This window comes from Paenibacillus castaneae (assembly GCF_002884445.1).
GTDB classification, from domain to species: Bacteria; Bacillota; Bacilli; order Paenibacillales; family Paenibacillaceae; genus Pristimantibacillus; species Pristimantibacillus castaneae.
This window is the reverse complement of sequence record NZ_KZ614144.1, coordinates 4,652,207-4,882,892: the sequence shown is the minus strand read 5'-3', so window position 1 is coordinate 4,882,892 and position 230,686 is coordinate 4,652,207. Positions and strand designations below refer to the sequence as shown.

General features: G+C 45.3%; 214 protein-coding genes, 1 tRNA gene, 1 riboswitch and 2 other annotated features (2 of these 218 cut by a window edge). Of the genes, 175 read left to right on the top strand and 40 right to left on the bottom strand.

Features of this window, described 5'->3' with window-relative positions:
* Both CEF13_RS21925 and CEF13_RS21920 read left to right on the top strand, forming a co-directional pair.
* Positions 1-612 carry the 3' portion of a GTP cyclohydrolase II gene (locus CEF13_RS21925; RefSeq protein ID WP_102713993.1) on the top strand. 141 nt of this gene lie to the left of the window's left edge, so 612 of the gene's 753 nt are visible here — the last part of the coding sequence; the start codon falls outside the window, past its left edge; its stop codon occupies positions 610-612.
* Positions 613-816: 204 nt separating this feature from the next.
* Positions 817-1,779: an aldolase catalytic domain-containing protein gene (locus CEF13_RS21920; RefSeq protein WP_102713991.1), complete on the top strand. Its 963-nt coding sequence runs from the start codon at positions 817-819 to the stop codon at positions 1,777-1,779.
* 129 nt (positions 1,780-1,908) lie between these two features.
* Here the strand turns inward: CEF13_RS21920 and CEF13_RS21915 are convergent, their stop codons facing one another.
* Positions 1,909-2,211: a hypothetical protein gene (locus CEF13_RS21915; RefSeq protein WP_102713989.1), complete on the bottom strand. Its 303-nt coding sequence runs from the start codon at positions 2,209-2,211 to the stop codon at positions 1,909-1,911.
* A gap of 149 nt (positions 2,212-2,360) precedes the next feature.
* Here CEF13_RS21915 and CEF13_RS21910 point away from each other — a divergent pair, with 149 nt between their 5' ends.
* Positions 2,361-3,674 (top strand): vWA domain-containing protein, encoded by a 1,314-nt coding sequence (locus CEF13_RS21910; protein ID WP_166742752.1) that lies wholly within the window; start codon positions 2,361-2,363, stop codon positions 3,672-3,674.
* 60 nt (positions 3,675-3,734) lie between these two features.
* Here the strand turns inward: CEF13_RS21910 and CEF13_RS21905 are convergent, their stop codons facing one another.
* The 3 genes from CEF13_RS21905 to CEF13_RS21895 all read right to left on the bottom strand — a co-directional run bounded on the left by CEF13_RS21905 (position 3,735) and on the right by CEF13_RS21895 (position 7,599).
* A complete protein-coding gene (locus CEF13_RS21905) occupies positions 3,735-5,114 on the bottom strand; it encodes a Glu/Leu/Phe/Val family dehydrogenase (protein WP_102713985.1) in 1,380 nt (459 codons plus the stop codon).
* A gap of 196 nt (positions 5,115-5,310) precedes the next feature.
* Complete coding sequence (locus CEF13_RS21900) at positions 5,311-6,600, bottom strand: glycoside hydrolase family 27 protein (protein WP_102713983.1); 1,290 nt, start codon at positions 6,598-6,600, stop codon at positions 5,311-5,313.
* A gap of 108 nt (positions 6,601-6,708) precedes the next feature.
* Positions 6,709-7,599 carry an AraC family transcriptional regulator gene (locus tag CEF13_RS21895; RefSeq protein WP_102713981.1) on the bottom strand — a complete coding sequence of 297 codons (891 nt, stop codon included), beginning with the start codon at positions 7,597-7,599 and terminating at the stop codon, positions 6,709-6,711.
* A gap of 298 nt (positions 7,600-7,897) precedes the next feature.
* Between CEF13_RS21895 and CEF13_RS21890 the strand changes: the two genes are divergently transcribed.
* The 3 genes from CEF13_RS21890 to CEF13_RS21880 all read left to right on the top strand — a co-directional run bounded on the left by CEF13_RS21890 (position 7,898) and on the right by CEF13_RS21880 (position 9,939).
* Positions 7,898-8,266, top strand: a complete 369-nt coding sequence (locus CEF13_RS21890) for an NlpC/P60 family protein (RefSeq protein ID WP_208414395.1) — start codon at positions 7,898-7,900, stop codon at positions 8,264-8,266.
* Between the two features lie 10 nt (positions 8,267-8,276).
* Entirely contained in the window at positions 8,277-8,792 is a 516-nt protein-coding gene (locus tag CEF13_RS21885; protein WP_102713977.1) for an NUDIX domain-containing protein, read from the top strand.
* A gap of 289 nt (positions 8,793-9,081) precedes the next feature.
* Positions 9,082-9,939: an MBL fold metallo-hydrolase gene (locus tag CEF13_RS21880; protein WP_102713975.1), complete on the top strand. Its 858-nt coding sequence runs from the start codon at positions 9,082-9,084 to the stop codon at positions 9,937-9,939.
* Positions 9,940-10,001: 62 nt separating this feature from the next.
* On the opposite strand, the gene CEF13_RS28915 is transcribed toward CEF13_RS21880, so the two are convergent.
* Positions 10,002-10,154, bottom strand: a complete 153-nt coding sequence (locus CEF13_RS28915; RefSeq protein WP_166742751.1) for a hypothetical protein — start codon at positions 10,152-10,154, stop codon at positions 10,002-10,004.
* Between the two features lie 164 nt (positions 10,155-10,318).
* On the opposite strand from CEF13_RS28915, the gene CEF13_RS21875 reads away from it, so the two are divergent.
* The 6 genes from CEF13_RS21875 (at position 10,319) to zapA (ending at position 20,401) form a co-directional block, all read left to right on the top strand.
* Complete coding sequence (locus tag CEF13_RS21875; protein ID WP_102713973.1) at positions 10,319-11,740, top strand: CopD family protein; 1,422 nt, start codon at positions 10,319-10,321, stop codon at positions 11,738-11,740.
* Between the two features lie 25 nt (positions 11,741-11,765).
* Positions 11,766-12,623 (top strand): sensor histidine kinase, encoded by an 858-nt coding sequence (locus CEF13_RS21870; protein ID WP_102713971.1) that lies wholly within the window; start codon positions 11,766-11,768, stop codon positions 12,621-12,623.
* Positions 12,620-13,327, top strand: coding sequence for a response regulator (locus tag CEF13_RS21865; protein WP_243864382.1), 708 nt, complete (start codon positions 12,620-12,622; stop codon positions 13,325-13,327). The genes CEF13_RS21870 and CEF13_RS21865 overlap by 4 nt, the downstream gene beginning before the upstream one ends.
* A gap of 587 nt (positions 13,328-13,914) precedes the next feature.
* Positions 13,915-14,949: a phenylalanine--tRNA ligase subunit alpha gene (gene pheS / locus CEF13_RS21860; protein WP_102713969.1), complete on the top strand. Its 1,035-nt coding sequence runs from the start codon at positions 13,915-13,917 to the stop codon at positions 14,947-14,949.
* Between the two features lie 24 nt (positions 14,950-14,973).
* The gene (gene pheT, locus CEF13_RS21855; RefSeq protein ID WP_102713966.1) at positions 14,974-17,415 is read left to right on the top strand and encodes a phenylalanine--tRNA ligase subunit beta; all 2,442 of its coding nucleotides are present in this window, start codon (positions 14,974-14,976) and stop codon (positions 17,413-17,415) included.
* A gap of 199 nt (positions 17,416-17,614) precedes the next feature.
* Positions 17,615-20,401, top strand: a complete 2,787-nt coding sequence (gene zapA / locus CEF13_RS21850) for a cell division protein ZapA (RefSeq protein ID WP_102713964.1) — start codon at positions 17,615-17,617, stop codon at positions 20,399-20,401.
* Positions 20,402-20,506: 105 nt separating this feature from the next.
* Here the strand turns inward: zapA and CEF13_RS21845 are convergent, their stop codons facing one another.
* The 3 genes from CEF13_RS21845 to CEF13_RS21835 form a co-directional block, all read right to left on the bottom strand.
* Positions 20,507-21,187, bottom strand: coding sequence for an SDR family NAD(P)-dependent oxidoreductase (locus tag CEF13_RS21845; RefSeq protein WP_102713962.1), 681 nt, complete (start codon positions 21,185-21,187; stop codon positions 20,507-20,509).
* 225 nt (positions 21,188-21,412) lie between these two features.
* Positions 21,413-21,805: a cupredoxin domain-containing protein gene (locus CEF13_RS21840; RefSeq protein WP_146022750.1), complete on the bottom strand. Its 393-nt coding sequence runs from the start codon at positions 21,803-21,805 to the stop codon at positions 21,413-21,415.
* A 245-nt stretch (positions 21,806-22,050) separates the two neighbouring features.
* Complete coding sequence (locus tag CEF13_RS21835; protein WP_102713958.1) at positions 22,051-22,410, bottom strand: phage holin family protein; 360 nt, start codon at positions 22,408-22,410, stop codon at positions 22,051-22,053.
* Positions 22,411-22,586: 176 nt separating this feature from the next.
* Here CEF13_RS21835 and CEF13_RS21830 point away from each other — a divergent pair, with 176 nt between their 5' ends.
* From CEF13_RS21830 to cysK, 5 genes are all read left to right on the top strand, one after another.
* On the top strand, positions 22,587-24,953 hold the full coding sequence (locus tag CEF13_RS21830) for an endonuclease MutS2 (RefSeq protein ID WP_102716498.1): 2,367 nt from the start codon (positions 22,587-22,589) through the stop codon (positions 24,951-24,953).
* 49 nt (positions 24,954-25,002) lie between these two features.
* Complete coding sequence (locus CEF13_RS21825; RefSeq protein ID WP_102713956.1) at positions 25,003-25,425, top strand: DUF350 domain-containing protein; 423 nt, start codon at positions 25,003-25,005, stop codon at positions 25,423-25,425.
* A 110-nt stretch (positions 25,426-25,535) separates the two neighbouring features.
* Complete coding sequence (locus CEF13_RS21820; RefSeq protein WP_102713954.1) at positions 25,536-26,144, top strand: hypothetical protein; 609 nt, start codon at positions 25,536-25,538, stop codon at positions 26,142-26,144.
* 94 nt (positions 26,145-26,238) lie between these two features.
* Positions 26,239-27,477, top strand: coding sequence for an MFS transporter (locus tag CEF13_RS21815; protein ID WP_102716497.1), 1,239 nt, complete (start codon positions 26,239-26,241; stop codon positions 27,475-27,477).
* 34 nt (positions 27,478-27,511) lie between these two features.
* On the top strand, positions 27,512-28,429 hold the full coding sequence (gene cysK / locus CEF13_RS21810) for a cysteine synthase A (protein WP_102713953.1): 918 nt from the start codon (positions 27,512-27,514) through the stop codon (positions 28,427-28,429).
* A gap of 25 nt (positions 28,430-28,454) precedes the next feature.
* On the opposite strand, the gene CEF13_RS21805 is transcribed toward cysK, so the two are convergent.
* Both CEF13_RS21805 and CEF13_RS21800 read right to left on the bottom strand, forming a co-directional pair.
* Positions 28,455-29,525, bottom strand: a complete 1,071-nt coding sequence (locus tag CEF13_RS21805) for a CotH kinase family protein (protein ID WP_102713952.1) — start codon at positions 29,523-29,525, stop codon at positions 28,455-28,457.
* Between the two features lie 106 nt (positions 29,526-29,631).
* The gene (locus CEF13_RS21800; protein WP_102713950.1) at positions 29,632-30,033 is read right to left on the bottom strand and encodes a hypothetical protein; all 402 of its coding nucleotides are present in this window, start codon (positions 30,031-30,033) and stop codon (positions 29,632-29,634) included.
* Positions 30,034-30,321: 288 nt separating this feature from the next.
* Here CEF13_RS21800 and CEF13_RS28910 point away from each other — a divergent pair, with 288 nt between their 5' ends.
* The 23 genes from CEF13_RS28910 to CEF13_RS21685 all read left to right on the top strand — a co-directional run bounded on the left by CEF13_RS28910 (position 30,322) and on the right by CEF13_RS21685 (position 51,323).
* Positions 30,322-31,137 (top strand): hypothetical protein, encoded by an 816-nt coding sequence (locus tag CEF13_RS28910; RefSeq protein ID WP_166742750.1) that lies wholly within the window; start codon positions 30,322-30,324, stop codon positions 31,135-31,137.
* A gap of 72 nt (positions 31,138-31,209) precedes the next feature.
* Entirely contained in the window at positions 31,210-31,875 is a 666-nt protein-coding gene (locus CEF13_RS21790; RefSeq protein ID WP_102713946.1) for a DUF2642 domain-containing protein, read from the top strand.
* A gap of 211 nt (positions 31,876-32,086) precedes the next feature.
* Positions 32,087-32,308 (top strand): spore coat protein, encoded by a 222-nt coding sequence (locus CEF13_RS21785; protein ID WP_102713944.1) that lies wholly within the window; start codon positions 32,087-32,089, stop codon positions 32,306-32,308.
* Between the two features lie 52 nt (positions 32,309-32,360).
* Positions 32,361-32,771 (top strand): spore coat protein, encoded by a 411-nt coding sequence (locus CEF13_RS21780; RefSeq protein ID WP_102713942.1) that lies wholly within the window; start codon positions 32,361-32,363, stop codon positions 32,769-32,771.
* A gap of 195 nt (positions 32,772-32,966) precedes the next feature.
* Positions 32,967-33,458, top strand: coding sequence for an Lrp/AsnC family transcriptional regulator (locus CEF13_RS21775; RefSeq protein ID WP_102713940.1), 492 nt, complete (start codon positions 32,967-32,969; stop codon positions 33,456-33,458).
* 16 nt (positions 33,459-33,474) lie between these two features.
* Positions 33,475-34,695 (top strand): aminotransferase class I/II-fold pyridoxal phosphate-dependent enzyme, encoded by a 1,221-nt coding sequence (locus CEF13_RS21770; RefSeq protein WP_102713938.1) that lies wholly within the window; start codon positions 33,475-33,477, stop codon positions 34,693-34,695.
* 101 nt (positions 34,696-34,796) lie between these two features.
* Positions 34,797-35,369 (top strand): cob(I)yrinic acid a,c-diamide adenosyltransferase, encoded by a 573-nt coding sequence (locus tag CEF13_RS21765; RefSeq protein WP_102713936.1) that lies wholly within the window; start codon positions 34,797-34,799, stop codon positions 35,367-35,369.
* On the top strand, positions 35,366-36,337 hold the full coding sequence (locus CEF13_RS21760; protein ID WP_102713934.1) for an RluA family pseudouridine synthase: 972 nt from the start codon (positions 35,366-35,368) through the stop codon (positions 36,335-36,337). The genes CEF13_RS21765 and CEF13_RS21760 overlap by 4 nt, the downstream gene beginning before the upstream one ends.
* A gap of 49 nt (positions 36,338-36,386) precedes the next feature.
* On the top strand, positions 36,387-36,767 hold the full coding sequence (locus CEF13_RS21755) for an arsenate reductase family protein (RefSeq protein WP_102713932.1): 381 nt from the start codon (positions 36,387-36,389) through the stop codon (positions 36,765-36,767).
* Positions 36,768-36,775: 8 nt separating this feature from the next.
* Positions 36,776-37,981, top strand: a complete 1,206-nt coding sequence (locus tag CEF13_RS21750) for an aminotransferase class I/II-fold pyridoxal phosphate-dependent enzyme (protein ID WP_102713930.1) — start codon at positions 36,776-36,778, stop codon at positions 37,979-37,981.
* 31 nt (positions 37,982-38,012) lie between these two features.
* The gene (locus CEF13_RS21745) at positions 38,013-38,879 is read left to right on the top strand and encodes a 5'-3' exonuclease (RefSeq protein WP_208414394.1); all 867 of its coding nucleotides are present in this window, start codon (positions 38,013-38,015) and stop codon (positions 38,877-38,879) included.
* A 566-nt stretch (positions 38,880-39,445) separates the two neighbouring features.
* Complete coding sequence (locus CEF13_RS21740) at positions 39,446-39,862, top strand: helix-turn-helix domain-containing protein (protein WP_102713926.1); 417 nt, start codon at positions 39,446-39,448, stop codon at positions 39,860-39,862.
* A 99-nt stretch (positions 39,863-39,961) separates the two neighbouring features.
* Entirely contained in the window at positions 39,962-40,705 is a 744-nt protein-coding gene (locus CEF13_RS21735; protein WP_166742749.1) for a YveK family protein, read from the top strand.
* On the top strand, positions 40,695-41,363 hold the full coding sequence (locus tag CEF13_RS21730) for a CpsD/CapB family tyrosine-protein kinase (protein ID WP_166742748.1): 669 nt from the start codon (positions 40,695-40,697) through the stop codon (positions 41,361-41,363). Before CEF13_RS21735 ends, CEF13_RS21730 begins: the two co-directional genes overlap by 11 nt.
* A gap of 325 nt (positions 41,364-41,688) precedes the next feature.
* Positions 41,689-43,515, top strand: a complete 1,827-nt coding sequence (locus tag CEF13_RS21725) for a polysaccharide biosynthesis protein (protein WP_102716496.1) — start codon at positions 41,689-41,691, stop codon at positions 43,513-43,515.
* Between the two features lie 24 nt (positions 43,516-43,539).
* Positions 43,540-44,424, top strand: coding sequence for a UTP--glucose-1-phosphate uridylyltransferase GalU (gene galU, locus CEF13_RS21720; protein WP_102716495.1), 885 nt, complete (start codon positions 43,540-43,542; stop codon positions 44,422-44,424).
* An 18-nt stretch (positions 44,425-44,442) separates the two neighbouring features.
* Positions 44,443-45,609 carry a glycosyltransferase family 4 protein gene (locus tag CEF13_RS21715; protein WP_102713920.1) on the top strand — a complete coding sequence of 389 codons (1,167 nt, stop codon included), beginning with the start codon at positions 44,443-44,445 and terminating at the stop codon, positions 45,607-45,609.
* A complete protein-coding gene (locus tag CEF13_RS21710) occupies positions 45,594-46,739 on the top strand; it encodes a glycosyltransferase family 1 protein (RefSeq protein WP_102713918.1) in 1,146 nt (381 codons plus the stop codon). Before CEF13_RS21715 ends, CEF13_RS21710 begins: the two co-directional genes overlap by 16 nt.
* A complete protein-coding gene (locus tag CEF13_RS21705; protein WP_102713916.1) occupies positions 46,705-47,628 on the top strand; it encodes a glycosyltransferase family 2 protein in 924 nt (307 codons plus the stop codon). The genes CEF13_RS21710 and CEF13_RS21705 overlap by 35 nt, the downstream gene beginning before the upstream one ends.
* The gene (locus CEF13_RS21700) at positions 47,609-48,682 is read left to right on the top strand and encodes an EpsG family protein (RefSeq protein ID WP_102713915.1); all 1,074 of its coding nucleotides are present in this window, start codon (positions 47,609-47,611) and stop codon (positions 48,680-48,682) included. Before CEF13_RS21705 ends, CEF13_RS21700 begins: the two co-directional genes overlap by 20 nt.
* An 11-nt stretch (positions 48,683-48,693) precedes the next feature.
* The gene (locus CEF13_RS21695; RefSeq protein ID WP_102713913.1) at positions 48,694-49,434 is read left to right on the top strand and encodes a glycosyltransferase family 32 protein; all 741 of its coding nucleotides are present in this window, start codon (positions 48,694-48,696) and stop codon (positions 49,432-49,434) included.
* A gap of 37 nt (positions 49,435-49,471) precedes the next feature.
* Positions 49,472-50,077 (top strand): sugar transferase, encoded by a 606-nt coding sequence (locus CEF13_RS21690; protein ID WP_102716494.1) that lies wholly within the window; start codon positions 49,472-49,474, stop codon positions 50,075-50,077.
* A 109-nt stretch (positions 50,078-50,186) separates the two neighbouring features.
* Entirely contained in the window at positions 50,187-51,323 is a 1,137-nt protein-coding gene (locus CEF13_RS21685; protein WP_243864405.1) for a DegT/DnrJ/EryC1/StrS family aminotransferase, read from the top strand.
* Between the two features lie 474 nt (positions 51,324-51,797).
* Here the strand turns inward: CEF13_RS21685 and CEF13_RS28905 are convergent, their stop codons facing one another.
* Entirely contained in the window at positions 51,798-51,971 is a 174-nt protein-coding gene (locus CEF13_RS28905; RefSeq protein ID WP_166742746.1) for a PglD-related sugar-binding protein, read from the bottom strand.
* A gap of 205 nt (positions 51,972-52,176) precedes the next feature.
* Here CEF13_RS28905 and CEF13_RS21675 point away from each other — a divergent pair, with 205 nt between their 5' ends.
* From CEF13_RS21675 to sinI, 17 genes are all read left to right on the top strand, one after another.
* On the top strand, positions 52,177-53,364 hold the full coding sequence (locus CEF13_RS21675) for a nucleotidyltransferase domain-containing protein (RefSeq protein WP_102713909.1): 1,188 nt from the start codon (positions 52,177-52,179) through the stop codon (positions 53,362-53,364).
* Between the two features lie 30 nt (positions 53,365-53,394).
* The gene (locus CEF13_RS21670; RefSeq protein ID WP_102713907.1) at positions 53,395-54,612 is read left to right on the top strand and encodes a glycosyltransferase; all 1,218 of its coding nucleotides are present in this window, start codon (positions 53,395-53,397) and stop codon (positions 54,610-54,612) included.
* Positions 54,609-55,652 (top strand): glycosyltransferase, encoded by a 1,044-nt coding sequence (locus CEF13_RS21665; protein WP_102713905.1) that lies wholly within the window; start codon positions 54,609-54,611, stop codon positions 55,650-55,652. Before CEF13_RS21670 ends, CEF13_RS21665 begins: the two co-directional genes overlap by 4 nt.
* Before the next feature lie 3 nt (positions 55,653-55,655).
* Entirely contained in the window at positions 55,656-56,813 is a 1,158-nt protein-coding gene (locus CEF13_RS21660; RefSeq protein ID WP_102713903.1) for a polysaccharide pyruvyl transferase family protein, read from the top strand.
* A gap of 7 nt (positions 56,814-56,820) precedes the next feature.
* Positions 56,821-58,014 (top strand): glycosyltransferase, encoded by a 1,194-nt coding sequence (locus CEF13_RS21655; protein ID WP_102716492.1) that lies wholly within the window; start codon positions 56,821-56,823, stop codon positions 58,012-58,014.
* Between the two features lie 11 nt (positions 58,015-58,025).
* Positions 58,026-59,210: a glycosyltransferase gene (locus tag CEF13_RS21650; protein WP_102713901.1), complete on the top strand. Its 1,185-nt coding sequence runs from the start codon at positions 58,026-58,028 to the stop codon at positions 59,208-59,210.
* 23 nt (positions 59,211-59,233) lie between these two features.
* Positions 59,234-60,406, top strand: coding sequence for a glycoside hydrolase family 88 protein (locus CEF13_RS21645; RefSeq protein ID WP_102713900.1), 1,173 nt, complete (start codon positions 59,234-59,236; stop codon positions 60,404-60,406).
* 73 nt (positions 60,407-60,479) lie between these two features.
* A complete protein-coding gene (locus CEF13_RS21640; RefSeq protein ID WP_102713898.1) occupies positions 60,480-61,481 on the top strand; it encodes a ketoacyl-ACP synthase III in 1,002 nt (333 codons plus the stop codon).
* Between the two features lie 26 nt (positions 61,482-61,507).
* Positions 61,508-61,741 (top strand): hypothetical protein, encoded by a 234-nt coding sequence (locus CEF13_RS21635; protein ID WP_102713896.1) that lies wholly within the window; start codon positions 61,508-61,510, stop codon positions 61,739-61,741.
* A 4-nt stretch (positions 61,742-61,745) separates the two neighbouring features.
* Complete coding sequence (locus tag CEF13_RS21630; RefSeq protein ID WP_102713894.1) at positions 61,746-62,804, top strand: 3-oxoacyl-ACP synthase III family protein; 1,059 nt, start codon at positions 61,746-61,748, stop codon at positions 62,802-62,804.
* A 20-nt stretch (positions 62,805-62,824) separates the two neighbouring features.
* Entirely contained in the window at positions 62,825-63,586 is a 762-nt protein-coding gene (locus CEF13_RS21625; protein WP_166742745.1) for an SDR family NAD(P)-dependent oxidoreductase, read from the top strand.
* Complete coding sequence (locus CEF13_RS21620) at positions 63,577-64,212, top strand: acetyltransferase (protein ID WP_102713890.1); 636 nt, start codon at positions 63,577-63,579, stop codon at positions 64,210-64,212. Before CEF13_RS21625 ends, CEF13_RS21620 begins: the two co-directional genes overlap by 10 nt.
* Positions 64,213-64,260: 48 nt before the next feature.
* Complete coding sequence (locus CEF13_RS21615) at positions 64,261-65,841, top strand: lipopolysaccharide biosynthesis protein (protein ID WP_102713888.1); 1,581 nt, start codon at positions 64,261-64,263, stop codon at positions 65,839-65,841.
* A 50-nt stretch (positions 65,842-65,891) separates the two neighbouring features.
* Positions 65,892-68,198: a right-handed parallel beta-helix repeat-containing protein gene (locus CEF13_RS21610; RefSeq protein WP_102713886.1), complete on the top strand. Its 2,307-nt coding sequence runs from the start codon at positions 65,892-65,894 to the stop codon at positions 68,196-68,198.
* Positions 68,199-68,327: 129 nt separating this feature from the next.
* Positions 68,328-69,368 carry a UDP-glucose 4-epimerase GalE gene (galE, locus tag CEF13_RS21605; RefSeq protein ID WP_102713884.1) on the top strand — a complete coding sequence of 347 codons (1,041 nt, stop codon included), beginning with the start codon at positions 68,328-68,330 and terminating at the stop codon, positions 69,366-69,368.
* 36 nt (positions 69,369-69,404) lie between these two features.
* A complete protein-coding gene (locus CEF13_RS21600; RefSeq protein WP_102713882.1) occupies positions 69,405-70,514 on the top strand; it encodes an acyltransferase family protein in 1,110 nt (369 codons plus the stop codon).
* Positions 70,515-70,664: 150 nt separating this feature from the next.
* Positions 70,665-70,748: riboswitch (cyclic di-GMP riboswitch) on the top strand.
* A gap of 16 nt (positions 70,749-70,764) precedes the next feature.
* A complete protein-coding gene (sinI, locus tag CEF13_RS28595; protein ID WP_146022747.1) occupies positions 70,765-70,929 on the top strand; it encodes a DNA-binding anti-repressor SinI in 165 nt (54 codons plus the stop codon).
* A gap of 8 nt (positions 70,930-70,937) precedes the next feature.
* Here the strand turns inward: sinI and CEF13_RS21595 are convergent, their stop codons facing one another.
* Positions 70,938-71,270, bottom strand: a complete 333-nt coding sequence (locus CEF13_RS21595) for a helix-turn-helix domain-containing protein (protein WP_102713880.1) — start codon at positions 71,268-71,270, stop codon at positions 70,938-70,940.
* Between the two features lie 295 nt (positions 71,271-71,565).
* Here CEF13_RS21595 and CEF13_RS21590 point away from each other — a divergent pair, with 295 nt between their 5' ends.
* The 7 genes from CEF13_RS21590 to CEF13_RS21565 all read left to right on the top strand — a co-directional run bounded on the left by CEF13_RS21590 (position 71,566) and on the right by CEF13_RS21565 (position 78,130).
* Positions 71,566-73,500 carry an asparagine synthase-related protein gene (locus CEF13_RS21590; RefSeq protein ID WP_102713878.1) on the top strand — a complete coding sequence of 645 codons (1,935 nt, stop codon included), beginning with the start codon at positions 71,566-71,568 and terminating at the stop codon, positions 73,498-73,500.
* Positions 73,501-73,515: 15 nt separating this feature from the next.
* Positions 73,516-73,653, top strand: a complete 138-nt coding sequence (locus CEF13_RS28590; RefSeq protein WP_146022746.1) for a paeninodin family lasso peptide — start codon at positions 73,516-73,518, stop codon at positions 73,651-73,653.
* A 91-nt stretch (positions 73,654-73,744) separates the two neighbouring features.
* On the top strand, positions 73,745-74,674 hold the full coding sequence (locus CEF13_RS21585; protein WP_102713876.1) for a phosphoenolpyruvate carboxykinase (ATP): 930 nt from the start codon (positions 73,745-73,747) through the stop codon (positions 74,672-74,674).
* A gap of 3 nt (positions 74,675-74,677) precedes the next feature.
* Positions 74,678-75,001 carry a lasso peptide biosynthesis PqqD family chaperone gene (locus tag CEF13_RS21580; RefSeq protein WP_102713874.1) on the top strand — a complete coding sequence of 108 codons (324 nt, stop codon included), beginning with the start codon at positions 74,678-74,680 and terminating at the stop codon, positions 74,999-75,001.
* 15 nt (positions 75,002-75,016) lie between these two features.
* Positions 75,017-75,472, top strand: a complete 456-nt coding sequence (locus CEF13_RS21575; protein ID WP_102713872.1) for a lasso peptide biosynthesis B2 protein — start codon at positions 75,017-75,019, stop codon at positions 75,470-75,472.
* A 24-nt stretch (positions 75,473-75,496) separates the two neighbouring features.
* Positions 75,497-77,302 (top strand): ABC transporter ATP-binding protein, encoded by a 1,806-nt coding sequence (locus CEF13_RS21570; RefSeq protein ID WP_102713870.1) that lies wholly within the window; start codon positions 75,497-75,499, stop codon positions 77,300-77,302.
* A 63-nt stretch (positions 77,303-77,365) separates the two neighbouring features.
* A complete protein-coding gene (locus tag CEF13_RS21565) occupies positions 77,366-78,130 on the top strand; it encodes a metallophosphoesterase (RefSeq protein WP_102713868.1) in 765 nt (254 codons plus the stop codon).
* A gap of 136 nt (positions 78,131-78,266) precedes the next feature.
* On the opposite strand, the gene CEF13_RS21560 is transcribed toward CEF13_RS21565, so the two are convergent.
* Both CEF13_RS21560 and CEF13_RS21555 read right to left on the bottom strand, forming a co-directional pair.
* Positions 78,267-78,542, bottom strand: a complete 276-nt coding sequence (locus tag CEF13_RS21560; protein ID WP_102713866.1) for a hypothetical protein — start codon at positions 78,540-78,542, stop codon at positions 78,267-78,269.
* A 51-nt stretch (positions 78,543-78,593) separates the two neighbouring features.
* Entirely contained in the window at positions 78,594-78,890 is a 297-nt protein-coding gene (locus CEF13_RS21555; RefSeq protein WP_208414391.1) for a DUF3055 domain-containing protein, read from the bottom strand.
* Between the two features lie 241 nt (positions 78,891-79,131).
* Between CEF13_RS21555 and CEF13_RS21550 the strand changes: the two genes are divergently transcribed.
* From CEF13_RS21550 to CEF13_RS21520, 7 genes are all read left to right on the top strand, one after another.
* Complete coding sequence (locus CEF13_RS21550; protein WP_102713864.1) at positions 79,132-80,124, top strand: HRDC domain-containing protein; 993 nt, start codon at positions 79,132-79,134, stop codon at positions 80,122-80,124.
* 278 nt (positions 80,125-80,402) lie between these two features.
* Complete coding sequence (locus CEF13_RS21545; protein ID WP_102713862.1) at positions 80,403-80,864, top strand: chemotaxis protein CheX; 462 nt, start codon at positions 80,403-80,405, stop codon at positions 80,862-80,864.
* A 78-nt stretch (positions 80,865-80,942) separates the two neighbouring features.
* A complete protein-coding gene (locus tag CEF13_RS21540; RefSeq protein WP_102713860.1) occupies positions 80,943-81,716 on the top strand; it encodes an SDR family NAD(P)-dependent oxidoreductase in 774 nt (257 codons plus the stop codon).
* Positions 81,717-81,742: 26 nt separating this feature from the next.
* A complete protein-coding gene (locus CEF13_RS21535; RefSeq protein ID WP_102713858.1) occupies positions 81,743-83,215 on the top strand; it encodes a DEAD/DEAH box helicase in 1,473 nt (490 codons plus the stop codon).
* 115 nt (positions 83,216-83,330) lie between these two features.
* Complete coding sequence (locus CEF13_RS21530) at positions 83,331-84,560, top strand: S-layer homology domain-containing protein (protein ID WP_102713856.1); 1,230 nt, start codon at positions 83,331-83,333, stop codon at positions 84,558-84,560.
* 120 nt (positions 84,561-84,680) lie between these two features.
* On the top strand, positions 84,681-85,430 hold the full coding sequence (locus CEF13_RS21525; RefSeq protein ID WP_102713854.1) for an ABC transporter ATP-binding protein: 750 nt from the start codon (positions 84,681-84,683) through the stop codon (positions 85,428-85,430).
* Complete coding sequence (locus CEF13_RS21520; protein WP_102713852.1) at positions 85,430-86,677, top strand: ABC transporter permease; 1,248 nt, start codon at positions 85,430-85,432, stop codon at positions 86,675-86,677. Before CEF13_RS21525 ends, CEF13_RS21520 begins: the two co-directional genes overlap by 1 nt.
* 101 nt (positions 86,678-86,778) lie before the next feature.
* Here the strand turns inward: CEF13_RS21520 and CEF13_RS21515 are convergent, their stop codons facing one another.
* A complete protein-coding gene (locus CEF13_RS21515) occupies positions 86,779-88,083 on the bottom strand; it encodes an aminotransferase class I/II-fold pyridoxal phosphate-dependent enzyme (protein ID WP_102713850.1) in 1,305 nt (434 codons plus the stop codon).
* A gap of 227 nt (positions 88,084-88,310) precedes the next feature.
* Between CEF13_RS21515 and CEF13_RS21510 the strand changes: the two genes are divergently transcribed.
* On the top strand, positions 88,311-89,096 hold the full coding sequence (locus tag CEF13_RS21510) for a helix-turn-helix domain-containing protein (protein WP_102713848.1): 786 nt from the start codon (positions 88,311-88,313) through the stop codon (positions 89,094-89,096).
* An 80-nt stretch (positions 89,097-89,176) separates the two neighbouring features.
* On the opposite strand, the gene asd is transcribed toward CEF13_RS21510, so the two are convergent.
* The gene (gene asd / locus CEF13_RS21505; protein ID WP_102713846.1) at positions 89,177-89,965 is read right to left on the bottom strand and encodes an archaetidylserine decarboxylase; all 789 of its coding nucleotides are present in this window, start codon (positions 89,963-89,965) and stop codon (positions 89,177-89,179) included.
* Between the two features lie 82 nt (positions 89,966-90,047).
* Positions 90,048-90,812, bottom strand: a complete 765-nt coding sequence (locus tag CEF13_RS21500) for a tryptophan-rich sensory protein (protein ID WP_102713844.1) — start codon at positions 90,810-90,812, stop codon at positions 90,048-90,050.
* A 153-nt stretch (positions 90,813-90,965) separates the two neighbouring features.
* Here CEF13_RS21500 and CEF13_RS21495 point away from each other — a divergent pair, with 153 nt between their 5' ends.
* The gene (locus CEF13_RS21495) at positions 90,966-91,259 is read left to right on the top strand and encodes a hypothetical protein (protein ID WP_102713842.1); all 294 of its coding nucleotides are present in this window, start codon (positions 90,966-90,968) and stop codon (positions 91,257-91,259) included.
* An 85-nt stretch (positions 91,260-91,344) separates the two neighbouring features.
* Positions 91,345-92,019, top strand: coding sequence for an HAD family hydrolase (locus tag CEF13_RS21490; RefSeq protein ID WP_102713840.1), 675 nt, complete (start codon positions 91,345-91,347; stop codon positions 92,017-92,019).
* 78 nt (positions 92,020-92,097) lie between these two features.
* Here CEF13_RS21490 and CEF13_RS21485 read toward each other — a convergent pair whose 3' ends face one another.
* Genes CEF13_RS21485 through CEF13_RS21460 form a run of 6 tightly spaced genes read right to left on the bottom strand, consistent with a single transcriptional unit; the run spans position 92,098 to position 98,882 of the window.
* On the bottom strand, positions 92,098-93,288 hold the full coding sequence (locus tag CEF13_RS21485) for a YheC/YheD family endospore coat-associated protein (RefSeq protein ID WP_102713838.1): 1,191 nt from the start codon (positions 93,286-93,288) through the stop codon (positions 92,098-92,100).
* Entirely contained in the window at positions 93,245-93,745 is a 501-nt protein-coding gene (locus tag CEF13_RS21480; protein ID WP_102713836.1) for a GNAT family N-acetyltransferase, read from the bottom strand. Before CEF13_RS21480 ends, CEF13_RS21485 begins: the two co-directional genes overlap by 44 nt.
* A gap of 1 nt (position 93,746) precedes the next feature.
* Positions 93,747-94,901: a YheC/YheD family endospore coat-associated protein gene (locus CEF13_RS21475; RefSeq protein ID WP_102713834.1), complete on the bottom strand. Its 1,155-nt coding sequence runs from the start codon at positions 94,899-94,901 to the stop codon at positions 93,747-93,749.
* Complete coding sequence (locus CEF13_RS21470) at positions 94,901-96,280, bottom strand: YheC/YheD family endospore coat-associated protein (protein ID WP_102713832.1); 1,380 nt, start codon at positions 96,278-96,280, stop codon at positions 94,901-94,903. The genes CEF13_RS21475 and CEF13_RS21470 overlap by 1 nt, the downstream gene beginning before the upstream one ends.
* A complete protein-coding gene (locus CEF13_RS21465) occupies positions 96,277-97,500 on the bottom strand; it encodes a YheC/YheD family endospore coat-associated protein (RefSeq protein WP_166742744.1) in 1,224 nt (407 codons plus the stop codon). The genes CEF13_RS21470 and CEF13_RS21465 overlap by 4 nt, the downstream gene beginning before the upstream one ends.
* 11 nt (positions 97,501-97,511) lie before the next feature.
* A complete protein-coding gene (locus CEF13_RS21460) occupies positions 97,512-98,882 on the bottom strand; it encodes a YheC/YheD family endospore coat-associated protein (protein ID WP_102713828.1) in 1,371 nt (456 codons plus the stop codon).
* A 228-nt stretch (positions 98,883-99,110) separates the two neighbouring features.
* Here CEF13_RS21460 and CEF13_RS21455 point away from each other — a divergent pair, with 228 nt between their 5' ends.
* Complete coding sequence (locus CEF13_RS21455) at positions 99,111-99,446, top strand: YlbF/YmcA family competence regulator (protein WP_102713826.1); 336 nt, start codon at positions 99,111-99,113, stop codon at positions 99,444-99,446.
* Between the two features lie 84 nt (positions 99,447-99,530).
* Positions 99,531-99,815: a hypothetical protein gene (locus CEF13_RS21450; protein ID WP_102713824.1), complete on the top strand. Its 285-nt coding sequence runs from the start codon at positions 99,531-99,533 to the stop codon at positions 99,813-99,815.
* Positions 99,816-100,028: 213 nt separating this feature from the next.
* Here CEF13_RS21450 and CEF13_RS21445 read toward each other — a convergent pair whose 3' ends face one another.
* On the bottom strand, positions 100,029-100,382 hold the full coding sequence (locus tag CEF13_RS21445; protein WP_102713822.1) for a helix-turn-helix domain-containing protein: 354 nt from the start codon (positions 100,380-100,382) through the stop codon (positions 100,029-100,031).
* A 231-nt stretch (positions 100,383-100,613) separates the two neighbouring features.
* On the opposite strand from CEF13_RS21445, the gene CEF13_RS21440 reads away from it, so the two are divergent.
* Both CEF13_RS21440 and CEF13_RS21435 read left to right on the top strand, forming a co-directional pair.
* A complete protein-coding gene (locus CEF13_RS21440; RefSeq protein WP_102713820.1) occupies positions 100,614-101,087 on the top strand; it encodes a hypothetical protein in 474 nt (157 codons plus the stop codon).
* An 88-nt stretch (positions 101,088-101,175) separates the two neighbouring features.
* On the top strand, positions 101,176-102,537 hold the full coding sequence (locus CEF13_RS21435; RefSeq protein ID WP_102713818.1) for a DRTGG domain-containing protein: 1,362 nt from the start codon (positions 101,176-101,178) through the stop codon (positions 102,535-102,537).
* A gap of 18 nt (positions 102,538-102,555) precedes the next feature.
* On the opposite strand, the gene CEF13_RS21430 is transcribed toward CEF13_RS21435, so the two are convergent.
* The 3 genes from CEF13_RS21430 to CEF13_RS21420 all read right to left on the bottom strand — a co-directional run bounded on the left by CEF13_RS21430 (position 102,556) and on the right by CEF13_RS21420 (position 103,792).
* A complete protein-coding gene (locus CEF13_RS21430; RefSeq protein ID WP_102713816.1) occupies positions 102,556-102,858 on the bottom strand; it encodes a YtpI family protein in 303 nt (100 codons plus the stop codon).
* An 88-nt stretch (positions 102,859-102,946) separates the two neighbouring features.
* Positions 102,947-103,462 (bottom strand): sporulation membrane protein YtrI, encoded by a 516-nt coding sequence (locus tag CEF13_RS21425; RefSeq protein ID WP_102713814.1) that lies wholly within the window; start codon positions 103,460-103,462, stop codon positions 102,947-102,949.
* A gap of 3 nt (positions 103,463-103,465) precedes the next feature.
* Positions 103,466-103,792 carry a YtrH family sporulation protein gene (locus CEF13_RS21420; RefSeq protein WP_102713812.1) on the bottom strand — a complete coding sequence of 109 codons (327 nt, stop codon included), beginning with the start codon at positions 103,790-103,792 and terminating at the stop codon, positions 103,466-103,468.
* A gap of 133 nt (positions 103,793-103,925) precedes the next feature.
* Here CEF13_RS21420 and CEF13_RS21415 point away from each other — a divergent pair, with 133 nt between their 5' ends.
* The 9 genes from CEF13_RS21415 (at position 103,926) to ppk1 (ending at position 115,669) form a co-directional block, all read left to right on the top strand.
* Positions 103,926-107,549, top strand: a complete 3,624-nt coding sequence (locus tag CEF13_RS21415) for a DNA polymerase III subunit alpha (RefSeq protein ID WP_102713810.1) — start codon at positions 103,926-103,928, stop codon at positions 107,547-107,549.
* Between the two features lie 176 nt (positions 107,550-107,725).
* On the top strand, positions 107,726-108,217 hold the full coding sequence (locus tag CEF13_RS21410) for a phosphatidylglycerophosphatase A family protein (RefSeq protein ID WP_102713808.1): 492 nt from the start codon (positions 107,726-107,728) through the stop codon (positions 108,215-108,217).
* Between the two features lie 97 nt (positions 108,218-108,314).
* On the top strand, positions 108,315-108,503 hold the full coding sequence (locus CEF13_RS21405) for a glutamate decarboxylase (protein ID WP_102713806.1): 189 nt from the start codon (positions 108,315-108,317) through the stop codon (positions 108,501-108,503).
* Between the two features lie 43 nt (positions 108,504-108,546).
* On the top strand, positions 108,547-109,416 hold the full coding sequence (accD, locus tag CEF13_RS21400; protein WP_102713804.1) for an acetyl-CoA carboxylase, carboxyltransferase subunit beta: 870 nt from the start codon (positions 108,547-108,549) through the stop codon (positions 109,414-109,416).
* Positions 109,406-110,479 (top strand): acetyl-CoA carboxylase carboxyltransferase subunit alpha, encoded by a 1,074-nt coding sequence (locus CEF13_RS21395; RefSeq protein WP_102713802.1) that lies wholly within the window; start codon positions 109,406-109,408, stop codon positions 110,477-110,479. The genes accD and CEF13_RS21395 overlap by 11 nt, the downstream gene beginning before the upstream one ends.
* A gap of 94 nt (positions 110,480-110,573) precedes the next feature.
* Complete coding sequence (pyk, locus tag CEF13_RS21390) at positions 110,574-112,328, top strand: pyruvate kinase (RefSeq protein WP_102713800.1); 1,755 nt, start codon at positions 110,574-110,576, stop codon at positions 112,326-112,328.
* Positions 112,329-112,446: 118 nt separating this feature from the next.
* Positions 112,447-112,914, top strand: coding sequence for an acyl-CoA thioesterase (locus CEF13_RS21385; protein WP_279588845.1), 468 nt, complete (start codon positions 112,447-112,449; stop codon positions 112,912-112,914).
* 128 nt (positions 112,915-113,042) lie between these two features.
* A complete protein-coding gene (locus tag CEF13_RS21380; protein WP_102713798.1) occupies positions 113,043-113,435 on the top strand; it encodes an FxsA family protein in 393 nt (130 codons plus the stop codon).
* 167 nt (positions 113,436-113,602) lie between these two features.
* Positions 113,603-115,669 carry a polyphosphate kinase 1 gene (ppk1, locus tag CEF13_RS21375; RefSeq protein WP_102713796.1) on the top strand — a complete coding sequence of 689 codons (2,067 nt, stop codon included), beginning with the start codon at positions 113,603-113,605 and terminating at the stop codon, positions 115,667-115,669.
* Here the strand turns inward: ppk1 and ppx are convergent.
* Positions 115,666-117,186, bottom strand: a complete 1,521-nt coding sequence (gene ppx, locus CEF13_RS21370) for an exopolyphosphatase (RefSeq protein WP_102713794.1) — start codon at positions 117,184-117,186, stop codon at positions 115,666-115,668. The genes ppk1 and ppx overlap by 4 nt on opposite strands.
* A gap of 311 nt (positions 117,187-117,497) precedes the next feature.
* Here ppx and citZ point away from each other — a divergent pair, with 311 nt between their 5' ends.
* The 7 genes from citZ to CEF13_RS21335 all read left to right on the top strand — a co-directional run bounded on the left by citZ (position 117,498) and on the right by CEF13_RS21335 (position 126,201).
* On the top strand, positions 117,498-118,610 hold the full coding sequence (gene citZ, locus CEF13_RS21365; RefSeq protein ID WP_102713792.1) for a citrate synthase: 1,113 nt from the start codon (positions 117,498-117,500) through the stop codon (positions 118,608-118,610).
* Between the two features lie 121 nt (positions 118,611-118,731).
* Positions 118,732-120,027: an NADP-dependent isocitrate dehydrogenase gene (gene icd / locus CEF13_RS21360; protein ID WP_102713790.1), complete on the top strand. Its 1,296-nt coding sequence runs from the start codon at positions 118,732-118,734 to the stop codon at positions 120,025-120,027.
* Positions 120,028-120,565: 538 nt separating this feature from the next.
* Positions 120,566-121,510 (top strand): malate dehydrogenase, encoded by a 945-nt coding sequence (gene mdh, locus CEF13_RS21355; RefSeq protein WP_102713788.1) that lies wholly within the window; start codon positions 120,566-120,568, stop codon positions 121,508-121,510.
* A gap of 116 nt (positions 121,511-121,626) precedes the next feature.
* Entirely contained in the window at positions 121,627-123,774 is a 2,148-nt protein-coding gene (recQ, locus tag CEF13_RS21350; RefSeq protein ID WP_166742742.1) for a DNA helicase RecQ, read from the top strand.
* 214 nt (positions 123,775-123,988) lie between these two features.
* The gene (locus tag CEF13_RS21345) at positions 123,989-124,417 is read left to right on the top strand and encodes a hypothetical protein (protein WP_102713786.1); all 429 of its coding nucleotides are present in this window, start codon (positions 123,989-123,991) and stop codon (positions 124,415-124,417) included.
* Positions 124,418-124,459: 42 nt separating this feature from the next.
* Complete coding sequence (locus CEF13_RS21340; protein WP_102713785.1) at positions 124,460-125,416, top strand: sugar kinase; 957 nt, start codon at positions 124,460-124,462, stop codon at positions 125,414-125,416.
* 2 nt (positions 125,417-125,418) lie between these two features.
* Positions 125,419-126,201 carry a DeoR/GlpR family DNA-binding transcription regulator gene (locus CEF13_RS21335; protein WP_102713783.1) on the top strand — a complete coding sequence of 261 codons (783 nt, stop codon included), beginning with the start codon at positions 125,419-125,421 and terminating at the stop codon, positions 126,199-126,201.
* Positions 126,202-126,409: 208 nt separating this feature from the next.
* Here CEF13_RS21335 and nagA read toward each other — a convergent pair whose 3' ends face one another.
* Both nagA and nagB read right to left on the bottom strand, forming a co-directional pair.
* Positions 126,410-127,594, bottom strand: coding sequence for an N-acetylglucosamine-6-phosphate deacetylase (nagA, locus tag CEF13_RS21330; RefSeq protein WP_102713781.1), 1,185 nt, complete (start codon positions 127,592-127,594; stop codon positions 126,410-126,412).
* On the bottom strand, positions 127,595-128,320 hold the full coding sequence (gene nagB / locus CEF13_RS21325; RefSeq protein WP_102713779.1) for a glucosamine-6-phosphate deaminase: 726 nt from the start codon (positions 128,318-128,320) through the stop codon (positions 127,595-127,597). It abuts the gene before it with no gap.
* Between the two features lie 255 nt (positions 128,321-128,575).
* Between nagB and CEF13_RS21320 the strand changes: the two genes are divergently transcribed.
* From CEF13_RS21320 to CEF13_RS21275, 10 genes are all read left to right on the top strand, one after another.
* Positions 128,576-130,114, top strand: a complete 1,539-nt coding sequence (locus CEF13_RS21320; protein WP_341806253.1) for a phytoene desaturase family protein — start codon at positions 128,576-128,578, stop codon at positions 130,112-130,114.
* The gene (locus CEF13_RS21315; protein ID WP_102713775.1) at positions 130,111-131,619 is read left to right on the top strand and encodes a phytoene desaturase family protein; all 1,509 of its coding nucleotides are present in this window, start codon (positions 130,111-130,113) and stop codon (positions 131,617-131,619) included. The genes CEF13_RS21320 and CEF13_RS21315 overlap by 4 nt, the downstream gene beginning before the upstream one ends.
* A complete protein-coding gene (locus CEF13_RS21310; protein ID WP_243864380.1) occupies positions 131,604-132,491 on the top strand; it encodes a phytoene/squalene synthase family protein in 888 nt (295 codons plus the stop codon). Before CEF13_RS21315 ends, CEF13_RS21310 begins: the two co-directional genes overlap by 16 nt.
* The gene (locus CEF13_RS21305) at positions 132,488-133,243 is read left to right on the top strand and encodes a carotenoid biosynthesis protein (RefSeq protein ID WP_102713773.1); all 756 of its coding nucleotides are present in this window, start codon (positions 132,488-132,490) and stop codon (positions 133,241-133,243) included. The genes CEF13_RS21310 and CEF13_RS21305 overlap by 4 nt, the downstream gene beginning before the upstream one ends.
* Positions 133,212-133,964 carry a lysophospholipid acyltransferase family protein gene (locus CEF13_RS21300; protein ID WP_102713771.1) on the top strand — a complete coding sequence of 251 codons (753 nt, stop codon included), beginning with the start codon at positions 133,212-133,214 and terminating at the stop codon, positions 133,962-133,964. Before CEF13_RS21305 ends, CEF13_RS21300 begins: the two co-directional genes overlap by 32 nt.
* A complete protein-coding gene (locus CEF13_RS21295) occupies positions 133,940-135,100 on the top strand; it encodes a glycosyltransferase family 2 protein (RefSeq protein WP_102713769.1) in 1,161 nt (386 codons plus the stop codon). The genes CEF13_RS21300 and CEF13_RS21295 overlap by 25 nt, the downstream gene beginning before the upstream one ends.
* On the top strand, positions 135,097-136,590 hold the full coding sequence (locus CEF13_RS21290) for a phytoene desaturase family protein (RefSeq protein ID WP_102713767.1): 1,494 nt from the start codon (positions 135,097-135,099) through the stop codon (positions 136,588-136,590). The genes CEF13_RS21295 and CEF13_RS21290 overlap by 4 nt, the downstream gene beginning before the upstream one ends.
* Before the next feature lie 72 nt (positions 136,591-136,662).
* On the top strand, positions 136,663-137,718 hold the full coding sequence (fni, locus tag CEF13_RS21285) for a type 2 isopentenyl-diphosphate Delta-isomerase (RefSeq protein WP_102713765.1): 1,056 nt from the start codon (positions 136,663-136,665) through the stop codon (positions 137,716-137,718).
* 175 nt (positions 137,719-137,893) lie between these two features.
* The gene (locus CEF13_RS21280) at positions 137,894-138,643 is read left to right on the top strand and encodes a class I SAM-dependent methyltransferase (RefSeq protein ID WP_208414390.1); all 750 of its coding nucleotides are present in this window, start codon (positions 137,894-137,896) and stop codon (positions 138,641-138,643) included.
* Positions 138,643-139,665, top strand: coding sequence for an MBL fold metallo-hydrolase (locus CEF13_RS21275; RefSeq protein ID WP_102713761.1), 1,023 nt, complete (start codon positions 138,643-138,645; stop codon positions 139,663-139,665). The genes CEF13_RS21280 and CEF13_RS21275 overlap by 1 nt, the downstream gene beginning before the upstream one ends.
* On the opposite strand, the gene CEF13_RS21270 is transcribed toward CEF13_RS21275, so the two are convergent.
* Both CEF13_RS21270 and CEF13_RS21265 read right to left on the bottom strand, forming a co-directional pair.
* Entirely contained in the window at positions 139,662-141,275 is a 1,614-nt protein-coding gene (locus CEF13_RS21270) for a response regulator (protein ID WP_102713759.1), read from the bottom strand. The two genes, CEF13_RS21275 and CEF13_RS21270, sit on opposite strands and share 4 nt — an antisense overlap.
* Before the next feature lie 18 nt (positions 141,276-141,293).
* Entirely contained in the window at positions 141,294-143,036 is a 1,743-nt protein-coding gene (locus tag CEF13_RS21265; RefSeq protein ID WP_166742741.1) for a sensor histidine kinase, read from the bottom strand.
* Positions 143,037-143,304: 268 nt separating this feature from the next.
* Here CEF13_RS21265 and CEF13_RS21260 point away from each other — a divergent pair, with 268 nt between their 5' ends.
* From CEF13_RS21260 to glpX, 5 genes are all read left to right on the top strand, one after another.
* The gene (locus CEF13_RS21260; protein ID WP_102716487.1) at positions 143,305-144,159 is read left to right on the top strand and encodes an ABC transporter permease; all 855 of its coding nucleotides are present in this window, start codon (positions 143,305-143,307) and stop codon (positions 144,157-144,159) included.
* 23 nt (positions 144,160-144,182) lie between these two features.
* Positions 144,183-145,061: a carbohydrate ABC transporter permease gene (locus tag CEF13_RS21255; protein WP_102713755.1), complete on the top strand. Its 879-nt coding sequence runs from the start codon at positions 144,183-144,185 to the stop codon at positions 145,059-145,061.
* 127 nt (positions 145,062-145,188) lie between these two features.
* A complete protein-coding gene (locus CEF13_RS21250; RefSeq protein WP_102713753.1) occupies positions 145,189-146,922 on the top strand; it encodes an extracellular solute-binding protein in 1,734 nt (577 codons plus the stop codon).
* Positions 146,923-147,091: 169 nt separating this feature from the next.
* Entirely contained in the window at positions 147,092-151,840 is a 4,749-nt protein-coding gene (locus CEF13_RS21245) for a carbohydrate binding domain-containing protein (protein ID WP_102713751.1), read from the top strand.
* Between the two features lie 271 nt (positions 151,841-152,111).
* The gene (gene glpX, locus CEF13_RS21240; RefSeq protein ID WP_102713749.1) at positions 152,112-153,083 is read left to right on the top strand and encodes a class II fructose-bisphosphatase; all 972 of its coding nucleotides are present in this window, start codon (positions 152,112-152,114) and stop codon (positions 153,081-153,083) included.
* Positions 153,084-153,532: 449 nt separating this feature from the next.
* Here the strand turns inward: glpX and CEF13_RS21235 are convergent, their stop codons facing one another.
* Complete coding sequence (locus tag CEF13_RS21235; RefSeq protein ID WP_102713747.1) at positions 153,533-154,213, bottom strand: TIGR00266 family protein; 681 nt, start codon at positions 154,211-154,213, stop codon at positions 153,533-153,535.
* A gap of 35 nt (positions 154,214-154,248) precedes the next feature.
* On the bottom strand, positions 154,249-154,788 hold the full coding sequence (locus tag CEF13_RS21230) for a phosphatidylglycerophosphatase A family protein (RefSeq protein WP_102713745.1): 540 nt from the start codon (positions 154,786-154,788) through the stop codon (positions 154,249-154,251).
* A 131-nt stretch (positions 154,789-154,919) separates the two neighbouring features.
* On the opposite strand from CEF13_RS21230, the gene CEF13_RS21225 reads away from it, so the two are divergent.
* The 3 genes from CEF13_RS21225 (at position 154,920) to rdgB (ending at position 157,614) form a co-directional block, all read left to right on the top strand.
* Positions 154,920-155,969, top strand: coding sequence for a GerMN domain-containing protein (locus CEF13_RS21225; RefSeq protein ID WP_102713743.1), 1,050 nt, complete (start codon positions 154,920-154,922; stop codon positions 155,967-155,969).
* A gap of 239 nt (positions 155,970-156,208) precedes the next feature.
* Positions 156,209-156,946 carry a ribonuclease PH gene (rph, locus tag CEF13_RS21220; RefSeq protein ID WP_102713741.1) on the top strand — a complete coding sequence of 246 codons (738 nt, stop codon included), beginning with the start codon at positions 156,209-156,211 and terminating at the stop codon, positions 156,944-156,946.
* A 5-nt stretch (positions 156,947-156,951) separates the two neighbouring features.
* Positions 156,952-157,614, top strand: a complete 663-nt coding sequence (gene rdgB / locus CEF13_RS21215; protein ID WP_102713739.1) for an RdgB/HAM1 family non-canonical purine NTP pyrophosphatase — start codon at positions 156,952-156,954, stop codon at positions 157,612-157,614.
* Between the two features lie 111 nt (positions 157,615-157,725).
* Here the strand turns inward: rdgB and asnB are convergent, their stop codons facing one another.
* Positions 157,726-159,570 carry an asparagine synthase (glutamine-hydrolyzing) gene (gene asnB, locus CEF13_RS21210; protein WP_102713737.1) on the bottom strand — a complete coding sequence of 615 codons (1,845 nt, stop codon included), beginning with the start codon at positions 159,568-159,570 and terminating at the stop codon, positions 157,726-157,728.
* Between the two features lie 148 nt (positions 159,571-159,718).
* Between asnB and CEF13_RS21205 the strand changes: the two genes are divergently transcribed.
* Positions 159,719-160,051: a hypothetical protein gene (locus tag CEF13_RS21205; RefSeq protein ID WP_102713735.1), complete on the top strand. Its 333-nt coding sequence runs from the start codon at positions 159,719-159,721 to the stop codon at positions 160,049-160,051.
* Positions 160,052-160,076: 25 nt separating this feature from the next.
* Positions 160,077-160,433, top strand: a complete 357-nt coding sequence (locus CEF13_RS21200; protein ID WP_102713733.1) for a carboxypeptidase — start codon at positions 160,077-160,079, stop codon at positions 160,431-160,433.
* 250 nt (positions 160,434-160,683) lie between these two features.
* On the opposite strand, the gene CEF13_RS21195 is transcribed toward CEF13_RS21200, so the two are convergent.
* On the bottom strand, positions 160,684-161,004 hold the full coding sequence (locus CEF13_RS21195; protein WP_280531315.1) for a methyl-accepting chemotaxis protein: 321 nt from the start codon (positions 161,002-161,004) through the stop codon (positions 160,684-160,686).
* Positions 161,005-161,088: 84 nt separating this feature from the next.
* On the opposite strand from CEF13_RS21195, the gene CEF13_RS21190 reads away from it, so the two are divergent.
* Positions 161,089-161,697, top strand: coding sequence for a P-loop nucleotide/nucleoside kinase family protein (locus CEF13_RS21190; RefSeq protein ID WP_102713729.1), 609 nt, complete (start codon positions 161,089-161,091; stop codon positions 161,695-161,697).
* A 166-nt stretch (positions 161,698-161,863) separates the two neighbouring features.
* Here the strand turns inward: CEF13_RS21190 and CEF13_RS21185 are convergent, their stop codons facing one another.
* Positions 161,864-162,373: a PH domain-containing protein gene (locus CEF13_RS21185; RefSeq protein ID WP_102716486.1), complete on the bottom strand. Its 510-nt coding sequence runs from the start codon at positions 162,371-162,373 to the stop codon at positions 161,864-161,866.
* 768 nt (positions 162,374-163,141) lie between these two features.
* A tRNA-Arg gene (locus CEF13_RS21180) sits at positions 163,142-163,218 on the bottom strand.
* A gap of 237 nt (positions 163,219-163,455) precedes the next feature.
* Between CEF13_RS21180 and CEF13_RS21175 the strand changes: the two genes are divergently transcribed.
* The 55 genes from CEF13_RS21175 to yajC all read left to right on the top strand — a co-directional run bounded on the left by CEF13_RS21175 (position 163,456) and on the right by yajC (position 223,885).
* Positions 163,456-164,361, top strand: a complete 906-nt coding sequence (locus CEF13_RS21175) for a hypothetical protein (RefSeq protein ID WP_244917111.1) — start codon at positions 163,456-163,458, stop codon at positions 164,359-164,361.
* 89 nt (positions 164,362-164,450) lie between these two features.
* Complete coding sequence (gene tig, locus CEF13_RS21170) at positions 164,451-165,740, top strand: trigger factor (RefSeq protein ID WP_102713727.1); 1,290 nt, start codon at positions 164,451-164,453, stop codon at positions 165,738-165,740.
* 249 nt (positions 165,741-165,989) lie between these two features.
* Complete coding sequence (gene clpP, locus CEF13_RS21165) at positions 165,990-166,583, top strand: ATP-dependent Clp endopeptidase proteolytic subunit ClpP (RefSeq protein WP_102713725.1); 594 nt, start codon at positions 165,990-165,992, stop codon at positions 166,581-166,583.
* Between the two features lie 16 nt (positions 166,584-166,599).
* Positions 166,600-167,856 carry an ATP-dependent protease ATP-binding subunit ClpX gene (clpX, locus tag CEF13_RS21160; protein WP_102713723.1) on the top strand — a complete coding sequence of 419 codons (1,257 nt, stop codon included), beginning with the start codon at positions 166,600-166,602 and terminating at the stop codon, positions 167,854-167,856.
* Between the two features lie 107 nt (positions 167,857-167,963).
* A complete protein-coding gene (ispG, locus tag CEF13_RS21155) occupies positions 167,964-169,073 on the top strand; it encodes a flavodoxin-dependent (E)-4-hydroxy-3-methylbut-2-enyl-diphosphate synthase (protein WP_102713721.1) in 1,110 nt (369 codons plus the stop codon).
* A gap of 150 nt (positions 169,074-169,223) precedes the next feature.
* Positions 169,224-170,927 (top strand): ATP-dependent protease LonB, encoded by a 1,704-nt coding sequence (gene lonB / locus CEF13_RS21150; protein WP_102713719.1) that lies wholly within the window; start codon positions 169,224-169,226, stop codon positions 170,925-170,927.
* A gap of 37 nt (positions 170,928-170,964) precedes the next feature.
* A complete protein-coding gene (gene lon, locus CEF13_RS21145) occupies positions 170,965-173,307 on the top strand; it encodes an endopeptidase La (protein ID WP_102713717.1) in 2,343 nt (780 codons plus the stop codon).
* A gap of 23 nt (positions 173,308-173,330) precedes the next feature.
* Entirely contained in the window at positions 173,331-173,918 is a 588-nt protein-coding gene (yihA, locus tag CEF13_RS21140) for a ribosome biogenesis GTP-binding protein YihA/YsxC (RefSeq protein ID WP_102713715.1), read from the top strand.
* Between the two features lie 251 nt (positions 173,919-174,169).
* A complete protein-coding gene (locus CEF13_RS21135) occupies positions 174,170-174,760 on the top strand; it encodes a non-ribosomal peptide synthetase module (RefSeq protein ID WP_102713713.1) in 591 nt (196 codons plus the stop codon).
* A 164-nt stretch (positions 174,761-174,924) separates the two neighbouring features.
* Positions 174,925-175,593, top strand: a complete 669-nt coding sequence (locus CEF13_RS21130; RefSeq protein ID WP_102713711.1) for a DUF4309 domain-containing protein — start codon at positions 174,925-174,927, stop codon at positions 175,591-175,593.
* A 315-nt stretch (positions 175,594-175,908) separates the two neighbouring features.
* Positions 175,909-176,307 carry an adenosylmethionine decarboxylase gene (gene speD, locus CEF13_RS21125; RefSeq protein ID WP_076339082.1) on the top strand — a complete coding sequence of 133 codons (399 nt, stop codon included), beginning with the start codon at positions 175,909-175,911 and terminating at the stop codon, positions 176,305-176,307.
* A gap of 198 nt (positions 176,308-176,505) precedes the next feature.
* A complete protein-coding gene (hemA, locus tag CEF13_RS21120; protein ID WP_102713709.1) occupies positions 176,506-177,888 on the top strand; it encodes a glutamyl-tRNA reductase in 1,383 nt (460 codons plus the stop codon).
* Between the two features lie 27 nt (positions 177,889-177,915).
* The gene (locus CEF13_RS21115; RefSeq protein ID WP_102713707.1) at positions 177,916-178,728 is read left to right on the top strand and encodes a cytochrome C assembly family protein; all 813 of its coding nucleotides are present in this window, start codon (positions 177,916-177,918) and stop codon (positions 178,726-178,728) included.
* A 36-nt stretch (positions 178,729-178,764) separates the two neighbouring features.
* Positions 178,765-179,424 (top strand): precorrin-2 dehydrogenase/sirohydrochlorin ferrochelatase family protein, encoded by a 660-nt coding sequence (locus CEF13_RS21110; protein ID WP_102713705.1) that lies wholly within the window; start codon positions 178,765-178,767, stop codon positions 179,422-179,424.
* Complete coding sequence (gene hemC, locus CEF13_RS21105; protein ID WP_102713703.1) at positions 179,408-180,382, top strand: hydroxymethylbilane synthase; 975 nt, start codon at positions 179,408-179,410, stop codon at positions 180,380-180,382. Before CEF13_RS21110 ends, hemC begins: the two co-directional genes overlap by 17 nt.
* Before the next feature lie 4 nt (positions 180,383-180,386).
* Positions 180,387-181,931: a uroporphyrinogen-III C-methyltransferase gene (cobA, locus tag CEF13_RS21100; RefSeq protein ID WP_102713701.1), complete on the top strand. Its 1,545-nt coding sequence runs from the start codon at positions 180,387-180,389 to the stop codon at positions 181,929-181,931.
* A gap of 30 nt (positions 181,932-181,961) precedes the next feature.
* On the top strand, positions 181,962-182,960 hold the full coding sequence (gene hemB, locus CEF13_RS21095) for a porphobilinogen synthase (protein ID WP_102713699.1): 999 nt from the start codon (positions 181,962-181,964) through the stop codon (positions 182,958-182,960).
* Between the two features lie 4 nt (positions 182,961-182,964).
* On the top strand, positions 182,965-184,266 hold the full coding sequence (gene hemL, locus CEF13_RS21090) for a glutamate-1-semialdehyde 2,1-aminomutase (protein WP_102713697.1): 1,302 nt from the start codon (positions 182,965-182,967) through the stop codon (positions 184,264-184,266).
* Between the two features lie 14 nt (positions 184,267-184,280).
* Complete coding sequence (locus CEF13_RS21085) at positions 184,281-185,285, top strand: RluA family pseudouridine synthase (RefSeq protein WP_243864379.1); 1,005 nt, start codon at positions 184,281-184,283, stop codon at positions 185,283-185,285.
* Between the two features lie 90 nt (positions 185,286-185,375).
* Entirely contained in the window at positions 185,376-186,707 is a 1,332-nt protein-coding gene (locus CEF13_RS21080; RefSeq protein ID WP_166742740.1) for a LysM peptidoglycan-binding domain-containing protein, read from the top strand.
* Positions 186,708-186,865: 158 nt separating this feature from the next.
* Positions 186,866-187,105, top strand: a binding site (T-box leader).
* A 57-nt stretch (positions 187,106-187,162) separates the two neighbouring features.
* On the top strand, positions 187,163-189,805 hold the full coding sequence (locus tag CEF13_RS21075) for a valine--tRNA ligase (RefSeq protein ID WP_102713693.1): 2,643 nt from the start codon (positions 187,163-187,165) through the stop codon (positions 189,803-189,805).
* Between the two features lie 32 nt (positions 189,806-189,837).
* Entirely contained in the window at positions 189,838-191,223 is a 1,386-nt protein-coding gene (locus CEF13_RS21070; protein ID WP_102713691.1) for a bifunctional folylpolyglutamate synthase/dihydrofolate synthase, read from the top strand.
* Between the two features lie 7 nt (positions 191,224-191,230).
* Entirely contained in the window at positions 191,231-192,631 is a 1,401-nt protein-coding gene (gene murC, locus CEF13_RS21065; protein ID WP_102713689.1) for a UDP-N-acetylmuramate--L-alanine ligase, read from the top strand.
* 391 nt (positions 192,632-193,022) lie between these two features.
* The gene (locus CEF13_RS21060) at positions 193,023-194,180 is read left to right on the top strand and encodes a sugar efflux transporter (RefSeq protein WP_244917171.1); all 1,158 of its coding nucleotides are present in this window, start codon (positions 193,023-193,025) and stop codon (positions 194,178-194,180) included.
* Positions 194,181-194,661: 481 nt separating this feature from the next.
* Entirely contained in the window at positions 194,662-196,029 is a 1,368-nt protein-coding gene (locus tag CEF13_RS21055) for an SPOR domain-containing protein (RefSeq protein ID WP_166742739.1), read from the top strand.
* A 61-nt stretch (positions 196,030-196,090) separates the two neighbouring features.
* Positions 196,091-196,333 carry a DUF4321 domain-containing protein gene (locus CEF13_RS21050; RefSeq protein ID WP_102713683.1) on the top strand — a complete coding sequence of 81 codons (243 nt, stop codon included), beginning with the start codon at positions 196,091-196,093 and terminating at the stop codon, positions 196,331-196,333.
* 52 nt (positions 196,334-196,385) lie between these two features.
* Complete coding sequence (locus CEF13_RS21045; protein ID WP_102713681.1) at positions 196,386-197,015, top strand: Maf family protein; 630 nt, start codon at positions 196,386-196,388, stop codon at positions 197,013-197,015.
* Between the two features lie 53 nt (positions 197,016-197,068).
* Entirely contained in the window at positions 197,069-197,758 is a 690-nt protein-coding gene (gene radC / locus CEF13_RS21040) for a RadC family protein (RefSeq protein WP_102713679.1), read from the top strand.
* A 42-nt stretch (positions 197,759-197,800) separates the two neighbouring features.
* Positions 197,801-198,832 (top strand): rod shape-determining protein, encoded by a 1,032-nt coding sequence (locus CEF13_RS21035; RefSeq protein ID WP_102713677.1) that lies wholly within the window; start codon positions 197,801-197,803, stop codon positions 198,830-198,832.
* A 58-nt stretch (positions 198,833-198,890) separates the two neighbouring features.
* A complete protein-coding gene (gene mreC / locus CEF13_RS21030) occupies positions 198,891-199,751 on the top strand; it encodes a rod shape-determining protein MreC (RefSeq protein ID WP_166742738.1) in 861 nt (286 codons plus the stop codon).
* Positions 199,751-200,275, top strand: coding sequence for a rod shape-determining protein MreD (gene mreD, locus CEF13_RS21025; protein WP_102713674.1), 525 nt, complete (start codon positions 199,751-199,753; stop codon positions 200,273-200,275). Before mreC ends, mreD begins: the two co-directional genes overlap by 1 nt.
* A gap of 66 nt (positions 200,276-200,341) precedes the next feature.
* Complete coding sequence (locus tag CEF13_RS21020; protein WP_102713672.1) at positions 200,342-201,007, top strand: septum site-determining protein MinC; 666 nt, start codon at positions 200,342-200,344, stop codon at positions 201,005-201,007.
* Between the two features lie 3 nt (positions 201,008-201,010).
* Entirely contained in the window at positions 201,011-201,802 is a 792-nt protein-coding gene (gene minD / locus CEF13_RS21015) for a septum site-determining protein MinD (RefSeq protein WP_102713670.1), read from the top strand.
* Positions 201,803-201,809: 7 nt separating this feature from the next.
* The gene (locus CEF13_RS21010) at positions 201,810-202,955 is read left to right on the top strand and encodes an FtsW/RodA/SpoVE family cell cycle protein (protein WP_102713668.1); all 1,146 of its coding nucleotides are present in this window, start codon (positions 201,810-201,812) and stop codon (positions 202,953-202,955) included.
* A 158-nt stretch (positions 202,956-203,113) separates the two neighbouring features.
* A complete protein-coding gene (locus tag CEF13_RS21005; RefSeq protein WP_166742737.1) occupies positions 203,114-204,025 on the top strand; it encodes a M23 family metallopeptidase in 912 nt (303 codons plus the stop codon).
* Positions 204,018-204,899, top strand: coding sequence for a M50 family metallopeptidase (locus CEF13_RS21000; protein ID WP_102713664.1), 882 nt, complete (start codon positions 204,018-204,020; stop codon positions 204,897-204,899). The genes CEF13_RS21005 and CEF13_RS21000 overlap by 8 nt, the downstream gene beginning before the upstream one ends.
* Before the next feature lie 36 nt (positions 204,900-204,935).
* Positions 204,936-206,183: an Rne/Rng family ribonuclease gene (locus tag CEF13_RS20995; RefSeq protein WP_102713662.1), complete on the top strand. Its 1,248-nt coding sequence runs from the start codon at positions 204,936-204,938 to the stop codon at positions 206,181-206,183.
* A gap of 85 nt (positions 206,184-206,268) precedes the next feature.
* Positions 206,269-206,358: a sequence feature (ribosomal protein L21 leader region), on the top strand.
* 15 nt (positions 206,359-206,373) lie between these two features.
* The gene (gene rplU / locus CEF13_RS20990; RefSeq protein ID WP_102713660.1) at positions 206,374-206,685 is read left to right on the top strand and encodes a 50S ribosomal protein L21; all 312 of its coding nucleotides are present in this window, start codon (positions 206,374-206,376) and stop codon (positions 206,683-206,685) included.
* Between the two features lie 12 nt (positions 206,686-206,697).
* The gene (locus tag CEF13_RS20985; RefSeq protein WP_102713658.1) at positions 206,698-207,033 is read left to right on the top strand and encodes a ribosomal-processing cysteine protease Prp; all 336 of its coding nucleotides are present in this window, start codon (positions 206,698-206,700) and stop codon (positions 207,031-207,033) included.
* A gap of 88 nt (positions 207,034-207,121) precedes the next feature.
* Positions 207,122-207,433 carry a 50S ribosomal protein L27 gene (gene rpmA, locus CEF13_RS20980; protein ID WP_102713656.1) on the top strand — a complete coding sequence of 104 codons (312 nt, stop codon included), beginning with the start codon at positions 207,122-207,124 and terminating at the stop codon, positions 207,431-207,433.
* 133 nt (positions 207,434-207,566) lie between these two features.
* Positions 207,567-208,304, top strand: coding sequence for a Spo0B domain-containing protein (locus CEF13_RS20975; RefSeq protein ID WP_102713654.1), 738 nt, complete (start codon positions 207,567-207,569; stop codon positions 208,302-208,304).
* Positions 208,305-208,317: 13 nt separating this feature from the next.
* Entirely contained in the window at positions 208,318-209,643 is a 1,326-nt protein-coding gene (obgE, locus tag CEF13_RS20970; RefSeq protein ID WP_102713652.1) for a GTPase ObgE, read from the top strand.
* 155 nt (positions 209,644-209,798) lie between these two features.
* The gene (locus CEF13_RS20965; RefSeq protein WP_102713650.1) at positions 209,799-210,236 is read left to right on the top strand and encodes an ACT domain-containing protein; all 438 of its coding nucleotides are present in this window, start codon (positions 209,799-209,801) and stop codon (positions 210,234-210,236) included.
* A 25-nt stretch (positions 210,237-210,261) separates the two neighbouring features.
* Complete coding sequence (locus CEF13_RS20960; RefSeq protein WP_102713648.1) at positions 210,262-211,548, top strand: homoserine dehydrogenase; 1,287 nt, start codon at positions 210,262-210,264, stop codon at positions 211,546-211,548.
* A 5-nt stretch (positions 211,549-211,553) separates the two neighbouring features.
* The gene (gene thrB, locus CEF13_RS20955) at positions 211,554-212,531 is read left to right on the top strand and encodes a homoserine kinase (protein ID WP_102713646.1); all 978 of its coding nucleotides are present in this window, start codon (positions 211,554-211,556) and stop codon (positions 212,529-212,531) included.
* The gene (pheA, locus tag CEF13_RS20950; protein WP_102713644.1) at positions 212,528-213,400 is read left to right on the top strand and encodes a prephenate dehydratase; all 873 of its coding nucleotides are present in this window, start codon (positions 212,528-212,530) and stop codon (positions 213,398-213,400) included. The genes thrB and pheA overlap by 4 nt, the downstream gene beginning before the upstream one ends.
* Before the next feature lie 181 nt (positions 213,401-213,581).
* Positions 213,582-216,032 carry a LysM peptidoglycan-binding domain-containing protein gene (locus tag CEF13_RS20945; protein WP_102713642.1) on the top strand — a complete coding sequence of 817 codons (2,451 nt, stop codon included), beginning with the start codon at positions 213,582-213,584 and terminating at the stop codon, positions 216,030-216,032.
* A 157-nt stretch (positions 216,033-216,189) separates the two neighbouring features.
* On the top strand, positions 216,190-216,819 hold the full coding sequence (locus tag CEF13_RS20940; protein ID WP_102713640.1) for a BofC C-terminal domain-containing protein: 630 nt from the start codon (positions 216,190-216,192) through the stop codon (positions 216,817-216,819).
* Positions 216,820-217,015: 196 nt separating this feature from the next.
* Positions 217,016-217,519, top strand: a complete 504-nt coding sequence (gene ruvC, locus CEF13_RS20935) for a crossover junction endodeoxyribonuclease RuvC (protein ID WP_102713638.1) — start codon at positions 217,016-217,018, stop codon at positions 217,517-217,519.
* Entirely contained in the window at positions 217,516-218,151 is a 636-nt protein-coding gene (gene ruvA, locus CEF13_RS20930) for a Holliday junction branch migration protein RuvA (RefSeq protein ID WP_102713636.1), read from the top strand. The genes ruvC and ruvA overlap by 4 nt, the downstream gene beginning before the upstream one ends.
* Before the next feature lie 19 nt (positions 218,152-218,170).
* Positions 218,171-219,172, top strand: a complete 1,002-nt coding sequence (ruvB, locus tag CEF13_RS20925) for a Holliday junction branch migration DNA helicase RuvB (RefSeq protein ID WP_102713634.1) — start codon at positions 218,171-218,173, stop codon at positions 219,170-219,172.
* 51 nt (positions 219,173-219,223) lie between these two features.
* A complete protein-coding gene (locus CEF13_RS20920) occupies positions 219,224-221,338 on the top strand; it encodes a SpoIID/LytB domain-containing protein (protein WP_102713632.1) in 2,115 nt (704 codons plus the stop codon).
* A 10-nt stretch (positions 221,339-221,348) separates the two neighbouring features.
* Complete coding sequence (queA, locus tag CEF13_RS20915; RefSeq protein ID WP_102713630.1) at positions 221,349-222,395, top strand: tRNA preQ1(34) S-adenosylmethionine ribosyltransferase-isomerase QueA; 1,047 nt, start codon at positions 221,349-221,351, stop codon at positions 222,393-222,395.
* Positions 222,396-222,419: 24 nt separating this feature from the next.
* The gene (gene tgt / locus CEF13_RS20910) at positions 222,420-223,553 is read left to right on the top strand and encodes a tRNA guanosine(34) transglycosylase Tgt (protein WP_102713628.1); all 1,134 of its coding nucleotides are present in this window, start codon (positions 222,420-222,422) and stop codon (positions 223,551-223,553) included.
* Positions 223,554-223,567: 14 nt separating this feature from the next.
* Entirely contained in the window at positions 223,568-223,885 is a 318-nt protein-coding gene (gene yajC / locus CEF13_RS20905) for a preprotein translocase subunit YajC (RefSeq protein WP_102713626.1), read from the top strand.
* Positions 223,886-223,947: 62 nt separating this feature from the next.
* On the opposite strand, the gene CEF13_RS20900 is transcribed toward yajC, so the two are convergent.
* Positions 223,948-224,346 carry a TIGR04086 family membrane protein gene (locus tag CEF13_RS20900; protein ID WP_102713624.1) on the bottom strand — a complete coding sequence of 133 codons (399 nt, stop codon included), beginning with the start codon at positions 224,344-224,346 and terminating at the stop codon, positions 223,948-223,950.
* A gap of 231 nt (positions 224,347-224,577) precedes the next feature.
* Here CEF13_RS20900 and CEF13_RS20895 point away from each other — a divergent pair, with 231 nt between their 5' ends.
* Positions 224,578-225,339, top strand: a complete 762-nt coding sequence (locus tag CEF13_RS20895; protein WP_243864377.1) for a YetF domain-containing protein — start codon at positions 224,578-224,580, stop codon at positions 225,337-225,339.
* A 55-nt stretch (positions 225,340-225,394) separates the two neighbouring features.
* Here CEF13_RS20895 and spoVB read toward each other — a convergent pair whose 3' ends face one another.
* Complete coding sequence (spoVB, locus tag CEF13_RS20890) at positions 225,395-226,951, bottom strand: stage V sporulation protein B (protein ID WP_102713620.1); 1,557 nt, start codon at positions 226,949-226,951, stop codon at positions 225,395-225,397.
* 224 nt (positions 226,952-227,175) lie between these two features.
* Here spoVB and CEF13_RS20885 point away from each other — a divergent pair, with 224 nt between their 5' ends.
* The 4 genes from CEF13_RS20885 to CEF13_RS20870 all read left to right on the top strand — a co-directional run.
* Entirely contained in the window at positions 227,176-227,415 is a 240-nt protein-coding gene (locus CEF13_RS20885) for a post-transcriptional regulator (RefSeq protein WP_102713618.1), read from the top strand.
* 183 nt (positions 227,416-227,598) lie between these two features.
* Entirely contained in the window at positions 227,599-228,831 is a 1,233-nt protein-coding gene (gene secD, locus CEF13_RS20880) for a protein translocase subunit SecD (protein ID WP_102713616.1), read from the top strand.
* Positions 228,821-229,741, top strand: a complete 921-nt coding sequence (secF, locus tag CEF13_RS20875) for a protein translocase subunit SecF (protein WP_102713614.1) — start codon at positions 228,821-228,823, stop codon at positions 229,739-229,741. Before secD ends, secF begins: the two co-directional genes overlap by 11 nt.
* 225 nt (positions 229,742-229,966) lie before the next feature.
* Positions 229,967-230,686 carry the 5' portion of a cation diffusion facilitator family transporter gene (locus CEF13_RS20870; protein ID WP_102713612.1) on the top strand. Its footprint extends 198 nt past the window's final position, so the window shows 720 of its 918 coding nt (coding positions 1-720); the start codon lies at positions 229,967-229,969; the stop codon falls past the right edge of the window.

Here is a 230,686-nt window from a genome sequence, read left to right as displayed (position 1 = left end):
TGGATTAGCATGGAAGCAGGGCAGGAGCTGTCGGCAGAGCAGCTCGTTGAGAACTTAAACGAATTTAACTATGCGAACCTCCAGCAATCAAGCGTTCTCGTATACGGCGATTTCGAGAACAATGAGGATGCGCTCATACGGATGCACAGCATCTGCCACACGGGAGATATTTTTGGAAGCGCAAGATGCGATTGCGGCTTTCAATTAAAGCAGTCCATGCGTATTATTAGCGAGCATGGCTCCGGCGCTCTATTCTATTTGGCAAACCATGAGGGTCGCGGAATTGGCTTATTCAGCAAAGCGATTGCATACCTCCTTCAAGAGGATGGTTATGATACCGTTGATGCGAACACGGAGCTTGGTTTCTCGGATGATTCGCGGGATTATTCTGAGGCGATTGCGGTATTAAAGCTGCTGCGCGCGCTTCCGGTAACGATTATTACCAATAATCCACGTAAAGTGGATGCTCTGAGGAAAGGCGGCTTGAGCGTCGAAGGGCGAGTACCTTTATGGGGAAATACTTCTGTCTATAATGAGAAATATATTGGAACCAAGATGAATCGCTCGGGCCATTTCAGGCAAGAGCCGAAGTCCAGCATTAGCGTGAAATAATAAAGCAGCCTGGTACCAGTATGGAGGAAATCCATTATATGCTAGTATAAAATCCGAAAAAAACCTCGTTTTAAAGGTGTGTCGGATAAGACAAAAAAGCGTTTAGAATAGCCTGAAAACGACAAAATTCTTTTGCGTTCCTCTTCCTTTTCAAGTATGATGAGAAAAACTGAACTCATGTTCATCTCAAAGGAGTAACAACGGATGCATTCAAAAACAAGTCATTGTAAAATTGTTGATTGTACGATCCGCGATGGCGGACTCGTAAATAACTGGGATTTTAGTGTCGAGTTCGTTCAGCATTTGTACCAAAGCTTGAACGAAGCCGGCGTCGATTATATGGAAATCGGCTACAAAAACTCGCCAAAGCTGCTTAAAGGCGCTGAAAGTGCAGGCCCTTGGCGTTTTCTGAATGATGATTTTTTGAAAAAAGTAATTCCGAACAAAGGCAGCACTAAGCTGTCTGCACTTGTTGATATCGGACGCGTTGATGAGAATGATATTTTGCCGCGCAGTGAGAGCATGCTCGACCTGATCCGCGTTGCTTGCTATATTCAAGATGTTGACAAGGCGTTGGAGCTTGTTCAAGTATTCCATGACCGCGGATACGAAACGACTATTAACATCATGGCGCTTTCCAATGTTATGGAAAACCAGCTAATTGAAGCATTTCAATTGATCAATGACAGTGTAGTAGACGTTGTTTACGTTGTTGACTCCTATGGCAGCTTGAAACCAAGCGATATGAGCTACCTCGTTGACAAGTTCCGTCAGCACCTGCCTAATAAACGTCTTGGCGTTCATGCGCATAACAATCTGCAGCTTGCTTTCGCGAATACGTTGCTTGCAGCAGAACATGGCGTTGAACTGCTTGATGCATCTGTATACGGAATGGGCCGCGCTGCCGGTAACTGCAACACGGAGCTGCTTGTATCTGAACTGAAAAATACGAAGTATACGGTTCGTCCGGTACTGGATATGATCGAGAAATTCATGATTCCGCTTCGCGAGAAGGAAGAATGGGGCTATATTATCCCTTATATGATTACAGGGATTTTGGATGAGCACCCTCGCTCTGCGATGGCGCTTCGGGATTCCGAAGACAAGGACAAAGGTGTGGAGTTCTACGATCGCCTTACAACACCTGAAATTGCACACGGTAAATAATAAGCTGAGCTGCTTTAAACGTCCACGGACGGTATGAGCTTCGTTTCACGCTGTAATAGAAGGGGCTGCTTCAAAAGGTGAATTTATCCTTTTGAAGCAGCCCCTTGTTTGTATGTGCTGAACGATGGATTATTGTTCAATCAACTCGCCGTCGCCGCGAATCGCCGCTGCTTGATGCAGCTCATTGGGATGAAAGTAGCCTCTTCCACGAAAGAATTGGCCGCTTCTAGCTCCTGCCAAGAGCTCAATTGCAATGTTCTCGCTTTGTCCAAACCAAGCGAGCAGCTCACGGTCAACAACCCCATTAATATCAATATACCATAGCCTGTCTCCATATTCGGTGACACGGACAAGCTCAGCGGAAGTGTATGCAAGCTTTGCGGTTTGGTGCTGATAAGTTATTTCGAGTGTAATAATATCAAAAGTTTCCACGATGAAGTCCTCCTGTACCTGGCATCATGCAGTCGAATCTTCGATGCGACGCATATCTGTTTTCGATTGTAAAGGTATGGACTCCATTATGCAACATTTGTAAGCTGGACTACGTTAGATTAGGAAATACAAATAAAGGGGTTGAAGGAATGAAGACGGATCATTCGTTCAAAGGGCCGTATAAACAAAGAAAAGGCCAAAGCGGGTACTTCATTATTTTGCTATCGTTAATTGTAATGCTGAGCGCGTGCTCATCCTCTTCAAACAAAGCATCAGAAAGTGGAACCTATAATAGTTCGAATCGCGGCGAAACAACAGCGGCCAGAAATGATAAATCAATCAGTACGGATAACCGCGCCCCATCTGAGAGAGAAAGTATGCCTATGAAAGAAAACGGCAAACGCAGTTATCCCAATAAGGTCGAAAAAGATGTACAGGCAGGCCAGCTAACGGCAGGTGAATGGGACGATCTATCAGCTTGGGAGCGCTTTGGAAATTTGGTGAATGGTCTAGAAGCTGATACAAGCAAACGAATCTGGCAATTTTGGAATTTTCAAAGGCTGGAGGTTATCGTGTCTGCTAATGGGAAAGCGGTATCCGATGCGGATGTACAGCTGAAATCTGGCAAACAGACGGTATGGAGAGCACGTACAAACACGGAAGGAAGAGCCTACGTATATGCGGGTTTGTTCGATAAGGATACAGCAAACCAAAGCTCATTTACCGTTTATGTCGAATCAGATCAGGCAGCTAAACAAACGCAGGAAGTAAAAGTTCCAGAGCAAGGCTCCATTAAGATTGATTTGGGTAAGGCGGCTGCTATTTCTGATGCGGTAGATATTATGTTTGTCGTAGATACGACGGGTTCGATGGGAGATGAGCTGAATTATCTCGGAGCAGAGCTTAAAGATGTTGTGAAGCGTGTGTCCGATGAGCATGGAAATCAGCTAGATATGCAAATCAGCGCCAACTTTTATCGTGACAAGCATGATGAATATATTGTAAAGCCATATCCGTTCACAAAGGACATCAATAAAGTGATCGATCAGTTTACGAAGCAAACCGCAGAGGGCGGCGGCGATTATCCGGAAGCTGTCGACCAAGCGCTCCGGGATGCCATTCATGAGCATCAGTGGAGCAAGGAAGCGCGTGCGCGCCTATTATTTCTCGTGCTGGATGCGCCGCCGCATGATGATCCGCAGGTGATTGATGAGATCAAGCAGCTTACAGAGGATGCTGCCGCAGCAGGCATTCGCATCATTCCAGTAGCCTCCAGCGGGGTAAGTATAGATACGGAATATTTAATGCGCTTCTTTGCTGTAGCGACTGGCGGCACATATATTTTTCTAACCGATGACAGCGGTATCGGGGAGGAGCATCTGGAGCCTGCAGTAGGCGAATATGAGGTTAAGCTGTTAAACGACCTGCTTGTCGAGGTTATTAATCGTTATTTGAAGGAGTAGACGAACAAAGGGCCAGCCGTTAAGCATACAGCATGCTTAATAGCTGGCCCTTCTTCATTTTTAATACAGCTTGCCGAGCTTATACAATACATTGGACAGCTTCATGACGGCATGATTATAGCAATTTTGACGGAGGGTGAATGGTTCTCCAAAGAATGCTGGCAAAATGCCGTTTAATGTATGCTGCATTTTGTCATATAACATTTTGTACACTTGCTCTTCGCTCAAAAACTGCGTATCGCGTCCCTGCAGCCATTCAAAGTAGGATACGATAACGCCGCCAGCGTTCGCTAATATGTCTGGAATGATAAGAACGCCTCGAGCGGTCAGTGCTTCATCTGCTTCGCCTGTTACAGGTGCGTTGGCACCTTCTACAATCATGCGGGCCTTCACCTGCTCCACATTATCTTTGCGGACTTGCTCCTCAAGAGCAGCAAGAATGAGTACATCAACGTCCAGATATAGAACGTCCTCGCGCTTCAGTATTTGAGCTTTCAAATTAAGAGCGGCAAGTGCCTCCTCCGTATCTGGCAAATCCCCTTTGTGGAGAAGGGCGTAGTCAATCAACGAAGGGATGGAAAGACCATCTGGATTATACAGGGTTACGTTCCGATCGCTCACTGCAACTACTTTATTCTGCAAATAGCTGCATTTGTAGGCTTCAAGCGCGGTAATCGAGCCCACATTTCCGAAGCCCTGCACGGCGATAGTCAGCGGACGATCCTTAAGTGCCAATGCTGATTGGGCGAAAGTATTTGTGCTGCCCGCAAGCCAGCTGCTTTGGGATTTAAGGAAATCATGAATCAAATAACGGAATGTGAAATAGACGCCTTTGCCAGTTGCTTCCCTACGGCCTAAGGAGCCGCCGTTGATGACGCTTTTGCCGGTGAAGCTGCCAAGGTATGGCTGACCGGGATGAATGCTTTTGTATTCCGCCATCATCCAGTCCATCTCACGTTCGCCTGATCCCATGTCTGGGGCTGGAATATCTTTGTCCGGTCCTAGTATATCGCTAAAGTATTGCACATATTTTTTGCAAATGAGATAAAGCTCTCTCGCGGAGTAATCGCGAGGGTTTATGATGACTCCGCCTTTACCGCCTCCAAAGGGAACCTCGTGCAGAGCGTTTTTTAGAGTCATTAGGGCTGCGAGATTGGTTACTTCCTCTTCATTGACCATTTCGTGAAAACGAATACCGCCTTTATAAGGTCCAAGCGTATCATTATGCTGAATGCGATAGGCCGGAATACGCACGACATTGCCGTTATCTAATGTTATACGCAGAAAAGCTTTATGTACTTTATTTGGTGTTGACAAAATGGCGGCAAGAGATAAAAAGACTTGCTCACGCGATTGATCCTGCAAATGCGGTAAAAAAGCTTGATCTCCCATTAAAGCGTTTAAGGATTGCTGTACGATGGCACCTGTTTGACTAGCCATGACTAAACGACCTCCTCTGTACTCTGTTATTTCTACACGAATAGCTCAAGCTGCTTAGGCTTACCCTCTTACTTTACCATATTACCGAAATTAAACCAAAAACCCCTCCTTTTCGACTCCATCGACACAGTGTCCATGTTCGAAACGTTGGAGGGATTTCTACTTTTCTTAGGCGCTTAGGATAAGCTTAGTGTGGCTAAGTTAATTTAAGAAGCACAGAGCTGTGAGGGAGCATAGAGAATTCCAGCTGCCCCAGTTTGCCGAGGTCCTCACGCTTCCATAGGTCGCGGACATGTGGAGCTTCGCTCAAGCCAAGCTGCTCAAGAGAAACAGCAACGGTATCCGAAGACTCGCCTGCATTAAATAAGGCAACATAAAAGCTTCCAGTCTCACTCTTTGACGTCCATACAATACGTTCTTCTTCACGGAACAGCTGCCGAGCATCGCGTCCGTTTCGGTGAAGCTCAAGCACCTCATCGTTCGTTATTAATGACAAGGTCCATTCGTCGTTATCCCGCAGCTCACCGCCAAACATAAGGGGAGAACGGAAAATCGCCCATAAGGACATCATGGTAACCTGCTCATCCCTCGTAAACCTTGTCCAGCGGTCGCTTCCTCCGCCATCCACGGAGCGGATGCCTAAATGACCGAGCGGAAGCATATCGCAATCCGGCCAGGCTCCTTCGGCAACAAAAGGCGCCCACTTCTCGCAGCGCTCGAACATATCATGGAGCAAATGCCATAAATCCCAGTAATCGTCTGTCATACGCCACATATTAGCATGCGCTGTGAGTGCTGAGGCGTGCTCCAGCGGAGCAGGACCTGGCGAGAGGCTGAGCACCATATCTCTTCCGCATTGATCAATAGCTGATTGAATGAGCTTGATCTCATCCAGATGAATGCCATAAAGACGCGAAGCAGCGATATCATCAACTTTGACGAAATCAACACCCCAGGATGCATATAGATCAAATAAAGAATTATAGTACTGCTGAGCGCCTTCCTTGGAAGCATCAACGCCATACATATCCGTGTTCCAAGGACATATAGAGTTAGTATGCGCAATGGAGCGTGCTGTTGCGCTCGTTCCCATAATTTTGGTATCCGCATGTACAGCTTGCCGCGGAATGCCGCGCATAATATGGATGCCGAATTTCAATCCAAGGCTGTGTACATAATCGGCAAGCGGCTTGAAGCCTTGTCCATTCTCAGCAGATGGAAAACGCGAAACGGCAGGCTGCAAGCGCGAGTACTCATCCATTTCGAGCGGTACGAACGGACGGTACTGCGATGAATTAGCGCCAGGCTCGTACCACTGAATATCCACAACAATATATTCCCAGCCAAAGCTCTTTAAATGCTGAGCCATATATTCCGCGTTTCCTCTAATTTCATCTTCCTTTACACTGGCGCCATAGCAATCCCAGCTGTTCCAGCCCATAGGCGGCGTTAATGCGAATTGGTGATGCTTTGAGCTAATAGTCATCGTTAATCGTCCTCTCATATCGTAATATTGCTCTCTACGATAATCGTAAAACGAAACAGAACCTATGAATAGCACAATTTATTGCGATTAGATGTAAAATATTGCTTTCTAATCGAATTGTAATCGATCAATGAAGGGAAGCTCCTTCGCCAAGCGGAAATCTCGCGGAGGAAATCCCACCTTGCTGCGAAAGACTTTACTGAAGTAACTGCTGCTTGAATAACCGACGCTATGCGCAATGTCTTCAACCGTGAGCTCCGTTTGGCGCAGCAGCTGCACCGCTTTCTCAATTCGCAGCTTTGTTACATAATCCATAGGTGTCATGCCAGTTGATTGCGTAAAAACTCTCGTAAAATAATATTTGGACAATGATGCGGCATCTGCAACGTCATCCAAACTTTGCAGCGTATGAAATTCGGCTTCTATGTATGCCACGGCCTGTTGAACCTGTGCGGGCCAAGCTGCTTTCTCCTGCTGCTGCGTCATGTTTGATTGGAGCAGTTCCATCATAAATCGATATATAAGTATTGATGCCTGATAGCTGTTTCCAATTCGATTTCCACAGGCTTCCGCATATAAATTTCGTAGCGATCTTGCAACGGCGCTCGATTGTTCGAATGAAGGTGTTGCACCAATGGTTTGCAGAAGCTCGCCCCATAGCTTGTGCAGATGCTGCTGACGAATTAATACGAAATAAAACTCCCAATGATCACTCGATTGAGGCAAGCAGTAATGATGGTCTCCGGGAATTTCAGCCAAAAAGGCCATATTCTCGCGGATCGTATGTGTAACATCACCAAGCCTGAATTGACCGCAGCCGGACACGGTATACTGAATTAAATATAAGGGACCGTCAATTCGTTTCATCCCGTCCCAAAAGTAGTCAGGCTCAGTCACAAGCTGATAGCCTGTTGCAAACAGCTGGTAAATAGGCAGCTGAGCTTGCTCTTGGAATCGATAGCCATATACGCCGTGCGGCAGCTGTTGAAGCATGCTCATTGAGTGCCTCCTTCATCTATTAATCTATTTATCTACTAGGCAGTTGTACGAGTGCACTAGTAGTATAGTCGCTCAAGCCCGAATTCGTCGATATCCCAGATGAGGCTAACGGTTTAATTCATTATAATTGTTTATTATCAATTGTTGGATTGGAATAAATGGTAATATATAGATAGCGAGAATGTGTTATAGAAGGAGTGCGATATTTATTAATAACGAACAATATGTTGAACAGGCAATAAAATGGGCTCTTAGCCAAAAGGATTGTACGGAGTATCCATTGAGATGTCTTGCCTTTGTGGAAGATGCTTATGAACGAAGTAATGGGATTGAGATTTTTGGCGGAAGCAGCGCTAAAGAGTCTGCTGATAAGTATGAAGCGTGGCGGAATATGACGAATCCTGAGAAAGGAGCTTTTGTATTTTATGAATGCTCCGGTTTAGTTCAAGGCGAATTGAAAGATTGGGGACATGTTGGTTTGTGTATAGGCGAAAACCAGGTAATACATGCATGGGATAAAATTAGAGTGGATAACTATTTAGAAATAGAGAATTTGAGCCCTGCTCCAAGTTGGACGAAGCCCAAGTATATAGGATGGGCCCCGCTAGATCGAATCCTCGAAGGTTTTCGTGTTAAGGATTGGCTTTATGATAAAAATCAAAGGTGAGAATGGATAAATGAATATGATTAGGAATGAAAAAAATGTTGCCGGTCTTCCATTGCCTAATGAAACACGATTAGTATTGTCTAATATTCTGCCTTCTTCTGAATTAATAACCTGCTCGTTTGTGCTCGCATTTCAAGAGGACGCCCTATTATTAACGAATTTGTATGATAGAGGGTGGGACATTCCTGGCGGGCATATTGAACGAGGAGAGTCTCCCGCTCAAGCTATGCAAAGAGAATTATATGAGGAAACGGGAGCTTTAATTGAATCGCCTCATGTGCTTGGATATGAATTAATTAGATTGTTTAGCAAGCCAATTCATTATAAATATCCTTTTCCAGACAGTTACATGGTTTTTTACTGTGCAAAAATAGTAAGAATGGACGCCTTTGAAGGTAACATAGAAACAAAAGGTAGAGGCTTTTTTAAGCCAGAAGATGCTTATCATATTCCTTGGGTAAAGGGAAATCGGGCATTTTATGAAGAAGCTTTGAAATGGGCTATTAGCGAGTCCAAAGTGGAATAGTTGAAGCGGATCGGGGACTGAATGTAACTACTTTCTGTTCTTATTTATTGCTTACGGACATGGGATCCGTTATTTGTTAAATTTAACTGCAAATTTCCATGTTACGGACATGAGGTTCGCTATTATCCTTTGCGAGGACTATATTTGATGATTTTCGTTGAAATAACGACTCTCATGTCCGCTAGTCTTCGATAATGGGGTTAATAGCTGTAAATAACGTCTCCTGTGTCCGCTAGCTGTAGCTATTGCCTCATTACCATGCACTAATCATACGAAGGGAGGGGAAAATATGAAAATTGAATTTCTAGGTACAGGGGGAGCAATGGCCATACCGCGCCCTCTTTGCAAGTGCAGAGTATGCAGTGAGGCAAGAAAAATAGGGGTCCCATACAGCCGCTCAGGTCCAAGCTTATTTATTCACGGTCCGAACATTTTGATCGATACGCCGGAGGACATCTATTTTCAGATTAATCGTTCCAGTATCGAGAAAATTGACGGTGTATTGTACTCGCATTGGCACCCTGATCACATTATGGGCAGAAGGATATTGGAATCAATTCATGCAGATTGGCGAAGCTATCCCCCGAATAATAAGCAAAGCGACGTGTATTTGCCTGAGCAAGTAGCCATTGATTTTAGGCATCGTCTTGGTATGGGAGATCATCTTTCGTTTTTTTCGAAGCAAGGATATATAAACATTCATGAGTTAAAAGATGGTGAAGCATTCACATCAAACGGCGCAGTTATTACACCTTTTCGTTTGGAGGAGCCGTATGTTTACGCATTTCTTGTAGAGGATAAGAACCACAAAATGGTGATCGCTCCGGATGAGCTTAACAATTGGAAGCCTGATGATAGTTTGAATAATATTGATCTTGCCATATTGCCTATGGGAGTAGCCGAATATCATCCTTTAACAGGCGAGAGACAAATTCCGCAAGAGCATCCCGTGCTTCAAGAGGAATGTACATTCATAGAAACCGTTGAAATCATTAAAAGGCTGAATCCAAAAAGGACCATTCTAACGCATATTGAAGAATCGGATGGATTAAGTTTTGATGATTTTAAAGAGATAGAAAACAATTTAAAAGCGCAAGGCTTAAATATTTCGTTTGCCTATGATACTCTTATTGTAGATTTGGAATAAAGCTCAAAAAATAAAGGCAATACCCTACATTTGCTGCCAGGGTAATGCCTTTTTCTATAGGTTCAGTTTTTCTTTTCATCCGTTTCTGCTGCATAAGCGATTAGCGCAACTTCCGAGCCATACTGCTGTGATAGCTGCTGCTCCAGCTTGCGAATCGCATCGAGTGCGTCTTTTGTGTCGCTAAGCTCAGCGATCCGAAAATCCTTGTCCTTCAATATGTTCAACTCCCTTCTAAAACTTTTTTATAGAATGATCCATTACCCGGGCTGTTATACGTCATCAGCCAATTATAGGCTGCGCTGAGAAGCCATTCCATTCATTGTTCTTTTCATAAAGGTCGAGTAAACTGAAGCTGAGTATATTAAAGGGAAGTGACCTCTTGAGAAGCTTTTTACATAAAAAGATCAACCCGCAATTCTCCCTCAAGGAACGCTTGACAGCTATCCTCACAGGCTTAATGCTGCTAATCCTGCTTGCTGTGTCATCCATGCTGCTTATACCGCAATGTGCATTAGCACAGTCTCATTCCACCATCGAAGTGAATGCCGCTGCAGTTGAAGAACACGCCGGCCACAAGCATTCAACGGCTGCGCATGAGGATACCGGCATTACAGTAGGACAGGCTTTATTTTATGCGGCACGGGTATTGTATTATGTCACATTTATACTGGCTGTGGGCTTTATGCTCTGGTCGGTCGCACTTAGTGAAGGCTCGAATGATATCCAGCGCGGTTTCGTGCATCAATGGAGCTTACTAGCATTGCGTGCATTCCTTCTTGCTGTTCTTCTATTTGTATTCGTCAACCTCAGCAGCTTGCTGAAAAATGATGACGGCGGCAGTATGAACGGTTGGATTCGCCTTTTATTAGAATCGGAATATGGTTATTCTTTGCTTGGAGTGACGGTGCTGTCGCTGCTTGGCTTTGTCATACATAAATGCAACAATGTTTTCAAATGGATATGGGCGCTACTGCTCGCAGCCGCAGAGAGCTTTAACGGCCACATATATTCGCTTCCGGATCATACGCTAGCTTTATTACTCGATTTTATTCATATAACCGCTTCGGCCTATCTGGCAGGCGGTCTGGTGCTGCTGCTGTTGTTTTGGTATGTCGATCGCAAAGAAGCCGGAAGGTTTGCTGAGCGTTATACGAGAATAGCATGGCTGTCACTAGTAGTACTTGCGGTTAGCGGAATTGGAATGACAATTCTTCTGCTGCCATCCTGGCTTTACCTCATCTATACGAGCTGGGGTATTATGCTGCTTGTGAAAGCGGTGCTAGTTCTACTAGTTGCTGGAGTAGGGACTTTGCTGCACAGACGCGCGAAGAAGCGTGAGCTGCCAAGCGGCATGCTGGTTAAGCTGAACGGATTATTAATTTGCTTCATAGTTATCATCGTTAGTGTGTTCACTTATGTGAAACCATCTCCCGCAATGAAGCCATTCTCCTATCATAAAATGAGCAGTTTCCTGCATTACACTTTATCCATAACGCCTAACGGTCCAGGTCCGAATCAGATCATGCTGAAAGTATGGCTGCCTGAGCAGCTGGGGGCTCCAGAAACTGTGAAACTGCAGCTGCGTTCAGAGTCAAATCCTAAGCTTGCTGGTATCGACGTTCCTTTGCAGAGTGCTTTTTTCAAAGACAAGGAGAAGCTCTCATTCCCTGGCTTTACGGAAACGGGATATTTGGCTGCGAAAGTCGAACTCCCCTTGCGGGGGGCATGGACGGCTTCGCTTATTATTATTGACCATTCCGGGGTGGAAATTCGGCAAAGCATTGCATTTCGCAACGATTAAACAAAGAGAAGGAGGCTAGTCCTTTATGTCTTATAAATGGCTGAAATGGCTAATCCTATGGATTCCGACGATCACGATAGGGTTATGGGAATATGTACGGCATACTCTCTTGCTTCCCTATATTTCAATGGATCTTGGCAATTACCTTGCTCCTGTCTTTGTTTTTCTTATTACGCTTACGCTGCTGCGGGCATTGTTCGTCAAGCTGGAGCATATGCAGCAATCACTTCAACGCGAAGGCGTATTGAAGGCGGCCTTTGAGGAACGCGAGCAGCTGGCACGCGAGCTGCATGACGGTATATCACAGACCTTATTCATGCTTTCAGTGAAGCTGGATAAATTGGAGCGCGCTCAAACGAATTCGGACGTGCTGCAAACGACTGATCAGCTTAGACAGACGGTGCGCCATGTTTACGATGATGTAAGGCAATCCATTGCCAATTTGCAAGCTGCGCCGCTGCCGGCGGATTTGTCATGGATGCAGAGCATTCATCATCTTATCGATGAAATAGAGCAAACCAGCGGAATTCAGACTACCGTAGAATGGCATATGCGGGATGGCTTGCTTTCACACAAACAGAAGGTGGAGCTGCTCGCCATTATGCGGGAAGCGCTTATGAATGTGCAGAAGCATGCCAGAGCGGAGCATATTGTCATTCGAAGCGAGGACGGGAGCAAGAGCGGCGAGGAGAGCGACTTATTCCGCTGTATGATCAAGGACGATGGAGAAGGCATTTCAGAGGAGAAGCTGTACGAAAAAGGGAAATATGGCGTGAAAATGATGCAGGAGCGAGCAGCTGCAATGGGATGGAAGCTAACCTTGCAGGAGGGGCTGCCGCACGGAACCGAGGTTGAAGTTGTAGGAAGGGGCGTGGACAAATGATACATAAAATGATCCATATACGCGTGTTTTTGGTCGATGATCATCCGCATGGTCGTGAAGGCATGCGCGAAATCGTTATGAATGACGAATCTTTTATTATTGTAGGCGAAGCGGCAAGCGGTGAAGAAGCGATAGCCATGATTCCTGATGTAAAACCGGATCTCGTACTAATGGATATTAATATGCCGGGAATGGGAGGCCTGGAAGCTACGCATCGATTGAAGCTGCTGCTTCCATCCTTAAAGATCGTCATGGTAACAGTGTCCGATGACATCACTCATTTATTCGAGGCTATTAAGCGGGGAGCACAGGGCTACTTGCTTAAAAATTTGACTCCTTCAGCTTGGTTGGAATATTTGCGAGCCGTCTCCCTCGATGAAGCGCCCATGTCAAAGGAGCTTGCCTTCCGCTTGCTGCAGGAATTTTCGGCAAGCAAGACACAGGCACCAAAGCGAGAAGCAAGCAGCAGGTCGGCCTCCTTCAATAAAGAAACGGCGGTTATTACGACCCCACTAACAGAAAGAGAGAAGGAAGTGCTTGAGCGTGTTGCGACGGGCGCATCAAACCGCGAAATTGCGAGCGAGCTTGGTCTTTCGGAGCATACGATCAAAAATCACCTCAAAAATATATTGCAAAAGCTGCATCTCGACAACCGCGTACAATTGACGCGTTACGCCGTGGAGCAAGGCTTAGTTGATAGATGAGCCGGCAATTGCGTGTGAAATGCAGTGCGGTGTGCTGCTGGATGGTGCTGTAAGTCCATTTGAGTATATTGTTGCAGAGGGATGCAGCAGCTCAAATTGAACAATCACAGTACTATTTGTTTGATGAATTCATCATTTTATAAGCAATTGCCTTGAAAAGACTATGGTTGCTGTTGCAAGGCTTCTGCAGTTTGCATATAATAAGAATTAATGTTTGATAATCGTAGCAAAGCGATGATGGAGAAAAGTAAGCAGTGCTTTCGCACAGGGAGAAGACACCGTTGATTGAGAGTGTCTTTGTGAAATTAGGCTGCCGAAGTTCACTCCGGAGCAGACGCCTGAACCGCCGCAGCACAATGGCGCGTGTAGGGAGAGTCCGGTTCCCGCCGTTATGGGGCTAAAGGAATGGCAATCAGATGCTCAAGCATGCGCTAACCAAGGTTTTGGTTAATGGCAATGCGAGCGCATAGGCTTGTTATTCAAATTAGGGTGGTACCGCGGTTCTTTCGTCCCTTCAGGGAGAAAGGGCTTTTTTTTGTGTCATTTTGTGTCATGAATTAGGGAAGATGATATGGAGGCGAAGAGAAATGAAGGAAAGATTAGAAGGGCTGCGCGGCGAAGCGCTTCAAGAGCTGCAGCATGTGGAAACGCCACAGCAGCTTAATGATTTGCGAGTTAAGTATCTAGGCAAGAAAGGCGCGTTGACTGAGATTTTACGCGGTATGGGCGGGCTAAGCGCTGAAGAACGTCCGGTTATCGGCCAAGTCGCGAATGATGTTCGCGCAGCAATTGAGTCGGTTATCGATTCGAAGCAGGATGCTTTCCAGCAAGCAGAAACGAACAACCGTCTGCTAGCGGAAACGCTGGATGTGACTTTGCCGGGCAAAGGGCTTCCAAGCGGCGCTATTCATCCCCTCAATAAAGTAGCTCAAGAAATCGAGGATATTTTTATCGGCCTTGGCTATACGATTGCAGAAGGTCCTGAGGTTGAGACGGATTATTATAACTTCGAGGCTTTGAACCTTCCAAAAAACCATCCAGCGCGCGACATGCAGGATTCTTTCTATGTCACGGATGATATTCTAATGCGCACGCATACCTCGCCTGTACAGGTTCGTACGATGAAAGCGATGAACGGACAAACACCGGTTAAAGTTATTTGCCCGGGTAAGGTTTATCGCCGTGATGATGACGATGCGACGCATTCGTTCCAATTCAATCAGATCGAAGGCCTTGTTATTGGCAAAAACATCCGAATGAGCGATTTGAAAGGAACGCTGCTGCAATTCGTGCAACAAATGTTCGGCGCTCAAGCGCAAATTAGACTTCGTCCAAGCTTCTTCCCGTTTACAGAGCCAAGTGCTGAGGTTGACGTAACCTGCGTTCAGTGCGGCGGCAAAGGCTGCCGGATGTGCAAGCATACGGGCTGGCTCGAAATTCTCGGCTGCGGCATGGTTCACCCGCGGGTACTCGAAATGGGCGGCTATGATCCAGAAGAGGTTAGCGGCTTTGCTTTCGGCATGGGCGTGGAGCGTATCGCGTTGTTGAAATACGGCATTGACGATATTCGTCATTTCTATACGAATGATCTGCGGTTCTTAAGCCAGTTCGGGAGAATGTAGCAAAGAGAGAAGGGAAGAAGAAAAATGAATGTATCCTATAAATGGTTAAATGAATATATCGATCTGTCCGGATTTACAGGAGCAGAGCTGGCGGAGAAAATGACGCGCGGCGGCATTGAAATCGATGTTGTGGAATCTCGCAACAAAGGGGTAACCGGCGTTGTTGTCGGTTATGTGAAGTCGAAGGAAAAGCATCCGGATGCGGATAAGCTGAATGTTTGCAAGGTTGATGTTGGCACGGGCGAGGAGCTTCAAATCGTTTGCGGCGCCAAAAATGTCGATGCGGGCCAGCTGGTGCCTGTAGCGGTAATTGGAGCTGTTCTTCCTGGTGATTTCAAAATCAAGCGTGCGAAGCTGCGCGGCGTTGAATCGCAAGGGATGATTTGCTCGGCGAAGGAGCTTGGCTTAGATGAGAAAATGCTGCCGAAGGATCAGCAGGAAGGTATTCTCGTACTGCCGGCATCAACGAAAATAGGCACGCCGATCGTAGAGGTGCTTGGCATTGACGATGAGGTGCTTGAGCTAGATCTGACACCGAACCGTTCGGACTGTCTAAGCATGATCGGTGTAGCATACGAGATTGGCGCTTTAACAGGCCGAGAAGTTCGTTTGCCGAATGCGACGATTAATCATAGCTCAGTGCGGACAGACAGCCTCGTATCTGTAACTGTCAGCGCTCCAGAGCAATGCTCGCATTATACAGCACGCTATATTAAGCACGTGAAGATTGGCGAATCCCCATTGTGGCTGCAAAATAAATTAATCGCAGCTGGCATGCGCCCTATAAATAACGTTGTTGACGTTACGAACTTTGTTATGCTGGAATACGGCCAACCGCTGCATGCTTTCGATGCAGACAAAATTCCAGGCGGACGTATTGATGTTCGTCTTGCGAATGCCGGCGAAACGCTTGTCACCTTGGATGACCAGGAACGCAAGCTGGAGCCGCATATGCTCGTTATTACGGACGGGGTACAGCCGATCGGGCTTGCGGGCGTAATGGGCGGCGCAAGCACTGAGGTTACTGGCGAGACCGTGAACATTTTGCTGGAATCAGCTAAATTTGACGGCGGTACGGTACGGAAAACCTCACGTCAGCTTGGACTTCGTTCGGAATCAAGCGTTCGTTTCGAGAAAGAGGTTGATCCGGATCGAGTAATCCCTGCGCTTGACCGCGCGGCATCGTTAATCGCGGAGCTTGCGGAAGGACTAGTTACGGAGGGTATCGTGGAAGCAGCCGCAGCAGAGGCGCAGCCATCCAAAGTAGCTGTATCTTTAAATAAAATTAATGGCTATTTGGGCACCGAGCTTTCCAGACTGGAGGTGCAGACGATATTTGACCGCTTGCACTTTGGGTATGAGCTGTCTGATAGCGATGTATTCACAGTCGCTGTACCAACACGCCGTGGCGATATTACGCGCGCAGTTGATCTGATCGAGGAAGTTGCTCGATTGCACGGCTACGACAATATTCCAACAACGCTTATTCATGGCGATGTCGTTCCAGGCTCGTTAACAAAGCCGCAGGCCATTCGCCGCGAGCTGCGCAAGCGTCTTAGCGATGCAGGCTTGCATGAGGTTGTTAACTATTCCTTTACCGGACCGGCACGGACGAAGCTATTCCCTGCCTTAGCGGAGCACACTCATGCGGTATCTCTTGCGATGCCGATGAGCGAAGACCGCAGTGTGCTGCGGAAGACGCTTATTCCACAGCTTCTGGAAACAGCAGCTTATAATCGCAACCGCAAAAATGATTCTGCAGCTTTATTTGAAATCGGCAGCGTGTTCCATACCGATGAAGAGCAGCTGACGCATTTACCACAGGAGAAGCATCGTTTCGCGGCGCTGTTGACGGGCAATCGCTCTGAGGCACAATGGAATGCTAAAGCGGTTCAGTATGATTTTTATGATGCGAAGGGCATTTTGGAGACCGTATTTGCAGCACTTGGTCTAACTGCTAGCGTGAATTACGAAGCGGCACAGCCGGAGCACTTCCACCCAGGCAGAACAGCAGCTGTTCTCATCGATACGGCGAAAGGACCGGAAGTGATCGGTTATGTGGGTCAACTGCATCCAGCTCTTCAACTGGAGGAGGATCTTGCCGATACGTATGTGCTTGAAATTGGTCTTGATCTGCTCTATGAGCTTGCTGGATCGGAAATTGAATATAAGGTGCTTCCTCGTTATCCGGCTATGCAGCGGGATATTGCGGTGGTTGTTGATCAAGAAGTAGCAGCAGGGAAGCTGACTGATTCGGTTTGGAGCATTGCAGGTGAATTGCTGGAATCTGTCCGAATTTTCGACGTGTACACAGGGGAGAAGCTTGGCGCAGGCAAGAAGAGTGTCGCGCTGTCGCTTATCTATCGTCATGGTGAGCGTACACTGACAGATGAAGAAGTAACAGAGCTGCATGGGAAAGTTGTAGCACAATTAGAACAATCTTTTGCAGCAGAATTACGCAAGTAGGCAGGAAACCTTCAGAGCCGCATCGAAATAGTTCCTAGTGAGCTACGATGCGGCTTTTTTTCTTCAAATATAAGACATTATTACGTATTTATTTGCAATAATGCTTATATTTTACCGAAAAAACGAGTGCTGCTCCGTCATTGGATATGCGATTGCCGCATTCGCTTGCTCTATTTGGAAAATGGGAGGATTCGCCTTAATGGATGCTGAACAAACGGTAGTCACGGTTGATATATATGGAGTTCAATATAAACTAAAAGGCCATTCAAATGTGGAGTATATGAAAAAGGTTGCCACGGCAATCGACGACAGCATGAAGAAGCTGGCGAAAGGGTATCCGCGACTCGACATGCAGAAGCTTGCTGTACTTTCCGCGGTGCAAATAACAGAAGAAGTATTCCGTCTGCGACGCGAAAATGTAAGGCTGATGGAGGAAGAAGCGAAGCTTGCTCTCATGCTTCCACAGCTGGAACAGCTTACACAGCAGACGTCGATGCTGCAAGCAGAAGTAACAGAGACGAAGCGAGCGGGCGAGGAGCAATTGCAAGCTGCCAAAGCCGAGGCAGAAGCAGAACTAGCTGATATGCTGGGGCTGGCGGCGGAACAGGCAGCTGCTCAGAAAGCGGCGGCAGCGGAGGCAATGAAGGCTCAAGAGGAAACCATACTTCGCCTTACCCAGGAAAATGTAGAACGGATAGCTGCTCTTCGAAATAAGAAGGATGAACAGATTGCGAAGCTCCGCAGCGAGAACGAAGCTCAAGTAGCTGAATTTAAGCAAGCGAAGGAAGCGGAGCTGTCAGCGCTTAAATTTGAAGAAGAAACAAAACGAAATGAACTCATCGATGAAAATATGAGACAGCTCGAAGAGTTGAAACAGCAAAAGGAAGCAGAACTTCTGCTGCTCCAGCAAGCCAAGGATGCTCAGCAGGCTGAGCTGGGCCGCGAGAAGCAGGAGCAGCTCGCAGAGCTGGAACGAGCGAAGAACGAGCAGATTCATTCAATGATGCAGGAGAAGGAAACTCAGCTTGCAGCAATGACTGCACGCAGTACGGAAGCTATAGCGGCTGTTACGGCTGAGAAGGATGCGCTTCTGACCGAGCTTGCAGAAAGCTGGCAGAGCAGATGGGATGAGCGGGAGCAGAGCTGGCTTGCGAATGCCGAAGCTGCAGCGCTTGAGCACAGCCGTTTGAGCGAGGAAAGAGAGAAGGCATGGAAAACAGAAGCAGCAGAGAAGGAGCAAGCATTCCGCGCTGATCTTGAGCGTCGCAGAAATGGCTGGCTTGAAGAGCGGAGCAGACTGCAAGGGCAGATAGCAGAGCTTACTCAAAGCTGGAATATGGAGAAAGAAGCATTGGAGCAGCGCATCGCGCTGGCTGAGGATCAGCTTTCACAAGCAATCGAGCAGGAGGAAGCCTTCCGCACCTCATATGCACAGCTGGAACAGCATAATCAAGAGCGTGACGCTGAGTTGGAGCTTGCAGCGTCTGAGCTTGAGGAAATGCGCAATCAGCTGGCGCAGCTGGAAGAGCGTAATCGGATAGCGGCTGAGGATATGGCTGAGCTGGAGCAGAAGCTATCTCATGAGCGCCATCATGTGTCTGCCGCGGATAAGAGAGCAACGGAATTACTGCTGCGTTTGAAAGAATCGGAGGAATTGGAGCAGCTTCAGGCGCATAAATCCTTGCAGCTTGAACAGCAGCAAAGAGAGCTGGAGGAGCAGCTGCTGCAGGTGGAGCTGGAGAAGGAAGAGCTCGTGTCTGCGCGGGAAATTGATCGAGCGACACATCAAGCAGCAATGCGTGACGAGCTTGAGAAGCAGCGGGATCTGCTACAGGAAGAGCATGAGCAGCAGCTTATTGCAATGGAGCAAGAAAGCAGCAAGCGCCTGGAATCATTGCGCCTAGAGCACGAAGAGCAGCTTAAGCTTGTTGAAGCGGAGAGTGATGAGCTGTTCAAGGGTCTGTCAGCTGAAAGCAACGAGCGCTACGAGCGGGCAGTCGCTGAGCGAGACATGCGCTACGATCAATTATTACTCAAACATGAAGAGCAGCTTGCGCATTTGAAAGCCCAATACGCTGAGAAGTTTAAGCAGCAGAATGCTGATCAGGAAGAGCTGCATGAGCTCGTTAATCAATATGAAGATCAAATCAAGCAGCAGGCTGCAGAGTTCGATGAGCAGCTCAATCAGCTAGCAGCCGAGAATGAAGAGAAATTGAAGAAGCAGATGGCTTCTTACGAGGAAACGTATAATCAGCTGGCCGAGCAAAATGAAGAACAAAGCAAACGCCAGGCTGTAAGGCAGGAAGAGCAAATGAAGCAGCTCGTTGCTCATTATCATGAACTGCAAATGCAGCAAGATGCCAATCAAGAAGAACAGCTGCTGCAACAGCGTCATGACTATGAGAATACCATTCATAAGCTGCAAGCTCAGCTAGAGCAGATTGAGCAGATCGCAGCATCTGCGGCACAGGGAGAGCAAGCGTTCAAAGCCGAGCTGGACAAGCTAGAACTAAGGGAGCAAGAACTGACAGAGCAGCTTGAGGTTACGGCTGCCCGCGAGCGCATTGCGCAGCAGCAGCTTGATATCGCAGCAGCTCGCGAGCGAGAGCTGAATGAACAATTACAAGCTGCGCAGCAGCAAGCGGAGCAAACAGCCGCAGCGGCGAAGCGTCTGGAGCTTGACAAGCAGAAGCGGGAAGCAGAGGAAGGGGCGCTCCGTGAACGAATGGAGCGTGCCATGCAGGAGGCTGCGGCAGCGTCTGAGCAGCAGCTGATGGAGCACACTTCTAAGCTGGCACTCGAACGAGACGAGGCTGCGCGAGCTGCGGAAGAGCTTCAATATGAACGCGACGAGGCCGCTCGCTCGGCAGAAAAGCTTGCCGAGGATCACACAGAGCTGCTTGAGCAGCACCATAAGTTAAAGAATGAGTACTCTAAGCTTCAAACGGAATATAATGAGTGGATTGAGCTGATCGAGCAGAGTTAAGGCACCTTAATGAGTTCCATTAATCAAAAAAACCCGCAGGGACAAGTCATGGCATACGCCGTGCTTGCTTCTGCGGGTTTTATTTATTATTCTAACTATTTCCTCTCATCCATAGGACACAATTGTTCCAGTAGGACCGCCGACAGGCAGACTGGCTAATCGGATGAGATCGGGAGTTACGATGCTTGGGTCTTTGCCTGTAGCATGCATTTCGGTACGCAAGGTTCCTGGATTGTAGAGGTTAACAAGTATGCCATGATAATGCTCTTCATCGGCTAGCGTGCGCGTTAAAGATTCGAGTCCCGCTTTTGCAGCGCTATATGCTGCATACCCGCCGGCTCCGTTCCATGATAGGCCAGAGGTTATATTTATGATTCGACCATATTTTGCTTGGCGCATAGTTGGCAATACAGCTTTTGTAAGCAGAAATGGTCCGGTTAAATTAATGGAAATTTGATTTTGCCATTCTTCAGATGATAATTCGTGCACGGTACCCTGTTCGAGTATGGCAGCATTATTCATTATAATATCGATGCGGCCGAAATGCGCAATGGCAGCCTCAATCGCTTTTTGTACCTGCGGCTCATTAGACACATCAGTTTGCAGAATAAGCGAATCTTTTCCCGTTCGTTCTTTTACAACCAATGCTGTTTCCTCAAGCTTGTCTTTGCGTCTTCCTAACAGAACGACATCAGCGCCCTCCATTGCAAATGATAGAGAAGCAGCTCGGCCAAGCCCAGTTCCAGCTCCGCTAATAATAGCGACTCGATTCTGTAATGCACCCATTGTGATTCCTCCGTTCTCATGCTTTTGGGAATAGTTTATCAAAGGGCGGTCTGTAGTGGAAGAGGAAAGCGATTAGATTTTTTTACCCTTTTATCACAAAATGATTATATTTAGCAGTTAACCATTCCTTATATTTTATGGCTTAGCTTATTGATTATTCCGCTTTGTATGCACAAATAAACCCGCAGCTGAGTGCCGCGGGTTTATTTGCCAAATATGAGTCTATTATTCTACGATCAAATTCGTTTTCATTTTTACATGGCCTGCGCCGCAAGGAACAGAACAAATCATTTCATAAGTACCCGGCTCGGCAATGTTAACTTCTGTTGTTCCGCCGCTTTTAATCGTATAATCTGTATTGCTGATTTTTATACCGTGCATGCCTTCAACAGATTCAAGCTTAAGGTTAGCCGTTTCGCCTGCTTTGATCTTGTATTCCTTCTTATCGAATTTCCAGTTGGACGCTGTAATTACGATATCAGAAGATGCTGCGCCGCCATCTGCGGTAACTGGAGCAGTATCCGTGTTTTCAACCTTATTTTTTGTGTTGTTTGAACCGCATGCTGCAAGCACGATAACCAGACACATAGCGCTGGCGAATAATAACCATTTTTTCATTTCAATCATTTCCCCTCTCTTTTGTTACAAGTTTTAACATGGAACTATTTACAGTATAGCTCATTCGCCTTATGAATGCGGTGACAGCCAGATGACAAAGTTATGAATAAGGTGTGACGATTGCAGGCGCGGGGAGCACACTTTTGTGGAGGAGGAAAGTTTCATCATTAGCAAATAAAATAGGACGTCGCAGATGCAACGCCCTACTCCGTCCTATCTCATTGTTCAAACCGACCCTTGCTTTTTTAACCGCGCTGCCGCCTGCCAGCTTCATACGGAGTACTGACCGGAATGAACAGGTCGATAATTCCGATGACAAGAGCGGCCAGAATGGCGCCGAGCACAGTAACCGTTACACCGCCAACAATGAATTGAGCGATCCAAATGACCGCGGCGCTGGCAATGAAGCCAACGATTCCCCGTCCGAACGGAGTAACCCGTTTACCAAATATGCCTTCGATAACCCATCCCAGCAAGGCAATAACGACTGCAAGAAATAAGGCGCTCCAGAATCCTCCGACGCTGAATTGAGGAACAATAAATCCTACAATCATCAATACGAAGGCTGCGACAACGAACCGGACGACATGGCCTAGAAATGACATATTTTAAACCCTCCTTTGCATGAACTATCGTTATGCGTTGCAAAAGTGACTTTGTAATACGTTCAATCGTTACTATTGTAACCAAAGAAGTACAAATTATGTATGAAACAGCCGTTCAGTTCGTGCATCGTGATCGCGGTTCGGATATAATAAGGAAGCGAGAGGAGTGTTATTTGTTGGACACTAAAATATTGACAACACTTGAATTTCCAAAAATCATACATAGATTGTCGCAGCATGCCGCAACATCACTTGGAAAGGCAGCAGCTGAAGCGCTTCAGCCTGTCTCCGATTTGGAAGCGGTTAAGAGGGTTCTTCAAATTACAGATGAAGCTTACGCTGCTGACCGCTTGAAGGGAAGCGCGCCTTTTGGCGGGATTGTGGATATTAAAGCGCCGCTGCACCGTGCTCGAATTGGCGGTACACTCAATCCTGCTGAGCTGCTCGATATTGCGGCAACAGCTCGCGGCGGTCGCCGAGTGAAGAAGCATATAAGCGTTCTGCATCAGGATAATCCCATCCCCATGCTGCAGGAAACAGCGGACCAAATCAGTGAGCATAAATCGCTTGAGGACGCCATCTTTGAATGCATAGATGATCAAGCGGAGGTCATGGACAGCGCGAGTGCTGAATTGGCCTCGATTAGACGCGAGCTGCGGAGCGGAGAGTCTAGAATTCGGGAGAAGCTTGAACAAATGATTCGTTCCTCTTCTGTTCAAAAAATGCTGCAGGATGCTATTATTACGCTGCGTAATGACAGATACGTAATTCCGGTCAAACAGGAATATCGTTCGCATTTCGGCGGTATCGTTCATGATCAGTCTGGCTCGGGAGCTACCTTATTCATTGAGCCGGAGACGATCGTCGCCATGAATAATAAGCTTCGGGAGCTCAAAGCCGGAGAGCTGCGTGAAATCGAGAAAATATTGCAAAAGCTGACCGCGCTAACTTCTGATCACGTTGAGGATCTAGTTTTTAACTTGGATTTGCTTGGACAAATTGACTTTGCGTATGCGAAGGCGCGACTCGCTCATAGTATGAAAGCAACGCTGCCGCGCATGAATGACAGAGGCTTTCTCAAGCTGAAGCGCGGCCGTCACCCTTTGATCGCTGCTGAGCATGTTGTTCCGATCGACGTGGAGCTAGGCAACAACTACACAGCAATCATAGTTACCGGCCCTAACACAGGCGGTAAAACAGTTTCTCTCAAAACCATAGGGCTGCTTAGTCTAATGGCGATGTCAGGCTTATTCGTGCCTGCTGAAGATGGAAGTCAGCTATGCGTGTTTGATGCCATTTATGCGGATATTGGCGATGAGCAAAGTATTGAACAAAGTCTCAGTACGTTCTCCAGCCATTTGAAAAATATTATTCGAATCTTAGGCTCGATGACCTCGAAGAGCTTAGTTCTGCTTGATGAGCTCGGCGCAGGGACGGATCCGGCTGAAGGCTCTGCACTCGCCATTGCTATTTTGGAGCATGTGCATGCGATGGAGAGCCGAATTGTCGCAACAACACATTACAGTGAGCTTAAGGCGTATGCGTATAATCGCAAGGGTGTCATCAATGCGAGTATGGAATTTGATGTTGCAACATTAAGTCCGACGTATCGTTTGCTGGTTGGTGTTCCTGGCAGAAGTAACGCATTCGCAATTGCAGAGCGTTTAGGTCTGTCCCGTTCCATCATCGATCATGCGAGAGGTGAAGTTAGCGAAGAGGATCAACGCGTAGAGAACATGATTGCTTCTTTGGAAGAAAACCGTTTGGGAGCGGAAACTGAACGTCAGACGGCTGAATCGCTGCGTCGTGAGATGGAGACGCTTAGAGCTCGCCATGAGGCCGAGCGCGAACGGTTTGAGGAGCAGAAGGAAAAGCTGCTTCTTAAGGCTCAAGATGAGGCCCGCGAGGCTGTTGCGAAGGCCAAGCGTGAAGCGGAACAGATCATTTCGGACTTGCGCAAGCTGGCGATGGAGGAAGGCGCTTCGGTTAAGGAGCATAAGCTTATTGAAGCTAGACGCAGGCTCGATGAAGCTGCTCCTGAGCAGACGAAGGCTAAGCGAGGTGCCTCGAAAGGCGCCAACAAGCCTGTGAAAATTGAGGCTGGCGACGAAGTGACTGTATATAGCTTAAATCAGAAAGGTACAGTCGTTGAGCTGCATGGCTCTGAAGCGACTGTTCAGCTTGGCATTATGAAAATGAAGGTGGCTTTAGACGATTTAGAGCTGCTGAAATCGACTTCATCGTCCAAATCGCAGCCACCGAAGCAAGCGGCAAGCCTGAAACGCTCGCGTGAAGAAAACATTAAGATGGAGCTTGATTTGCGCGGGGAAAATTTAGAGGAAGCTATTCTCGAGGTGGATCGCTTCCTTGACGAAGCTTTTTTATCGGGACTTGGTCAAGTCGCGATTATTCATGGCAAGGGAACGGGTGTGCTTCGTACAGGCATTCAGCAATATTTGCGAAAACATGGGCATGTCAAAAGCTTCCGTTTAGGCAATTATGGAGAAGGCGGCGTAGGTGTTACCGTGGCGGAGCTGAAGTAGAGGCAGCCTGCAGGGAATACGATCATGCTGATGATGGAGGTAACTTCGTATGGAAAATGAAGTCGATCAGCTTCTAAGAAATTCGTACGCTGCGTCGCTTGTATATGTATCCGTAACGGTTCTTTCGCTCATCGTGTTTTTATGGATCTTCGAGCTGGTTACGAGATATAAGTGCTGGGATGAGATCAAAAAAGGAAATGTAGCGGTAGCTATGGCAACAGGCGGAAAAATATTCGGCATATGCAATATTTTCCGCTTCTCCATTGAATCAAATGATTCTGTATATCAGAGCTTGATTTGGGGTGCCTTCGGCTATGTTATCCTGCTTGCAGCTTATTTTTTATTTGAATTTCTGACCCCTGTATTTCGCATTGATGACGAGATATCCCGCGATAATCGAGCAGTTGGACTTATTGCAATGATCATTTCGGTTTCTCTTTCTTACGTTATTGGTGCAACCGTCATTATATAAGTGGAGGACGCTTTATGAAATATTTATGGAGAATCTTGCTTGTTGTGGCTATTTTATTTTTTGTGTTCGGCGTTATCTATCTGATGAACAATTAGAAGGGGAGAAATATAATGGAAGAACAACAAATGTGTCCTTGGTGCTTGACTGAAATCATTTGGGATGAAGAAATCGGACCGGAGAAGCATTGTCCCCATTGCAGTAATGAGCTTAGTGCGTATCGCACATTAGAGCTTGGATATGATGAAGATGAGGTCGAAGAGGAGGAGTATGAACAAGCGGTTCATGCCCTTAAGGTATCAGATGCTAGGAAGGCAAGCCAGCAGCACCAGAATGACTTGCCGGAGGAAGAGGAAGCGGAAGAAGAGGATTATGATTATTCAGATGATCCGAATCATAAACGCTGGCTGGAGCAGGGTGAGGGCTATCGCAGTGCAGACGGGGCGAGGTTTGCTGTCGAGGAAACCGTTCAACGTATACTGGATGATCAGGACGAGATTCCTGAATGTCCAGTATGCCGCACTTATATGCTGGAAGCGGGAACACAGGTATTCAGCGAGTCCAATTTCGAATCAAGAATTGCACCGACTATCGATGGACCGGTTCTCCCGACTCCTTTCAGACTTCATGTATATGTGTGTCCAGCTTGCTATCACACTTCGTCCATGTTAAGCCAAAGAGATCGTGAAGGGCTGCTCGAGCGTCTAACACCAGACGAATAGTATCAGGCTGGCAAAATTGGACGGGCATGGCTTTCTGCTAAACAGGGAATCTTACAAAACGTAATTCTAACGGCGTTTGCAAATGGACATGCTCATGCATGCTGCTGTCGACGCGCGAGGAGGAAACGTTTTGACAAAGCCATCTTTGGATAGACAAGCTGTGCTGCTGCTTATCGTACAAGCTCTATACGGAGTTGCTAACGCACTGTCTGGAACTTTTGTGCCCGTATATTTATGGAAAGCCAGCCAATCTTATATGCTGATCGGCTGGTTTACTCTAGGTCAGTATATATTGAGCGGATTAACGTTCTGGATTGCAGGGAAATGGGTAAAAGAGCGCAATAAAATGTACAGCCTGCGAATCGGGATTATATTGTCAGGCCTCTTCTATTGCACGGTGCTGCTGCTTGGTCAGCAAGCCAAAACGTATAGCGTGCCGCTTGGCATGTTGAACGGCATCGCGCTTGGTTTTTTTTGGGTTGCTTTTAATGTTGTTTATTTCGAAGTGACTGATCCGGATAATCGAGATCGCTTTAATGGCTGGGCGGGATTGCTTGGCTCAGCAGCAGGTATTGTCGCACCTTGGGTATCCGGCCTGCTTATAACGACCATGCAGGATGAGAAGGGCTATCGGTTAATCTTCACCCTGTCACTGGTGATCTTCTCCATTAGCGTCGTATTAAGCTTCTGGCTGAAGAAAAGGCATGGGCAAGGAACTTACAATTGGAAGCATGGGATTCAGCAGCTGATGCAGAAAGGCAATCCTTGGCGACGCATGCTGCCGGCAATTGCCGCTCAGGGCGTGCGTGAAGGCGTATTTATGTTTCTGGTCGGTTTAACTGTATATGTAGCAACGCAGAATGAAAGCAAGCTGGGCACTTTCTCGCTTGTCACGTCGCTCATCGCGCTTATCAGCTTCTGGATTGTAGGCAAGATGCTGAAGAAACGAAACCGGAAAATTTCGATGCTGATTGGTGCCGTCATGATCGGGGCTGTCATACTGCCTCTCTTCTGGAAAGTGAATTTTACAACATTATTGCTTTTTGGAATCGGAACCTCTCTATTCATGCCGTTGTATGTTATTCCTATGACTTCTAGCGTATTTGATCTTATTGGAAAATCAGAAGAAAGTGCACGTGAGCGGGAAGAGTTTATCGTACTGAGGGAAGCGGGACTTGTGATCGGCAGAATAATTGGATTAACCTCTTATTTGATAGTGTTGCCGCTGAACAGCTCGACAACTGCTATTACATGGCTATTATTTGCAGTTGGTGTGGTGCCGATAGCGGGCTGGTGGTTTATGAGGCCGTTCCTAGAACAGCAGAAGACTTAATATAATTAATCATCAAATGGAAGCGGGGAAAAAAATGCCGAGAATCGTATCGGATATTACACAGTTAATTGGCGACACCCCTGTTGTTAAACTAAATCGTCTAACAGATGAAAACTGCGCAGAGGTATGCGTGAAGCTTGAGCTATTCAATCCAAGTGGAAGCGTTAAGGATCGGGCTGCTTTTTCGCTTATTTCAGATGCTGAGCAGCGCGGACTTATAAAGCCGGGAGATACCATTATAGAGCCGACAAGTGGAAACACAGGCATTGGCCTGGCCATGAACGCGGCAGCTAAAGGCTATAAAATGATTTTGGTTATGCCGGACAATATGACAGCGGAGCGTATTAAGCTTCTCCAAGCTTATGGAGCAGAAGTCGTGTTGACACCAGCCGCTGAACGTATGCCGGGAGCGATCCGCAAAGCGTTGGAGCTGCAAGCAGAGCGGCCGGGCAGTTACATCCCGAATCAATTCGAGAATGAGGCTAATCCGAATATCCATAGGGTCACAACGGCCATCGAAATAATGGAACAGACAGATGGTAAACTTGATGCTTTCGTCGCAACGGCTGGAACAGGTGGAACGATTACTGGAACAGGTGAAAAACTAAAAGAACTTATACCTCATCTTTATGTAGCTGTCGTTGAACCGAAAGGATCACCTGTATTGTCAGGGGGAGAGCCAGGACCGCATAAGCTGGTAGGAACGAGCCCAGGCTTTGTGCCAACGATTCTTAACACCACTGTGTATGATGATATTATTGCTGTATCCGATGAAGACGCAATAACGACGATGAGAGCTTTAGCTACGCAGGAAGGCTTGCTGCTGGGACCATCATCTGGTGCATCCGTATGGGCAGCTATTCAAATTGCCAAGCGTCTTGGTGCTGGAAAACGAGTATTGTGTATTGCTCCAGACACTGGAGAACGTTATATGAGCATGAATATATTTTAATCATAGAATGCAATACGGGAGCGGCTTATATCCACTCCCGTAAAGATTTCTGCAGGATGTCCCGTCTCTCTTCAATATAGTCATATATGAAGTCAGGCTCAGAGAGAAAGACATCATAGCTTGCCTTCCGTGAGAAATCATTGCGAATTGCGGGTGCCAACTGCTCATGCAGCCTCTGTATGACAGGCTCGAGCTCATCGCGAGTAAAGGAGCTTTGCAGCAGCTTATGGATTAAATTACGGTATTTGCGACGATAAGCGGAAACTGAAAACAGCTTATCGGTTAGTTTATTATACCCTTGAAGTCGAACTAAATCGCTTCCGCAAGGTTTGCCATAGCAATTCCTTCCCCATGTACCTTCGTAATCCCACGGTATAATCCGATATTTTCCGGTTGTGCTATGCTCATAAATCGCATAATTTTGGTCAAACCCGTCATAATTTCCTGTTAGTACTGCTCCAGACAACCACAATAAATATTGAGATATATCTAGTCTGCGGGCAGTGTACAAGCTGAGCTCGCGTCCAGACATTCGATTAAGATTGCGTACGAAAGACACTAACTTGCTCTTTGTCCCCGTTTTTCCAAGCTTCATTTCATAACCATCAAATAAAGAAGGCTTTTTATCTTTTGAAATCGGGTCCGTCAAGCTGAAGTCCGCGCTGTCATTAACAGCGTAAATGAGTGAACGGCAGCCTATTCCTCTTTTCTTGAAAAATAATGGATCAACAGCTTCAATTTCCAAATATACGCCTTGCGGAACTCCATTAAGGATAAGCCAGAAGTGGTTTGTCTTAGGCGAAGGGACTCCAATTTTATTGAAAAAATAAAACGACAGCGCATTGCGCATCATGGACGGATCGTCATATTCAGCATTCCAATGAAGCGTTCGACCGCCTTCTATTTTAACTTCATAGGATTTCTTAACGTAATTGCGCGTATGACCGCCACGCAGCCCGAATTCCGCTTTGTAGGTCTGCTCCTCTAATTCAAGCTCTGCCGGTTTAAATTCATTCCCCCATGATTGTTTCTGAACCTCCTGAAGATCAGCGGCGTTCATCCGAATGGAGCGAACGGGCAACGTCACATTAGCCATCTAACCATCTCCCGTGGCAAAAGGTAAAGCCTATCGTCAGACGATAGGCTCATATCTCATTACCCTATTCGGTTATCGCCTAGATGGTCACAATGTTTTTCTTGAATTACAGATAATATTCCCATACTCGACCTGATTCGGGTTTCGAAGTATTTTGTAAATCAGACTGGTTATTAGAGGAATGCTGTTCGGGTTCTGCTAGATTGCCAGATGTCCGATTACCGGTAGTCTGGCTGCCTGAACGATCGTCTTCCGTTCGGCTGCCTCCTGAATGGTTAGAGGAATGATTGTCATAAGTATGGTCACCGCTAGTTCGGTTAGTTGATCGGCTGCCCTCCGTCCGGTTTCCGCTTGTGCGATTATCTGAACCATTGACATCGGTGCGATTGCCGGAACGATCGCCTGTCGTACGATCATCACTAGATATGCATTCCGTACGATTTCCGCCAATTCGATTTGTTTCTTGGCGCTGCTGCTTATTTCTCTTCCTGTATTTTGACAACTTCAATTTTATTTCCTCCTTATATGATCATACTTCAACATATGTGCTCAAACTAATATTTGTAACGGGGGTAAATGCTGAAACATTAATAAATAGATAGTAATCTAGTACCTCTATTATGAGAGATACATATAAATATATTACATATCGTCTCCCATGATAGATGAAGGTGAAACGAGTACTGGAGGGATGCATACGAAACGAGATTGGATAAGTTGGTGACAGGGTCAAGTAGTCGGCTGAGGGAACACGTTTGAAATCTAGTAATTATGAAATTATTGGAGGGATTTATTTATGAGTTATCTTTTTGATGACCGTTATTATGCTGCTCAAAACGCGAATTACAACCATTACAGCAGAAGCAATAACGAGAATAAGAGCAATAATAGCCAAAATGACCAAAGCTATCTTCGAAGCTTAGTAGGTAAATTTGTGAAAATTAACCGTGGTGGGCCTGATATGCTTCAAGGTAAGCTGCTTGCTGTAAAAAGCGACTATCTCGTATTAAGCACGATGGAAGGCATAATCTATATCGCGACTAGTCACGTAAAAAGCATTACCGAGATTGGGGGAAATAATAGCAACAAAAGCGGAAACAATAATAAAAGCAGCAGCAATAATAAGAGTGGAAACAATAAAAGCAGCAATAGTTTAGGCAGTCGCCGCGATCAGAATTATATCAATGCTAGCGACTTTGATGGAGTCATTCGTGCTTTAAATCAAAAATTCGTGAAACTCAATTCAGGAGGTCCGGAGAAGGTTGAAGGCTTCATTGCAGAAGTGAGAAGAAATTCCATTCTGCTTGTCTCAGGTAATGAAGCTATACAAATTCAAATATTCCACATCAAAACAATCAAAGAAGTGAATCGCAACCAATCTGGCGGCAACAAAAATAAAAACAGCAACAGCAACAACAACAACAGCAACAACAACAACAAAAGCAATAGCAACAACAATAGTAATAATAACAAGAGTGGCAACAAGAACAAAAATAACAACAAAACTAATGGCAACCGCTCTGGGGGCAATCGCAGCAATAGCAGAAAACGTGCCGAAGCATCTGCATTTAGTTCTGTTATACCAACTCGCCGTTCCGTTACAAAAGGCTAATTGCTTACCGGGCGATGGTCTAGGACCATCGCTCGGTTTCATGAACTAAACGGATGAAGGGAGGTTGATTGCATGAAAAATCATCATCAACTGCTGGATCAGCAGGTTGAGTTGGAGATCTCAGGAAAAGCAGCTCCAGTACGAGGGAAATTGATCGAGTTTGGTCAAGATATTTTAGTGCTGCACAATGGAACACAATTTTTGTATATTCCGCTGATTCATATTCAGCAGCTTCGTATTTCTGAACAAGAAGAAGAAAGCTATGTCGTACCAGAAATGCCATTTGAACCTTATAATGAGCCTATTTCATATAGGAAAATATTAATGAACGCAAAAGGCATGTTTTCTGAAATATATATTACTGGGAATCAGTCTATTCATGGTTATTTGACTACTGTTATGAACGATTTTTTTGTTTTTTATTCCCCCGTCTATCATACGGTTATCATTTCTCTCCATCATTTGAAATACTTGATTCCTTACAATCCGAATGTAACGCCTTATACGTTAACGCCAGAGCAGTTTCCTCTTAAGCCTTCACCATTGACGCTCGCGAGAACATTCGATCAACAGCTGCGGAAGCTAGTCGGTGAATTTGTTGTACTTGACTTGGGTGGGAATTCCAATAAAATTGGCGTTTTAAAAAACGTCAACCAAAGTATAATCGAGCTCTCCTCCGCAAGCGGAGACGCTGTTTTTTTGCACTTTGATCATGTGAAGACGGTTCATATTCCTTAACAATTAGGCTGTTCTCTTAGCTGAATGAAGCTTAGAGGCAGTCTTTTTTTTGTTAAGAAGAAGCAAGCACATAAATAAAGGAAATGGGGTCATAATACATTTGGTACGAATAATGGATAGTAAATGAAGCAAGTTTTTGCTTCACAAAACTTAGGTTCATGCTTACGAAGCAAGTTTTTGCTTCACAAAAACTTTTAAGGAGGACCAACAAATGATACAGCCAATGACGGCAAAAGAACTGGAGTATGTTGTAGACTGCATGTCTAACGAGGATTTACAAATCAAGCAATGTGCAGTTGTAGCGTTGGAGGGCACAACACCTTCACTTCGGAATTTATGTACACAGATGCTGCAGACGCATCAACATCATTATGATTCTTTATTACATGCCTTACAACACCATCAGCAAATTGCGCCTACTCAGCCGCAATAAATGCAGCTTGAAATCGGACATTTATTACACCAATGACTAGGAGGCATCAACTATGTATCAGCAGCAACAACAGAATCAGCAGCACCAGCCCATTTTAACAGAGGAAGATTTGGTAAGCACAGTGCTTGCCGATCTGAAAAGAAATGTTCGCGAATATGCAACGGCAGCTACAGAATCGACCTGCCCCGATATTCGGCAAATGTTTACGAAATTAATGAACAGCACATTGACGCTTCAAGGCCAGCTCTTTGAAGCCATGAAACAGCAAAATATGTATAATACCTCTTCTCCTGCACTGCGTCAGGATTTGGACAAGCAAGCTAAGTCATATCAGCAAACTCAGCAAAAAACCCAGCAGTTTTTACAGCAAAAGCTTGGGCAGCAGCAGAACCAATCGATGTATACGCCAAACGGACAGCATGCTTTCAATCAGCATCAAGGAAATCAACCGCATTACATGTAAAGACCCTTCGGGGTCTTTCTTTATTTTGTAAGCGCATGTGCAATCATTCCTTTCAAATAGACTATTTTTTATGATCAAAGTGCGTAAGAATGCCGTTTGATTAAGGCGTCAGCCGATGATATGGTGTTTGCAGGAATCTCGAATTCGTTGTAAAATATTCTTTATAATCGCACGCGCACTGGAAGGAGTTATACAATGAACGAATTACAGTTAAAAGTGTTAGATCTGCTGAAGGAGGATGCGCGACGGGATGCTGAATTAATTGCAACCATGCTTGCTGTTTCAACAGAAGAAGTGAAGCAAACGATTGCTGAGCTAGAGCAAGACCACGTCATTGTGAAGTATGCGACAGTCGTGAACTGGAGCAAGATCGATGACCAGAAGGTAACAGCACTTATTGAGGTTCAAATTACGCCTGAACGCGGTCGCGGATTTGAAGGGATTGCAGAGCGTATTTATTTGTATCCGGAAGTGAAATCCGTTTATTTGATGTCTGGTGCCTATGATTTATGTGTTGAAGTTGAAGGTAAAAACTTAAAAGAGGTCGCCTCTTTTGTTTCTAATAAATTATCGCCAATCGATGCAGTTTTATCGACCAAAACATTTTTTATTCTTAAAAAATACAAACAAGACGGCATTATCTTCGAGGAGCATGAAGGTGACCATCGCTTGATGGTTTCGCCGTGAAAAAAGGGTGATGGCAATGATTAAAGATGAAGAAAAAAAACACTCCACACCTATGCAGCAGCAATCGATGGCCAATTACTTATCCCCGCTCGTTCGAGGCATTAAACCGTCGGGTATCCGTCGGTTTTTTGATTTGGTCAGCACGCGCAAGGATGTCATTACTCTTGGCGTAGGCGAGCCCGACTTTGTTACTCCATGGCATGTAAGGGAAGCTGCGGTGTATGCACTAGAGACGGGGAAAACACAATACACATCCAATGCGGGAATGCCTGAGCTTCGTGAGGCGATCTGTCAATATTTAGACAATGAATTTGCAGTAGCTTATAATCCTGCAGATGAAATTTTGGTAACGGTGGGCGGCAGTGAAGCGATCGATCTTGCGCTTCGGGCGTTAATTACACCGGGAGATGAGATACTGATTCCAGAGCCATGCTATATTTCCTATTCTCCAATTACGGCGCTTACTGGCGGAAAACCAGTAGGCATTGAGACATATGCTAAGGATCATTTCAAACTGAAGGCGGAGTCGCTTCAAGCGGTAATTACGCCTCGTTCCAAAATACTTGTTCTATCCTATCCAAGCAATCCAACCGGCGCGTCCATGGATTATGAGGATTGGCTGCCTATTGCTAAGATTGTTGAAGAAAATGATCTAATCGTTATTTCTGATGAAATATATGCTGAGCTTACTTATGATTCCAAGCATGTTAGCTTTGCTGCAATGCCTGGCATGAAGGATCGTACAATTCTCGTCAGCGGATTTTCCAAGGCGTTCGCGATGACCGGCTGGCGAATGGGCTATGCCTGCGGACATCCAGATATTATTGCTGCCATGCTCAAAATACATCAATTCACGGTTATGTGCGCACCGATAATGGGACAATATGCAGCGCTTGAAGCACTTCAGCACGGTCTCGAAGAGAAGAACCGGATGGTTGAGGCTTACAATCAGCGACGTCGTCTTGTAGTGAAGGGGTTCCGAGATATTGGACTTGATTGCCATGAGCCTCAAGGCGCGTTCTATGCATTCCCATCTATTGATTCAACAGGATTAACGAGCGAGCAGTTTGCGCAGCGATTGCTGGAAGAAGCGAATGTCGCTGCCGTGCCTGGTGATGTATTCGGTCTAGGGGGAGAAGGACATCTTCGCTGTTCTTATGCCACATCGGTTACGAATCTAATTGAAGCTATGGACCGTATTGGGAATTTCGTCCATAAATTAAAAACAGAGGGTTAGAATCTAATCCTTACTTCACCTTAAGAGCAGCAGGTCAGGAGCGTATCCGGCCTGCTGTTTGCATGAATAAACCAAATAGGCGGAAAGAGGGGCTAAATAGTATGAAGCTATATACGAAAACGGGTGATAAAGGCCAGACATCGTTAATAGGAGGGCGTGTCCGCAAGGATGACAGTCGAGTAGAGGCTTATGGCACAATTGATGAGCTTAATTGCTTCGTTGGCCAAGCTGCAGCAGAAGCAGCTAAATACGAGCAGCTTGCCGAGATGGAGGGTCTGCTAGTTGATATTCAACAGGAGCTGTTTGATTGCGGTTCCGATCTTGCTTATGCGCAGGAAGGCGCTCCTTTGAAAATAAGTGCGGAGCCTGCTATTCGGTTAGAGGGCTTGATCGACCAATACATTGCGGAAGCGCCTGAGCTTACAAGATTTATTTTGCCGGGCGGAAGCTCTCTGTCTGCATTACTGCATGTGTGCAGAACAGTCTGCCGCCGTGCAGAGCGCAGGGTTGTTACGCTCTCCGCTGAACATTCAGCCAATCCCGAAGTGCAGGCCTATTTGAACCGTCTGTCTGACTTTTTCTTTGCTGCTGCAAGAGTTGCAAATGCGAAGCTTGGCGTTCCGGATGTCGAATATGTTCGGAGTGCAAATGTGTTTGGGAAACCCAAAAAATGATAGAACAACTGGATCATCACTATTATAAGCCGTTAATCGCAATCGTTAGCGAAGCGGAGCATGGCAAGACGGTACGAACTGTACTTGAGAGACAGCTAGGCGTATCGCGCAAGCTGCTGTCTCAGGTCAAGCAGACGGAGCATGGACTAACTGTAAATGAAGTGCGAGCGTACACAACAGCAACTGTTGTTGCAGGCGATGTGATCCGTGTTCGCATGGAGCGGGAAGTTTCTGAAGATATTTTGCCTCAAGCTATTCCCATTCAAATCGTATTTGAGGATGAGAGTTTACTTATTGTCAATAAACCGGCTGGTATGATTGTACATCCAACTCACGGACATTATACGGGAACGATGGCAAACGGTGTCGTCTATCATTGGCAGCAGAGGGGCGAGAGAGTCAGATTCCGGCCCGTTCACCGGCTTGACGAGGATACCTCGGGTCTTGTTGCCATTGCTAAAACGTCCTACGTGCATCAACAGTTGTCGGAGCAAATGCAGAAAAACGGTATTTTGAAGCTATACCGTGCTTATGTGTATAACAGTCCTGTTCCAGAGAAGGGAACGGTTGATGCGCCTATCGATCGTAATCCAGAGGAGCCTCATATTCGCATCGTGACTCCCGAGGGGTATCCATCAGTTACGCATTATGAGACAGCGAGGCAGTTTGGTTCAGATAGCGAAGGAGCAGCGGCTTTTGCCGTTCAATTAAAACTGGAAACAGGACGAACCCATCAAATTCGCGTTCATATGCAGCATTTGGGCTGTCCCTTGATCGGGGATAAAATGTACGGACCAAAGCAAGGAGCAGTAGAAGAGTGGGAGACGGCAGTCGGACGACAAGCCCTTCATGCGGAGATTCTGGGCTTCACACACCCGATGACGAAGCAGTGGATGGAATGGCGTGCATCGCTTCCTCCTGAGCTCGTTTTGCTAGAGCAAATTCTTTCCGAACAAAAAGGTGTTTAGCTGTATTATTATTAAGCTATAACGCATTGAACATGGAGGTACTACACCTATGACCAAACCAAACTCATTAACGATTATTCAATATCCCAAATGCAGCACATGCAGATCAGCTGTGAAATCATTGGAGAGTAAGGGCAATGAGGTCCACAGTCGCCATATCGTCGAACAAACGCCAACAGCTGCCGAGCTGAAGGAAATTGTCGCCAACAGCGGATTGGAGCTAAAGAAGTTTTTTAATACATCTGGCGATGTTTACAGAGAGCTTGGTTTGAAGGACAAGCTTGCTTCGATGTCAGAGGATGAGAAGTATGCGCTGCTTGCTTCGAATGGAATGCTCATCAAACGGCCAATCGTAACAGATGGCCAAAAGGTAACTGTGGGCTATAAGGAAGAGCAGTATGAACAAGTTTGGAACAACGGAAAAGGGTGATTGGGCTTATGTCACGAATGAAGTGGAGAGCAGACAGATTGTCGCAGCTAGGGTCTTCGATATTTGCTGAAGTTGCAGCTTGGAAAATGGCTGCCGCAGAGGGCGGAATGGACATTATTGACCTCGGAATCGGCAGTCCCGATCAAGCGCCATCTGCTGCTGTTCGGCAAGCGCTTAGTGATGCGGCACTTAGAAGTGATATGTATGCTTACCCTGCTACCAAGAGCGGTTTGCCCTTCAGACAGCATGCGGCAGAATGGATGAAGCACCGTTTTCAGGTAGAGGTCGATCCGGCCAATGAGATTGTTACGTTATTTGGCTCTCAGGACGGACTGGCACATTTAGCAATGGCCCTTTGTGATCCGGGTGACATGGCTTTGCTGCCTAATCCAGGTTACCCCATTTATGCTGCTTCATTGGCGTTAGCCGGTGTCGAAAGCGTACTAATGCCATTGCGTGAGGAAAATGGATATATGCCAGACTTAGATGCCATATCAGATGCGGATTGGGACAGAGCGACGTTCATTTTATTAAATTATCCGAATAATCCAATCTCAGCGATTGCTGATTTAGCTTTTTTTGAGCGGCTTTTGGACAAGGCACATAGGCATGGTGTATTAGTTGTTCACGATTTAGCCTATTCCGAATTAGCCTTTGACGGCTGCGAGACGCCGAGCATTCTCCAAATACCAGGAGCGATTGAGCAGGCAGTTGAATTCCATTCATTATCCAAAAGCTTTAATATGGCGGGCTGTAGGATTGGCTTCATGGTTGGGAATAAAACTGCGGTAGGCGCATTGCGTGAATTGAAGGCCAATATTGATTATGGTATATTTGATCCAATTCAAGAAGCAGGAATCATTGCGCTTCAGGAAGCGATGGCGTCTAACGCTGCTCCGAAAGCAGGCAAGCTGTACGAACAGCGCAGAAATACATTTATTGCAGCGCTTGCTGTTGAAGGCTGGATAGTAGCACCTCCGAAGGCAACTATGTTCATATGGGCAAAGCTGCCTCCTATGCAGTGGAGTATGGACGAGCCTTGGAATTCAAGGCGAATTTCCCAGGAAATGCTCAGACGCACCGGAGTTGTCGTCGTCCCTGGCGAGGCGTTCGGTTCAGAGGGAGAAGGCTATGTCAGGATTGCGCTTGTGGAAAGTGAAGAACGATTGAGAGAAGCAGCTAGAAGGATTGGAAGCTTCATTCGCGGACAATAAATATATGATATGAAGAAAGAGAGGATCCATTATGAATGAACAGCGTTTGCTTTTGGTAGATGGAATGGCTATTTTGTTTCGTGCGTATTTCGCTACATCCTTTGGCGGCAGCGTCCGTAAAACGAGTGCAGGGGTACCCGTAAATGCAGTACACGGCTTTGTGCGCTATTTCATGGATGCGATTAACACATTTAATCCTACACATGTGGTTTGTTGCTGGGATATGGGAAGTACGACTTTTCGTACGGAGCAATACGATGGCTACAAATCAAATCGGCCTTCCGCCCCAGAGGATTTGATACCCCAGTTTGATCTGGTGAAAGAGGTTGTTGCCAGCTTTGATGTGCCGAATATCGGAATCGCTGGTTTTGAAGCCGATGATTGTATCGGAACTTTAGCGGCGGCGCTAAAGGATCAGGCTCATATTTTTGTAGTGACAGGTGATCATGATATGCTGCAGCTTGTCGATGATCGTGTATCGGTAGCCATTATGAAGAAGGGGATTGGCAATTATATGGTATACACCCCTGAGACCCTGATGGAGGAACGTCAGCTGACACCTATTCAAATTATAGATATTAAAGGTCTTATGGGAGATACAGCAGATAATTACCCAGGTGTGAAGGGAATCGGAGAGAAAACCGCTCATAAACTCATTCAGGAGCATGGCTCCATCGAAGGCTTGCTCGCTAATTTAGAGGCCGTATCCAAAACGATTCGTGCGAAAATTGAAGCGGATCTTGAAATGCTCCATTTATCTCGTGATTTGGCGACTATTCGGTGCGATGTGCCTGTCTCCGCAGCTCTCGATAACTGCTGCTGGGCGTACAATCGAGAAGTTGTACTAACGAAGTTCGAAGAGTTAGAGTTTAAGAGTTTAATAACGCTTATTGGATAAATGAAAGAGAGTCCTTTTCATGGTCATTAGATCATCGGAAGGACTCTCTTTTTGTTGTTTTTAAAGGGTTTGAATGTCTATGGAATGAATGAACAAACAAGAAAACGCACAAACCATTAAACCATCCAACCATCCAACCATCCAACCTATCACCTAAGCAACCGTCGAACCAAGTAACATCGCCTAAATTCCAGCGTATCCCGCAGGGATAAAGCGCTCCGACACAAACGAATCTTAAAATGCATCTGACCAACGCCAACGTTAGTCCAATTGCAGGAGTCCAGAGGGTGCAACCCTTGGAGCCCTCCCTTGGAAGGGAGGGTTTGGGAGGGTTCGAAAAGCCTTTGAGGGTTGGGTCTTGATGGTTTGAAAAGCCTTTGAGGGTTGGGTCTTGAAATGGTTCGAAAAGCCTTTGAGGGGTATTTTTAATTAATTTCTTAATTAATTATGTTGACCTGTTCTTATTAAAGAACTAAAATGAACATATTGTCTGTTATAAAGTCGGGCAATGAGTAGGCATAAGCATTGTTTGACGTTTAGATCTAATCTGGCTGAAGGAGAAAAATATGATCGGGGAACGGATTAAAAGTCTACGTGAAAAAAAAGGCTATTCGATAACGAAGCTAGCCGATCTTGCAGGCGTCTCTAAGTCCTATTTGAGCTACATCGAACGCAATATGCAGAATAACCCCTCACTTCAGGTCATGGCTAAAATTGCAGCACCACTGGATTCGAATATTGAGTATTTGCTTGGAGATGAATCTTTACCAAAGCTTCATGAGAATGACCTATTGGATGATGAATGGCGTTCGATTATACAGAACGCTGTCGAAGAGGGAATGAGCAAGGGAGATTTTCAAGTATTGAAGGACTTGATACGATCAAATTTATGGAAGAAGAATATGACTGAGAGAAATGCATCTATCAACGAGAAAAAGAAAACATCGAATATTATTATTCTTCATATCGACAATGACAACTAATGATCAATAAAAACAGAAACATGTATTGACACGTTCTATATAAAGAACTAATATTATGATATTGTTCTTTATAAAAAACATGATGAGCAGGTGTGTAAATTGGATGGAAAGCAATTTGAAGAGCAGCAAGCAACTAGAATCGAGAAGGAAAATGGGAAAGAAATCAATATCAGAGCTATTTATTCGTTGTTAAGAAAACGCATATGGGTGATTTTAATTATTACTTCATTATTTACGGGTCTAGGGGTTCTATACAATTCTAAACCAGTAACACCCGCATATGCTGCTTCATCCCGCGTAATTATAGCCGCTTCTCAGGATTTAATGGGTACGCTCAAGGTTATGTTTCGGGAGCCGATCGTTCTAACGAAAGTCATTGATGAGCTTGGCTTGGACCGTTCCGTGAATGAATTAAGAAATCAAATTCGAGCAGACAGCGTAGATGGATCTTTAGTAACGGTTGTTTCAGTTGTAGACTTCGATCCTAGAATGGCAGCAGATATTGCCAACAAAAGCATAGAAGTATACAAGCAGGTAGCTGCTGATACGCTTGGTGTAAGCAATATTCGTGTATTGACCAAGGCTGAAGAAAATTCCTATAACATTAATGTGAAAAGTAATAGAATCGTGTTCGTTGCCTTTTTCATTGGTTTTATTATGAGTATAGGCTTGATTTTGTTGCTAGATGCTTTAGACGACTCTATTAAGTCAGAGCGTGAGGTCGAGGAGTTGCTAGGTTTAACGATGCTCGGACATGTATCCAAGATGAAACGAAAAGATTATGCTAAACGGTCCAAAAAACAAAAGAACATTGCAGTGCGGGGTGAAACTATTGGTTCGTGAACGGCAAAAAACGTCGAAATCCTTTATAAATCGAAGCATACTATCTTATAACATACCTCATGGCACGATATCAGAGCAATACCGAACGATTCGGAATAATATTCAATACGCTTCTAATGGGCAGAAGGTGAAATCGCTTCTCATAACATCACCTTCTGAGGGTGAGGGCAAATCGACTGCTCTTGTTAATTTAGCGATATGTATGGCACAGCGTGGCGACCGAGTGTTGATCATCGATGCTAATTTCAGAAATGCAACGATTCATAAAATATTTAATGTACAGCTCGCACCAGGTTTATCGAATATTTTGGGAAAACAGCTCGAAATCCGTGAGGCTATCTATAATACAGAGGTCGAAGGTCTCGATATATTGCCAAGCGGACAACGGCTTTATAATTCGACTGAGATGCTGAATTCTGCAATTATGAACATGGTTATGGAATATGCTGTTGAACAATATGATATGATTCTGCTGGATTGCCCGCCAGTGCTTGGCGTGCCGGATACCAATGCATTAGTAGACAAGTGCGATGGCGTGCTTCTGCTTCTCCATACGGGAAAAACAGGGAAAGAACAGGCATTGGAAGCAAAGCGTGCACTCCTGTTCGCCAAAGCCAATATTCTTGGTGTCATACTTAATAATAAGAAGAGCGTTTGAAGATCGCAATCGGATAGCGTTTTTTTTACGCTTGATTGTTCTTTATAAAGCACGATCCTATTCAAAAACCAATATTTTTCGGTAATGTCTCCTCACCGTTATCAATGGAGGCACTCGGCCATGCTGTGGGTTAGTTGAAGCCTTAGACGCGAGTCGTCAAGAGTGTGGTGTGAGGGGGGGTTAGATGCCCTATTTTTTGAGATTAGAGTAGTTAACTATAAGGTTTTGATTAAAACCTTTTAGTTAAACACTTTAATAGGGTGTTTGATCCAAACACTTATGCATGACAAGGAAAAGTCCAAGATCAAGAAAGGGTGAAATGGTTTTGACATATCGACAAAGATTGTCATTTTTGGTTTTAATTGATTCGCTTATTGTTCTAACATCTATTTATTTCAGCAGGTTTTTACTAGATGCAACTATTCATGTTGTCACTATGCCTATCGTTATTTGTTCGGTTACGTTGCTGCTCAGCCATCATTTCTTTTCCTTGTATTACAAGCTCTACAAAAAGGCATGGGAGTATGCAAGTGTTGGCGAGCTGTTCATTATAACTAAGGCGGTTACCTTCTCTATAATAACTGCCGCGATTATGCAGCAGCTTGTCATGCAGGATGTTTATTTCCGATTATTAGCCGTAACGTGGATGATTCATATGCTTCTCATTGGAGGCTCCAGACTCTGTTGGAGAGTGTTCAGAGGGGGCTTCTTAAAGCATGAAGGTCAACGGAAGCGGACGCTAATTATTGGGGCTGGCTCTGCAGGCACGATGCTTGTAAGGCAGCTGCTCAGTAATAGCGATAAAGAATTACTACCAATCGTCTTCATCGATGATGATATTAATAAACGGAATTTAGATATTATGGGCATTCCGGTCGTCGGCGGCGTAAGCAGCATTGAGAAGGTAGCGCGCGAGTATAAAATTGACAGCATTGTGATTGCTATTCCATCGTTAAGAAAAAAAGAGCTGAATACGATATTTACCGAATGCGCCAAAACAAAAGCAAAAACACAAATTATCCCGATGCTGGAGGATTTGGCAACCGGCAGAGTATCGGTCAGCCAATTCCGTGATGTTCAGGTTGAGGATCTATTAGGCCGGGAGCCCGTGGAGCTGGATATTGAAAGCATCTCTGGTTATGTTACTCAGAAAGTTGTCTTAGTAACGGGTGCCGGAGGCTCGATCGGATCAGAAGTATGCCGGCAAGTATCCCGTTTTTTGCCGGAAAAGCTCATTTTGCTTGGTCATGGTGAGAATAGCATTTACTCGATTGAGATGGAGCTCAGAGAGCTCTACGGACATACAAAAATTCAATTTATTACGGAAATAGCTGATTTGCAGGACGCTGCGAAAATGATGGCTGTTATGCAAGTTCACCGTCCACAGGTTGTTTATCATGCTGCAGCACATAAGCATGTGCCCCTCATGGAGAGAAATCCAGAGGAAGCTTTCAAAAATAATGTGCTTGGAACATTAAATGCCGCAAAAGCGGCAAGCGCAAGCCGGGTTGAAACATTTGTAATGATTTCGACGGATAAGGCGGTTAATCCAACAAGCGTGATGGGAGCGACGAAGAGAGTAGCGGAAATGATTATTCAGCATATGGATCGGCTAAGCACAACGAAGTTTGTGGCGGTCCGGTTCGGTAATGTGCTCGGAAGCCGTGGCAGCGTAATCCCGCTGTTTCAGAAGCAGATTGAGAAGGGTGGGCCGATTACGGTCACTCATCCGGATATGGTGCGTTATTTTATGACCATTCCTGAAGCCTCTCGCCTCGTCATTCAAGCAGGCGCGCTCGCCAAGGGCGGGGAAATATTTGTGCTGGATATGGGTGATCCCGTAAAAATAACGGATTTGGCACAAAATGTGATACGGATGTCAGGCTATGCTGTTGAAGATATAGGCATCCATTATACGGGTATTAGGCCAGGAGAGAAGCTGTTCGAGGAAATGCTCAAAGATCATGAGATGGATGAGCAGCAGGTGTATCCGAAAATATACATAGGCAAATCCTTTGAGGTGCCTTTCGAGAAAATTGAAGAGCTGATTAGAGATTTCGGCGGAATGAATAAAGCGGAACTGCGTGTGCATCTGCTTGATTTGGCGAATAATGTTGTCATTTTACCAGATTTCGTTTCCGTTACAGGATAAAAAAAGAAGGAGCAGATGAATGATATGAGAGTAAGAAAAGCAATCATCCCCGCTGCAGGCCTTGGAACAAGGTTTCTCCCTGCAACCAAAGCGATGCCGAAGGAAATGCTGCCAATTGTTGATAAGCCGACTATTCAATACATTGTAGAAGAAGCGATAGAATCGGGCATAGAGGATATCATAATCGTAACGGGAAAAGGAAAACGAGCCATTGAGGATCATTTCGACAATTCATTGGAGCTGGAGCAAATTCTTACAGCGAAGCATAAGTTCGAATTGCTGAGCGAGGTTCGGAAATCTTCTGACATGGTCGATATCCACTATATTCGCCAGAAGGAGCCTAAGGGTCTTGGCCATGCTATATGGTGCGCAAGAAAGTTTATCGGTGATGAGCCGTTCGCTGTTCTGCTGGGGGATGATATTATTTCTGCAGAAAAGCCTTGTATAAAACAAATGATTGAGAAGTATGAACAATATCATACTTCTATTATAGGGGTACAGCGTGTCGCGGAGGCGTCCGTTTCTCGATATGGCATTGTTGACGGAACCAGAATGGAGGAAGCGTTCCATCGTGTGCGAAATTTGGTTGAGAAGCCAGCAAGAGAGGACGCTCCTTCTAACATGGCTATTATGGGAAGATATATTTTGAATCCAGCCATATTTGATATACTTGGCAATCAAATGCCGGGCGCAGGTGGAGAAATACAGCTCACAGATGCGATAGCGGCATTAAATCGATCGGAAGCTGTATATGCGTATGAATTTGATGGTGTACGTTATGATGTGGGTGAGAAAATGGGCTTCATCCAGACTACGATTGAATTTGCACTGCAGCGCAATGATTTAAGGTATGAATTATTAGACTATTTGACGCAAATGGTTGAAAGGGAAGGCGTGCGTAAATCATGAATAAACAGGAAGGTACCTATGCCTAATAAAATATTATTTTGTGCTACCGTTGATTATCATTTCAAGGCTTTTCATTTGCCAATCTTGGAATGGTTTAAGCAGGAGGGCTGGGAGGTTCATGTCGCCGCGAAAGGTGATCTGGACCTCCCTTTTGTTGATAAGAGGTTTCATTTGTCGATCGAGCGTTCACCGCTGAGCTTGAATAATAGAAAAGCCTACCAACAATTAAAAGAAATTATGAATGAGCAGGACTATCAAATAATTCACTGTCATACGCCGACGGCCGGAGTGCTGACCCGTTTGGCAGCACGATCTGCTCGAAGGAATGGCACAAAAGTAATCTATACGGCGCATGGCTTTCATTTCTGCAAAGGCGCCTCGCTTCTCAATTGGTTAATCTATTATCCGATTGAAAAGCAGCTGTCGGTTTATACGGATTGTCTCATTACAATTAATAGCGAGGATTATTCGCTGGCTGCGAGCAGAGGCTTTAAAGCGAAACAAATCGCTCACGTACATGGCGTAGGCGTAAATACAATGCAATACAAACCGGTTCAAAAAATTGAAAAATGGCGGCTGCGACAGGAACAGGATTATCGTACCGATGATTTTATATTATTTTATGCAGCAGAATTGAACAAAAACAAAAACCAACAGCTGCTCATTCGAGCGATCGCCCTAATAAAAGAACAAGTACCGCAATTGAAGTTGCTGCTGGCCGGCCAAGGCCCCCTTCTTGAGCCATTACGTAAGCTCGCAGCTCAGCTGGGCGTTGCGTCTATGGTTCATTTCCTAGGTCAACGTGATGATATTGCAGCGCTGCTGCCTATGTGTGATGTCGCAGTGGCATCCAGTCTGCGCGAAGGCTTGCCCGTTAATATGATGGAAGCAATGGCTTGCGGACTGCCTATTGTAGCAACAAATAATAGAGGACATTCAGAGCTAGTGTCCTCGGGCTTGAATGGCTTTATTATTGAACATGATCAAGTATTCGACTTTGCAAGCAGACTGCTTCAACTGAGCGTTTCTGACGAGCTCCGGCAGCGTATGGGTACAGAAAGCGTGGATATGGTCAAAAAATATTCATTAGCACAAGTTTCCCGAGAGCTCAGTGATATATACAAGTCGTTAATGGAACATTCCGAGGAAGAAATGGAGAGATTAATAGAGTGGGCAGTCCAATAAGAGTGCTACATGTCGTTGTTAATATGAATCGAGGCGGCGCTGAAACATTAATTATGAATTTGTATCGCCATATCGATCGTTCCAAGGTACAGTTTGATTTCCTAACCTGTAAGTCAGGCGTGTTCGATGATGAAATCCTGGAGCTCGGAGGAAAGATTCATCGTATTCCTTATTTGTCAGAGGTTGGTCATAACGGTTATATCCAAGCAATGAATCAATTTTTTCAGGAGCATGCGTCCTATAAAATTGTCCATTCCCACATGGATAAAATGAGCGGATTTGTTCTGCGTGCCGCCCGCCTTGCGAGCATTCCGTTCAGGATTGCTCACAGCCATAATACACAAAGCGAAGGCGGATTCGCTGCGAAACTATACAAGTGGTATGCCGGAACTAATATCGCTAGATCCGCTACTCATTATATGGCTTGTACAAATGTTGCTGCAAGATGGCTATTCGCTGGTAAGGCCAAAGCTGCTCTGATTTTGCAAAATGGAATTGAATGTGATAGCTTTTCCTACTCTGCCGAAACCCGTTTAGAAGTTCGAACGGAGCTCGGCATTGACGATTCCACACTAGTAGTAGGTCATGTAGGCCGATTTGCCTATCAGAAAAATCATACTTTTCTAATAGATATTTTTAAAGAACTACAAAAGGAATGTTTAGATAGTGTACTGCTCCTCGCTGGTGATGGACCGTTGCGTCTCCAAATTGAACAAAAGGTACAGGCGCTTCAGTTAACTAACAAAGTAAAGTTCCTTGGCGTTCGAAGCGATGTTGAACGACTTGTTCAATCGTTTGATGTTGTAGTTTTTCCTTCTCATCATGAGGGGCTAGGTATCACATTAATTGAAGCGCAAGCTTCAGGATTACCTTGTCTTGTTTCAAACCACGTAACAGATGAGGTGGATATGGGTATAGGACTTATTCAGTTTCTATCTATTAAGAATACTGCCGATTATGTAAAGCAGATTACTGTTCTGGATAAATATCAATCTCGAATAATCCCTTCCGATGCATTGGCTGAAAAAGGTTACGACATTAAACAAACGGCTCATTTGATAGCGGATTACTATTTATCTCATTGCGAGGTGACACATGAAACTGTTGACCGTGTTTACACCCACATATAATAGGGCCTATTGCTTGAATCAATTGTATGAAAGCTTGAAGCGGCAAACGTGCAAGGATTTTGATTGGTTAATAATTGATGACGGATCAAGTGATGGAACAGAGTCATTGGTGGAGCGTTGGAAAACCGAGCAGCAGCTTTCTATTCAATACATCCGTCAACAGAATCAAGGTATGCATGGCGCTCATAATACGGCTTATGAGCATATTGCTACAGAGTTAAACGTATGTATTGATTCGGATGATTATATGCCCGATGATGCAGTGGAGCAAATAATAGCTTTATGGAGCCAGCAAGGAAGCGATAAGGTTTGCGGCATGGTTGGTCTGGATGCCTATACGGATGGAAGGATCGTTGGATCGGATTTACCGACTCATCTCACATCTTCAACCTTGTTCGACTTGTATCATAAGCATGGTGTTATCGGCGATAAGAAGCTGGTTTACCGTACCGCATTAACGAAGCAATATCCTTATCCGCTCTTTGAAGGAGAGAACTATGTAGGACTCGCCTATAAGTATCATTGCTTGGATCAGCATTATGAGCTGCTTCTTCTGAATGAGGTGCTTGTCCATGTCGAATATTTGCCTGACGGCTCGTCTCGCAATATGCTTCGCCAATATCGGAGGAACCCGCAGGGCTTTGCTTTTTATCGTAAAGCTTTGATGAGCTTGCCATTTGGAAACAATGTATTCAAATATAGGCAGGCTGTTCATTATGTTTCAAGCAGTCTTCTGTCCAAAAATAAAGGCTGGCTGAAGGAAACGCCACGCAAAGCGCTCACGATGCTTGCGGTCATTCCAGGTGCTTTGCTTTACTGCTATATCGTATACAAAACAAGAACGAGATACATAGCGAAAGGGACGACCAATGACTATCCTTTGGCTTAATCTCATTGTTGTTTTTTTATTTGCCTGGGTAGCGAGATTCTACTCGGTGCCTGTCAGAATAGGGCCCAAATTTCCTCATCCGAACAAAATACTGGCTGGAGCGGCAGCTGTGACGCTTATTCTTGTATCAGGCTTGCGGAACAATATTGGAGATACGGTCTTCTACATCCATTCATACGAAGTAGACAAATACGATCTGGAAAGCATTCTTCGGCGAAAGGACATTGGGTTCGGATTACTGCAAATGCTGCTTAAGCGGATTTCAGATGATCCGCAAATCTTATTGTTTACAACAGCTTTGGTAACAAATTTGCTTATTGTAATCGTGATGTATAAGTATTCTAGAATGCTTGAGCTTAGCTTATACGTCTATATCACTTCAGGTGCTTTTGTTGTGTCGATGAATGGACTCAGACAATTTCTTGCGGCAGCAATTGTTTTTGTGGCGACTAAAGCATTATTTGAGGGCAAATGGAAGACCTATATGATCATTGTCTTATTTGCTTCCTTTCTTCATCAAAGCGCATTAATTATGATCCCAATCTACTTTATCGTAAGGCGAAAAGCATGGACAGCGTCAACCTTTGTGATGTTAATTCTAGCTATTATAATCGTAGTCGGCTTCAATCAGTTTTCGGATATGCTGTTCTCTGCTATACAAAATACGCAATATTCAGAGTACCAAAGCTTTCATGAAGGCGGCGCTAACAGTATTCGGGTTTTTGTTTTTGCGATTCCGCTGATTATTGCTTATTTAGGCAGGCATAAGCTCAAGGAAATATTCCCGCAAAGCGATATTATCGTCAATTTATCGATCATAGGCTTAGTTTTATTGATTATCTCAACTCAGAACTGGATATTTGCTAGAATGAACATTTATTTTAATCTGTATCAGCTCATCTTATTTGGTTGGATTGTGAAGCTGTTTCGAGAAAAAGATCAAAAATTGGTTTATTTCTGTATATTGATTTTTTATTTTTGCTATTTCTTCTTCGAGAGCGTTATTACATTGGATATTCGTTATAAAAGCAATTATATCGTATGGCCATTCTAAAGGGGGATCCTATGAGTACTGCTGAGCAAATTCCTCGTATCGTGCATTACTGTTGGTTTGGACGAGGAGAGAAGCCAAAAATGATGATCAAATGCATGAAAAGCTGGGAAAAGTATTTAGGCGGTTATCAATTTATGGAGTGGAATGAGAATAATTTCGATATTTCCTCCAATCGGTATGTGAAGGAGGCTTATGAGGCAAGGAAATATGCATTCGTCAGTGACTATGTTCGTCTACACGCACTTCAGCGGTACGGAGGCATTTATTTAGATACGGATGTTGAAGTGATTAAGCCGCTGGATCCTTTTCTGCAGCATGATGCTTTCTCCGGGTTCGAGGACCAGAAGTTTCTTCAATCCGGTACGATGGGGGCTGTGAAAGACCATTTTTGGATCAAGGAGTTACTGGATCATTATGTTAACAGAAGTTTCCTTCTTCCAGATGGTTCCATGGATACAACGACGAATACCGCGGTTATTACAAAAATTTGCGCAAAGCACGGTCTTATCCAAAATGGCGAATACCAGGTGCTGAGCAATGGAGTAACATTCTATCCAAGAGCATATTTCAGTCCATACGATTATATCAATGGTGGCAACTACATAACGAATGAAAGCCATTCTATCCATCATTTCGCACAATCCTGGCTTCCAGCGCATGTAAGAATAAGAGGAAATGTGAAAAGAGTAGTAAGCCGCATTGTCGGTCCAAAAGTAATTTCCAAAATGAGAGATATGCTGTCGTCGCACTAACCAAAACCCTAATCAAAATCAGGAGTCCGAACTTATGATAAAGCGTTTATTTGATTTCGTTGTTTCAGTCTTATTGCTGGTTGTTTTATCGCTGCCTATTCTAATCACCGGCATATTGGTTAGACTTAAATTGGGTTCACCGATTGTATTCAAGCAGAAGCGTCCAGGACTGCATGGCGCGCCTTTCCTTGTATATAAGTTCAGGACGATGACGGATGAGAAGGATAGCTTCGGTGAATTGCTTCCGGACCACCTTAGACTAACTGTATTTGGCAGCTTTATGCGGAAATTCAGTCTGGATGAGCTTCTGCAATTCATCAATGTTATTAAAGGCGAACTAAGCCTAGTCGGGCCGCGTCCGCTCCTAATGGAATATTTGCCACTCTACACCGAAGAGCAGGCAAAGCGCCATCAAGTAAGGCCGGGAATAACTGGTTGGGCTCAAATACATGGACGAAATGCAGTTTCATGGGAAGAAAGATTTAAGCTTGATGTATGGTATGTGGAGCACCACAGTCTATTATTGGACTTAAAAATACTGCTTTTAACCGTAAAAAAGGTTATTCGATCCGAAGGAATAAGCAATGAAGGTTATGTAACGATGCCTGTATTTGAAGGTACCGTAAATAAGCTTGAAGCATAAGGTCGTTTTGAAGCAGCGTATGGCTTCAAGACGGCTATTATTTTTAATAAGGATGTGTGGAGACGTGTCTGTAGAAAAAAACAATAAGATCTTATTATCTGCACCGCATATGAGTGGAAATGAAAGAAAATATATTGACGAGGCTTTTGATACGAATTGGATAGCACCGCTTGGTCCGCATATTGATGCGTTTGAGAAAGAAATTGCTGCATATACAAATGTGAAGGATGCAGCAGCAGTAAGCTCGGGAACTGCTGCCATTCATTTAGCTCTACAATTGTTAAATGTAAGAAATGGAGATAAAGTATTTTGCTCCAGCTTTACCTTCGTTGCTAGCGCTAATCCGATTTGCTATTTAGGGGCAGAGCCGATCTTTATTGATTCTGAGCCTGAAACATGGAATATGTCCCCGCGAGCCCTGGAGCTGGCCATAAGAGATGCTTTGAAGGAGGGCTGGCTGCCGAAAGCAGTCATAGTGGTTAATCTGTACGGACAAAGCGCAAAAATGTCTGAATTAATGACGATATGTAATCAATATGATGTACCCGTTATAGAAGATGCAGCAGAGTCGCTCGGTTCTACATATAAAGGAAAACAAAGCGGATCTTTCGGCAAATTTGGTATTTTTTCGTTTAATGGAAACAAAATTATTACAACCTCGGGCGGTGGAATGATTGTATCCGATGATGTGGAATTATTGAGGAAAGCCCGATTCTTAGCGACTCAAGCTAGAGATACTGCACCTCATTATCAGCACAGCACGATCGGATATAATTATCGCATGAGCAACTTGCTTGCTGCTGTAGGCCGGGCTCAGCTAGAGGTACTAAACGAGCGAGTGGAAGCAAGAAGGGCGGTTTTCAAAAAATACGAGGAAGCATTCCTGAATCGGAGCGGCATACACTTTATGCCTGAGCTGGAATACTCCAAATCCAATCGCTGGTTAACTGCTATGACCATTAATGAGCAAGAAACGGGAGTAACTATTCCTATGTTGCTTGAAGCATTGGCGGAACAAAACATTGAGGCTCGTCCCGTATGGAAGCCGCTTCACATGCAGCCTATATTCACAGGAGCAAGATTTTATGCTCATTCCGAGGATAACGCTGTATGCGAGCAGCTATTTAAAACGGGTATTTGCTTGCCGTCAGGCTCGAGCATGTCGGTTGTTGATCAAGTCAGAGTTGTGGATTGCATAAATGAAGTATTGAATAATTGCGGCAGCCAATCTGCGCAAACGGCCTAAATCCAGTTATCAGAGACATCGCTCTCCAGCTTCTCGAGTTCGAATGGCCCGAGCAGGTGTTCCGTAAGTAACTTGGAAAGAGTAAATATCGGATATAACGGTTGAACCTGCACCAATGATAGTGTGCTCACCAATCATTCGGCTGTGAATGATATTTGCTCCTATGGAAATGACAGAATAATTGCCAATATGGATGTTGCCTCCTGTTGCTGTGTTTGGAGCTAGTGTAACAAAGCTTCCAAGTTCCGAGTCATGACCCACTGATGTATTTGGGTATAGCACGCAATGTTCGCCACTCAAAGTATCGCTGTTAACAACAGAATCGGTCATAATGACACTGTCGGCACCGAGTACGACTGTTTTTTCTATGGAATAAAAAGGATAAATTGCACGTATAAACGTGAAGTCAGGATGAAGGGTTACAATACACGCAGCAATTTTAGATCGGAGCTAGTTATCTCCGACTGCGATGATTTAGCCTATGATTGATTCAAGCTTCATCACCCAACACTTCATAGCCATAAACCAAAGTGCAGGCTTTTTAAATCCATCCAACAAGCCGATAATTCGATACAGAGATGCTTTTTCTATGGTATCAATAACTGCTTTTGCATGACCTCCAGCACCATAAACAATAATATTTTGCAAAGCGTAGACCTCCTATTTCTATTTACATTGTTGCAATGATCTCTATCATTTTTATCAGTTTTTAAATCATCTTTACTAACTATACAGGATCTTCTTATGAATTGACATAATTTATAAGAGGTGGTATTCTGTACATGTGTTCTTTTTATAGAACAAAAATAAGGGATTTGTTCTTTATTGGATAATCGAAATGAAGGAGAAACTCATGAATAACGATGTCACTGTCCATACGCATGACTTAACTAGCGAGCTGAGATTGCTCCTTGCGCTCCTCGCAATGGACCAGGATGCTGATCTTACGTTTGAGATTAGTGAGCTTCTGCGTGAAGCAGACTGGAATCAATTTATTAAGTTGGCGAGGCATCATCGAGTCTTTCCATCCATAAATAGAACGATGCAAGCTAGGAGATTCGAGGGTATACCAACCTTTGTCAAGCAGCTGTTTCATCGAGATTATTATCGAAATACGCTGCAAATGCTGGCGTTGTCCGGAGAGATGGAGCAGCTCGCAAAATCGTTAACGGATAAAGGCATTCGTTCGTTATTTCTTAAAGGTCCCGTTATTGCAGCAGACCTGTACGGAGATGTATCCTTGCGCACCTCTTGCGACTTGGATCTGCTCATTCCGCTAAGTGAGCTGGAGCAGGCTGAAGCGCTGTTCATTGAGCTCGGTTACGTGAAGGATGATTATATCGAAAGTGTATTGAATGATTGGAAGTGGAGACATCATCATATTATTTTTAATCATCCAACAAAAGATATAAAGGTAGAGGTACATTGGAGACTAAATCCATTTCCTTCAAAGGAGCCATGCTTCGATGAGCTATGGGAAAGAAAAAGAGTGAGCTCCTTAATTAGCCGGCCAATCTATTATTTAGGACGGGAGGATCTTTTTCTATTCCTTGTGTCTCATGGCGCAAGACATGGCTGGTCCAGATTGCGTTGGCTGCTCGACATCAAATATTTAGTTAATCAGAGAATGGATTGGCCTAAGCTTGTTCGTTTGTTGAAGAAGCATCATTATTTGCATCTTGGGGGGCAGGCGCTGTTCCTAGCTTCACGCTTGCTATCTATACCGCTTCGGGAAGAGATGAAGCCGCTTCTAACAAGCAGAAGAGCGGAATGGCTAGCGGAGGATGCCATGTTCTATGTACATAGAATGATTAATTTACATACGCCTCCTATTCCTAAGGATGTGGATGCCTACCATAAGAGATATTTGTTTTCATTGCTAACGAACGGACAAAGGGTTCGCTTCATGGCCAGCTTCTTCTTTCCTTACCCGGAGGATGCTAAGACATTGCCTCTGCCAAAGCCTATTCATTTCTTATATTTCCCATTGCGCCCGTTTTTATGGCTTTGGAGAAAAACTCGAAAACAAGCTTACTCCTAAGAGAGGAGCAGAGATGAAGGGGGTGCTGAATTGAAAAGTCTATTGATTGCTTCCTATGATATGGAAGTAGGCGGTGTAGAAAGAAGCCTCGCAGGCCTTCTGGATGAATTTGATTACAGTCAGTATGATGTGAATCTCATGCTTTACAGGCATCAGGGAGATTTCATGAGCCTTCTGACAGGCAAAGCTAAACTTCTTGATGAAATACCGCAGTATGCCACCTTTCGTCAATCGATAGGAGGAACTTTCAGAAATAGACAGCACGGCATAGGCATCTCAAGAATTCTTGCAAAGGTTCATGCTGCTCTAAATGGAAAAATAAAGGGAATTGAGGATACGGGCTATCATCAGATGCAATTAATGTGGAAATATGCACTGCCGTTTCTTCCTCAAGAGCGAAGGCATTACGATGTAGCGATCAGCTATCTTTGGCCGCATTACTATGTGGCAGAGAAGGTTAGTGCAACAACCAAAATTGCTTGGATACATACCGATTTCTCTACAATCGCTACGAACCCAAAGCTAGATCTGGAGATGTGGAGCAAGTTTGATTACATTATGGCCGTATCAGAAGCTTGCAAGCAATCATTTTTAGAGAAGTATGGATCACTGAACGAAAAAGTCGTCGTTTTGGAAAATATTATGTCGCCAGCCTCCATTAGTACGATGGCTGCTGAAGCGGCAGATACGAACCCTATGATTAAAGATTCACGGTTTAAGCTGCTTACGGTAGGCAGATTGTCGCATGCGAAAGGAATAGATAATGCGGTCAAGGCGATGAAGCAGCTTGCAGATAAGGGCTATGATGATTTGGTTTGGTATATTGTTGGCTACGGCGGTGACGAAGCAATGATTCGTAAGCTTATTGCAGGCTTCGGTCTAGAAAACTGTTTTATTCTACTAGGGAAGCAAACGAACCCTTATCCCTATATGAGTGAATGTGATTTATATGTCCAGCCTTCCAGGTATGAAGGGAAGGCAGTAACCGTGACGGAAGCTAAGATACTTGGCAAGCCTATTGTGATTACCAATTATCCTACGGCAGCCAGCCAAGTTACGCATGAAAGGGATGGCTTTATTACAGAATTGTCAGTAGAAGGAATCGCAGCTGGCATCGAAAAGCTGTATTTAAACAATGAGCTTAGAGCTCGTATAGCTGACAACTGCAAGCAGCATGATTATAGCAATGGTTATGAGCTGAATAGGCTCTATGAACTAATCGGAGCAGAAGGGAGAAGTATCAGTTGACTATCAAGGTGAGCGTTATCGTACCGATTTATAATGGCGAGGCCTATTTAAGCGAATGTGTAGAATCCCTCCTTAGCCAAACGCTTAAGGAATGTGAGTTTATATTTGTAAATGACGGCTCGACGGATCGGAGTGCTGAGATCGTGGAGCGCTATCGAGAGACAGATTCACGTATAACCGTCATTTACCAACCTAATCAAGGTGTTAGCGTAGCTAGAAATAAGGGGATACAAGCAGCAATGGGACAATATATAGGCTTTGTGGATGCGGATGATTACATTGACGCCGATATGTTCGAACTGCTCTATGACGGAGCCTGTTGTGGAAATTGTGATGTTGTTTTCTCCAACTTTATAAGCGAAATGGATGGTCATGAGGTCATTACTCAGTACGATATCCCGTCAGATGTGGTGCTATCGTCAAGCTTCATCCGTCAAGAAGTACTGCCTGCCTTATTGAGAACGGATGAATGGAATACAGTTTGGAATAAGATTTATAGGCTTCAGATATTACGAAAAAATGATTTAAAATTTCCGGAAAAAGTGGCTCTTGGAGAAGATGGCATGTTTAATATGCTGTTCTTTAGCCATATTCAAACGTTGAAATATATTAATTACTCTGGCTATCACTATAGGGAAGTAAGTGGCAGCGCAACAAGAAGCATGGGACGGAAGGATTATTTCTCAAGAGCGCTGGAGGTTTATGAGTCAGAACTGCCGGAGTGTTACATGGACTTAATCGACGGGTTCAAAGTGAATCAGTTTAAATCGATAAAGCTTATTCACAGTGTAATAGCCAATATCCATATTTATTTAAAGCCATCCTCAGAGATGGGGATCATTGCTCAAATACGTTATGTCAGAAGGATGATTGGTCATCAGCAAGTGCAGCTCGCTCTACCTATTTACTATAGGGAAATGGGAATTTCTTTGGATAGATATAAGAAATTAATCGTTCGCCAAATTGAGCGGAAGTCCATATTGGGATTGTATTTCCTAACGGCGTACAGCAGGTTCAGAAATGCGAAAAATGGGGGTTAAGTAATGAAGATTATGATGTTTGCCCACGGTGGCAGCCAGAATAGGGGCTGTGAAGCGATTGTTCGTTCTTCAACAGCTATCTTAAAAGAACGAATAAGCGAAGCGAAGGTATACTTAGCTTCAACTAAGCCTGATACGGACAAAATAATTGCTACGCTAGACGGCATATATGATGGCTCCGATCTTAGAATTAAGAAGTACTCGTATGAATGGATGATATCCGCATTAAGAGTGAAACTATTTAAGGATGAGTCTTATGCGCTCGGGAAGATTCATCACAATATTATCAAAAATATTAATGGAATGGATGTCATTCTGTCTATCGGTGGCGACAATTATTGTTATGGAGAACAGCCAGGCTGGTATGAAATTGATCGACGGGTTAAGGCTCAAGGAAAGAAGCTTGTTCTATGGGGTTGCTCCATCGGAGAAGAGGATATGACACCGAGAAAGCTGGAGGATTTGAAGCTGTTCGATTTGATTCTTCCTCGCGAGACGCTAACCTATAACATGCTCGTAAGCAAAGGTCTGAAAAATGTGAAATTATGCGCTGATCCCGCTTTTACGATGGAGAAGGAGGAGCTGGAGCTGCCGATAGGCTGGCAAGAAGGGAATACTATCGGGCTTAATTTCAGTCCATTAGTATGGAAAAGGAACAAGCAATCGCAATCCGCTGTAGACGAGCTGATCAAGCATGTTTTAGTTACGACCGATATGACCATTGCGCTTACTCCTCACGTCATTATGGACGGAAATAATGATAATGAAGTATTAAGTGGCTATTATGAAGCTTTTAAGCATACAGGAAGGGTCATTTTGCTACCTGACAACTTAACGGCTATTCAGTATAAGGGCTACATCGCTAGAATGAGATTTTTTATTGGTGCCCGAACGCATGCGACGATTGCTGCTTACTCCAATTATGTACCTACTATGGTGCTTGGCTACAGCGTCAAATCAAAAGGGATAGCCAAAGATATTTTCGGTGAAGAGAAGCTGGTACTCGGTATTGATGAATTATCCGATAGCGCGCGACTAGTCGGGAAATGCGATGAAATGATTAGAGAAGAAAAAGAAATTAAAAAAAAGCTAAAGCAAGCTATTCCGAGCATTCAGAAGATGTCGTACAAAGCAGTTGAATATTTAAGTGAGTTAGCCTGAGGTGAATATGAAAAAAAAATTGCTATTTGTCATACCTAGCCTATCTGCTGGCGGAGCCGAACGAAGCTTAATTAATTTACTAACACAAATCGATTTCAATAACTATGAAGTTGATTTATTTATGTTTAATCATGAAGGTATTTTTATGGATTTGCTTCCTCAGAATGTACATGTTCTGCCTTTATCGAATAACTATAATCGCTTTGTAAGGCCTGTTTGGAACTCGGTACCATATTTTATACTAACACGAAATACTGAACTGGCCTATAGCAGGATTATGTTCAGTTACAAGAACAGAATGTCAAGAAGCGTTAGCATTAAAGAGCAGAAGGGATGGAAATACGTCGCGAAGTCTATTGATAAAATAGATAAGCAATATGACATTGCTATTGGTTTTTTAGAAAAAACATCCATTTATTTCTGCACAGAGAAAGTTAATGCTTTTATTAAAATAGGTTGGGTACATAATGATTATGACAAACTAGGCATGAATCCTAATTTTGATTTGCAATATTTTAAACGTCTGGATTATATTGTTACGGTCTCTGATGAGTGCGGAAATATATTGAAACGGATATTTCCAAATCAAAGTGAAAAAATTTATGTTATCCACAATATAGTGTCACCAGCAATAATAAACCAATTAGCGGATAAAGAAGTGCAGGATGTTTATGATCGTAAAAAAGATGAATTTGTTATTGTTTCAATAGGTCGATTACATGCTCAAAAAGGTTTTGAACTTGCGATCCAATCCTGCAAGCTTCTAGTGGAACGCGGAATTATATTTCAATGGAATATTATTGGTGAAGGGGAAGAGCGGCAGAAGTTGACCGAACTTATTGCAGCGGAGGGATTAGAGCAGTATATAAAGCTGCTTGGACTGAAAGCTAATCCATATCCCTATATTAAACAAGCAGATATATACGCTCAGACTTCATGGTACGAAGGAAAAGCGATTGCAATCGATGAGGCTAAAATTTTAAATAAACCTATTGTTATTACCGATTTCAGCACAGCCAAAGATCAGATTCGAAACGGGTTTGAAGGGCTTATCGTTGATATGAATGCTGATGCTATAGCGAATGGAATCAGTACACTTATTTATGATAAAGAAACTAGAGAACGATTGACGGAGCATCTGTCACAACTTCAATTGGGAACAGAAGAAGAGATTAATAAATTATATAAACTTCTCAGATAGGTGGATAGACCGTGAAAAAAAATCTGTTATTCGTTATGAATAATCTACAATGCGGTGGAGCTGAGAAATCACTATTATCATTATTACAGACGATGGATTATTCTAGATACAATGTTGACTTATATTTATTCAAACATGAAGGTATTTTTTTTAATAAGCTTCCGAAGGCAGTGAATGTACTAGAAATGCCGTATTTATACAGATATTTTGATATGTCAATAAATAGAGCTGTTATAGATTGCATTAAAAAAGGTAGATTTAAATTAGCCTTTTCAAGATTAAGAGCGGGTTACATTTTTTTTACTGAGAAAAACCCGGCCAGACGCGAACAAAGAGCTTGGAAATATGTATCTAAATCTATGCCGGTACTTCAGAAAGAATACGATGCTGCGATCGGCTTTCTTGAGAAAAACCCCGTTTATTTTGGTATAGAGAAAGTAAAAGCGGATAAGAAGCTCGGGTTTATTCATAATGATTATGACAAGTTGCAAATGGATTCGGTAATTGACAGCCATTATTTTGAACAACTGGATCATCTCATCACCGTATCAGATATATGCGGGGAAGTATTGGAGCAAAGATTCCCGCAGTTTAAACATAAAGTAAAGATAATAGAGAACATTGTATCACCCTCCTTAATTCATACGATGTCATTGGAGGCAAGTGATTTATTTAATGTCAAGAATACATTCCGTATTTTATCAATTGGGAGATTGAATGATCAGAAAGGATTTGATATGGCGATTGATGCATGCAAGAGGCTTGTTGAGAGTGGATATGCCGTGAACTGGTTTATCATTGGAGAAGGCGAAAACCGAAGCTGTTTGGAACAGCAAATTGAGCAGAACCAGCTTCAAACTCATTTTCATTTGCTTGGTTTAAAGGAGAATCCTTATCCCTATCTGAGGGAAGCCGATATCTATGTTCAGCCATCTCGTTTCGAAGGGAAATCGATCGCAATTGATGAAGCGAAAATTTTGAACAAACCGATTATTTTAACAAATTTCAGTACGGCAAAGGATCAAATCATTCATAATCATAATGGGCTAATTGTTGATATGACGGCTGAAGCTATATTTGAAGGTATAGAACGATTAATTGTAGATGTGAGTTTAAGAAGTGCTCTGAGCAAACAGCTGTCCAGCGAAATTCTTGGAACTGAAACGGAGATTGAGAAATTATACGCCTTGCTCTAAGTGATTATGAAGGAGAGAAGAAAATGATTGAAGCTCTAGTGGTTATATTCATTACAGCGATCCTTATTATTGTATCGCTTGATGTCCTGCCTATCAGCAAGGATTGGTTAGGCAGAATTCATATTGGAAGATATAAAAACAAACAGGAATGGAATCAATCCATAACGCAAATAGGCGTTAAATGGCTTAATCATACACCCAAAATAAAAGTAACGGATAATACACGTCTCGTTGCTATCGATATGCTCAAAGGAAACTATTCTAAAAGTGTCATTCAGCATTGGCAGGAAGCCTCCTTATTGCTTGGTTTGGCAGAATGCCTTGAAAATGCTGAAAATCATAAGCTTAGAAAAGGTGTAGAGCAATATTTGAAATCCAAGTTTGATGCTCATGGACAGTGGCTTATCAAACCCGAGTATGTTGATTCCGCTATTCTAGCGTATGGTGTGATGAAGCTTGAAGGTGATGCAAGCGACAGATTCAGGCTTGCTTATGACAGCGTGTGGGAGCTGATCCAATCGCATATCGGCGAAGACGGTACCGTGCAATATAGGAAATTTATGAAGGATTATCGCTACGTAGATACGATCGGCTTTATTTGTCCGTTTTTAGTTGCTTATGGAATAAGGTATAACAAGCCGGAATGCGTTGAGCTTGCTGTAAAGCAGCTTGAGCAATATGAGCGCTTCGGCATGTTGGAGAATCATTATATTCCAAGCCATGCCTATCGGTTGAATAACACTTTGCCGCTTGGTTTGTATGGCTGGGGAAGAGGGCTTGGGTGGTTTGCGATTGGACTAATAGATGCTTGGCGTGAGTTGCCTAATGACCATGAATCAAAGACGGTATTGAAGAGCTTCGTGAAAAAGTTAGCTGATGCGATTCTTTCCTTTCAAGGACCGGATGGTAATTGGAACTGGACAGTCACCCGTCCCGAAACTAGGCCCGATTCATCATCTACCGCTACATTGGGCTGGTTCTTGTTGCAAGCTGCTGGAATAGAAGAGATTGCTGAAGAATGCTCGGAAGGCGTAGAACGTGCCGTTAGTTATCTCATGAAGGTAACGAGAAGAAGTGGCGCGGTTGATTTCTCGCAAGGGGATACAAAGGATATAGGTGTTTACTCCATGTTATTCAATATCTTGCCTTTTACGCAGGGTTTTTGTATACGTATGATTAACCGCTACAGCAATTAATAGGTTTTGTAAGAAAGTTTTGAACAATAGTGGTTTCCCGATAGTTGGTTAATTATGCATTGGAGGAAAAAAAATGCTGAAAAGCAACATAAAGGCTATAGAATGCTATTTCCCTCAAAAGAAAGAGTATAACTCTATAGAAGATAAGTTGACAAATAAGATTGGTATTTATACTAGAAACATTGCTGGCGAGGATGAATCTGCATCAGATCTAGCATTTAAAGCCGCTGAAAAATTGTTCGAGAGACAAGTGTGCAAACGAGAAGAGATTGATTTTTTAATATTTTGTACACAATCCCCAGACTACTTACTACCAACGACTGCATGTTTACTTCAGGATAGATTAGGACTTTCTACAAGTTGTGGTGCATTTGATTTTAATTTAGGATGTTCAGGATTTGTATATGGTTTATCGTTGGCAAAGGGACTGATTGAAACGGGTTTAGCCCGCAACGTACTTCTCTTGACCGCTGATACTTACAGCAAGTATATAAATCCAAAAGATCGAAGCGTTAAAGTACTATTCGGAGATGCAGCCGCCGCAACCTTAATTACTGGCGTAGAATCAAATACCGATATGATCGGGCCTTTTGTCTTTGGTACAGATGGGAGAGGTAAAGAAAACCTGATCGTACATGCGGGGGGTGTGAGAGAACCGATATCAGAGAACTCTTTGATTGAATCAATTGATGAATTCGGAAATGTTAGGTCGAGAAGTAATCTATACATGAACGGTCCTGAAGTATTTAATTTCACATTAGAAGCAGTACCGGATGCTTTCCAATCATTATTAGTAAAATCTGGATTATTGATTGATGATTACAGTATGTTTGTTTTTCATCAGGCAAACAAATATATGCTTGAACATTTAAGAAAAAGACTGCGAATTCAAGTTGGGAAATTTTCGTATTGTTTGCAAGACTGCGGAAATACAGTATCCTCTACAATTCCCATTGCATTAAAACAAGAATCAGACAATAACACAATTTCAAGTAATGGGAAGGTTATGTTATTGGGTTTCGGAGTGGGGTACTCTTGGGCTGGTTGTAACATTTTATATAATAATAAATATTAATTAAAAGAAGAGGATTGGTGACAATTATGAACAAACAACAATTTATTTCTGAATTTGAGGAAAACGTATTAATGGTAGAACCTGGAACTATTAATGGTGAGATGATTCTCGAAGAAATTGAAGAGTGGGATTCTATGGGGATTGTTTCTACATTAGCTTTAATAGACGGCCTTAATGTTCGAGTTAGCGCAGATGTTTTAAATAAATGTATAACTGTTAACGACATTATTTCACTAGTTACGGATAAATTGGAGGAGTAGTGAAATGGCGAGATTAGTTTTGGAGAACATATCTATAAGGGGTATAGTCTGTGCCTTGCCTAAGAATAAAATTAATATTAACGATTTGAACGATTCTTTCTCTACTAAAGAAATTAATAAAATATCCAGGATGACGGGAGTTAAAAGCTTTTATCGCGTGTCAGAAGATCAAACTACTTCTGATCTATGTATATTAGCAGCTGAGAGACTACTGACTAGTTTAGAATGGGATAAATCAAATATTGATGGAGTCATATTTGTTAGTCAGACCCCCGATTATGTGTTGCCTGCAACAGCCTGTGTCATTCAAGCAAAATTAGGATTATCGGAAGAATGCATAGCTTTCGATATTAATTTAGGCTGCTCCGGATATGTGTACGGAATGATGGTAGCTGCTCAGCTTATTCAAACGGGGAATTTGAAAAGAGTTCTGTTGCTTGTAGGAGACACGATTAGTAAGATCATTTCTCCAGAGGACAGATCTGTGAATTTCTTATTTGGTGATGCAGGCTCCGCTACAGCATTGGAATTTGAGAGAAATGTTAGCGGTATTTCAGTTGTAGCGGGTACTGACGGCACTGGCGAGAAAAATTTAATAACTCCAGCAAGAGGTTTTAGAAATATTCGGACAGGTGATGCAAATATTCGTAAACAGGCAACTGATGGGAATATTCGTTCCGAGGAAGACTTATATATGAATGGTTCTGAAATTTTTAATTTCACATTAGATCGTGTACCTCAATTAGTTGCAAATATATTAGAAACACATGGTTGGGAAACAGATGATGTTGATTATCTTGTTCTTCATCAAGCTAATAAATTTATTCTGGATTATTTAGCAAATAAGATGGATATTGAAAAAAAGAAAATTCTAAGCAATATAGAGGAGTACGGAAATACAAGTTCCGCTTCAATTCCATTGTTGATTACTACTTTATTAAGGGACAGAGTACTTTCGAATAAACCAGTTAATTTATGTTTAGTTGGTTTTGGCGTTGGATATTCATGGGCAGCTTCTGCATTGACGGTTCAAGGCCTGAAGTGTGTCGAAGTAATTAACTAAATATAATGAATCGAGGGAATATGGAAAATATATTTAATTTACAAAATAAGTTAATTTTAATTACGGGGGCTTCATCAGGAATTGGAAAGCAAACAGCTAGAGTATTAGCCCATCATGGTGCTCGGTTAATTCTCGTTGGTCGGAACAAAGAAAAATTGGAAAGTACTTTAAGGTTGCTTCCCGATCATGACCATATTATGGAGACATTTGATTTAAATGATATTGATGGTATATCCAAATGGTTGAAGAGCTTGGTCAATAGAATTGGAAGTCCGCTCAATGGAATTGTACATTCAGCAGGTGCACATGCAACCATTCCTATAAGAATGTTAAATACTAAAAATATATCTGATGTATTCGATGTGAATCTTTTTGCAGGCTTATCTTTGCTTAAAGGTTTTTCCGCAAAAACAAATTTTGCTGAGAATGCTTCCTTCGTCTTTCTTTCATCTGTAATGGGTGTAGTAGGACAGCCAGGTGTGATCTCTTACGCCGCTAGCAAAGGTGCAATCAATGCTGCTGTAAAATCAGCAGCATTGGAATTGGCTAATTTCGGATTAAGAGTTAATAGTGTTGTGCCAGGGGTTGTAGAGACAGAGATGTGGGGACAATTAATGGACTCCGTACCCAATGAGCAAATTGATATTATAAGAAAAAAACATCCTTTAGGTCTAGGGAAACCAGATGATGTAGCTAATGCTATATGTTTTCTATTGACGGACGCCTCACGTTGGATTACTGGAACAAATTTGGTAGTTGATGGAGGATACACATGTCAATAAAGAAACTAATTATTATCGGTGCTGGTAATTTTGGAAGGGAAATGTTAGCATGGTCGCTAGCTTCTGAACTGTTTAATAATTGGAAAGTATTTGGTTTCATTGACGATGATCTCGAAGCATTAAATGGATATAATGTCGGCTACCCAATTGTATCCACAATAAATGAATATCTTCCTAAAGAAGATGATGTTTTTATTTGTAGTATCAACAATCCAAATGTGAAATTAGAAGTTTGTGAGAAACTGAAATCTATAGGAGCAAAATTCATTAATATAATTCATCCGATGGCAATTGTAGGTCCTAATTGCACTATAGGGGAAGGTGTAATATTATGCCCATTCTCTATGCTAACTTCACATGTAAATCTGGGTAATTACGTAACAATAAACGCACATAGCACTATTGGTCATGATGCTGTTCTAGGGGATGGTTGTACTTTAAGTGGTCATTGTGATATTACTGGCTTTGCTCATTTGGAGAAAGGCGTATTTATGGGAAGTGGAAGTCGCATTTTGCCTAAGGCTCATATTGGGGAATATGCTTTTATCGGTGCAGGCAGCGTTGTATTAAGAAAGGTTAAAGCGAAAAGAAAGGTATTTGGTATTCCAGCTCAATACATCGATTAAGTTTCATGTAATTTTTCAAAACATGGTTTTATCAGATAGGAGCATAAGATGAGAGTCAAAAGCTCATTGCTGAATATATCAGCTGGTATAGGAAACCAAATTATTATTACTGCATTAAGCTTGATATCAAGAACGGTATTTATCAACAGTCTAGGAATTGAGTACTTAGGGATTAACGGACTATTTACGAGCATTCTTGCCATGCTAACTTTGGCAGAGGCGGGTATTGGCGCAAGTATTGTTTATAATTTGTATAAGCCGGTTGCTGACAATAATCAGCCGAAAATACTGGCATTAATGCAGCTATACAAAAAAGCGTATCTCTTTATAGCGGCTTTCATCATGCTACTTGGATTAGCTCTTATGCCTTTTCTTGATCTATTCATCAAAGACACAAGCATAGAGCATATCGCTTTTATATATTTCTTATTTCTTGTGAATACAGCAGCACCCTATTTATTTGTTTACAAAAATTCATTTCTAAATGTAAGCCAAAAAAATTATATTGTTACAGCTGTTTTCTCCATATCCGCCATAATATCCACCTGCATGAAAATCGCCATTTTATATTATACAGAAAATTTCATCCTGTATCTTGCGATCGAAAGCATCATCTCGATTATTACCTCTATTACACTCGCTGCTATTGTAGACAAAATGTATCCATTCTTGAAGCAGAAGCTCGTAACTAAGCTGGATCCGGAAACGAAGGCTAACTTTATTAAGAATATGAAAGCGATTATGCTTCAAAATGTAGGCAATTACTTTATTTTCGGCGTAGACGGCATCCTCATCTCTTCGTTTGTCAGCTTATCTGCAGTAGGGCTATATTCGAATTATAAAATGTTAATTGAGCTGTGCCGGACGTTCCTTAATCAAGTATTTACCAATATGTATCACAGCTTAGGCAATTTAGTTGCAAAGGAAAGCGCTGCTGCTATTTATCGAATTTTCAAGGTTACATTTCTACTCAATTTTTGGCTGTATTCTTTATTGTCCATTGGGCTGTACTTATTAGTCGAACCGTTGATATTGGTATGGATCGGTCCTGAGTTTCGAATGGCGAACGCCGTATTGCTTCTTCTAGTGCTCGCTTTCTATGAAAGGGGAATGCGCAATTCCTTAACGGCTGTGAAATCGACAGCGGGCATTTTCCACGAGGATCGTTTTGCTCCCATGTTTCAAGCGGCATTAAATCTTGGCATTTCACTTGTACTTGTGCATTATATGGGGATTGCGGGTATATTCATTGGAACCCTTCTAAGTGCATTACTGGTTCCATTCTGGTATACACCTATGCTTGTATACAAAAAGGTGTTTGAGCAGCCCGTTGGTTTTTACTATAAAAAATATCTTTATTATACGTTCATCGGCTTAGCAGCCTTTTTCTTCTCGAAAGTCGCCATTAGTTTGATTACCTCCACGACTATTATTGGACTGCTGATTAAAGGCGTGATTTGCGTGTTAGTTGTTAATATTTGTTATACAGCCGTATTTTTCAAGACGGATGAGTTCAAGTATTTGCTTGGTATTGCTAAAGGCTTATTAAACAAAATACCAAGATTCAATCCTCTTTTACAAAAGTCTATGAAACGCGATCACAATATAGAGGTTGGCGGAAATAAGTAACCTTTCACTGACAGACCACATACGTTGAAAGTAAAACCGAGGTGAAGGCTATGAATCCAAACGGATCCTATCGAATTGAGCTAGATCGTTTTAAGATTAGCAACAATAGCATGAATGCAATGGACACGGCGGACGGTATTAATGCAGCGATTGTTTGGGCTAGATCAGAAGGATACACTCATGTTATTTTGCCTAGGGGCACCTATAGCGTAAGAATGAACCCGAATAGTTTAGTTGCAATTGATCTACTAAGCGGCATTCATTTAGAGCTTGAGCAAGGCTGCGTGATTACAATAGAAGCTAATTCATCCCCTAGCTATTCGATTATTCAAATGAAAGGGATCAGTCAAGCGAAGCTGTCGGGTGGAAAACTCGTCGGCGATAAGAAGAACCATACCTACGATATGACTGTGAAATTTGTAAGAGGCGGGGTTAACGCGGACGGAGCACTAAATAATGATCCTGCTTGGATACGGAGTGAGGTTATTGACCGCTATGCTAACCCAGGATTGCTTGCAAGCTTCAGACTTTGGAGTATAAGCGGAGTAAATGCAACGGGATATCAATTTTATCAATATAAAGACAGCATATCCAAGGATACTTTGGTAGGGTCGAGGACGAACGGCTTGTTTGCTCCAGCCAGTACTGCAGGAAGAGGCTGGTTCCTCAATGAAGAAGGAGATATTACGAAAAACAACAAAATGATATTCGCCATAAAGCCTGGCACGGCGCTGACGGATAATCAAATAGCCGATATTCAGGCTAAAATAGATCATTCATCCTACACGCATGAAATGGGCAGGGGTATCGGTGTATTAGGCTCCAACCATGTAGATATTTGCGGGGTGGAAATATTAAATTGTACAGGTGACGGAATTTTTACTACGTGGCAGCAATATTTAATAGATCCTGCTTTGTATACGCAAGAGCAAATGGGACAATTTATACGTATTTATGATTGTCATATCCATCATTGCAGGAGACAAGGCATTTCGATTTGTTCATCCAATGATACACATATCTATCGCAATAGAATTCATGATATAGGCTATGACGATGATGGAATTACGACGAATTTTCGCAATGGCACACCTCCAATGTTTGGGATAGACATAGAATCTATGTTCAGCGAAACAAATATTCCATTTAAAAATGCTGATCGACCGAATGGTATAGAGCTTAATTATAGAGTACGAGTCTCTGACAACTATATTTATAACAATGCAAGAGGCCACTTTATTAATGCGGATGGTACAGATGTCGTTATTCAGAATAATACCTTTGAAGGTTATAATGTTGGCGGAGTGGGTTCCAATTCGAATTTCAGCGCAGTTAAATTTTTGGATAATACGTTTAACTCATGCGACTTAACAGTACAAGGCAATAATTTTGTAAACGGCGGCGTATTTAATAAAGGGAATCTGAAGCTGCTCGATGTGAAAGGCGCGGTTATTCAAAATTGCCAGCTGAAAGAGGGAAAGGTTAATGGTTCCAGCGTATATGGTTATTTTGGGACACCAATCACTAATGTAGTTGGAAGCACCTTCACGTATGCTGCAGCACACGGTATGGGTAACGGAGCACAAATTGTTTTTGAGCAATGGGTGGGCCAGGTTCCTACGGGTATAAGTATCGATAAGCTATATTACACGGTTAATATTACAGCTACGAGCTTTCAAGTATCGGAAACCTTAGGTGGAGCACCAGTCATTCTGAAAGACGCTGGCCTGCCAGGGTTCAACATAAGCCGTTTCAATTACGGCAGATGCTATATGACGAATATAACAATCGAAAGAGATTGGCGTCCCGATAACGCTTTGCTTCAAGGCATTAATCTTTTTTTAACCGGCGCTGTTATGGAGAACATTAAAGTGAAAAATTATGATTTTGCACTTTTGGTGCCTCAAGATTATGCAGGCAGGCCCAATATATTAAGAGGCGTAACGCTAGTTGAAGGATCTGCACGCCTTGAGGGCTGCCATGTCAGCAATGGAGAATTTATGAGAGCTAAATCAGTCACCTTGGGAGCTATGGATATTCAGCTTGGCTCTACCGATGATAAATTCAATAGACAAGTTACGGTGCGAAACTCGATTTTTCATAACTTAGGTGTTTTTATGGATGGAAACAGTCTATTGACAGGATGTACGCTAATCAACTCATCAATTGGCAGGGCGAATAATACGAAAAAAGCTGTCGTCTCCCTTTCTTATCTTGAAAACACGAAATTGAATTTTATTTGGCTCAATATGAATCAATCAGCAACAGTAGTGAAAAATGTGTTTAAAGGGGTTTCTATTGCAGGATCTAGCCCTTACTTGAGTCTTGTTGATAATACGGATTTAGGCAAAATATAAATAAAACATCGCAAATTGATCCTTGTGGTTCTCTTCTTTTTAAAGAACTGCAAGGAATATATTTGATACATAGTTTTTTATTGAGAACAAATACTAATTTTATAATGAACAATAAGGAGGTTTTTTAAAATGGCTATATTAATAACAGGCGGGGCTGGTTATATAGGAAGTCATACATGTGTTGAGCTCCTGGAAGCGGGCTATGAGGTTGTCGTTGTCGATAATTTATCGAACAGCAGCGAAGTATCGATAAACCGTGTCACTGGAATTACAAAAAAATCCTTTGCGTTTTACGAGATGGATCTCTTGGATCGGGAAGGTCTAGATAAGGTATTCACAAAGCACTCCATTGATGCAGTCATCCACTTAGCAGGTCTCAAAGCTGTTGGAGAGTCTGTTCGAATGCCACTATCCTATTATCATACTAATATAATGAGCACATTGGTTCTTTGTGAGGTTATGAAGGAGCATAACGTACATAAGCTTGTATTCAGCTCATCCGCAACAGTCTACGGCTTGCCGGAGCAGGTTCCCATTGTGGAAGACTCCTCGTTAGGAGCGACAAATCCTTATGGACGAACGAAGCTTATGCTCGAGCAAATCTTACAGGACCTAGCTGAGTCGAATGAGCGATGGGGCATTTCCATATTACGTTATTTCAATCCAGTAGGGGCACATCAGAGCGGACAAATCGGAGAAAATCCGAATGGTATACCGAATAACTTAATGCCATATATATCGCAAGTAGCAGTTGGAAAGCTGGCGCAGGTAAATGTATTTGGCAATGATTATCCTACAATCGATGGCACAGGAGTAAGAGATTATATACATGTCGTGGATCTAGCCAAAGGACATTTGCGGGCGTTAGAGAAGCAGCTAGACATATCTGGTGTCCACATCTACAACCTTGGAACGGGGCGTGGATACAGCGTACTAGAGATGATTACGGCGTTTGAGAGCGTAACTGGACAATCAGTTCCCTACAGAATAGTCGAAAGAAGACCTGGCGATATAGGCTTATGTTATGCAGATACGGCAAAGGCAAACATGGAACTGGGCTGGTTCGCCACTCGCAGCATAGAAGAAATGTGCCAGGATACATGGCGCTGGCAAAGGTTGAATCCGAACGGATATGAAGGAGAGAAGATTCATCATTTATTAACCAATTAATAAATATGAGCTGACTTAAGGCAAGGGGGAAGAAACGTGGAGTTTTCCAAAAGTGATATGAACGTATTAAAAGGGATTGCAATTCTATTTATGGTAATTCTTCATTTGTTTTGCACGAAAGAGGTTAATGGATTATATGAAACCTTTCCGACAATAGATGGTGTACCATTTGTATATTATTTAGCCTTGTTCGGTGATGCATGTGTCCCTATCTATTGCTTCGCAAGTGGATATGGTTTATTCCTGATTTATAATTCCGGCAAGTTGAGTATTAAAAATAATTTTAATAGAATATTTAGGCTGCTAATTAACTTTTGGATCGTACTCATTCTGTTTGTTTTGATTGGTTATATTGCCGGAAAAGGTGCGCTATATCCTGGAAGCACAGTTAAATTTATAAAGAACTTCTTTATATTAAGCAGTTCCTATAATGGTGCTTGGTGGTTTTTGCAGACTTATGTTATTCTTGTTCTTCTCTCACCTTCGTTAATGAAAATAGTTAGCAAATATCATTCTATATTTTTGATTATATGTACAGGGTTAATCTATTTATTAAGTTATGTAGAGCGTATAAAAAATATTGTAGACTTAAGTGATTTTCCATTATTAAATAGTTTTATGCATGCCATTGTATTAGTTGGTACATCGCTCTTGCCATTTATAGTAGGTTCATTATTTGCTAAAGAACGTATCTATTCAAAAATTTATAATTTAGTGAATAAGTTAAGGTTTAAAAATATAATTTGTATATTTGGTATATTATGTTTAGTGTTGCTGCACTCGTTTTATCAATCAATGATTATTGCGCCTATAACAGCTATTTTATTTATATGCTTTTTCAGTCTACTTAATAAAAGTGTTCAAATTCAAATGTTATTAAAATATTTGAGTGCTCATTCCACTAATATCTGGTTGACACATATGTTTTTCTATATGAATTTCTTTCCTAGTCTTGTGTTCTATCCTAGATACCCACTTCTGATTTTTGTTTGGTTAATTATTTTATGTTTAATTTCATCCTATATTATTAATTTGATTAATAATCCTATCATTCAGTTGTATAATCAAAAATTAGCTACATTGAAAAACAGAAGGATTAATTTAAATAGTGCAACAGCTAATGCTAAAGATGAATTTGGAGTTTGATTCCACAAATTATCAAATCAAGTAGTTAACTAAACAGATAGAAACACTCATGATTTTCGACAAAAATCCCAAATATTTCTTATTTTCAAGAGACATGAAGCGACAGCATGCGCAATCGGGTTGTTCTATAATACATAAAGGAAGTGAATGACAAGCATGGGAGACGAAGAAATACGTTTAGTATCTGGGCACCTTAAACGTATGGAGTCAGTGGTGCAACCGCCCCGAATTGAATGGGGGAAATGAAATTATGATGCTTACAAAGTTAGAGGACAATCATGAATTGGATAGCGAATGGGTTGCACTAATTATGAATGCCAGGGCGAAGGGCTTCAGCAAAGAGGATATTCGCAAAGTGCTGCTATGCATTCAAGAAAGTGCAAAGGGTGAAATGGAAGAAGAAACGGCTGTATAAAAAAAGCGCTATTCGCGCTTAATTTTCCATTTATTAAATTCCAAGAACTCTTTGAATTGATCCTTGCTTACGCCCGAGGACATGGCCTCTCGGACTAAATTGGTCCATTCGTTATCAAGTTGATCGGGCTTTTGAGCCGAATCCTCATCACTATTTATAAAATCTTCAACCGTAACGTTTAAGACATTTCCAATCTTTTCGAGAAACTGGATCGATGGATTTTGTTGAAGACCTCGTTCTATTGAACTTAAATAAGATTTCGCTACGCCTGCCCTCTGAGAAAGCTCAGTAAGGGATAGGCCTTTTCTTTTGCGCAGACTTTGAATGCGTTCTCCGATCATAACAAAACTCCTCCGTTACCACATCGTTGCTTACTCCTTTCTATTATAACGAATAATATCAAATTGCGAAAGCGTGTTAGCTATAAAAAATTCCAACCTAATCAATAGGTAAGACTGTTTTTAATAAAGAACAATAATTAATATAATTTGTAATTTATCGCTAAAAATAGATTGACAAAGGTTATTTTCAAATGTATTATACAACTATGTTCTTAATAAAGAACTGTTTATCGAAATAGTTAATGTCGTTATTGTTCTAAATATAGAACGACTTCATATACAGCAGGAGGAATATATGAGCGCCATCGCAGGAGTTTATCACATGAATACGGATAATCAGACACGGGAACAGGGCAACAGCATGATGGAAGCTTTATCCCATTATCCTTGTGATACGTCCCAATCCTGGCAGAAGGATAATGTATTCCTTGGCTGCCATAACCAGTGGATAACGCCAGAATCGATTGGTGAACGTAATCCTTATTATGATTCAGATAGACGATTAGTTATTATTGCTGATGCAATAATTGATAATCGTAAGGAGTTATTCCAATTGCTTGATGTTAGGAATGATTTCAGAGATCAAATGACAGATGCGCAGCTGATTTTACTTTCCTATTCGAAGTGGGGTGTAGAATCACCAAAATATCTAATCGGTGATTTTGTCTTCATCATTTGGGATGAACGAGAGCAAAGGGTGTTTGCAGCTAGGGATTTCTCAGGCAGTCGAACTTTGTATTATCACTGGAATGGCGAGAGACTCGCTATGTGTACGACAATGAAAGCATTGTTCAATCTCCCTAATGTTGAAAAGCAGCTAAATGAACAATGGTTAGCCCAGTTTTTGGCTATCAGCACTGTCGTTGATGCAGTTGACATTACACAAAACGTGTTTAAGGATATTTGGCAACTGCCACCCTCGCATTGCATTACCATTGAGGACGGTAGATTAAAGGTAATGAGGTATTTTACTCTTTCTGTTGGGAAGAAGATACATTTCAAATCAGATGAACAATATGTAGAGGCATTCCAAGCTGTTTTTCAAGAGGCAGTAGATGCAAGGTTGAGAACTCATCGGCAGGTAGGTTCGCAGCTAAGTGGAGGATTGGATTCGGGGGCGGTTGTAGGCTTTGCGGCGAAGACACTTCGTCCCTTGGATAAGCAAATTCACACGTTCAGTTATACACCTTCTAATGAATTTATCGATTATACGCCACGTCATATGATTGCAAATGAAACACCATACATAAATTCAACAGTACAATACGTCGGTGGAATAAATCCGAATTATCTTGATTTTGCAGATAGAAACTCTTATTCAGAGATTGATCCCTGTCTGGACGCGCTCGAAATGCCTTATAAATATTTTTCAAACTCCTTTTGGATAAGAGGAATATTTGAAAAAGCAGCAGAGCAGGATGTTGGCGTCCTGCTAACGGGGGCCCGCGGAAATCTGACAATATCCTGGGGAGAGGCTTTAACTAATTATGTGCTGCTCTTTAAGAAACTAAAATGGATTCGTTTGCAGAATGAACTGAAGGCGTACAGCAAGAATATGAGGACAGGACGTGCTCGTTTGCTGTCCCTTATGTCAAAAGAAGCAATACCTATGTTGGATAGAAGTACCGAAGTCCAAGATCCTTTTAAACCGATTATTAATAAGGAGTTTGCCAGAAAGACTAAGGTATTTGATCAACTTAGGGAACATGGAATGGATGAGTCGGGCTGGTTTACCGAAACGAATATTTTTAATTTGAGAAAACAGCATTTCGAAGATCCATTCACATGGATTTCGACCAACACAGCGATGTCGAAATTTTCATTGCCTACTGCCGTATGGAGCCGAGATCCTACTAATGATATTAGAGTTATTCGTTTTTGTTTATCTGTGCCAGAAGACCAATATGTTTATAACGGTTATAACCGTGCACTAATTCGGCGGGCAACCGTAGGCATGCTCCCTGATGAAGTAAGGTTAAATCAGCACATTCGCGGTGTACAAGGCGCTGATTGGATACATCGTATGCAACCTGACTGGCATTCCTTTATTATGGAAGCGGAAGAGATGAGCAGGGATTCAGCCATATTAGAATTTATTGATGGAAGCATGATAAAATCAGCCCTTTCCCGGTTCAAAAACAATGTGAAGCCTGAGCTGGCGTGGGAAGCAGAATTGCAAGAATTAATGTGGAGCTTAATCGTTTACCGGTTTATAAAACGTAATTTTTGAAAGGGGGTGATATATATGTCTTTAAAGCAATGGATAAAACCCGAGTTGGAAGTGCTTCAAGTAAATATGACAGAATTAGATCCGAAAAATGGTAAACATACGGATCAAACATTCCCTAGTGGAACTGATAGAGATCTACTTACTTGGAGTTAGTTTAAAAGTTTAAATCTTTAATTGAAAGCCCCTATACAGATGTTGTATATGGGCTTTCATCATTAGATAATTAATTACTGGAGTGGATAAAGTGCTGAGTGCAATGACTAGAGTTGGTTATATTGCTTTTGGTTTAAAGATATCAAGTGAGATTCAATTACCTGAGCTTGTTGTTATCAAAGGTGATATAGAACAATTTGATGTTGATGTCGAAGTAGTAATCGATTCAAAATTCATGCAAAGGTTAAATGTCGAAGCTATTGATCTTGAGGTGAATTCCGAATCAGTGACATTCCAGATACCTAATGCTGGAGTTTTCCGAGTTAGTTGTGGTAACAAAATCGTTGTTTCGCCGTATTCAAACGCAGATGAAGATCTTATACGATTGTATATTCTTGGTACCTGTATGGGTGTTGTTCTTATGCAAAGGTCAATATATCCGCTGCACGGAAGTGCAGTCGTGATTAATGGGAATGCTTATGCTATTGTTGGTGAATCTGGGGCCGGTAAGTCTACGCTTGCTTCTGCATTCACGAATCGTGGTTATCAGTTGGTTACCGATGATATTGTAGCTCTAACCTTCACTCCGTCTGAGGAGTTGCCGATCGTTACTCCGTCCTACCCACAGCAAAAACTCTGGCAGCAAAGCTTGGATGCTTTTGGTATCAACAACAAAGATTTGAGATCCATATTTGGTCGCGAATCGAAGTATTGTGTATCAATTGAGGATAGGTATTGTAATGATCCAATAAAGCTAGCTGGCATATTTGAATTGGAAAAGTCTGAAAATGATGAGATAAGCATACAAAGGGTGGGTAAGCTGGAGAGTCTGCCGCTGCTTTTTCAGAATACTTATAAACAATTTCTGATACCAAGAATGATGCTTTTAGATTGGCACTTTGGCTTTTCTACAAAGCTGGGAGAGAGATTACCCATTTATAGAATGAAGCGCTCAACAAAAGAGTTTTCCGCTCCACAATTGGTCGACCTGATATTAAAAAAGATTGAAACGGAGGGATAAATAATGATAGAAAAGTTGAAAAGCTATCAAACTGAAATACAAGATTTTTCACATCTGTTAGGAGCAAGTGTTTTTCGAGACGATGATAATATCGTTAGCGATATGGGGAATGAAAAAGTTATTTTAAGCGTGAAAAACGGGAAATATTATAATCTTGGTAATATGGGTAGTCAAATTTGGGATTTCCTTCAGAGTCCTATTGTTATCACAGATCTTATTGATAAGTTAACCGAACATTACGATGTTGAACGCTTAATCTGTGAAGAGCAATTACTTCCATTCCTTCAGCATCTATCGGAAGAAAACTTAATTCATATTCATGTATAAGGACTGGATCTAGCTATGGTATTTATAAGGAAATGCAAAGCGCTACTCTCATTAGATTACAAAACTGTATTACTATTTATAGAAGCACTTTTATATTTAGGATGGATAAGATTTCAGGTCCTCTATTTTCCTTTTAATAAGATAGCCCCAACACTAGGCATATTCATGAAGGAAACTGATTCTACGCATATTCAGAAAGATCACGAGATTTTGTCGAGAATTTATATTGCAATTGATGTGATGAATAGAAATACGTTTTGGGAGACTAAATGCTTGGTTAGAGCTATTGCAGCAATGAGAATGCTTGAAAAGCGCAAAATTGACAGCACATTATATTTAGGTACTGCAAAGGACGCTTCTGGAAAATTAATTGCCCATGCCTGGCTACGGAGCGGTGCTTTGTATATCACTGGCGCTGAAGAGATGAATGGGTTTACCATAACAGGCATGTTTGCCAAGCATGTTCAATGAATAAGAATGGAAAGTGATGAGTCTATGAATCACATCATTTATTTCACGAAAAAGCTTCAAAATTATGGGGGAAGAGCGCTTTATTTCAATTTGTTCGGTATGATGGTCATCGGTTTGTTAGATGGTATTGGAATTCTATTATTGGTCCCATTGCTGACTGTTATCGGAATTCTTGATATTCAAATCGCCCCAATTTCTGGCGCAGGTTATGTTGAGTTTCTACAGCATATGTCGAAGATACCAGCCTTAATGATCGTTCTTTCCCTCTTTTTAATTTTGGTTATCGCTCAAAGTCTGATTAGTCGAAAACTTGGCATTCGTGAAACGCAGCTTTTGACGGGCTTTATTAATAGTGTACGGTTAGAAATTTATAGTAGCTTTTTACAGGCTCATTGGAGCTTCTTTGTAAAGAGGAGAAAATCGGATTTAATAACATCTCTAACGGAAAATTTAGGTCGCGTTACAAATGGAGCGTACCTAGTGCTTCAATTTATTGCTTCAATTGCCTTCACAATTATTCAAATTGGCATAGCTTTTGTAATCTCAGCAAAGATGACACTTTTTATACTTGGATTTGGGATGATAGTTATTTTTCTCTCTCGTCGCTTTATCAAACAATCCCAATATCTTGGGAGCGAAGCTATAAGTCTTTACCAAGGATATATGGCAGGTATTACCGATCATTTCAATGGTATGAAAGATATCAAAAGCAATTCATTAGAGGCATCGCGTTATCGATGGATGCAAGATTGGACTCGGAAACAAGCGAAAGAGCGATATAATAATAGTAGAGTAAGAGGTAATTCTCAACTCATATATAAGTTGACGTCATCATTTATGATTGCTGTATTTATTTTTTTCTCTGTCACGTTGTTTCAACAAGAGGGAGGATATTTGCTGCTCATTATTGCCATTTTCGCTCGATTATGGCCACGTGTCACAGGCATTCAATCCAATTTAGAGCTTATTTCCTCTTCTATGCCTGCCTTTAAATCGTTAATGGAACTACACGAAGAATGCTTAAGCGCGCAAGAAGTGACGAATGTAATGCTTTATGAAATGGAGTCCGCAGAAGAATTAAAGTTAGAAAAATCTTTGGAGTGTCGGCATGTTTATTTTCGATATGACCAAGAGCAACCCCACTACACGCTCGAAGACATCAATTTACAAATTCCAGCTAATGGGATGACAGCGATTGTTGGACAATCCGGAGCAGGAAAAAGTACATTGGTTGACTTGATGATGGGACTAATGAAGCCGGAGCTCGGAAAAGTACTCATTGATGATAAGGTTCTAACTGATCAGGATATATTGTTCTTAAGAAAATCAATCAGCTATGTGCCACAGGATCCCTTTCTTTTCCATGGGAGTATAAGAGATAATTTACTAATGATTGATCCGAATGCTAGTGAGGATGGAATGTGGGAAGCGATGGAGTTCTCCTCCGCGGCTGAATTTGTACAAAAACTGCCGCAGGGCCTTGATACTGTAATCGGTGATCGAGGAGTGCGATTATCTGGCGGAGAGCGTCAAAGGCTTGTATTGGCAAGGGCTATTTTGCGCAAGCCCACGATTCTAATACTGGATGAAGCGACCAGCGCTTTAGATACCGTAAATGAAACGAAAATTCAACAAGCAATTGAAAGGCTGAAGGGCAGAATGACGGTTATTATTATAGCTCATCGATTGACAACCATTCGAAATTCCGATCAGGTTATTGTGCTGGATAAAGGCTCGATTGTGCAAGCAGGCAGCTTTACTAAGCTTTCGGAGGATAAAAGCGGTTTATTCAGCAGTTTACTCGGAAATCAACTCAAACTAGCATTGTAATCTCTTCTTTACTATACTTATACGATACAAGGCATCACGTCATGCATGTAAAGGAGCACATATATGGAAGTCATTCTTCTCATCACAGGATCGATCATTCTTTTGTATGCATTATTTATTTTTCCAACACAGTGGTTAAAAATAGAACGCATTAACAACCCCATCGGCATTCATAAGCGGGTATTACAAATCAGCGATCTTCACACAGATATGCTGAGAATAAGCGCGAAGCGAATTCGGAAGGTTATTGATGCGAATAAACCGGATTATATTTTCTTGACTGGCGATTATACATACAAAGAACGTTATCTCCCCCGTACAGCCTATTATTTAAAAATGATAGCGGATAGCGGAATTCCTATATATGCGGTTCTAGGCAACCATGATTATGAACTGCCGCGTCTAAGCAGGCTGCTCGATATATTTAAAGCTTACGGCATTCATGTCCTTCGTAATGAGTCTGTTTCCTTGCCAGAATTCCAACTGGTCGGGATAGACGATGATTGTACCAAACATAGCAAGATTGCGCGCGCATTGAGAAATGTTAATAATCGAGCGCCTATTGTCATTATTACACATGATCCTAACGTTTTGCTTCGAATAGAGCGACCCTACCAGTATTTAATGGCGGGCCATTTGCATGGCAAGCAGTTGAATGTACCGTACTTTTTTAAGTTTAAACCCAAAGGCCCGATTACAGCTAAAGGCATGTATAAAGGACTTCATCAAGGAAAGCATGGTCCTTTCTATATTTCCAAGGGGATTGGGCAAGCGGGTATAAATGCACGCTTTATGGTGAGAAGCGAGATGACAGTCCATGAGCTGTGACTGGAAGCTGGAAAAGGGTTGTTCCTCAAGTAGTCTTATCTACTTAAGGAGCAACCCCTTTAATCTTTTATGTTGATTTTTTAATTAAGCAGCTGATTACAAGCTTTTCCGAATGGTATAAGGTCAGCCGCTTTGTTCACGGTTCATCCTGTACTTCGGGAACGTTTCCGTATTCGTCTTCACCGGGATAGTCTCGTTTCAGTCCGGCATGAAGTGATCTGTTCTCGTAGTCGAACCGATTGGACGATCGTTGATCGATACGCCAAGGCGTACTCTTGCCCAGAGATTCCATCAGCAGATCGGAGCCATAAGGGCCTTCCGGAAATTCCTCCGGAATAAGGTCATTGCGCTGTGATTCCACCGTCGAAACGTCGGTATAAGGCTGACGATCTTCTTCAATAAATCGATCCATGTGCAAGCTCCTCCTGAATGGGTAATAGGCTACCCACTCAGTGTACCCATATTAATCGGTAAAATGCACCGCTCCTACCACAAAGTATAAAAACTGTACAAGCTCAGCTGCTTCCTCTTCGGTGAGCTTGAATGTATGCTCTAGATAGCCTTCTTCCTCCAAGTCGTCGGGACCAATAACCGCCGTTTTTCCAGACTGAAGATCGGTAATGAGTTTCTTTCCATAGAAACGATTTGTAGAAGTAACAGCGAGGTCAAATCGCTTCATGCCAGGCGTAATAAAAGTAACGAATCTGGTTACCGTTTGTTCGGTTGTATCAGACATAAAATCAAAATCAGGCAACAACATGTTGGATAGCCTCCGCTTCATTAGATACATTCATTATACAACAATAAAATGCTTGTAATAAAGAAATCATTATGATAGCATGAAGGCAATCGAATCATTGAACGTTGAGGAAGCACCTCTTCTGCCCTAGGGCAGAAGAGGTGCTTTTTTTTGTTTTTCGGCATCTAGACCTTTATCGGACTGCTCCTTGGCCGTTCAATTCATTCGTGACTACTTCTACCTATTGGAGGATTGAGAGAGTATGCAAATCGTATTTTTAAACACGTTTGAGAGGGCGGGCCAAGATCACCAAGTCGAAAGTGCGCAGTTATCTATTTGTGAGCGCCAAGGCCAATGGGCAGTGCTTTGGATGGAAGGGGAAGACAGCAATCCGCAAACGTGGTTCGAAGGGACGTCTTGGGAGGAGATGATGACTGCATTCCGGCATGGAGCCGCAAGAAAGATGGGGGAGGGCTATGCGCCCATTATTGATGGCATGCTGGAGGAGCGGCGTACAGCAGCTGGCAGTTTTGTATCAATGCTTCAATGCTACGGAGAGCTGCATTCTGACCAGGAGTTGTTTCAATCGCTGCGCGAATGGCGTCGTGCCAAAGCCATTTCGGAGAAGCGGTCTGCTTATCTAATCGCCACGAACCGGATGCTGTGGATGATCAGTACTTTTGTACCGAAAACATCCGATGAGCTGACCCAAATACCCGGTTGGGGAAATACGAAGCATGCATCTTATGGAACGGAGATGCTGGCTATTACGGAAGCTGCGCCGAGAGCGACAGATTTCCCGCTGCAATGGGTAACGGAGAAGCTTGATTCCGCTGCTTACACGCAGTGGCTGTTCAAGCAAAAGGAAACTAAATATAAAAACCAAATGGATCGCCAGCAAGCTAAAAAGCATATTTTGAACACGGTGCAGCAAGGCGGCTCTCTGGAGCAGCTGCAGTCCGAGTTGGAGCTTTCAAGGCGCGAGCTTATGGATCGGATTGAGCAGCTTGAGCAGGAGGGATATGATTTCGAATCCCTTATTGCTAGGGAACTGGTAGAGGTGCCGGAAGACGAGAAGCAGCTTGTCTGGGATACAATGTCCTTAGTGGGAGACAAGTATTTGAAGCCGGTATTGCAGCAGGTATACGGCACAGTGGAATCATCGCAGTTGGACAAACCAGTCGATGTGCTATATGAGCGGCTGCGGCTAATCCGGCTCCAATATCGAAGAAGCCTTGCGATTAAAGCGGTTTAAAAAGTCCAATCACCTTGTAGTGCGGATGAAGCTCCTTCTATATAGAAGGAGCTTTCATTTGTTCAGAATGTCCAGCTCAGCGGAATGAAACAATAAGCCCTTGCGATAAGGAAAATCGACCTCCGATTACATGTATATTCATTCGTCATAAGATTCAAGAAACTAGTTCTTAAGTTCCAATATTTTTATTTATAGTATACTTGTCCTAGTAGTTTAGGTATAATGGAAATTACAAAAGACAAATTGCGAATTTTGTCGAAAAGGAGCGTATCTTCATTATGAAGGCAGAATACATTAATCCGTTTCTTGAATCCGCAAAGATCGTGATTGAGCAAGTTGTACAAATTCGTCCGCTAACCGGTGAGCTTGGTCTGAAGGATATTAAATTCGTTGAGAACTATATCTGGATTCAAATTGGGCTCAATGGGCAGATGACCGGGGATATTGTATTCGGGCTCAGTGAAGAAGTAGCTATGAAAATGGTTTCTGCGATGATGGGCGGCTACGTTATTTCTGAAATTGATGAAATCGTCAAGAGTGCTATTTCTGAGCTTGGTAACATGATTAGTGGGAATGCCAGTACGATGCTTTACAATCAAGGCGTAAGGGTTGATATTACACCGCCTAAGGTCATTCAATCAGCTCAGTCAGCAGGCTTTACTGCCAAGAAAGCGTTGACGATTCCACTCATTATGGAAGGCATTGGAGAACTGGATATTCAAGTTTTAATCGCATCTTAGCACAGAAATGGCTCCTTTATGGAGCTTTTTTTGCGTCTTCATTAGCAATGAAGTAAACTTGTAGATGGGTGATGCTGGATGTTAAAAGGAAAAGTGGTATTCATTTCTGGCGCTTCAAGCGGAATCGGCGCTTTAGTGGCTGTAAGCCTAGCCGAAAAGGGTGCGGTACCTATACTTACAGGGCGTAATTTAGATAAACTGAAGGAAGTCTCGGCTTCAATACGAGGAGATTTCTCCATTTATCAAATGGATGTTACGAATATGAAGCAGGTCCAGCAAACGATAGATGCCGTCATTGCAAAGCATGGAAAAATAGATATTTTATTGAATAATGCAGGTTATGGCAAATTTCAGTATTTTACGGATATGACTGTGGAAAGCTTTGAACAAATGATGGATACAAACTATATGGGAGTTGTGCGCTGCTCGAAGGCAGTTATTCCTCATATGCTGAAGCAAGGAAGCGGTCATATTGTCAATATAGCATCCATGGCAGGGAAAATCGGCTCTTCGAAATCAACCTCTTATTCGGCTACTAAGCACGCTGTCCTCGGATTCACGAATGCTCTGCGAATGGAGCTGCGAGAGAAAGGCATTCACGTGTCTGCTATTAATCCAGGGCCCATTGATACGCCTTTCTTCTCACTAGCTGATCCTTCAGGCACTTACGTGAAAAATGTCAATTGGTTTATGATGAAGCCACAATATGTCGTAAAATCGATTATTCGAGTAATGGAGCGGAAGAAGGATGAGCTCGATCTGCCAAGAGCAGCATCAATAGGAATCAAGCTTTATCAATTGCTGCCGCGAACAGCAGATCGGCTGCTCGGCGGCTTATTTAATCAAAAATAAGGATTAGAATGAGAAAGGAATTAAGAATGAGTAAGCATACATGGAATGAGATTGGCATTAATGAGCAGCTGTCTAATAAGCTCGAAGCAAACGGAATCGTGGAGCCGACAGATGTGCAGGCGGAAACTATTCCGATTTTGCTTGGAGGCAGTGACGTATCCGCGAGATCACAAACGGGAACAGGCAAGACGCTAGCTTATTTGCTGCCCATGCTTCAGAAGCTAAACCCTTATTCAAACGCGATACAAGCTGTTATTTTGGCTCCAACTCAGGAGCTTGCGATGCAAATCGTGCGAGTTGCTGAGTTGTACGCAGAACCGCTTAACCTGCGAGTTCAACAATTGATTGGCGGAGCGGCATTAAAGCGTCAGGTCGAGAAGCTTAAGCTTCGCCCGCAGTTGGTTATTGGAACGCCGGGCCGAATTCATGAGCTGCTGAAGATTAGAAAGCTAAGGCTTAATGATGTAAATAACGTCGTTATTGATGAAGCGGATCAAGTGTTTCAGCTCGGCTCAACTAAGGAAGTTGAGATTATACTGCATAGTGTGGGCCGTGATCGGCAAATGGCTTTTTTCTCCGCTACCTATCCGGATCAAATGGCAAGATTTGAAGGACGCTGGATGAAGAATCCGGAGCGTATTCAGATTACGCCGGAGCACCGCGTATCGGAAACGATAGAAAACTATTTTATTGTTAGCGACAAAAGGGATAAAACTGATACAGCTAGGCGACTCGTTCGTTTGTTGAATCCCAAATCAGCACTGCTGTTTCTGAATGATACGGATAACATAGCGAACTGGGAATCCAAGCTCAGCTATGAAGGCTTTACCGTTGAAGCCTTGTATGGAGATGCCGATAAGCAGCGCCGAGCGGCTACACTTGCTAGGTTCCGCGACGGACGCTGTCAATTGCTGCTAGCTACTGATGTTGCAGCCCGCGGTCTCGATATTGAAGGTCTACAGCTCGTTATTCAGCTTGATCCCGCTGCAGATTCAGATCACTATGTTCATCGAGCGGGAAGAACGGGACGGATGGGCCGCCCTGGTACGGTCGTATCGATTGTAATGCCGCAGGAGCTGTTCATTATGGAAAAATTCCGGAAGCAGCTGGGCATTGAGCTTAGCGAACGTACGATGTTCAGAGGCAAGCTGCTAACAGCGGAACAGCTTCGTGAAGCGACTCGCCCATTTGCATTACGGCAAGATGCGAAGGCAAACGAACGGACGGATGGAGCAGTGGGGAAAGAAATTTTCGAAGGAAATAAACGCCCTCGTCCAGCTAAACAATCAAACGATAGCAGCATATCCAAGCCAGTATCCGTAAGTGCTGCTTCCGATACTGTGAAACCTGCAGATGCAGCTAAGACCACTCAGCCGCCGCAGCCTAAAGCTAAGCCAGCGCCAGCACCCATAAAGAAGGTTGAACGCAAGCGTGAAGGTAAAAACAAAGGCGCTCCAAAGTGGCTAAAGGCTAAGCGAGAAGCAGAGAAAGAAAAATAAAATATATTTATTTCCAAAGCCACCCTCTTAAATCGATTAGCCTCTCCCGAAACGTATGGGCGAAGGTAAAAAAAGCGGCACAGCCGCAATCGAAAAAAGGAGAGTGGCTTTCTTGATGAAACAAAAGATGTGGAAAAAGACAGCAATATCCTCGCTTGCGCTGCTAATGCTTGCAGGCGGAGCATCGTCAGCTTTTGCAGACGGCGGTAAAGGGAAAGAGAATGACAAAGGACGCGACAATGGTCGTCAAGAGGATAAGAAAAACAAGAATGATAAAGATGATAAGTACAAAGTAACCTGGAAGTTCAAGGATGAGTCTGACCTGAAATGGGCAATGGAATACATTATGCGTCTTGCATCCAAAGGTGTTTTCACTGGCTATGAGGATGGAACATTTAAGCCTAATCAAAAAATTAGCCGCGTTGAAACGCTAGTTGCAGCTGTGAGACTTATGGGTCTGCGCGCTCAAGCGGAATCGGCTGAGGAAATGAAAACGGAGCTGCAGTTCAGAGATGCTAACAAGATCAAGAACAAATATCCGTGGGCTGTTGGTTATGTAGCTGTTGCGCTCGAGAATGATTTGTTCTCGGAGACCGAAAGTGAAGTTAAGCCAGAAGAGAATGCGACTAGATTGTGGTCGACAATCGTTCTTATAAAAGCGCTTAAACTGGAAAACGAAGCGAAAGCGCTCAATAACACGAAGCTGGACTTCAAAGATGCAAATGAGATTCCAGCTGGCTCTGTCGGCTATGTGGCGCTTGCTATTAAGAAAGGGATTATAACAGGCTATAACGATAAGAATGGAAAAACGTTCCGTCCTAATCAGCCTGTTACACGTGCAGAGCTGGCAGCATTGCTTGATCGTACGGATTCGGAAATGCCGAATCACGATGCTCAGGCGATCACCGGGAAGCTGAAGAGCGCAGCATCAGACGGTAAAATTACGATTGTCAAATCGAATAGTACGGAAGAAGCACTAACGCTTGATCCCAATGTATTCATATTCCGAGATGATAAGAAAGCATCGATAAGCGCTCTTCGCGCTGGAGATGAAGTGCTTGTAAGGACATATCAAAATAAGGTCGTCTTTATTGAAGTAACGAAATCTTCGCCAGTTCTAACTTCTTTCTCCGAAGTGGGCATCGTTAACTCCCTAACATTCAACGGACAAGCGAAGCTTTCTACAATTATTATTACACGGGTTGAGAATGGACAGACCGTTGTTTTTCAGTACAACATTGATTCGAACGTGACCATTACTGGTGACGCTTCTCTCCTTAAAGCAGGGCAGATTGTACAGGTCAAAGGCGACAACAACGTCGTTAAATCCATTGATATTAAATAAAAATTCAAATACCTTTCATGGCATCACCGCTAACGGTGATGTCTTTTTTTTGATATTAAGCGGATTTTTCGGTATGCTGTTTAATAGCTAATACTAAATCGGATTATTGAAGGTGATGTAATGGAGTCTATTTTGCAGGTAAGTGCTTTAACAGGTGGCTATAGTCCCAAGAGACCGGTTTTGCACGATATTTCCTTCGAAGTGAAAGCAGGCGAAATGGTTGGATTAATAGGGCTTAATGGAGCAGGCAAAAGCACGACAATCAAGCATATTCTCGGTCTAATGAAACCGCAGTCCGGCGCGGTCAAGGTAGATGGAGTTACGCTTGAGGAAAACACGGAGCAGTATCGAGCAGCGTTTGCCTACGTGCCGGAGAGTCCGGTTTTGTTCGACGAGCTGACCGTGGAGGAGCATTTGCGATTAACAGGAATGGCTTACAGCGTAGCTGGCAACGCCTATGATGACCGGGTAGAAGACCTGATTGAACAGTTTCAAATGACTCCCAAGCGCAAAGCATTTGCTTCCCATTTGTCTAAAGGCATGAAGCAAAAGGTAATGATAATGAATGCGCTATTAGCTGAGCCGCCTTTATACATCATTGATGAGCCGTTTCTTGGACTAGATCCACTTGGCATCCGTTCGCTGCTGGAACGGCTTGTCGAGGTGAAACAGAAGGGCGCTGCAATTTTAATGAGCTCGCACATTTTGTCAACGGTTGAAGCATACTGTGATCGTTTTATCGTTATGCATCATGGTAAAATTATAGCTTTGGGAACGCTTGCTGACGTTAGGCAAGCAGCTGGGATGGAAACGCACAGCGGCTCCTTGGAGGATGCCTTCTATAAGCTCGTTACTGGAGGCCATTCATAATGGGAGAGGATCGAACGCTCGAAACCATATGGAACCGCCGTTCGAAAGCCTTTCGTAAGGAAACGCTGCCTTATTTCCGTTATATGGGCCAGAGCGGGTTTCCGGCTTTTATGTCCCTTATTCTTATATCCTCGGCGATTGGCTACATATCATTAATTCGCAACCTGCCTGCAAACTTTCCGATCACGCTCGTAGGTGTTGTTTCATTATTGCTCGTTCTGTCCTGGAGCCCTCTGCGAACCTGGCTAGAGGCAGGCGATATTGTATTTATGATGCCGCGTGAAGCAGAGATGGACAGCTATTTGAGACGTTCTTTTCTCCATACGTCGCTGGGCTGTTCCATACTTGCAGCCATTGTGATACTGCTCTATTTGCCGATATATAATCAAGGACCCGCAGTTAGCGGGGGATGGCTGCTTGCGTTGGCTGCTGCAGTATTGAAGGCAGGGAATGTGTGGGGAGCATGGAGAGAACGTCAAATCGCTTGGCCTGGGATGAGAAGGCTGATGCGGTTGCTTCGCTGGGCCGGAACTGCACTTCTGCTAGCGGCATGGCTGACTTGTCTCGCATGGCAAGCAGCGGTTTTTACAGTATTAGTAGGCTTATTGTTATTTTTCATTTATCGTCTTCCTGCTCGGCATCGTTTCCCTTGGGAAAGACTTATTGAGGAAGAAGCACGTACGCGTAAGCGTTATTATGTTTTTTTTGGATTGTTTATTGACGTTCCAACACTTCCATCGAGTGTTGCTAAGCGCTCGTACCTAACATGGCTGCTTGGTGTGATACCATATTCGAACCGGAATACATTTGTTTATTTGTTTACAGCGGCACTGTTGAGAACAGAAATGGGAGGCATTATCCTGAGGCTGCTGTTTCTCGGCTGTTTAATTACGTACTGGTTCTCGGAAGCCGTTTCTCTATCCGGCTGGGGCTGTATAATCGTATTTGCGATTTTTATGGGGCTGATAGCCGTTCAATTAGGGGGGCTGCGTCATGTTCATCGTTATTCCGTATGGAAGCATGTATATCCCTTGCCTGAAAAACAACGTGTGGAGCAGTATGTAAAGGTGGATCGTCTAGCTATGGTCATATGCGCTGCAGTGCTTTGGATATTCGCAGAGCTGCCGCTAGCCTTGTCCAATGTATATCTGCCATCACTGACTGCTGGCGCTATATTGCTTGTATATATGTCCATTCGACCTGCACGCTTGCGGAAGAAGATGCTTGCAGATGAGGATGAGGAATAAATCGATTTGTCCGTTATGATCCAAAAACACCCCTGAGGAATGCGAGTCGTCTAATGAGTAGACAAGCATCCTTCAGGGGTGTTTCATTTCAGTGCTCGCTCTTAAGCTTGCTCAGCAATCAATTCGCTGACCGCTTTAAAGATTGTATCATAAAGCTCTTCAAGATTTTCTTCCTCGATACAGGAGAACGCGACACGGAGGTCAGTTTCTCCAAGAGCGATCGTACCAATGCCATATTGATTAAGCAAATGCACACGTACAGTCTCAGCAGTTACACCGCTAAGCTTGAGGCACATAAAGTAACCGGAGTTGAATGGGTAGTAGCTCCATACATCGCCATAACGGCCGCTGTCGAGCAATGCCTTCACGCGATTCGCACGACCCTTCATAATGTCGTATTTCTCCGCTTTTTGTAACTCGAATTCAGGTGAATTCAAAGCGCGCAATACGAAGGTTTGTGAAGGATGAGGACCGCTTGAGATCGTAGAGCGAATAATGCCCAGCGTTTTTTGCTCCAGCACATTCAAAGTTGCAGCAGATTTAGATGCATAAGTTATAAAGCCTACACGGAAGCCCCATACATATTCTTCTTTTGTTGCTCCGTCTACCTTCACAGCAAGCACGCGCGGGTGAAGCTCTGCAAGCTTGGAGAACAATGACTCCTGCAAGGAATCTTCGAAGAACAGACCAAAATAGGCATCGTCTGTTACTGCTACGACATTGATTCCAGCTTCTGCGGCATCGCGGATAGCGGCAATAATTTCCTCGCCTTCTGCCGGGTCTGGCGTATAGCCTGTAGGATTATTCGGGAAATTGAGTATTACGATTACTTTTCCTTTATCCTTCTGGGCAAGCATAGCTTCGCGAAGGCCTTCGCTATTAAAACGAGTTTGCTCGTTATAGAGTGGATATTCTACAATTTCTGCACCGCGGCGAACGCCGAAGGTCAACTCGTAATTTTCCCAATTTTTATTTGGAATAATGACTGCATCGCCAGCATCTGCGAATAAATCCGCTACAATGCTAAGACCATGTGTCAAAGCGTTTGTAACGATAGGAGTTCCGAAGCCCTTTACTTCAAGAGAAGGATTCTCCTTCAGCATTTTGGTGCGCCAAGCAGCGCGGAGCTCTGGTTTGCCTCCAGGTGGTGCGTATTCATATATATCTTTCGGATTGTAAGCAGTAAGCGTCTCTTGAATGACCTTGAGATGCATAGGCTGTCCGCCTTCTGTAGCAATTCCGATTGTTGCATTAAATTTGGTTGCCTTCGTCTTCGCTTCGGCGGATTGACTGAGTATGCCCTCCTTTGGGAAATAAATCGCTTTTCCTAAAGCTGACAACATTTCATAGACGTTCGAGTTTTCTGTTTGTAACGTCTCGTTTAACTGCTGAGCAATTGGGTTCATGGATCTTATGCCATCCTTCCGAATAGTTTCATTTGTACTTGAGTATGATCATGAGAAATAGGATCGCCGACTTAAGTCGATTTTTTCAGCTTTCGGGTGCTATTATAACATTTTTTATACACCGCAAACCATTCTCAGTGGAAATTTTTTCGGAAAGAGAGACAGCTTGCCTTAAATATTATTACTGTTGTATGATGACGGCATAGATTTACACGGGAGGTAGACCGATGCTGCATATTTCGCCTGAATCGTTTGTCCTTATGCCGGCATTTGCTAAGATCGTATGCGAGCCGGGGTGGAGATGGGCGAGACGCGAGAAGCCGATGCCTAATTATGATTTATTCTATGTATGGAGCGGTGAAGGGGAAGTAGAAGTCAATGGCACACATTACGAGGTTGGACCCGGCAGCTGCTTTTTATTTCGGCCTGATGATTACACCAGCGCTACTCATAATCCGCAGCGTCCTCTCGTTTTGACTTATATACACTTTGCCATTCACGAGAAGATGGATGCCATACCTAATCGATATAGACAGCTCACCGATACGGTTGACTTCGAGTATATGCTTTCGCGCTATGTGCGATTGTTTCTCGTCAAGACGTATGCTGCAGAAGAAGAGGCGCAGCTCGTGTTGAAGCAGCTCATGATTCATTTGCTGCGTGAGGACAAGCAGCTGCCTGTTGAGAAGAAAGCGAGCAATCAGCTGACTGAGGCTATTCATGAGGTGGCCAACTATGTACGCCAGAATCCAAGCATCGCTCATCGGGTGGAGGATTTGGCGATGCGCGCCGGGCTATCGCCGCGGTATTTCTCGATGAAATTCAAAGAGATGCTAGGGATGTCCGTTCAAACCTATATGATCCGGACTAGAATTGAACGTGCCCAGCATTTGCTGATGCATGCGGGGATGAATGTAACTGAGGTAGCGGACGCGCTTGGTTATCGAGATATCTTTTTTTTCAGCCGTCAATTCAAGCAATATACGGGGCGAAGCCCTTCAGAAATTAGATAGGAAGCACAAATAACCCACTTCCGGGTAAATAATTCGGAAGCGGGTTATTTGAATTTCGTAATATTGTCTGCACGGTAAAGCTATCGTTGCTCAAGTAAGCCTAGTTTTTCCCCCATGCTTACTTTCTTTCCGAGCAACCCTTCTTCACGAGGATTGAACGTCCCATCTTCCATCAGAAGCACGACCGTCGAGCCAAACTCAAAGTAGGCAAGCTCATCACCCTTTGACAAGTGATCCTGCAGTGGTAATACATACTGGATACTGCTTACGTTCATAGCGCCAACCTTTACGACAGCGGTCTCTCCAAAATCATGACGCATATACGTAATGAGCCGTTCATTCCGGCTGAGCACCCTGCGCATATGACGCAATCCAAAATCATTTACCGGATAAACTTTGCCGGGCACATGCTCCCGTTCTACAATGCGACCGTTGACCGGCGAATGAATACGATGATAGTCAGTTGGACTTAAATAAAGAACGATGTAATAACCGTTCATATAGTTTGCTGTTCGAGGAGACTGGTTAAGAAGCTCAACAATCGTATAATTCTGTCCTTTGACGTTCAGAATTGTGCCGCTGCTTATAGGACCTGCGCCTGTTATGAGCGCATCGACAGGGCTGACAAGGGAGTCTTCGCCTGTATGAATCTCTCTAAGTCCAGGCTTCAGCCTTCTCGTGAAAAATTCATTTAATGTCTTATATTGGGATAAGGGCTTCTCCGCATCCTCTATTCTAATGCCGTAAGTCTTAGCGAAACGAGAAATAAACCCACGGCTTGCAGCCGATTGCGCGAATTTCCCGGTTATTCTGGATATCCATTTGCGCGAGCTTAATTCAGTCATAGAACGAAGCAGCCATTTTGCCATTCGTAAACCGTCACGTCCTCTCCTGCTGGGGAAAATTGATCATAACACCCACCAAACAGTTTGACATATCCGGTTATATTTATCAATATGTTATCTTTTTGCTTTTACTTGCTTGAATCAGTATGAAGACAGCGGCAACCGCCAGCACACAAGCTCCAATTAATGCAGCGAGTATAATATCGGACTGTTGTTCTTCTCTCTTCGCTATGGCAATAAACGACCAGATCAACACAATAGTGTAAGCGGGATCATAATGCTTGAATCCGACAAAGAGCGCAAGGCAGCCTGCCGCTATCAGCATAATAATAGTCCATGCAATATCAGATAATCCGAATCCATCCCAGTTTGCAGCATATAAGGCAACAGAAACATTAACGATTGTCGCCGTACTGATCCAGCCTAAATAAATGCTGAACGGAAGCCAAACAAGCAGCCGCTCTCCGGTGACAGCTCTAACTTTCGCAGTACGTATTTTTGTGTAGATGATAATTAGCGACAGGAGCAAGGCGAACATTACGAACACACTGCTGTTCAAACGCTCATAATGCCAGACAAGAATCCATGCCATATTTAGCAAGCAGCTGATTAAGAACCAGGGCCCTATGCTTTGAACAATGCTGCTTTGAGCGGTACGCGGTCTAAGCTGGTAAGCAACAAATCCGATAAGCAATAGATAAATGATCGACCATATGGAAAAAGCGTAGGGTGCCGGAGTAATGAGCACTGGATATTTAGCCGATAATTCACCGGTCGTTTTTCCGTTAATTGGAAGCCACTCTGCTAATCCGTTAACGGCTAGCATCGCAGTAAGACCAATGATATTCCACCATCGATAACTATTTTTCATCGTAAATACCTCCCAACCGATATTTCATACGGAGTTTCTCTATCATATGTAAACAACCTACTGCTTATTTATTCATAAAGCATGTTTAAACCGTACATCTGTGTTTAAGAGAAATGAAAAAAACCGAAGCTGTCAGCAAGGAGGAGGATATGAATGATTATGATTGGAGCAGTTCTCGCTATTGGGGCAGCTATTATCGGTTGGGCGAGTTATGCCAGTAAGATGGCAAGCCGATTGTTTAATGCAGCAGCTGTTGTTGCCTTATTTTTGCTTTTTGTCATTTTAGCAGAGGCCGTAATGAAAACAATCACTCACGATACTGTATTTATGACAGAGGTGCATCGAATTCTTCTGAATCCTGTATTTTTGGCAAGCGGCTCCTATTTGGGCCCTTATACGCTAGGTCGAATCGCCATGCTGCCTGCATCACGGTTTGCAAGGGAATAAGAAGCTGTTTGCGGCCATTTAAAAGCTTGCGATCATTTCTACAATTCCAGTATGATAGGGACAGACATGGAAAGGGGTGACATCTATGAGCCAGCAAAAGCTTGTAAAGCCAGAGGCTGTTATATTCGATATGGATGGAACATTATTTGAAACCGATACGTTATTAGTGCTAGTCCATCAACGTGTGTTTGAAACTCTTCGCGAGGAACAGTTGTATATGCTTCCAACACCGCCTGTAGATAAATTACTCAGCTGTCTCGGCATGCTGCTGGAGGATATTTGGCGGCAAGTTATGCCGGAAAGTACAGAGGCTGCCCGCAAACGTGCTGATGAATTGCTTCTGCAGTACGAACTGGAAGGTCTAGCGGCTGGTGAAGGAGAACTGTACGCACATGTGGAAGGGACGCTTCGCATACTCAAGGAACGTGGAATAAAGCTGTTTGTCGCAAGCAACGGACTTGAAGAGTATGTGAAAGGTGTTGCTCGCTTCAAAGGTATAGCTGAACTATTCGATGGACTATATAGTGCAGGTGAGTATGCTACCGCAAGCAAGGTTGATTTAGTTGCCCGCTTGCTCAAGGATCACCGTATTCAAACCGCTTGGATGGTGGGAGATCGTTCATCTGATGTGGAAGCTGCCAAAGGCAACGGTCTGCCGGCAATTGGCTGTGCTTATGCGACTTACGGACGGTCATCGGAGCTGGAAGGCGCTGATGTGCTTATTTCTGATTTCCGCGACTTGATTGGATTGCTGGAGTAATGTAAATAAGAACGCAGCAGCGGGTCAAGAATCAAAATAGTCGAGCAGGAATAGCTCTCCTGCTCGACTTGATTTGGATTAATATGAATATGGGTATGAAAGATGTTCAGATTTCATTTCATTTTCGGTACGTGTATCTCGATGGGCGCTTAGCTTCTCCTTGCCCTTCCTTCGCTGCTTCTGGTTATGAAGCCAAAGTGCATATTCTAATGGTCTAATGATTGCATTACGGTAAACCTCTTTCTCACCCGCTTGGGCAAACACCTCTCGAGCAGGCTTCGGATTCACCTCTAGGAGCCAAATACCTCCCTTGCGGTCAATGGCAAGATCAAGGGCGAGCTCGCATAATCTTCCGTAGCTCATCTCTAGATAAGCAGCTATGCCAACACCTAGCTTCGCTGCCTCTTCCTTTACCGTTTCGATCTTCGATTCATCGCGCAGCCAATCCTTCAGTAGGGTCTCCATTGTGGAAGCATGGCCTCCGCCGTGAAGGTTGGATGTAATGCTGCCAGCCCCTCCTATTCTTCCCGCGCAGCCGGTCACTTCCCATAAGCCCTCACCGTTTTTTTGAACCAGCATTCGGTAATCATGCACGCGCCCGCTATTTAATTTAATTTGAATGCCCTGCTGGGCGATATATCGATTCCCTCTCAAGTTCCAAGGAGCCAAATAGCTGCCTAGAGCGGAAGGAGTAATTTGCTGGGGTTTGATGATGCGCCTTGATTGATCGCGTCCTTGAATATGAAGCAAGCCATCCTTATGTCTCTCAATACGGAGAATTCCTCGGCCTCCGGTGCCATTAATAGGCTTGAGATAGAGGAGTGGGTATTTCTTGAGCATTTCAACTACGTCGCGAGTGGACTCAATATAGCGGGTAGAAGGAAGATGGCTCTTGAAGCGTGCATCCTTCGAGAGGATGCGGTGTATCGTCCATTTGTTGCGAAGAGGGCGATTGAGATAGTTGAGGAAGCCATATCGGGCGCGAAATTGCTTAAGCTGTTCGAAACGGTATGTGCGTTGAATACGACACCGATCATAAATAAGATTGGGGAATGAAGTCCACTTACGCGACCAGGTCGCTTCGACTGGATCATAAAAGAGGGCATAAATTAAATTCTTCTTATAGTTAACGTCCTTTGGCGTGAATACAAAAACGCGAAGTCCTAGCTTTCGTCCAGCTGAAGTCATCTTCTGATAAATGGATTTCTCCTCCAGCATGCCTGCTTCATTGAGGTACAAAGTCAGAATGCCTAGGACGGGCTGTGCCATTTGAGGTTCTCCTTTCGAAACGGAGCGTTGGTTTGCCTGTCGGGCCTCTATGCATGGATACGGCAGTCATGCCAAGCCGAAAGCAAATCGCCATGCTGGCAGTATTATCTGTGGCAACATTACAAGTGAGATGGCCAATGCGATCAATCATCGCTTGTACAATAGCGCTGCCAATCCCAAGGCTTCTTGCCTCAGGATGAACAACAACCATACAGCCATCCTCACCGTTGCCTGAGGCAAAACCGAAGCCGCTGATACGGCTGCCCTGCTTGGCGACAACAACAACCGCATGGCAGGGCTGATTCGGACCTTCGTCAATAAGCTCTGCCGCATCCAGCTTGCGCAGCGCATGAATCGTTGAAACTGCGAGCCGTTTATCTCCGAATCGAATGGCATAGCCGATAAGCCTCTTTTGTTCCAAAACCCATGCTTCCGGTGTAAGCAGCTCCAGTTCCACGTTATGCGCCTCCTGCTTTTTCCGATTTTAATTTGGCCAAGTAGGCTCCATAATGAAAAATACGTTCTAATGATTTCTGGCGAATATGCGGTTCATCAAATTTCATGGGCTTGGAATTAGCTTCGAAAAACCACATATTACCAACGCTGTCTATCCCTAAATCCATCGACATCTCCCCAAGAAGCTGTCCTGAGGCACGCTCGATTTGCTTGGCAATTAGCACGGCAGTGTTTTTTGCTTTTATTAATAGCTTACGCGCTTGCTCCTCATTGAATGAGTGTACGAGCAGCTTCTCTGGATCTTCGATCATGCCGCCGCGTGGAACATGGGTAGTTATACTTGAAGCACCTGCTATACGTGCGCCGATTCCGGTAATATCCCATTGCCCTCGTTGGTTTTTTTGAACGAGAGCCCGCAGATCAAAGCTTCGTTCCTGGAAGGAAGCTAGCTTAATGCCCTGTTGGGCAATATAGGCCTCGCCTCCGCTTTGCTTCTGAATGCGGCTCCACAGCTTATTAATGTTTGAGCAATTATACGTAGCGCTCTTTTTGTTTTCTTGAATTTTTAATCGATAAGGCAGCTGCTTCTCAGCTATAACCTTTATAGTCATGATGCCTTTGCCTGCCTTGCCGCTCTCTGGCTTTAAATATAGATAAGGATGCTTCCGCATCATCCGGCCAAGACCTGTCGCCGTAACAAGCTTGCGAGTTAGCGGAATATAAGATTTAGTTGATTTGGAACGGCGAAGCCATTCGAATAAATCCCACTTATTGAAGAAGGAAGGATTAAACAGCTTCACTTGAGGATGCTTTTGGCAGGCAGCAATCTTCTGCTTGACGGCAGGCAGCATTTCATCCTCTCGCTGCGGGATTCGGTTATAAATAATATTCGGAAACGGAAGAAACCGCTGCAGCCAGCTTCCGGATTCCTCATTGAATATGAAACCCTTTAAGCTGTTTTTTGTCAGATGCAGATTTTTTACAGTTACCACATAGACGATAAACCCCATGGACTGGCCGGTTCGAATCAAATCAACAAAGTTGCTTCGATTACCTCGGAAGAGCTGAGCGTCATCATCAATCGTCAAAATGGCGAGTACCGGTCTGCCTGAACGGAGCTCTTTGTAGTCTGATTCTTCTGAGAGCGAGCTGTTCATCAGCCATTACCTCCCTGGTTTTGAAAGCGGCTGAGATACATGCAATGCTCAAATATATAAGTTAGGGAAGCACGCCCTTCCGAACGGAGAGCAGGATGCTTGAAGATCGATCTGCCGGGCTTAGCATTCGCTTCAAACATCCATACCTCACCGTCCTTGTCGATGCCGATATCAAGTCCAAGCTCACCAAGTCGATGCGGATAGTTCCTTTCTATAGCCTCAGATAGCTTGACTGCAGCACTTTTGGCTTTCTCTAAAACCTCATCTGCTTTACTGCCGAAGGTTTTGCTGAGCGCATGTTCGGGTGTCATAAGGGAACCGCCGTTTTTAACATGTGTTGTCACGCTGCCCCGGCCAGCCTTCTTCGCCCCAATACCAGCGGGTACCCACTCGTTCTTGCCGTTCTTATGCATATGAAAGCGGAAATCGAGCGGGCAGTTGTCGATCTCTACTAATCGTATGCCTTGTTGGATGACGTAATGATTTAAGCTGCTGCCGTGCTTCGCCTGCAGCATTCGCATTAAGCTGTTGAAGTTCGTGAAGCGCAGGAGTACATTTTGACTGCCTTTGCGATAGCGTGCGAAATAACCGCGCTTTGGGTTATAGGTAAGTCGGTAAATGCCCACTCCGAGACTGCCTGCTGTCGGCTTGAAGTAAAGAAACTGATGTTTTTCGAGCATTTCCTTTATCTTTTCCGAAGAGGGCCCTGATACGGATTCAGGCAAATGATTCAGCGCTTCCGGATCATTGTCAAGCAGCTTATATACATCAGCTTTATTGAAGAAGCTCCAGTTGAAAAAAGGAATTTTGCGGCGTACGAATCTCTCGCGCAATGCGTTGATGGATGCGGATGTTTCTGCTTTGCGGCTCGGAAGACGATTATAGACGACATCAGGTAAGGGGATGATTTTGCGATACCAGCCGCCCTGTGAATTCAGAAAATAGCCGTTGATCGTTTCCTGCTGCCAGTTAATATCACTTGGTGTAAATCCGAAAATATAAGCTTTGTGCTCGCCGGTTCGAATGACCTGCTTGATGAATCCGGTGCGTGGGCCAAAAGGATTGCTTTCGGAACGTATTGCGTTATCGCTTAGTATCCCAACGAGGGGCCCAAGCTGAACTTCATTCTCTCCGGAATTAAGCACATATACATTTCCGGATTTCGGTACTCTAATGGATTGGCGGACGCCGGCAGATAAATATAAATGATTGCCGGACCGCTTAAGCTGCTTGATCTCTGCGTTAATAACTTCGTTGCCTAGCTTGAGTTGAACCGACTTTTTGCCGGATAGCTTTAAATGCTTCAGCAACGGGCTGGACAAATAAATGATTTTATTGGGCTGCTGGGAGAAATGTACGTTACAAGTTGTCAAACTCATTGATGAACCTCCTGAACGTTGAAAGGCCGTAATGGATGAGCTGTCTTCAAATAATAGGAACGGCCGTTTGCGGTTTCATTGGCTACAAAGGACGGCTTTAAACGCCTCGAAAGTAATCGTGCGTACAAGAGGGGCCTCTCTATGGAGAGATGCTCCGCCTTCTGGTCGCTTATGAGTCGGAAGGCGGACCGGCCTGGCTTCGAGTTCACTTCGATCAACCATACCCGGCCACCCTTATCGATGCCGAAATCTAACCCCAGTTCGGCAAATCTGCCGAATACATCTTCTATTCGTTCTGCTGTTTGCTTGCTTATTGTATGGATTGTTTCTAGTAAATGTTCGGCTTTGGCTCTGTCAAATTTGTTGGTCAGCAGCTGCAAGGCCGAGCGCGCTTCACCGCCGCCATGCAGATTAGACGTCAGCGAGCCTGTTTTCCCCGAACGTGCTGCTGCTCCAGTGGACGCCCACTTTCCCTGGCTATCTTTCTGTAGAAGCACTCTAATATCAAATGGCTTTCCATCGTCATCGCTCAGCTCTAAATAAGGCTGGATTAAATAAGCTGTCTGAGAAACAATACGGTTGATCCAGTGCTTAAACTTGTCAATATGTGCAAATGTAATGGTAAAGGGCTGGTTTTGCTTCGTGCGACCATTAACGTGAACGGACTGCTCGTGCTGGCAGTGCTTGGCGTGAAGGAGGCCTCTTCCCTGCATGCCGGAAGCAGGCTTCAGTACAACGCCAGCTGCATGGAGCTGCATAAGTTTCATAAGTTGGTCTGAGGATTGATAGCCTGAAGTAATTGGCAAATATGGTTTCAGTCTGTCATCCTCCTTGAGAGCATGATAAACGCCAAGCTTTGCAGGAAGTACCGCATTAAGCATCTGATAGGGCTTCTGCAGCTTTATGGAAGCCAGCATTTTTCGGCAGTTTTGTCGTTGATCGGCATTTGTAAAGAAGCAGCGGTCATAGATGACATCAGGCAGCGGAACGGATTGGCGGACAAACCGATTCTGATGAAAGCGATAGCCCTGTAATTGCCCCGTTCGCGGCTGATAGTCCGCTGCGGTAAATACATATAGATCTATGCCATGCTGCTCAGCAGCGTTGCTGAGCGCGCGGTAGAATGAAGGCTCCAGCAGTACCGGATACGTATCAGAGCCTTCCGCTATTTGGTTAATAAACGCAACGACGATACCCAATATGACGGCTTTTGCGTGCATGTGACCCTCCATTAAAAGCCCGATAGAAATCGGGAGTATTGGACCATCATGCGAACGGATGGACGGATTTTATTATCATTAAGCGGCGTGTTATCGTTTTTGGATGGCTTCGAATTAACCTCAAGCAGCCATACACGACCGTTCGTATCGAGAGCTAAGTCGATGCCAAGCTCTCCAAAGTGGGCGGGGATTTGCATGTCTACGCCGCGTGCGATATTGAGCGCAGCCTGCTGCAAGCGCTGTACCGTATCTTGTCTGCTGATGCTGGGCAGGAGATTCGATTTGGTTACAGCCTCTAAAGCGGTACTGAGCGTGCCGCCGCGCGCTAAATTTGAGACGAAATGATGATTGCCGGCTGTTCTTGCAACGATGGACGTAATCGCCCATTTGCCCGCTTTGTTTTTTTGCACAAGCGCTCGGAAATCGACCGGTCTTTTTTGAATTTCAATCAGCTGCAAGCCCTGCTGAATTTGATATCTGACGGTTTTCATTTTGGTGGAAATGGTTGAGAAGAGCTTCACTAAACTCGTGTATTGCTGTTTGCGTGTACCTGCTGCGGTTGCGTACAAGACTTGGTAGTTGTTGGGATCCAGTCGCACGATACGAATGATTCCTTTGCCTAAGCTGCCGCGCACCGGCTTTAGAAAAACATTGCTGTAACGCGAGCACATCGATTTCAGCAGCGTATAATTGCGGAGCAAATGGGACTCTGGCAAATAACGAACTAACGATTCGTCCTTTTTCAATGCATCGAAAACCTCGGTTTTATCCAAAAACTTTTCGTTGAAAACGGCCGTTTGATGCTTCTGTTTTACTTCTTTCATGAAATGTTGTACGCTGGGTTTGTTCTCCAATTTCCGCGAGGTGAGGCGGTTATTGACTACGTCAGGCACGGGCATTTCAGCCTTCCGCCAGCCGTCTGAATAGATCCAGCCGTCAACGGCATCGTAACTATTGCCGATTTGATTCGGCGTGAAGAAATAAACGTATGCGCCTTGCGCCGCACAGGCTTCGACTAGCTCCTTGCAAAACATAGTAATGGTGCCAAATGGCTTATCCGGCATATGAGGATAATCACGGCTGACGAGTACACCGATCAATGGTCCCAACACAAGTGTGGATGCGCCTGATTTGTACTGCAGCCGGATTGATGCTCCGCCTGTCAATCCCATTCTTCTGGCTAAGCTTTGACTCATCCGGATACCGTCGTATTTCGCGACAGGAATGATCTTAACATTTTGCGCAAATGCGCCGAATTTTAAGAGGATGTGCTGGCCTTGAGGGATCTTATACTGCTTTACTAGTGTTTCGCCAAGCATTAGCGTATCTTCTGGAAGCAAGCCGGAGCTGATCACCTGTACGGCTACTTTCGATTTGAGCATCATAAATCTCCTTCCAAGCAGGAGGATGACGATAAGAGGTAAGCGGCCATTAGGTGTATAACACGAATTACTTCATCATATGAGGACATCTATCCCTTTGTGAATCAGAAACGGCTGTGATGAAAGTAGTTTTCATAAGCTTTTCCATAGGGGACTTGGCTTTGCTTGCCTTAAAGCAGTATGATTGCTTATATTACATTTAGAAAATATACAACTGGAGTGAGATCAATGAATATATATGACAAAGCTTATGAACTAGCTAAAGCGCTCAAGGAGAGCGAGGAGGCTAAGCTGCTCAAGGAAGCGAAGCAGAAAGCGGAGGCAAATCCCGAAGCGAAGGAGATGCTGGATGATTTCCGTGAGCGCCAAAACTTTTTGCAGCAAAAAATGATGGCAGGAGAAGAGCCGTCCGCTGAGGATATGGAAAAGATGAACAAGCTCTATGAGGTCATTACGTTAAATCCGTTGATCGCTAAGCTCCTAGAGGCTGAACGCCGCTTTGCCGTCGTATTCGAGGATGTTAACCGCATCATATCCGATGTGCTGAAGGCGATTGTAGACTAAGGCTGTCATATTCCTTCGATACCCTTCATAGAATGGGAGTGCGGACAAGTTAGCCGCTAATGATTCTTTGAAGGAGTTGAGGGAATGTTGACGGGGAAGGGCCGTTCTATTCTATATTTGCTCATTGCGCTTGCCATGCTTATCTATGCACTGCCGCGTCTTGATCTTAATGCGCCTTGGGATTGGTCCAGTGTGTTTGGCATGCTCTGGCTGGGATTCGCGCTTGTCATCATAGCTGCGCATGTGAACGTGATCTTACTGACAGAAGAGAGACGCAAGGAGCTGGCTCGGATCAAGCGTGCCAAGGCCAATCTATGGGAACGCAGGTTGGTAGAGAGAGCTTCCGCCACCAAGAAGGTTCGTGGATAAAGGACAAGCGGTTAAACCATTTAACAGAGACGGTTGATCCGAAGGTCTATGGCCATTTGAGAAAGCTATAACGCAAAACAGGCTGTCCTTAAGTAGTTTATCTACTTTTGGGACAGCCTGTTCTTTTACTGCATTCATTGCCTGCTTATATCATTACATTCTATTTTTCTCATTTGGAAGTGGCCATCCCGATGTAAGCAGGAGGCATCGTTATTAATTCAATTCCTTAAATTGTACGAGCTGCTTCACGAATTTATATACGGCTTCCTGCTCCTTCAAGCTTAGGCCATTCAATTGATGAGCAATTTTATCGACGTATCCGCTATCGCCCTTATCCGCATCGGTATTCGTTATGGATATGACATTTACGATCTGCTCAATCGGCATCTGAAGCGCCGTTGCGATTTTACTGAGCACATCTATTGTCGGATTTTTTTCTCCCCGTTCAACCTGCCCCATATAGGAGGCGTTAATATCGGCGCGCAGAGCCAGCTGCTCTTGGCTTAGGCCTCTTTTTTTTCGCAATTGTCTAATGTTTTCTCCTATCAGCCCTGCAACCTCACTCATTTTGTCACCTCAGCCTAACGATAGTGCTTTCCTAGCCTATCAACAACATTCTATAGAGTATATTAATTTAAGTGACTATAGTCATTGACGAATTGCTGGTTTATTTACTATAATTGTGTAAAAAAGTATCATTCTATTATTATGATTGCCTCTATAGGATTAATTTACCAATTAAGTGAAAGGTGATAATATATACAATGGCGTAAATGTGGATGCGAGGAGGCTGAGAAAATGCTAGATGAATTTGAGTTTTTCAGAAAAGTTCGCTCTTATTATTGCAATGTTCCATTTCTTGTCGGATTTTCTTATCGCTTATCGCATCGTATTGACAAGGCAGTGGCCGCTCACGGCTCTTTCAGTTGTCGCGTTAATCCACATACACAAATTGTAGAATATGTAATTGAGCTCAAATCTGATCTTATTTCAAGACCACACAGTGAGCAAAGCTCATTTCTGTTTTCCACTGTATATGAAGAAATTCCCTTACAGCGCATTGAATATGAAAACTATCTGATTCAAGCCCTGCGTTACCCAGTTCCGATTCAGTATGACTGGCAGTCCTTCATTATGGAGGGAGCTGAGGATGCGATTAATGTGCATACCATTGGACAGCTATTCAAAAAGTGGAAAATAAACGGTGTGAACAGTCAAGCGGTAGATGCGAATTTAAAAGTCGAAAAGGTAACACTGCAGTGGCAGCTGTAACTTATTGTGAAACGGCTGACGAACATGACTTGTTGCTCGCTATCTCCTATAATAGAGAGATGATTGTTTGTTGGACGGAGGAATAGAAATGGCTCCAATTGGACCTGGCAATGAGACTAGTACGAAGCATGAACAGATTCTGAATTATATCCAAAGCCTTAAGATCGGCACGAAAATATCAGTGCGCGCGATAGCGAAGGTGCTCAGTGTCAGTGAGGGCACGGCCTATAAGGCATTCAAGGAAGCGGAACGCTCCGGGCTTGTCAGCACGAAAGAGCGTATTGGAACGGTGCGGATCGACCGGAAACGTCGGGAAGCGCTAGACCAGCTCACCTTTGGCGAGGTTGCCGACATTGTGGAAGGCAAGCTCTTCGGCGGTGCGAGCGGGCTTGATAAAACACTTCATAAATTTGTAATTGGTGCCATGGAGCTTGATGCGATGCTGCGTTATATTGATGAAAGCAGCTTGCTTATCGTAGGTAACCGTGTAGGCGCCCATATTTGTGCGCTTGAAGAAGGAGCGGGCGTTCTAATTACAGGCGGGTTCGAGCCGAGTCAGGAGGTTATCGAGCTGGCTAACGAAAGATCGCTTCCCATTATCTCCTCCAGACATGATACGTTTACGGTTGCTTCTATGATTAACCGCGCAATGTATGACCGGCTTATCAAACGGAAAATTATGCTCATAGAGGACATTGTAACCTTCAGCCGTCCGGCAGATGTACTTCATATGGGACAAACCGTAATGGACTTTCATAAGCTTTCGCGCGAAACCGGCTATTCGCGATTTCCGGTCGTTGATGAGCGAAGCAAGGTAGTAGGAATGATGACAGCGAAGGATGCGGTTGGCTCGCCAGATGAAGGTACGGTCGATAAGCTGATGACAAGGCATCCGATTACAGCCGCGCCCAACATTACTGTAACATCGGCAGCACATACCATGGCTGCGGAAGGCATTGACTTATTGCCAATCGTTGATCGGCATCGGAAGCTGCTCAGCGTTGTGACGAGACAGGAAGTTCTTGATGCGATGCGATTTGCAGGCAAACAGCCTGAATCGGGAGAAACGTTCGAGGATTTGATGTGGACCGGCTTTATGGCCGAAACGAATGCAGCCATAAATGGTCAAGATATGTTGGGAAAGGCTTATAAAGGAACGATAACACCGCAAATGTCCGGAGCGCTTGGAATGGCATCGGAAGGCATGCTTGCGACGCTGATGACGCAGGCAGCACGCAGGATGATCCGAGAGACGGCGAAGCGCGATTACTTGCTCGAAAGCATGACGACCTATTTCGTTAGGCCTGTCCAAATAGACAGCGAGATTACAATTATTCCTAGAGCGCTTGAGATGAGCCGTAAATTCACGAAGCTGGAAATCGAGGTTATCGATGCGAAAGGATTGGCCGCCAAGGCGATGATGACGGCCCAAATGATTGATCCCTATTAACAGCTGCTGAATGGCTCACTAGCTCTTTGCCCTGCTGTATGCGGCAAGATTGCGAAGTCCAGCGAATAGATTAAACACTCCAAGCACCATAAATACTGCGCCGATGACAATGCGCAAAGTCGACTCACCCGACAAAAAAAGCTGAACCAATGAAATAAAGAGCAGCATGACGCCCATGCTGATATTCATTCTAGCGGAGAAGATTCCTCTCGTTCTAGCATCAGCGCTGCGGCGCGACCTGAAGCTGAATATGACCGAGAGAATGAGTGTGATAATAATGCCCGGCGCAAACAGCCATTGCAAAAGTTGATCGGTGTTCATTGTAGAATAGCCCCTTTATGGTATGTAGTTGCTGCCACGAAATCAGGATTAGACAGGCTCTATTGTACCACGAAATGGAGCCGTGCGCTTAATGAGGGGGCTTCGTATACTCACGTACTTTAATCCAGACGTGCAGGACATTATCTGCTACAAGAACCGTCTTTACTTCAATGGTGTAGTCTTTGTGATTGACGTCCAGATAAACCTTTGTTTCAAGCAGCTTCCTAGCGAATTTGGCATTAGAATCAATCTCGTAAATGCTTTGACCAAGGAAGCTGTTCAAATCCTCTTTTATTCGCTTGATTAGCAATGCTTCCGTCACTTGATCAAGCTTCGGCCTGCCTGAATTTTGACCGGCCTCCTTTTCAATCCTCGGAAGCACGCTTTTGATAACGGTATGCTGCTTTTTGAATTGGTTTAAGTTTCTTATATCCTGCTCATACTGCTCCAGCTTAACCTCCAGCTCGCTCTTCAACGTAATCAAAGCCTCAAATTGTGCTAAGTAAATGGAATTATACAAAATAGCCCCGATAATCATGCCGAGCATCAATACCCCTGCTAGCTTCATTCCCATTACATATCGTTCAAATGGCGGTAGCCGCATCGCCTACGCTGCTCCTTTGCATATAAGGCGAATGAGCTCCGTTCCAACATGCGCTCCAAGAAAAGCGAAGACGATAAACAAAACCTGTTGGGCGGCGGGCGACAACTGCCCTGCTGTTAAGTTGCTTTCAATGACACGCACCGGATCTATGGAACCGCCGATAGCTGCTACTATAGCCCATATTTTAAGTCTAGCAGCCGTCTCCAGCATGGTGGTCGCAGGCGGCATCAGAATGAATACGGAACCTACTCCAGCGAGCAAGGAGCCGCCTATGACGACACCGAATGCTATGAAAAAATCAAGACCTGCTTTGGACAAAAAGTAGCTCATCGCATTTCCTCCTCTATAAAAAATTCTAACCTTCGAGAGCAACGAAGCTCTGCTACCATTCTATGGGCGTGTCCCTCTCTATTATGATAAAATAGAACTAACTAATTTGAACGAGGCGGAAGGGACGGATTACATGAGCGGCCAAAACAAACAAACATTCGTGCATTTGCACGTTCACAGTGAATACAGCCTGCTCGATGGCGCCGCTAGAATCCGCGACCTGGCGGCAAGAGCCGCCGAGCTTGGCATGAAGGCTCTCGCGCTGACTGACCATGGTGTCATGTATGGTGCAATTCCGTTTTACCGAGCCTGCCTAGCAAATGGCATTAAACCCATTATTGGATGCGAGCTTTACTTAACAGCCGGCTCTCGCTTCGAGAAAGGGACCCGTAAGGATAATCCAATTTATCATCTTATCGTGCTCGCCAAGAATGAAACGGGCTACCGCAACCTCATGAAGCTGAGCTCCATTGCTCATTTAGAAGGCTTTCATTACAAGCCTCGTGTTGATATGGAGGTGCTCCGCGAGTATTCAGAAGGCCTTATTTGTTTAAGCTCCTGTTTAATGGGAGAAGTCTCGCAGCATCTGCTGCATGATCGTAGAGAAGAAGCCCGGAGCGCTGCATTGCGTTATTTTGATATATTCGGAGACGATTTTTATTTAGAGCTGCAGGATCATGGAATGCTGGATCAGAAAAAGGTGGCAGCCGAAATGATCAGCCTCTCGCAAGAGACTGGCATTAAGCTAGTGGCTACTAATGATGTTCACTATTTGCGAGCAGAGGATGCAGAGGTTCAAGATGTGCTCCTGTGCATTGGAACGGGCAAGACCGTTGAGGATACGGATCGCATGCGGATGCTGACAGATCAGCTGTATATGAAGAGTGAAGACGAGATGGCTCTTCTTTATCGTCATGTTCCAGAAGCGATTAAGCATACAGTGGAAATTGCAGATAAATGTAATTTAGAGCTGACGCTTGGCCGAGCAGCGCTCCCGGTATTCAAGCCGGTACCTGCCGGAATGAGCTCGTCGGATTATTTAGCGACGCTCTGCCAAGAAGGATTGATTGCAAGATACGCGGGGCTGCCGGAATGGATAGCCGATTCCGAATACCGCGAGAAGGCGCAGCAGCGGCTTGCTTACGAGCTATCTGTTATTGATCGAATGGGCTTCAGCGATTATTTCTTAATCGTATGGGATTTTGTGCGCTTTGCTCATGACAGGGGCATTCGGACTGGACCAGGCAGGGGCTCTTCTGCAGGCAGCTTGGTAGCGTACTCCCTTAAGATAACGGATGTTGACCCGTTGAAATACAAGCTTTTGTTCGAACGGTTTCTGAATCCGGAGCGGATCTCAATGCCTGATATTGATATAGACTTCAACGATGAGCGCCGTGACGAGGTTATCGCTTATGTGGCTGCCAAATATGGCGATGAGCATGTTGCGCAAATTATTACATTTGGTACGATGGCGGCGAAGGCTGCGGTACGCGATGTTGGACGCGCGATGAACGTTCCTTTTCAAGAGGTGGATCGAGCGGCTAAGCTGATTCCGAACCAGCTGGGCATCACGTTAGGTGATGCGCTGCGCATGAGTGCGGAGCTGCGTGAAGCGTGTGAGCGCCAGCCGAAAACTGCCGCTATGCTGCAGATGGCGCTGAAGGTGGAGGGAATGCCTCGTCACGCATCTACACATGCGGCTGGCGTCGTAATTTCACAAGAACCGCTTACTCATTATGCGCCGCTTCAGGGTGGAAGCGAGCAAATACCGCTTACGCAATATTCGATGGAGCATTTGGAGGCTGTCGGCCTACTCAAAATGGATTTTCTAGGCTTGCGTACCTTATCGATCTTAGAGCGAACCTTGAAATGGGTTAAGGAGCTTTTTGGCAGAGACATCGATTTCCGGACGATTAGCGATAATGACCCAGACACGTATGCGATGCTCGGCCGCGGTGATACGACGGGAATATTCCAACTGGAATCTGCAGGCGTTCGTCGCGTGCTGAAGGAAATGAAGCCGTCTGAATTTGAAGATATCGTATCGGTGCTTGCCCTTTACCGTCCAGGGCCAATGGAATTCATACCGAAGTATATTCAAGGCAAGCATGGAATGGTAGCAGTCGAATATCCGCATCCGGCACTTGAGCCTATTCTATCTGACACTTATGGCATTATCGTATATCAGGAGCAAATAATGGGGATTGCTTCTCTTATGGCAGGCTTCTCACTCGGCGAAGCCGATTTGCTTCGGCGTGCTGTCTCTAAGAAAAAGCGGGAGGTACTTGATGAGGAGCGTGCCCACTTTGTGAAGGGGAGCTTAGGACAGGGATTTTCGGCAGCCGATGCCAATCTTGTGTACGATATGATTGTCAGATTTGCTGATTATGGCTTCCCGCGCGCGCATGCTGCTGCATATGGGGTGCTGGCGTTTCAGACTGCTTGGCTGAAGGCGCATTATCCTGTTCCATTCATGGCATCGATGCTTGCATCTCTTACAGGAAACCAAAGAAAAACGGCCGAATATGTGGATGAGTGCCGCCGCATGGGAATTGAAGTGCTGCCGCCTGATGTGAATGAGAGCAGCGTCTCCTTCGCCCCTACGGGCAAAGCGGTTCGTTTCGGTCTTGCAGCAATTAAAAACGTTGGGACGCAGGCTATTGACGCATTGAAGAAGGAACGCGGCGAACGACCGTTTGAAAGCTTGCTGGATGTGTGCCAACGTGTAGATTTACGTGTTGTGAACAAGCGTGTGCTGGAATCGCTTATACAAGCAGGCGCCTTCGATTCGCTTCCCGGCCATCGTGCCCAGCTGCTTGGAGCATTGGATGAAACGGTTGAAGCCGCGGCTAAGTGGCGCAAGGAACGCGAGGAGCTTCAAATTGAAATGTTCGGCTTTGAAGAGGTGCAGAACTGGGATGTCGAGCTTCCTGATATTCGGCCCTATACGATAGCTCAGCAGCTGGATTTCGAAAGAGATTTGCTTGGCTTGTATTTATCAGGTCACCCGCTGGATGATGCCGAGCAGGAGCTCTCCCATCTTGGCCTTGATCGGCTGATCGAGCTAAGCGACGCCAAGGACGGATCTATTGCTATTGTGGGCGTAATGATTGTATCGTTGAAGCCTTTTACGAGCAAGAAAGGTCTTGCTATGGGATTTCTTGAGCTGGAGGATCGCATTATGCGAGTGGAGGCCGTCGTGTTTCCGGCGATTTGGAAGCGGGTAGGCAGCAAGCTCGAAAAAGGCGGCTTAGTTGTTGTACAAGCTACTGTTCAGCAGCAGGATGACGATTTCAAGCTCATTGTGGAGGATGTTGTTCCGATCGACCATGCGCAGACGGATCTTGCTTCGCAAGTAAGCCGGTTGCAGAAGCAAGCGAAGGCACGCGCTGCGCGAACGGCTTCAGGCACCGCAGGGCCGTCCAGCACAAGAGGCGCACAGCCGAGTGCCCAAGGCCCTGTTAGTCCGAGAAACGAAAACTCAGCAAAGCATGAGAACAGACCGCAGAAGGAAACGGCGGAAACAAAACGTCAACGAGTTTATATCAAGATTGCGGCATCTAACGAACAGCAAAATATACTAGCAAAGTTGAAGGAGCTGCTCGCCGGACATCCCGGCCAGCTAGACACGGTACTCGTGTACGAGCAGAGAAGGCAGCCTGTCGCGTTAAGCGAGAACTACCGGGTAAGACCGTCACCGCGGCTCATTGCTTCCATTGAGCAATTGCTCGGAGCAGGCAGTATCATTGTCAAGTAACAAGCCTCTTTATTGCTGTCCCCCCAGAAATGACATAACAGTTGTATTTCGTATGCACGTCATCGCTTTCTAGTGCATATGTTTAGAGATACAAGCGGAGCTGACCAAGAGATGCGAGATCTATCCGCTCTGACTTTGAGACAGCCGTACAAGCCGTTAGGGGAAGGATGAGGCTTATGACAGGGATTGAAAGCATGCTCCTTAGAAGAGGAGTTTCAGTGGACCAAGTGTCTGAAATCGTTTTTTCGCTGCAGCGTCCTTATAATGCTGATTTGACGATGAAGGAATGCGAGGAAAGCGTAAGAGCGGTACTCGCCAAAAGAGAGGTCCAATATGTTATGTATACTGGCATTGCTCTTGATGAATTAGCAGAGAAGCGCTTGCTTCCTGAACCTCTGCAATCGATTATGGAAACAGATGAGTCGCTTTATGGCGTTGACGAGACGCTTGCGCTCGGCATTACAAATGTTTATGGCATGATTGGATTGACGAGTTTCGGATATTTGGATAAAGTTAAACCCGGTATTATTCGTCAATTGAATGTGAAAGGCGAGCACATTCATGTTTTTTTGGACGACATCGTTGCTGGTCTGGCTGCTGCTGCATCTGCCCGAATTGCACATCAGGACCCCAAAGCGATCCGATATCATTTGCCGGATTCCCCATGACTATGTTATCATTATGACATCATATGGCCTGTTACCGGGAAATAGCTATGCTTAGGAAGTGAACTTTGCGGTAGCAAAGTTTTCAGGAGGTACCATGATGTGGACGGTCATTTATATCGCACCAACAGCAAAAATCGCAGATAACATCAAGAAGCGGCTTACGGAGGAAGGGTTTTTGGTGAAGATCCGCTCCGTCAATCTGTCCAAACAGCAATACGAGATACTAGTTCCATCTGGCGAACTGGAGGAAGTTCAGGAAGTATTCAACTCCATTATGCGGCCATGAGGATGAACTGCTCTATACTATTGCGCCTTGAGAGGTGTCACACGTGCAAATAAAGGACTTATTTACAAAGAAGAAATATGCGACAATTCCTTCGGAGCCCCGCAAGAGGGAAGTTCCGGAAGGCTTAATGAATAAGTGCGCGAAATGCGGCACGATTCAGTATAGCAAAGAATTGGAAAAGAATTTAAAGGTATGTTCATCATGCGGCCATCATTATCGGCTAAGCGCTTGGGAACGTATTGCATTGACGCTCGATGACGGGCATTTATTAGAATACGATGCGGATATGGAATCCGTCGATCCACTTTCCTTCCCTGGTTATGCCAGCAAGCTTGAACAGCAAAAGAGCAAATCTTCGCTGCGAGAAGCGGTTGTAACAGGTGAGGGCATGATCGGCGGTTTACCGGTTGTCGTAGCGATAATGAGCTTTGATTTTTTCACTGGCAGTATGGGATCGGTTGTAGGTGAGAAGATTACTAGGGCAATCGAAGCGGCTCATGCCCAGCAGCTGCCGCTTCTTATTTTCTCTACTTCAGGCGGAGCACGAATGCAGGAGAGCATATTGAGCCTGATGCAAATGGCCAAAACGAGCGCAGCACTTTCTAAATTTCAGGGCGCTGGCGGTTTGTATATTTCGATCTTTACCGATCCAACTACAGGTGGAGTTTCAGCAAGCTTTGCGAGCTTAGGCGATTACAATTTGGCCGAGCCTGGCGCATTGATCGGCTTTGCGGGGCGTATTGTTATCGAACAAACGATCCGTCAGAAGCTGCCTGATGACTTCCAGACAGCTGAGTTTAATTTGCAGCATGGTCAATTGGATAAAGTCGTGCACCGCAAAGACATGAAGGCTACGTTAACGAAGCTGCTTGACATGCATTGCGTAAGGGAGGGAACATCCTATGGCGGGTGAGCTACCTTTTGAGAAACCGCTTAATGATTTGCGGCAGAAGATAACGGAGCTGAAGAGCTTAAGCATGGAGAAGGAAATCGACTTCTCCGAGGAAATTTTGCGCCTAGAGCAGAAATGCAAGCAGATGGAAGATGATCTTTACAACGAGCTGACTCCGGCCCAAAAGATGCATCTGGCGCGACATCATCAACGCCCGACCTCGCTTGACTACATTCAAACGGTGTTTACCGATTTCATGGAGCTGCATGGTGATCGTCTGTTTGCAGACGATCTTGCTATCGTTGGCGGACTGGCAAAGCTTAACGGCGTTCCAGTTACTGTAATCGGCCATCAGCGCGGCAAGGATACTCGCGAGAATATCGCTCGCTTCTTCGGCAGTCCTCATCCTGAGGGCTTCCGCAAGGCGCTTCGATTCATGGAGCAAGCCAACAAATTCAAGCGTCCCATTATTACATTTATCGATACGAAGGGCGCATATCCGGGCAAAACCGCCGAGGAACGCGGACAATCGGAAGCGATTGCGCGCAACCTGCGGGAAATGGCCGGCTTCGGCGTGCCTATCATTTGTATCGTAATTGGTGAAGGCGGAAGCGGTGGCGCATTAGCTTTAGGTGTCGGCAACCGTGTATTAATGCTGGAGAATGCGATTTATTCGGCTATTTCACCAAACGGCGCTGCATCCATTCTTTGGAAGGATGCTTCCAAAGCAGATCAAGCGGCTGAAGCGATGAAAATAACAGCTACCGACTTACTTGAATTTGGCATTATTGAAGACATCGTTCCAGAACCACAGGGCGGCGCCCATAAAGATTTCGTGTTTCAAGCTGAGCAAATTAAGGATAAGCTGTGGCATCACTTGCAGGAGCTTATGCAGATGAGCGCAGAACAGCTAATCGAGGATCGTTACAATAAATTCCGTAAAGTAGGTCATTTCCGCATTGCGGAGAAGGTCGGAGCAGAGACACCAAATGGATCTGTACAAGAGTCTAATCCGATTGAAGCGGTTAACAAGACGCTGAATATGCTGGAAAATGCATCTGAGCCAGCTTCCACCATTCAGTAAATTTTGTGTAAATCTGATGTTTTTACTGTACAAGCAGTGGGGCATCATGTCAGTATAGAATAGAATCTCAGGTATTAATCGGAGGAAAACTAACATGCGTAAAACAAAAATCGTTTGTACTATCGGACCATCCAGCGAATCGCTGGAAAACACAAAGAAACTCATTCAAGCCGGAATGAACGTTGCCCGTCTTAACTTCTCGCACGGTGATTTCGAGGAGCACGGCAACCGAATCAAAAACATTCGCATAGCTAACGCTGAGCTTGGCACTTCTGTTGCGGTATTGCTTGATACAAAAGGCCCGGAAATCCGCCTAGGCAAGCTGAAGGAAGAGCCTATTGAGCTGAATCAAGGCGATACTATCGCGCTAACAACGGAAGACATTTTGGGAGATCGTAATCGTGTACCAATCACATACAACAATCTTCCAAACGATGTATCTATTGGATCGACCATTCTTATTGATGACGGCTTGATCGGATTGACAGTTGAAGAAGTGAAAGGCACAGAAATCATTTGCCGTATCGTCAACAGCGGTCCAATCAAAAGCAAAAAAGGCGTAAACGTTCCCGGCGTGAAAATTTCATTGCCTGGTATTACAGAGAAGGATGCTAATGATATCGTGTTCGGTATCGAGATGGGCGTTGATTTCATTGCTGCTTCTTTCGTTCGTAAAGCAAGTGATGTGCTAGAAATTCGTGAGCTTCTTGAGCGTCACAATGCTGGCCATATCCAAATTATTTCCAAAATCGAAAACCAAGAGGGCGTTGACAATCTAGATGAAATTCTAGAAGTGTCAGACGGTCTAATGGTTGCGCGTGGCGACCTTGGTGTTGAAATTCCAGCTGAGGAAGTTCCGCTCGTTCAAAAAAACATGATCAAAAAAGGCAATCTTGTGGGTAAGCCGGTTATCACGGCTACACAAATGCTTGATTCCATGCAGCGCAACCCGCGTCCAACTCGCGCAGAAGCGAGCGACGTTGCAAATGCGATTTTTGATGGCACAGATGCAATCATGCTATCTGGCGAGACTGCTGCCGGCAGATACCCGGTAGAATCCGTGCAAACAATGGCACGTATTGCAGAGCGTGCTGAGAACGCTTTGGAATACCGTGACCTGTTCACAAAACAAGCTAATGCGATGCAAGTCACTGTTACAGAAGCAATCAGCCAAGCTGTTGCTAACTCTGCGCTTGATCTGCGTGCGAAAGCAATCATCACATCGACCCAAAGTGGCTTTACAGCTCGTATGGTGTCGAAGTACAAGCCTAAGGCTCCAATCATTGCTGTAACGACAGATGAGAAGGTTTTGCGCCGTTTATCTCTCATCTGGGGCGTATTTGCAGTACTTGGTCCGGATGCGGATACTACTGATGAAATGTTTGAAAATGCAGTAAAAGGCGGCATGAGCACAGGTTTCTTAACACTGGGCGATACAGTTGTTATTACGGCAGGCGTTCCTGTTGGACGTGCTGGCACAACGAACCTAATCAAAATTCACCATATCGGTGAGCTTTTGGCACAAGGACAAGGGATCGGCAGCCAAACCGCTACAGGCAAAATTGTAGTAGCACGCACAGCTCAGGAAGCCATTGAGAAAACAACTGAGGGCTCTATTCTTGTAACGGTTTCGACAGACAAAGAATATATGCCGGCATTCGAGAAAGCAGCAGCAGTTATTACAGAGCAAGGCGGCATTACAAGCCATGCAGCAGTAGTAGGTCTGAATCTTGGAATCCCTGTTGTACTAGGCGTATCCAATGCGATTGACAATCTTAAGGATGGCATGGAAGTGACTGTCTACGGCGAAACAGGCGTAATCTACCACGGCCAATCAAAAGTACTATAATAAATATAATTATATAGCTCGGAAACAAAAAGCGATGGTGAACTCACCGTCGCTTTTTGTTAACCTAGTGATGCATGAGGATCGTTTAATACACGTATTGTTTTAGGGAGGGACTCAATTGTTTTCATCTTCCAGCTGGTTTTTGCATCCTATTCGTGTGAGATATCAGGAAACGGATCAAATGAAAGTTGTGTTTCACGGAAATTATGTAACTTGGTTTGAGATTGGACGTACGGAATGGATAAGGAATGCTGGCTATAATTATAAGCTGATTGAAGAGCAAGGCTTGCTGCTTCCAGTCATTGATTTGCAATGCCGTTATTTGCTCCCCGCCCGTTATGATGATACCTTGGTCGTCTGTACGCGAGTAGTGGAATGCTCGCCTGTCCGTGTTGCCTTTGATTCACAAATTCGAAGAGTGTCAATTGAAGATTTCCATGCCGCGGAGCTGAAGGACAGTGAACTTCTGCCAGGTGAACTGCTTGTTGAAGGCGGGACGAAGCATGTGTGGGTAAATACAGAGTGGAAGCCTGCCCGAATAAACAAAGTAATGCCAGAATTATTTGAGCTGCTGCGCACAAAATAAGCTTACGTACAAAGTTTTGCATTCGCAAAACTAGGCTTATGCTTACGAAGTAAGTTTTGCATTCGCAAAACTAAGCTTATGCTTACGAAGTAAGTTTTGCATTCGCAAAACTTTTGAGGAGGTCAAACATGAACAAATGGCTGTTTATTGTTATTATTGCGGTTCCAGTAGTGGAGCTGCTTGGCATTATACAGATGGGGCATTGGCTCGGAGGTTGGACGACCTTTTTATTGCTCGTTCTTATGGCGGTAGCCGGTGCTTATTTGGCCCGGGCTGAAGGACGTAAGGTATGGGTGGAGGCTCAGCGGCAGATGCAGGCAGGGCAAATTCCCGGCTTGAAGCTGCTGGACGGCATTTGTGTTCTCGCTGGAGGGTTTTTGCTGATGTTTCCAGGATTTCTGTCCGATATCGTCGGAATAACACTGTTAATCCCTGTTACTAGACCGTTCTACCGTGTATTGATGCTGCAGTGGATTGAGAAAAGGATGAGAAACGGCAGCTTTAGAATCGGCAGATTTTAATTTTTACGCTCCCTTTACAAGAGGTTAACATGGAAGTAATAGTTTTCATTCATAATATTATAATAGGGGGATAGTGTTTTATCTCTTCTTACATAAATACAAGCAGCTTCAAAGCTCACAAAGCCAGCAGCCAATTTGCTTTTCATTATTTTCAGGAGGCGTGAGAAATGACCAAGCAATTGTCCAACTACGTTAACCGCGATTTGAGTTGGATTGAATTTAATCTAAGAGTACTTCAGGAGGCACAGGATACGAACAATCCTCTCCTGGAGCGAGCTAAATTTTTGGCCATTGTAACAAGCAATCTGGATGAGTTTATGAGCGTGCGGGTTGCAGGCATACAGATGCAGATGCGAGCCGGGCTTACTAAAACTGATTTTACGGGATATACGCCTGCTGGTCTATGGAAAAGGCTTATTAAACGAACGACACAAATGGTTAATGATCAGTACCGTACATACAGAGAAGTACTGCGTGGTTTAAGCCGCGAAGGTATATTTATACGGTCATTTGATGAGCTGAATGTTACTCAAACGAAAGCGATCTCAGAATATTTCCATGAAATTGTATTTCCAGTGCTTACCCCGATGGCTGTTGACCAAAGCAGGCCGTTTCCGCTTGTGCATACCAAGGAGCTGTATTTGGCTGTGCTGCTGAAGCAGGAAGATGATGCAGAGGACGAAGAGCCGCTGTTTGCCATCGTTCAGGTGCCATCCATATTGCCAAGAATTGTGCCTGTACCGGGAAGAAGCAATAGCAAAAAAACGGAATTCGTACTGCTTGAGGAGCTTATTGAGCAATTTATTGATACTTTATTTAATGGATATATACCTATCTCTGTTAATCCGTTCCGATTGACACGTGATGCCGACATAACCCTGAACGAAGAGGATGCAGAGGATCTACTCGAAGAAATCGAGAAGGAGCTTCGCCGCCGCCGTTGGGGTATACCTGTTAGACTTGAGATTGCTAAAGATATGCACCCTTACGCGTTGGAAATGCTTAGAGAAGAGCTTGAAATCGAAGATAATTTATTTGAAATAGATGGCCCGCTTGATCTAAGCTTTCTTCTCAAGTTTGTAAGCACATTATCGGGCTATGAGAACCTGCGCTATGAGAAGCTGGAGCCTGTATACCCTCGCGAATTTGATGAAACAGCAGATATGTTCGAAGTGATTCGTCAGCGTGATGTGCTTATGTATCACCCATATGAATCTTTTGAAGCAGTCAATGATTTTGTCATTCAGGCAGCATATGATCCTGACGTATTAGCAATAAAAATGACTTTGTACCGCGTTAGCGGTCAGTCTGCGCTCGTTCAAGCGCTGGCGAAAGCTGGCGAGTCGGGCAAGCAGGTTACTGTCGTTGTGGAGCTGAAGGCGCGGTTTGATGAGGAACGGAATATTGCATGGGCGCGTCAACTGGAGAAGGCCGGCTGTCATGTTGTCTATGGATTAGTAGGCTTGAAGACGCATGCCAAGATTTTGCTTGTTGTGAGGCGTGAGCAAGGGACGCTGCGCCGTTATGTTCATGTCGGTACCGGCAATTATAATGACAGCACGGCTACTTTATATACAGATATTGGCTTATTCACCTCACATCCTGTCATTGGCGGAGATGCTTCAGCCTTATTCAATGAAGTGACCGGATATTCCTCGCCATATGAATGGAAAGCGTTCGGAGTTGCGCCATCCGATCTAAAAGAGAAGTTGTATCGCCTTATCGACCGAGAGAAATTAAATGCATTAGCGGGAAAACCCGCTCAAATTATCGCCAAAATGAATTCGATTTCCAATCAAGAAATGATCGATAAGCTATATGAGGCTTCACAAGCAGGCGTGAAGATTGTGCTTATTGTTCGCGGAGTATGCTGCTTAAGGCCGGGTGTACCAGGCCGCAGCGAAAATATAGAGGTCATTAGCATCGTGGATCGATTTTTGGAGCACGCAAGGATTATGTATTTCCTTAATGGCGGGGAAGAGGAAGTATACTTGTCCAGTGCAGACTGGATGACCCGGAATTTAACGAGACGCATCGAGCTTATGTGTCCAGTGTTTGATCCGAGCCTTCGACAAATTTTAATCAAAATGCTTCAGCTCAATATTGACGATAATGTAAAGGCCCGCAAATTGCAGCCGAACGGCACATATGAGCATGTATCCAATGAAAACATGCAGCCGTTCCGCAGTCAATTCGAAGCCAAGGTTATTTCCTCATGGAAGGATTATGCTTAACCGAAATGAAGAATGGGGATTACCCCCCAAAGCTTTTTGAATTCAGAACTAAGCTCCTCTACCTCGCGGCGCTCCACAGCTAGCGAATCTCTTGGCTGAATAGGGCGAAGCAGAAGCTGGGTTCCGACTAGTTGAACATTTAGCTGGCCGATGGCTTGCGTTTCCGTACGATCCAGTGCCGCCGAAAGTTGAAGCAGCGTTCCCAGCTTGTAGATGACATCCATATCAGATTCTTTAAGCAATTCCTTGTATTCTGCTATATGCTGACGTGCGCGACCTTTGCCTTTGTAAGAAGCAATCGCTGCGGTCATTATCATTTCTCGATGAGTCAATCCGTTTAATTGCGAGTTAATGATCAAATAGTAAGAATGTCTCGCGTACTCATAATAATCAATGGAAGCGCCGATACGGAAAAGCCTAGAAGCTGTATCCATTAATATCCTCGCTTGGGACGGCAATGAATGAATATCATTCATTACATCATAAAGCTCAAGCGCCAGCCGATTTACTTGCATGACATGCTGCTTTGGCGCTTGAGGATGCAGGGCGCTTAGGTTGTTTAAGCTGTATTCCAGCACATCATTAAGCTTGGGATGAGTCGGAAATCTAGTTGCATGAAACAAACCGTCGCGCAAGCCAGCTCCGCATATGCGATAATGTGTAGCTTTTGCAGCTCGAAACAAGAGGCGGAGAATAGCTGCGCCTGGTACGATTACATCTGCTCGATCTTTGGACAAGCCTGGGAGCTTGCGTCTTTTCTCTAAAGGCAGCTTGCGCATTTGATCGAACAGCTCATCGGTCTGCTGGTTTGATATGGAATAATTATGGGTTAGTGGGAAAGGGTATTTATAAGCAGCTTGATGTATTTTGCCAACCGCTCGAACAGTGCCTCCGACGCCGACAAGCGGCAGGCCAGGCGATTGTGTAATCCAAGGCTCATGACGGATTGCTTCTGTTACATACGCTTCGAGCTCTTTTAGATTCTCATCACTAAGCATGCCTTTTGTGCAAAAGCGCTTGTTTAAGCTTACGCAGCCGAACGGAAATGAAACGGAACGCACAAGTGCTCGATTGCGGAAAAGGGACACCTCTGTACTGCCTCCGCCAATATCGACGAGAAAGCCATCTCGGATATTTAAGGAATTAATCATGCCAAGAAAGCCATACGAGGCCTCTTCTTCGCCGGACAGCAATTCAATGCTCAGTCCAGTGTCTCTTTGTATGCGCTCCAAAATTTCTGAACGATTTGTGGCATTGCGAATAGCTGCTGTCGCGACGGCACGTATATGGTCTGTATGATTATGGTTGCAAATTAACGTGAAATGGGTGAGTGTATCAATAAGCTCATCAAGCGCGGCTCCTGCAAGCCGGCCGTCTTCATCAATTTGTTCGCTCAATCTGGCAGCCCGTTTGCTGCTGTCAGCAACACGATGCGCGCCGTTTGTCGTCCGCTCATATACGACGAGTCGGATGGAGTTGGACCCGATGTCTATTATACCGATTCGTTGTTCTGTCATTGTAGTGCCTCCGATACGGCTATTGTGTCTTTGTGATTTCTCTCTTGGACATTTTACCACTATATTCACTTCTGTAAAAATAGTTTTAAATAGGGTCTAAAAAAGGGAAGATTAGGGGAAAATGCAGCAGGAGTATGTAAACGTTCTGGAATAAAAATTTAGCGAAAAAAATATTGATGAAGCTGATAAAGCATTTTTATGTCTTTATTTGTTCACTTCACTGCCAAAATCATTTATTATTAATAAGTGATGGTAAATTATTCGAAAATCCTATCCATGTTGACTATACCCAAGCTAAAGGAGAGAGAACGATGACAGCAACTAAAGGACTGGAAGGGATCGTCGCCGCGGCGTCTTCCATCAGCTCAATAATTGACGGAGTATTGACATATCGTGGAATTGATATTGATGATCTCGCCGAAAATGCAACTTTTGAAGAGGTCGCTTACCTGCTTTGGTACGGCAAACTACCTAATCGTTCCGAACTTGACGGACTGCAAAAGCAGCTAGATCAATATGCTGCAGTTCCAGAAGGCGTACTCGATCAAATTAAATTGTATCCAAAAGATACAAATTCGATGGCAGCGCTTCGTACTGCAGTATCAAGCCTAGCCCTTTATGATCCCGCTGCAAATGATATGTCGCCTGAGGCGAATCAATTGAAAGCAATTAAATTGCAGGCACAGCTACCGACAATTATTGCTGCTTTCGCACGTATTCGTCAAGGTAAAGAGCCAGTTGCTCCAAAGCAAGGCGTATCTATTGCTTATAATTTTTTGTACATGCTTACGGGCAACGAGCCTGCTGAAGTAGCTGTGAAGGCACTTGATCAAGCTCTGGTGCTTCATGCTGACCATGAATTGAATGCTTCGACATTTGCAGCTCGCGTTACGGTAGCTACATTGTCGGATATTTATTCAGGCGTAACTTCTGCAATCGGCGCTTTAAAAGGTCCTTTGCACGGCGGAGCGAATGAAGCTGTTATGGTTATGCTGGAGGAAATCGGTTCAACAGCTAACGTTGAGAGCTATATCAACAACGCGCTTGCGAACAAAGAAAAAATTATGGGCTTCGGACACCGCGTTTACAAAAACGGCGATCCACGCGCAAAGCATTTGCAAAAAATGTCGCATGAGCTGGGCAAGCTGACTGGCAACATGGAGCTTTATGAAATGTCGATCAAGATTGAAGAGATGGTTACGGGCCAAAAGGGCCTGAAGCCGAATGTTGACTTCTACTCTGCTTCTGTATACACGACGCTGGAAATTCCACGCGATCTGTTTACGCCAATTTTTGCGATTAGCCGTTTATCCGGCTGGAGCGCACACATTCTTGAGCAATACCAAAACAACCGCTTGATCCGTCCACGTGCGGATTATGTTGGTCCAGTTAATGTGAAATATGTTCCTATTGATAAGCGTTAATTTTATGAACTAGATACAACGGATGAGTGGGAAGGAACTCGTTGTTCGTTCTCCTTTTCCATGAAGCAATATTAATTCATACTTGCTAATGCAGGTACAAATCTAAGGAGGATTTACATCCATGGCTCAATTCGAAAAATTTGCACTACCAACTGAAGGCGACAAAATCACGATTGATAACGGCGTACTTAATGTACCAAACAACCCAATTATTCCTTTCATCGAAGGCGACGGCACTGGCCGCGACATCTGGAAAGCTTCGAAACGTGCGCTTGATGCAGCAGTAGAAAAAGCTTACAACGGCGAGAAAAAAATCGCTTGGTACGAAGTATTTGCTGGTGAGAAAGCATTCAACCAATATGGCGAGTGGCTTCCAGCTGATACGCTTACTGCAATCCGTGAGTATATCGTTGCTATTAAAGGACCTTTGACAACTCCAATCGGCGGCGGTATCCGTTCCCTGAACGTAGCACTTCGCCAAGAGCTTGATCTTTATACTTGCCTACGTCCTGTACGTTACTTCACTGGCGTTCCTTCTCCAGTTAAACGTCCTGAGCTGGTTGACATGGTTATTTTCCGTGAAAACACAGAAGACATCTATGCAGGTATCGAGTATCAAGAAGGTTCTGCAGAAGTGAAGAAAGTAATCGAGTTCTTGCAAAACGAAATGGGCGCTAACAAAATTCGCTTCCCAGAAACTTCCGGTATCGGTATTAAACCAGTATCCAAAGAAGGTTCGAAACGTCTTGTTCGCGCAGCAATTGAATATGCGATCAAGCATGGTAAAAAATCGGTTACGCTTGTTCACAAAGGCAATATCATGAAATACACAGAAGGCGCGTTCAAAAACTGGGGTTATGAAGTTGCTGAACAAGAATTCGCTAACGAAACATTTACATGGGGCGAATATGACCGCATTAAAGAAGCACAAGGTGCTGACGCAGCAAACCAAGCTCAAAAAGACGCTGAAGCAGCTGGCAAATTGATCGTTAAAGATGCAATTGCCGATATCGCTTTGCAACAAGTACTTACACGTCCTACAGACTTTGACGTTATCGCAACATTGAACCTGAACGGCGACTACTTGTCCGATGCTCTTGCAGCACAAGTAGGCGGTATCGGTATCGCACCAGGCGCTAACATCAACTACTTAACTGGCCATGCCATCTTCGAAGCTACACACGGCACAGCTCCTAAATACGCTGACCTTGACGTAGTTAACCCAGGTTCCGTAATCCTATCCGGCGTAATGCTTCTTGAGCACCTAGGCTGGCAGGAAGCGGCTGACCTTATCTACAAAGGTATGGAAGCATCAATCAACAACAAAACCGTTACTTATGACTTCGCTCGCTTGATGGAAGGCGCAACAGAAGTGAAATGTTCCGCATTCGCAGACGAAATCATCAAAAATATGTAGTTCAAACACCAACAAGCAAATAAATCTTCACACTTAGGGGCATTATATCCCCCAAAAGGAATGGGCCCCGCAAGGGGCCCATTCCCATCACAAGAAGTGGAATGCAGGTCCCGTAGGGGCCCATTCCATTGCACTAAAAGAGTGGAATGTTGACCCATAAGGGGGCCATTCCATTGCACTAAAAGAGTGGAATGTCGGCCCCGTAAGGGGGCTATTCCATTGTACTAAGATTGGAATGTCGGCCCCGTAAGGGGCCCATTCCATCGCTCCACCCTACCTCGAACTCAAGCGTGTCCCCCAGGGACAAAGCGATCCTAACTCCAAAGTTACACATGCGCGTCTGTGCAGCTCCAACGTTCTTCTGGCGGGTGTCCAGAGGGCGCAGCGCCTCGGGGTCCTCCCTTGGAAGGGAGGATTTAGGTGGGTTCGAAAAATCCCTTAGGGGGTTAAAAGGGGTTAAATAACCGGGGTTAAACGGGGTTAAAGCTTCAAAGGGGTCTCCCCTTTAAATAAGCAATGTCACGGGAGGATGTACAAGATGGCGATTAAAAGAAATAAGATTACAGTAGTAGGAGCTGGCTTCACAGGAGCGACTACCGCACTTATGCTTGCTCAGAAAGAATTGGGCGATATCGTACTCGTTGACATCGCACCGCTTGAAAACCCGACTAAAGGCAAAGCGCTGGATATGCTGGAAGCGACTCCGGTTCTTGGCGTTGATGCCAACATTATTGGTACTTCAAACTATGAAGACACTAGAGATTCGGACGTTGTTATTATTACGGCAGGTATTGCGCGCAAACCGGGCATGAGCCGTGATGATCTAGTTAACACAAACGCAGGAATCGTGAAATCCGTTTGTGAGAACGTGAAAGCAACTAGCCCGAATTCCATTGTAATCATTCTAAGCAACCCGGTTGATGCGATGACTTATGCGGCATACCAAACACTTGGTTTCCCGAAAAACCGCGTAATCGGCCAATCCGGTGTTCTAGATACCGCTCGTTATTGCACATTTATCGCGCAAGAGCTTAACGTATCGGTTGAAGATGTTCGCGGCTTTGTGCTTGGCGGTCACGGCGACGATATGGTTCCACTCGTTCGTTACTCCAACGTTGGCGGTATTCCAATTGATAAGCTGATCCCTGCTGAACGCATTGAAGCAATCGTACAAAGAGCACGTGTTGGCGGCGGCGAGATCGTTAACCTGCTTGGTAACGGCAGCGCGTACTACGCTCCTGCAGCATCACTTGTTCAAATGACAGAGGCAATCCTGAAGGATAAAAAACGTATCATTCCGGTTATCGCATTGCTAGAGGGCGAATTCGGCTATGATAATTTATTCATGGGCGTACCGACAATTATTGGCGGCAACGGCATCGAGAAAGTAATTGAGCTTGATCTGACTGCTGATGAGAAAGCGGCGCTTGATAAATCAGCGCAATCCGTTCGCAACGTGATTCAAATTGTAACAGCGGGCTAAGCTGTTTTATGTAATGTATAAGCACTTCAAATGAGAAGCTTTTGGGAGGACCCTGACAGAAAACTGCCAGGGTTTTCTCTGTTTATTTACTTAAATTAAAGGTTTAGGAGGGATGCATGTTGATCGAACAGGCAAGAGGAGCATTGAAACGAGTGTACGGTTATGACTCCTTTCGCAAAGGACAAGAGGATATTATCTCGGGCATAATGAATGGACGAGATACGCTTGCTATTCTGCCAACAGGCGGAGGAAAGTCCATTTGCTATCAAATTCCTGCGATGCTGCTGCCGGGTACATCGCTTGTCATCTCACCGCTTATTTCGCTTATGAAGGACCAAGTGGATGCGCTTCGTCGTGTCGGCGTGTCTGCTGCCTATTTGAATAGCTCGCTAGGAGCAGCGGAATATCGCGAGGTTATGCGCAGTGCTATGCAGGGAGAGTACAAACTGCTTTATGTTGCTCCAGAGAGGCTCGATGCGCCAATGTTTCAATCCTTATCGGAGCAGCTTGCTATTCCGCTTATTGCTATTGATGAAGCACATTGCGTATCCCAGTGGGGACATGATTTCCGTCCAAGCTACAGGCAGCTTGCTGGCTGGATAGCCCGAATGACCAATCGGCCGCTCGTTGCAGCCTTTACGGCTACTGCTACCAATGAGGTAGCGATAGATATTTCAGAAATGCTGAGGCTCCGAGATCCCAGCGTATTCGTAACCGGCTTTGCTAGGCCGAATCTATCACTATCTGTTGTTACGGGCGCAGATAAGAAGAAGTTTCTTGAGCGCTTTATTTCCGAGCGCAAGGATCAGTCGGGTATTATTTATGCCGCTACGCGGAAAGAAGTCGAGAACGTATACGAATTACTTACGCGAAGAGGAATTCAAGCGGGCAAATACCACGGCGGTTTATCAGATGCCGAGCGTGCTCAGACACAAGAAAAATTCCGTTTCGATGACATTCGTGTCATGGTAGCGACAAACGCATTTGGTATGGGAATTGATAAGCCCAATGTGCGCTATGTGCTTCACTGGCAAATGACAAGCGATATTGAATCGTATTATCAAGAGGCTGGACGCGCAGGACGTGACGGCGAGGAAAGTGAATGCATCCTTCTCTTCGAGCCGGCAGATATGCAGGTACAGCGCTTCTTGATCGAGCAGGGCACAGGGGATACCGATCGCAAATCGATTCAGCTCTCCAAGCTGCATACGATGATGAATTACAGCCGGACACAGCGCTGCTTGCAGCAGTTTATAGTAGATTATTTCGGAGAAACCGGAGTAGAAGCTTGCGGCAAATGCAGCAGCTGCTTGGATAAGAGTGAGCCGGTAAATCGTACAGATGAAGCGAAAATGGCGCTTTCCTGCGTAGGCCGAATGAAAGGACGCTTTGGTGTTACAATGGTTGCCAAGGTGCTGAAGGGTTCACGCGATAAGCGATTGCTTGAATTTGGTCTTGACCGCTTATCTACTTACGGACTTATGCGCCATCTGCCCGAGAAGGAAATAGCAGACTGGCTTTACTGGCTAGTATCGGAGGGCTATTTGAAGCTAAGCGAAGGCCAGTATCCGGTTGTTTCGTTAACGGCGAATGCGCTTCCCGTGTTAGAGGGCCGCGAATTGATTATGCAGCGTGTAAGGGCAACCGTTAAGCAAACAGCTAACTTGGATACGGGAGCTGCTTCACCTTTGTTCGAAGCGCTTAAACAATGGCGCAAAGAGAAAGCGGCTGCGGAAGGCGTACCGCCGTTCATGCTGTTTTTCGATGCAACGCTTCGCGAGATTGCGAATGCGCAGCCTCGTTCGGTGGAGCAGCTGCTGAGTGTGAAGGGAATTGGTGCGGCAAAGGCGGACAAATATGGGGAAGGACTGCTTGAGCTCATTCATTCCTTCGGAGGGGAATCAACTGCCTCTCATGACGTCGAAGCTAAACCTATTATCTCCAATAAACGAGCATCTACCGAGGAGACTCCAAGCCATCTGCTGACACTTGAGTTATTTCAAGCTGGACAGGAAACCGACAACATCGCTAAGGCTAGAGGGATGAGCAAGGTAACGATAGAAGGCCATTTGATTCGCTGCGGAGATGAAGGACATGAGCTCGATTGGAGCCGGATCATTCCTGCCGAGTATGAGCAGCAAATTGCTGAAGCGATTCATGAGATTGGAATAGAAAAGCTTCGTCCGATAAAGGATGCATTGCCTGAGGAGATTAGCTATTTCGCTATTCATGGCGTTATATCTAAATATAGACTTAAAGGTTAGATATTGTTGTTTCTACTGGAAACAGGATTGATATCCACTAAGGTGTGAAAATTTCGGGAACAATCTGGAGACGTCTTTAGAAATAGCTTCATTACGGCTGTGTATAGAGCGTAATCGTTTGAAAAATATCTTGTTTCTGATAAACTATTAATAATGCGTTTTTATGGAAACAATGAGTTTTAAAAAGACGCTCACGAAAACAGGAGGAATTGAAATGTATAATGTAATGATTTTTTTGCATGTACTTGGTGCGGTCGGAATGGGATTCTATATTGTGCTTCCATTCATGATTGGGAGAGCAACCAAGCTTGCTGGAGTTGGACAAGGCGGCCTTGCGGACGGCTTGCTGTCTGCTAATCGCATTGCGCAGTATTTTCTAGTTTTGCAGCTGTTAACAGGTGGATATTTGGTGTCGCAAAAGGACTATACCGTTGCATGGATGATTATAATTGTTGTGTTGTTCCTAGCAATTGCCGCAATCGGCGGTATCGTATCAAAGCCGCTTAAGCTTGTTGTTTCTTCTATCGGAGAGGGTAAAAGCGCAACCTCGCACATTAATAAAGCACGTGTTCTAAGCCTTATTATATTGGTGATTTATATCGTTATTATTTATACGATGAAATTTCCTATGTTTAAAGTGTAATTCTAAATATCGATTTCTATAATGCTTTAGGGGGAATATTACGTGTCTGAATCATCACCGCAAATTGTAACGTTTGGCGAATCAATGGCTTTATTTATGCCTCAAGAGCAGAAGTCGATTGAGCGCGCTGCAACGCTTGAGCAGAGCTTCGGCGGAGCGGAAAGCAATGTCGCAATTGGACTTGCACGTTTAGGTGTATCAGTAGGCTGGTTCGGAGCGCTTGGTGAAGATCCCTTTGGCAAAATAATAATGAAGACGCTGCGCGGCGAAGGTGTAGATGTTTCCCGCGCACAACTTCATTCGGATGCGCCGACAGGCATGATGTTCCGTGAGCATGTGGCAGGCAGATTGGCTGTACATTATTTTAGAAAGCATTCTGCAGCTAGTCGAATGATACCAGATCAGCTTGATGAGGATTATATAAGGAATTCCAAGCTGCTTCATGTAACCGGTATCACGGCTGCGCTTAGCGAGGATTGCCGCAGAACGCTGCGCCGTGCTATCGACATCGCCAAGGACGCTGGCGTCCTTGTCAGCTTCGATCCGAATTTACGGCTTAAGCTATGGTCGATTGAAGAAGCAAGAGAAACGCTGCTTCCGTTTGCAGCCGATGCGGACTACTTTTTACCGGGCTGGGACGAGCTTAAGCTATTGTATAATACTGATGATTATGAAGCTATTATTGGTCAATTAAATGAGTTGAAAGCAATCAGTATCATTAAGGGCAGAGGCGACACAACTGTCGTTCTGGACAACGGCAAAGAAGATAGCTTGCCATTCTATCCTGCGGAGCAGGTAGTAGACACAGTCGGAGCTGGAGACGGCTTCTGCGCGGGCTTCCTAGCAGGGATCATGAAAGGCATGTCACCTATTGAGGCTGTACGCTTAGCAAGCATTAATGGATCGCTGGTTGTGCAAATGCGCGGCGATTGGGAAGCTTTGCCGGAGTGGAACATTGTGCAGCAGCGTTTATCATCTCAAGCATGGGTGGAGCGTTAACAATGGCTGATGGAAATGGATCAAAGGGACAGCGCCGCCGTGAGGCCGTGCTGCAGCTGCTCAAGCAGCAGGGACGCATTACGATACCGGAGATGGTGGATAGGTTCGGCTGCTCAGAAGCGACAGCTCGGCGGGATCTGGAACAGATGGAAGCAGAACATCCCGTCATTCGAACGATTGGCGGAGCGATGTATGACGGCATGGGGACGGTGCGCGAGCTTCCTTTCGCAGAGAAGGAAGGACTGTCGATTCTGGAGAAGGAGCGAATTGCTGAGCTTGCTGTCTCTTTGATTCATGAGGGTGATGTCATTGGGCTATCGGGAGGCACAACCAATTTTTTAATAGCCAAGATTTTAAAGACGCGCAAAAGCATTACGGTCGTTACAAATGCTGTGAACATTGCAATGGAACTGGCGGGAAGCCCGATTCAAGTCGTTGTTACCGGCGGCATCATGCGGCATAACAGCTTTGAATTATGCGGACCTCTTGGCGAGGGGATGGTCGCCCATCTGAATATTGGGAAAATGTTCATCGGTGTGGACGGTATATCTGCTGCTGGCGGCATAACGACCTATTCGGAGCAGGAAGCGCAAATTGCTAAAGCACTCATCAAACGTTCACAAGCTGCTTATGCCGTGTTTGATCATACCAAAATGGACCGCACATCGCTCTTTTCCATTGCGGCACTTGATGAGCTTCGTGGTGTGATTACGGATGCTTCGCTAACGGAAGAGCTGTCCGCTCAAGTCGAGCAGCTTGGCATTTCCGTACACGTAACAGGGTAGATCATCGTGTGACGAGCTGTAGTGATTGGCAACCTGCTTTGATTATGGTTTGTACACTGTTGAGAAAGATTAGCCAGGTGGGATTTGATCTGAGAATTCCGGGCCTGATTCAGACAAAATCAAATTTCGAAGCAAATAGAAGAGGCTGTTTCCAAAGATCAATGATCGATGGGAACAGCCTCTTCTATATTGAGCAGAACTTAATGTATTAAGCTTCGTAAACAGAGCGTCCTTGAACCCAAGTTTGTTGGACATTCATCTGCACATCGGTTAGCACTAGATCTGCTTGCTTGCCTGTTTCAATGGAGCCCGTACGGTCATTAATGCCAAGCTGCTTTGCTGCGTTGGAGCTGGCTAGACGACTAACCTCGCTGATCGTCAGATTCGTATGCTTCAGTATGAAGCGAACCGCACCAATCATCGTTAAACAGCTGCCAGCCAGAGCATTGCCTTCACTTAAGGTAGCTACTCCGTCTTTCATATTGACGGCTAAGCCGCCAAGACTGTATTGTCCGTTCGGCATCCCGGCTGCGGCCATGGCATCCGTAATGAGAATGACATGGTCGGTTGACTTAGCGGCGAGCAATAAACGGATTGCAGCGGGGTGAACATGAATGCCGTCTGCGATTATTTCTGCATATATCCGCTCATCGGTAAGCACGGCGCCTAATGTGCCCGGCTCACGATGATGCAAGCCCCGCATAGCGTTATACGTGTGAACAGCTTGGGACAGACCGGCATCTGCAGCAGCGATAACTTCATCGTAGACTGCATCGGTATGGCCGCAAGCGGTAACGATTCCCTGCTCTTTCAGCCATGAGATTGTCTCTAGCGCACCATTCTTCTCAGGAGCAAGGGTGAGCTGACGAATAAGCTCAGGCCACTTGGAATGCCACTGCTTCATCCATTCAAGCTGCGGATCCTTAATATAGGCAGGGTTCTGAGCACCTGGCCATTTCTCGCTTATAAAGGGTCCTTCGAGATGGACGCCGTATAATGCAGCAAACGGCATTTCTATTTTTTGATAATCCGCTACAGCCTGCAGCACAGCTTCAATCGCTTCCTTCGACGCAGTCATCGTTGTAGCAAGCATGCCGGTCGTTCCGTGCGAAGCATGGAATTTAGTAATCGTGTCAAAGCTTTCATGGGTTGCATCCATAAAGTCAGCGCTGAACCCGCCGTGCACATGAACATCGATGAATCCGGGGAGCAGCCATCCTCCCTTGCCGTCTATGGCATTAAACGATTGGAAATCCTCGGCTGCTTCCTCGCTGTCTTGCGAAATAATGCGTTTGATCAAGCCATCCTGAACAATAACACTTCCTGTAACGACTCGATCTTCCAATACGATATTCACATTATGAATGAGCCAGTTAGCAGTGCTTATAGTCATTTAACTTAACATCCTTCCTGCTTCGCGATCTAGCAGTACGATTACATGTGCATGTGTTTGCAGCAATGAAGCTGGAACGTTCGTTGTAATCGGCCCGGTCAATGCTTCTTTTACAATTTCTGCTTTATCAGCTCCGCGTACAACTAGAACGATTGTTTTCGCCTTCAATATGGAGCCTACGCCCATTGTGATGGCATATTGAGGAACCTCTTCCATTGAGGCGAAGAAACGAGCATTTGCTTTCATCGTTTCTTCCTTCAGCTTAACCGCATGAGTGCCTCCGGATAGGTTTTCGTCAGGCTCGTTAAAGCCAATATGTCCGTTATGTCCTAAGCCTAGAAGCTGAATATCAACAGGCTGATCGCCGAGCATCGTTTCATAACGAGTACATTCGGCCTCTATATCCTCGGCCATCCCGTTGGGTAAGTGAGTCTGCTCCGAAGGGATATCGATATGTGAGAATAAATGCTCATTCATATAGTAGGCATAGCTTTGTTCATTCTCAGGCTTTAGTCCAACATACTCGTCCAAATTGAACGTTGTTACCTCGCTAAAGCTTATTTTATTCTGTATGGTTGTCTCTACTATTTTGTCATAAATACCGACAGGTGTCGAACCCGTTGCGAGTCCAAGAACAGCGTTTGGCTTCTGCTTTACTGTATTTATAAATAGATCGGCAGCGTATGCGTCTAATTCCTTTTGCGTATCAAAAATAATGATTTCCATCAGTGTGCCTCCTACAATCGTTTTGATGCTTCTAGTTTATATGAACTTCAATGGATTAACAATATGAATTGATTATTTTTTTCAAATAAATGATCAAAATAATCATTTTTGAATGGACAACTTCTTGTTCCATCGTTAATAGGATAAAGGATAGAAAACTAATTTAAGCCAGATTTTCTTTCATTTACAGGCTGGAAATAGCTATGTATAATGTGTGTATAGGATTTGTACAAGAAAAGAGGTGGAGATTTGAGCGTGAGAAAACGTGTAATCGTCATCGGAGCCGGACCAGGCGGCCTAGCCGCTGCTATGCTCTTATGTGCACAAGGCTATGAGGTCATTATTTTTGAAAAACAACCATTCGTAGGCGGACGAACCTCTGCCCTTAAGCTTGGAGCCTATTCGTTTGATCGTGGACCAACCTTTCTAATGATGCCGCACTTGCTGGAACAGTTATTTCATACGGCTGGCCGCAGCCTTCATGATTATATGAAGCTCGTCGAAGTGAACCCGCTTTATCGACTGCAATTTGGAAATGCAAGACTGGAGCCGTCTAGGGATAGGGTGGATACAGCAGCTCAAATTGAGCAGCTCTTCCCTGGCGAATCCAAGGGTTATCTGGACTTTCTGCGTGATGAGGAAGACAAGTTTGATCGCGTCATGCCACTGCTGCAAAGGCCATTTGCCAAGCTGACAGATTATATTCGAACGGACGCGCTGCGTGCGCTGCCCAAGCTGCATTTGCACGAGCATGTTTATGGCCGTCTATCGCGTTATTTTAAGGATGAGAGACTTCGTTATTCATTCGCTTTCCAATCGAAATATTTAGGTATGTCGCCATGGAATTGCCCGGGCACTTTTACTATTCTTTCTTATATTGAGCATGCATATGGATTATGGCATCCGATTGGCGGTGTCAATCGAGTTTGCGAGGCGATGGCCGAAGTCATTCAAGAGTATGGCGGACATATTCGGCTAGAGACAGGAGTAAAGCAGGTACTGACGAAGAAGAACCGGGCTGTAGGCGTCCTGCTTGAGAATGGACAAACACTGGAAGCTGACCATATGGTGATCAATGCAGATTTCGGTACAGCGATTACAAGGCTGTTTCAACCAGAGCAGCTGCGCAAATGGAAGCCGGAACGACTTCAGAAGCTGAAATGGTCGATTTCCACTTATATGCTCTATCTGGGTATCAACCGCAAAATCGATATGCCTCATCATACCGTCCTGTTCGCGGATGATTATAGCCGTAATTTAAAAGATATGGCGGAAGGAAGGTTGAGTGAAGATGCTTCCATTTATGTACATAACCCTAGCGTGATTGATCCAACTTTAGCTCCGCCGGGGAAATCTGCTCTATACATACTTGTACCTGTTCCAAATCTAGACGGAGAAACGGACTGGAGCTCTGCGGATACATTAGCTGGCATCAGAGTTCAAGTGCTCTCGCGGCTGGAGCGGGAGCCGGAGTTAAGCGGTTTGTCGGAATGGATTGAAGAGGAAACGGTTATAACACCGCATGAATGGCAAAATTCGATGTTTGTTTATAAAGGCGCTGCTTTTAATATGGCGCACTCGATTGATCAAATGATGATGCTTCGTCCTCATAATAAGTTCGAGGATGTTGACGGCTGTTACTTGGTTGGCGGAGGCACGCATCCAGGCAGCGGATTGCCGACCATATTTGAATCGGCACGCATTAGCGTTAAGCTGCTGCTGGAGCAGGATGGACGCACAATGCCGATGGGCAAGCCGCTCAGCGTGGATAAGCACAAGGAGGTAACGGTATGAAAGCAGCGATTATAGGAGGCGGCCTTGGCGGAATGGTCAGCGCTTTATTGCTCGCAAGAGCGGGCGCTGAGGTCACGATCTATGAGCGGAAGGAGCAGCTTGGTGGAAGGCTCGCTTTCGAGAAAGGGGATCGTTATCGAATCGACCGTGGTCCCACGATCGTTCTGCTTCCTGAAATGCTTCGTTCCATTGCCCGGGAAGCCGGAATACCAGATGACGAATATGAGCTGCTGCGTTGCGATCCTATGTATCGATTTCATTATCCAGACGGCAGAGTGCTGACGAAATGGACAGATACGGATCGAATGGCTGAAGAACTCGATACGATATCGGCATCCGAAAGCAGAGCCTTTCGCCGGTATATGCGCGATATGGAGCCGGTATTTCAGCAGGGCAAAGCGGCCTTTCTGGAGCGGCCTTTTCTTCAGCTTCGTTCCTTTTTCTCCTGGCACAATATGAAGCTGCTTGCTAAGCTGCGTGTTTATATGAATATGAGACAAATGGCAGAAAGCTATTTCGGGGATAAACGAGTGATTGATGCCTTTTCACTGCAATCCCTTTATATTGGCGGCTTGCCATTAGGCTCACCTTCCTTGTATACGTTTATCCCTTATGCGGAGCATGCGTTCGGGATTTGGTATTTAAAAGGCGGTTATGCAAGCTTCGTAAATATACTGGAGCGGGCGCTCGTTCGTGAGAATGTAACGGTATGCAAGGGGGAGCATGGCGCAGTCAGACAAATCACAACAGAAAATGGCGCTGTGACAGGTCTTTTGCTGGAGGATGGTACGCGCCACAACTGCGAAACAGTCATTTATAACGGTGATTTCCCTTTTCTATCGTCCATGCTGCATGGCATAACGGAGCCGGTAAAGAAGCGTCAATTCAAGCCTTCCTCCGGCTGCATCCTTGTTTATGTAGGCGTAAACAAAAGATGGGAAGCGGGAGCAGAACGCACAACGCATCAGTTTATGCTGCCGGATTCCTTCACGGACAGCCTGAGGACTATTGCGGCGAGTGGGAATTTTCCGAATAAAGAGGAGCCATTGCCTGCTTATTATATTTTTAATCCGTGTGAAATGGATGAGGCTGCAGCGCCTCCCGGCGAAACCGTTCTCTATTTCCTTATACCTGCTCCCATTCCGGTTGTGCCATATTCTACTTTTGACTGGAGCAAGGTTGGGAACGAATTAGCAGAGCGTGTGCTTGCGGATGCGGAGGCACGATTGTTTCCTGGTTTAACCGAATCGATTGAATGGAAAAAAATAAGAACACCGCAGGATGGGGCAAATGAAGGGTGGTTCATGGGAGGCAGCTTCGGTATAGCCCCTACATGGAGCCAGTCGGGCGCATTTCGCCCTCAATTCGCTCCGTATAAGGTTAAAGGCTTGTACAGTGTTGGCGCCTCTATTCATCCGGGTGGAGGAGTGCCGATTGTGATGCAGGGCGCAAAGATGCTAGCCAATCATGTGATAGAGGAGTGGGCGACTTGGAAAGCCATTTGAATTTAACGCTTAAAGCTTGTGAGAGCATGATTCGCGAGGGCTCGACTACATTTTATAAAGCATTTGGATTTTTGCAAAGTCCGCGCAGGGAAGCTGTATACGTCATCTACGCCTTTTGCCGAATGATTGACGATGCAGTTGACGAGCCTGATCGTTCGCCGTATACGCTTGATGAGCTGGAGGAACGCTTTACGAATCTTGAAACGGCAAAGGGCCACTTTATATGGCCGGCGCTGCGTTGGCTGTTTGATTTATTTCCACTTTCGAAAGTACCCTTTTTCCGGCAAATAGAGGGACAGCGCTTGGATCATTATTTGACGCATTATGACACCATGGAGCAGCTTGAAGCTTACAGCTATTTAGTCGCGGGCACCGTCGGTGAAATGCTGCTGCCAGTGCTTCATGACGCTCCTAATGAGAGTGTTACGGCGTCGGGCATTTGGATTGGCAAGGCGATGCAAATCGTCAATATCGTTCGCGATGTGGGAGAGGACCAGACCAAAGGAAGACGATATATTCCGAGGGTGCTGCTTGAGGAGCACGGATATACCGAGGAGATGTGGAGGAACGGTATTGTTAACGATCAGTGGAGGGCAGTTATCAACCAGCTGACGGCTCTTTCACAGGAATGGTTTGCAAAAGGACTCATTGATGTAGACAGTTACCCGCGCATGAGCAGCTTTTGTGTAGAGCTTTCCGCGCGCATGTATGCGGCTATATTGGATGACGTAGCTGCGCATGACTACGATGTGTACAGTCGCAGAGCCTATGTTTCGCCTTTAACGAAGCTAACCATTATCAATCAACTGACGCTAAGGCATGGAATAAGCACTCTAATGATGAAATCGATGAAGAGCAGTGCGGTTTCATGAAGCTTATCCGTTACATTTTTTGGAGCTGGATGACTATTGGCTTGCTGCTGATGCTGTTCTACAAGGTACCTGAGCCGCTTGGATTCAGCAATGGATTATTTCTCGTTTTTTTTGCGTTTTATGCTGTTTCATTGGAGCAAAAATCATTAGGCGGCTTTCATTATAGGGTCATGCTTCGAGCGCTGTTCGTTGGTGCATTCACCTTTATGCTTGAATGGGTAGGCACAGAGACAGGCTGGCCGTTCGGACGCTATGAATACAGCGAAACGCTGCGTTTCTGGAGCGGAGGAGTACCCGCTGCTATTGGATTTGCCTGGATTGGCGTAATGTCGAGCGCTATATTATTATGTACAAATAAAAGCTATATGGGAAGAGCGCTTCAGGCTGGTCTCTATGCGGTTGCTTTTGATTTGGTATTGGACCCGGTCGCCTTTGCACAGCAGTTTTGGACATGGAGTGGCGATGCTGCAATAGCTGCTTACTATGGCGTGCCGCTTCAAAACTTTGCCGCATGGTTCCTTACGGCCGCCATGCTATCGTTTCTATATCCACTTAAGGCTGAGCACAGACAGGTGAAGGGTTCCGTTTACCGTGAAGGGATCAGGCTGTATCAAGGCATGCATGCCATGTTCGGGCTGTTGGCTTGCAAATCCGGGCTTTGGGGTCCTTTCTTAATGGCGGTTATCGTCATTGTCGTCCTCGAAGGAGGCATACTCTATTATGATAGAAGCAAGCAAAAGCAGATGGTTTGATCGGCTTTTTCTGAAATATAATGAGTCGTATTTGCTGCGCAAGCATTTCCACAACGTTGGTCTGCATGGCGAATTGGATCCCTATCCAGATCGGAGTGTATTGTATATTATGAATCACAGCTCTTGGTGGGATGGTTTAATTCTCTACCAAGCGTTCCGTACTCGTTCCGAAGGCGACCATTATGTGATGATGGATGAGGAGCAGATGCAGCACTTTCGTTTTTTTCGGAAGCTGGGCGTTTTTTCGATCCAAAAAAAATCGCCGCAAAGCATGATTTCTTCGCTTCGCTACACCGTCTCGCTGCTTAATGCCGGCAAGCGTGTTTGGATTTTTCCACAGGGGGATATTCAGCATTTGGAGCAGCGTCCACTCCAGCTAAAGGATGGAGCTGCCCATGTGCTGAAGCAATGTCCACAGACGGTCGTTGTCCCGATAACGGCCTATTATTCGTTATTTCACCATCAGAAGGCGGAGGCAACACTGCTTGCAGGACTTCCAATAGCCATTGAATGGGATAAGCTGGACAAGAAAGCGATAACGAGCAAATTAGAGGCTGTACTGGAACGGCAATTGGATGAGCATCGCTTCCGCAGCATGAGCGGAGATCCCTCCTTAGACCGAGACTTCACCATGCTTGTTAGAAAAGGGGGCTCCACAAGTGAAGCCTTTACTGCATTCAAGAGGAGGCTGGGCAAATGGAAATCATTCTTTGGACGGTAGCAGTGCTGCTGCTCGCACAGCTGCTGTTCGCAGTATGGAATGTCCGCCAGCTTCCGCTGTTTGAGCAGCTTGGTCAAGCGGAAGCCCCTCTTAAACCGATATCAAAGCTTGCGGCAGAAGAAAATGTTCGGTTATCCATCCTTATTCCTGCTCGCAATGAGGAGCGGCATATGGCTCATTGCTTGTATGCGATCCAGCAGTGCTTGAGTGACGAGCATGAAGTGGAGATTGTTGTTCTCGATGACCGCTCGGAGGATGATACCGCACGTATAATAGAAGAGTTTGTTAAGCAAGACAAGCGATTCCGATTCATTAGCGGGCAAGAGCTGCCAATCGGCTGGATAGGCAAGGCTTATGCATGCCATCAGCTGTCAGTGGCTGCCAAGGGAGCTTGGTTTCTGTTTATTGACGCGGATGCCCGCATGCAGCCGGGTGCAATCGAGACCGTGCTTCGAGCGACTGCTGTTAGGCAAACGGGGCTTCTAACAGGCTTTCCATATCAGCAGACGAAAAGCTGGCTGGAGCGGCTTGTCGTTCCGATGATGGGCTTCACTATTGCTTGTCATTTGCCAATCAAGCTGGTATCGAATAGCACCGATCCACGATTCTCGGCAGCGCATGGCGCATGGATTGTCGTAAACCGGGAGACGTATGAAGCAGCTGGCGGTCATGCCGCTAATTTTGCTCATTTGGTAGACGATCTTGCGCTAATTCAGGCTGTGAAGCGAATCGGCCATCACGTTGTTTTGGCTGATGTCCGCAATCAGGTTTCTATGCGAATGTATCAGAACGCTTCAGAAGTATGGAACGGCTATAAAAAAAATATATTCGCAGGTGTGGGCCGAAGCGGTCTTCTGCTGTTTATGGTGTTGTTTGTGTATAGTGTGCTATACGTCCTGCCCTTTGCTGCATTGATAGCTGTTCCGTGGAATCCAGCTCTATTGGCGTCTGCACTTACGGGGTATTTGCTTGGCACAGCAGTTAAAGCTGTATCCGATCGAGCAGGCGGTCAGTCGGTTTGGCTGGCGCCCCTCATTCCATTCAGCATAGGCGCCGTTATTGCGATCGGAACAGCCTCCTGGCTGTCAGCCAAAGCAGGAAAGGGTTATGTATGGAAAGGAAGGTCGTATGAATGAGCACTATGTCTAATAAGACGGTCATTATTATAGGAGCGGGACTTGGGGGATTATCAGCAGCTATTCGGCTTGCACACGCTGGTTTTCGGGTACGCGTGCTGGAGCAGCAGGCGACAGTTGGTGGAAAGCTGCAGCGGATAACGGAAAAAGGCTATCGTTTCGACCGTGGGCCCAGCACAATTACATTGCCTCACTTATTTGAGAATGTGTTTACGGCGGCAGATAGGCATATGGAGGACTATGTGAAGCTTGAACGGCTGCAGCAGGCTACACGAAACGTATTCCCGGGCGGAGAGACCGTTGATTTAACAGATTCGATCGAGACAACCGCAACTCAGATCGCATGCTACAGCAAAGAGGATGCTGCGGCATACCCTGCTTTCTGCAAAGAAGCTGCAAGGCTATATCGGCTTGCGGATGAACGTTTCCTAGGCAAACTGATGCTGGGTCTGAAGGATAAGCTGGATCCCCGGCTGGCTGCCGGCTTTCTTCAGGTAAAGCCGTTAACCACGCTTCATACGCTGCTTCGACGCTATTTCCGCCATCCCAATACCTTGTCCATGCTGGGAAGATATGCGACCTATGTCGGAGCATCTCCTTACGCTTCCCCTGCCATATTCGCCATGCTGGCGCATGTAGAAAGCGAGCTTGGCATCTATCGTGTGCAGGGAGGAACTTATGCGATTGCAGAAGCCTTCGCCAAGCTGGCTGAGGAACTGGGCGTTACGATTGAGACAAATGCAAGCGTCCAGAAAATTATCGTAAAAAACGGCGCCGCTCGCGGCGTTGAGACGGATCAAGGCTATTACGAGGCGGATATCGTTCTCGCTAATGGCGATGCTTTATCGATTTATAGCAGATTGATTGCACCCGAACACCGACCGTCCCTTCCAAATAAAAAAATTGATCGTTATGAGCCTTCACTTTCAGGCTTTGTCCAGCTAGTAGGCATTCGCCGTACCTATGAGCAGCTGCTTCATCATACCGTCTACTATCCCGAGTGCTATAAGGATGAATTTAAAAGTATTTTTACAGCGCGCAAGCCCCCGGAAGATCCAACTATCTATATTTGCAACAATTCCGCATCCGATCGTGAAGCTGCGCCAGCAGGGGCCAGCAGTTTATTTGTGCTAGTGAATGCGCCCTATGTTTCAAATGCATGGAGTTGGGAGCATGAAACAGAAAAATATGCTATGCTTGTACGTAGCCATCTGGCCGATCACGGCATACTGGGACTGGAGCAAGCGGAAGTTACGCTTACCTATACACCGGAGCAGCTTGAACGTGATACGTCGGCTTATCGAGGCGCGATATACGGTATTTCTTCGAATGGCGCTCGGCAAACCTTCTTTCGGCCGGGCAATTGCGCCAAGGATATTAAAGGCCTTTGGTTTACGGGAGGAACGACGCATCCTGGCGGCGGAACGCCGATTGTTACGCTTTGCGGTCAGCTTGTCGCCGAGGAGCTTATTAAACAATACAAGATTTAATAAATAGAGAAGCCATATTTGAGCTGCATGTTGGAAATGGGTGACAGCTTTTTAAGCTTGGGAGGATTTAAGATGAAAGAAGATCAACTGGCAGCTACTGCAAGGCGCAAAGGAGAGCATATTCGGATTTGCTTACAGGAGCAAGTCAATAGCGTAGGTGTCGAAACAGGTTTAGAGCGTTATCGCTTCAAGCATAATGCATTGCCGGAGCTGTCCTTCCATGAGGTGAAGCTGGATAGCGAATTTTTTGGGCGGCAGCTTGGGACTCCGCTTCTTGTGAGCTCTATGACAGGCGGAACGGATGAAGCAGGTGCGATCAACCGCCGCTTAGCTGCTGTCGCTGAAGCACGCGGCTGGGCAATTGGTCTTGGATCTATGCGCGCCGCTATCGAGAATGAGGAGCTTGCAGCTTCCTTCTCGATTCGCAAGGATGCGCCTAGCGTCCCCGTCATTGCAAATATTGGGGCTGTTCAGTTCAATTATGGATTTGGGGTAGATGCGTGCCGCAGAGCTGTCGAAATTGCCGAAGCAGATGCGCTTGTTCTACATTTAAACAGCATGCAAGAAGTATTTCAGCCTGAGGGTGATACAGATTTCCGCAGGCTGCTGCCTGCAATTGAGCAAGTTTGTAAATCTCTTTCCGTTCCCGTAGGAGTGAAGGAGGTTGGCTGGGGAATCGATGCAGACACGGCCGCCGTGCTGAGCAGCGTCGGAGTAGCTTTTATTGATGCTGCAGGCGCTGGCGGCACTTCATGGAGTCAAGTGGAAAAATTCCGGTCAAATGACTCGCTGCGCAGACAGGCTGCCGAAGCCTTTGCCGATTGGGGAATCCCAACAGCCGAGAGCATTGTGGAAATTCGGGAACGTCTTCCGGATGCGTATGTCATTGCTAGCGGAGGGCTGCGCAGCGGCGTGGATGCGGCCAAATCTTTGGCGTTAGGGGCAAATATGGCAGGCTTTGGCCGGGTACTCCTTCCGCAAGCTGCTAATGGCAATAGCGATCTCTCGCTGGAGCAGCTGTTTAAGCAATTCGAGCGTATTGAATTCGAGCTGCGGACAGCGATGTTTGGCATAGGTGTGGGGTCGGTATCCGAGCTTCGTCAGACGAAGCGGCTTATACGAAACTAAATGAAGTCGAAACGAAAGAATGGCTGGGATTTCTGCTCGATAGGGCAGATGTTCCTGCCTTTTTGTTTAATGGGCAGATCATGAATAATTTTTGCCGACTTTACATAATTCAAGTACAATGAAATACACCTTATTATGACATAACGCATCACTTTAAACGAAGGAGTACATGAGAATGAAGCCTTGGTATGAACAGAGTTTTGGTTCGGATTACATGCTCGTATATAAGCATCGGGACTGGGTGAATGCGAATAAAGAGGTGCAAAAAATGGTCCGTTGGCTGGAGCTTCCGCAGCATGCGAAAGTGCTTGATATTGGCTGCGGCATGGGAAGACATGCGCTGGCGTTGACGGACTTTGGTTATGAGGTAACGGGGATCGATTTGTCGGATATTTTGCTGCAGGAAGCAATTAGTCACGATGAAGAAGGAGCTGTTGAATGGGTGCAAGGTGATATGCGTGAGCTGCCTTTCGAGGAAGGCAGCTTCGATGCCACCTTTAATTTATTCACTTCCTTTGGTTATTTTTCATTAGAAGAGGATAATGTTAAGGTGCTTCGGCAGATTCGAAAGGTGCTGCGATTGGACGGTTCATTTTTGATAGATTTCTTAAATCCGCAATACACGATACAGCATTTAGTTCCTTATTCGGAAAGGCGGGATGAGGAGACTGGAATTCTGATCGAGGAGGTCCGTTCTATCCGAGAGGGATGGGTACAGAAGGAGATTACTTTAACGAGCCCTAATCCTCACGATAAGCCGCGGCAGTATCTGGAGCGAGTTAGGCTTTATAATAAAGAGTGGTTCCAGCTGCATCTTGCGGAATGTGGACTTGCTATAGAGCAATTATATGGTAATTATGATAGTTCGAGCTATGATGAACGGCATTCACCGCGTTTGATTATGGCAGGAAGGGCGATTGAATAATGGCAGAGCAGCAGAAGCAGGAATATACAAGCATATCGGATCAAACGGTCTTATGGCCTGAGGGCTGGATTCAAGTAAAGGTACCAGTACCTTTCTCCTTGAGATGGGTGAATAGCTATCTTGTACCCGAGCAGGAGGGGTATACGCTTATTGACCCTGGTTTAGGAACAGAAGAGGCCATTGCGGTATGGGATGCGGCATTGCAGAAGCATCATATCCAATGGACGGATATTACGCGAATCTTATTAACGCATCAGCATCCAGACCACTATGGACTTGCTGGCTACGTCCAGGAAAGAAGCAGGGCGCCGGTATTCATCTCACGTGCTTCACATGCCTATACCGTCAGGCTATGGGGAGAAAACAGCGAATTCGCTGATCAATTGTTATCCTTATATGCAGAGCACGGCATGCCTGGTGAACAGAGAGAAGCGATAGCGCATAATCTAGGTTCCTTTAAAGCTATGGTGTCGCCTCAGCCCAAGGTAACTTATATGGAAGCTGGCAGCCGAATTTCCTTGGGAGGGAAGAGCTGGCTGTTGATTGATGCTCCCGGACACGCGAACGGACAGCTATGCTTCTATGAGCAGGAAAACGGCTGGATGATATGCGGCGATCAAGTACTGCCTCATATCACACCGAATGTGAGTATCATTCCGGGTGAAGACGGCGACCCGCTTGCAGCCTTTCTGCACAGCTTGGAGGAGCTGAAGCAATATGAAGTGAAGCTCGCTTTCCCCGGGCATCGTGATCCATTCAGTGAGTTCACGATCCGAATAGCAGAGATTCAGCAGCACCATGAGCGCAGACTGAACCGAATGACTGCTTGGCTAAAGGAAGAGCCCCGCACCGCGTATGCCATGTGCGAGACTCTATTCGGGAGCAGGCTGAGCGGCAATGCCCATAATTTACGTTTTGCCATGTCGGAAACGCTAGCTCATCTTTATTATTTGGAGCTCCGAGGTCGAATTGCATCCAACGTTCATAATGGCGTTTATGTGTATGCTGCGGTCACGAGCTAGCTGTCTCGAAATTCCTGAGGCGTAATACCGTAGCGCTCTTTGAATACTTTGATGAAATAGGAAGTTTTCAAGTAGCCGACTTTGGCTGCTATTTCATATATTTTATCCGCTGTCGTGCGAAGCATATGTGCGGCTGTCTCCATCTTCAGGCGCGATAAATAATCACTAATGCCTTCGCCGGTCTCGAGCTTGTATATTTTGGACAGATAAGATGGATTCAGGAAAACGTGGGAGGCGATAGTTTGCAGCGATGCCTCCTCCAAATGACTAGCCGCATATTCCTGCACCTTCTGTACTGTGCTTAATCTAGAGTGCTGAACCTTGCTGCTTAGATGGCTTTTGTATGTTTGCAGAATGTCCATGGTCCATGTCCGAAGCTGTGCGATAGTATGGAAGTTAGGGCCGCTGAGCAGTTGATTAAATTCATGGCCCATAATGTCTGACATCCATAGCTTATTCTTGTGTATAGAGAAGCTGAGGGAGCTTACGATCATGAAATAAGTTTCCAAAATATGCTCATGCGATTCTCCCCAGTTCTGCTCCAGCTCATCGAACGCGAGATCCAGCTTCGTCTCGATTGCTTCCCATTGTCCTGCCTCAAGCAAATGAATGAGCAGCGGCGGATTATACAATTGCGACAAGGAATTGGCTTCACCAGGCTGAGCTTCCTCGGTCAGGCAGAGCAGAAAGCCTCGATCGCTGCCGATTCGCTGTCTGAAGCTGATTAAGCTCAGCTCATAGGCTTCACGCATCTTCTGAGGGAATGCCGCCTGCTTCGTCAGCACGAGCGATACGGTCCCTTTCAAATAAAGCTTTACATAGTGCTGAAGCTGGGCGGCTTTCTGCTCAACCTGCGAGGACAAAGCATTCTGTTCCAGTTGGCTGCCATTCTTGCCCATAATAATAAACACGAAATAATCATGCTCATCCTTCACATGCCACAGATCGTATTCCTCAGCAAATAATTCCTCCGCAATATTGCATACCGCGTATTGGAGCAAGGAGCTGTCCCGCTCGCTTTGCTCATAGAAGTAATCCTCCATACGCAGCAGCATCATACAGTAAGGAGCATTCGGCACTAGAGAAAGGTCCAACATATCGAGCTTTTCCTTCAGCCCCTCGGGACTGAACGATTGTCCTTGAAGCAAGGAAAGAAGCAGATGGTTGCGCAGTATAGGCAAATTATCCTTCAATGAAGCTAACGTACTTTGATACGAGGTTACCTCTGACCAGCGCTCATCGAGTTCAGTGACGGCTTTTTTTACTGCTTGAAGGAGCTCCTCGTCTTCGATCGGCTTCAGCAAATAATCGGTCGCTTGATGCTGAAGCGCTCTTTTGGCATATTCGAAATCATTGTAGCCTGATAATAAAATACATTTCACATTTTTCCATGTACTGCGGATCTGCTCGATAAGATCTAGCCCGGACAAGCCCGGCATATGGATGTCCGTTAGCAGTATATCGATAGGAGTAGCGTTCATAATCTCAAGAGCCTCTTGTCCGGATTGAGCTTGATATACAGTGTCGATTCCGATGGAGCTCCAAGGCAAATTATGGGCTAAGTCCTCTACTAGATCAGGCTGATCGTCGACAATTAATAGTTGGTACATGTTGTAACAGCTCCTATTTCAATGATTTGCATTAGCGAAATGATTATGGGGCCAGGTTAAATGTACAGATACGCCGCCTTCCGTACGAATGCGGAAGCTGATGGAGGCTTCGGGTCCGAATTGAAGAATCATCCGCTGCCGAATATTCCAAAGCGCGGTACCGCTGTTTTCATCAGGCGGATTCATAATTTTCTTCTCAAGCAAATGAAGGTCCGACTCTGACATTCCCATCCCGTTGTCTTGCACGATCAACGTATAATAGCGGTCATTGCTTTCGCCCATAATGGTAATGAGTCCATCACCGTCAAAGCGCTCAATGCCGTGAAGCACCGCATTCTCGACAACGGGCTGCAGCAGCAGGCGCGGAATTTCAAGGGACAGCATGGAATCAGGCACATTAATTTCATAGGAAAGATGTTGAATATGAAATTGTTGGATTTCTAAATAGCTTTCAAGGAGCTGAAGCTCCTCCTGAACAGTTGCTGTCAGCTTCTCCACCCTTGTCGTATACCGATAATAGGTGGATAAATGCATGGCGAGCCGCATGACGGAATCTTTCTTGTCCAGCCGTGCAAGGCTCCGGATCAACGCGAAACAATTATACAAGAAATGCGGATTGATTTGGGATTGCAGCTGCTTGACATTTGCCTCCCGCCGCCTGATTTCCTCTACATATACCTTCTGAATGAGCTGCTCCGTATTGGCGGTCATCTCATTAAAGCGTTGAAATAAATAAGTGAACTCATTTTTGGGATTAACCGTGATCCGCGTCGCATAATTGCCTTCTTGCAGCCGCTTAACACTGCGGATGAGCAGGGCGATAGGACGCTGAACGTTTCGGTACAGCAAATATCCAGCGAGCAGACTCATGATGAGCAGCAGTCCGACCGAGCCGTAAAATAAATTTTGGCTTTTGACAATTGGTTTCAAAATATCGGCAATCGGCACGTAGTCAATCAAATACCAATCCAGTGTTTTGACATGAGCCGAGGTAACAAGAAAATCATTGCCGTTAATCGAAATAATTTGATTGGAGGCATCCTGAACGGTCGCTTGCTGGATCAAGGTCTTGATGCTGTCAGTCATTTCTTTATCGGCTGACCGGTTCTTAATCATGCGCCCATCCGAATGCACGAGAAAGGGATCGCCTTTGCCAGCTAATTTGAATGTGTCCAGATCTTTGATCAAATGCTCCTCTGGAAAGGAAATTTCTACGATAATCCCAGCCTTGTCGATATCGTTGATCTTGCTTTGGGGTTTAACGATATGGCGTACGAATCGGTTTTGCTTCATGTTCTGAATGGTCATCTCCTCGTATTTCCAGGAGGGTGTTAATATTTTTTTGATTGAATCCAGATCATACGAGAGATATGTATTAGTTGAAACGAGCTGCTTGCTAGCCGGTGCTGTAATACTGTATTGCGTATCCCACCGCTGAGCAACATTGAGCAGTCGAAGCCGTTCAAGAATGCGCAGCTTCTCATCATTTCGTTGGTAGGCGCTCTCAATAAAATGTAAATTTTGCAGCTGCTGAATATGAATATCCTCACTAAGCAGGAAGCCCAGCGTAGATAGAGTTGTTACGCTCTTATCGATTTCATTCGCAAGAAAAGTAATATCCTTTTGCTTAAGCGACTTCATCTCTTCCTTGATTACATCGATGCTTGTCCGAATTGAGAGCGTATACAAAATAATGATCGGAATGAGTAAAAGGACGATTATGGTAATCATTTTGGTAAACGTGTTTTCGCGTAAACGCATGCTGGAATCCTCTCTTTTTGTGAGAATGGTCATACATAAGTCTATAAAATGGCATGCTTCCAAAGATCGTGGTCTATAGAACAGGAGATACTGCTGATAAAATTAATCATACAGGAGAGCTGATAAAACTTAAATCTAATTTTGTTTGGAAAGGGGCAGAACAGTGGAAAGTGCGCTGAACAAACCGCTGCAGCAAGGAACAAAACAAACACGAAAAAAGGAAAAAAGAGCGAGGGAACTATTTAGTCGCACTTGGCCCTTGCATCTCATGCTGCTTCCCGCAGCAATAGTTACCTTAATATTCGCTTACGTGCCAATGAGCGGGCTTATAATGGCTTTTCAGGATTTTAAGCCTTATGACGGCATGTTCCATTCAAAGCTTGTTGGGCTGAAGCACTTTCAATTCATGTTTGATTATCCAGACAGCAAGCAGGTAATCTGGAACACATTAATCATTTCAGGCTTGAAAATCGTTTTTGGCTTAGTCGTACCTTTTTCGTTCGCCATTCTGCTTAATGAGGTTCGCAAAATATTTTTCAAACGAGTCGTACAAACGCTCGTCTATTTGCCGCACTTTATTTCATGGGTTATTTTGGGGGCAATTCTGACGGACATGCTTGGCAGCAAAGGTATCGTTAACCAGCTGCTGAACAGCCTGGGCATTCAGTCCGTGTTTTGGCTTGGCGAGGGCAATTGGTTCCGCTTCACCGTTGTCGTCAGCGACATTTGGCAAAACTTTGGCTTTAACACCATCGTTTTTCTGGCCGCCTTGTCTGGTGTAAATCCTTCCCTTTACGAAGCAGCCGAAGTAGACGGAGCTACCCGCTGGAAGCAGACGCTGCATATTACGATTCCCTCAATGATCCCTATCGCAGTCGTTGTAGGCACGCTGTCACTTGGCAATATATTGAACGGTGGCTTCGATCAAATCTTTAACCTCTATAATGCGCTTGTGTACGATAAAGGCGATATTATTGACACGTTTGTATATCGGACAGCTATTCTGAACGGGCAATTCAGCTTCGGTACAGCGGTCGGACTGTTCAAATCCTTAATCGGATTGGTTATGATCGTGTTCTCTTACCGAATGGCTTACAAATACGCGGGATATCGAATTTTTTAAGAAAGAGAGGAAGGAGAAACGGCATGTATCACAAAACATCAGGTTATAAAGCATTTTCGATTTTTAATTATATTTTGCTTGCTGTCATTTGCGTATCCTGCGTCATCCCACTGCTTCATATTCTTGCGGTCAGCTTAAGCGCCAGTTCGCCGGCTAACGCCAATCTCGTCAAGCTTTGGCCGATCGGCTTTAACTTTGATGCTTATGCAAAAACATTAAATAATGATAATTTCCACAATGCCTTGTTCGTTGGGCTTAAGCGTACGGCGCTTGGCACACTCGTCGGCATGACACTGATGATTCTGGCAGGCTATGCACTTTCGAAGGATGGGCAAATTTTTAAGAGCCGTTCTTACTACACTTGGTTTTTCCTCTTTACGATGCTGTTCAGCGGTGGTATTGTTCCTTCGTACATGCTTATCCGCAATTTGGATTTAATGAACACTATTTGGGCGCTTGTTCTCCCAGGAGCCATCAATGTATTCAATATGGTACTGCTGATGAACTTTTTCCGTGCAGTTCCCAAGGAGCTGGAAGAAGCGTCGCTAATTGACGGGGCAGGACAATTCCGAACGCTATGGAGTGTGTTTTTACCGATATCGATGCCTGCGCTTGCGACCATTTCATTATTTACAATGGTTACACATTGGAATTCATGGTTTGATGGATTGCTATATATTACAGATTATAGAAAATATCCATTATCAACCTTCCTGCAAACGATTATTGTACAGCAGGATTTCAATAAAATTAATCCCGATGTCAATGAGCTTAAGCATATTTCACAACGCACGGTGAAATCCGCTCAAATTTTTATCGGAACGCTGCCGATCTTGCTCGTTTACCCGTTCTTACAACGATATTTCGTGAAAGGGATCATTTTGGGGGCCGTTAAGGAATAGTGCAAGAAAAAGGCATCAACAACAAAATTATGGTCTTTCGAAGCAGTAAGGCGAGCAGTATATTGGATACAGACGATATTACATATATCGTAATTATTAACAAAATATAACTTACGGGGGTAAAGGCATGAAGAAGTGGCTTTCGGTCTTATTGGTACTAACATTTATGCTTGCAATCGCGGCGTGTTCTGGGAATAACGCGAACAAAGGAACAAAAAGCCCTGCAGCAACAAACAAAGCAAGCAACGAGCCAGCTAAGGTTGAAGGGGGCAGCTCTGAAGGCTTTGCAGACGGCAAATACACGACACCGATTACGTTAACAACAGTATGGGGACTTAACCAAAACGGATCTATCTTCAAAGAAGGCGAAACGATTGAAGATAATGTGCATACCCGTCTAATCAAAGAAAGACTTGGCATCGATATTAAGTACAACTGGGTTGTTACGAATACAAATGACGCTTACAAAACGAAGCTGCGCCTTATGCTGTCATCTGGCGAGGAAATGCCTGATGTAGTAACGTACCGCGGCGACATGGAAACGGTTAATATGCTGATTGATTCCGGACAGTTTATGCCAATTGGCGATTTGGTTGACAAATATGCGAATGATACGTACAAAGCGGGCCTTGATCTTGATCCAACGATCTGGCTGCCTATTACTCGAAATGGCGACAAAATGGCCTTGCCTATTTTGGATTACGCTTACAACGCAGACCACGTCATGTGGATACGCGAGGACTGGCTGGAGAAGCTTAACTTGAAAGCTCCAACGACAATTGCAGAGATGGAGACCGTTATGGAAGCGTTCGTTAAGGGAGATCCAGACGGCGACAAAAAAGCAAATACGATTGGTCTTGCAACAGGCTTCAAAAACGGCTTCGCTAACTGGATGACGGATATCGGATTCGTATTCGGTGCCTACGGCACAATGCCGGGTCAATGGAATTTGACTGCTGATGGAACACTGGAGCATGGTTCTATTAATCCAGCCGCCAAAGACGCATTATCGAAATTAAAAGAATGGCTGGACAAAGGCTATATTTCGCAAGACTCTGCCCTGCTTGATGAATCGAGGGGCTCCGAATTGTTCACAAAAGGAGAAGCGGGCATCATGTTTGGACCGAACTGGCTTCCAGCATGGCCTTTCCCGGATCTGCTGAAAAATATTCCTGGCGCTAAATACAAAGCATATCCGATTCCTGCAGGTCCAGACGGCAAAATCGGTTCCGCAGGCGGCAATCCGCCGGCAAACGGTTATGTGTTCGTTAATAAAAAATCAAAAAATCCAGAAGCAATCCTGCACTACTATAACTGGTTCTTCGATAATATGGCTAACCCGCAGCCGGGCAGCGAATTCGAGAAGGGCTTTGCAGAAGGTTATGATTATGCAACGCTTCCTGATGGCTCGATCACAGCGGATATTGCGAAGTATCCGGAGCTATTCCCAGGCCTTAAAGACCAAACGGCGCCACCGCTCTTCTATTCCATTACTTTTGAAGGCGCTCGTATCCCGACGTTGTATGCAGAGACACATGTAAAGCTTGCTGGCGGCGCTGATCCGGTAACTCCTTATGAGAAGCAAGAATTCACTTCTCGTTTGAAAGAAAATACAGATGCAATGAAGGTTGTTATGGACCAAAATGCAATTCGAATGAAGAACTACTACATGGGTCCTTTAACTGAAACGATGCAAAGCAAAAACGAGCTTCTCAATAAGCTGCTTAATGAAACTTTCAACAAAATCGTTTATGGACAACAACCCGTTGATTCATTCGATACGATGGTAGGAAACTGGAAAAAATCTGGCGGCGAGCAGATTACGAAGGAAGTTAACGACTGGTACAACAGCGTGAAATAAACAAATGAGTTAGAAGCAGCATCTATTTAAAGCAGTAACAGTTTAATAGACCGAGCGAACAGCCTGTCACCTTGCAGTTTCATCATTGAGCTGAAAGGGGCAGGCTGTTTATTTTGCTCTAAAAGAAAGCGTTATCATTCAATTTACTAGAGAGGAAGTAGAAAAAAACATGAAGAAACAGATTCTTTCAGTCTTATTAGTATTCATGATGCTGACAAGCAGCTTGCCAATCCTTAGCGCGGCGAACTCAGCAGCGGGAGAAGATTCCGTACATTGGGGTGAAGATTCGCTACAGAAATGGATATCGAAAGGGATGCTTGATGGCTATCCGGATGGGGGTATTCAGCCTGACCGTCAAATAACACGAGCTGAATTTACGAAGTTGGTCAATACCGTATTTCGATTGAATGCGAAAGGCACAATTTCCTTTACAGATGTTCAGGCTGGTGCGTGGTACAGCAACGATATTATGGCTGTTCAGGGAGCCGGATTTATATCGGGCTACCCAGATGGCAGCTTCAAGCCCAATACGCTTATTACGAGGCAGGAGGCTGCGAAAATAACAGCTGCGCTGTTTCAACTGCAATCCTTGAAGGGGAGCGGGCTAACCGGCTTCAAGGATTATGATCAGGTGCAGTCTTACGCGAAGGCTCCGCTTGAGCAGCTGCTGGCTGGAGAATACATAAAGGGCTATCCAGATGGAACCTTGCGGCCGATGAGACCGATTACACGTGCGGAGGCGGTCACACTGCTGGATAGATTAGCAGCGGAGGTTGTTCTTGCTTCAGGAAGTTATGATCATTTAAGCATCGCCGGAAACACGATCATCAACACGGCAGACGTTATATTGAACGAGGCAGTAATTGACGGCGATTTATTTCTTACACAAGGAGTAGGCGAGGGAGATGTATATTTAAATGATGTAGAAGTGAAAGGAACGGCTTATATCAATGGAGGGGGCGCTAACAGCATTCATTTCATGAATGCGAAGCTCCATAAGGTAGTAGTGAATAAAGCTGGTGGAGCGATCCGCATTGTATTGTCAGGCAAGTCGGTGGCGCAGCATCTTATAGTGGAATCAACAGCCAATGTGGAGATTGATAGAGATGCAAGCGTTGCTTTGTTAACGGTTGAGCCGGGAGTGACGGGGACGAAACTGTCAGTGAAAGGTTCCGCAGCGCAAATTGATAATGGAGGAACGGACACTCTCTTAAACGACATGAAGCTGGCTAGTGGAAGCAGTTTTTCTGTACAGAATGGAATTACCACAAGCAGACTGCCTGCCACTTCCGGTCAAAGCGGAGGCGGAGGTACGACACCAACGCCGCAGCCAACAGATGAGCCGGAGAAGCCGAAAGAGGAATGGAAGCTTGTTTGGAGCGATGAATTTGACGGCAGTGGGGAAAACATAGATGCTAATGGCGTAAATCTTGATAAATGGGCTTACCAGCTGGGTACAGGCTCGGAATATGGTCTGGACGGCTGGGGAAATAATGAGCAGCAATATTATCGTGCTGAGAATATTTCGGTTGCAGATGGGAAATTGACCATTACAGCGAAGGACGATGGTTATGATGGCATGCCATACACCTCCGGGAGAATATATACACAGCCTACCTTCAACAAAACATTCGGAAAATTCGAAGCGCGCATCAAAATGCCGGTAGGCGAAGGCATTTGGCCTGCGTTCTGGATGTATCCGAAGGACAGCGAGTATGGCACATGGGCGGCGTCTGGAGAAATTGACATCATGGAAGCGCGCGGACGCTTGCCGAAAGAGGTTGGGGGAACGATCCATTACGGAAAAAACTGGCCAAACAACAAATATACCGGCGCGTCTTATGAATTCGAAGAGGGAACGGATATAACAGATTTCCATACTTATGGCTTAGAGTGGGAGCCAGGCGAATTACGCTGGTACGTGGATGGCGTTTTGTATCAGAAGCAGGACAATTGGAACAGCTGGGGAGCTGATGAGGCTGCAAAATATACTTATCCTGCTCCATTCGACAAGCCCTTCTATATGATTCTGAATCTAGCGGTTGGCGGCAATTATGATGGCAATCGTAATCCGGATCCATCCCTTCTTCCCGGCAAGATGGAAGTCGATTATGTACGTGTCTACGAACTTGCAGGCAGGCCTTATAAGACGCCAATTGAACCAACGATTGATGAGGAGCCTTATCCGGAGCAATATAAAAAGCCGATTGACGGCAATTATGTTTATGATTCCAGCTTTAATGAGCCATTCCAAATCGTAACGGAGTCTGATCAATCATTGAATAGTGAATACTGGAATTTGTTGTATATCAACACTTTTCAGGGTAACGGATCGGTGACGGTCGATACACTTGATCAAATCAAATATGCCAAAACAGATATTACGTCAGGCGGCAATGCGGTGCACGCAGTCCAGCTCATTCAGAATGTCACACTTGGTAAAGGCCGGTGGTATAAGCTGACCTTTGACGCGAAGTCGAATGCGAATCGGAATATGTCGGTCAAGATTGGCGGCGGGGACAATCGAGGCTGGTCTACTTATTCTGATGTTTTGGATGCAAAGCTGACAGACTCGCTGCAGTCTTATGAAATGGTTTTCCAAATGAAGGATGCTACCGATACGCTTGCTAGGCTTGAGTTCAATATGGGTCTCAGCACAAATCCGGTGTGGATCGGCAATGTTCGGCTGCAAGAGACCGTATCGCCCGATCCTTATAATGAAAACACGCCTAAAGAGCCTTTGAATGGCAATCACATCTATAATGGCAGTTTCGATTTGGGCAGATCGGATCGGTTGACGTTTTGGAATTTTGATGCTGCCGGGGGCAAGGCAATTGCTTCAGTAGATGCTGACATTCGTGAGCTGCATGTTGCTATTACCGACGCAGGAGCTGTTCCTAGCGATATTAAGCTGGAGCAGAAAGGAATTAATTTAATCCAAGGCAATGATTATCAAATAACGTTCAAGGCGAGAGCGGAAGCTGACAGATCCATTCAGGTCGCGGTGTATAAGCAGGATGGAACTTTATATGCTGCGCCGCAGGAAATTAAGCTTTCAACAGAAATGAAAGAGCACACCGTACTATTTACAATGGAGCATCCAAAAGATGTAAGTGGTAAGGTTGCATTTCTGTTAGGCGGTGAGCTAGGTGATATTTACTTGGACGATGTTTCAATGATACGTGTTGGAGAGTTGTCGCTTGATCATCAATTTCCACTGAAAAACGGCGATTTCTCGAATGGGAAAGCGAACTGGAGTGAACATGTGCAGGGCCGCTATGACGGCTGGGATCAGACAACAGCCTTTACCGTAGAGAATGGTGAAATGAAAATATCTCTTGCGAGTGTGGGCAACAACCCGTGGGATGTCATGCTGATGCAGACGGATTTTTCACTTTACAAAGGGAAAACCTATACGGTATCGCTGGACGTAAGGGCATCAACAAATCGCGAAATGGAAATAGTTATCGAGAATCAGAGCAATACTCGCTATTTATCGGAGAGGGTAATGCTGACGGAAGCGAAGCATACGTTCAGCTACGAGCTGCCGGTTCAGAGCGACGTGACAGCATCCTTCAAGCTGCTGTTAGGTAAGCTCGATGGTACGGCTGCATTAGGTGCACATGATGTTTTTGTTGATAACGTTCGTGTAGAGCTGAAGGATGCGCGCAGTGCAGCCTTCCCGCTCAAAAACGGTTATTTCGATGAAGGCATGAACAACTGGAGCACGCACATACAGGGTGTTTATGACGGGGCATCCAGCGCAGTGTTTTCGGCTGATCATGAAGGTGTGAAAGCTGCTATCGCTAATACTGGCGAGAATGCATGGGATATTATGCTGCAGCAAGGATCGCTTGCGTTATTGAAAGGCAAAACCTATATGCTTACATTTACGGCAAGAGCGAGTACACCGCGCCGGATAGAGGCTATTGTTGAGAACAGTGCCTATTTCCGTTATATGAATAAAGCGGTGCAGCTCGATAAGGCGACACAGTCGTACAGCTATGAGTTTACGATGAATAAGGATGATGAGACCAGCTTTAAATTACTATTGGGAAATCAAGCAGGAGTAACGAATGCTGCGCATGAAGTATTCATTGGTAATGTTCGTCTTGAGCTTAAAGGAGCAAAAGAGGCAGCTGGGGAGAAGGTGCGCAGCACAACTACGCTCTCTATGCCACCGGTATTAATTCCGGATGCCGCCGACAATATGCTCGGTTTCGATATAGAGATCACCTTTTCTGATAATGAAGCTTGGAGAACAGCGATTAACGCTGTCTCTGTAAATGGTACGGCCTTGACAGCTGGGCAATATTCAATTAAACCTGGCATCATTGCAATTAACGCAGAGGTATTCACAGTCGATCGGTTTTATGTCATTCAAGTGATGGCAGCAGGCTTTGACGATGCGGGCGCCACACAATTAATTCATGCGGCTGATGGCAATCTTGTGTTGAACGGCGGGATGTCGAGCGGTACTGCCAACTGGGAGCATTGGTTTGGTGATGGCGGAGACTCCAAGTATGAGGTTAAAGATGGAGCAGCACAGATCACCATTTATAATAACGGCGGCATGCACCCGCAATGGAATATTCCAGTAGGCTGGTCTACGCAGCTTAATCAGAGCGGGATCAAGCTGGAAGCAGGCAAAGCCTACGAGCTTAGCTTTAACGCATGGTCATCCGTTGACCGTCCGATATCGATTGAACTTACAGGCTACAGTTCCCAAGCCCTATTATTTAATATTACAGGGGCAGCTGATACCGTTTATAAGAGCACTCTGCTACCGACAACGAATGTCAGTTTGACTTTAAAATTTTTATTAGGCAACGTTGTGAATGGAGCTTTGGCAACGCCTGATGGAGAGCATATCATTTATATCGGTAATGTATCTATTCGTGAAGCTGCTGAAATCTAAACTTGATTCATTCTAATTCTATAGGTTGATATTGCGGTCAAAGAGCGTATCTATACAGGACAAAACCTGTGTAGAACGCTCTTTTATCATTCTATTAACAGATATGAATCTCATAAATAATTAGTACATTACAATAATGATGGTTTAATGAAGAAATGAAATATATATTGCGACATATATAAATATATGATACATATTATATAACGGAAATGACTTTAATATGTATGCTAATGATTTATTCCGTCATAAGAAAGCAGGGGGAGACTGGATTATGGAGAGAGAATTGGCATTAGAACTTGTAAGAGTAACGGAACTAGCGGCACTTGCATCCGCGCCTTGGATGGGAAGAGGCGATAAGAACAGCGCTGATGGTGCAGCAACGTCGGCGATGCGCTCGATGTTTGATTCCGTATCCATACGCGGTACAGTCGTCATTGGCGAAGGGGAAATGGATGAAGCGCCAATGCTTTATATCGGTGAAGAGGTAGGAAGCTTGAATGGGCCTGAGGTTGACGTTGCAGTTGATCCGCTTGAGGGGACGGAAATTGTAGCGAAAGGATTAAATAATGCGATGTCGGTTCTCGCGGTCGCAGGCAAAGGCGAGCTGCTGCATGCCCCGGATATGTATATGGAGAAGCTGGCCTTCGGTCCGGCTCTTGTCGGCAAGCTTTCCATTACGGACCCTATGGATGTCACGCTTCGCAAAGCGGCGGATGCGTTAAATAAAAAAGTGTCGGATCTGACTGTTATGATATTGGATCGAACACGTCATGAAGCTATTGTTAAAGTGCTGCGCAAGGTAGGTGTCCGTATTAAGTTTTTGTCGGATGGTGACGTTGCAGGTGCCATGGCGCCGGCATTTCCAGAGGCTGGCATTGATTTGTATGTAGGCTCTGGCGGTGCGCCGGAGGGTGTGCTGGCTGCGGCAGCATTGAAATGTCTAGGCGGCGAGCTGCAGGCGCGCTTGATCCCGGCTGACGGCAATGAATATAATCGCTGCGTACAAATGGGGATCGAGGACCCTTATCGGGTGCTTACGATGGAGGATATGATCGGAACGGGCGATGTTTATTTTGCGGCAACTGGAGTTACGCCAGGCGAGTTTTTGGGAGGGGTGCAGTATTTCCCTGACCAACGTGCCGAGACGCATTCCATCGTCATGCGAGCAAAGACCAGAACGGTGCGCTTCGTCCGTGCTCTGCATTATTTACCGAACAAAACATTTCTGACGGATTCAAACTAAACAATCGCGATGCTGCTGAAATTGGAATAGTAAATAGCTGGAGCTTTTTCAGTTACTTGATTCGGGAGCAATCTGATTTGAATATAACGTGGGGGAGTTGAGGCGGAATACGTACTGGAATTGAAGGGGTTGTCTCGAATAATCAAAGACCTAAACTATCTCCCCCCTTTATAAAAATTCGATAACTGTAGGAGGAATAAAGCTAGAAACTAGCTCTATTTCTCCAACTTAGCTTATTTTTGAGCAAATAGAGCTAGAAATTAGCTCTATTTCTAAGAAAATGAGCAGATATGAGCTCATACGATAATAGATGAACGAAATAGAGCTAGAAACTAGCTCTATTCCTCCAACCTAGCTTACTTTTAAACAAATAGAGCTAGAAATTAGCTCTATTTCCAAGATAATGAGCAGATATGAGTTCGTTTAGCTTCCATTCTAATTATAAACAGCTAGTTACCGCCAGGTATGAATTTTTTCAACCAGGTACCGAAGCTTTTGGGATTTCGTGATTGAATGAGTACGATGCCTTCGCCTCGGAATCTGCACACTAAGCCTTCTCCGCTCGTTATGCTGGACAACCAGCCCTTCGAAGCTTTTTCAATGGTGTAATTCATATATCCCGGCCAAGCGACTAAATGCCCGTTATCGACGATGACCTCTTCGCCATGACTCAAATTAATAGCATGGATTGCTCCATATGAGGAAAGAAACACGGTTCCTCTACCGCTAATTTCAACGATAAAGAAGCCTTCTCCAGACAATAAGCCTCTACTGAGATTCTGCATCCGCGTATTGACTTCAATTCCACTAGTGCCAGCCAAGAAGCCATCCTTCTGCACATAGAGCTTAAACGAACCGTCAAGCTCAACAGCCTCGATGTCCCCAAGGGAGGGGGGAGCAAGGAGAACTTCTCCTTGACCCCGCATAGCCGTCATTTCTTGGAAGAAAAAGGTTTCACCGCTGAGCATTCTTCCAAGCCCGCGCATGATCCCGCCATCAACGGTTCCCTTAAGATCAATGTTGGGCGACATAGATACCATTGCGCCCATTTCTGCCTTGACATTCTCGCCCGGATTAAGATTAACCTTAAGCATAGCGAAAGAGCCTTTATAGAAAATTTCATAGTTCATAGCATGTCCTCCTCAAAGATAAGCGTTGGCTTCCTTTAATCGAGCGGGGGCTGGGTGACGCCTTCTCGTTCCGCTTGCTTGCGATGAGCAATACGGCTTGCTGCCGATGCCGCAATGGCACCGACGATGTCATCCAGGAATGTGTGGACCTCGCCACTGTTTTTATCATTCAGCCTCACCAAAATGCCTGGTTTCAGCTTGTCAATATAACCGAAGTTCGTAAAGCCGATACTGCCGTACACGTTAACGATGGACAAAGCGAGAATTTCATCGCATCCGTAAAGGCTTTCGTCATGCTTGATCATATCCTGCAGCGGCGGCATCAGTTTGCCTTCTTCCGCAAGAATATCGAGCTGTATGCCGGTTAATACCGCATTTTGCACCTCGCGCTTTGAAAGCACAGCATCCACATGCACGATACAATCCTCAGGCGTTAAGCCAGGGAAATAATCCTTTTGCAAAAAGTGAGTGAGCTCGGCAATTGCCATTTTTGTTATTCCGCGTTTAATGAGCCATTCGTCAGTGGCTTCTGCCACCTTTCGGCTATTCAGGCTGTAAATTTCTGGTTCGTTCATGTTTTTAATCCCCCTTATGAATTTCTGGACAAAACTGGTCTAAAACAGGGAAGGGCTCGTATACATAGTACTACAAATAAGGAGTTGTACAAAGCCGTCAGGCAAAACTTGATTAGGGAGGAAAGGTTAATATGATTCAAAAAAGATGGATTAGGGGTGCTGTGCTTAGCGGTGTTCTGGTTATTCCGATTATTACAGCAGGCTGCGGCTTGTTCTCACAGCAAACAAACAAAACAATCGATCCGCCGCAGGTAGAGGTGAAGGATGGACTAGACGGAGCTCAAACCGGACAGGCAGCCCTGGCTGGACAAGATACAATGACTGTTTACTTAGAGGATTACAACGGATATTTGGCTCCTATTTCGATTCAGACCACATTAGGCAAAAACGAAACTGCGGCTCAGAAAGCGCTGGAAATGATGGTGGAGAACGGGACTTATTCCAGCCTGCTTCCGAAAGATTTCCGTGCTTTAATTCCGCAAGGAACGCAAATCAAGTCTTATAAATACGACAAGGAACAGAAGCTGGCTGTTGTCGACTTCTCAGAGGCCTTCACCGACTACAATGCTCAGGATGAGCGGAAGATCGTTGAAGCGATCACATGGACATTAACGGCTATGCCGGGAATCGAAGGCGTTGAAATCTGGCATGAAGGAACCAAATTATCTGAAATGCCTCTTGATTCCTTCCCGCTGGACAATAAGCTGACAAGAAATATTGGGATTAATATAGAAGCGGCTGACGGAGTCAATTATGCACAATCTACGCCGGTCACGCTCTACTTCTCAGCACAAACTTCAAACGATGAGCAGTACTATGTGCCGGTAACGAGGCTTATTGCCCGTTCGGATACGCCTACAAAAGCTGCGCTAGAACAGCTGATTTCAGGCCCGCTCAATAAAAAAGAGCTGACAGCAGTCATATTGCCAGATGTGAAGATCAACAATATCGCGCAAGAAGGCGATGTTGTCACAGTAGATTTACAAGATGAGGTTTTCCAGTCGGGACAAACCGTACCGACAGAGATGCTTCAAGCGATCGTTCTTTCTGTAACGGAAAATTCGAAAGCCGCTACAGTGAAAATTACGCTCAACGGAGGTTCGAACATCGTAGATGATGCCAACAACTCCTACAGCGAGCCGGTAGGCAGACCGCATCACGTTAACGCAATCAAATCCTAAAGTAAACACATGCAGAAGAAGGCTTTCGGATAAGGTCAATGACCTTAGAGAAAGCCTTCTTTTTTGTTCATTCCCTTTGATTACATGGTTAGCACGAGCGTATTTTACTTTTTCCGCCTCAGCAGATGCATTTCGAATGCTACTTTGGTAAAATAGGATGGATTATGACGTTTGCTTTGGTGATCCATCGGCAAAGTGGATAAAATGACATAAATATGGATTTACTCAGGAGGAAAAGCATGAGACATGACGGGCGGCAAACGAACGAGCTTCGGGCGGTTACCATAACAACAGGCGTAAATAAACATGCAGAGGGCTCAGTCCTCATCGAATTTGGAGATACGAAAGTTATTTGTACGGCGAGCGTCGAGGAGCGCGTCCCTCCTTTCATGAAGGGTCAAGGCAAAGGCTGGATTACAGCAGAATATGCAATGCTTCCTCGTGCAACTCATACGCGCAATATTAGAGAAGCGGCAAAAGGAAAGCTAACTGGGCGGACGATGGAGATCCAACGCTTAATCGGCCGAGCGTTGCGCTCTGTTATCGATCTACAAGCGCTTGGCGAGAGAACGATTACGCTTGACTGTGATGTTATTCAAGCGGATGGCGGAACTCGGACAACTTCTATAACGGGCGCTTTTATTGCTCTTGCCATTGCAATTAATAAGCTGTCAGAGAAAGTACAGTTTGTTCGGTACCCGATTACAGACTTTTTAGCCTCGGTAAGCGTTGGCGTCATCCAAGAAAGAGCTTTGCTTGACCTTAATTACGAGGAAGATTCCAAAGCTAAGGTTGATATGAACGTTGTGATGACCGGCAGCGGCAAGTTTGTTGAAGTGCAGGGTACTGGCGAGGATGCGCCGTTCTCACGTGATGAGCTTAATCAGCTGCTCGCACTGGGAGAAGAAGGAATCGCGGAGCTGATTAATAAGCAGCGCGACGTGCTTGGACCGTTGGCAGCACGCATTGGAGGTTAGCATCGATGGCTAAGCATTCTTTTTTAAGCGGTGATGTTATCGTTGTCGCTACCAAAAACGGGGGCAAGGTAAAGGAGTTCGCACACGCCTTGCAGAAGCTTGGAAAAACGACTGAAAGCCTTCTAGATTATCCAGACATTCCGGATATTATCGAGGATGGTCTGACGTTTGCGGACAATGCACGCATCAAAGCGAAGACTACAGGCGATGCGCTGGGCATACCTGTGCTGGCCGATGACTCAGGTTTGCGCGTCGGGCTTCTGAATGGCGAGCCGGGTGTCTATTCGGCTCGTTACGCGGGAGAAGGCGCTGCGGACAGCGATAACAATGCGAAGCTTCTGCAAGAGCTGGAGCGTATCTGCGGAGAAAGTTCAGAACCGGCTCTGGAGATGCTCGCTGACGGATCACGGCTGCTTAGTAAAGCACAATTTGTTTGCGCATTAGCCTTATATGATCCTGCCTCGGGCCAATTCCTTGAAGCAGAAGGCACGGTGGATGGTTTTATTACAGATCGTGCACATGGTTCAGGTGGCTTCGGCTATGATCCGCTCTTTTGGCTGCCTGCAATAAATCGCGGTATGGCAGAGCTGTCGAAGGATGAGAAGCAAGAAATCAGCCATCGCGGCGATGCGCTTAGAAGGCTGTTGCCGCTGCTGGAGCAATCGTAAACGTACCATATAATGAAACACCCCCGCCCGTATCAAGCCTGCTGAGCAGGATCGATGCGGACGGGGGTGTTTTCATATGGCTGAAGCTCTGCTGCTGTAAGATTAATGATTTTAGCCTATTGTGACTTTATATTGCTTCATCCACAAATTCACCTGATACAAGTAAGCAAACAGCTGAGGGCCGGACATGAGCTGACCGAACCATGGTATATTCGACTTGGCTGTATCAGATTCTGCCAGCTCCCTCACCTTCTGTACATTGATGAGCGGAAGAAGAGGGGAGGAGGAGTCGTTCAGCACATCAAGCAGCAGGCTTTTGACTGCAGTCAAATAATTCGGATTATGCGTTTTGGGATAAGGGCTTTTTTTGCGGGTAAGAACATCATCCGGCAAAACGCCTCGCAGCGCTTTGCGCAAAATTCCTTTCTCGCGATCACCGGATGCTTTAATTTCCCAAGGGATATTCCACACATATTCAACAAGCCGGTGATCACAGAAGGGTACACGTACCTCAAGGCCTGCTGCCATACTCATTCGATCCTTACGGTCAAGCAGGGTAGGCATAAAGCGCGTAATATTTAAATACGACATCTGGCGCATTTGGCGAAGCTGTTCGTTATCTCCTGCTAGATGCGGCACTTCCGCTTTGGCTTCGGCATAGCGATCACCAATGTAATCCAGCGGTTTAATCCAAGCGGCGACATCCGGAGCTAATAGGTCGGCGCGCATAGAAGAAGCGAGTGACCAAGGGAAGGTGTCTGCAGATAGAGCTTCTTCACGATGAAACCAAGGATATCCGCCAAAAATCTCATCTGCTGCCTCTCCAGAGATGGCTACAGTAGCATCCTTCTTGATTTCATGGCAGAACAGCAGCAAGGATGCGTCCACATCGGCCATGCCAGGAAGGTCGCGAGCGAAGGTAGCGGCGCTTAAAGCTGCGACAAGCTCAGGTGTGTCAAATTGAATAGGATGATGGATGGTGCCCAAATGAGAAGTCATTCGCTCTATCCATGGAGCATCGCTGTTCGGCTGAAATGCATGCGCAACGAAGTTCTTATCATTATCCGTGTAATCGACAGAATACGTATGCACGTTGCCTTGCCCATTCTGATTGTAATAGTTAACCGCAAGCGTTGTTAAAGCGCTGGAATCAAGCCCGCCGGACAGTAGGGTGCATACAGGAACGTCAGAAACAAGCTGCCGCTCTACCGTATCCTTCAGCAGCTCTTTTACATGCTCAGCAGTTGCATCTACATCATGCTCATGTGGATGGCTCTCAAGCTGCCAATACGTTATTGTTCTCACTCCTACATGATTCACAACCATGCATCGACCAGGCCGAAGCTCGCTAATTTGTTTATAAACACCATGGCCTGGTGTACGGGCAGGCCCTAGTATAAAGATTTCTGCCAGCCCTTCCGCCCCAACCTCCGGCTTTACTGATGGATGTGCCAATATACATTTCTGCTCTGAACCAAAAATAAACAGTCCATCCTGTGTGCTGTAGAACAGCGGTTTTACCCCAAGACGATCACGGGCTAAAAACAGCTCCTGCTGCTCAACATTCCATATTGCAAATGCGAATATTCCGTTAAATCGCTCTACACATGCTTTGCCCCATTCCATAAAAGCAACTAGCAGCACTTCCGTATCGCAGCTCGTAGTGAATGTTCTTCCCCGGCTTTCGAGTTCTTTGCGCAGCTCGGGAGCATTATATAATTCACCGTTGTAGACAACGACGTATTTGTCATCGCCAGTATGTCGAATCATGGGCTGAGCGCCATTCTCGGGGTCTATTACGGATAAACGCCGATGGCCCAAAGCGCAATGCGCCGATATCCACGTGCCGGAAGCGTCGGGACCGCGCGGTGCAAGAGTTTCAGTCATCTTCTCTAAGCTTTCACTTTGCTTAGTCAGATCACGGTTCCAGTCGATCCAGCCGGTAATTCCACACATTAATCTCATTCCTCTCTTATTCTTCTCAAAGGAGTAATCTAGCGATAATATCAGTTATATGCTGAAAAAAGGGATAAAATGTCTGTCCTAAGGGGGATGCTATGGGAGACTGCAAAAGTAAAGCGTGAAGGAAAGGAGCAAATAAGTGATGGTTGATAATGAGACTGATAATATGGAGCGCAAAACCTATTATGTATCGGTGGCAGCGGGGCAAATATTAGAGGATCAGCATGCGGCGGCGTATGAGCTGGTCGTGAAGATGAACGAGGAAGAGCATGTGAAGCTGAGAGAGCTGTTCGATGAGCTGTCCAGCATGGATGAGGCAGAGATGTATCATTTCTCCAGCAGCCTTTTTGGTTCAGCTAGCGATAAGGAAATGAATGCGGGCTACGATGAGCTCATTCAACGGATTTATAAGCGGATTTATGAATTGGGAACCGATTCGACAAAACAGCATATTGAATCCATGGGGCTGTTTTGACGAAAGAGGCAGGAGGTCGCATACATTGCGGATTGTAGAAGCCCATGTACGAAGGTCTGTTATGCGCAATGGCCTATTATGCGCTGAGGTGGAGGCCGTTACCGACGATAAGGCTGTTCCAGCGGTACTAGCTTATGTCGATTTAACGAGAAATAGTGGTTATGAACTACAAGCAGTCATAAGAAATGATGCAAATACCGAGACTGACTGGTTTGATAATAATATGCATCAAGCTTTCGAGGATATAACAGTCACTGCCTTTCAAAGCGGGAATCAGGAATCAGAATCGGGGACGCGCGAGCTTTTTAAGGAGCAAATTTTGGCTAGTGAAAAGGTAAGACAAAAGCTCGTGAAGCTTCAGGAGCAAATGAAATTGAAATAAATTAACTGCGCCAAGAGGTCAAGTGCCTTTTGGCGCAGTTTGTTTTTTAGTGAATCACTCGTATGTCGCGAACCAAGCTGTCAATTCGCTCTGAGAGCTTCCCCAGCTGGTTAGTTGCAGTGGAGCGCTTGATGGTATGCTCGGACCTGCTGTTCAGTCAATTGTCCAATCTTTCTTGTTTCGCTAGACGATACAGTTGAGAACTGAACAACCTCATTCATAGTCATTGCGATATGCCGAGTGCCAGCTGTTATTGCTGCACGTCCTCGATAATCGTTTTTATTTGTGCCGCAGATTGATTGGACAGCTCAGAAAGCTTCCGTATTTCATTCGCTACGACGGCAAACCCTTTCCCGTGCTCGTCTGCTCGGGCTGCTTCGATCGAGGCATTAAGGGCGAGAAGCTTCGTCTGTCCTGCCATTTCAGCTATAACGGCAGCGATCATACCAATTTGATCTGATTTCGTGCTTAACTCCAATACGCTCTCATTCATGTCCCGAAGCGCACTTGTTATGTGATCCATCTGTTTGTGGGTGCTGCGGATAAGACTGCTTCCTTTATCGGCTAACACTATGGATTGGCTCGCAGTAAATGATTCTATTAAAATAAATTAAAAAGTGATATAATGCTACAAAAATAGTGGAGGGTTTACCTTTTGCAAAAGTTAGTTTTCTTCGTAGGAGTAGCAGGTACAGGCAAGACAACAGTAGCTAGAAAGCTAGCGAAACAAATCCCAGCTGCTTTTCTGGATCGGGATACGATTGGCGGCAGATTTGTTGAGGCCATCTTAGAGATGAAGGGCTTGGATAAGCGCGATCGTGATTCGGATTATTACAAAAAGCATTTGCGCGATTTGGAATATGATACGGCAAAAGATGTATGCATTGAGAATCTGGCAGCGGGCCAAAACGTTTTTATGATTTCCCCGTTCACAGCAGAGCTCAAAAACAAAGAGTGGATTGAAGAGGTCATCTCTGATGCGGGCCTAACGAAACAGGATGTGAATATTAAGGTTGTTGTCGTCACGCTCCAGGATATGGAATTGCAGAGGGATCGAATCATTAGCCGCCAGACTGAGCGCGACCAATGGAAGCTGGACAATTGGACAGACTTCGAGAGGCGGATTGAGTTTGTACCGCAAATTAACTGGGATATCCCCGCATCCTCTATTCTCGTATTCGATAATAGCGGTTTGTTGACCGAGGAGAAGTCAGAGCAATTATATCAGTTCGTCAATGATAAGCATCCAACCTTATCGGTATAAACTTGTTTTCAATCGGAGGTGTCTCGAGAGGTCAGAAATGACTGGAGGGGCAGTTCCGTTTTTTTATAAAAAACAGAAAAAAACCGTTCTTTAACGTACTGGAAGCATGGCCCCCATATACGAAAGGAACGGTTAACTTTAAGTGAGCAGTAACGAAGTGGACAATTTACATATACTCACGATAGCTAAGGTTATGGGTTGCTTTTTCTTCTCTTACGGCGTTTCGAATAATATCCTTCACATTCTGAACATCTTTTACGTCATCGAGTACTAACACGGGGGTAGATTTATCATTTGATAGAATCGTTATTGATCCGACGCCTAACACTCGGTCAGATAAAGACTGTTGTACAGAAATGTCCTTGACAAGGATGAGTTCAATCTCTTCGGTCTTTTTACCGATCAAACCAGTACGGACAATGATCCGTTGATTAGTTACTTTATAATTCGTCGAGTTCACATGTGCTACTTCTTTCAATCGATCGGTCACGCCGCTAGGTTTGCCTTCCCATAAAGTAACTTCTGAATTCTGACCGGCGGCCGGCGTTGGAGCAGGCTTTGGCGCTGAATCAGCCGCGAGAGATTCTTCTTGATTCGTATTCATTTTTGTTCCGCAGTTACCGCAAAATTTATTGCCTTCTGAATTATTTGTACCGCAGTTCACACAAAAGGGCATCGAAGGATCTCCTTTAAATGATATTTTATAATTGCTTTATTGGGTAATATTCTACTATATTGGTCTCCATTTTCCTATTGATATACTGAAATTACTAATGGGGAAACGGTTAAAGTGTGGTTAATGAGTGTGTGCGTTTGCCGTTAGCGGACACAGGATCCCTTATATGCTGCCAATGTGCTTGTTCTGGAATGCTTGCGGACATCATGGCCGTTATTTGTGCAAAATACATGGAAAATACCCCCCGTAGAAGGATATAGCGGATCTCATGTCCGTAAACTTCTCCGAAACCTTTAAAACGTAGGAATAGCGGATCCTATGTCCATAGACAACGAGCAATGCTGCTAATGGTTAATGACAGATTCAAACTACATCTTAATCATTTATCTATTCATGATATGTCATTAAATAGTAAAAACCACCAAACCATTTCATTTGATTGTAGTTTTAGAGGTGTTTAGTAGTTATGAGATGGTTTCTGAATTATTGCTTAACCGATATACGGTGGGGAAGGGATAAAAGATGAAAATCTAAGGTATAATACTAAATTATTAAAACAGCAAATTATGATTGAGAGCATATAAGGTTTATTATCATAAGTTAACAGCAGCAGCACGTTTATGTCGTGTGTAAAAAATGTGTGAAAAAAACTCAAACCCTATCGCAATCTCAAATTTATCAATAAATTAGAAAAACCCGCAACTCCTTTGTTTCATAAAGGGATTACGGGTTTATATATATCATTAGAATGATTCTGTTTAATTGTTATGGCGTCCTGGGAGGGATTCGAACCCCCGACCGACGCCTTAGAAGGGCGTTGCTCTATCCAGCTGAGCTACCAGGACACAAGCAATAATGTAACACATAAGATTAATAATTTGCAAGAGAAATTTTAATTTTTTTTAAAAAATATAAAATTATCGTTCAAAATAGGGGTGACTGCTCCCTTGGTTTTTTCTTTTGCTTGTACATGGTATAATCGTACGCAAGATTGGATCAATGAATAAACGGAGCGACCATAAGGCGGTGTTATTATAACGACTCCCAATGACACACAAGATGACAACAAGGATAACGTTTATTTGTTCCCCAGCATGCTTGACCATTATCAGGTTCAGTTAACGCGCATGCTGGAAGCGGAGCAATACGGGGAGGCCAAGGAGTTGCTTCGCTTCCTGCTGCATTGTCAGGGCGAGGACGCACGTCATTATGAAGAATGGGATAGTCTTCTGACTTGGCTTGACATGGCTTTCCCCGAGGACGGAATCGGTGAGGCGGGTACTGGGTTCACCATTGCAAAGCAGGAGAAGGAAGAAGATGAGGCGACGTTTCGCGAGCAGCTTCTTAATCCTCCTGATCAAGATGAGGCTTATGTGAACCAGGTAGTCTACATCATGCAGAATCATCCGATGATTGATCAGCAAATCCTCGCTTTAGAACGTGCAGCATACATTCAATCAGCGGATTTGGATGATTCGATTAAGCACTGGCTGCTAACGGAGCAGGTTCACCCTGTCGTTCAGTTTAAAGCGCTCCAATGTCTTCGTAAGCGAGGCGCTGTTGGTACGTTGACGCTGGAGAGGCTTGGAGAAACCGTAGAGCTTGATCTAAGTGAAACTCCGCTGTCTATGGATGATTTTCCTCTGCAGGTAAATCGTATTGTAGAGCGAACGGAGCAAGTTGCGGAGGTTGATGATCCGACTTTACCGCATTTTGCCAGAGAGCTCTGGAAAGAAAGTTTGCAATTTTTGTATGGTACAACGGCCTATCATTGGATGCTGAGAGAAGACGAGGACACGGTCGACTATTTTGCCGCGGCGCTGCATTTAACGCTGCTGCTTACCGTTTACGGCTCAGCAAATGATGACGATATTCGTGATACATATGGCATTACCGAAGGGCTAAGATTTCGTTATGAGCAAGCTTGCAAGGCATTAAGACAGGTTGCACTATTGCAGCAAATAGGAGAAGATGGACCAGAGTCTTGATAATATCGCCCAGCTTGTTTATAATAGAATGGTTTATGATACGTGAAAAACTAGTGATGCATGAGCATTTTCGGAGGGGAAGGCATAAAATGAAAGCAACTTGGGAAAAAATAGACAAGAACATCGTGTCAATCGACGTGGAGGTAGAAGCGGAGAAAGTCGCTGTTGCTCTTGATCAAGCATTTAAGAAAGTCGTTCAGAAAGTAAATGTACCTGGATTCCGTAAAGGTAAAGTGCCGCGCGGCATGTTCGAATCCCGTTTTGGTATCGAAAGCCTTTATCAGGATGCAATTGATATTCTATTGCCAGATGCATATTCCGACGCAGTGAAAGAACATAATCTCGAGCCTGTTGATCGTCCTGAGATTGATGTTGAGCAATTCGCAAAAGGCGAATCTTTCAAATTCAAAGCAAAAGTAATCGTTAAGCCTGAAGTTACACTTGGCGACTACAAAGGATTGGAAGTTGAAGCGGTACAAACGGAAGTAACAGAAGAGGAAATTGCGGCTGAGCTTGAGCGTCTGCAACAACGTCATGCTGAGCTTTCGGTCATTGAAGAAGGTCCAGCTCAGAATGGCGATATTACGATTATCGATTTCGACGGCTATGTAGACGGAGAAGCTTTCGAAGGCGGAGCAGGCGAGCGTTATTCGCTGGAGCTTGGTTCCAATTCGTTCATTCCTGGCTTCGAAGAGCAAGTAGTTGGCATGCAAATCGGCGATTTCAAGGATGTTGAAGTGACATTCCCTGAAAGCTACCATGCAGAGCACCTAGCTGGCAAGCCTGCCGTATTCAAAGTGAAATTGCATGAAATTAAACGCAAATCGCTTCCAACTTTGGATGATGAGTTTGCTAAAGACGTAAGTGAGTTCGATACGCTTGAAGAATACAAGGCTGATCTTGTGAGCAAGCTTAAAGAACGCAAGGAAAAAGAAGGCGAAACAGCTCGTGATGGCGTTATTATCGAGAAAGCTGCTGCTGCAGCTGAAGTAGAAATTCCAGAGCCGATGATCGTTGCTGAAACAGACTACATGATCAAGGATTTCGAAAGCCGTCTCAAAATGCAAGGCATGAACATGGATTTATACTTCCAGTTCTCCGGCCAAAACGAAACGGTTCTTCGTGAGCAAATGCGTTCGGATGCTGAAAAACGCGTTCGCAACAACCTTGTGCTTGAAGCTATTGCCAAAGCAGAAGGAATCGAAATTACGGATGAAGATGTAGTTGCTGAGTTTGAAACTCTTTCCAAAGCTTATAACCGTCCTGCTGAAGAGCTTCGTGAAATCTTCGTTCAAAACGGCAATATGAACAGCTTGAAAGAAGATATTACTTTGCGTAAAACAATTAAATTTTTGGTGGAAAACAGCAAAACTGTTTAACATGAAGCCAAAAATGTTTAAAGTATCACATAACTTAAATTGAATAATGGCTTGACTCAGGATAAGGCACGTCGTTGATACGTGCCTTATTTTGACCCTACATATGAAATTGTGCACGCTTTGGAGGCTAATCTCCGTACATATCGAACGGCCGTCGTCGTATACTGTATTATGGAAAAATGACATCATTACGATGACGTGTTACAATAAGTAAGTAACAAAAGTCATAAACGAAAAGAGGTTGGTCGCATGAATCTAGTACCGGTTGTTGTCGAACAAACAAATCGTGGAGAACGTTCTTACGATATTTACTCTCGTTTGCTGAAGGACCGCATTATCTTCCTTGGGAGTGCAATTGATGATGATGTAGCAAATTCAATCATTGCACAGCTGCTGTTTCTGGCGGCCGACGATCCAGAGAAAGACATTCATCTGTACATTAACTCTCCCGGTGGCTCCGTAACAGCCGGAATGGGTATTTTTGATACGATGCAATATATTAAGCCTGAGGTGTCTACGATTTGTATGGGCATGGCTGCAAGCATGGGCTCGCTTCTGCTGACAGCTGGTGCCAAAGGCAAGCGCTTTGCGCTTCCAAACGCGGAAGTTATGATTCACCAGCCGCTTGGCGGCGTTCGTGGTCAAGCTTCTGATATCAAAATCCATGCGGACTGGATTTTGAAAACGAAACAAAAGCTAAATCAAATTTACGTAGATCGCACCGGACAGCCTTATGAAAAAATCGACCGCGATACCGACCGTGACAATTTCATGAGCGCGGAAGAGGCTCTTGCCTACGGTTTGATTGACAAGGTGATTACTGCACCGGTATCCACGATTTAATCAAAGGGGTGATTACATGTTTAAATTCAACGACGAAAAAGGCCAGTTGAAATGCTCGTTCTGCGGTAAATCGCAAGATCAAGTGCGTAAACTGGTTGCCGGTCCCGGCGTCTATATATGCGATGAGTGTATTGAGCTGTGTACGGAAATTGTTGAGGAAGAACTCGGCAATGAGGAAGAGCTTGATCTTAAGGACATTCCGAAGCCGAAAGATATCCGTGCCATACTGGACTCTTATGTCATCGGTCAGGAATTTGCCAAAAAATCTTTGTCTGTAGCAGTATACAACCATTACAAGCGTATTAATTCCGGCAGCAAGATTGAAGACGTTGAACTGCAAAAGAGTAATATTCTTCTGCTAGGACCAACGGGTTCAGGTAAAACCTTGCTCGCGCAAACGATGGCCAAAATTTTGAATGTTCCTTTTGCGATTGCAGATGCAACATCACTTACAGAAGCAGGATATGTAGGGGAAGACGTTGAGAACATCTTGCTTAAGCTCATTCAAGCTGCAGATTATGATGTAGAGAAAGCGGAACGCGGCATAATCTATATCGATGAGATTGATAAAGTAGCGCGCAAATCAGAGAACCCATCCATTACACGTGATGTTTCGGGTGAGGGTGTTCAGCAAGCGCTGCTTAAAATATTGGAAGGTACGGTTGCATCTGTTCCTCCTCAAGGTGGACGCAAGCATCCGCATCAAGAATTTATTCAAATCGATACGACGAATATTTTATTCATTTGCGGCGGCGCGTTCGACGGACTTGAATCACTGATCAAACGCCGTATCGGTAAGAAGGTTATCGGCTTTAGCTCTGCAGGTGAATTGCAGAAGGATCTGAAAGCTGGCGAATACTTAACAATGGTATTGCCGGAGGATCTGCTGAAATTCGGACTTATTCCTGAGTTTGTTGGACGTTTGCCGATCATTTCGACATTGGAGCCGCTTGATGAGCCAGCGCTCGTTCGGATTTTGTCTGAACCGAAGAATGCCCTCGTGAAGCAGTACCAGAAGCTGCTTGAAATGGACAATGTTAAGCTTGATTTTGAACCAGCGGCACTTGACGCTATTGCGAAGGAAGCGATTAAGCGCAATACGGGTGCTCGCGGCTTGCGTGCCATTATTGAAAGCATTATGCTCGAGGTTATGTACGAGGTGCCATCACGTGATGATCTAAGCACTTGCTTAATTACAGAGCAAACGGTACAAGAGAAAATTATGCCTGAGCTTACGGCTAAGAAGAGCAAGAAAAAGGAAGAGAGTGCGTAATCTTGCGTTAAATTACGCTTGACTACCGTCATTGTTTCCACCCTGCTGCGCGGTTTTTTAGCCGCAAGTTAAGGGTGGACTTTGACGTTCATGGGAGAGATTAGCTTATGTACTTGCGTCAAGATACGGTAGCGGTTAAAGTCGGCGATCTAACGATTGGCGGCAGTAACGAAGTTATTATTCAGAGCATGTGTACAACGAAAACAGCTGACGTGGATGCCACTGTTGCTGAAATATTACGCTTAGAAGAAGCCGGCTGCCAGATTGTGCGCGTTACCGTGAACAATAAGGAAGCGGCCGAAGCCATCAAAGAAATCAAGAAGCGCATTCATATTCCGCTTGTTGCGGACATTCATTTTGATTATCGACTGGCTTTGCTTGCTATTGAGAACGGTATCGATAAGGTTCGGATCAATCCGGGCAATATCGGACGCCGCGAGCGTGTCGAAGCCGTTGTGAAGGCTTGTAAGGAAAAAGGCATTCCGATTCGGATTGGCGTAAATGCAGGCTCGCTTGAAAACCATTTGCTTGAAAAGTACGGGTACCCGACACCAGAAGCAATGGTTGAGAGCGCCTTGTTCCATATCGGCATTTTGGAAGAGCTCGATTTCCACGATATTATTGTCTCTCTTAAAGCTTCAGACGTACCGATGGCCATTGCAGCTTATAGCATGGCTGCTAAAGTCATCAAATATCCGTTGCATTTAGGCATTACGGAAGCAGGTACGCTGCATACGGGCACAATTAAGAGCTCCGCAGGTATCGGGGCATTGCTGGCGCTTGGCATCGGCAATACGGTCCGCATCAGCCTTAGCGCTGATCCTGTAGAAGAGGTCAAGGTAGCTCGCGAGCTCCTGAAGACCTTTGGATTGATTACGAATGCAGCGACGCTTGTTTCGTGTCCAACCTGCGGACGATTGGATATTGACCTATTCTCTATTGCCAACGAGGTAGAGGATTACATTTCAAAAATCAAGGTTCCGATTAAGGTTTCTGTATTAGGCTGTGCCGTTAATGGACCTGGCGAGGCTCGTGAGGCTGATATTGGCATCGCAGGCGCTCGGGGCGAGGGCATGTTGTTCCGATATGGCGAACTGATTCGCAAAGTACCTGAAGCTGAGCTTCTTTCCGAGCTGAAGAAAGAAATTGACGAAATCGTTCGAGTATTTGAATTAACGGGAGAAATACCTGGTCGCAAGCATCATGCGCCAGCATAAAGCAAATACCCTTATCCACCATCCATGGATAAGGGTATTTTTGTAAAAAAGAATAACATTAGATGCGGTTATTACCAGTTCCTAGAGGCAATACTATCATATACGTATGCTAAATGACGGATAGTTTGCGCTTGAAAGGAGCGGTATATCATGAGTTTGAGTGTTTTCTTAATGTTGATTCAAGTGTTTTTTGCTGTTGTAATTGGCCTGTATTTCTGGAATTTGCTGCGCAATCAGAAGACGAACCGTTCTGCGGTTGATCGAGAATCGCGCAAAGAGATGGATAAGCTGCGTAAGCTGAGAAGCATATCGCTTACGAAACCGCTCTCCGAGAAGACTAGACCTCAAGCGATGGGGGATATCGTAGGACAACGCGATGGTCTGCGTGCGCTCAAGGCAGCGTTATGCAGTGCTAATCCGCAGCATGTCATTATATATGGTCCTCCGGGCGTAGGGAAGACAGCAGCAGCTCGCGTCGTTCTAGAGGAAGCAAAGAAAAACCCCTCATCACCATTTCTGCCGGAGGCAAAGTTTACAGAGATTGATGCGACCACTGCACGCTTTGACGAACGCGGCATAGCCGATCCATTAATCGGTTCTGTGCATGATCCGATCTATCAGGGTGCTGGAGCGATGGGAGTAGCTGGAATTCCACAGCCTAAGCCGGGCGCCGTTACGAAAGCGCATGGCGGCATATTGTTTATTGATGAGATTGGTGAATTGCATCCGATACAAATGAATAAATTGTTAAAGGTGCTCGAGGATCGTAAAGTATTTCTGGAGAGCGCCTATTACAATTCGGAGGATTCGAACATCCCCGTGTATATTCATGATATTTTTCAAAATGGTCTGCCTGCTGATTTCCGGCTTGTGGGCGCAACCACGCGATCACCGCAGGAGATACCGCCCGCAATACGCTCGCGCTGCATGGAGGTATTTTTCCGTCCACTGCTAGCTGATGAGATTGGATTGGTAGCAGAAAATGCTGTCAAAAAAATCGGATTTGCTCCTTGTCCTGAAGCGATAGATGTGGTGAAGCGCTATGCGACAAACGGCCGTGAAGCCGTTAATGTCATTCAGCTTGCAGCAGGTGTGGCACTTTCGGAGAAACGGGACAGCATTGCGGCAGGTGATATCGAATGGGTCGTTAACAGCAGTCAAATTCCGCCGCGGCCGGATCGTAAAATACCGGAAATGCCTCAAATCGGCTTTGTGAATGGTCTTGCCGTTTATGGTCCGAACATGGGAACGCTGCTTGAAATAGAAGTAAGTGCTATTCCTGCGGAAGCTGGGCGAGGTCAGTTTACGATAACAGGCGTTGTTGATGAAGAGGAGCTGGGCGGCGGTTCACGGACGCTCAGAAGAAAGAGCATGGCTAAGGGCTCAGTGGAAAATGTGCTTACAGTGCTTCGCCGAATCGGTCTTAATCCGCAGGATTTCGATCTGCACATTAATTTTCCGGGCGGTACGCCAATTGACGGTCCGTCAGCGGGAATAGCGATGGCAACGGCGATTACATCTGCCATTAAAGGAATACCGATCGATAATAAGCTGGCTATGACCGGCGAGGTTGGCATACATGGCAATGTGAAGCCGGTCGGAGGCGTATTAGCTAAAGTTGAAGCTGCATTTCAAGCAGGAGCAACGCAGGTTATTATTCCGAGAGAAAACTGGCAAGCTATATTCGCTGATCTGGAGGGGCTTAAGGTTATTCCTGTGGAGCATGTTGAAGAGGTATTCAGCTATGTGTTTCCGGGCGCAGATGTGGCTCCAAGCCGCTTGAATGCACCGCTTGGTGCAGATCTTTTTATCGCATCAAGCGTTCCGTATTTGCAGGCTGAATCTGTAGAATGATAAACTAGGGTAGACGTAAATATTTGGAGGTGCTGGTGTGGGACCTAGTAAAACGAAAGGTCGTCGGCTGCCCTTGCTTCCGCTAAGAGGGCTACTCGTTTATCCCAGCATGGTGCTTCACCTTGATGTGGGTAGGGACAAATCGGTTCGAGCGCTAGAACGCTCGATGGTCGAAGATCATATGATATTGCTTTGTTCACAGTCCGAAGTGAACATTGAGGAGCCGACGGTAGACGATATATATAAAGTCGGTACAATTGCGAAAGTGAGACAAATGCTGAAACTGCCGAACGGGACCATTCGAGTGTTAGTGGAGGGTGTCGTTCGAGCGGAAATTTTGAGTTATTTGCCAAATGATGAGTTTTATGAAGTAAATGTAAAAGAACTGCCTGAGCAGGATACGGATGATCCCGAAGTAGATGCGCTCATGCGAACAGTGCTTAATCAATTCGAGCATTATATTACATTATCGAAGAAGGTTACGCCTGAGACGCATGCTGCGGTTTCTGATATTGATGATCCAGGCAGGCTCGCCGACGTGATTACAAGCCATTTGTCGCTCAAAATCAAGGATAAGCAAGACATTCTTGAAACAGTTGATGCCCGGGAACGCTTAGAGAAGCTGCTCGATATTTTGAATAATGAGCGTGAAGTGCTGGAGCTTGAGCGTAAGATTACGCAGCGTGTGAAGAAGCAAATGGAGAAAACCCAAAAGGAATATTATTTGCGTGAGCAGATGAAGGCGATTCAGAAGGAGCTAGGCGAGAAGGAAGGCCGTGCCGGAGAAGTAGAGGAGCTGAGAAGCCAGCTTGCTGATTCGAACGTGCCTGAACAGGTGAAAGAGAAGATTGAGAAGGAAATCGATCGCCTGGAGAAAATGCCTTCAAGCTCCGCAGAAGGCGGCGTCATCCGCAATTATATTGATTGGCTGCTTTCATTGCCGTGGAACAAACAAACCGAAGATGATCTAAGCTTGAGCAAAGCAGAAGCCATTCTGGATGAGGATCATTACGGACTTGAGAAGCCTAAGGAACGGGTGCTTGAGTATTTAGCCGTTCAGCAGCTCGTCAAGAAGCTGAAGGGACCTATCCTATGCTTGGTTGGTCCGCCTGGGGTCGGTAAAACATCGCTTGCTCGTTCGATTGCGAAATCCCTTGGACGCAAGTTCGTTCGAGTATCGCTCGGCGGAGTACGAGATGAGGCTGAAATAAGAGGCCACCGCCGCACTTATGTAGGAGCTATGCCAGGAAGAATTATTCAGGGCATGAAGACGGCAGGCTCATCGAATCCAGTATTTTTGCTCGATGAAATAGACAAAATGGCAATGGATTTCCGCGGAGATCCAGCTTCGGCATTGCTAGAGGTGCTTGATCCGGAACAGAATAATACGTTTAGCGATCATTTTGTTGAATTGCCTTTCGATTTATCGAATGTCATGTTCGTAACGACTGCTAATACCATGCATAACATTCCCCGTCCTTTGCTTGATCGGATGGAGGTATTGTATATTCCTGGCTATACGGAGCTCGAAAAGCTGCAAATCGGCACTCGCTATTTGCTTCCGAAGCAGAAGAGGGAGCACGGTCTAACGGAGGAGCAGCTTCAAGTATCCGAAGAGGTGCTGCTTAAGCTTATACGGGAGTATACCCGTGAATCAGGTGTTCGTAATTTAGAGCAGCAGATTGCTGCAGTATGCCGTAAGGCAGCTAAGCACTTCGTCGCACAAGAGCAGCAGGAGGCTCCGGAACCGCTTGAGGTTCATGGCGAGCTGCTTAAAGAATGGCTTGGGCCTTCCAAATTCCGTTACGGTCTTGCGGAAAGCGAGAACCAGATTGGGGCCGTTACCGGCCTTGCGTGGACAGAGGTGGGCGGAGATACGCTCGTTATAGAGGTGACTGTCATGCCGGGAAGTGGTAAGCTTACACTAACGGGTAAGCTGGGCGACGTTATGAAGGAATCTGCACAAGCGGCTTTCAGCTATACACGGTCGAAAGCAGTTGCATTAGGCCTTGATCCTAGCTTTCATGAGAAGAACGATATTCATATTCATATCCCGGAAGGCGCCATTCCGAAGGATGGGCCATCCGCAGGCATCACAATGGCAACAGCACTTATTTCTGCTCTGACCAATCGTTATGTGAACAAGGAAGTAGCGATGACGGGTGAAATAACACTAAGAGGGCGTGTGCTGCCGATTGGCGGTTTGAAGGAAAAATCGTTAGCGGCGCATCGCGCAGGCATCAGGACGGTGCTGTTGCCGAAGGACAATGAACGGGATTTAAGTGATATCCCCGACAGCGTACGCAATGATATGCAATTTATTCCGGTTGGTCATATGGATGAAGTGCTTCAGTATGCGCTGCTTCCCGTTCAAACGTAGAAGAAGGCAGGTACATCGATTTTATGAAAATAACACAAGCAGAATTTGTCATCAGCGCTGTAAAGCCTCACCAATATCCAGAAGACGCCTTGCCAGAAATAGCTCTGGCAGGGCGTTCGAATGTCGGGAAATCATCGTTAATTAATAAAATGATTTTACGCAAAAACCTAGCTAGAACAAGCTCGCAGCCAGGCAAGACGCAGCAGCTTAATTATTATCGAGTGAATGATATCGTATACTTCGTTGATTTTCCGGGCTACGGCTATGCGAAAGTATCGAAGACGCAGCGCGAGCAGTTCGGCGAAATGATTGAGCGATATATTCGCGATCGTGAGCCTTTGAAGCTGCAGCTGCTCGTTATTGACATTCGGCATGAGCCTTCACAGCAGGATCAGCTCATGTATAAGTGGCTGAAGCATTATGAGATCCCGACCTGCATTGTAATGACGAAAGCGGATAAAATTCCGAGGTCCAAATGGGACAAACACATCAAGATGATTAAAACAACGCTTGAAGCCGATCCGCGTGATTCCATCGTATTATTCTCATCCGAAACCGGTATGGGCCGTGAAGAGCTTTGGTCTGTCATTTCGGAAGCGATTGCTACATAAGGTAGCAAGTGCTGTAAGTTCTTATATAAAGCAGAGGATACAGTGAAAAAGTCGGCTTTCCTCGTGAATTCCTCCGTTATTTTGTGGAATATGCGAGAATATCGGGAACGGACGACAGGAATAAAATGTTCAGATCACGTATAATATACTTAAGCAAAACGTAAAGAGATGTTTCTTTATTCGTTTCATCTCAACGTTTCGCGGTTATCTTAAACCTAAGCGTGCAAGTTCAAAGAATTGAGGAGATTTTTATGGCTAAGCGGCTAGCCACAGAGTATGTAAATGCCAAACTGCAATTGACGAATGAAGAGATGGCTGAGTTTATCCGACTAATTGAAGAGCAGCAATTGCGCCTTCAAGTATTAGTGCTAGACAATGGAAACCAGGAGCTCGTTCTCGAAGATGTAGCAGGGAGGGAAGAAGTCCGACTGACCTTTGAACGTCAACAAGCTTATTATGTATGTGAACTTTCTTGCCGTATTGTTGGGCCAAGGCTGACCAATGCAATGCGCAAAGCCGTTTCTGCTTTCCGAGGCAACGCGATCGTCAACCGAATTTACAGTCATTATACGATGATCTATCATTATAAGAACGGCTCCGTTCTGAAAATTGTTGAAAGCTCCAAAACAGGCGACCGTGTCGTATTTGAATTTAAGGATACGCTGGGCCAGCTGGAGCGTGTGTTCCGCAGTCGACTGATTGAACGAGAGATCGGTCTGATCAACAGTGCAGTTAACGAACTTCTTGACCTTCGCAACCAAGCGAGAACGGGTGAGGAAATTAGAATAATTGATGAGCGCTTAGCGAATTTAACACATAAACTGTTTGTTCTAGAAGCCTAAATGAAGAAATATTGTAATCGAGAAGCTGCTGCTGCGGCTTCTCTTTTTTTGTTCAATCTTTTTTATTACTGCAACATATTTAAGCTTTAAGAAGTTAATGACTAAGTAGTATATGTAGGAGCCTCAGAAGAGACATCTTAGAAAAAGAACAGGAGTGTTGCTCAATGAACCAAACCAAACGATTCAAACAATTTGCTGTAGGGATCTCTTTCGCCCTTTCCTTATCTTTAACAGCATGCAGCGGCAGTAATAATGATGCGGATATCACAGGAACCCCGCCTGTCATTACGGATGCGCCTGTGACAGAGCCTAGCGTAGAACCCTCAGCACAACCAACCGCAGCGCCTACTAACGAGCCTGCAACGAATACGGATGATAAGCAAACCGACAAGCCCTCTGATGTGGGATTAACGGTCGGTTCCCTATTTGAACTAGCTAAAGAAGGTAAGGTGCCAGATTGCAGTTATGCCGCATCTGTAGCGCTTTTTGATGAAATTGAGAAAAAATGGGGCAAGGCTGATACGAATGAGGCTGCCGGCAAAGGCATCTATGCCGAATATAAAAATAAAGGCATTACTTTTGGCTACAACAAAGGGATGAAGGTTTTTGATGTCAGATCGTATTCAAGCAAGCTTCACAAAATTACATTGAAGGATATTAAGTCTGCGCTTGGTAAAGCAGACGAAGAATCGGTTAACGGCAAGGATGACATCTATACGTACAAAGTTAACGATACGTATGAATTGAAATTTATCATTCCGCAATCGAGCGGCAAGGTCGATCACATTTCGGTATTCAGCCCTCAGGATGCAAAAAATAATATGGCAGGATAAGAGGATGGACTGTGACGGGATAAGCTTATTTGTCATACATTGAGAACGGGGCAGCAGCTGAAATGTCTGTAAAGTAAGCAAAAATAAAGAAAGAGGCTTATGTTTACTTATATTTCAAAAAAACTATTGCATTTATCTCGGATAGATGTTATTTTTATTCTCGTTGACATGATTCATGAAAACAATAATAGGAACCAGGATTCACTCAGGACATAGTTATGTTGCGAGAGATTTATCCCTCGAGAAGTGAATGACGTAGGTCCTAGCGGATGAAATTTTTCAAACATTTTATTCCTAGGAAGGGGGAACCGAAAGATGGAATACTCAACTTTCGGAAGACACGTTGCTGTTGATACTTGGGGTGTAGACTTTGATCTACTGAACAGCGCTGAATTTTTGCAATCACACATGGTAGAGGCTGCTGAGGCATGTGGTGCTACCGTAATGTCGGTTCAAGCGAAACAATTCGATCCTCAAGGCGCAACTGTGCTCGTGCTGTTGTCGGAGAGTCACCTCTCGATTCATACGTATCCAGAGAGAGGCTTTGCCGCACTAGACTGTTATACCTGCGGTGAAACTGTTGATCCTCAGCTTGCGATCGATTACATGCTCGCTGTGCTGAAGCCAAAAGCAACTTATGCGAAGAAGCTTGTACGCGGAATGGGCGAATTGCAAGTAGAAGAGCCAAAAATGAAACAAACCGAGCTCGTTTAAGAGCTTTAAATTGAATTCGTCATAGTGAAGTAACCATGGATGTTATCCATGGTTATTTCTTTGCTTAAATGGGGAATAATGAGTATGTATTTTTCAAACATTATTCATAAATGAACATTATCTGAATGTCGAACTATGCTATACTTATCGTTGACAAAGTAGCAGAAACATACTAGAAAAGGAGGCAGGTGACCGCGCATGCACATTATTTCAGTAGGTTTGAATTATCGAACGGCTCCAGTAGAAGTAAGAGAACAATTTGCGTTCGCCGAACGGGATTTACCAGAAGCGCTGAAACAGCTCGTACAGACACAAAGCATAATGGAATGTGTCATAGTAGCGACCTGCAATCGTACGGAGCTATATGCAGTTGTAGATAGACATCATTTATGCGGGCATTACCTTCGCAGCTTTATGGAGAAATGGTTCAAGCTGCCTAGACAACAATTTACGAATCATTTATATATGTATGAGGATGAGAAAGCGATTGATCATTTGTTTCAAGTCACCAGCGGACTTGATTCGATGGTCATCGGCGAAACACAAATTTTGGGACAAGTTAAAAATGCCTTTTTGCTGGCACAGCAGCAGAAAACAACAGGAACCGTGTTCAATATGCTGTTCAAGCAAGCCTTGACCATGGCGAAGAGAGCTCATACAGAAACTTCCATCGGAGAGTCTGCGGTTTCGGTCAGCTACGCTGCGGTTGAGCTCGGGAAGCGCATTTTTGGACAATTCAATAAAAAAACGGTTATGGTGATCGGCGCAGGTGAAACAAGCGAGCTGACCGCGAAGCACTTGTACTCAAATGGCGCTGAACGGGTTATAGTGGTGAATCGGACCTATGAACGAGCTGCCAAGCTGGCGGATAAGTTTAACGGCGAAGCGTGGTCGATGGAAGAGGCGGCAGAGAAGCTGCACGAGGCAGACATCATTATCAGTTCAACAGGTTCAGATGGTTACGTGCTGAAACGCGAGCAGGTTGCCGCAGCTATGCAGCGCCGCAAAGCAAAGCCTTTGTTCATGATTGACATCGCTGTTCCTCGTGACTTGGAACCTTCCATTGCTGCGGTCGATAACGTATTCTTATATGATATTGATGATCTAGAGGGGATTGTGGAGAGCAATCTAGAGCATCGCCGGCTGGAGGCTGCCAAGATCGAAGCCATGATTAGCGAAGAGATTGACTTGTTTGAGCAGTGGTACAAGACATTAGGCGTGGTTCCTCTTATTAGAGCTTTGCAAACGAAAGCGGCGGATGTGCATGAGGAAACGATGAACAGCTTAACGAATAAGCTTCCTAATCTTGAAGAACATGAGCTCAAGGTCATTCGAAAGCTAACGAAAAGCATAGTGAACCAAATGATGCAGGATCCGATTTTGCGGATCAAGGAGATGGCTGGTGAGAAACGGGCTGACGATGCGATGAATATGTTCGTTAAATTGTTTGCGCTGGAGGATGAGCTAGCTAAAACGCGTCAAGCAGAGCTTGAAGCGGCAACAGAAACTGCCGTTGCAGCCCAAAAGAAAACCGTTCAATCCCATGCAGCTGCGGTGGTGCTAACACCTATTACAAGATAAGGGCCGCAATGTGGAGGAACTATGGCGATGCAAAACTGGTACTGGTTATATGATGCAATACTTTATATTTACGCCCTGAGCCTACTGTTTTATTTCTCTGACTTCATGAATGCAAGTCAGAGAGCGAAACGGATGGGTACAGGGCTGCTTATTTTTGTTTGGGTGTTACATACTGGCTATTTGATAACACGAATCTTGTCTCATTTGCAGATGACATCCATAACCAAATTCGAGTATTGGCTGGGCTTCGCTTGGCTAATGGTTACCATATCCTTAGTCATAAGCCGGTTTTTCAAAATAGATTTTATCGTGTTTTTTGTCAATATTATTGGATTTGCGGTGTTAGCGCTTAATTTATATAGCAATCAAGGCAATGGAGCGTCTTTGGTCGTTTGGAAAACGACACGGGAGCTATTGTATATTCATATCAGTCTCGCTCTATGCTCTTATGCAGCACTTACTATAGGGGCATTGTTTGCAGGAATGTACTTATTTCTTCATAATCAATTGAAGCGAAAACGGTGGTCCAATTTCATGCGCAGACTGCCTAGTCTGGATATGATTGAACGATATGGCGATCGGGCTGTCATTATCGGAGTGCCCCTATTAGCCATGTCTCTCGCAATCGCAGTCACTTCCCTTCTTGTTGAAGGCCGCACAGCGCTGCTGCTGGATTGGAAAGTGCTTACTTCCACAGCTACCTTAATTATGTACATCATTTATGTTTATCAACGAGCAATGCTGAAGCGTCCGGGATTGCAGCTCGCGAAGCTCTATATGCTTTCTTTTGGAGTGCTGGTATTGAATTTATTAGCTAATTATTATTCTTCCTTTCATTAGAGGACGAATAAGGCCAAATAGAAAGAGGTGAAGGAAATGAATGGCTATTACCCGGTTGCCTTGCAGCTTCACGGTAAACGATGCGTGGTTGTTGGGGGCGGGAACATCGCCGAGCGAAAGCTGCTTGGCTTGCTTGAGGCAGGAGCAGATGACCTTGTAGTCATAAGTCCTTCATTCACTTCGAAGCTGGAACAGTTGGCGGAGCAAGGAAAAATTCGGATTGAGAGGCGCGAATATAAGGAAGCGGACGCACGCGAGGCGTGGCTTATATTTGCGGCTACGAATGATAGAGAAGTTAATGCGGCTATTGCTGAGGATGCCTGCCGTTTCGGTACACTTGTTAATGCTTCAGATGAGCCGGGATTAAGCAGCTTTATTTCTCCTTCTGTTGTGCGCCGAGGCGATTTGCTGCTGGCCGTTACCGCTTCCGGAGCTAGTCCTGCACTATCGAAACAGATCAAGCTGGAGCTCGAAGAGCAGTATGGTCATCGCTATGAAGAAATAACCGCTCGCTTGCGGAAATTGCGTGAGCGCGTAATGATAAGGGTATTAGATGAGCAAGAGCGGCAAATGATTCTAAAGCTTGCGGCTGAGGAGTCTGTTCAGCTTACTCGAAAAAACTTCGACATCGATGAATGGCTGCAAAGCCTGATGCATCGTATAGATAGGGGATATTTTAATGGCAACGGTACATAATGGACAACGAGTAATCGTGGTAGGAACTAGGCAAAGCGCATTGGCGTTGACGCAGACCGGACAGGTAATTGATGAGCTGAAGCGTATAAGTGAGAAGCATGGCTTTGATTATACGTTTGAAGTGAAAAAAATTGTAACCAAGGGTGACCGCATACTCGATGTTACGTTGTCCAAGGTAGGCGGGAAAGGTTTGTTCGTCAAGGAAATCGAGCAGGCGCTTATAGACGGCGTTATCGATTTGGCTGTTCACAGTATGAAGGATATGCCCTTTGATCTGCCGGAAGGCTTAATGAACGGTGCCATACCTAAACGGGTCGATCCAAGAGATTGTTTAGTCATGCGTGAAGGAAGCAGCTTGGCTGACCTTCCCATTGGCGCGCGTGTAGGTACAAGCAGCCTTCGCCGCTCCTGTCAGCTGAAGCATGCAAGACCTGATCTTCAGCTGGAATCGATTCGCGGCAATATCGATTCGCGGATTCGCAAGCTCGAGACGGAAGGCTTTGATGCAGTAGTGCTTGCCGCGGCAGGGCTTACAAGGATGGGATGGCAGGACCGTATTTCGTCAACTGTTTCCGTCGATGTATGCCTTCCAGCTGTCGGTCAAGGAGCGCTTGGAATTGAATGCCGTGAGAATGATGAGCAGATTCGGGAATTGCTGGACTTATTCAATGATACGGATACTGAAATTACGGTTCGCGCAGAGCGGAGCTTCTTAGGTGCATTGAATGGCGGGTGCCAGGTACCGATTGGAGCTTACTGCGTGCTTGAAGATAAGCAGGAGGGCGAGCGGCAAGAGCAGCGCCAGCTTGTTTTGACAGGAATGGTCGGCTCGCCAGACGGGTCAACTATGCTGAAGGAAGTTATGCGGGGAACAGATCCTGAGCAGCTGGGACGCGATGTTGCGGCTGCACTGATTGCACGCGGTGCTGACCGCATTCTTGCTGAAATTGGGGGATAACAACTTGGATAAGGGGAAAGTATATTTGGTCGGTGCAGGGCCCGGCGATCCAAAGCTGATTACGGTACGCGGTCTGCAATGCTTAGAAGCATGCGATGTAGTCGTATATGATCGATTAGCAAGCCCAAGACTGCTGCACCATGTGAAGCCGGGAACCGAGCGAATTTATGTAGGAAAGCTTCCTGACCGCCATACGATGAAGCAGGAGGAGATCAACCAGCTTCTTGTGGACTTAGCGCTGCAGGGCAAGACGGTTACTCGCTTAAAGGGCGGCGATCCGACGATTTTTGGACGTGTTGGGGAAGAGGCGGAGCTGTTGTACGACAACAGCATCGAATTTGAGATTGTACCGGGCATAACGTCGGCGATCGCAGTACCGGCTTACGCAGGCATCCCTGTAACTCACCGAGACCTTGCTTCATCATTATCCATTATTACCGGACATGAAAGCCCGGACAAGCTTGATCGCTCCATTCACTGGGATAAAGTAACGAATGCGACGGGGACGCTTATCTTTCTTATGGGCGTAGCCAAGATCGGTTATATCGCAGACCAGCTCATTCGTCATGGCAAGCCGCCGCACACCCCTGTAGCGCTTATTCGCTGGGGGACAAGAGTAGAGCAGCGTACGATTGTCGGAACGCTTGAAACGATTGAGGCGATCGTGCGGGAAGCGAACTTTCAGCCGCCTGCTGTTATCGTTGTAGGCGAAGTCGTCTTGCAGCGCGAGAAGCTGCAATGGTATGAGCGCAAGCCGCTCTTTGGCGTTCGAGTGCTCATAACTCGAGCCAGGGCACAAGCAAGCGAGCTGGCAAGCCAGATTGAAGAGCTTGGCGGAGAGCCTTGTGAGTTCCCTGTTATTGAGATAAAGGAGCCTTCCGATTCAACTGCTATCGATTTGCTTCGTAAGCATCTAAGTGAAGCGGAGTCGTATCAATGGCTTATGTTTACGAGCGTCAATGGGGTGGAATACTTCTTCCGTTGGCTTCGTAAATTCGGAATTGATATTAGAAGGTTTCATGCTGCTAGAATTGCTGCAGTCGGTCCGAAGACAGCAGAAGCGCTTATTCAGCGCGGCTTGACAGTAGAAGAGCTTCCGGTCAAGTTTCATGCGGAGGGCTTACTTGAAAAGCTCGATAGCGAGCTGCTGTCTGGTGAGCGAGTGCTGCTTCCAAGGGGAGACTTGGCCCGCGAAGTATTGCCGCGTGAACTCAAGGCTAAGGGACTTATACCTATTGATATAGATGTTTACGAAACGGTGCTGGCTGAGGAACAGGATGAGCTGGCGCTGGAGTGGCTGCGTGAGAAGGAAATTCATATGATTACATTTACGAGCTCATCTACCGTGACGAACCTCCTTGAGGTATTGAGACGCAGGGGCGTATCCAACCCGGTTGAGCTGCTTTCAGATATACCCATTGCCAGTATTGGCCCTTTAACGTCACAGACCATCAGAGAAGCAGGCTTGACGGTGAGCATTGAACCGGAAAGCTCCACGCTCGATGACCTGCTTCAGTCGCTCGTCGATTATCAGCAAACACACAAATAATTAGTTATCGTTAGGAAGGTAGGGATTTTCATGCAATTTCCAACCGTTAGAAATCGCAGACTGCGCCGATCATCGGCTCTTCGGAGTTTGGTAAGAGAAACGATTTTGAGTGAAAATGATTTGATTTATCCGATTTTTGTTACTCATGGTCATAATGTGAAGGAAGAGATCCCTTCTATGCCGGGTGTTTATCATTTTTCTATGGACCGATTGGAAGAGGAAATACGAGAAGTAGTCGCACTTGGCATTAAATCGGTTCTTTTATTCGGTATTCCAGAGCATAAGGATGCACTCGGAACATCGGCTTATGACGCCAATGGAATTGTTCAGGAATCTATTAGAGCCGTTAAGGCGTGGGCACCTGAGCTTGTTGTAATTGCGGACACCTGCTTATGTCAATTTACGGATCACGGCCATTGCGGAGTGGTGCATGTACATGAGAAGACAGGAGTAGCGGAAGTTGATAATGATTCGTCTTTGGATCTGCTTGTGCAAACTGCTGTTTCTCAGGCAGAAGCCGGCGCGGATATTATTGCACCCTCCAACATGATGGATGGCTTCGTTCTAGCTATTCGTGAAGGCTTGGATGCGGCAGGCTTTAGTGATATTGCGATCATGTCCTATTCAGTGAAATTCTCATCAGCGTACTACGGTCCATTCCGTGACGCAGCTCATTCTGCTCCCCAATTCGGTGACCGCAAAACGTATCAAATGGATCCGGCTAACGTGCGCGAAGCGCTGCGCGAGGCAGAATCAGATATTGAAGAGGGCGCTGACATGCTCATGGTGAAGCCTGCGCTTGCCTATTTGGACATTGTTAGACTGCTTAAGGATAAATACAATTTACCGGTAACCGCCTATAACGTCAGTGCAGAATACTCGATGGTGAAAGCTGCAGCGGCAAACGGCTGGATTAATGAACGGGAAATCGTGCTTGAAACTTTGACCGGAATGAAGCGTGCCGGTGCTGATCTAATCATCACCTACCATGCTAAGGATGCAGCCCGCTGGCTTAAAGGAGAGGAGTAAACCGATGAGTGAGAAGTCTAATCTTAGAAATGACAAACGGTCAGTAGAAGCATTTGCTAGAGCCAAAAAGGTCATGCCAGGCGGAGTGAACAGTCCTGTTCGAGCTTTCAAATCTGTCGGGCTGAACCCCGTCTATATGGATCACGGAAAAGGCAGCCATATATATGATATTGATGGCAACAGCTATATCGATTATATTGCTTCATGGGGTCCGCTTATTATGGGACATGCTCATCCTGAAGTTGTTGAAGCGATTAAACGGACAGCGGAGAAAGGAACGAGCTTTGGCGCTCCAACTGAGCTGGAAACCTTAATGGCGGAGCTGGTTTGCGAACGCGTCCCTTCCGTCGATATTGTCAGAATGGTTAATTCCGGTACTGAAGCAACGATGAGCGCGCTTCGGCTCGCCCGCGGATATACGAAACGCAGCAAAATTCTGAAGTTCGAAGGTTCCTATCATGGACATGCAGACAGCTTGCTCATCAAAGCAGGCTCAGGCGTTGCAACACTTGGATTACCTGATAGCCCCGGTGTTCCTGAGCATGTGGCTGCGCATACCATTACGGTGCCATATAATGATATCGAATCAGTTAAGCTTGCATTCGAGAAATTCGGCGAGGAAATTGCTTGCGTTATCGTAGAGCCGATAGCCGGCAACATGGGTGTTGTGCCTCCATTGCCAGGATTTCTTCAAGGGCTGCGCGACATTACGATGCAATACGGCACCATTCTTATTTTCGACGAGGTTATGACGGGCTTCCGTGTTGGTTATAACTGCGCTCAAGGATTGTACGGAGTAACGCCGGATTTGACTTGCTTCGGCAAAGTAATCGGCGGAGGCTTGCCGGTCGGCGCTTATGGCGGAAAACGAGAGCTGATGGAACAAATTGCACCAAGCGGCCCGATCTATCAAGCAGGCACACTGTCAGGCAATCCGCTTGCGATGGCGGCAGGCTATACAACCTTGAAGCTGCTTACGCCAGAGGTGTATGAAGGGCTTGAACGTCAAGCAACCAAATTACAGCTCGGCTTTGATGCAAATGCACGCAAGCACGGCATTGCAAACACGATTAACCGTGTAGGTTCAATGGTATGTCCGTTTTTCACGGAAACGCATGTCATTAACTTTGAAACAGCGAAAACGTCGGATTTGGAGCGTTTTAAAGCTTATTTTGCCTCGATGCTAGATTTGGGCGTAAGCATTGCTCCTTCTCAGTTTGAAGGAATGTTCGTCTCGGCCGTTCATACGGATGAAGATATTGATGCTACGATAGCGGCGCATGACCAAGCGTTCAGCCGTTTGTAGGAAGGTTGCTGTTTATGATGAATGGACAAATAAAGCGGAATGGGCAGTGGCTTGAGCTGAAGTGGTCAAGTCTTGGCGCCGAATCCGACAAGGAAGCCATTGATCCTCATACGGAAAGGGCTTCGGCAGATGTGCCGGAGCTTGCTCAGCCGCGGGCTGGCAGTCATCCGCACCTTGTGCGGCAGTGGCTGCTGGCCCGTTCCTTATTTCCGCAGAAATGGATCAATCGGCTGTTTTCAATCGGAGGCATTCAGCTGAGCGGCGATACACTGCAGCTGCTAGCATTCCCATCAGTCGACCCGCAGCGCGATCCATTGTATCGCAAAGCGCTGATGCCATCTACACTAGAAGCTCCACTTATACTGTATGAAGATGATTTTTGCGTCGTATTTTTTAAGCCTGCAGGAATGGCTGTTCATGAATCTTCACCCCATCACATGGGGACATTGGATGAAGCCGCTGCAAGGCATCAGCTGCTGAAAGGCGATCCATTAACGATTCGCCATATTCATAGGCTTGATGATGATACTTCCGGTCCTGTTTTGTATGCCAAAAACGATTTGGCGCAATGGAAGCTGGATGAGGCGATGCGGCTTAAGGAAATCGATAGACATTATATTGCAGTCGTTCATGGCCGAATTTCGAAGCCTTCAGGGACCATTAACCTGCCAATCGGCAAGGACAGACACCACCGATCAAGACGCCGGGTGGCAGACAATGGGGAACAGGCTGTTACCCATTATGAACGGATAGAAGCTGGACGTGCATTCTCTTTGCTGCGAGTGAAGCTGGAAACTGGACGAACGCATCAAATCCGCGTGCATATGAGCCATATCGGCCATCCGCTTGTCGGAGATGCTCTCTACGGAGGAGATGCACGCCTTCTTCCGCATCAAGCGCTACATGGGGAAAAACTTCTTTTTCCACATCCTTGGACGAGCTCCTTGATCGAAGCTGCCGCACCATGGCCGGATTGGCTTAACCAGCTTGCACATAAACTGCAGACCCGTTCAAATTGATAGTCATGCTCATGCCCTTCTAGCCATATAGATAAGTAGTGAATGTAAGCTTTAGCCCAAGCATTCAGTATGAGAAGGGAGGACTTAGACGTGTCAGATCAAACGAACGGATTGCGCTTTGATGTGTATGAACGCGTCCATTTGCCCGATGATGTTGCGGCAATCGACGAGTTGGAGGAGATTGAGCTTGTTCCCCGTATTCAAGTCATTGACCAAGGGGATCACGCTGTACTGAAAGGGCAATTGCTCTTAAGCGGGGTATACAGAGGCCAGAATGATTCAGATGCCCCGCTTACGCTGGAGCATTGGATTCCCGTGGAAATCACGCTGCCTATGAACCGAATATCCCGGTTGGACGATATTTCAATCGAAATCGATAATTTTGACGTCGATTTATTGTCATCCCGGACATTGAACGTTACAGGTGTTCTCTCGTTGCGGGGAATTTCTGCCCAGCCTGTTCAGGAACAGGAGGATGCATGGCGTGAAGAGCCTTTCACTGTGGAGCATCAACGCGAAATATTTGATGAAGAAACCGATGAAGAGGAAAGCACTAGACATAATGCCTACAACGAGCCGCCCTATACTCCGGAGGAAATCTATCATGCTGCGGAAGAGGCGGAGCAATCTTACCAGCAGGAGCCTGTACAGTCGGATGAATCTGAAGCAACGGTCACGATCTCATCAGCATCATCGGATATAGGCTGGTCCTCATCGCAGCTGTTCACTTCATATGTGGCCCGCCCGGATCAAGAGGAAATTACTCTGGAGGAATCGGAGCAAGAGATTGCGGAGTCTGAATCGGCGCGAGAAATCACATTAGCTTCACAGCAGTCGAGCGATGATGGCTGGCTGTCCTCCTCGAACTCATTTGTTGATCCGCCAGCTTCATCTATTCCTCAAGACGGCAATGAACAGGAAAGAGCCGGGGTCGAGCTGCAGCCGCAAGCCGCTTCGCAGTTAGAAGCTGAAATTGATCAGAGCTCTGAGCAAGAGCCTATCCCTATGCCTATTCAGGAGACGGTGCTTGAGAAGCAAGAGCCGCGTGTCGCAATCGCCAGCAAGACGCCTCAGGAGAGTGGTGAATCGCCTCCTAATGTTGGCATACTTACACTTTTGCAGACGAGCAGGCGGGAGCAGGCTGCAAGACAAGCGGCTGAGGAAGTGGTCGTTGCTCAGCAGCTGGCTGCCGAGGAAGCGCGGGTACAAGCTTCGGGTGATGAAATTGAATGGAAAAATCTCTTTCTAGGCAAGCGCTCGGAGGATAATGATTTTCGGAAAATCAGGCTGTGCATCGTGCAGCGAGACGAGACGCTTGATCTTATCGCCTCACGCTACAGCTTGAATCCGCGAGAAATTATTAATCACAACCGATTGAACGAATCAACCATATCAGAAGGTCAATTGCTTTACATTCCTTAGAGACCTGTTCGAGTCTGATTATTAATTTAAGGTTGATTGATAACTTACAAAAGGAAACGTCCTAAAAGTCCTGTGACTTTAGGACGTTTTTTCGATTTCTGGGCATCGGTTAGGTTGACTAAGCCTTTGAACAAATGTATGATAAATATATATGTGCTTTAACGACGTTGAAGGGGAATAGTACGCAGCGAAGCCTTCAGAGAGTGGAACCGTTACGCTGAGAGGTTCTGCAGGAAGTGACTGCTACGAGTCGCCCCGGAGTTGCCTAAACCAAGCAGGAGCAGTCAGTGTTCCCCCAATTTAGGCCGGCCGCAGCCGTTATCTGTTTGAGTGTCATGCGAATGCTGTTCGCATGGAACAAAGGTGGTACCACGGAAGCTAAACCTTTCGTCCTTTATGATAAGGGCGGTAGGTTTTTTTTGTTTTTGTAGATCGATTTATGGAGGATGGAAATCATGTCAGGAAACCAAACGACAACGGCTATGCCAACGACTTACGACCCGAAGGCAGCTGAGCAGAAATGGTACGATTACTGGATGCAGGGTAAATTTTTTGAGGCAGGAAAACGCCCGGATGCACAAACGTATACAATTGTTATCCCGCCTCCAAATGTAACGGGCATGCTGCATATCGGCCATGCGCTCGATTTCACGCTGCAGGATATTTTGATCCGTACGAAACGCATGCAGGGCTATGATGCGCTCTGGCTTCCAGGCACAGACCATGCAGGGATTGCAACCCAAACGAAGGTGGAGCAGAAGCTCCGCGAGCAAGGGGTTTCTCGTTATGATCTAGGGCGGGAAGCTTTCCTTGAGAAGGTATGGGAGTGGAAGGATGAATATGCGAATACGATTCGCGAGCAGTGGGCGAAGATGGGTTTGTCCCTTGACTATTCAAGAGAGAGATTCACGCTGGACGATGGATTGTCCAAAGCTGTGCGCGAGGTATTCGTTCGTCTTTATAATAAAGGCTTGATCTACCGCGGCAAAAAAATCATTAACTGGGATCCTGCCGCTCGTACGGCGCTTTCGGATATTGAAGTGGAGCATAAGGAAGTAAACGGCCATTTGTACCATTTGAAATATCCGCTGAAAGACGGTTCAGGCTCCATCACAGTAGCGACAACTCGCCCGGAAACAATGCTTGGAGATACAGCTGTTGCTGTTCATCCAGAGGATGACCGTTACAAGCACTTAATCGGACAGCTCATTATTGTGCCGATTGTTGGGCGGGAAATTCCGATTATTGCTGATGAATATGTGGATAAGGAATTTGGTTCCGGCGCTGTAAAAATAACACCGGCACATGACCCTAATGACTTCGAGGTAGGCGAGCGTCATAGCTTGCCGCAAATTATCGTAATGGATGAGTCCGGGGTTATGAATGCTGAAGCTGGCCCGTATCAAGGGCTGGACCGGGCAGATTGCCGCAAGGCGCTTGTCAAAGACTTGCAAGAGCAAGGCGTATGCGTCAGCATTGAGGATCATGTTCATCAGGTTGGACACAGCGAGCGCAGCGGAGCTGTTGTAGAGCCATATTTGTCGACGCAATGGTTCGTGGCGATGAAGCCGCTTGCTGAAGCTGCAATTGCAGCGCAGAAATCAGGCAAGGGCGTAAATTTCGTGCCGGATCGTTTCGAGAAAGTATATTTAAACTGGATTGAAAATGTACATGATTGGTGTATTTCCCGTCAGCTGTGGTGGGGTCATCGGATACCGGCTTGGTATGATGATGCAACAGGCGAGATGCATATATCGCAAGAGGATATGAAGGGTGATCATCTTCGTCAGGATAACGATGTATTAGATACATGGTTTAGCTCCGCGCTATGGCCTTTCTCAACGCTTGGCTGGCCGGATCAGACAGAGGATTTGAAACGTTACTACCCGACAGACGTGCTTGTAACAGGCTACGATATTATTTACTTCTGGGTAGCGCGGATGATCTTTACTGCGCTTGAGTTTACAGAAGACCCGCCATTTAAGGATGTACTCATGCACGGTCTCGTTCGTGATTCAGAAGGTCGTAAAATGTCCAAATCGATTGGCAACGGTGTAGATCCGCTTGAAGTTATTGAGCAGTATGGCGCTGACGCTATGCGTTATATGATTTCAACAAGCAGCACGCCAGGCCAGGATTTGCGTTTCCGCTGGGAGAAGGTCGAGCAGGCTCGTAATTTTGCCAATAAGATTTGGAATGCTTCCCGTTTCGCTCTCATGAATTTGGAAGGCGTTGAAGCGAAGGACATTGATATAACGGTCGATCTGGGAACGGCTGACCGTTGGATATTGCATCGACTCAATGAGACGGTGCGCGATGTAACGCGTTTAATTGATAGCTATGAATTCGGTGAAACAGGACGTATACTGTATAATTTCATATGGGATGACTTATGTGATTGGTATATCGAAATCGCTAAGTTAAGCTTATATAGCACAGATGAGACAGCGAAGAAAGCAACGCAGTCCGTGCTGGCTTACGTGCTGGATCGTACGCAGCGTCTGATGCATCCGTTCATGCCATATATCAGTGAAGAAATTTGGCAGCACTTGCCTCATGAAGGCGAGACGATTACACTTGCTGAGTGGCCAGTCTATGATGCAGCGCTGGAAGCGCCTGAAGCAGTAAAAGAGATGGAATTGCTCATGGAAATCATTCGTTCCGTTCGTAATATCCGTGCTGAAGTGAATGTGCCAATGAGCAAAAAGATAGAATTGCTTATTAAGCCTTCAAGGGAAGCGGAAGCTGCGATAGTACTGCGAAATGAAGAATTCATTAAACGCTTCTGCGGAACATCGCTGCTTGAATCAGGTCTTCACATTAGCGCGCCAGACAAAGCAATGACAGCAATCGTGACAGGTGCGGAGCTTTATTTGCCGCTTGCCGGCCTGATCGATATCACGCAGGAAATTGCACGTCTTGAGAAAGAGCATCAACATTTAAATACGGAAGTTGAGCGCGTGGAGAAGAAGCTTAGCAATGAAGGCTTTGTAGCGAAAGCGCCAGCCAAGGTTATTGAAGAGGAACGCAGCAAGATGAATGATTACAGGGATAAACGCGATAAAGTGCTGGCAAGAATCGCAGAATTACGCGGCTAGCACAGCGGAAAACGGAAGAAGGAACGATATCAATGACGGATCAAACGATAGAGCATCGGACGAATGAGCCGCTGCATTCCTACGGGGATGCGGTTGAGTGGATTACGGGGCTTATTCCTTTTGGCATCCGGCCAGGTCTTGAGCGTATGGAAAAACTAATGGAGCTTGCGGGAAATCCGCATCGCAGACTGAAGTTTATTCATGTTGCAGGCACGAATGGGAAAGGCTCAACCTGTGCCTTTTTAACGAGTGTGCTGCTGCGCAGCGGCTATGATGTGGGTACCTTTACTTCACCGTACATTACGAAATTTACAAATCGGTTTCAATATAACGGTAACGATATCGAAGAGGATACACTTCTAAAGCTTGCAAATGAGCTCAAGCCGCATGTTGAGGCGATAGCTGCATCAGAGCTAGGCTCTCCGACCATGTTCGAGGTGTCAACTGCACTTGCGGTGTTATTTTATGCAACGGTTACTTATCCGGATTATGTGGTATGGGAAACGGGGCTTGGCGGACGGCTTGATGTGACGAATATCGTTCATCCCGTTGTTTCGGTCATTACGAACATCGGTCATGATCACATGGACCGTCTTGGAAACACGCTTGCTGCGGTGGCAAGCGAGAAGGCTGGCATAATCAAACCAGGGATACCGGTCGTTAGCGCAGTAACTCAGCCAGAAGCGGTCGAGGTGATCAAGCAAATCGCAGCCGACAAACAAAGCACGCTTTATTTGCTAGGCGAGCAGTTCCACGAAACTGAGCTTGCTGTCAGCCAGGATGAACAAAGCTTCCGCTTTAATAATTTGTTCCGTACGATCGAGCCGTTAACGATTACGTTAAATGGAGCACATCAGCGTACGAATGCGGCGGTTGCTGTTATGACGCTTGAAGTTCTTCGCCAATACAATGCTCTAGTTGTTGAGGATGAGGCATTGACCGAGGGATTGCGGAACGCAGCATGGCCTGGACGGCTTGAGATGGTATCGCAGGCACCGCGTATTTTGCTAGATGGTGCCCATAACCCTGAAGGCGCACAATCTCTGGCAGCTGCGTTAAAAAACACCTATAAATATGATCGTTTACATCTAATGATGGGTATGCTGGAGAATAAGAATCATCAGGATGTTCTTAAGCATATACTACCAATAGTGGATACGCTAATTGTGACCGAGCCTGATTTTCGAATGAAAAAAGATGCAAATGCTATGGCTGATTTGGTACGGGAAATGTGTCAGCAGCAGCCTGATAAGTATTCTTTCGAGCTGGTAGTGGAACAGGATTGGCAAGCAGCGTTAAAAAAACTACAACAGTTAACCGAGACAACAGATCTTGGAGTCGTAACAGGCACGCTATATTTGATAGCCGATGTTCGCTCCCGCATTTTGTACAACTCGGATTCTGAAAAAGGTTGGTGAACCGTCTTTGAATACGGCAGAACACGTTCATTTCATCGGAATCGGCGGTTACGGTATGAGTGCCATTGCCCGCGTTATGCTGGAAATGGGCTATAAGGTGACTGGATCCGATGTCGCGCGTCAAGAATTAACAGAGAAGCTTGCTGCGAATGGGGCCAGCATTTTTATCGGTCATCAGCCAGAGCATGTGAATGGTGCAGATTTAGTCGTTTACTCTACAGCGCTTTCTAAGGATAATGTGGAGCGTAAAGCTGCGGAAGATCTTAATATTCCTGTTCTTCATCGCTCTCAAATGCTGGCTAGATTAATGAATGCAGGCAAAGGAATCGCGGTTGCTGGAGCACATGGCAAAACGACAACTTCCTCTATGATTGCTCTAGTTATGGAATCATGCGGTGCGGACCCCACTTACATTATCGGAGGCGAGATCGTTAATGTAGGCACAAATGCAAAAGCAGGCAAAGGAGAATATGTCGTAGCGGAAGCAGATGAAAGTGATGGCTCTTTCCTTCACTACCATCCAACGCTAGCTATCGTGACGAATATTGAACCGGATCATCTGGAAAATTATGACGGCGATTTCGGCAAGCTGAAGGCAGCATATGTGCAATTTTTACAACAGGTAAAAGCGGACGGAAAAGCGATTGTGTGCGCAGATGATGAGACGGTTAACGAATTGATTCCTCAGGTGTACAAAGGAAATATTGATTTGTCGCAGCTTGTCACCTACGGCATCGAAGGTGACGCCGATTATAAAGCGGACAATATTGTGCTTGGCGACCGTAAGGTTTCCTTCACGATGACGCATAAAGGTACCCTTCTGGGTGAACTGGAGCTATCGGTTCCAGGAGTTCATAATGTGTATAATGCAATGGCTACCGTTATCACATGTCTCGAGTCAGGCTTGTCATTTGAGAAAATAAAGGAAGCTATTAAGCTGTTCAGAGGTGCAAAGCGTCGTTTCCAGGTGCTTGGCGAGGTTAATGATATTCTCGTGATTGACGATTACGCCCATCACCCAACGGAAATTAGAGCGACAATCACTGCTGCCAAAGCGACGGGTAAACGCATTATTGCGGTGTTCCAGCCTCAGCGCTATACGCGGACATTCTTCTTGTTCGAGCAGTTTAGTCGTGCTTTCCCAGAAGCTGATGAAGTAATCATTACCGATATTTATTCACCGGCAGGCGAGCTTCAAATTGAGGGCGTGAATTCAGGCAAGCTGGTAGAGCTGATCAAAAGCAACAGCAATACCAATACCGTCTATTTTCCGACCAAGGAAGAAGTGCTCGACTATTTGACTGCAAAGGTTGCGCCAGGCGATCTTGTCATAACAATGGGAGCAGGCGATATTTGGAAAGTAGCAGATTCGCTCGCAAAAACGTTGACATTGAAATCCAATAGTTAAAATCATACATGAAGAAAGCCCGGTCGTTCCATGATGGAACCGTCGGGCTTCTTTGTGTTTTTTCTTTATGCACCCGAACCGAAGAGTGTTAGTTTCACGTGCAAAGTTAGTGATAGTGAGAGAATTAGGCAATCATTTAAGACAAATGAGATAACGGTCTATTTTTTATTTATTGCATAATAAGTTTACTCCTTTAACAGTAACAAGGGGGACAGAGGTGGCGGATGGACAATGACGTTTTTTTTTCGAAAAGTTGACGCAGCTCACTGCGGCACGCTTCTTTCGGACGTAATGCGAGGATTCTACCAAGAGATCTAAGGAGGGTTAGAAGCTGTATACACGGTTTAAAAAGTTGTTTGCGATTAAAGGATACAGTTTATTCGTCATTTGCATGCTGCTAGTTGGTACCGGGTTCTCAATCACAGCGCCATATTTGTCCCTATATTTTACGGAAGATATTGGAATGAGTGCGGGAGCCTTTGGCGTTTTCATGGCAGTTAGTTCTTTAAGCGGCGTGGTGGTGAACACCCTCATTGCTAAACGTTCGGATAGCGGGCTGGACCGAAAATGGATTATTATGTTTGCCATGATTTCATCGGCTTTGGCATATGCCTCGTATTTAGTGTTTCATAACTTCTTTATTCTTTTGATTGTTGTCAGCCTTTTTAGTGGATTAGGGGCTCCTCTAATGCCGCAAATCTTTGCCTATGCACAGGAATCCGCAAATTCAAGCAATCCCGATGACAAGACGTTTGCCATGTCGACACTGCGCTCTCTCTTTTCCCTTGGATTTTTAGTCGGACCGTTAGTCGGGACATTAATTTTGACAGGGATGGGCTACAAGGGACTTTTTCTGGGGACAGCTGTTATTTATCTTACAATAGCATCTCTCGTATTCCTGTTTCTGCAAAAAAAATCAGTTGAAAGCAATATCGGAAAGAGAAAAAGTGCAAGTATCACTTCGCTCAAAAGCAGGCAGATTTGGCAGCCGGTTATCGCCTTCATTTTTCTATTTGCGGTTAATGCCATTAACACGATCAACACGCCATTGTTTATTGTGAATGAGCTTCATGGCACGCATACGGATGTTGGATTGGCGGTTAGTGTTTGCGCGGGTCTGGAAATTCCCATTATGCTTGTGCTCGGTGCCTTGGGCAGAAAGATATCGAACCATGCCCTGATGATTATCGGATGCTTTGTCGCTGTGATCTATTACATCATCTTAAGTGTATCGACCCAATCCTGGCATCTGATCGCAGCGCAGCTTCTGCAGGCATCGTTTGTTGCTATTGTCATGGGCAATGGACTAAGCTATTTCATGAATTTGCTGCCTCATTCACCGGGGCTGTCCACAACCATCTATTCCAACGCATCCACGATTGGAAGGTTAGTGGGAAGTCTGAGCAGCGGTTTCATTGCCCAGTTTGCAGGGTTTCGTCATGTTTATTGGGTGTGTCTGGCAGTTGTTATTTTCTCGCTCTTTATCTTATGGAGAACAAGATCCCATGTGGAAAAGCAAGTACACACAGCACAGACTAAATCCTTGTAGCCTGATTGTAGCCTGCAATAGAGTATTGTAATGCGCATGGGTAAGGATCGCTAACTAACGAAGATCGATTGTTCAATAAAACAGTGGCAGTCAAGGACGTTATTTACTCGTCCAAGGCAGTCGCTGTTTTCGTTTATTCGGTTATCTAATTCTTATTTTCTTTCAACACGTAACACACTGTTAGTTTGACCTTTATGCAGCCCCTGCCAGCTTCCAGCGGGTCCCGTAGGGACTAGCGCTCCAATCACCATAGAAACTCTGAATCGTCTGCCTTTCTCTCACGTTAGTCCAATTGCAGGAGTCCAGAGGGTGCAACCCTTGGGGCCCTCCCTTGGAAGGGAGGGTTTGGGTGGGTTCGAAATTTTTTAATGTTGAAAAATCATTTAAGGCAGGGTAGCAAACCCTCTTAGGGTCACTGGGTCTAAATCTCTTAAATGTCTCATAGATTAACCATAGAAGAATGGGACAAGGAGTGAATAATATGAACCATAAAAACCGAATTACTTACCGTTTTGACCGTAATGGACAGTCTATTAACGAAGATAAGCGTAGCTCTGAGAAAAAGCAGGAGACTACCATAAATACGTCAGACAAGCAAGCGAATGATAGCCATATTGAAGCTAAGCAAAACGTAATTCCGCTATATCCGGCTAAGGAGCAAAACTCAAGCAATGAGATGAGCCCTTGGCATAGCTCGTTTCAAGAGGATATTGGGGCGCTGGAGCAGCTTATTCGGAACTCGGATATGAAGCCGCTTCGGTCCGAACAGGCGCCAGTAAACAAGGCTGCAAGCTCTTCAAATGCCCCTAAACGAATTATTCCACTCACTTCAGCAGAAGAGCATGAATCGCTCCAGCAATTTGCAAATCAGGAACAGCCGGAACATATGCATGCTTACGAAGATGAGCTTGTTTATGATAATGAGCTGCTGCTAAATCGAATGCAGTCTACTAGAAGGATCCGTTCATCTAAAGGGCCGTCATGGTTTAATGTATTTTTGTCTGTTGCTGGCGCACTGGCTACGGGGGCTTTATTTGGTTATTTACTTTTGTCACTGTTTACAGGAGCAACTATATTTCCAAGCGGAAGCGGATCTAAGGTTCAACCGGATTCACAGCCAGCAATAGGAAGCTCTATTACAGGAGATGAGACCAATGCAAATACAAGTAATGGTGAATCAGGAGCGCTGCCATCTGGATCAGCTTCTAATTCGCAGACCGTCTCGCTTACAGGACTGGAACAGTCCTATTTCATGCTGCAATTCGGTGTTTTCAGCAATGCAGAGGGAAGGGATACGGCATTAGCACAGCTTGCAGATAAGGGGTTGGCATCTGCTGCTTTAACTAGCGCCAGCGATTTCCGCGTTTATGCTGGAGTGGCGACTAACCGGAGCAAAGCCCAGGCCATTAAAGCTCTTTTGCCTGATTTAGATCTTTATATCAAGGAAGTAACGATTCCATCACCAAGCAAGCTTCCTTATGACGGAACTGCGGAAAGCGCTCAAACCTTTTTTGAACAAGCGAGAGAGCTTGTCCGCATGCTGGATGAATTAACACTCGCACAGCTTGAGCAGCCTGCTTTGTCCCCGCTAAGTGATACGGCTGCAACTTCTTGGCAAGCAGAGCATCAAAAATGGACTGAAAGCGCAGCTGCGATACGAATAGGTATGAAAGAGGCAAATGGCAAGGCGAATTTGGATAAGCTTATACAATCGATTGATACAGCCGCTAAATCGATGCTGGAATATGATAAAAATCCATCACGCGCTCACTTGTGGACCACACAATCTAAACTAATGGAAGCAATTGTTAACCAAAAAAAATGGTTTGAGTCCATAAGCGCATTGTAAACGAATAGTATCATGCGTATAATAGATTCAGGTGTCATAACATGGCGAGAGGCGTTGAAAGATGAAGAAAAACGGCTGGTTTCTTCTCATTTTTATCATAATTGGTTTATTAGCTGGCGCTTTAGTAGCGCGGTGGCTGACTCCAGTGCCAAGCATTTCTTTTTTGACTAAACCCATTGAGGCATCATGGTCGCCTGCCATCGATTTATATGTGTTAAGCTTTAATATGTCGCTTGATTTTCAAATAAGCTTGTTCAGCTTAATTGGAGCTATAATAGCGATATGGTTGTACCGCAAAATGTAGATCGTCTATACTTCAGTCGATCGTTAGTATGAAGGAGCATAGTAAATCTTACATGGAACCGTTAAAAGCACGCAATAAAACGATAAGCCGGCTCGTGCTGGCTTCTTCGTCGCCGCGCCGGAAGGAACTGGTCGCATCCCTGGACCTTTCTTTGCCGGTTTATATTTTGTCCACGGATACGAATGAATCAACGGAAGCAGACTGGACGCCTGTGCAAGTTGTGGAACAGCTTAGCTTGCGCAAGGCGGCAGCAGCATCTGAGCTCCTGCGGCAGCAGAACAATACAGAAGCATCGCTTATTATTGGTTCAGACACGATCGTTGTGCTGGAGGGAGAGGTGCTCGGTAAGCCTGTCAATGCTGAAGATGCGAAGCGTATGCTAAGTCGTCTGCAAGGTCGTCATCATGAGGTGTATACAGGTGTAGCTTGCCTGCTTTCAACGAATGATGAAGCTACTGTTGCCCATCGAATGACTAGGGTACAAATGAAGCCGCTTAGTAAAGATCAAATCTCCAAGTATGTAGCCACTGGCGAACCACTAGATAAAGCAGGCTCATACGGCATACAAGGTCTAGGCGCAACCATTGTCGAGCGAATAGACGGATGTTATTTTAACGTTGTTGGATTACCGCTATCGCTTCTATCAGACATGCTAAGTCAATATGATATTCATGTTTTTTAACACATGAGGCAGTATATGGCTACTATTATTATTCGAAAAGGCGGGATTGGGACATGGAGCCGCAATATATGATTTTGCGTGATGTCCCCCATGAAGAACGTCCAAGAGAGCGCATGATGCGATATGGGGCAGAAGCACTCAGCCATGCTGAATTGCTTGCAATATTGTTACGCACGGGAACGCAGAGGCAATCTGCTGTTCATCTTGCTGGAGCTGTTCTGAAGCAATGCGGCAGCTTGCGCAATTTAATGGATATGAGCATGGAAGAAATGACAGCCATTCGAGGAATAGGTCCAGCTAAAGCGATTCAGCTTCGTGCTGGAATCGAGCTGGGAAGACGTATTACGCGCAGCCGATTAGGTGATGCCGTAACCGTACGCAAGCCTTCTGATGCGGCGGATTACGTGATGGAAGAGCTCCGTTATTTAAAGAAGGAGCACTTTGTATGTTTGTTTTTAAACACTAAAAATCATATTATTGCCCGGGAAACATTGTCAATGGGCACGCTAAACGCATCGTTAGTGCATCCCCGCGAAGTATTTCGTGCCGCGATTCAGCGGAGCAGTGCATCTATTATTTGTGTGCATAATCATCCAAGCGGTGATCCTACACCAAGCCCTGAAGATATTGCGCTGACGAAGCGTTTGGCAGAAGCAGGTCAACTGGTCGGCATTGAAGTGCTGGATCATTTAATTATTGGAGACGGACGTTACCTGAGTTTGAAGGAACAAGGATATATGTAATATAATATAAAGGGATTGTGGCAATTAGAAGGGAGCAAGAACATGTTTGGTGGTTTTTCAAAGGATTTAGGTATCGATTTAGGGACAGCGAATACGCTAGTATTCGTCAAGGGAAAAGGAATTGTTGTAAGGGAACCTTCGGTGGTAGCCCTTCGTACAGATACAAAAACAATTGAAGCAGTAGGCGAGCAAGCTAAGAAGATGATTGGTAGAACGCCTGGAAACATTCGCGCTGTTCGTCCGATGAAGGATGGCGTAATTGCTGATTTCGAAACGACTGCAACGATGATCAAATATTTTATTAAACAAGCGCAAAAGCAACGCTCGCTATTCCCGCGTCATCCAAGCGTTATGGTATGCGTGCCTTCTGGTATTACGGCTGTTGAGAAGCGTGCGGTTGAGGATGCTACTAAGCAAGCAGGAGCTCGCGAAGCTTTCACAATTGAGGAACCTTTCGCTGCAGCAATCGGCGCAGATTTGCCTGTATGGGAGCCGACAGGCAGCATGGTTGTAGATATTGGCGGAGGTACTACTGAGGTTGCGGTTATCTCGCTTGGCGGTATCGTTACAGCTCGTTCCATTCGTGTAGCCGGAGATGAGATGGACGAGGCTGTGGTTCAATATATTAAACGTCAATACAACTTAATGATCGGTGAACGTACATCTGAGCAGTTAAAAATGGAAATCGGGTCTGCTTTGCCGCTTGATCCTCCTGAGAAAATTGAAATTCGTGGTCGGGATCTTGTATCCGGCCTGCCAAAAACATTATCGATCTCATCTCACGAAATTACGGATGCGTTGACAGATACAGTCAATGCTATTGTCGACGCCGTGAAGGTTACGCTCGAGAAATGTCCGCCAGAGCTTTCGGCTGATATTATGGATCGTGGAATCGTACTTACGGGCGGAGGAGCTTTGCTCCGCAATATGGACAAGCTGCTGCAGCGCGAGACAGGAATGCCTGTTATTGTAGCAGATAACCCACTTGATTGCGTTGCTATCGGAACCGGCCGCTCGCTGGATCATATTCATTTATTCAAAGCGAGAGGCTCATCTTCCCGTTCAAGACGTTAATGGCAATACTTGGAAAAAGGATATGAATAATGGGCAGGTGGTCTAGCTGTTTAAGCTAATGCGAAATAAGCGTATGTTCATGCTTATGATCGGTTTTATTCTCTGCATTGCGGTTATCGGCTTCTCGCTCAGTAACCGCAAGGAATTGACTTGGCCTGAAAAGTTTTTGAAGGATTCAACTGGATACGTACAGCAATGGTTTTACAAGCCCGCTGGTTATATAGCGGGCTTCTTTGAGGAAATCGGAAATTTACGCACCATTCACGAGGAGAATGAGCAGCTGCGCATTACGGCAGCGGCTTATTCCCGTGATAAAATCAAGTATAACTTCATTGAGAAAGAAAACGCGCGTTTCAAGGAAGAGCTTGAGTTCACTAAGCGGCAAAAGGAAATGTACAATTATAATTATTTGATTGCACAGGTTATATCCGTAAGCAACGATGCCAACAATCACTCGATGAACATTAATCTAGGCTCTAAAAACGGAATTAAGCCTAATATGGCGGTAACAACGATTGATGGACTAATTGGACTTACGAGTTCGGTAACCCCCTATACAGCCACTGTCACACCTATTACCGAGCTGGATGAAGCATCGCCGACATTCAATTCCATCGCTGCAACTGTGATGGGACGCGAGGATGATTCATTTGGTATTCTAAGCAGCTACAACAAAGAAACTTCAAGAATTCTTATGACGAGAATTGCAGAGAATGATAAGATGCAAGCCTATGATACTGTAATTACATCAGGCCTAGGCAATATTTATCCAAGAGGTATTGTGATAGGCACGATCGAAACGATACAGGTTGGCGATTTTGGTCTTACTTCTACAGCAACTGTAAAGCTTGCCGCAAGCTTTGATCATTTAACTGAGGTGTTTGTGGTTCAGGTTCCTGAATTGGAGGAAAATGAATAATGAGCATGAATCGGATCATCGCGATAATGCTTCTCTTGTTCATTATTGAAGGAGCTGTTATGCCATGGATCATTCCTGCCGGCTACGGCAGTCGGATCATTCCGCACTTTATGTTCGTAATGGTTGTTTTCTCGGCGCTCTACAGCGGACGTCACCGAGCTTTATTTCTTGGCGTTAGCTTCGGTCTTCTTCAGGATGTCGTTTATTTCGGCCATTTGCTTGGCGTACATTCATTTGTGATGGGTTTAATCGGGTATTATACAGGTGTTCTGCTGGAACGCCGTCGTGCAACGCTCATGATGGCAATAGCCATCATCGGATTTGCTTGTATACTCTACGACAGCTTAATATTTTTTGTTTATAAGGTATTCCGTATTACCAATGAGACCTACGCATGGGCACTAATAGATTATATTCTCCCGAGCTTATTTCTCCAGCTGGCATTCGCCCTAGTAGTTTATGTTCCTGTTAGACGATGGTTTGAAGCGCAATCGAAAGCGGCTCCAGAAAAGCAAGAGGAATAAAATAACGAGTACAGGCAGGAATATGTTGGAGCAAGCAAGAATTCAATAGGTTGGGGAGGGACGAACGTGACCGAGAGACAGCATATTATTATTAAAGGCGTTAAAGAAGGTCTCGTGTTCCTTCTCGACGATAAGTGTGAATTCGCTACGCTTCTAGACGAGCTGCAATATAAGCTTGAGAAAACGCATCAGCAGTTACTTACGGGTCCTCTTGTCCATGTCCAGGTAAAGCTTGGTTCCAGGCATATAACGGACGACGATAAGGATCGGATCAAAAGTGTCATTAAGTCGCAAGGCAATTTAATGGTACAGTCCGTTGAATCGGACCCGCCGCTGATCGATTCCGAGCAGCAGAAACAGCCGAATCTGCAAGTGTTAACCTCTATTATTCGCTCAGGACAAACCTATGAGCATGATGGGGATTTGCTCTTAATCGGCGATTTGAATCCAGGCGGAACACTGCTCTGTACAGGGGATATTTATGTGCTTGGAGCATTGCGCGGCGTCGCGCATGCGGGCATAGGAGGACGGACCGACGTCATTATTGCAACATCGCTAATGCGGCCTACTCAGCTTCGCATAGCGGATGTTATCAGCAGGCCGCCGGAAGAGTGGATGACTGGCGATGCTTCAATGGAGTTTGCTTTCTTAAGCGAAGGTAGAATGCAGATTGATAAGCTAGCGCAATTATTCCGCATACGTCATAATCCTATTATGTTTAAAGGAGTGTAGAACATGGGAGAAGCAATTGTTGTGACATCAGGGAAAGGAGGAGTCGGCAAGACGACTACCTCGGCAAACCTGGGCACTGCGCTAGCTTTGCTTGGCAAGAAAGTATGTATGGTGGATACCGATATCGGACTTCGGAATCTAGACGTCGTTATGGGTCTGGAGAATCGAATCATATATGATCTGGTTGATGTAGCGGAAGGCCGCTGCCGTTTGAATCAAGCTCTCGTTAAGGATAAACGATTCGACGAGCTTTACATGCTCCCTGCCGCACAAACGAAGGATAAGGATTCAGTTACTCCTGAACAGGTACGCAATATGATTCTAGAGCTGAAGAAGGAACATGATTACGTCATTATCGATTGTCCGGCCGGGATTGAGCATGGCTTCCGCAATGCGATTGCGGGTGCGGATCGTGCAATCGTTGTTACAACTCCGGAGAATGCAGCAGTACGTGACGCAGACCGTGTTATCGGCTTGCTGGAGCAGGAAAAGATCCCCTCCAAGCTCATCATTAATCGAATTCGACAAAATATGATGAAAAACGGCGATATGCTTGATATTGATGAAATTTGTCAGGTGCTGGCCGTTGATTTAGTTGGAATTGTACCCGATGATGAGAAAGTTATTTCTGCTGCAAACACTGGAGAGCCGACAGTAATGAATCCATCCTCGCGCGCTGCTATCGCCTACAGAAACATCGCCCGCCGAATATTGGGAGATATGGTTCCCCTTATGCTGCTTGATGAGAAGGCGGGAGCGTTCAAGCGTTTCCGTAAGTTTCTTGGAATAGGATGAATGCGATTTGCTTAATAAAATAAAAAAGCTGGATTGGGGAATTTTAATTATTTTAGTATTCCTCATGATTATCAGCATCGTTGTTCTTCATAGTGCTACAGCCAATTTCCCTAAATATGCAAGCTCCGATATGCGCCAGCTGATGTTTTATGGCATAGGATTTTTCATAGCAATTGCCGCAACCTTATTTGATTATCGCATTGTGCTCAAAAGCTGGCATGTGCTGTATGGTTTCGGTGTTTCTTTGCTGATTCTCGTCTATTTCTTCGGACAGACCATCAATGGTGCCAGAGGCTGGTTCAAATTCGGCAGCTTGTCGATTCAACCTGCTGAAATCGTCAAGATTGTTCTCATAATCGGCATCGCCTATTTGATGGGGCGTCGACGGGGTGAACGGTTAACCTTTACACAAGATCTGATTCCGATCGGAGCTTTTTCTTTAGTACCCTTTGTTTTGGTCATGATTCAGCCGGATTTGGGTAATGCGATTATTTACCTGGTTATCGTTCTCGGCATGCTTTGGATTGGAAATGTGAAATATACGCATGTTATAACGGGTTTGGCTGTTGTTGTTGGCGGACTTGTTCTGTTTGTCTCTCTCTTTAATATGTTCAACACTGAAATATACGATTATTTGAGCGATAAGGGCATGGGGCATTGGCATGGAAGAATCAATACGTTCATTAACCCGGAAGAAGCAAGCTCTGATGCGAAATTTCAATCAGAAAATGCGCAAATTGCGATTGGCTCGGGCGGTTTGAACGGTGACGGTTACATGAATGGCGATATGAAAAACGGCGGCTTTATTCCTTACCCTTATTCTGATTCGATCTTTGTGGTCATAGGTGAGGAATTCGGCTTTCAAGGCTCAGCCATATTGCTATTGTTATACTTCTTGCTTATTTACCGCATGATTATGATCGCTTTCAAATGTTATGATTTGCGAGCTTCATTTATCGTGATTGGAATTGTCTCCATGTATGTATTTCAAATTTTCCAAAATATCGGAATGATGATCGGCCTTATGCCGATTACAGGCATTACATTGCCTTTCATCAGTTATGGGGGAACTTCTCTCCTGCTTAATATGATGTCAATCGGACTTGTATTTAGCATTAAAGCCCATCAAGAGGTTTATGAAATGGCTGAGTAAGAGGCCTGCTAAAGCTGCTTCTGAGACGGATAAAATCCGTTCACAGAGGGAGCTTTTTTTATGTTCATAACACTCTCGCATACTTGTCTTACTCGTTACATATCCATGAATAAAGGAATAAGCTGTCGGCAGCGACGATGGAAGCGAGGGGAAGCGAGATGAAGATGAAGGACGGAGTTAACAAAAACAGGCAGGAAAAAATGAAAGCTATGCTGGAAAGGCAGTTGATATCGGAATCTGCGGAGGAGAGCAATCCTGAAACTTATTTACCGCTGCAGGAACCATTTTTCTATGAGCAGGACAGGGAGGAGCTTGATCCTGAAGCGGTATGGAAAAGTAATCCCAACCCTTGGGCGAGCTGGAGCGAGGATAATAGCTTTGGTGATAAAAGGAGATTCGTAAAAGGTCCAGACATAGCCAATCAAAAGGATCCCTCTTTTGGTCCGCATAAATATACATTCCGCAAAGAGCTCCAGTGGAAGCTGGCTATCGCATTATTGATATTTGCGACGATATGGGCTTTGTTCCGATACGATAATGAATGGACACAGGGCGGACAAGCATTGGTCAAGCGCGCTTTGACCGATGAAATCGATTTTGCTGCGGCTGCAACCTGGTACAAGGAGACTTTTGCGGGAGCTCCCTCCTTCATTCCTATCTTTCAGAACGAATCACAAACGGCGGTAGGAGCAGATGGAACGGTCATTCTTCCTATCGTCGCCCCATTGCATAGCTCATCTCTTATCCGAACCTTTGCAGAGCTTCTTAACGGCATAGAACTGGCGGGCGGCTCAGAGCAGGAGGTAGTAGCTGTAGAAACGGGACGAGTGATTGTCGTTACCAACGAGGAAAAGGACGGCGCAACGATTGTTATTCAGCATGCGAATAATCGAGTGACGGTCTATGGATTGTTAGGTACAACAGATGTGAAGGTTAACGACTGGGTTGAAGCGGGTGATCCGATTGGTCATTTGCTCACATCTGTTGGTTCGGAGCCGAGCATGCTCTATTTTGCAGTGAAACAAAATGGCCTTTATATCGACCCTGTGGGCGTGATACCGATTGATTAAATGGAAAGGAATGATTTGGTCGGTTCATCCATTGTTCGTCATTATTATGCTGGGATCGGTTATAACCGGCTACTTCGCAGAGCTGTTTACGTTATTTCTGCTGGTATTCGTCCATGAGCTGGGGCATGTGCTTGTTGCAAGAAGCTTCGGATGGACGATTCGCGAGGTGAAGCTGCTTCCTTTTGGCGGTGTAGTCGAGGTAGAAGAGGCTGGCGGTGTTCCGGCGAAGGAAGAAGCGCTTGTTGCCATAGCAGGGCCGCTGCAAAATCTCTGGATGGGATTAGCAGCTTTTGTATGCGGCAAGCTTGGCTTCTGGGATGCTGGCTGGGCGGAGTATGTATGGAAAGCGAATATGATGATTGGCTTGTTTAATTTACTTCCGATTCACCCGCTTGATGGCGGAAAGCTGCTGCAAGCCGCATTAAGCTATCGCATTAATTATTATAGAATGCTTATTTGGTCAGCACGCATCAGCCTGCTGTTCAGCGTGCTAATGATAATAAGTTCATTTCTTCCTATGCTGATCTATCGAGACGGCCTGCAGCTTAATTTGCTCATTGTTGGCATATTTCTGTTCATGACGAATTGGACGTACTATCGGAACGTTCCTTTTTTGTTTTACCGCTTCTTAATGTACCGCGGACGGGTCACCATTCATGCCTTATCGAAAGGTCATATAGCTAGTCCTATCATTGTCAACAGCCGACAGTCGGTGCTATCGGTTGCCAAATTATTTCTCAGAGAGCAGTATCATCTGATTTATATGGTTGTGCCAGGAACCAATGAAGTGAAAGTATTGCCCGAGCAGAAAATTGTCGAAGGATGTTTGTCGGAAACAAATCCGGGCCGTGCAGTATCCGAGCTTTTCATGTAAAATAGAAAAAAAGCTAACTGGGCAGGTGATCGCTGGATGAAGCAAATGTTGTTGCATGTCCACGGTGAAATGCTGCAAACCGCAGTGCTCGAGAATGGACGCCTAGTCGAATTTTTCATGGAGACATCCAAAGCCAGCAGTTTGGTTGGAAATGTCTATAAAGGTCGTGTCGTTAATGTTCTGCCTGGCATGCAGGCAACATTCGTTGATATTGGATTATCCAAAAATGCTTTTTTGTATATTGATGAGCTGCTGGATCCTCACTTGGAGAAGCAGCCCAAGCCAAAACCTCTCATACAGGATTTAGTTAAACCTGGTCAGGAAATTATTGTACAAGTCATGAAAGAGCCGTTTGGGGGCAAAGGAGCTCGTGTAACGACACATTTCACGCTGCCTGGACGTTGGCTGGTATATATGCCCAATGCGGATTATGTCGGCGTTTCAAAGAAGATAGCTGCTGAAAGCGAGCGGACAAGGCTTCGCGGCATTGGGGAGAAGCTAAGGCAAAGCGGAGAAGGCATTATACTTAGAACAGCGGCTGGCGGTGAGAGCGAGAGCTCGTTGCATGGTGACGTCTCTCAGTTAAGAGCGTTATGGCAAGTCATAATGGAGCAAGTGGATGCTTCGCAGGCACCCGCCGAGCTGCATAGGGAAGCCGGCTTAATGATACGTACGGTACGTGATACATTAACGATGGACATGGATGAAATATGGATAGATGATTCTGATCGGTTTGAGGAAGCTTCAGCCTTGCTCCAGGAAATGACGCCACTGCTGCGGGAGCGGTTGAAACGATACGAGTCCAAAAAGGGAGCTGCCCTGTTTGATGCCTATCGTGTTACAGAGCAGATTTCGAGAGACTTCGAACGTCGAATATCGCTTGAATGCGGCGGTCATCTCATATGGGAGGAAACAGAAGCGCTGACGGTTATCGATGTGAACACAGGAAAGTTCACGGGAACCTCTGGGCTTGAAGATACCGTGTTTCGTACAAATTTGGAAGCGGCTGATGAAATAGCAAGATTGCTTCGCGTGCGGGATGTCGGGGGAATTATTATTATTGATTTTATAGATATGGGAGAAGAAGAGCATCGCGAGAAGGTCATGCATAGGCTGATCGAGAAGGCGCGCAATGATCAAACGAAATGCACGGTCTTAGGCTGGACAAGGCTGGGCTTGCTTGAGCTTACACGCAAGAAGGCACGTGAGAATGCGGTTCATCAACTGACGGAGCGCTGTCCAAGCTGCGGCACGGCGGGAATCCGCCCATCCACAATGAAATAGTTTTCTTTTATTTGACGATAATAATTGATATAGCTTGCATAGTATGATAAACTCATTGGGTGTGTGTCTCGTGCCTCGTGAGGAATGAGATGTACAAGTACCGCTCCGATTGGGTAAATAAGTGTTTACAGCTTAAGCTGTAAGCCACCTGAATTAGGCGAGTCTTCGAAAATAAGGAGGTGCACCAACTATGTTCGCAATCATTGTAACTGGCGGTAAGCAATACAAAGTTCAGGAAGGCGATGTTATCTACATCGAGAAACTGGACACAGAAGCAGGCGAGAGCGTAACGTTTGATCGTGTTTTGGCAGTATCCAAGGGTGACGGTCTTGTGACTGGAACTCCGGTTGTTTCCGGCGCTACTGTAACAGGTAAAGTCGAAAAACAAGGAAAAGGCCAAAAGATCATCGTTTACAAATACAAAGCCAAAAAGAACTATCGTCGTAAGCAAGGTCATCGTCAACCGTTCACAAAAGTAACAATCGAGAAAATCCAAGCGTAAGAGGGATTTTTAATGATAACTGTTACATTTGTAAGGAAGACTGCTGACAGACGGATCGTATCATTTGCAGTCGAAGGACATGCTAAATATGCGAAGCTCGGCAAGGATATTGTTTGCGCGGGCGTGTCGGCCGTTTCGGTCGGCACCGTTAATGCAATCGAGGCGCTTGCAGGAGAAGAGCTGCCGTACAAGATGAAGAACGGCTGGCTCTCGTCGGATATTCCGACGTTAGCTGACGAGGCTTCTGATGGACGGATGCAGCTCCTGCTTGAATCCATGGCGGTAATGCTTGACACAATTGCAAAATCATACGGCAAGCATGTTGTCATTCGTGAGCAGCTTGTTTAAGCTCTTACGAAGTGGTTTGCTTCACAAACCTAAGCGCATGCTTACGAAGTAGGTTTGCTTCACAAACCTTAAGAAGGAGGGAATATCTATGTTGAAACTGAATCTTCAGCTTTTCGCTTCGAAGAAAGGTGTTGGTTCCACAAAGAACGGACGTGACTCGCAGTCGAAACGCCTTGGGGCGAAACGTGCTGACGGTCAAACCGTATCTGCAGGAAGCATTTTGTTTCGCCAACGCGGAACAAAAATTCACCCAGGAACCAATGTAGGCATCGGGAAAGACGATACGCTATTTGCGAAAGTAGAAGGCGTAGTGAAGTTCGAACGTTGGGGACGCGACCGCAAAAAAGTGAGCGTATACCCAGCTGATTTGGCTCCGGTAGCTGCAGCAGTAGAAGCTTAAGTCAACTTATATGTGCAACAAGCCCCGGCCTGCATCGCTAGGCCGGTTTTTTTTATTTCAAGGCTAATGACCACGCGTTTGACGCGTGGTATACTGGATAAGCTAGGAAAAACGATGAAAGTAGGATCAATCGATGGGACGCTTAATAACGGCGAAGTATTATGCGGCGGCAACAGTTATCGTGCCATGCGCTGCTGTACTTATTTGGCCTTCTAAAGTGTGGTTAATTGCTATCTTTCTCGTTTGGCTTATTGCTGCTGCAATTTACTGGATATTAACGGAACGGAAGGAACATGCGCAGCGAACGGACCGGACGATTCAATCACTGCAAACTGCAAGTATACGAACACTTAATCATCATCGGCATGACTGGATGAATGACTTGCAAGTTGTGTTCGGCTATATCAGGCTGAAGAAGCTGGATAAAGCAGCCGAGTATGTGGAGAAAATAAGTGAACGGATGCAAGCCGAAAGCAATATTTCAAAGCTTGGCGTTCCATCCTTAATTAGTTATATTCAATCCTTTCGGACGATTTCGAATACGCTGGAGCTGCAGGTTGTCATTAAAGGCGCGATTCATTTGAACGAAATAACGGCAGAAGCCAATCAAATAGCCGATTCGCTCATTCACACGATTAACGCATATCGGTTTGCAGTGAAGCCGAGCTATGGCAATGCTGCTGTTCTTACACTTGAGCTTTCTCGGGATGATGAAGCGCTGTACGCAGCTTTTTATTACGAAGGCGAGCTGATGAATGAGCAGCAATGGAAACAAAAAATACAACAGCAGTTGGAAGGCGCGTTAATGCAGCCGATCAACTTCGAGCAGCCATATGCAAAAATGCTGCTGAGGGCGGAAATGCGCGCGTGAACGGAGGCACAACATGTTTGTCGATAAAGCGAAGATATTTGTAAAAGGCGGCGACGGGGGCGATGGTATCGTTTCGTTTCGTCGTGAGAAATATGTCGAGCAGGGTGGACCTGCAGGCGGCGACGGCGGTCGCGGCGGCGATTTGATTTTCCAAGTGGACGAAGGCCTTCGCACATTAATGGATTTCCGCTATCAGAAGCATTTCAAGGCAGATCGCGGTGAACGCGGCAAAGTAAAGAGTATGCATGGAGCTGGAGCTGAGGATACAATTGTCCGTATACCTCCAGGCACCATTATTATTGATGACGATACGCAAGAAATTATTGCGGATATGACACGTCACGGTCAGAAGGTTGTAATCGCAAAAGGCGGACGAGGCGGACGAGGCAATATTCGTTTCGCTACTCAGAATAATCCTGCTCCTTACATCTCTGAGAATGGGGAAGAAGGGCAAGAGCGCTGGGTTGTGCTTGAGCTTAAAGTAATGGCCGATGTAGGACTTGTCGGATTCCCAAGCGTTGGAAAATCGACGCTGCTATCCGTTGTATCGGGAGCGAAGCCAAAGATTGGCGCGTATCACTTCACGACAATTACTCCTAATCTAGGCGTAGTTGATGTAGGGGACAGCCGCAGCTTTGTTATGGCTGATTTGCCGGGTCTTATTGAAGGCGCACATGAGGGCGTAGGTCTTGGACATGAGTTTCTGCGTCACGTTGAACGGACCCGGGTCATTATTCATGTCGTTGACATGTCTGCATCCGAAGGCCGCGATCCATTCGATGACTGGCTGAAAATCAATGAAGAGCTTGTTCTCTATAATGAGAAGCTGGCTGATCGTCCGCAAATTATCGCAGCTAACAAAATGGACATGCCGGATTCAGCTGAGCAGCTTGAGATATTCAAGCAGAAGCTCGCGGAAGCTAGCGGTGATCGTCAATATGAGATACTGCCTATTTCCTCGCTGACGAAGCAAGGCATTCAAGAGCTGCTTTACAAAGCGGCTGATATTCTGGACACTGTATCGGATCAGGTTGAGATCAATGACGTGAAAGATGTAGCGGAAAGAAAGGTTTACACTTACGAGAAGAAAGAAGAAACGACATTCGCGATCCATAAAGAGGATGAAGTATTCGTTATCGTAAGCGAAGGCATCGACAAATATATGAAACGAATGAATCTAACCTCCTATGACGCTGTTATGCGTTTTGCGCGGACCATGCGTAAAATGGGTGTGGATGCGGAGCTTCGCAAAATGGGGGCTAAGGACGGCGATTTAGTTCAAATTGGCGACTTTTCCTTCGAATTTTTTGAAGGCAGCGACTATAACCCTAACGGTTAAAATAAAAAAAGCTATAACTGGCGAGCCAGTAAAGCTAATAAGTTAACAGAAGACGGCGAAAGCCGTCTTTTGTTGTTTGCCTATTGCTCGAAATCATAAATTTCGATATAATGTCCACTATGGATGAACAATTGTCTTTTTGAGGAGGACGTATAGTGACTAAACGCTATTATGTCGTTCGGGAGGACATTTTACCGGAAGCGATCATAAAGACGATACAAGTGAAGGAGATGCTAAGTCGAGGCGAAGCGTTAACCGTCCATGAGGCGGCTGAACGAGCGGGACTGAGCCGAAGCGCCTTCTATAAGTATAAGGATGGCGTCTATGCGCTTAATGAGCTGGAACGAGAGAGAATCGCCACGATATCGATGGATTTGGATCATCGCTCTGGCGTGCTGTCGAAGGTGCTCAGCATGGTAGCGAGCCTGGACGGTAATGTGCTGACAATGAATCAGAGCATACCGCTGCAAGGCTTTGCTAATGTCGTCATTTCTGTTGATATCTCGCAGCTAACCGGGGAATTGTCGTCGCTCGTCGAATTGCTTCGCAGTCAAGCAGGCGTGCGTAAAGCTGCGGTCATCGGACAAGGTTAATAGGATTAGACAACGGAGGGAATATATGAAGCCGGTTAAAGTAGGTTTATTGGGATTAGGTACTGTTGGAACAGGTGTTGTCCGCATTGTAGAAGGACATCAAGAGGATTTGGCTAGTCAGGTTGGTTCGCCTATCGTTATTGAAAAGGTGCTCGTGCAGAACAAGAGCAAGTTACGCAATATTGCCATAGATTCAGATAAGCTGACGGAGGATCCATGGGAGATTATCCGTCATCCTGAAATCGATGTTATCGTTGAAGTAATGGGCGGTGTTGGTCTAACGAAGGAATATATTATGGAAGCACTCTCACTTGGCAAGCACGTCGTAACGGCAAACAAAGATTTAATGGCGCTGCACGGACCGGAGATTCTGGCTAAGGCTGAGGAGAATCGTTGTGATGTGATGTACGAGGCTAGCGTTGCCGGAGGTATTCCAATTATCCGTACGCTTGTTGAAGGCTTCTCTTCCGATCGGATTACGAAGATAATGGGTATCGTCAACGGCACAACTAACTTTATTCTGACAAAGATGAGTCAAGAGGGCGCATCTTATGTAGATGTATTGAAAGAAGCGCAGGAGCTCGGTTATGCCGAAGCGGATCCGACTTCAGATGTCGAAGGTCTTGATGCAGCCCGCAAAATGACGATTCTTGCTACAATTGGCTTCCGCGCGAATGTGGCGCTTGAGGACGTATCTGCGCAAGGCATTTCTTCAGTAAGCAAAGAGGATATTTTGTATGCAAAGCGGCTTGGCTATGAATTGAAGCTGCTGGGCATTGCGGAGCGTCAGGATGATCTTATCAGCATCAGCGTACAGCCAACAATGGTCAAACAATCACATCCTATTGCATCGGTTAACGGTGTATTTAATGCGGTATATGTATACGGTGAGGCCGTAGGCGAAACGATGTTCTACGGAGCAGGCGCTGGCGAGCTTCCTACAGCTACTTCAATTGTGTCTGATCTTGTTGCTGTTGTGAAAAACCTTAAGCTGGGTGTAAATGGCATGCAGGGCAGCCTATCTTACAAAGAGAAGAAGCTGAAAACAGATGAGCAAATTTCTTCGAAATATTTCTTGCTGCTTCAAGTAGCGGATCGCGCCGGTGTGCTGGCTCGCATTACACAAGTATTTGCTGATTTTGAGGTCAGCCTGGAATCTGTCCTTCAGCAGCCGAATCCATTAAATCCTGAAGCTGAAATTATTATTATCACACATGATGCGAATAAAGCAGCCATTAAGAAGGTGCTCCAAACGTTTGAATCGCTGGATGTTGTTAATCAAGTGAAGAGCGTTTATCGCGTAGAAGGTTAATCGGTATGAATAATCGCAGAGTCATTGTCAAAATACCCGCAAGTACTGCAAATTTAGGTCCGGGCTTCGATACGCTTGGTATGGCTCTTTCTTTGTACGCATGGATTGAGCTCAGTGTATGTGAACGAACGGAGTTTCAGCTTTACGGTGATGGAATGAAAGGCTTGCCGAGAGACAAATCAAATCTTATATATAAAGTAGCTCAGCTTGTTTTTAAGGAAGCGGACGTTACTGTTCCAGAGATTTCAATTTCGATGTACAGCGATATCCCACTTACACGCGGTCTTGGCAGCAGCGCGTCTGCTATCGTAGGCGCTCTAGCTGCTGCGAATGCGTTAATTGGGAGCCCGCTGACGGATCATAAGCTATTCCAGATGGCCACGGCGTTAGAAGGGCATCCAGATAACGTAGGTGCATCCCTATTCGGCGGAATTGTTGTATCGGCATGGGACGGGGAGCGAGCAGACTATGTTCGGATCGAACCGCCTCGTCAGCTTGAGACGCTGGTCGCTATCCCTGCATTTCAGCTCTCAACGGAGAAGGCTAGACATGCGCTTCCATCACAAATTAGCATGGCTGACGCCGTATTCAACGTAGGTCGCAGCTCTTTGCTTGTTGCAGCGCTTGCCAGCGGCGAGCTAAGCATTATTCGCCATGCGATGAAGGATCGGCTGCACCAGCCTTACCGCGCAGCGTTAATTCCCGGTATGGCGAACATACTTGAGCATGCGGTAGAATATGGCGCGCTTGGCGCGGCGCTTAGCGGAGCGGGACCAACACTAATCGCATTTGTTGATTCTAATTGCGACCGGAAGTCAGAGTTGGAGCAGTTTTTAATTCAAACCCTGAAGCAAGCGGGCATTGCAGCCGAGACGCTTTGGTTGTCGCCTTGTGTGCATGGTCCACAAATTACAATAGAGAATATGAAGGAACAGCCAGCATTATCTTTATTGGATAGAATAAAAGGAGAAGTTACGGCATGAAGACGATAGCGGTATTACCGGCCGGCTCCGTGTCAGATGAAGCGGCTAAACATTTATTTCAGAATGAAGAAGTAAATTGGAAGCATCATCGCCTTATATCAGATGTTTTCTTATCCACAGTTAACGGAGTTAGCGATTATAGCATCATACCAATTGAGAACACCATCGAAGGATCAGTAAGCCTTCATATGGACTGGCTTGTGCATGAGGTGGATCTCCCGATTCAAGCGGAGTGGATATATCCGTCCATTCAAAATTTGATCGGCAGGCAATCGGAGCTCGCGACGGAAGAGGGCATAATTGACTTTTCGCGCATCAACAAAGTAATCAGCCATCCGGTAGCGATAGCTCAATGCTTGCAGTTTTTACGCACTCATCTTCCTCATGCCGTAACGGAGCATGTGAGCAGTACGGCCGAAGGCGTTCGTATTGTGAGAAATAATCCGGATGCCGGGTGGGCTGCGATCGGCACAATGACAGCTGCTGGGAATGAGAAGCTTGATGTGTTGAGCAGTGAAATAACGGATCACGACAACAATTATACGCGTTTCCTATTGGTTGGGGCGAACCCGTATACGGCTCGGCATTCAGACACTCGGAAAACAAGCATATTAATAACGTTGCCGGAGGACTATCCTGGCGCTCTTCATCAAGTGCTGTCTGCTTTCGCGTGGCGCAAAATCAACTTATCGCGAATTGAATCGCGTCCAACTAAGAAGAAGCTTGGCAATTATTATTTCTATATCGACATCGAAATGGCGCTTGATACCGTGCTGCTTCCTTCTGCAATTCAAGAAATTGAAGCAATAGGCTGTCAAGTTCGCATTTTGGGAAGCTACCCCAGCTTTGCAGAAAGTAAAAACGTATAAACAGCAACGCAATCGTAATAAAATAGTGGTAAAAGCCGGTTCACTCAAAAGGTGTTCCGGCTTTTACTATTTTTTTTGTGAAATAGGAGACACCTGCCTATGTTCTGCATAAGATGTAAGGATTGATAGCAGGCACTTGCCGTGCCGAGTTATTCAGAACGTGATAGGAGGTAATCAGCGAGTGAAAATCCATATTGTTAAAAAAGGCGATTCGTTATACTTTATTGCTCAGAAGTATAATGTATCGTTGGAAGAGATTCTGAAACTGAATCCGGGCATTACGAATCCAGATGTTATTGATGTAGGCACTAAGCTGAAAATTCCGTCAAGCCAGACGGAAGGCTCAAGCGGTGGAATGGACATCATGCATCAGCATATCGTAAAGCAGGGCGATACGCTTTGGAAGCTCTCCAAGGCTTGGGGTGTGCCGCTGGCGGATATGATTAAAGCAAATCCACAATTGAAAAATCCGAATGTATTGCTCACAGGTGAGGTAGTAAACATACCTAAGGCAGGCAGTATGTCGCCGGAAATGCCGGGTCCGCAGCCAAACGAAGCCAATCATCCTCTTCACCCAAGCTCCATTATGCAAGGTGTACAGGGCTTGGTAGGGAAGCTTTCCACAGCTCCAATTATCGGAAAAACACCGACGGGCCCAGTAACAGAGAAAGCGCCTAACGCCCCTGTTAAACCTGTTGAACAGCAGGCCGCTCCTGTTAAACCAATTGAGCAGCAGGCCGCTCCAGTTCAGGAGAAAATACAAACTGCACCGATTGTAAAGCCCGTCACTCCAGCACCGCTTCCGGCTCCTAAAGCTGCAGCGGTAGAACCAGCAAAAAAAGCTCTGCCGATCGAAAAGCCGGTGGAGAAGAAGCTTAGTCCCATTCATTCGGAATACAAGCCTAATGTTGATTTATTCAAGCAGTATGGCATTCCCGCTACGGAGGCGTTGTCCTTGTATGATCTGCCAAAGGCGCCGGAGATGGTTTCTCCAATTGCGCAGCAACCGATTTATAGTGGATACGGATATAGTCAGCCTATGACTATGCCAGCTCATACAGGGCATGGGTATGGTTATGGCGGATGGCATCAGCCTATGCCGTTTGGCAACATGGTTAGCCCTCTCAGCGAAGGGCTTGGATCACCATATGAATGCCCGCCGGGAACGGTCTATGTAGGCAGCTTCTCTGCCCCTTCATCCATTATGCCGTTAAGTGCTGGCCCAGGATGGGGCTATGGAAATCAAATGGTAAGTCCACAGTCGCAAGGAGCAGAGGGAAACAGCAATATGCTTGCAGGAGCCTCGGCAATGCCTAACCAAAGCTGGGTTTCCCCGCAATCAACAGGACCGAATCAAGGCATGTTATCAACGTTGGGAACACAGTCGAACCAAGGCATGGTATCACCGCAATCAACAGGGCCAAATCAAGGCATGGTATCACCGCAATCAACAGGACCGAATCAAAGCATGGTATCACCGCAATCAACAGGGCCAAATCAAGGCATGGTATCACCGCAATCAACAGGACCGAATCAAAGTATGGTATCACCGCAATCAACAGGGCCGAATCAAAGCATGGTATCGCCGCAATCAATAGGGCCGAATCAAAGCATGGTATCACCGCAAATGACAGGTCCAAATCAAGGCATGGTATCGCCAATGGGAACAAAGCCGAACCAGGGTTGGGTATCCCCGCAATCAATAGGGCCGAATCAAAGTATGGTATCACCGCAAATGACAGGTCCAAATCAAGGCATGGTATCGCCAATGGGAACAAAGCCGAACCAGGGTTGGGTATCCCCGCAATCAACAGGGCCGAATCAAAGTATGGTATCACCGCAAATGACAGGTCCAAATCAAGGCATGGTATCGCCAATGGGAACAAAGCCGAACCAGGGTTGGGTATCCCCGCAATCAACAGGACCGAATCAAAGCATGGTATCACCGCAAATGACAGGACCATATCAAAGCATGGTATCGCCGATGGCAACACAGCCGAACCAGGGCTGGGTATCTCCACAATCAACATGGCCGAATCAAAGTATGGTATCGCCGCAAATGACAGGGCCGAATCAAAGCATGGTATCGCCGATGGCAACACAGCCGAACCAGGGCTGGGTATCTCCACAATCAACAGGGCCGAATCAAAGCATGGTATCACCGATGGAAACACAGCCGAACCAGGGCTGGGTATCTCCTGCTAATATGCAGCAATTCGGCGGCTACGGTCACGTGAATAATATGGTATCGCCGGAGTTCATGCAGAATGATTATGGTTACGGACACGGCTACAGCTATAGCAATGACTTCGTTACTCAAGAGAATATGCAGCCTGATTTCGGGCAAGGGTATGGTTATTCCGCCGCTGGTTTTCCGCCATATCCGTCATACCCGCCATATCCCGCTTGGCCACAAACGGCAGGAGTCAGTGCGAATGCTAATAAGTCGGATTGCGGCTGCAAAGGCAATCGCTCGGAGCCGTCTACCGCTAAACAAGTAGAGGTAGAAACGCCAAAAGCAGTAAAAACAGCAGTTCCGCGAAAAAATTCAAAAAAAGCGGTCATCCGCACAGTCACATCACGCCCTAGCAAAACAAAAAATCGCAACAATCAACCGTGGATTAATCGTTAAGTTCAAGTTAAGAGCCTCTGCTCTCTCTGCCAAACAGAGAGGACGGAGGTTTTTTTTCGTTATGGAATCAGAAGAAATTTGTATATTGTAGATGAATGAGAATAATTATGTATGATTGGCGCACACTATCAGAAAATATAATGAAGGGGTCTTCCTTATGATGGAATTCAGCCTTTGGAAAAAATTGAAAAAACGGTTTCGCCGCAAGCGCCGTCCGATGTGGATGCTGGGATGTATGTTATTAAGCTTGTTGATCGGCTGGTTGATCCCGATTCATACTGTTCAAATGTATGCTTTTTCTCCGGAGCAGTCTGACTTTACTCAAATGTTATTGGAGAAAGAGAAGCCTTGGTCGGTTAAGCTCCATCGTGTATACGTATGTGGAGATGAAATCAAACCTCTTGGGATCATGATGACAGATCAGATCCAGCAGTTAATGAAGGAGAATCCAAAGTGGAAAGGTAAGCTGGGCAATGAGAGCAATACTGTATTTCTAGAACAGCACGTTGACGATCTGTCTGAGCACTGCAAGGCGAATGCTTATATGGGGTTGGATAAAAAAGGGAATTTAACATTGTATGATGGCGTACCGAAAAAAGAAAAAGTAGTACGTACTTTTTTTCAGCTTGATGTTCATTACCTAGAGAGCAGTCTCCCGCAGGACAAGCTGGATCAGCTAGCCAAAGGAATTCGAATAAGCGACATCGATGAATACAATAGTGTGCTATCGACTTACAGCGACTATGCGATAGAGCTTAATCAGAAAGTGATGAAGCCAGCCTATTAATCGAATAAAAAGAGAAGAGGACGCGCTCCAGCAGCGATACGTCCTCTTTTCTTTGTGTCTATTGGCTTAAATATCAAACGCGCGTTCTCATTCCCGCCATCTTTTGCTATAATGGTTGAAGCAACTTTTGCTTCGCGTACTGAAAGGCATGCTTTGGAAGCGAGTTTCACATGGAATTTTTTAAGGAGTTGGCGGTTTGCGTGTTCTTGGGATTGACCCTGGTATTGCAATAGTAGGTTTTGGATTTATAGATAAAGTTGGACATAAGCTCACACCTGTGCAATATGGCGCTATACAGACGGAAGCTCATACCCCTCCTGAACAGCGCCTGCTGCAAGTATATGAGTCTGCATGCGCATTGATGGATAAATACAAGCCGGATTCCGTTGCGGTAGAGAAGCTTTTTTTCAATCGAAATGTGACTACAGCTTTTGATGTGGCGCAAGCCAGAGGAGCTGTTATATTGGCTGCAGCGCAGCGCGGTTTGCCTATTGGAGAATATACGCCGCTTCAGGTTAAACAGGCTGTAGTCGGTTATGGCAAAGCAGAGAAGAAGCAAGTGCAGGAAATGGTCAAAATGTTTCTTAAGCTTGCTGTTGTGCCGAAGCCCGATGATGTAGCAGATGCGCTTGCGGTTGCCATTTGCCATGCGCACTCTGCTGTCCTGACACAGAAAATAAATGAGGTGAAACGTTCGTGATCGATTTCTTGAGAGGCCTTGTCGTTCATTTAGAGTCGGAATATATCGTTCTGGACGTTAGAGATACAGGTTACCGTGTATTTACACCAAATCCTTATGCTTTTGCAAAAAAAGAAGAGCCTGTAACCGTCTATATTCATCATAACGTTCGCGAGGATGCTATTCTATTGTTTGGCTTTGAAACACGCGAGGAGCAGACGCTGTTCCGCAAATTGCTTGAGGTGTCGGGCATAGGACCGCGCGTGGCATTAGGCATTTTATCGGGAGGCCGGCCGGATGCCGTTATTGCAGCTATTCAACAAGAGAATATCGCTTTTCTGACGAAGCTTCCCGGTATTGGGAAGAAAACCGCGCAGAGGATGATTCTGGATTTGAAGGATAAGCTGATTGGCGCTGGACTAGATGGAGGCTTATTGACAGCCGCTGGCGTAGCGCTGGATCTTACCTCCAGCAAACATTCGGGTCAAGGTGCCGGAACGGCGTGGTCGGAAGCGCGCGAAGCGCTTGCTGCCCTCGGATATACAGCGGCAGAGCTGGATCGTGCATGGACAGGCTTGCAAAACACTGTAACACCGGAGGAAACGGTCGATTCTTTAATGAAGCGGGCTTTGCAGCAGCTCTTTAAAGGCTGACAGAGGGAGATGAACGCAGGTGGATGATAGAATCATTTCCGCAAACCTTATGATGGAGGATCAAGCGGTTGAGCTTAGCTTGCGTCCCCGTTATTTGGCCGAATATATTGGACAAACAAAGGCTAAGGAAAATTTGAAAATTTATATTGAGGCGGCCAAAATGCGCAAAGAAGCACTCGATCATGTGCTTCTATACGGACCGCCGGGTCTGGGGAAGACGACGCTGTCCAACATTATTGCTAATGAGCTGGGCGTAAGTCTTCGCACAACCTCGGGGCCAGCCATTGAACGACCGGGTGATCTTGCAGCATTGCTTACGAATCTGCAGGAGGGTGATGTGCTTTTCATCGATGAGATTCATCGGCTGCATCGCACCGTAGAAGAAGTGCTGTATCCGGCAATGGAGGATTTCGCGCTGGATATTATGATCGGCAAAGGTCCGAGCGCCCGCTCGGTCAGACTTGATTTGCCGCCATTCACACTCATAGGGGCTACGACACGTGCCGGCTTGCTCTCCGCACCGCTCCGTGACCGGTTTGGAGTTGTAAGCCGTCTAGAATTTTATACGATAGATGAGCTTGCGTTTATTGTGGCAAGAACCGCAGAAATTTTGGATGTCGGCATCGTGGGAGAGGCGGCTTCTGAGATTGCAATGCGTTCACGCGGAACGCCGCGTATCGCGAATCGGCTGCTCAAGCGTGTGCGTGACTTTGCGCAGGTTCGGGGCGATGGCGTCATTACGCATGATATTGCACGTTCGGCTCTGGAGCTGCTGCAGGTTGATCCAAGGGGACTCGATAATATTGATTACAAAATGCTTCAAGCGATGATGACAACCTTCGCAGGACGACCTGTTGGTCTGGATACGATTGCCGCTACTATCGGTGAAGAGAGTCAAACCATTGAAGACGTATATGAGCCGTATCTCATGCAGATCGGTTTTTTGCAGCGCACGCCGCGCGGACGCATAGCGACTGATAGCGCATATCGCCATCTCGGATTACCTGTGCCAGAGAAGTAATCGAGACATGGGACGCGAGGAAGCAACAGATCGAGGGGGAGAGCAAAGACGATGAGAACCAATTGGCCTTTTAAGCGATTAATGATAATGACAATTGCAATGATGCTGCTAGCATCTACGTGGACAGCTTCTTCATCACAGGCGGCAGTGCCTAAACTGGATAACATTCGTGTCGCCTTGTTCATGCAGTTAAGTGGAGTTGAGACAACGCCTGCGACTACATTCTCTTCGGCTAGCGAGATGGGAATTGGAATGAGACAGCCGGATGGCATTAGCAATTGGTTTACTGCTCCTGCTGCTTCACAAATTCGCATTGCAGTTGATGATTATAAGGTGAAGCTGTTTGAATCCACAAGCTTTGCAGCAGCTCTAGCTGTTACCAAAAGGGTGCAGGCGGCGAGCGGAGCAGCTTTCCTGACTTCATTATCCAAAAACGGAGCTATTACCTATCAGGTTGCGGAAGGTACATATGCAACGGCGGCTGAAGCAGCGGCTGCACAAACCAAGTGGAACGCTGATAGCGAGCTGGCCAAGTTGGTTAGCGGATTCAAGTCGGTGACGCAAGGACCGCTTCATCTTGAAACAGAGCCGCTGGCAAGCAAGGAGGCCGCTATAGCCGCTGCAAGCGGATTCGGCGCAATAGGCTTGGATGCGTATGTTGCGGTGCGTGCGCCGCAAGCTGGCACAGCCAGCTACTCCGTAATGGTCGGTGCAGCGGTTACTGAAGCTGAACTGCAAATTGCTAAGTCAGCAGCAGCAAAAGCGCCTTATGGCGCAAATTTGACGGAGGCTGACACGCAATCGCCTTATATGCTGCTTCGTTACGATCATACTGTCAGTGCCAAAGCCGAGCAGAGCTTAGAGCTTTATATGTTCGCAGGCAATTCGGCGAAGGTGATCATTTCATCTGGGAGCCTTGAACCTATTAAGCTTAACGAACGAAGTAATCGCACTTATCGCGGATTATTTGAGCTTAGCGTGTTTAATGGGAAAATGGCTGTCGTAAATGAACTTCCTTTCGAAGAATACTTATATTCGGTAGTTGGAGTAGAGATGTATCCGACATGGCCGGCAGAAGCACTCAAAGCGCAGGCAGTAGCGGCTCGCACCTATGCCTTAAATAAAGGATTCGGCTTTCAAATCGCTCATGTCGTGGATACAACCTTGAGCCAAGCTTATTATGGAACTGGCTCAGAGCGTCCATCGACAATTGCAGCAGTAACCGATACCGCGGGTGAGGTCGCGCTTTATAATGGAAAAGTAATTGAGGCGCTATTCTCGGCTAACGGCGGTGGAATGACGGCCGATGCGAAAGAAATTTGGAATAATTCAGTTGCTTATTTGCAGCCAGTGAAAAGTCCCGACAGTTCCTCGGAAGTCGGTTTGAATAGCTGGTATAGAGTTGTACTGCCGAGTGGAGGCATTGGATATATTCGCGAAGATTTGCTGGATGAAACGAATCTTAAGACTGCGGCTGGGAGCCGTATACTGAAAGTGAATACAAATGGCACTAAAGTGCGCAAGCACCCCCTAATCCAAGATTCGGTAGCATTAATTGGCCAAGTGGACAGCGGAACACAAGTGGTTGTATTAGAAAAAACGGTTGAATCCAACTCTATGTCTTGGGTGCTGGGACCTTATACGCCGCAAGAAATGCAGACTGCTATTAATGCAAGAGCTGTAACGAAGCTTAACTCGGCTGTTCGATCTCTAGAAATCAGCCAAACCGGCGCATCAGGCCGAGCGATCGAAATCATGGCGAACGGACAAAAGGTTGATGTGAAAAATCCGGATGGATTCCGTGCTGCCTTAGGCGTACAAGGCTCACTGCCGAGCACATTATTCAAGATAGAGGAAACGGCTAAAGTTACAATGCTTGGCGCACGTTCCTCCTTAAGAACGAAGCCGTCAGACAATGCACCGGTTTATACAATTAGCGCAGGCGGCAAAGTAACAGAAGCAGCAGGCACTAACCTCTTTATACTTGACAAAAACGGAGTGGTTCGAGCATCTACGAAGGAGCCTTCCTTCCGTTTTATAGGAACTGGCAACGGTCACGGCGCCGGTCTATCGCAATATGGCGCGTTGAGCATGGCACAGCAAGGGTATGACTATCAATATATTTTGAAATACTACTATAAAGATGTAACTATCGCTAAGGAATGATTAATACGATATGAACGTAAATTGGTTTGATTTCGAATTGCCGGAACATTTAATTGCTCAGACACCATTATTGGATCGGACAGCATCAAGATTGCTTGCATTAAACAAGCAAACGGGTGAATTGACGCATAACACTTTTACAGATTTAGAGCAGTATGTTGGAGAAGGAGATGTGCTCGTATTAAATGATACGAGAGTTATTCCAGCGAGACTTACAGGCATCAAGAGCGACACGGGGGCTAAGGTGGAGCTGCTCCTTCTAAAGCAGCTGGAGGGTGATAGCTGGGATGCGCTTGGCAAGCCTGCCAAACGCTTAAAGATTGGAACTGCACTATCCTTCGGAGATGACGGAAACGGCAATCCTTTGCTAAGAGCCGTTATCGAAGCAGAGGGCGAGATGGGCGGAAGAACAGTTCGCTTCGAATATGAAGGCATATTCCAAGAGCTGCTGGACCGTCTCGGAGAAATGCCGCTGCCGCCTTATATCAAAGAAAGATTAGAGGAACGGGAACGGTATCAGACCGTTTATTCCAAGCATGCGGGTTCAGCTGCCGCACCAACGGCAGGCCTTCATTTCACTGATGAATTCCTGAAGAGGCTTCAAGCGAAGGGCGTGAAGCTGGCCTACGTCACGCTTCATGTGGGACTGGGTACGTTCCGCCCCATGTCTGTCGATCTTGTTGAGGATCATGATATGCATGCAGAGTATTATGAACTGGATGAGCATAATGCGACAATTATTAATGAAGCCAAGCTAAGCGGAGCGCGTATAATTGCTGTAGGGACAACCTCATCTAGAACATTGGAAACATTGGCGGCACGTTTCGGCGATGGACCTCTTGAAGCATGCAATGGCTGGACGTCTATCTTTATTTTCCCCGGCTATACGTTTAAGCTTGTCAATGCGCTGCTAACTAATTTTCATTTGCCGAAGTCTACCCTTGTCATGCTTGTAAGCGCACTTGCTGGACGAGACGCAGTCATGCGGGCATATGAAGAAGCAATAGCTAACGAATATCGCTTTTTCAGCTTTGGCGACGCCATGTTTATTTATTAATTAGGAATAGGAAGCGTGAATGTTGTGGCTATAAAATATGAATTTATTAAACAATGTAAGCAATCGGGAGCGCGTCTTGGACGTATCCATACTCCTCACGGCATTATTGAAACGCCGACGTTTATGCCCGTTGGCACGCAGGCTACCGTGAAGACGATGAGCCCTGAAGAACTTAAAGCAATGGAAGCACAAATTATTTTGAGCAACACGTATCATTTATTTTTGCGTCCAGGACATGAAATTGTAAGAAATGCCGGAGGACTTCATAAGTTTATGAATTGGGACAGACCGATTCTAACAGACAGCGGCGGCTTCCAAGTGTTCAGTTTGAGTGAAATGCGTAAAATTACAGAAGAAGGCGTTCATTTCCGTTCCCATCTAAACGGCGACAAAAAATTTCTGTCTCCTGAAGTGGCGATGGAGATTCAGAACGCGCTTGGTTCGGATATTATGATGGCGTTTGATGAATGTCCACCGTTCCCAGCTGAGCATGACTATGTGAAGAAATCGCTGGAGCGCACAACTCGCTGGGCAGAAAGATGCTTGGAAGCACATGCTAGACCTCATGATCAAGGGTTATTTGCGATTGTTCAGGGGGGAATGTACAAAGATTTGCGTATTCAAAGCGCAAACGATTTGACTTCCATGGATTTCCCGGGGTATGCTATTGGTGGACTGAGCGTAGGGGAGCCAAAGCATTTGATGTATGAAGTGCTTGATTATACCGTTCCCATACTGCCAACGAATAAACCCCGTTATTTAATGGGTGTTGGTTCGCCGGATGCGCTTATCGAAGGCTCGATCCGCGGTATCGATATGTTTGACTGCGTTCTCCCAACACGCATCGCAAGAAATGGGACAACAATGACAAGCCAAGGCAGATTAGTTATTCGAAACGCGAAATACGCTGAAGATTTCGGTCCTTTAGATCCCGAATGCTCGTGCTACACTTGCACCAATTATTCAAGAGCATATATTCGGCACTTAATAAAAGCAGATGAGACATTCGGCATGAGGCTGACAACTTATCACAATTTGCATTTCTTGATTCAACTCATGAAGGACGTTCGGCAAGCGATTATGGAAGACCGGCTGCTTGATTTCCGGGATTCCTTCTTCAAAAGCTACGGACTTTACGATAATGAGAAAGGATTTTAAAAGGAGGGGTCTCTATGTGGCTAGCAGCTGATGCAGCAGGCGGAAGTGGAATTATTGGAATGATATGGCCGTTTGTTCTTATGTTTGCGGTATTTTATTTCTTATTAATTCGTCCGCAGCAGAAAAAACAAAAACAGCGTTCTTCTATGCTGAACCAATTGAAAAAAGGCGATAAAATTTCAACAATTGGTGGTTTGCACGGTACTGTAGTAGAGTTGACTGATGATACAGTAGTACTTCGTGTCAATGATACAACAAAAATGACTTTTGAGCGCAGTGCAATCAACCAAATCATTACTTCAGCACCAGCAGTAGCATTAGAAAAAGAATAATAAAATAAAAAGCGGCTGACATCGTTAGATGTCAGCCGTTTTTTATTGCATTTTAAAATGAATTACGTTTGTCTCCGCATATTTACGCCGATCATACCGCCAAAGGCTCCGATGAGAAGCGCAGCTGCGAGAAGGAGAACGCTGTTCATGGATAAAGAAGCGTTTGAAGCTAGAAAGCTTACCAAAATAATTAGTAACCCGTACAATAATCCAAGTAAGGCACCGTTGTACCAGCCTTTTCGTTCCGAACGCTTCCCGGCTGTATAGCCTCCTGCTAAGGATGCCATGGAGTGAATGACGAAGGCTGATGACGAAAGATTGCTCTCCTTCATATCCGTGAAATGTAATAGCAGAGAGAGCAGCAGTGCGCCTGCAGCAAGCCAAACAATAGAAAATAAAATGCCGGCGAGCAAAGGTGATGCGATTAAAGGCGGTTTAGGAGCTTGTTTTACCGAACTCATTAGATTCCCTCCCAGTGCTAGGCACGTATTATTAAACCATATGGTCAAGCCCGTTAGATTAGTACAACCTAAAGAGAATCCTCAAATATTTGTTTTTGTTCAAGCAAAGCCTGTTGCCATAAATTCGTTCAACTCCCTTAGTATGATGTTCTAACACATAGGTGAGAATAGCTTTACGGACAAATACAGCCGACACCAGCTGTTATGACTAAGTCGAGGAGGCGGTTTCCGTTGGAATTTTGGAGCCTGTTGTTCCGGACAGTGATCATTTATTTCGTCGTATTTCTGATCATGCGCTTAATGGGCAAGAGAGAGATCGGCAAGCTTTCTGTATTTGACCTTGTTATTTCAGTTATGATTGCGGAAATTGCAGTTATCGTAATTGAAGATATGGAACGGTCAATGTGGAGCGGGTTGATGCCGATGTTCGTTTTGCTATTAATTCAAACATGCAGTGCTTTTATGACGATGAAAAGCCGCAGGCTGAGGCTTCTATTTGATGGAAAGCCCAGTGTTATTATTGACAAGGGTAAAATAAATAGTGATGTTATGCGGAAGCAGCGCTATAATCTTGATGATTTGATGCTGCAGCTTCGTGAGAACAAAGTTAGTGCTTTATCGGATGTGGAGTTTGCTATTCTTGAAACAAGCGGTAAACTTTCTGTCATTCTGAAGGAGCAGCCTGAATCATCTAAACAATCAAGCGGCAATGAATCGGAAGGTGTAAATAATGCAGCAGAACAGAGGCTTAAGCAGTATGACCAGACTAAAATTATACCGCCCAAGTATCGTTTTGAAATATTGCCGATTCCGCTGATTATGGACGGAAAAGTGCAAAATGGCAATTTAGAAAAGCTGGAGAAAACCAGATTTTGGCTTAAAAATGTACTTCAGGAAGAAGGCGTTTCGGATTTCAAGGACGTTTTCTTTTGTACGATTGATCATAAAGGAAAGCTGTTTGTTGATTTGCAGGAAAGAAAACCGCGAAATTAGGAAGGGCAAAAACCTTCCTAATTTCGCGGTTTTTTTTGTACTTTGTATGATGCTCTTATTTAAACCATTGTCCAAATAAAGGAATCCGCCTAACGTCATGTCGATCAATAATATTCATGATGACCATGAGCAATAAATAGATGATAACTCCTGCAGCACATGCGAGAATCAAATTAATCCATTCTGCTGGCAAAGGCTGCTGATTCATCGTAAAGCGAGCGGACGCACCCATAATAACCATTGCAGCACCAACCTTCACGAAATCAAGAAACTTCATGCGGAAGCCAATAAATTTAAGAACTGCGATAGCGTGCAGGACAGTGACAAGAACGATATTAACATTAATAGCAATTAATGCGCCGTATATGCCAAATTCAGGATCTGAAGCAAGCATTACGATCATAACGAGTTTGACTACAGCACCAATTAAAGTATTAATAAGTGCAGTCGCTGGCTTGTCGAGCGCTTGCAGCGCTGCTTGCAGTGGAGCTTGCAAATATACGAAAATTCCGATCGGTGCCATTAACTGGAGCATAGGTGCTATTTCTGCATGATTATAAAGAATTCGGCACAGCGGTTCTGCGAACAAAGTCATGACCACGACGAAAGGGGCGCCTGATACGAGTGCAAGCCGCATGGACTGGTGAAGACGTTTATGAATTAGTTCTTTGTCTCCTCTAGCCGCTGCTTCCGATAAAGAGGGCACTAAAGAAACAGCAAGCGAATAGGTTAAGGCGGTTGGCAGCAGCAGTAGCGGAATGATCATGCCTTGAAGCGCACCGTATTGAGCTGTTGCAATGCCTGAAGCAATTCCGGCGGTCGCTAAGCTTCTTGCTGTAAATATGGTTTCAAGCAAATAGGATAGGGAGCCGACTAACCGGCTTGCAGTGACAGGAATGGAAATATTCAATAATTTCGACATTACAGGTTCTCTTTTGCCAGCAGGCAAGGATCCCAAAGGCTTGTGCGTTTTATCCAGATGCTTGTCGCGGTAATAGGTCCACATAATGACGGCCAAGCCGCCAATCTCTCCAATAACAACACCAAGCATCGCACCAGCTGCAGCCCATTCTACGCCGAAAGGCATTAATAAATAGGCAAAAGTAAGCGATGCGATAATACGGAGCAAAGTTTCCGTTGTTTGGGATACGGCACTTGGCACCATATTTTGTTTTCCTTGAAAATAACCGCGATAGACGGAAGCGATGCCATTAATGATAAGAAGCGGCGACATCACCATAAAGGTATGGTAGACTCGCGCATCTGGCAGCAGATGCTTCGTAATCCAAGGGGCAAACAAGAGCATTAATGCTGTCATTATTATCCCTAGTACAACAACAAAACTCATTGCAGCGCGAAAAATATATTTCACTCGAGTGGAATCACCCTGTGATTCAGCTTCAGCAATCCATTTGGCAACAGCAAGGGGGATGCCGCCTGTAATAATCGTCAGCATAACGATTAGAAAAGGATAACTAAGCTGGTATAGGCCAACGCCTTCTGCCCCGATAATGCGCGGGAGAGCGATGCGCGGTACAAAACCAAGCAGCCGATTAATGATGCCGGCGGCAAGTAAGATCATAGCGCCCTTTATAAATGTTTGCTTTGTCATAATGGATTGTCCTCTTCTCTTTCATAAAATAGCTGACCAGCTTCTGCTTGCGACTTATTAAAAGAAGCTGTTAGACAGGCCGTTACTCTTATCTTTATGCTTGGCATGTCCATTTCCATGTCAGTCATTTTTATGAATCTAGCTGTGGTGGGAAGGAATATTGTGTTATCATAGCGAATAGATGCATGTAGATGAATAAAGTTTTCACTTTCAGGAGGCACAGCATGGCAGACGAAGAGTTAAGTCGTATAATCGAGGAGCTATGCAATAGCAAAGCCGCAGAATTTCATCTCATCGGGTATGAACATGTAACAGGGGAAGAAGTATGGGAATGTGTAAGTGAGAAATATGAAAAAAACGGTCAACCAGAGCTGCACCAGCTGGTAAACGATATTTTATCTCTAAAAGTGATGAAGTTTATGAATTTTATGACGATAAGTGCATATAAAGGAACCCAATTTTAAATGGATGGGTTCCTTTTTCTGTTCTTTCACATGAGCTTTAAGTGATTGGGAATTTCATGAAATACATATTTTTTTTATTTAATAGCTATACGTGGTATTCTATTATGGGTTATATTTTTTTTGACTCGTTTTTGCGCCATCTGTATAATAGGAATATTGAGATCATAAGGGGGATTCAGACGTATGTTTGGGAAGAGAATAGTTGCCTTCCTTGCGATCGTGGTCGTAATGTTTGGCGTTATCGCTTGGACAAGCCCAGCGATAGTAAAGGATGTTCGGCTAGGTCTAGATTTAAAAGGCGGATTTGAGGTTTTGTATGAAGCGGAGCCGCTTGAGGGCGGACAAGCTGTTACTCCTGAAACACTGAAGGAAACAGCAAGAAGCTTAGCATCACGTATCGATGAGCTTGGAATTGTTGAACCGGAAATTACGACTGAAGGAACCAACCGGATTCGGTTGAGACTTGCCGGTGTAACGAATGAAGACGAAGTAAGAAAATTGCTAGCTAAGCCAATTAACCTAACTTTCCGCGCTCCTGACGGCACGATAGAGCTGGATGGCAGCGATTTTGTGCAAAACGGCGCTGGAGTTGGCTACGACAATTTAGGAAAACCATTCGTAACCATTAAGCTTAAAGATGGTGCGAAATTCGAAGAAGTTACCGGAAGATTGATAGGCCAATATCTGGCTATATATTTGGATGATGAAGAGCTGTCGAGACCAGGTGTTTCGCAAGCCATTCCTGGTGGTTCGGCTACGATAACAGGAAATTATACAAATGATGAAGCAAAGGCACTGAGAGATACGATTAACCTCGGTTCCCTGCCGCTTAAGCTGGTTGAGAAATATACGCAAAGCGTTGGGGCAAGCTTAGGTCTTGCTTCTTTGAAGGATACCGTTGAAGCGGGCATTATCGGCACCATTATTATATTGGTGTTCCTCATTATTTTGTTCCGTATTCCAGGTGTTGTCGCAGGGATTACAGTCATTACTTATGTATGGCTGCTGCTCATAGTGTTCAATTTAATGAATGCCACGTTAACGCTGCCAGGTATCGCCGCCTTCGCCCTCGGGGTCGGTATGGCAGTAGATGCCAATATCATTATGTACGAACGGATTAAAGAGGAGATTCGAAGCGGTAAAAGCTTGCTGTCTTCCTTGAAGGCTGGCTCGAAGCATTCCATGCGTACCATTATGGATGCTAATATTACGAACATAATCGCAAGTGCCGTGTTGTATTATATCGGCAATGGCGCTATTCGAGGCTTTGCTTTGACGATGATCTTCAGTATTCTCATTAGTATGGTAACAAATATTTTCTTCTCGCGTTTCTTACTCATGCTGATTATTAAGAGTAATCTGTTTAATAAACCTAGTTACTACGGCGTAAAGGAGGCAGAAATCCGTGAACTTTAATACTAAAATTCGTTTCGACTTTGTAGGAAACCGCAATAAGTTCTTTCTGTTCTCAATTGCGTTGACGGTAATCGGTATTTTGTCTTTGCTCATTTTTAATTTGAATCTCGGCGTTGATTTCAAGGCTGGTACAAATATGGATATATCAGTAGGCAAAGCCGTATCACAACAGGAAGCAAAAGATATACTTACACAAATTGGCATTGAAGGGGTTACGCCTACAGTTGGCGGCACTGGCAACCAACGCGTGTCGGCACGTTTCGATGAGGTACTGGCGCAACCGAAAATTGTTGAAATTCAAAATGCGTTTAAAGCAGCATATGGCGATCAAGTATCGGCTGAAGTAAACGTTGTATCACCGGACATGGCACGGGAGCTTGGGATTAAGACGATCTGGGCAGTGCTCATTGCCAGTGTAGGGATTATGATTTATGTTATGATCCGCTTTGAATGGCGGTTTGCGCTCGCTGCGAACATTGCGATTCTATACGATGCATTTGTCGTGGTAGCGTTGTTCTCGATCTTTCGGTTGGAGGTCGATCTGCCGTTTATCGCGGCTGTATTGACAACCATCGGTTATTCCATTAATGATAAAATCGTTATTTTTGACCGAATTCGCGAGAATCTCCGCTTCGGCAAATACAAAAACCGCGATCAACTGTCTGAGATGGTAAATGCGAGCTTATGGCAAACCATGGAACGTAACATCTATACTGTATTAGCAGTGTTAGTTATCGCAGTATGTTTGTTTGTATTCGGAAGCCATTCGATCAAGCTGTTCGCGCTTGCGAAAATTATTGGTCTTACGAGCGGTGCTTATTCTTCTATCTGTATTGCAAGCCCGCTTTGGCTGCTGCTTAAAGGTAAGGAAAAGCCAAAGGTTGCCGTTAAGTCTTCAACATCGTCTTAATCATTAAGAATATGCTTACGAGAAAGGTTTCACATTCGTGAAACCTAAGATTATGCTTACGAAGTAGGTTTCACATTCGTGAAACCAAAGAATATGCTTACGAAGTAGGTTTCACATTCGTGAAACCTAAGATTATGCTTACGAGGTAGGTTTCACATTCGTGAAACCTAAGAATATGCTTACGAAGTAGGTTTCACATTCGTGAAACCTTGTAGGAGGTACAGAATGTCAACCACACAGCGATATGCAAAAGCAGAGTCCGCAAGCTGGGCCGGCTTATGGGGAAACATGCTGCTGGCTCTATTTAAAGGTTTGATAGGATGGTTGTCAGGAAGTAAGGCGCTGCTTGCGGATGCATTTCGGACGGCTGCAGAGGTTGCGGGTGCGATGGCTGCTGTATCCGGATTGCGTGCGAGCCGCAAACTTAAAACAGCAAAGCAAAATGCGGCTGTTGAAAATGATCATGTACAAGAAGAGGCGGCGACAACGATTATGTTGTCAGTCGTCCTTCTCATCATAGGTCTTGAAATTGGAATTTCAGCTATTCGGGATATTTCGGCCGGCGTTTCAGAAGCACCTCATTGGATTTCAGTCGCAGCCATTTTTGGAGCATTCATTGTGCAACAGCTATTCTTTCCTTCCAAAGCTAGGCTGAGCGGGTTATACTGTTCCCTTGCCGCTTTCGTTGGAGCTGGAGGCGCGATGGTTGGCAAGCTGCTAACCATGCCTGCTCTTTATTATTTCGATCCTGCAGCAGCGCTTGTTATAGCGGCTATCGTTCTATACAATGGCTTTCGGATGGCGACGAGCTTCTCTCGCAGAGCGATAAAGGAAACGGCAGAAGAGGAAGATCCAGACGAGCTGATGCAGCTTGTGCAGCGGGTGGATGGAGTTATAACTGTTCAATCATTACGCGCGAAAGAACATGGACATTATGTTATTGCT

Excerpts from the sequence above, each read along its gene's own strand:
- asnB (WP_102713737.1), bottom strand. The coding sequence starts at position 159,570 with ATGTGTGGAATTACCGGCTGGATCGACTGGAACCGTGATCTGACTAAG.
- CEF13_RS21580 (WP_102713874.1), top strand. The coding sequence starts at position 74,678 with ATGATAGAAAAGTTGAAAAGCTATCAAACTGAAATACAAGATTTTTCA.
- CEF13_RS21035 (WP_102713677.1), top strand. The coding sequence starts at position 197,801 with ATGTTTGGTGGTTTTTCAAAGGATTTAGGTATCGATTTAGGGACAGCG.
- sinI (WP_146022747.1), top strand. The coding sequence starts at position 70,765 with ATGATGCTTACAAAGTTAGAGGACAATCATGAATTGGATAGCGAATGG.
- CEF13_RS21300 (WP_102713771.1), top strand. The coding sequence starts at position 133,212 with ATGATAGAAGCAAGCAAAAGCAGATGGTTTGATCGGCTTTTTCTGAAA.
- CEF13_RS21695 (WP_102713913.1), top strand. The coding sequence starts at position 48,694 with ATGAGTACTGCTGAGCAAATTCCTCGTATCGTGCATTACTGTTGGTTT.
- CEF13_RS21305 (WP_102713773.1), top strand. The coding sequence starts at position 132,488 with ATGAAGCTTATCCGTTACATTTTTTGGAGCTGGATGACTATTGGCTTG.
- CEF13_RS21275 (WP_102713761.1), top strand. The coding sequence starts at position 138,643 with ATGGCAGAGCAGCAGAAGCAGGAATATACAAGCATATCGGATCAAACG.
- CEF13_RS21005 (WP_166742737.1), top strand. The coding sequence starts at position 203,114 with ATGAAGATGAAGGACGGAGTTAACAAAAACAGGCAGGAAAAAATGAAA.
- CEF13_RS21515 (WP_102713850.1), bottom strand. The coding sequence starts at position 88,083 with ATGAACCCAATTGCTCAGCAGTTAAACGAGACGTTACAAACAGAAAAC.
- lonB (WP_102713719.1), top strand. The coding sequence starts at position 169,224 with ATGAGTTTGAGTGTTTTCTTAATGTTGATTCAAGTGTTTTTTGCTGTT.
- CEF13_RS21880 (WP_102713975.1), top strand. The coding sequence starts at position 9,082 with ATGAAAATTGAATTTCTAGGTACAGGGGGAGCAATGGCCATACCGCGC.
- CEF13_RS21270 (WP_102713759.1), bottom strand. The coding sequence starts at position 141,275 with ATGTACCAACTATTAATTGTCGACGATCAGCCTGATCTAGTAGAGGAC.
- spoVB (WP_102713620.1), bottom strand. The coding sequence starts at position 226,951 with ATGACAAAGCAAACATTTATAAAGGGCGCTATGATCTTACTTGCCGCC.
- zapA (WP_102713964.1), top strand. The coding sequence starts at position 17,615 with ATGGATGCTGAACAAACGGTAGTCACGGTTGATATATATGGAGTTCAA.
- CEF13_RS21380 (WP_102713798.1), top strand. The coding sequence starts at position 113,043 with ATGAACAAATGGCTGTTTATTGTTATTATTGCGGTTCCAGTAGTGGAG.
- CEF13_RS21640 (WP_102713898.1), top strand. The coding sequence starts at position 60,480 with ATGCTGAAAAGCAACATAAAGGCTATAGAATGCTATTTCCCTCAAAAG.
- CEF13_RS21205 (WP_102713735.1), top strand. The coding sequence starts at position 159,719 with ATGGTTGATAATGAGACTGATAATATGGAGCGCAAAACCTATTATGTA.
- CEF13_RS21460 (WP_102713828.1), bottom strand. The coding sequence starts at position 98,882 with ATGCTCAAATCGAAAGTAGCCGTACAGGTGATCAGCTCCGGCTTGCTT.
- mreD (WP_102713674.1), top strand. The coding sequence starts at position 199,751 with ATGAGCATGAATCGGATCATCGCGATAATGCTTCTCTTGTTCATTATT.
- CEF13_RS21910 (WP_166742752.1), top strand. The coding sequence starts at position 2,361 with ATGAAGACGGATCATTCGTTCAAAGGGCCGTATAAACAAAGAAAAGGC.
- CEF13_RS21760 (WP_102713934.1), top strand. The coding sequence starts at position 35,366 with ATGATAGAACAACTGGATCATCACTATTATAAGCCGTTAATCGCAATC.
- CEF13_RS20960 (WP_102713648.1), top strand. The coding sequence starts at position 210,262 with ATGAAGCCGGTTAAAGTAGGTTTATTGGGATTAGGTACTGTTGGAACA.
- CEF13_RS21845 (WP_102713962.1), bottom strand. The coding sequence starts at position 21,187 with ATGGGTGCATTACAGAATCGAGTCGCTATTATTAGCGGAGCTGGAACT.
- CEF13_RS21885 (WP_102713977.1), top strand. The coding sequence starts at position 8,277 with ATGAATATGATTAGGAATGAAAAAAATGTTGCCGGTCTTCCATTGCCT.
- mreC (WP_166742738.1), top strand. The coding sequence starts at position 198,891 with ATGCGAAATAAGCGTATGTTCATGCTTATGATCGGTTTTATTCTCTGC.
- CEF13_RS21085 (WP_243864379.1), top strand. The coding sequence starts at position 184,281 with ATGATGAATGGACAAATAAAGCGGAATGGGCAGTGGCTTGAGCTGAAG.
- CEF13_RS21435 (WP_102713818.1), top strand. The coding sequence starts at position 101,176 with ATGGCTCCAATTGGACCTGGCAATGAGACTAGTACGAAGCATGAACAG.
- CEF13_RS20995 (WP_102713662.1), top strand. The coding sequence starts at position 204,936 with ATGAAGCAAATGTTGTTGCATGTCCACGGTGAAATGCTGCAAACCGCA.
- CEF13_RS21610 (WP_102713886.1), top strand. The coding sequence starts at position 65,892 with ATGAATCCAAACGGATCCTATCGAATTGAGCTAGATCGTTTTAAGATT.
- ppx (WP_102713794.1), bottom strand. The coding sequence starts at position 117,186 with ATGACAGAACAACGAATCGGTATAATAGACATCGGGTCCAACTCCATC.
- CEF13_RS21565 (WP_102713868.1), top strand. The coding sequence starts at position 77,366 with ATGGAAGTCATTCTTCTCATCACAGGATCGATCATTCTTTTGTATGCA.
- CEF13_RS28590 (WP_146022746.1), top strand. The coding sequence starts at position 73,516 with ATGTCTTTAAAGCAATGGATAAAACCCGAGTTGGAAGTGCTTCAAGTA.
- glpX (WP_102713749.1), top strand. The coding sequence starts at position 152,112 with ATGGAGAGAGAATTGGCATTAGAACTTGTAAGAGTAACGGAACTAGCG.
- CEF13_RS21230 (WP_102713745.1), bottom strand. The coding sequence starts at position 154,788 with ATGAACGAACCAGAAATTTACAGCCTGAATAGCCGAAAGGTGGCAGAA.
- CEF13_RS21445 (WP_102713822.1), bottom strand. The coding sequence starts at position 100,382 with ATGAGTGAGGTTGCAGGGCTGATAGGAGAAAACATTAGACAATTGCGA.
- CEF13_RS21750 (WP_102713930.1), top strand. The coding sequence starts at position 36,776 with ATGTCACGAATGAAGTGGAGAGCAGACAGATTGTCGCAGCTAGGGTCT.
- CEF13_RS21825 (WP_102713956.1), top strand. The coding sequence starts at position 25,003 with ATGGAAAATGAAGTCGATCAGCTTCTAAGAAATTCGTACGCTGCGTCG.
- CEF13_RS21425 (WP_102713814.1), bottom strand. The coding sequence starts at position 103,462 with ATGCGGCTACCGCCATTTGAACGATATGTAATGGGAATGAAGCTAGCA.
- CEF13_RS21440 (WP_102713820.1), top strand. The coding sequence starts at position 100,614 with ATGCTAGATGAATTTGAGTTTTTCAGAAAAGTTCGCTCTTATTATTGC.
- CEF13_RS21635 (WP_102713896.1), top strand. The coding sequence starts at position 61,508 with ATGAACAAACAACAATTTATTTCTGAATTTGAGGAAAACGTATTAATG.
- CEF13_RS21500 (WP_102713844.1), bottom strand. The coding sequence starts at position 90,812 with ATGAAAAATAGTTATCGATGGTGGAATATCATTGGTCTTACTGCGATG.
- CEF13_RS21575 (WP_102713872.1), top strand. The coding sequence starts at position 75,017 with ATGGTATTTATAAGGAAATGCAAAGCGCTACTCTCATTAGATTACAAA.
- pheA (WP_102713644.1), top strand. The coding sequence starts at position 212,528 with ATGAAGACGATAGCGGTATTACCGGCCGGCTCCGTGTCAGATGAAGCG.
- CEF13_RS21555 (WP_208414391.1), bottom strand. The coding sequence starts at position 78,890 with ATGTTGTTGCCTGATTTTGATTTTATGTCTGATACAACCGAACAAACG.
- galU (WP_102716495.1), top strand. The coding sequence starts at position 43,540 with ATGAGAGTAAGAAAAGCAATCATCCCCGCTGCAGGCCTTGGAACAAGG.
- yihA (WP_102713715.1), top strand. The coding sequence starts at position 173,331 with ATGAAAATAACACAAGCAGAATTTGTCATCAGCGCTGTAAAGCCTCAC.
- icd (WP_102713790.1), top strand. The coding sequence starts at position 118,732 with ATGGCTCAATTCGAAAAATTTGCACTACCAACTGAAGGCGACAAAATC.
- CEF13_RS21470 (WP_102713832.1), bottom strand. The coding sequence starts at position 96,280 with ATGAGTTTGACAACTTGTAACGTACATTTCTCCCAGCAGCCCAATAAA.
- CEF13_RS21840 (WP_146022750.1), bottom strand. The coding sequence starts at position 21,805 with ATGAAAAAATGGTTATTATTCGCCAGCGCTATGTGTCTGGTTATCGTG.
- CEF13_RS21740 (WP_102713926.1), top strand. The coding sequence starts at position 39,446 with ATGATCGGGGAACGGATTAAAAGTCTACGTGAAAAAAAAGGCTATTCG.
- nagA (WP_102713781.1), bottom strand. The coding sequence starts at position 127,594 with ATGACTATAAGCACTGCTAACTGGCTCATTCATAATGTGAATATCGTA.
- CEF13_RS21655 (WP_102716492.1), top strand. The coding sequence starts at position 56,821 with ATGAAAAAAAAATTGCTATTTGTCATACCTAGCCTATCTGCTGGCGGA.
- CEF13_RS20940 (WP_102713640.1), top strand. The coding sequence starts at position 216,190 with ATGATGGAATTCAGCCTTTGGAAAAAATTGAAAAAACGGTTTCGCCGC.
- CEF13_RS21050 (WP_102713683.1), top strand. The coding sequence starts at position 196,091 with ATGAAGAAAAACGGCTGGTTTCTTCTCATTTTTATCATAATTGGTTTA.
- CEF13_RS21260 (WP_102716487.1), top strand. The coding sequence starts at position 143,305 with ATGCTGCTTCCCGCAGCAATAGTTACCTTAATATTCGCTTACGTGCCA.
- fni (WP_102713765.1), top strand. The coding sequence starts at position 136,663 with ATGAAAGAAGATCAACTGGCAGCTACTGCAAGGCGCAAAGGAGAGCAT.
- CEF13_RS21395 (WP_102713802.1), top strand. The coding sequence starts at position 109,406 with ATGGCGGGTGAGCTACCTTTTGAGAAACCGCTTAATGATTTGCGGCAG.
- CEF13_RS21660 (WP_102713903.1), top strand. The coding sequence starts at position 55,656 with ATGAAGATTATGATGTTTGCCCACGGTGGCAGCCAGAATAGGGGCTGT.
- thrB (WP_102713646.1), top strand. The coding sequence starts at position 211,554 with ATGAATAATCGCAGAGTCATTGTCAAAATACCCGCAAGTACTGCAAAT.
- CEF13_RS21560 (WP_102713866.1), bottom strand. The coding sequence starts at position 78,542 with ATGGATCGATTTATTGAAGAAGATCGTCAGCCTTATACCGACGTTTCG.
- hemB (WP_102713699.1), top strand. The coding sequence starts at position 181,962 with ATGCAATTTCCAACCGTTAGAAATCGCAGACTGCGCCGATCATCGGCT.
- CEF13_RS21475 (WP_102713834.1), bottom strand. The coding sequence starts at position 94,901 with ATGAACAGCTCGCTCTCAGAAGAATCAGACTACAAAGAGCTCCGTTCA.
- CEF13_RS21245 (WP_102713751.1), top strand. The coding sequence starts at position 147,092 with ATGAAGAAACAGATTCTTTCAGTCTTATTAGTATTCATGATGCTGACA.
- pyk (WP_102713800.1), top strand. The coding sequence starts at position 110,574 with ATGCGTAAAACAAAAATCGTTTGTACTATCGGACCATCCAGCGAATCG.
- CEF13_RS21545 (WP_102713862.1), top strand. The coding sequence starts at position 80,403 with ATGAAGGCAGAATACATTAATCCGTTTCTTGAATCCGCAAAGATCGTG.
- rpmA (WP_102713656.1), top strand. The coding sequence starts at position 207,122 with ATGTTGAAACTGAATCTTCAGCTTTTCGCTTCGAAGAAAGGTGTTGGT.
- CEF13_RS21265 (WP_166742741.1), bottom strand. The coding sequence starts at position 143,036 with ATGCGTTTACGCGAAAACACGTTTACCAAAATGATTACCATAATCGTC.
- CEF13_RS21780 (WP_102713942.1), top strand. The coding sequence starts at position 32,361 with ATGTATCAGCAGCAACAACAGAATCAGCAGCACCAGCCCATTTTAACA.
- CEF13_RS21645 (WP_102713900.1), top strand. The coding sequence starts at position 59,234 with ATGATTGAAGCTCTAGTGGTTATATTCATTACAGCGATCCTTATTATT.
- CEF13_RS21255 (WP_102713755.1), top strand. The coding sequence starts at position 144,183 with ATGTATCACAAAACATCAGGTTATAAAGCATTTTCGATTTTTAATTAT.
- rph (WP_102713741.1), top strand. The coding sequence starts at position 156,209 with ATGAGACATGACGGGCGGCAAACGAACGAGCTTCGGGCGGTTACCATA.
- CEF13_RS21490 (WP_102713840.1), top strand. The coding sequence starts at position 91,345 with ATGAGCCAGCAAAAGCTTGTAAAGCCAGAGGCTGTTATATTCGATATG.
- radC (WP_102713679.1), top strand. The coding sequence starts at position 197,069 with ATGGAGCCGCAATATATGATTTTGCGTGATGTCCCCCATGAAGAACGT.
- CEF13_RS21290 (WP_102713767.1), top strand. The coding sequence starts at position 135,097 with ATGAGCACTATGTCTAATAAGACGGTCATTATTATAGGAGCGGGACTT.
- secD (WP_102713616.1), top strand. The coding sequence starts at position 227,599 with ATGTTTGGGAAGAGAATAGTTGCCTTCCTTGCGATCGTGGTCGTAATG.
- ispG (WP_102713721.1), top strand. The coding sequence starts at position 167,964 with ATGTACTTGCGTCAAGATACGGTAGCGGTTAAAGTCGGCGATCTAACG.
- CEF13_RS21130 (WP_102713711.1), top strand. The coding sequence starts at position 174,925 with ATGAACCAAACCAAACGATTCAAACAATTTGCTGTAGGGATCTCTTTC.
- cysK (WP_102713953.1), top strand. The coding sequence starts at position 27,512 with ATGCCGAGAATCGTATCGGATATTACACAGTTAATTGGCGACACCCCT.
- CEF13_RS21620 (WP_102713890.1), top strand. The coding sequence starts at position 63,577 with ATGTCAATAAAGAAACTAATTATTATCGGTGCTGGTAATTTTGGAAGG.
- CEF13_RS21075 (WP_102713693.1), top strand. The coding sequence starts at position 187,163 with ATGTCAGGAAACCAAACGACAACGGCTATGCCAACGACTTACGACCCG.
- CEF13_RS21055 (WP_166742739.1), top strand. The coding sequence starts at position 194,662 with ATGAACCATAAAAACCGAATTACTTACCGTTTTGACCGTAATGGACAG.
- CEF13_RS21550 (WP_102713864.1), top strand. The coding sequence starts at position 79,132 with ATGCAAATCGTATTTTTAAACACGTTTGAGAGGGCGGGCCAAGATCAC.
- CEF13_RS21295 (WP_102713769.1), top strand. The coding sequence starts at position 133,940 with ATGGAAATCATTCTTTGGACGGTAGCAGTGCTGCTGCTCGCACAGCTG.
- CEF13_RS21135 (WP_102713713.1), top strand. The coding sequence starts at position 174,170 with ATGGCTAAGCGGCTAGCCACAGAGTATGTAAATGCCAAACTGCAATTG.
- CEF13_RS21685 (WP_243864405.1), top strand. The coding sequence starts at position 50,187 with ATGAGTGGAAATGAAAGAAAATATATTGACGAGGCTTTTGATACGAAT.
- CEF13_RS28910 (WP_166742750.1), top strand. The coding sequence starts at position 30,322 with ATGAGTTATCTTTTTGATGACCGTTATTATGCTGCTCAAAACGCGAAT.
- CEF13_RS21835 (WP_102713958.1), bottom strand. The coding sequence starts at position 22,410 with ATGTCATTTCTAGGCCATGTCGTCCGGTTCGTTGTCGCAGCCTTCGTA.
- obgE (WP_102713652.1), top strand. The coding sequence starts at position 208,318 with ATGTTTGTCGATAAAGCGAAGATATTTGTAAAAGGCGGCGACGGGGGC.
- pheS (WP_102713969.1), top strand. The coding sequence starts at position 13,915 with ATGAAGGAAAGATTAGAAGGGCTGCGCGGCGAAGCGCTTCAAGAGCTG.
- CEF13_RS21790 (WP_102713946.1), top strand. The coding sequence starts at position 31,210 with ATGAAAAATCATCATCAACTGCTGGATCAGCAGGTTGAGTTGGAGATC.
- CEF13_RS21785 (WP_102713944.1), top strand. The coding sequence starts at position 32,087 with ATGATACAGCCAATGACGGCAAAAGAACTGGAGTATGTTGTAGACTGC.
- CEF13_RS21315 (WP_102713775.1), top strand. The coding sequence starts at position 130,111 with ATGAAAGCAGCGATTATAGGAGGCGGCCTTGGCGGAATGGTCAGCGCT.
- hemA (WP_102713709.1), top strand. The coding sequence starts at position 176,506 with ATGCACATTATTTCAGTAGGTTTGAATTATCGAACGGCTCCAGTAGAA.
- CEF13_RS21675 (WP_102713909.1), top strand. The coding sequence starts at position 52,177 with ATGAATAACGATGTCACTGTCCATACGCATGACTTAACTAGCGAGCTG.
- CEF13_RS21115 (WP_102713707.1), top strand. The coding sequence starts at position 177,916 with ATGCAAAACTGGTACTGGTTATATGATGCAATACTTTATATTTACGCC.
- mdh (WP_102713788.1), top strand. The coding sequence starts at position 120,566 with ATGGCGATTAAAAGAAATAAGATTACAGTAGTAGGAGCTGGCTTCACA.
- CEF13_RS21745 (WP_208414394.1), top strand. The coding sequence starts at position 38,013 with ATGAATGAACAGCGTTTGCTTTTGGTAGATGGAATGGCTATTTTGTTT.
- CEF13_RS21765 (WP_102713936.1), top strand. The coding sequence starts at position 34,797 with ATGAAGCTATATACGAAAACGGGTGATAAAGGCCAGACATCGTTAATA.
- CEF13_RS21485 (WP_102713838.1), bottom strand. The coding sequence starts at position 93,288 with ATGGCACAGCCCGTCCTAGGCATTCTGACTTTGTACCTCAATGAAGCA.
- nagB (WP_102713779.1), bottom strand. The coding sequence starts at position 128,320 with ATGGAAATCATTATTTTTGATACGCAAAAGGAATTAGACGCATACGCT.
- CEF13_RS21070 (WP_102713691.1), top strand. The coding sequence starts at position 189,838 with ATGACGGATCAAACGATAGAGCATCGGACGAATGAGCCGCTGCATTCC.
- CEF13_RS21805 (WP_102713952.1), bottom strand. The coding sequence starts at position 29,525 with ATGGCTAATGTGACGTTGCCCGTTCGCTCCATTCGGATGAACGCCGCT.
- CEF13_RS21570 (WP_102713870.1), top strand. The coding sequence starts at position 75,497 with ATGAATCACATCATTTATTTCACGAAAAAGCTTCAAAATTATGGGGGA.
- galE (WP_102713884.1), top strand. The coding sequence starts at position 68,328 with ATGGCTATATTAATAACAGGCGGGGCTGGTTATATAGGAAGTCATACA.
- CEF13_RS21630 (WP_102713894.1), top strand. The coding sequence starts at position 61,746 with ATGGCGAGATTAGTTTTGGAGAACATATCTATAAGGGGTATAGTCTGT.
- rdgB (WP_102713739.1), top strand. The coding sequence starts at position 156,952 with ATGGCTAAGCATTCTTTTTTAAGCGGTGATGTTATCGTTGTCGCTACC.
- minD (WP_102713670.1), top strand. The coding sequence starts at position 201,011 with ATGGGAGAAGCAATTGTTGTGACATCAGGGAAAGGAGGAGTCGGCAAG.
- CEF13_RS21520 (WP_102713852.1), top strand. The coding sequence starts at position 85,430 with ATGGGAGAGGATCGAACGCTCGAAACCATATGGAACCGCCGTTCGAAA.
- yajC (WP_102713626.1), top strand. The coding sequence starts at position 223,568 with ATGTGGCTAGCAGCTGATGCAGCAGGCGGAAGTGGAATTATTGGAATG.
- CEF13_RS21420 (WP_102713812.1), bottom strand. The coding sequence starts at position 103,792 with ATGAGCTACTTTTTGTCCAAAGCAGGTCTTGATTTTTTCATAGCATTC.
- hemL (WP_102713697.1), top strand. The coding sequence starts at position 182,965 with ATGAGTGAGAAGTCTAATCTTAGAAATGACAAACGGTCAGTAGAAGCA.
- CEF13_RS21770 (WP_102713938.1), top strand. The coding sequence starts at position 33,475 with ATGATTAAAGATGAAGAAAAAAAACACTCCACACCTATGCAGCAGCAA.
- CEF13_RS21405 (WP_102713806.1), top strand. The coding sequence starts at position 108,315 with ATGTGGACGGTCATTTATATCGCACCAACAGCAAAAATCGCAGATAAC.
- CEF13_RS21900 (WP_102713983.1), bottom strand. The coding sequence starts at position 6,600 with ATGACTATTAGCTCAAAGCATCACCAATTCGCATTAACGCCGCCTATG.
- CEF13_RS21410 (WP_102713808.1), top strand. The coding sequence starts at position 107,726 with ATGACAGGGATTGAAAGCATGCTCCTTAGAAGAGGAGTTTCAGTGGAC.
- rplU (WP_102713660.1), top strand. The coding sequence starts at position 206,374 with ATGTTCGCAATCATTGTAACTGGCGGTAAGCAATACAAAGTTCAGGAA.
- CEF13_RS21865 (WP_243864382.1), top strand. The coding sequence starts at position 12,620 with ATGATACATAAAATGATCCATATACGCGTGTTTTTGGTCGATGATCAT.
- CEF13_RS21705 (WP_102713916.1), top strand. The coding sequence starts at position 46,705 with ATGAAACTGTTGACCGTGTTTACACCCACATATAATAGGGCCTATTGC.
- queA (WP_102713630.1), top strand. The coding sequence starts at position 221,349 with ATGAACGTAAATTGGTTTGATTTCGAATTGCCGGAACATTTAATTGCT.
- CEF13_RS21590 (WP_102713878.1), top strand. The coding sequence starts at position 71,566 with ATGAGCGCCATCGCAGGAGTTTATCACATGAATACGGATAATCAGACA.
- clpP (WP_102713725.1), top strand. The coding sequence starts at position 165,990 with ATGAATCTAGTACCGGTTGTTGTCGAACAAACAAATCGTGGAGAACGT.
- CEF13_RS21045 (WP_102713681.1), top strand. The coding sequence starts at position 196,386 with ATGGAACCGTTAAAAGCACGCAATAAAACGATAAGCCGGCTCGTGCTG.
- CEF13_RS21225 (WP_102713743.1), top strand. The coding sequence starts at position 154,920 with ATGATTCAAAAAAGATGGATTAGGGGTGCTGTGCTTAGCGGTGTTCTG.
- CEF13_RS20985 (WP_102713658.1), top strand. The coding sequence starts at position 206,698 with ATGATAACTGTTACATTTGTAAGGAAGACTGCTGACAGACGGATCGTA.
- CEF13_RS21345 (WP_102713786.1), top strand. The coding sequence starts at position 123,989 with ATGTATAATGTAATGATTTTTTTGCATGTACTTGGTGCGGTCGGAATG.
- CEF13_RS21700 (WP_102713915.1), top strand. The coding sequence starts at position 47,609 with ATGACTATCCTTTGGCTTAATCTCATTGTTGTTTTTTTATTTGCCTGG.
- CEF13_RS21235 (WP_102713747.1), bottom strand. The coding sequence starts at position 154,213 with ATGAACTATGAAATTTTCTATAAAGGCTCTTTCGCTATGCTTAAGGTT.
- CEF13_RS21775 (WP_102713940.1), top strand. The coding sequence starts at position 32,967 with ATGAACGAATTACAGTTAAAAGTGTTAGATCTGCTGAAGGAGGATGCG.
- CEF13_RS20885 (WP_102713618.1), top strand. The coding sequence starts at position 227,176 with ATGGCAGACGAAGAGTTAAGTCGTATAATCGAGGAGCTATGCAATAGC.
- CEF13_RS21870 (WP_102713971.1), top strand. The coding sequence starts at position 11,766 with ATGTCTTATAAATGGCTGAAATGGCTAATCCTATGGATTCCGACGATC.
- citZ (WP_102713792.1), top strand. The coding sequence starts at position 117,498 with ATGACAGCAACTAAAGGACTGGAAGGGATCGTCGCCGCGGCGTCTTCC.
- CEF13_RS21415 (WP_102713810.1), top strand. The coding sequence starts at position 103,926 with ATGAGCGGCCAAAACAAACAAACATTCGTGCATTTGCACGTTCACAGT.
- CEF13_RS21455 (WP_102713826.1), top strand. The coding sequence starts at position 99,111 with ATGAATATATATGACAAAGCTTATGAACTAGCTAAAGCGCTCAAGGAG.
- CEF13_RS21595 (WP_102713880.1), bottom strand. The coding sequence starts at position 71,270 with ATGATCGGAGAACGCATTCAAAGTCTGCGCAAAAGAAAAGGCCTATCC.
- CEF13_RS21280 (WP_208414390.1), top strand. The coding sequence starts at position 137,894 with ATGAAGCCTTGGTATGAACAGAGTTTTGGTTCGGATTACATGCTCGTA.
- speD (WP_076339082.1), top strand. The coding sequence starts at position 175,909 with ATGGAATACTCAACTTTCGGAAGACACGTTGCTGTTGATACTTGGGGT.
- CEF13_RS21540 (WP_102713860.1), top strand. The coding sequence starts at position 80,943 with ATGTTAAAAGGAAAAGTGGTATTCATTTCTGGCGCTTCAAGCGGAATC.
- CEF13_RS21535 (WP_102713858.1), top strand. The coding sequence starts at position 81,743 with ATGAGTAAGCATACATGGAATGAGATTGGCATTAATGAGCAGCTGTCT.
- tig (WP_102713727.1), top strand. The coding sequence starts at position 164,451 with ATGAAAGCAACTTGGGAAAAAATAGACAAGAACATCGTGTCAATCGAC.
- CEF13_RS21465 (WP_166742744.1), bottom strand. The coding sequence starts at position 97,500 with ATGCACGCAAAAGCCGTCATATTGGGTATCGTCGTTGCGTTTATTAAC.
- CEF13_RS21715 (WP_102713920.1), top strand. The coding sequence starts at position 44,443 with ATGCCTAATAAAATATTATTTTGTGCTACCGTTGATTATCATTTCAAG.
- ppk1 (WP_102713796.1), top strand. The coding sequence starts at position 113,603 with ATGACCAAGCAATTGTCCAACTACGTTAACCGCGATTTGAGTTGGATT.
- CEF13_RS21430 (WP_102713816.1), bottom strand. The coding sequence starts at position 102,858 with ATGAACACCGATCAACTTTTGCAATGGCTGTTTGCGCCGGGCATTATT.
- CEF13_RS21530 (WP_102713856.1), top strand. The coding sequence starts at position 83,331 with ATGAAACAAAAGATGTGGAAAAAGACAGCAATATCCTCGCTTGCGCTG.
- CEF13_RS21450 (WP_102713824.1), top strand. The coding sequence starts at position 99,531 with ATGTTGACGGGGAAGGGCCGTTCTATTCTATATTTGCTCATTGCGCTT.
- CEF13_RS21895 (WP_102713981.1), bottom strand. The coding sequence starts at position 7,599 with ATGAGCATGCTTCAACAGCTGCCGCACGGCGTATATGGCTATCGATTC.
- CEF13_RS20900 (WP_102713624.1), bottom strand. The coding sequence starts at position 224,346 with ATGAGTTCGGTAAAACAAGCTCCTAAACCGCCTTTAATCGCATCACCT.
- asd (WP_102713846.1), bottom strand. The coding sequence starts at position 89,965 with ATGGCAAAATGGCTGCTTCGTTCTATGACTGAATTAAGCTCGCGCAAA.
- CEF13_RS21060 (WP_244917171.1), top strand. The coding sequence starts at position 193,023 with ATGCTGCTAGTTGGTACCGGGTTCTCAATCACAGCGCCATATTTGTCC.
- CEF13_RS21185 (WP_102716486.1), bottom strand. The coding sequence starts at position 162,373 with ATGCCCTTTTGTGTGAACTGCGGTACAAATAATTCAGAAGGCAATAAA.
- CEF13_RS21905 (WP_102713985.1), bottom strand. The coding sequence starts at position 5,114 with ATGGCTAGTCAAACAGGTGCCATCGTACAGCAATCCTTAAACGCTTTA.
- clpX (WP_102713723.1), top strand. The coding sequence starts at position 166,600 with ATGTTTAAATTCAACGACGAAAAAGGCCAGTTGAAATGCTCGTTCTGC.
- CEF13_RS21755 (WP_102713932.1), top strand. The coding sequence starts at position 36,387 with ATGACCAAACCAAACTCATTAACGATTATTCAATATCCCAAATGCAGC.
- CEF13_RS21815 (WP_102716497.1), top strand. The coding sequence starts at position 26,239 with ATGCATGCTGCTGTCGACGCGCGAGGAGGAAACGTTTTGACAAAGCCA.
- CEF13_RS21110 (WP_102713705.1), top strand. The coding sequence starts at position 178,765 with ATGAATGGCTATTACCCGGTTGCCTTGCAGCTTCACGGTAAACGATGC.
- CEF13_RS21920 (WP_102713991.1), top strand. The coding sequence starts at position 817 with ATGCATTCAAAAACAAGTCATTGTAAAATTGTTGATTGTACGATCCGC.
- CEF13_RS21250 (WP_102713753.1), top strand. The coding sequence starts at position 145,189 with ATGAAGAAGTGGCTTTCGGTCTTATTGGTACTAACATTTATGCTTGCA.
- hemC (WP_102713703.1), top strand. The coding sequence starts at position 179,408 with ATGGCAACGGTACATAATGGACAACGAGTAATCGTGGTAGGAACTAGG.
- CEF13_RS21335 (WP_102713783.1), top strand. The coding sequence starts at position 125,419 with ATGGCTGATGGAAATGGATCAAAGGGACAGCGCCGCCGTGAGGCCGTG.
- CEF13_RS21510 (WP_102713848.1), top strand. The coding sequence starts at position 88,311 with ATGCTGCATATTTCGCCTGAATCGTTTGTCCTTATGCCGGCATTTGCT.
- CEF13_RS21820 (WP_102713954.1), top strand. The coding sequence starts at position 25,536 with ATGGAAGAACAACAAATGTGTCCTTGGTGCTTGACTGAAATCATTTGG.
- CEF13_RS21615 (WP_102713888.1), top strand. The coding sequence starts at position 64,261 with ATGAGAGTCAAAAGCTCATTGCTGAATATATCAGCTGGTATAGGAAAC.
- pheT (WP_102713966.1), top strand. The coding sequence starts at position 14,974 with ATGAATGTATCCTATAAATGGTTAAATGAATATATCGATCTGTCCGGA.
- CEF13_RS21625 (WP_166742745.1), top strand. The coding sequence starts at position 62,825 with ATGGAAAATATATTTAATTTACAAAATAAGTTAATTTTAATTACGGGG.
- CEF13_RS21495 (WP_102713842.1), top strand. The coding sequence starts at position 90,966 with ATGATTATGATTGGAGCAGTTCTCGCTATTGGGGCAGCTATTATCGGT.
- CEF13_RS20975 (WP_102713654.1), top strand. The coding sequence starts at position 207,567 with ATGGGACGCTTAATAACGGCGAAGTATTATGCGGCGGCAACAGTTATC.
- recQ (WP_166742742.1), top strand. The coding sequence starts at position 121,627 with ATGTTGATCGAACAGGCAAGAGGAGCATTGAAACGAGTGTACGGTTAT.
- CEF13_RS21525 (WP_102713854.1), top strand. The coding sequence starts at position 84,681 with ATGGAGTCTATTTTGCAGGTAAGTGCTTTAACAGGTGGCTATAGTCCC.
- CEF13_RS20920 (WP_102713632.1), top strand. The coding sequence starts at position 219,224 with ATGAGAACCAATTGGCCTTTTAAGCGATTAATGATAATGACAATTGCA.